148 protein-coding genes, 1 tRNA gene, 4 pseudogenes and 1 riboswitch are annotated in these 161,748 nt (G+C 62.8%); of the genes and pseudogenes, 78 read left to right on the forward strand and 75 right to left on the reverse strand.

Going from position 1 to position 161,748, the window contains the following annotated elements; all coding sequences use genetic code 11:
• From CK215_RS31630 to CK215_RS21920, 6 genes and pseudogenes are all read right to left on the reverse strand, one after another.
• Nucleotides 1–2,308 (reverse strand): annotated as a pseudogene (locus CK215_RS31630) (hypothetical protein); the annotation flags it as partial.
• A gap of 118 nt (nucleotides 2,309–2,426) precedes the next feature.
• Nucleotides 2,427–4,157: a type IV secretion system ATPase VirD4 gene (gene virD4, locus CK215_RS21890; protein ID WP_095832222.1), complete on the reverse strand. Its 1,731-nt coding sequence runs from the start codon at nucleotides 4,155–4,157 to the stop codon at nucleotides 2,427–2,429.
• A 237-nt stretch (nucleotides 4,158–4,394) separates the two neighbouring features.
• Nucleotides 4,395–5,273, reverse strand: coding sequence for a hypothetical protein (locus tag CK215_RS21895; protein ID WP_095832134.1), 879 nt, complete (start codon nucleotides 5,271–5,273; stop codon nucleotides 4,395–4,397).
• Between the two features lie 1,638 nt (nucleotides 5,274–6,911).
• Nucleotides 6,912–7,124 carry a cold-shock protein gene (locus CK215_RS21905; protein ID WP_095777381.1) on the reverse strand — a complete coding sequence of 71 codons (213 nt, stop codon included), beginning with the start codon at nucleotides 7,122–7,124 and terminating at the stop codon, nucleotides 6,912–6,914.
• Between the two features lie 191 nt (nucleotides 7,125–7,315).
• The gene (locus CK215_RS21910; RefSeq protein ID WP_245322484.1) at nucleotides 7,316–7,990 is read right to left on the reverse strand and encodes a transposase; all 675 of its coding nucleotides are present in this window, start codon (nucleotides 7,988–7,990) and stop codon (nucleotides 7,316–7,318) included.
• Nucleotides 7,991–8,521: 531 nt separating this feature from the next.
• A pseudogene (locus tag CK215_RS21920) lies at nucleotides 8,522–9,174 on the reverse strand (LLM class flavin-dependent oxidoreductase); the annotation flags it as partial.
• Between the two features lie 337 nt (nucleotides 9,175–9,511).
• Between CK215_RS21920 and CK215_RS21925 the strand changes: the two are divergent.
• Nucleotides 9,512–10,375: a DUF4238 domain-containing protein gene (locus tag CK215_RS21925; protein WP_170950351.1), complete on the forward strand. Its 864-nt coding sequence runs from the start codon at nucleotides 9,512–9,514 to the stop codon at nucleotides 10,373–10,375.
• A 516-nt stretch (nucleotides 10,376–10,891) separates the two neighbouring features.
• Here the strand turns inward: CK215_RS21925 and CK215_RS21930 are convergent.
• The 8 genes from CK215_RS21930 to CK215_RS21960 form a co-directional block, all read right to left on the reverse strand.
• Nucleotides 10,892–11,644, reverse strand: coding sequence for an NYN domain-containing protein (locus tag CK215_RS21930; RefSeq protein WP_095777586.1), 753 nt, complete (start codon nucleotides 11,642–11,644; stop codon nucleotides 10,892–10,894).
• Nucleotides 11,645–11,657: 13 nt separating this feature from the next.
• The gene (locus CK215_RS30850) at nucleotides 11,658–11,837 is read right to left on the reverse strand and encodes a hypothetical protein (RefSeq protein ID WP_095807864.1); all 180 of its coding nucleotides are present in this window, start codon (nucleotides 11,835–11,837) and stop codon (nucleotides 11,658–11,660) included.
• 3 nt (nucleotides 11,838–11,840) lie between these two features.
• The gene (locus CK215_RS31385; RefSeq protein WP_095777384.1) at nucleotides 11,841–11,996 is read right to left on the reverse strand and encodes a hypothetical protein; all 156 of its coding nucleotides are present in this window, start codon (nucleotides 11,994–11,996) and stop codon (nucleotides 11,841–11,843) included.
• A 99-nt stretch (nucleotides 11,997–12,095) separates the two neighbouring features.
• Complete coding sequence (locus tag CK215_RS21940) at nucleotides 12,096–12,347, reverse strand: DUF982 domain-containing protein (RefSeq protein ID WP_095832223.1); 252 nt, start codon at nucleotides 12,345–12,347, stop codon at nucleotides 12,096–12,098.
• A gap of 76 nt (nucleotides 12,348–12,423) precedes the next feature.
• A complete protein-coding gene (locus tag CK215_RS21945; protein WP_095829214.1) occupies nucleotides 12,424–12,699 on the reverse strand; it encodes a DUF1488 domain-containing protein in 276 nt (91 codons plus the stop codon).
• Nucleotides 12,699–12,977, reverse strand: coding sequence for a hypothetical protein (locus tag CK215_RS21950; RefSeq protein WP_095829134.1), 279 nt, complete (start codon nucleotides 12,975–12,977; stop codon nucleotides 12,699–12,701). The genes CK215_RS21945 and CK215_RS21950 overlap by 1 nt, the downstream gene beginning before the upstream one ends.
• Entirely contained in the window at nucleotides 12,974–13,216 is a 243-nt protein-coding gene (locus CK215_RS21955) for a hypothetical protein (protein WP_095829135.1), read from the reverse strand. Before CK215_RS21955 ends, CK215_RS21950 begins: the two co-directional genes overlap by 4 nt.
• 77 nt (nucleotides 13,217–13,293) lie before the next feature.
• A complete protein-coding gene (locus tag CK215_RS21960) occupies nucleotides 13,294–13,638 on the reverse strand; it encodes a hypothetical protein (RefSeq protein WP_095829215.1) in 345 nt (114 codons plus the stop codon).
• A 797-nt stretch (nucleotides 13,639–14,435) separates the two neighbouring features.
• Here CK215_RS21960 and CK215_RS21965 point away from each other — a divergent pair.
• Together CK215_RS21965 and CK215_RS21970 are read left to right on the forward strand one after the other, a co-directional pair.
• Complete coding sequence (locus CK215_RS21965) at nucleotides 14,436–14,645, forward strand: hypothetical protein (protein WP_095777588.1); 210 nt, start codon at nucleotides 14,436–14,438, stop codon at nucleotides 14,643–14,645.
• 203 nt (nucleotides 14,646–14,848) lie between these two features.
• A complete protein-coding gene (locus CK215_RS21970; protein ID WP_095832136.1) occupies nucleotides 14,849–15,031 on the forward strand; it encodes a hypothetical protein in 183 nt (60 codons plus the stop codon).
• Nucleotides 15,032–15,437: 406 nt separating this feature from the next.
• On the opposite strand, the gene CK215_RS21975 is transcribed toward CK215_RS21970, so the two are convergent.
• The 3 genes from CK215_RS21975 to CK215_RS21985 all read right to left on the reverse strand — a co-directional run bounded on the left by CK215_RS21975 (nucleotide 15,438) and on the right by CK215_RS21985 (nucleotide 16,623).
• Nucleotides 15,438–15,665 (reverse strand): hypothetical protein, encoded by a 228-nt coding sequence (locus CK215_RS21975; RefSeq protein ID WP_095777389.1) that lies wholly within the window; start codon nucleotides 15,663–15,665, stop codon nucleotides 15,438–15,440.
• 111 nt (nucleotides 15,666–15,776) lie between these two features.
• On the reverse strand, nucleotides 15,777–16,172 hold the full coding sequence (locus CK215_RS21980; RefSeq protein WP_095832137.1) for a hypothetical protein: 396 nt from the start codon (nucleotides 16,170–16,172) through the stop codon (nucleotides 15,777–15,779).
• 217 nt (nucleotides 16,173–16,389) lie between these two features.
• Nucleotides 16,390–16,623: a cold-shock protein gene (locus CK215_RS21985; protein WP_280950716.1), complete on the reverse strand. Its 234-nt coding sequence runs from the start codon at nucleotides 16,621–16,623 to the stop codon at nucleotides 16,390–16,392.
• Nucleotides 16,624–17,459: 836 nt separating this feature from the next.
• Here CK215_RS21985 and CK215_RS32410 point away from each other — a divergent pair.
• Together CK215_RS32410 and CK215_RS21995 are read left to right on the forward strand one after the other, a co-directional pair.
• Nucleotides 17,460–17,645 (forward strand): annotated as a pseudogene (locus CK215_RS32410) (DUF6538 domain-containing protein); the annotation flags it as partial.
• A 455-nt stretch (nucleotides 17,646–18,100) separates the two neighbouring features.
• Nucleotides 18,101–18,838 (forward strand): tyrosine-type recombinase/integrase, encoded by a 738-nt coding sequence (locus CK215_RS21995; protein ID WP_095832139.1) that lies wholly within the window; start codon nucleotides 18,101–18,103, stop codon nucleotides 18,836–18,838.
• A 105-nt stretch (nucleotides 18,839–18,943) separates the two neighbouring features.
• Here the strand turns inward: CK215_RS21995 and CK215_RS22000 are convergent, their stop codons facing one another.
• Nucleotides 18,944–19,198 carry a hypothetical protein gene (locus tag CK215_RS22000; RefSeq protein WP_095832140.1) on the reverse strand — a complete coding sequence of 85 codons (255 nt, stop codon included), beginning with the start codon at nucleotides 19,196–19,198 and terminating at the stop codon, nucleotides 18,944–18,946.
• A gap of 437 nt (nucleotides 19,199–19,635) precedes the next feature.
• On the opposite strand from CK215_RS22000, the gene CK215_RS22010 reads away from it, so the two are divergent.
• The 3 genes from CK215_RS22010 (at nucleotide 19,636) to CK215_RS22025 (ending at nucleotide 21,381) form a co-directional block, all read left to right on the forward strand.
• Nucleotides 19,636–19,848, forward strand: a complete 213-nt coding sequence (locus CK215_RS22010) for a hypothetical protein (RefSeq protein ID WP_141245509.1) — start codon at nucleotides 19,636–19,638, stop codon at nucleotides 19,846–19,848.
• A gap of 11 nt (nucleotides 19,849–19,859) precedes the next feature.
• The gene (locus CK215_RS31855; RefSeq protein ID WP_245418759.1) at nucleotides 19,860–20,186 is read left to right on the forward strand and encodes a hypothetical protein; all 327 of its coding nucleotides are present in this window, start codon (nucleotides 19,860–19,862) and stop codon (nucleotides 20,184–20,186) included.
• A 913-nt stretch (nucleotides 20,187–21,099) separates the two neighbouring features.
• Nucleotides 21,100–21,381 carry a hypothetical protein gene (locus tag CK215_RS22025; RefSeq protein ID WP_095832145.1) on the forward strand — a complete coding sequence of 94 codons (282 nt, stop codon included), beginning with the start codon at nucleotides 21,100–21,102 and terminating at the stop codon, nucleotides 21,379–21,381.
• A gap of 246 nt (nucleotides 21,382–21,627) precedes the next feature.
• Here CK215_RS22025 and CK215_RS22030 read toward each other — a convergent pair whose 3' ends face one another.
• Together CK215_RS22030 and CK215_RS22035 are read right to left on the reverse strand one after the other, a co-directional pair.
• Nucleotides 21,628–22,863, reverse strand: a complete 1,236-nt coding sequence (locus tag CK215_RS22030) for a hypothetical protein (RefSeq protein WP_095832146.1) — start codon at nucleotides 22,861–22,863, stop codon at nucleotides 21,628–21,630.
• 29 nt (nucleotides 22,864–22,892) lie between these two features.
• Nucleotides 22,893–23,255, reverse strand: a complete 363-nt coding sequence (locus tag CK215_RS22035) for a hypothetical protein (RefSeq protein WP_141245510.1) — start codon at nucleotides 23,253–23,255, stop codon at nucleotides 22,893–22,895.
• Nucleotides 23,256–24,635: 1,380 nt separating this feature from the next.
• On the opposite strand from CK215_RS22035, the gene CK215_RS31860 reads away from it, so the two are divergent.
• Nucleotides 24,636–24,983, forward strand: a complete 348-nt coding sequence (locus CK215_RS31860) for a DUF429 domain-containing protein (RefSeq protein ID WP_245418760.1) — start codon at nucleotides 24,636–24,638, stop codon at nucleotides 24,981–24,983.
• Nucleotides 24,984–25,103: 120 nt separating this feature from the next.
• Here the strand turns inward: CK215_RS31860 and CK215_RS22045 are convergent, their stop codons facing one another.
• The gene (locus CK215_RS22045; protein WP_095832148.1) at nucleotides 25,104–25,739 is read right to left on the reverse strand and encodes a recombinase family protein; all 636 of its coding nucleotides are present in this window, start codon (nucleotides 25,737–25,739) and stop codon (nucleotides 25,104–25,106) included.
• Nucleotides 25,740–25,921: 182 nt separating this feature from the next.
• Here CK215_RS22045 and CK215_RS22050 point away from each other — a divergent pair, with 182 nt between their 5' ends.
• The 4 genes from CK215_RS22050 (at nucleotide 25,922) to CK215_RS22065 (ending at nucleotide 30,548) form a co-directional block, all read left to right on the forward strand.
• Nucleotides 25,922–26,395, forward strand: a complete 474-nt coding sequence (locus CK215_RS22050) for a hypothetical protein (protein ID WP_095832149.1) — start codon at nucleotides 25,922–25,924, stop codon at nucleotides 26,393–26,395.
• A 200-nt stretch (nucleotides 26,396–26,595) separates the two neighbouring features.
• Nucleotides 26,596–27,912 carry an AAA family ATPase gene (locus tag CK215_RS22055; RefSeq protein WP_095832150.1) on the forward strand — a complete coding sequence of 439 codons (1,317 nt, stop codon included), beginning with the start codon at nucleotides 26,596–26,598 and terminating at the stop codon, nucleotides 27,910–27,912.
• Nucleotides 27,896–28,876, forward strand: a complete 981-nt coding sequence (locus CK215_RS22060; protein WP_141245511.1) for a hypothetical protein — start codon at nucleotides 27,896–27,898, stop codon at nucleotides 28,874–28,876. The genes CK215_RS22055 and CK215_RS22060 overlap by 17 nt, the downstream gene beginning before the upstream one ends.
• Before the next feature lies 1 nt (nucleotide 28,877).
• Complete coding sequence (locus tag CK215_RS22065; protein WP_095832152.1) at nucleotides 28,878–30,548, forward strand: DUF262 domain-containing protein; 1,671 nt, start codon at nucleotides 28,878–28,880, stop codon at nucleotides 30,546–30,548.
• A 429-nt stretch (nucleotides 30,549–30,977) separates the two neighbouring features.
• Here the strand turns inward: CK215_RS22065 and CK215_RS22070 are convergent, their stop codons facing one another.
• A complete protein-coding gene (locus tag CK215_RS22070; protein ID WP_095832153.1) occupies nucleotides 30,978–31,184 on the reverse strand; it encodes a hypothetical protein in 207 nt (68 codons plus the stop codon).
• Between the two features lie 393 nt (nucleotides 31,185–31,577).
• On the reverse strand, nucleotides 31,578–32,459 hold the full coding sequence (locus tag CK215_RS22075; RefSeq protein WP_095832154.1) for a hypothetical protein: 882 nt from the start codon (nucleotides 32,457–32,459) through the stop codon (nucleotides 31,578–31,580).
• A 154-nt stretch (nucleotides 32,460–32,613) separates the two neighbouring features.
• Between CK215_RS22075 and CK215_RS22080 the strand changes: the two genes are divergently transcribed.
• Complete coding sequence (locus tag CK215_RS22080) at nucleotides 32,614–32,823, forward strand: hypothetical protein (protein WP_066993812.1); 210 nt, start codon at nucleotides 32,614–32,616, stop codon at nucleotides 32,821–32,823.
• A 58-nt stretch (nucleotides 32,824–32,881) separates the two neighbouring features.
• The gene (gene xth, locus CK215_RS22085) at nucleotides 32,882–33,670 is read left to right on the forward strand and encodes an exodeoxyribonuclease III (protein ID WP_095832155.1); all 789 of its coding nucleotides are present in this window, start codon (nucleotides 32,882–32,884) and stop codon (nucleotides 33,668–33,670) included.
• Between the two features lie 28 nt (nucleotides 33,671–33,698).
• Here the strand turns inward: xth and CK215_RS22090 are convergent, their stop codons facing one another.
• Both CK215_RS22090 and CK215_RS22095 read right to left on the reverse strand, forming a co-directional pair.
• Entirely contained in the window at nucleotides 33,699–33,986 is a 288-nt protein-coding gene (locus CK215_RS22090; protein WP_066993818.1) for a hypothetical protein, read from the reverse strand.
• Nucleotides 33,967–34,317, reverse strand: coding sequence for a DUF768 domain-containing protein (locus CK215_RS22095; RefSeq protein ID WP_095777394.1), 351 nt, complete (start codon nucleotides 34,315–34,317; stop codon nucleotides 33,967–33,969). The genes CK215_RS22090 and CK215_RS22095 overlap by 20 nt, the downstream gene beginning before the upstream one ends.
• 367 nt (nucleotides 34,318–34,684) lie before the next feature.
• Between CK215_RS22095 and CK215_RS22105 the strand changes: the two genes are divergently transcribed.
• The 12 genes from CK215_RS22105 (at nucleotide 34,685) to CK215_RS22160 (ending at nucleotide 46,282) form a co-directional block, all read left to right on the forward strand.
• Complete coding sequence (locus CK215_RS22105) at nucleotides 34,685–35,935, forward strand: phospholipase D-like domain-containing protein (RefSeq protein WP_245322485.1); 1,251 nt, start codon at nucleotides 34,685–34,687, stop codon at nucleotides 35,933–35,935.
• A 340-nt stretch (nucleotides 35,936–36,275) separates the two neighbouring features.
• Nucleotides 36,276–36,581 (forward strand): DUF982 domain-containing protein, encoded by a 306-nt coding sequence (locus CK215_RS31390; protein WP_170950352.1) that lies wholly within the window; start codon nucleotides 36,276–36,278, stop codon nucleotides 36,579–36,581.
• 463 nt (nucleotides 36,582–37,044) lie between these two features.
• The gene (locus CK215_RS22115; protein ID WP_245418761.1) at nucleotides 37,045–37,827 is read left to right on the forward strand and encodes a heme-binding protein; all 783 of its coding nucleotides are present in this window, start codon (nucleotides 37,045–37,047) and stop codon (nucleotides 37,825–37,827) included.
• 101 nt (nucleotides 37,828–37,928) lie between these two features.
• Nucleotides 37,929–39,704 (forward strand): methanol/ethanol family PQQ-dependent dehydrogenase, encoded by a 1,776-nt coding sequence (locus CK215_RS22120; RefSeq protein ID WP_095832157.1) that lies wholly within the window; start codon nucleotides 37,929–37,931, stop codon nucleotides 39,702–39,704.
• On the forward strand, nucleotides 39,685–40,554 hold the full coding sequence (locus CK215_RS22125) for a substrate-binding domain-containing protein (protein WP_095832158.1): 870 nt from the start codon (nucleotides 39,685–39,687) through the stop codon (nucleotides 40,552–40,554). The genes CK215_RS22120 and CK215_RS22125 overlap by 20 nt, the downstream gene beginning before the upstream one ends.
• On the forward strand, nucleotides 40,551–41,084 hold the full coding sequence (locus tag CK215_RS22130) for a c-type cytochrome (protein WP_095832159.1): 534 nt from the start codon (nucleotides 40,551–40,553) through the stop codon (nucleotides 41,082–41,084). The genes CK215_RS22125 and CK215_RS22130 overlap by 4 nt, the downstream gene beginning before the upstream one ends.
• Nucleotides 41,081–42,094, forward strand: coding sequence for a cytochrome c oxidase subunit II (gene coxB / locus CK215_RS22135; protein ID WP_245418762.1), 1,014 nt, complete (start codon nucleotides 41,081–41,083; stop codon nucleotides 42,092–42,094). The genes CK215_RS22130 and coxB overlap by 4 nt, the downstream gene beginning before the upstream one ends.
• Nucleotides 42,091–44,067, forward strand: a complete 1,977-nt coding sequence (gene ctaD / locus CK215_RS22140; RefSeq protein WP_095832160.1) for a cytochrome c oxidase subunit I — start codon at nucleotides 42,091–42,093, stop codon at nucleotides 44,065–44,067. Before coxB ends, ctaD begins: the two co-directional genes overlap by 4 nt.
• Nucleotides 44,064–44,669, forward strand: a complete 606-nt coding sequence (locus CK215_RS22145; RefSeq protein WP_095782974.1) for a cytochrome c oxidase subunit 3 — start codon at nucleotides 44,064–44,066, stop codon at nucleotides 44,667–44,669. Before ctaD ends, CK215_RS22145 begins: the two co-directional genes overlap by 4 nt.
• The gene (locus CK215_RS22150; protein ID WP_095832161.1) at nucleotides 44,669–45,010 is read left to right on the forward strand and encodes a hypothetical protein; all 342 of its coding nucleotides are present in this window, start codon (nucleotides 44,669–44,671) and stop codon (nucleotides 45,008–45,010) included. Before CK215_RS22145 ends, CK215_RS22150 begins: the two co-directional genes overlap by 1 nt.
• Entirely contained in the window at nucleotides 45,007–45,885 is an 879-nt protein-coding gene (locus tag CK215_RS22155) for a cytochrome c oxidase assembly protein (protein ID WP_095832162.1), read from the forward strand. Before CK215_RS22150 ends, CK215_RS22155 begins: the two co-directional genes overlap by 4 nt.
• Entirely contained in the window at nucleotides 45,866–46,282 is a 417-nt protein-coding gene (locus tag CK215_RS22160; protein ID WP_066993840.1) for a c-type cytochrome, read from the forward strand. The genes CK215_RS22155 and CK215_RS22160 overlap by 20 nt, the downstream gene beginning before the upstream one ends.
• A gap of 30 nt (nucleotides 46,283–46,312) precedes the next feature.
• Here CK215_RS22160 and CK215_RS22165 read toward each other — a convergent pair whose 3' ends face one another.
• Complete coding sequence (locus tag CK215_RS22165) at nucleotides 46,313–47,230, reverse strand: hypothetical protein (RefSeq protein ID WP_095832163.1); 918 nt, start codon at nucleotides 47,228–47,230, stop codon at nucleotides 46,313–46,315.
• A 325-nt stretch (nucleotides 47,231–47,555) separates the two neighbouring features.
• On the opposite strand from CK215_RS22165, the gene CK215_RS22170 reads away from it, so the two are divergent.
• Both CK215_RS22170 and glf read left to right on the forward strand, forming a co-directional pair.
• The gene (locus tag CK215_RS22170; RefSeq protein ID WP_095832164.1) at nucleotides 47,556–48,728 is read left to right on the forward strand and encodes a glycosyltransferase; all 1,173 of its coding nucleotides are present in this window, start codon (nucleotides 47,556–47,558) and stop codon (nucleotides 48,726–48,728) included.
• Between the two features lie 2 nt (nucleotides 48,729–48,730).
• A complete protein-coding gene (gene glf, locus CK215_RS22175; protein ID WP_066993849.1) occupies nucleotides 48,731–49,867 on the forward strand; it encodes a UDP-galactopyranose mutase in 1,137 nt (378 codons plus the stop codon).
• Between the two features lie 9 nt (nucleotides 49,868–49,876).
• On the opposite strand, the gene CK215_RS22180 is transcribed toward glf, so the two are convergent.
• From CK215_RS22180 to ftsZ, 4 genes are all read right to left on the reverse strand, one after another.
• Complete coding sequence (locus CK215_RS22180) at nucleotides 49,877–51,055, reverse strand: beta-glucosidase (RefSeq protein WP_095832165.1); 1,179 nt, start codon at nucleotides 51,053–51,055, stop codon at nucleotides 49,877–49,879.
• 97 nt (nucleotides 51,056–51,152) lie between these two features.
• Nucleotides 51,153–51,983, reverse strand: a complete 831-nt coding sequence (locus CK215_RS22185; protein WP_095832166.1) for an SIR2 family protein — start codon at nucleotides 51,981–51,983, stop codon at nucleotides 51,153–51,155.
• Nucleotides 51,984–52,174: 191 nt separating this feature from the next.
• Entirely contained in the window at nucleotides 52,175–53,635 is a 1,461-nt protein-coding gene (locus tag CK215_RS22190; RefSeq protein WP_210201681.1) for a hypothetical protein, read from the reverse strand.
• Nucleotides 53,636–53,925: 290 nt separating this feature from the next.
• The gene (ftsZ, locus tag CK215_RS22195) at nucleotides 53,926–54,918 is read right to left on the reverse strand and encodes a cell division protein FtsZ (RefSeq protein ID WP_067328519.1); all 993 of its coding nucleotides are present in this window, start codon (nucleotides 54,916–54,918) and stop codon (nucleotides 53,926–53,928) included.
• Between the two features lie 438 nt (nucleotides 54,919–55,356).
• On the opposite strand from ftsZ, the gene CK215_RS22200 reads away from it, so the two are divergent.
• The 8 genes from CK215_RS22200 to pqqE all read left to right on the forward strand — a co-directional run bounded on the left by CK215_RS22200 (nucleotide 55,357) and on the right by pqqE (nucleotide 62,977).
• Nucleotides 55,357–56,604 (forward strand): ABC transporter substrate-binding protein, encoded by a 1,248-nt coding sequence (locus CK215_RS22200; RefSeq protein ID WP_095832168.1) that lies wholly within the window; start codon nucleotides 55,357–55,359, stop codon nucleotides 56,602–56,604.
• 19 nt (nucleotides 56,605–56,623) lie between these two features.
• Nucleotides 56,624–57,595: a YVTN family beta-propeller repeat protein gene (locus CK215_RS22205; RefSeq protein ID WP_095832169.1), complete on the forward strand. Its 972-nt coding sequence runs from the start codon at nucleotides 56,624–56,626 to the stop codon at nucleotides 57,593–57,595.
• Between the two features lie 80 nt (nucleotides 57,596–57,675).
• Nucleotides 57,676–58,464: an ATP-binding cassette domain-containing protein gene (locus CK215_RS22210; RefSeq protein ID WP_066993864.1), complete on the forward strand. Its 789-nt coding sequence runs from the start codon at nucleotides 57,676–57,678 to the stop codon at nucleotides 58,462–58,464.
• A gap of 11 nt (nucleotides 58,465–58,475) precedes the next feature.
• Entirely contained in the window at nucleotides 58,476–59,336 is an 861-nt protein-coding gene (locus CK215_RS22215; protein WP_170950359.1) for an ABC transporter permease, read from the forward strand.
• 536 nt (nucleotides 59,337–59,872) lie between these two features.
• The gene (gene pqqB, locus CK215_RS22220) at nucleotides 59,873–60,811 is read left to right on the forward strand and encodes a pyrroloquinoline quinone biosynthesis protein PqqB (protein WP_095832226.1); all 939 of its coding nucleotides are present in this window, start codon (nucleotides 59,873–59,875) and stop codon (nucleotides 60,809–60,811) included.
• Complete coding sequence (pqqC, locus tag CK215_RS22225) at nucleotides 60,808–61,566, forward strand: pyrroloquinoline-quinone synthase PqqC (RefSeq protein WP_095832171.1); 759 nt, start codon at nucleotides 60,808–60,810, stop codon at nucleotides 61,564–61,566. Before pqqB ends, pqqC begins: the two co-directional genes overlap by 4 nt.
• Complete coding sequence (pqqD, locus tag CK215_RS22230; protein WP_095777414.1) at nucleotides 61,563–61,859, forward strand: pyrroloquinoline quinone biosynthesis peptide chaperone PqqD; 297 nt, start codon at nucleotides 61,563–61,565, stop codon at nucleotides 61,857–61,859. Before pqqC ends, pqqD begins: the two co-directional genes overlap by 4 nt.
• Complete coding sequence (gene pqqE / locus CK215_RS22235; protein ID WP_095832172.1) at nucleotides 61,856–62,977, forward strand: pyrroloquinoline quinone biosynthesis protein PqqE; 1,122 nt, start codon at nucleotides 61,856–61,858, stop codon at nucleotides 62,975–62,977. Before pqqD ends, pqqE begins: the two co-directional genes overlap by 4 nt.
• Nucleotides 62,978–63,079: 102 nt before the next feature.
• On the opposite strand, the gene CK215_RS22240 is transcribed toward pqqE, so the two are convergent.
• Nucleotides 63,080–63,757, reverse strand: coding sequence for a GntR family transcriptional regulator (locus CK215_RS22240; protein WP_095832173.1), 678 nt, complete (start codon nucleotides 63,755–63,757; stop codon nucleotides 63,080–63,082).
• Nucleotides 63,758–63,892: 135 nt separating this feature from the next.
• Between CK215_RS22240 and CK215_RS22245 the strand changes: the two genes are divergently transcribed.
• From CK215_RS22245 to CK215_RS22290, 9 genes and pseudogenes are all read left to right on the forward strand, one after another.
• Nucleotides 63,893–64,480, forward strand: coding sequence for an amino acid synthesis family protein (locus CK215_RS22245; protein ID WP_095832174.1), 588 nt, complete (start codon nucleotides 63,893–63,895; stop codon nucleotides 64,478–64,480).
• Complete coding sequence (locus CK215_RS32280) at nucleotides 64,473–66,266, forward strand: alpha/beta fold hydrolase (protein ID WP_095832175.1); 1,794 nt, start codon at nucleotides 64,473–64,475, stop codon at nucleotides 66,264–66,266. Before CK215_RS22245 ends, CK215_RS32280 begins: the two co-directional genes overlap by 8 nt.
• Nucleotides 66,263–67,300, forward strand: a complete 1,038-nt coding sequence (locus CK215_RS22255) for an LLM class flavin-dependent oxidoreductase (protein ID WP_095832176.1) — start codon at nucleotides 66,263–66,265, stop codon at nucleotides 67,298–67,300. Before CK215_RS32280 ends, CK215_RS22255 begins: the two co-directional genes overlap by 4 nt.
• Nucleotides 67,301–67,322: 22 nt before the next feature.
• A complete protein-coding gene (locus tag CK215_RS22260; RefSeq protein WP_095832177.1) occupies nucleotides 67,323–68,795 on the forward strand; it encodes an aldehyde dehydrogenase in 1,473 nt (490 codons plus the stop codon).
• Nucleotides 68,796–68,860: 65 nt separating this feature from the next.
• Nucleotides 68,861–69,865, forward strand: a complete 1,005-nt coding sequence (locus CK215_RS22265) for an ABC transporter substrate-binding protein (RefSeq protein WP_095832178.1) — start codon at nucleotides 68,861–68,863, stop codon at nucleotides 69,863–69,865.
• A gap of 59 nt (nucleotides 69,866–69,924) precedes the next feature.
• Nucleotides 69,925–70,785: an ABC transporter permease gene (locus tag CK215_RS22270; protein WP_095832179.1), complete on the forward strand. Its 861-nt coding sequence runs from the start codon at nucleotides 69,925–69,927 to the stop codon at nucleotides 70,783–70,785.
• A gap of 1 nt (nucleotide 70,786) precedes the next feature.
• Nucleotides 70,787–71,586 (forward strand): annotated as a pseudogene (locus CK215_RS22275) (ABC transporter permease).
• Complete coding sequence (locus CK215_RS22280; RefSeq protein ID WP_095832180.1) at nucleotides 71,583–72,662, forward strand: ABC transporter ATP-binding protein; 1,080 nt, start codon at nucleotides 71,583–71,585, stop codon at nucleotides 72,660–72,662. The pseudogene CK215_RS22275 and the gene CK215_RS22280 overlap by 4 nt, the downstream one beginning before the upstream one ends.
• Nucleotides 72,663–73,656: 994 nt before the next feature.
• Nucleotides 73,657–74,556, forward strand: coding sequence for a dihydrodipicolinate synthase family protein (locus CK215_RS22290; protein WP_095832181.1), 900 nt, complete (start codon nucleotides 73,657–73,659; stop codon nucleotides 74,554–74,556).
• A 50-nt stretch (nucleotides 74,557–74,606) separates the two neighbouring features.
• On the opposite strand, the gene CK215_RS22295 is transcribed toward CK215_RS22290, so the two are convergent.
• From CK215_RS22295 to CK215_RS22315, 5 genes are all read right to left on the reverse strand, one after another.
• Entirely contained in the window at nucleotides 74,607–75,188 is a 582-nt protein-coding gene (locus CK215_RS22295) for a TetR/AcrR family transcriptional regulator (RefSeq protein ID WP_245418763.1), read from the reverse strand.
• A 133-nt stretch (nucleotides 75,189–75,321) separates the two neighbouring features.
• On the reverse strand, nucleotides 75,322–75,846 hold the full coding sequence (locus CK215_RS22300; protein WP_095832183.1) for a hypothetical protein: 525 nt from the start codon (nucleotides 75,844–75,846) through the stop codon (nucleotides 75,322–75,324).
• The gene (locus tag CK215_RS22305; RefSeq protein WP_095832184.1) at nucleotides 75,839–78,718 is read right to left on the reverse strand and encodes a sarcosine oxidase subunit alpha family protein; all 2,880 of its coding nucleotides are present in this window, start codon (nucleotides 78,716–78,718) and stop codon (nucleotides 75,839–75,841) included. Before CK215_RS22305 ends, CK215_RS22300 begins: the two co-directional genes overlap by 8 nt.
• The gene (locus CK215_RS22310; protein ID WP_095832185.1) at nucleotides 78,715–78,984 is read right to left on the reverse strand and encodes a sarcosine oxidase subunit delta; all 270 of its coding nucleotides are present in this window, start codon (nucleotides 78,982–78,984) and stop codon (nucleotides 78,715–78,717) included. Before CK215_RS22310 ends, CK215_RS22305 begins: the two co-directional genes overlap by 4 nt.
• 13 nt (nucleotides 78,985–78,997) lie before the next feature.
• A complete protein-coding gene (locus CK215_RS22315; protein ID WP_095832186.1) occupies nucleotides 78,998–80,251 on the reverse strand; it encodes a sarcosine oxidase subunit beta family protein in 1,254 nt (417 codons plus the stop codon).
• Nucleotides 80,252–80,611: 360 nt separating this feature from the next.
• On the opposite strand from CK215_RS22315, the gene CK215_RS22320 reads away from it, so the two are divergent.
• From CK215_RS22320 to CK215_RS22330, 3 genes are all read left to right on the forward strand, one after another.
• Nucleotides 80,612–81,052 carry a hypothetical protein gene (locus CK215_RS22320; protein ID WP_095832187.1) on the forward strand — a complete coding sequence of 147 codons (441 nt, stop codon included), beginning with the start codon at nucleotides 80,612–80,614 and terminating at the stop codon, nucleotides 81,050–81,052.
• Between the two features lie 9 nt (nucleotides 81,053–81,061).
• The gene (locus tag CK215_RS22325; protein ID WP_245418764.1) at nucleotides 81,062–81,646 is read left to right on the forward strand and encodes a hypothetical protein; all 585 of its coding nucleotides are present in this window, start codon (nucleotides 81,062–81,064) and stop codon (nucleotides 81,644–81,646) included.
• 246 nt (nucleotides 81,647–81,892) lie between these two features.
• Nucleotides 81,893–82,657 (forward strand): pseudouridine synthase, encoded by a 765-nt coding sequence (locus tag CK215_RS22330; protein ID WP_095832189.1) that lies wholly within the window; start codon nucleotides 81,893–81,895, stop codon nucleotides 82,655–82,657.
• Nucleotides 82,658–82,669: 12 nt separating this feature from the next.
• Here CK215_RS22330 and CK215_RS22335 read toward each other — a convergent pair whose 3' ends face one another.
• Complete coding sequence (locus CK215_RS22335) at nucleotides 82,670–83,251, reverse strand: histidine phosphatase family protein (RefSeq protein WP_095832190.1); 582 nt, start codon at nucleotides 83,249–83,251, stop codon at nucleotides 82,670–82,672.
• Nucleotides 83,252–83,447: 196 nt separating this feature from the next.
• A complete protein-coding gene (locus CK215_RS22340; RefSeq protein WP_066994010.1) occupies nucleotides 83,448–84,782 on the reverse strand; it encodes a dicarboxylate/amino acid:cation symporter in 1,335 nt (444 codons plus the stop codon).
• Between the two features lie 234 nt (nucleotides 84,783–85,016).
• Between CK215_RS22340 and CK215_RS22345 the strand changes: the two genes are divergently transcribed.
• From CK215_RS22345 to CK215_RS22355, 3 genes are all read left to right on the forward strand, one after another.
• A complete protein-coding gene (locus CK215_RS22345) occupies nucleotides 85,017–86,882 on the forward strand; it encodes a sensor histidine kinase (protein WP_095832227.1) in 1,866 nt (621 codons plus the stop codon).
• Nucleotides 86,879–88,267, forward strand: coding sequence for a sigma-54 dependent transcriptional regulator (locus tag CK215_RS22350; RefSeq protein WP_095832191.1), 1,389 nt, complete (start codon nucleotides 86,879–86,881; stop codon nucleotides 88,265–88,267). Before CK215_RS22345 ends, CK215_RS22350 begins: the two co-directional genes overlap by 4 nt.
• A 211-nt stretch (nucleotides 88,268–88,478) precedes the next feature.
• A complete protein-coding gene (locus CK215_RS22355) occupies nucleotides 88,479–88,733 on the forward strand; it encodes a hypothetical protein (RefSeq protein WP_170950361.1) in 255 nt (84 codons plus the stop codon).
• On the opposite strand, the gene ggt is transcribed toward CK215_RS22355, so the two are convergent.
• From ggt to CK215_RS22370, 3 genes are all read right to left on the reverse strand, one after another.
• A complete protein-coding gene (gene ggt, locus CK215_RS22360; RefSeq protein ID WP_095832192.1) occupies nucleotides 88,734–90,473 on the reverse strand; it encodes a gamma-glutamyltransferase in 1,740 nt (579 codons plus the stop codon).
• 224 nt (nucleotides 90,474–90,697) lie between these two features.
• On the reverse strand, nucleotides 90,698–91,990 hold the full coding sequence (gene rhaI, locus CK215_RS22365) for an L-rhamnose catabolism isomerase (RefSeq protein WP_095832193.1): 1,293 nt from the start codon (nucleotides 91,988–91,990) through the stop codon (nucleotides 90,698–90,700).
• A 159-nt stretch (nucleotides 91,991–92,149) separates the two neighbouring features.
• Nucleotides 92,150–94,252: a bifunctional rhamnulose-1-phosphate aldolase/short-chain dehydrogenase gene (locus CK215_RS22370; protein WP_095832194.1), complete on the reverse strand. Its 2,103-nt coding sequence runs from the start codon at nucleotides 94,250–94,252 to the stop codon at nucleotides 92,150–92,152.
• Between the two features lie 186 nt (nucleotides 94,253–94,438).
• On the opposite strand from CK215_RS22370, the gene CK215_RS22375 reads away from it, so the two are divergent.
• From CK215_RS22375 to CK215_RS22405, 7 genes are all read left to right on the forward strand, one after another.
• Nucleotides 94,439–95,248 (forward strand): DeoR/GlpR family DNA-binding transcription regulator, encoded by an 810-nt coding sequence (locus tag CK215_RS22375; protein ID WP_095777439.1) that lies wholly within the window; start codon nucleotides 94,439–94,441, stop codon nucleotides 95,246–95,248.
• A 55-nt stretch (nucleotides 95,249–95,303) separates the two neighbouring features.
• The gene (rhaS, locus tag CK215_RS22380; RefSeq protein ID WP_095777440.1) at nucleotides 95,304–96,299 is read left to right on the forward strand and encodes a rhamnose ABC transporter substrate-binding protein; all 996 of its coding nucleotides are present in this window, start codon (nucleotides 95,304–95,306) and stop codon (nucleotides 96,297–96,299) included.
• Nucleotides 96,300–96,418: 119 nt separating this feature from the next.
• A complete protein-coding gene (locus CK215_RS22385) occupies nucleotides 96,419–97,975 on the forward strand; it encodes a sugar ABC transporter ATP-binding protein (RefSeq protein ID WP_245418765.1) in 1,557 nt (518 codons plus the stop codon).
• Nucleotides 97,972–98,949 (forward strand): ABC transporter permease, encoded by a 978-nt coding sequence (locus CK215_RS22390; RefSeq protein WP_095832195.1) that lies wholly within the window; start codon nucleotides 97,972–97,974, stop codon nucleotides 98,947–98,949. Before CK215_RS22385 ends, CK215_RS22390 begins: the two co-directional genes overlap by 4 nt.
• Nucleotides 98,946–99,947 carry an ABC transporter permease gene (locus CK215_RS22395; protein ID WP_095832196.1) on the forward strand — a complete coding sequence of 334 codons (1,002 nt, stop codon included), beginning with the start codon at nucleotides 98,946–98,948 and terminating at the stop codon, nucleotides 99,945–99,947. The genes CK215_RS22390 and CK215_RS22395 overlap by 4 nt, the downstream gene beginning before the upstream one ends.
• Nucleotides 99,947–100,261 (forward strand): L-rhamnose mutarotase, encoded by a 315-nt coding sequence (gene rhaM, locus CK215_RS22400; protein ID WP_170950354.1) that lies wholly within the window; start codon nucleotides 99,947–99,949, stop codon nucleotides 100,259–100,261. The genes CK215_RS22395 and rhaM overlap by 1 nt, the downstream gene beginning before the upstream one ends.
• A complete protein-coding gene (locus CK215_RS22405) occupies nucleotides 100,258–101,622 on the forward strand; it encodes an FGGY-family carbohydrate kinase (protein ID WP_095832198.1) in 1,365 nt (454 codons plus the stop codon). The genes rhaM and CK215_RS22405 overlap by 4 nt, the downstream gene beginning before the upstream one ends.
• A gap of 85 nt (nucleotides 101,623–101,707) precedes the next feature.
• Here CK215_RS22405 and CK215_RS22410 read toward each other — a convergent pair whose 3' ends face one another.
• Together CK215_RS22410 and galE are read right to left on the reverse strand one after the other, a co-directional pair.
• Nucleotides 101,708–102,964, reverse strand: a complete 1,257-nt coding sequence (locus CK215_RS22410; RefSeq protein WP_095777446.1) for a D-amino acid dehydrogenase — start codon at nucleotides 102,962–102,964, stop codon at nucleotides 101,708–101,710.
• A gap of 181 nt (nucleotides 102,965–103,145) precedes the next feature.
• Nucleotides 103,146–104,141 carry a UDP-glucose 4-epimerase GalE gene (gene galE, locus CK215_RS22415; protein ID WP_095777447.1) on the reverse strand — a complete coding sequence of 332 codons (996 nt, stop codon included), beginning with the start codon at nucleotides 104,139–104,141 and terminating at the stop codon, nucleotides 103,146–103,148.
• A 281-nt stretch (nucleotides 104,142–104,422) separates the two neighbouring features.
• On the opposite strand from galE, the gene hemA reads away from it, so the two are divergent.
• Nucleotides 104,423–105,700, forward strand: coding sequence for a 5-aminolevulinate synthase (hemA, locus tag CK215_RS22420; protein WP_066996827.1), 1,278 nt, complete (start codon nucleotides 104,423–104,425; stop codon nucleotides 105,698–105,700).
• An 11-nt stretch (nucleotides 105,701–105,711) separates the two neighbouring features.
• Here hemA and CK215_RS22425 read toward each other — a convergent pair whose 3' ends face one another.
• Entirely contained in the window at nucleotides 105,712–106,878 is a 1,167-nt protein-coding gene (locus tag CK215_RS22425; protein WP_095832199.1) for a pyridoxal phosphate-dependent aminotransferase, read from the reverse strand.
• A gap of 104 nt (nucleotides 106,879–106,982) precedes the next feature.
• Entirely contained in the window at nucleotides 106,983–107,405 is a 423-nt protein-coding gene (mscL, locus tag CK215_RS22430) for a large conductance mechanosensitive channel protein MscL (protein ID WP_095777596.1), read from the reverse strand.
• Between the two features lie 250 nt (nucleotides 107,406–107,655).
• Here mscL and CK215_RS22435 point away from each other — a divergent pair, with 250 nt between their 5' ends.
• Nucleotides 107,656–111,141 (forward strand): PAS domain-containing hybrid sensor histidine kinase/response regulator, encoded by a 3,486-nt coding sequence (locus CK215_RS22435; protein WP_066996822.1) that lies wholly within the window; start codon nucleotides 107,656–107,658, stop codon nucleotides 111,139–111,141.
• On the opposite strand, the gene CK215_RS22440 is transcribed toward CK215_RS22435, so the two are convergent.
• Together CK215_RS22440 and CK215_RS22445 are read right to left on the reverse strand one after the other, a co-directional pair.
• A complete protein-coding gene (locus CK215_RS22440; protein WP_066996819.1) occupies nucleotides 111,142–111,801 on the reverse strand; it encodes a response regulator transcription factor in 660 nt (219 codons plus the stop codon).
• Nucleotides 111,802–111,922: 121 nt separating this feature from the next.
• Nucleotides 111,923–112,360, reverse strand: coding sequence for a hypothetical protein (locus tag CK215_RS22445; protein ID WP_095832228.1), 438 nt, complete (start codon nucleotides 112,358–112,360; stop codon nucleotides 111,923–111,925).
• 110 nt (nucleotides 112,361–112,470) lie between these two features.
• On the opposite strand from CK215_RS22445, the gene CK215_RS22450 reads away from it, so the two are divergent.
• Together CK215_RS22450 and CK215_RS22455 are read left to right on the forward strand one after the other, a co-directional pair.
• Entirely contained in the window at nucleotides 112,471–112,818 is a 348-nt protein-coding gene (locus CK215_RS22450) for a DUF952 domain-containing protein (protein WP_095832200.1), read from the forward strand.
• Entirely contained in the window at nucleotides 112,815–113,894 is a 1,080-nt protein-coding gene (locus CK215_RS22455; RefSeq protein WP_095832201.1) for a quinone-dependent dihydroorotate dehydrogenase, read from the forward strand. The genes CK215_RS22450 and CK215_RS22455 overlap by 4 nt, the downstream gene beginning before the upstream one ends.
• Here the strand turns inward: CK215_RS22455 and CK215_RS22460 are convergent.
• On the reverse strand, nucleotides 113,887–115,227 hold the full coding sequence (locus CK215_RS22460) for an MATE family efflux transporter (RefSeq protein WP_170950355.1): 1,341 nt from the start codon (nucleotides 115,225–115,227) through the stop codon (nucleotides 113,887–113,889). The two genes, CK215_RS22455 and CK215_RS22460, sit on opposite strands and share 8 nt — an antisense overlap.
• A 123-nt stretch (nucleotides 115,228–115,350) precedes the next feature.
• On the opposite strand from CK215_RS22460, the gene CK215_RS22465 reads away from it, so the two are divergent.
• Entirely contained in the window at nucleotides 115,351–116,289 is a 939-nt protein-coding gene (locus tag CK215_RS22465; RefSeq protein WP_095832202.1) for a histone deacetylase, read from the forward strand.
• Here CK215_RS22465 and CK215_RS22470 read toward each other — a convergent pair.
• From CK215_RS22470 to CK215_RS22480, 3 genes are all read right to left on the reverse strand, one after another.
• Complete coding sequence (locus CK215_RS22470; protein ID WP_066996803.1) at nucleotides 116,264–116,527, reverse strand: DUF6460 domain-containing protein; 264 nt, start codon at nucleotides 116,525–116,527, stop codon at nucleotides 116,264–116,266. The genes CK215_RS22465 and CK215_RS22470 overlap by 26 nt on opposite strands.
• 150 nt (nucleotides 116,528–116,677) lie before the next feature.
• The gene (locus tag CK215_RS22475) at nucleotides 116,678–117,433 is read right to left on the reverse strand and encodes a glycosyltransferase (RefSeq protein ID WP_066996800.1); all 756 of its coding nucleotides are present in this window, start codon (nucleotides 117,431–117,433) and stop codon (nucleotides 116,678–116,680) included.
• Entirely contained in the window at nucleotides 117,412–118,404 is a 993-nt protein-coding gene (locus CK215_RS22480) for a hypothetical protein (protein WP_141245512.1), read from the reverse strand. Before CK215_RS22480 ends, CK215_RS22475 begins: the two co-directional genes overlap by 22 nt.
• Before the next feature lie 134 nt (nucleotides 118,405–118,538).
• Here CK215_RS22480 and CK215_RS22485 point away from each other — a divergent pair.
• Nucleotides 118,539–118,612: transfer RNA gene (locus CK215_RS22485), tRNA-Gly, on the forward strand.
• A gap of 88 nt (nucleotides 118,613–118,700) precedes the next feature.
• Here the strand turns inward: CK215_RS22485 and CK215_RS22490 are convergent.
• Entirely contained in the window at nucleotides 118,701–119,174 is a 474-nt protein-coding gene (locus tag CK215_RS22490; protein ID WP_095832204.1) for a hypothetical protein, read from the reverse strand.
• 233 nt (nucleotides 119,175–119,407) lie between these two features.
• On the opposite strand from CK215_RS22490, the gene CK215_RS31395 reads away from it, so the two are divergent.
• On the forward strand, nucleotides 119,408–119,863 hold the full coding sequence (locus CK215_RS31395) for a hypothetical protein (protein WP_170950356.1): 456 nt from the start codon (nucleotides 119,408–119,410) through the stop codon (nucleotides 119,861–119,863).
• Between the two features lie 122 nt (nucleotides 119,864–119,985).
• Here the strand turns inward: CK215_RS31395 and CK215_RS22505 are convergent, their stop codons facing one another.
• Nucleotides 119,986–120,975, reverse strand: a complete 990-nt coding sequence (locus CK215_RS22505; protein WP_095832205.1) for a LysR substrate-binding domain-containing protein — start codon at nucleotides 120,973–120,975, stop codon at nucleotides 119,986–119,988.
• A 293-nt stretch (nucleotides 120,976–121,268) separates the two neighbouring features.
• On the opposite strand from CK215_RS22505, the gene chvE reads away from it, so the two are divergent.
• The 4 genes from chvE (at nucleotide 121,269) to araD1 (ending at nucleotide 126,549) form a co-directional block, all read left to right on the forward strand.
• Nucleotides 121,269–122,339 (forward strand): multiple monosaccharide ABC transporter substrate-binding protein, encoded by a 1,071-nt coding sequence (gene chvE / locus CK215_RS22510; protein WP_066996783.1) that lies wholly within the window; start codon nucleotides 121,269–121,271, stop codon nucleotides 122,337–122,339.
• A 187-nt stretch (nucleotides 122,340–122,526) separates the two neighbouring features.
• Nucleotides 122,527–124,062, forward strand: coding sequence for a multiple monosaccharide ABC transporter ATP-binding protein (gene mmsA, locus CK215_RS22515; RefSeq protein WP_067322747.1), 1,536 nt, complete (start codon nucleotides 122,527–122,529; stop codon nucleotides 124,060–124,062).
• Nucleotides 124,059–125,351 carry a multiple monosaccharide ABC transporter permease gene (gene mmsB / locus CK215_RS22520; RefSeq protein ID WP_095832206.1) on the forward strand — a complete coding sequence of 431 codons (1,293 nt, stop codon included), beginning with the start codon at nucleotides 124,059–124,061 and terminating at the stop codon, nucleotides 125,349–125,351. The genes mmsA and mmsB overlap by 4 nt, the downstream gene beginning before the upstream one ends.
• Before the next feature lie 208 nt (nucleotides 125,352–125,559).
• The gene (araD1, locus tag CK215_RS22525) at nucleotides 125,560–126,549 is read left to right on the forward strand and encodes an AraD1 family protein (RefSeq protein WP_066996775.1); all 990 of its coding nucleotides are present in this window, start codon (nucleotides 125,560–125,562) and stop codon (nucleotides 126,547–126,549) included.
• Between the two features lie 49 nt (nucleotides 126,550–126,598).
• Here the strand turns inward: araD1 and CK215_RS22530 are convergent, their stop codons facing one another.
• Together CK215_RS22530 and CK215_RS22535 are read right to left on the reverse strand one after the other, a co-directional pair.
• Nucleotides 126,599–127,366, reverse strand: a complete 768-nt coding sequence (locus CK215_RS22530) for an ABC transporter substrate-binding protein (RefSeq protein ID WP_095832230.1) — start codon at nucleotides 127,364–127,366, stop codon at nucleotides 126,599–126,601.
• A gap of 82 nt (nucleotides 127,367–127,448) precedes the next feature.
• Nucleotides 127,449–128,543, reverse strand: coding sequence for a 2'-deoxycytidine 5'-triphosphate deaminase (locus CK215_RS22535; protein WP_095832207.1), 1,095 nt, complete (start codon nucleotides 128,541–128,543; stop codon nucleotides 127,449–127,451).
• A gap of 133 nt (nucleotides 128,544–128,676) precedes the next feature.
• Nucleotides 128,677–128,754, forward strand: a riboswitch (SAM riboswitch).
• A 56-nt stretch (nucleotides 128,755–128,810) separates the two neighbouring features.
• On the opposite strand from CK215_RS22535, the gene CK215_RS22540 reads away from it, so the two are divergent.
• Nucleotides 128,811–130,001, forward strand: a complete 1,191-nt coding sequence (locus CK215_RS22540) for an O-succinylhomoserine sulfhydrylase (RefSeq protein ID WP_095832208.1) — start codon at nucleotides 128,811–128,813, stop codon at nucleotides 129,999–130,001.
• A 41-nt stretch (nucleotides 130,002–130,042) separates the two neighbouring features.
• Here CK215_RS22540 and CK215_RS22545 read toward each other — a convergent pair whose 3' ends face one another.
• Nucleotides 130,043–131,188, reverse strand: coding sequence for a ceramide glucosyltransferase (locus CK215_RS22545; RefSeq protein ID WP_095832209.1), 1,146 nt, complete (start codon nucleotides 131,186–131,188; stop codon nucleotides 130,043–130,045).
• A 218-nt stretch (nucleotides 131,189–131,406) separates the two neighbouring features.
• Between CK215_RS22545 and apaG the strand changes: the two genes are divergently transcribed.
• On the forward strand, nucleotides 131,407–131,799 hold the full coding sequence (apaG, locus tag CK215_RS22550) for a Co2+/Mg2+ efflux protein ApaG (RefSeq protein WP_066996767.1): 393 nt from the start codon (nucleotides 131,407–131,409) through the stop codon (nucleotides 131,797–131,799).
• 52 nt (nucleotides 131,800–131,851) lie between these two features.
• On the opposite strand, the gene CK215_RS22555 is transcribed toward apaG, so the two are convergent.
• The 3 genes from CK215_RS22555 to CK215_RS22565 form a co-directional block, all read right to left on the reverse strand.
• Nucleotides 131,852–132,883 (reverse strand): Hsp33 family molecular chaperone, encoded by a 1,032-nt coding sequence (locus tag CK215_RS22555; protein ID WP_095777459.1) that lies wholly within the window; start codon nucleotides 132,881–132,883, stop codon nucleotides 131,852–131,854.
• Nucleotides 132,884–132,991: 108 nt separating this feature from the next.
• Nucleotides 132,992–133,903 carry an ornithine carbamoyltransferase gene (gene argF, locus CK215_RS22560; protein WP_066996763.1) on the reverse strand — a complete coding sequence of 304 codons (912 nt, stop codon included), beginning with the start codon at nucleotides 133,901–133,903 and terminating at the stop codon, nucleotides 132,992–132,994.
• A gap of 15 nt (nucleotides 133,904–133,918) precedes the next feature.
• Nucleotides 133,919–135,118 (reverse strand): aspartate aminotransferase family protein, encoded by a 1,200-nt coding sequence (locus tag CK215_RS22565; protein WP_095832210.1) that lies wholly within the window; start codon nucleotides 135,116–135,118, stop codon nucleotides 133,919–133,921.
• Nucleotides 135,119–135,475: 357 nt separating this feature from the next.
• Here CK215_RS22565 and CK215_RS22570 point away from each other — a divergent pair, with 357 nt between their 5' ends.
• The gene (locus CK215_RS22570) at nucleotides 135,476–135,994 is read left to right on the forward strand and encodes a GcrA family cell cycle regulator (protein ID WP_066996757.1); all 519 of its coding nucleotides are present in this window, start codon (nucleotides 135,476–135,478) and stop codon (nucleotides 135,992–135,994) included.
• A gap of 144 nt (nucleotides 135,995–136,138) precedes the next feature.
• Here the strand turns inward: CK215_RS22570 and CK215_RS22575 are convergent, their stop codons facing one another.
• The 3 genes from CK215_RS22575 to CK215_RS22585 form a co-directional block, all read right to left on the reverse strand.
• Nucleotides 136,139–137,149, reverse strand: coding sequence for a magnesium and cobalt transport protein CorA (locus CK215_RS22575; protein ID WP_095832211.1), 1,011 nt, complete (start codon nucleotides 137,147–137,149; stop codon nucleotides 136,139–136,141).
• Nucleotides 137,150–137,269: 120 nt separating this feature from the next.
• Nucleotides 137,270–137,995 (reverse strand): phosphate signaling complex protein PhoU, encoded by a 726-nt coding sequence (gene phoU / locus CK215_RS22580; RefSeq protein WP_095782918.1) that lies wholly within the window; start codon nucleotides 137,993–137,995, stop codon nucleotides 137,270–137,272.
• Between the two features lie 108 nt (nucleotides 137,996–138,103).
• Nucleotides 138,104–139,369, reverse strand: a complete 1,266-nt coding sequence (locus CK215_RS22585) for an ATP-binding protein (protein ID WP_095832212.1) — start codon at nucleotides 139,367–139,369, stop codon at nucleotides 138,104–138,106.
• A 185-nt stretch (nucleotides 139,370–139,554) separates the two neighbouring features.
• On the opposite strand from CK215_RS22585, the gene ppk2 reads away from it, so the two are divergent.
• Entirely contained in the window at nucleotides 139,555–140,460 is a 906-nt protein-coding gene (gene ppk2, locus CK215_RS22590) for a polyphosphate kinase 2 (RefSeq protein ID WP_095832213.1), read from the forward strand.
• An 86-nt stretch (nucleotides 140,461–140,546) separates the two neighbouring features.
• On the opposite strand, the gene CK215_RS22595 is transcribed toward ppk2, so the two are convergent.
• From CK215_RS22595 to CK215_RS22605, 3 genes are all read right to left on the reverse strand, one after another.
• On the reverse strand, nucleotides 140,547–141,293 hold the full coding sequence (locus CK215_RS22595; protein ID WP_095832214.1) for an enoyl-CoA hydratase-related protein: 747 nt from the start codon (nucleotides 141,291–141,293) through the stop codon (nucleotides 140,547–140,549).
• 10 nt (nucleotides 141,294–141,303) lie between these two features.
• On the reverse strand, nucleotides 141,304–141,942 hold the full coding sequence (locus CK215_RS22600; RefSeq protein WP_066996739.1) for an acyl-homoserine-lactone synthase: 639 nt from the start codon (nucleotides 141,940–141,942) through the stop codon (nucleotides 141,304–141,306).
• A gap of 277 nt (nucleotides 141,943–142,219) precedes the next feature.
• Nucleotides 142,220–142,951 (reverse strand): LuxR family transcriptional regulator, encoded by a 732-nt coding sequence (locus CK215_RS22605; protein ID WP_066996863.1) that lies wholly within the window; start codon nucleotides 142,949–142,951, stop codon nucleotides 142,220–142,222.
• Nucleotides 142,952–143,195: 244 nt separating this feature from the next.
• On the opposite strand from CK215_RS22605, the gene CK215_RS22610 reads away from it, so the two are divergent.
• A complete protein-coding gene (locus CK215_RS22610) occupies nucleotides 143,196–144,047 on the forward strand; it encodes a transporter substrate-binding domain-containing protein (protein ID WP_245418766.1) in 852 nt (283 codons plus the stop codon).
• Here CK215_RS22610 and CK215_RS22615 read toward each other — a convergent pair.
• Nucleotides 144,044–144,454: a tellurite resistance TerB family protein gene (locus CK215_RS22615; RefSeq protein ID WP_067322705.1), complete on the reverse strand. Its 411-nt coding sequence runs from the start codon at nucleotides 144,452–144,454 to the stop codon at nucleotides 144,044–144,046. The genes CK215_RS22610 and CK215_RS22615 overlap by 4 nt on opposite strands.
• Nucleotides 144,455–144,621: 167 nt before the next feature.
• Between CK215_RS22615 and CK215_RS22620 the strand changes: the two genes are divergently transcribed.
• Nucleotides 144,622–146,271 (forward strand): lysine--tRNA ligase, encoded by a 1,650-nt coding sequence (locus tag CK215_RS22620; RefSeq protein WP_095832231.1) that lies wholly within the window; start codon nucleotides 144,622–144,624, stop codon nucleotides 146,269–146,271.
• Here CK215_RS22620 and CK215_RS22625 read toward each other — a convergent pair.
• The gene (locus tag CK215_RS22625; protein ID WP_245418767.1) at nucleotides 146,234–147,118 is read right to left on the reverse strand and encodes a thermonuclease family protein; all 885 of its coding nucleotides are present in this window, start codon (nucleotides 147,116–147,118) and stop codon (nucleotides 146,234–146,236) included. The genes CK215_RS22620 and CK215_RS22625 overlap by 38 nt on opposite strands.
• Nucleotides 147,119–147,128: 10 nt before the next feature.
• On the reverse strand, nucleotides 147,129–147,770 hold the full coding sequence (locus tag CK215_RS22630; protein WP_066996728.1) for a helix-turn-helix transcriptional regulator: 642 nt from the start codon (nucleotides 147,768–147,770) through the stop codon (nucleotides 147,129–147,131).
• A gap of 253 nt (nucleotides 147,771–148,023) precedes the next feature.
• On the opposite strand from CK215_RS22630, the gene CK215_RS22635 reads away from it, so the two are divergent.
• Complete coding sequence (locus CK215_RS22635; RefSeq protein ID WP_095832216.1) at nucleotides 148,024–148,644, forward strand: flavin reductase; 621 nt, start codon at nucleotides 148,024–148,026, stop codon at nucleotides 148,642–148,644.
• Nucleotides 148,645–148,656: 12 nt separating this feature from the next.
• On the opposite strand, the gene CK215_RS22640 is transcribed toward CK215_RS22635, so the two are convergent.
• From CK215_RS22640 to CK215_RS22670, 7 genes are all read right to left on the reverse strand, one after another.
• Complete coding sequence (locus CK215_RS22640) at nucleotides 148,657–149,199, reverse strand: thioesterase family protein (RefSeq protein ID WP_066996722.1); 543 nt, start codon at nucleotides 149,197–149,199, stop codon at nucleotides 148,657–148,659.
• A gap of 9 nt (nucleotides 149,200–149,208) precedes the next feature.
• Nucleotides 149,209–151,428: a 3-hydroxyacyl-CoA dehydrogenase NAD-binding domain-containing protein gene (locus CK215_RS22645; protein WP_095832217.1), complete on the reverse strand. Its 2,220-nt coding sequence runs from the start codon at nucleotides 151,426–151,428 to the stop codon at nucleotides 149,209–149,211.
• A gap of 14 nt (nucleotides 151,429–151,442) precedes the next feature.
• Complete coding sequence (locus tag CK215_RS22650) at nucleotides 151,443–152,651, reverse strand: acetyl-CoA C-acetyltransferase (RefSeq protein ID WP_095832218.1); 1,209 nt, start codon at nucleotides 152,649–152,651, stop codon at nucleotides 151,443–151,445.
• A 33-nt stretch (nucleotides 152,652–152,684) separates the two neighbouring features.
• A complete protein-coding gene (locus CK215_RS22655) occupies nucleotides 152,685–153,854 on the reverse strand; it encodes an acyl-CoA dehydrogenase family protein (protein WP_095832219.1) in 1,170 nt (389 codons plus the stop codon).
• Nucleotides 153,851–154,294: an endonuclease domain-containing protein gene (locus tag CK215_RS22660; RefSeq protein WP_095832220.1), complete on the reverse strand. Its 444-nt coding sequence runs from the start codon at nucleotides 154,292–154,294 to the stop codon at nucleotides 153,851–153,853. The genes CK215_RS22655 and CK215_RS22660 overlap by 4 nt, the downstream gene beginning before the upstream one ends.
• Before the next feature lie 115 nt (nucleotides 154,295–154,409).
• Nucleotides 154,410–156,206, reverse strand: coding sequence for an acyl-CoA dehydrogenase (locus tag CK215_RS22665; RefSeq protein WP_095832233.1), 1,797 nt, complete (start codon nucleotides 156,204–156,206; stop codon nucleotides 154,410–154,412).
• A 229-nt stretch (nucleotides 156,207–156,435) separates the two neighbouring features.
• Nucleotides 156,436–156,897: a MerR family DNA-binding transcriptional regulator gene (locus CK215_RS22670; RefSeq protein ID WP_082980529.1), complete on the reverse strand. Its 462-nt coding sequence runs from the start codon at nucleotides 156,895–156,897 to the stop codon at nucleotides 156,436–156,438.
• 461 nt (nucleotides 156,898–157,358) lie between these two features.
• Here CK215_RS22670 and CK215_RS22675 point away from each other — a divergent pair, with 461 nt between their 5' ends.
• Nucleotides 157,359–161,552: a peptidoglycan-binding protein gene (locus tag CK215_RS22675; protein WP_095832221.1), complete on the forward strand. Its 4,194-nt coding sequence runs from the start codon at nucleotides 157,359–157,361 to the stop codon at nucleotides 161,550–161,552.
• Nucleotides 161,553–161,748 lie beyond the last annotated feature (196 nt).

A 161,748-nucleotide genomic window follows, 5' to 3' on the forward strand; every position in this document is an offset into this window, starting at 1 on the left:
AGAAAGGGAGCATCGCGTCTGGGACGCGTTGGGCTCCATGGGAGAAGCCTTTGGGGACGGCGAATGAAACGTTTATAGAGTGCTCGATCGCAGTCGGGAGCTCAGACCATGCGGTGCGCGCGGCCTCCGCATGCAACCTTCCGATGTGTTCGGACCCTGTCCCTTGAACGGGTAGCCCTTCCAATGGCAATCCACTCAACTGCTGCACGGGGAGCTGCATCGGTACGAGGTCACCGGAAATGCCGATTTCGCTCAGCGGTTGCTGAGTGACGGCGGCTTGCGGCGTATTGAGGGCCCTCTGCCTCTTCGCCGGTGTCAACAGCGCTGTGGAATGTTCATTGTTGATGATGACCCACCCGGTTGGTAGGTGGTCGCCCTGGCCCGGATCCAGTGAGGGCCGGATCTGCTGTTGGCTGGCAGTTAATGCTGGCGGGGCGGCGGCCTCAACCCCGGCGTGCCCAGAGGCGGTCGCTGCGAAAGCGTCCGCCACGATGCTGTTGAGGTCACCCGGTCCAGCGGGCATCCTTGGGCCGCTGAAAAAAGACGAGGCGGCTTGATCATCCTCCGCTCGCTGAAGCGCTTCGCGGAACCCGTGTTCCAGTCGCAGAAGCTTCTCTGGATTGGTTGGCGATTCGTAAGCTTCATCGAACAGCAGGGCCTCGGCACGCCTATGCGACGCGGCCTCCGCATCGCGAACCCGCTCCAGCGCTAAGCGGAGATAGCGGTCGACTGGAAACAACGTCCCGGCAAATTTGATCCGCGAATCATGATCCAGCCCAGAGATCGTCAGGCCCTGACTTTCAAGCGCCTCAGAAAATCTGCGAAGACTACGACCATAGACAACACGGGTGCTTGAGGCCAAACTGCTGTCACCTGTCACTAGTTCTATCACGCGCGCGTCTGCCTTTGAGGGCACCGGCACCGGCCGCCGGCCAGGTCCAGATGCCGAATAGCCCGGATCATAATATGCACGCAGGACGCTCAACGCCGTCCTCATACCAACGTTTTTCGGAAAGAAAGCATTGACGTGATTGACCAGGGATTGGTGATCTTTTAGATCAGTCGCTAAGCCACGAGCGCCGAGATCATTCGCCAATCGGCGAAGCGCAGAAGAGTATATTCGGAGCGTCGGCGCTTTAGGGTGTTGCTGAGCCGCAGCGTGGCCGATCGCCTTATTAATAACGTCCCGGTGCTCGTCGGATAGATGGGGATAGTGGATAGCAGGGGCGCCCACGGTAACTGAATAGCCCGGCTCATGATACGCACGCAGGACATTCACAGCCTTCTTCATTTCATCGTCGTTCGGAAAGAAAGCATTGGCGTGATCGACGAGGGATTGGTGATTTATTAGATCAGTCGCTTGGCCACTAGCGCCGAGATCATTCGCCAATCGGCGAAGTGTATACGTGTATTTTTGGAGCGTGCTCTCTCTATATTTTTGCTGATCCGCAGCGTGGAGGATCACTTTATCAATAAGGTCCCGGTGTTCGTCGGAGAGATGGGGATAGTGGGCTTCACGGGTGCCACTCGCGACAGGTTCATCTTGGAGCGGGTCGGCCCCGTGCTGCTCAAAGCTCACTTGCGGGGCCTGGCCCGCATCCGGCAAGAGGTTATAGCTGCCCGAGAAAGGGAGCATCGCGTCTGGGACGCGTTGGGCTCCATGGGAGAAGCCTTTGGGGACGGCGAATGAAACGTTTATAGAGTGCTCGATCGCAGTCGGGAGCTCAGACCATGCGGTGCGCGCGGCCTCCGCATGCAACCTTCCGATGTGTTCGGACCCTGTCCCTTGAACGGGTAGCCCTTCCAATGGCAATCCACTCAACTGCTGCACGGGGAGCTGCATCGGTACGAGGTCACCGGAAATGCCGATTTCGCTCAGCGGTTGCTGAGTGACGGCGGCTTGCGGCGTATTGAGGGCCCTCTGCCTCTTCGCCGGTGTCAACAGCGCTGTGGAATGTTCATTGTTGATGATGACCCACCCGGTTGGTAGGTGGTCGCCCTGGCCCGGATCCAGTGAGGGCCGGATCTGCTGTTGGCTGGCAGTTAATGCTGGCGGGGCGGCGGCCTCAACCCCGGCGTGCCCAGAGGCGGTCGCTGCGAAAGCGTCCGCCACGATGCTGTTGAGGTCACCCGGTCCAGCGGGCATCCTTGGGCCGCTGAAAAAAGACGAGGCGGCTTGATCATCCTCCGCTCGCTGAAGCGCTTCGCGGAACCCGTGTTCCAGTCGCAGAAGCTTCTCTGGATTGGTTGGCGATTCGTAAGCTTCATCGAACAGCAGGGCCTCGGCAAGGTGCTGCTCAACGCCCATTTGTCGCGCCTGGACCGCTTGCCTCCCCTCTTCCACGCCGGCGTCCTGCACGGAAGCTGTTACACGGGATGGGTTGCTATTTAGCGGGTCCATACTAGCCTCACATCAAACTGTATCGTCAAAGTCCCTGCGTCAATTCAGGCAGCGGGTCATCGAGATGAGGTTCTGCCGAGAGCCCCTCGTCTGCTATCGTCAAGGGTGCCGGCTCCGGGAGGACGCCCGCCTGGCTTTCGAAGATGCGTTTCAGAATGCGATCCGAAAAATATCGCAACTTCCTCAATTGCAATGGTGGCAGACCTTTGATGAGCACAATCTCGTAGTCGTCATCGAGCAGCCGAACCTGTTCCGGACGCAACAGCGGTGCACCTTGATGCGATTTCTGAATGTTCCAGTCGAACGTTCGCGCTTGGCTGTAGGAAATCGATTTGGCTTCAAACGTGTATTCACCGATGGCCTTGGAAATGTAGTTCGGAGTCTCGTCATCGGCAGTGGCCATGAACACTTGCAGGCCGGTATTGCTGAGAAAATTCTGCTTGCCAGCCTCACCATAGCCGCCCGTAAGTGCCGAGAGGCTTTGGATGATGAGCATGAAGCGACCCTTGTAGCCGGCGATGGTCGTGATTGCGGTCTCGATCGCCTCCAGCTTACCCAAGTGTTTGAATTCATCGAGCAGAAACAGGACTTCGTATTTTTCATCCCGGCGAGGCATCGAACGCTGTAGAATTGAAACGACTTGCTGAAAGAACAGGCGGATCAAAGGCGCGACCACCTCAAGATCGTTCGGACTAACGCAAAGATAGATGCACGTTTTGCGACGGCGAAGATCATAGACCGAAAAATCTGAGCGACTTGTCGCTGCCTTTACAGCGGGATCCGCCCACAAATTGAGCCCGCCATCGCCGAGGACGGACGTGTAGGAGGTTAGGATTTTTGTATCGTTCCCGGCCATGTCGTCGAAGATGCGTTGCGCCTCTTTGTTCCGGGTCTCCATGGCGAGTCGCGCGAAGAGCTTAAACTTCTCCCCCGGCTGGGCGAAGAGGTCATAGACGGCGCCGATTGTTGGCGTGCCCCGCTCGATGCAGGCAAGGATCCCCGCGACAAAGAGATCTCGCGCGCCGTTGACGAAACCTTCCGCGCCCTCCCCCTTCGCCGTAATTAGGTTTGCCGCCAAGCGGCGGGCCTCGGTGAATTGCTGCTGTGGAGGCAGCGCAATAAGGTCCAATAACGGATTAAAGCAATTCGTGCGCCGCTCAGAATCCAGCGGCGCAAATTTGAACACCTCGGCGCCGGCAGCCTGGCGCGCCCTCGAGGTAAGCTCAAAGAGCTCCCCCTTGACGTCGAGAGCTATCACCGAGCCTTTGAATGTAAGTAGCGTTGGAATGACTATGCCGACGCCCTTACCAGCACGGGTCGGTGCGACGATAAGGCTGTGAGGCTGCTCGCCATTGGTTAGGTAGTAGCCAGGCCAGAAAGGGCCACTCGTCTTGCCAAATACCGGGCCTGTTACGCCACGGTATCGTCGTAGATAACCCGGGCGTCTCATCTCATCCACTCGCGCCCAGCGCGCCGTCCCGTGATGTTCGAGGTTGCGCCGTATCATGATCTGCTGAATCAGCAACACGACCGCGGACGTTGAGAGCACGATAGCTACGCCCCGATAGAAGACGGGGGTTGCGAAACCCAGATAGAAGGGCGTCTCAAACCAAAAGGCACGGACGTCAAATGTCATCAAAGCCGCGCCGCTACGCCAGTGGCGGAGCGTTGCGTACAGACTTGCCGCGCAGAAGCCCAAGGCGAGCGAGCACGCGATGCTAAGAGCTATGTTGGGGGTCGTTTTTGTTGAAGCCATCGTTTGGTAGCTAATGCTGCGCTTGCTTTCAGACACTGGACCGACGTCGCGCGATGTCGCCGCTCGACAGATCCATGCCAGAGCGGGGGGGGGGAGTCGATGCTTGCATCGCACCACCCAGCAGACGTTGTTTTTGAAATTTACCCTAAAGCAGGTGCGTCAACGGCCAGCGAATTGGAAAGGGCAAGGCCGTGGACGGAATTCGGGCAGTATGCGTCACTTACCATGGCCGAGACCTCAACGGCCGGAGCGATCTCTGCTTCTGGAGGCAGACATTAGATCCTCTCGGGCGTGATTGTAGGCTTGGCTTATGGACTGTCCGACTTGACCACCCCGCCGCAGCTGTTCATGGGAGGTTTGCGGGCCTACTGTATCACGGACTGAAGCCGCAATACCTGCTATGCGGTCGTCCAAATTCGCACTCCGTTCCTCTGCTGCATGCTGCGGCGGAGGCATGTTCTGCAACAGGCCATGCAGGTCGGGAAGTGAGTTAGCTTGCGCTTGCTGATTTGCGTCCAGCTGGTGATACGCGGTCACAATTGCATTTTGGGCGGTCACCTTGACCATGTGGTGCTGATGAGGATCAGCAGCCAATTCAATGGCCTGCTCAAAAATGCGCGATTTATTTTGGTCATTAAACTTACTGAAGTTTTGCGCCACAAACATAACCCCTAGAGCTTGCTCCATTGGGTCCATATTGCCAATGCGATTAACAAGAGCAGTCTGCTTCTGGGGCCCTAGAAAATGGCCTACATTACTAGCCGCTTGGACTTGGAACAATGCTACATCATCCGGGGCGAACCCCAATCCGGCCGTCAATCTGTCGACCAGATCGTTGGCTGCTCGTCCGAGCTGGTTGTTGCGCCTATCAAATCTGCCGAGGTCAGATTCTTGCCCGGGTGCCGCGTCCTGAAGGGCACGTCGCATTTGCCTCTCGGCGGATTTGAAGCTCCCAAGATCGCGTGCTGTATCGCGCGGGTTAGCGGTTACCAACCGTTCGGCAACATTGGTCAGTGGCCCGCCTGGAAGGCCATGGTGGTTGCGCTGTTCCTCGGCCCTCCTCCCGTCGCGGGATGAACTTCCAGCTGCACGTTTTGGTCTGCTATCGCGATCCATTGATCGGCCTCCAAAGGCGTTTCTCTACCCCATGAGGTTACCACCCAAGCTTGATCTGCTAAACCAATATGGTGTTACACTTGTAGTCTCGCAGAGGCTTCTCCCAGCTCTCTGGTCACCGCGAGAGCCCATCTAAGCCAAAGGAATATGATGAGTTGGGCTCAAGGGCTATGCATGTTTCGCAGCACGGATGGCACGCCGTGCCGCCTCTTTCGCCTGCTCCTACCGCCGTTGGAAAATCCCGGCATGATGTCGTCCGCAGCAGCTTCTCCTTTGAGAGCAGGCGTATATGTTGGAGTGTTTCGATGACGACCATCGCCTTTTCCGGCCAATCACCCGGGCTGTCCTCCTCTGGCAAGCAAATCAGTCACGACCTGGTCGGCAATTTGCACAGCGCCGCGCGCAACGCCGCCCGTCCTCGACGCGGCCCGCCTGTCGTGCAGCGGCAGTCAGCGCCAGCGCTGGCGACCGGGGCCGTCCGTCCTGCCCGCGGGCTAGATCGAGCGAGCCGATCGCAGCTCTAGACGCAATCGCGACATCTTCAATTTCAATGCCTTGGGCCGCCGGGTTCTCTCAACGAGAAGCGCCACCTCCGGTCGCGGCGCTGCTTGCAAGCGAATGAGAACAGGCCGCTGCGCCTGTGGACACCTCATAACGAGGCATCGTTGGCACGTGTTATGGAGGGTGACCGGTTGCAATTGCCGCGCAGCGCCCCAGCAGCGCGACGATCTCGAGATCGGTTTATATCTGTGGCCGCCGGTGCGCCTCGCCGAATATGGTAGTTGCCGGAAATCGGTTGCCGGCTCGAGAAGGTTCTCATTTTTCGGCGAAGGGTCGCCGCCCTTACAGGCAAACTCGTCCCGTTTCTCAAGGGTATGAAGGACAATCTCTGCGCCAAATCAACGCAACCTCAGTCGATTCCGGTCACTGAGGCAAGTCTCGCCGCCTTGGCTGATCGCGATTTCAGCGCTTACCCCGCAGCTCGGCTTCGGCCAAAGCTCTGCGGGTCGGCCGTGACCCGCGATGTTGGCTGTCGGAAGACTCTGACCGATCACAACGGTCGGGATGAAGGATGGGAAACGCTCACAATAGTGATTCCGCAGCACAGACGTTTTGGATACTCGGCGATGATCCTGGCAGACCGCAAGCTTAGGATTTGATCGAGGTAAGGAGTGGTCCCGACCAGAGAGGTCGTAGCTGGGGCGCATGCGACGTCGACGCAGCCCTTTTCATATGTTTCGAACAATCCGTCGCTGAAGGGAACGAGTTCAACTTGGTCACCAAAGATGTCCAGCGTGGCTTGATGGGTCCAAGTACCCTGGGGCCAATGTACCCGGCCCTCTTGATCCCCGAGGTGTTAATCGCTGGAGGCCGCTTGAATTGCTCGTTCATTCTCCGGCCACGTCGATCGAGAGAGCGTCAGACCCACATCCCAGGAACAATCACAATGGCGAGGTTCACAGCAGAACATGAGAAGCCGGGAACGTGCCCCTCTTCTCCCGCAAGCATCTTGTTTCAGTAGGAATTAGCAGCTTCCCACAATCTGCTCCCGCGGCGACGGGATCCATGTTCTTGCCCGCTCTTTGCGCCGGTCGGTGGCACGTCTGCCCGGCTCTTGCCGGGCAGACGCAGAAAAGTTCAGCCAGCTTTGCTGAGACTGCCAGCGGAGGACTTGCCGGTACGCCGGTCCTGTTCGATCTCATAGTTGATCTTCTGGCCCTCATTAAGGGTCGAAAGGCCCGCTCGTTCGACAGCCGAAATGTGGACGAAAACATCCTGACCGCCATTGTCGGGCTGGATAAATCCAAATCCTTTGGTGCTGTTGAACCACTTTACCGTTCCGGTCGCCATTATTGTATTCCTCTGTAACCATGTCGATGTGGGCAGGCCATAAGCCAGTCCGCTTCATATCCGAGATTTCAGGAGCAGCAAAAGCGAAAATTGCAAAAGCCCGCTCCAATCGCAAAGGGCTCGCGCCCTCGGCGTTGGAGGCAGCGTCGGCGCCGGAATCGGTATCGCTTCGGCGTGCGATTCAGCGTTGTTTACAGCCCCAGTTTCCTTTTGAGTTCCGCGTTCTCCTTGCGCAAGCGTTCCGCGAGCAGGCTCTTCAGCCGCTTGTTTTCTCCCTCAAGCGCCACGAGGTCCTTCAGATCGTCTCCATTCGATGCAGCCGGCGCAGCCTTCTTCCATTGATAGTACGTCTGTTCCGAAATGCCGGTCTGCTTTACGGCAGCTTTGTGAGTGGCGCCGCCACTAATCGACTTCTCTATCTGGGCGAGCATCTGGGCACGCTCCTTTTCAGAGTAAATCTTCCGAGTCCGCACGGCCACTGCTGGTGCTTCCTTCGCCTGAGGCGCCGTATTGGCGGCATTCTTCCGAGCAGCCTGCCTAGGCTCAGCGTCCGCCTTCCGCAGGCCTTTCTTTTTTCCAGGCGTCTCCACTTTGGCTGCCGCTTCCGTTGCTGTTATTACTGATTCGGCATCCAAGGGATTTGCCATGAGATGCTCCGCTCGTGGTTTGTGCATGTCTTCAGCATCAAGCGCTACGGCACTAGAGTCAACAAGGCGACCATTTGGCAACTCCATCTCCTTTAGTTCCCTTGTTGTCTCGGCCATTGCTGCGGAGAGATCGACATCGCTCCAGATGGAACGACCCCGGTTGTGAGAACTGCGCTTTTGTCTGATCTCGACGGTGAACGGTCTGGTCTGCCGCCTCATAGTTTCTTCCTTGTTGGACGAATTGCGCGGAAGTCGCGGCAGACGACGAACGAACGTCTGGCCCTTCTGCTGTCGCCCCAGCTATACGCATGCGACGGCACGAGCAAGCCTGCTGGCCACTCGCATCCTGAACAGACCGTTTTTATGAAGCATGTGAGCAGGTAGGCTGACCGCTATGAACTTTCGCCTCATCGCTCGATTGATTGTGAGCAAGCGCCGAAGGTTGATCCGCAAGCTGATTGCGATCAAGCGCATGACTTTACTGGTAAGTTCATAATTTTGGGAGGTCACTACCGGCGCCGATGGTACCTCTCTTTTTCATATTGCGATGGTGGATGAACGGGTTACGGTCAACTTGTCAGGGGATCAAAACTTCGGCGCTCATTCGCAAAGAGTGTCATGTTGTCGAAGACCCACTGTACCTCAGAGGAACTCGACTTTGCTTCGCAATCGGAGGCTTGCTCCGTCTGTTGCAGGAGCACATGGACTGACCCCATGGTGGACGCGTCTTAAAAGTCTGTCTCATCAAGGTCAGCCAACTCGAGCAATAATTGCCGATTGAATTGCCGCTGCCGTATATAGGGAAGCATCTAACGACAAATTCCCAAATGCAAGTTGACAAAGGAGGTAGTTTGCACCTGCCTCTCCAGCTGATCAAGAAGAGCTTGTTCCCCAGAAGCTGTCGTTCCTACTACGCACAATTCCTTCTCGATTGCCCAATCGAAAGTCAGCGGCAGGTTTGGTGGTGTCGGCATTGCGTTGAGATCGTAAAGTAATTTAAAGCTCTTAAGCCACCCTTCGTAAGCGGGTACGGCGAGTGAACGTACATCTGTTTCAGAACGCCCAATCACGACCGTTCGGAGCAATCCAAGAAATGGCGCTTGGTCGCCCGCGTCGCTGGCGTGCTCTCGACCGGCGCGGAAGGCATCAGTAATTCTGCGAACAGAAAAGGAAGGTCCCACGCGCGCGATGTTCACGCCATTCGCAGCGGCCCAGGCTTCCGGTTCGGGTCCGTTCGTGGCGATCCAAGTCGGCGGATGCGGACGCTGATGAGTTTTTAGCGTCAACGGAACGCTGTTCAACTCGAAATGGCGGCCTCGATAGGATAGCGTGCCGCCTTTCAGCGCATTCATAAGAATTTCGCTGGCTTCCGCATATTGGTCTCGCGCCGCGTCCGAGCCGATGCGGCTGGCAACGCCATCCGGGAGGGGAGCATGGCTGTTCCAGCGCACATTGATATGACGTGTCGGGCCTGCGGCGGAGAGGGCAGATTGAAGCGTTGGCAGGCTGACCAGGTGGACCTGCGCGACGACGAAATTGTGGAGTGCCCGACGTGCAAAGAGCGCGACCCTGAATTATGCAGTACCTGTGGGGGCAAGGCGAGATACCCCGCTGGTTTGCCGACCAGCTCTAGAAGTGAGCCTCCGACGAATTACGTTATGGCGAATGGAACGGTGCGGAGGCTGATGCCGGTCACGACCGGCCAAGCTTCGCCATTTCTTTCTGAAAGAAGGGCGATCGGTGACGGCACCCAAGCTCCACCACTACGTCCCGCAATTCCATCTCCGCCGGTTCGCTGACGAGCGGGGCGGGCTGTGGGCGTGGGATAAGCAAAGCGATCGCATGTTCCGGAGCTCGCCGAGCGGAATAGCTGCCGAGAAGCAGTTCTATTGGCTGACGCAATATGATGAGGACGGCAACGATCCGCTGACGATGGAGAAGCAGCTGTCGCAGATGGAGGGCGAGGTCTCGCTTATCACCGACCAGTGGCTCCAATGGCTCTCCCAAATGAAGGCGCTCGACGCTCTACCAATCCCGCGCATCAATCGCTGGCTCGTTGCGCGGTATCTTGCGGTCCAGATGCTGCGCACGCTCGACACGCGCGATCTAGTATCGGCGATGGCTCAGATTGACCGCGGCGAACCGGTCGACGCAATGGAGGCGCGTGAGCTGCATACTGAACTTATGTGGGATCCGCGCGTGGTGGAAAAATTGACGAAGAGGTTCATGAAATCGGTCTGGATCTTTGCTCGCAACGACAGCGCGACGCCGTTTGTGACCTCAGATAATCCCGTCGCTTTTCGCAGCCCCGACCACCGACAATGGCTACGATCCCTAGCGCTGGTGCCCGGCGCGTATCTCGTATTTGCGCTGTCACCCGGCGTGGTGCTCTATTGCCACCCGCCCGTGGGACCGTTCCGCAAGCTGGGCAAATTTGCGAATCGCTTGTCGCCGGTTGTGTTGGACGACCAGATGGTCGAGAGCGAGAATAGCGGTCAGGTGTTCATGGCCTCACGCTTCGTGCTGTCGAAACGGCCCGAGTTTAAGGCCGAACGCGCCTTTGCCCGGACGATCGGCGCCAATATCAACGCGCCGTCCAACTGATGCCCATCAAAATTGCCATCGAGCGCGATCGGCCTCGAATTTACAGTTCCGCAACGAGGCGACCAGCCTTGATGGGTTGGGTCCAGGCGCAAAGCTGCCGTTGAAATCGGATTTGCGTCGGCTTGAGTCCGATCCGGCGGGTCAGCCATGCTGATGGTGTGGCTAAATGAAAGGCGCGCTATGGTCGAGGCTGGAAGAGGCCCGATGGGTCGTTAGACCGATCATTCGCAGCCAATTTTCCAATGACCGAAAGGGGACCGTTAGCCGACAGTCCGGTTGTGGCTGAGGAATTCGGCAAAGCGGTCATTGGACTGACGACCCAAGTCTCCTCGTTCAGCCAATTTGATCCCAACGCGAAAGGCAGCCGTTGCCGGACGACCAACCCGCCGAGCGCTTAAATCTTGGGCGATCAGGTCAGGGTTATGCAACGAAGCGCACAACGCCGCCGTCCACCCGGAGCGCCGCTCGGCGGTCGATTGAAGACGAACCCAGAAGGTCGACGGCATATCTGCGCGGTCACGCCTTGCGCCCGCCCTTTCGAGCCGCCTCCGGTTTTGTCCTTATGCGAAGCGTCCCGCCTTCGGGTCGTTCGATCTCGAATGCGTTCGTCTTGCGGACGAGATCGCTTAGCTTGCGAAAGCCGAAGGTGCGGGGATCGAAGTCGGAAGCCAGATTGGCAAGCCGCGTTCCGACCGCACCGAGCGGAACCCAGCCATCCTCGGTTTCCATCTGCGCGATGGTTTTGCGGATGATCGGCACGGCCGCGGAAGGCGGCTGCAGTGGCTTCACAGTCGATACGGCTTCAGCCTCGTTTGCAGGCGCGGAAGCCAGCAGATTCTCGGTATAGACGAATCGCCGGCATGCCTGGCGGAAACTCTCAGGCGTCTTCTGCTCGCCGAAGCCGAATACGTCGATGCCCTGCTCGCGGATGCGGGCCGCGAGCCGGGTGAAATCGCTGTCGGAGGAAACCAGGCAGAAACCGTCGAACCGGCCGCTGTGCAGCAGATCCATCGCGTCGATGACGAGCGTGATGTCCGAGGCGTTCTTACCTGTTGTGTAGGCGAACTGCTGCTGGGGTACGATTGCGTGCTTTGAAAGGACGTCGGCCCACGCTTTCGAGCGCGAGCTGGAAAAATCGCCATAGATGCGACGCACGCTGGCCTCGCCGATCTTGGCGATCTCCTCGAACAGCCCATCGGCGATCTTGGCCGAGGCATTGTCGGCATCGATCAGAACGGCAAGGCGTGGTGAGCGCGGCTCTGGCGGCATCATGGTCTTTTCCTTAGCGCTGTTCATGCCACCTGAAGTTCTTGCTCTCAATGTCGATGATTTCGCCGCAGTTCGCGCATTCAATCTGGGTGTGAGTACGAATCCAACCGACGAGGGTCTTTGCCTGATGATGGCAACGGGGACATTCCACGTCGATTTCGAAGCTGTCCGACTCGCGCTGCGTCATCGCCATGCCTCAGCTTTCGTCAGCAGCGGGCTCTCGCTGTTCTTTCTGCTCTATGGATAATGGTTTCTCCTTCGCGGCTTTCCCCGCAAGCTTGGCTTCTTTCTTGGCCGCCTTGGCCTTGTCTCGTTGACTGCGCTCGTACCGATAATTCGGCTTCATCGCCATTCAAACTCTCCCTATCTGGTGGATCCGTCAGGCCGAATGCCGGCTGAGGATCGCAATCCGGCCAGCGCGTGGCTCCAACCGCGCAGTCGCTCGCCAGGCTCAGTAAATCTCAACCGTGCGGTCGTAGCTGATCCCCGCCCCCTCAAGCGCGGTGAGGAATGCAGCACTCGCGTCATCGGGAGCGCCATCTAGGGCGCAGCGCTTCATCGCGTCTGTCCAGGCCAGGCTGTCGTTTCCAGGCCAATGGTCAAACAGGAAATCCGAAGCCTGTGCTAAGGACTCGATCAGCGTGAAGCCGCTCGGGCCGGCGACATAGACAACCACGGGAACCCGGAATTTTTTTGCAGCCATCGCGCACCTTACGCCCGCTTGCATGGAAAGACGAGGTAGCGTTCGATTGTCGACCAGGCTTTGATCGCGGAAGCTGCTACCTGAAATCGGCGGCGGTCAAAGTGTAGGAGTCGCGGCGGTGGCGAGCATAAACCTTGCCAGCCATCTCCTGGATGGAGGTCCGCAAGCCATCGAATGCCGCAAGATAGGCCGTCTCTACGCTGGCTTTCCCGCCCAGGGCAATGCCATTTTTGGCCAGAGCCTCGGCCTCGACGAAGAAGCGGATTTGAAACATGCCGTCGTGACCGACAAAGTAAACGCCGTTGCGCTCCTGGTCAAAGCTTCGGCTGGTGTTCGGGAATGCGAGCGTCATCACCGGTCTGCCAGATTCTCGGGCGCAATTAAAAAGCGCGCGGCGATCCTCTCCTTGCGGCGCTCGCTGCTGCAAAAGTTGAGAAACAGCATGCTTTTCGTCGCTTCCGAACGGCTGAGCCCGATCATGGCGGCGCCGTTCACATGCGCCGGAATGCCCGTGAAGACGTGATAGACGGACCAGGAACGATCGGCTTCGACGCGACGGCCATATTGATGGTCCCCAAAGTGGCATGGTTGGGCGCCCCCTGCATCGAGGTGATGGGTGCCAGTGTTCATGATATCGGCCCTTTGTCTATGTCCGCCGGCGCGGCGATGATGCTGGAATAGATGGTCGTGCCGTCGGCGTCGGCGATGGCGACGGCATCTGGCCACTGGGGCATGTTCAATGTCCTTGCCAGATGCCGCGCGATCTCGATCGCCGCGTCGCGGTCGGCCGCGTCTACGGTTTCACGGCCGACGACGGCGTGCGCGTCGTCGGCAACGCGCGTCCGATAGAATTCGATCACGACCTTCATAGGAGTCCTGTTTAGCGAAAACATCCTGCCATCAGCGGCCATTGCTCTAGGCTTTGCGCCGGAAACACTTCCAACCTTCAGCGGACGCTTTTGCCGCTCCGGCTTTCGGCTCCAGCATCTCCGTTCCTTGGCGCATGTCCGAATGTGCTTTCGATAAGAATCTTTCCGCCGTCCGACGCCTCGTCCATCGATTCCAGCATGTCCTCCGTCACCACCCGCTCGTGCGGTTCAGCGTCACTGCGGATGCGGTATTGCGGCGAGTTTCCCCTCGGCGGAAGAGCAAGCGTCACACGGTAGAGTTCGCCGGTCCTCGGGCCCGTGCCTAAACCGCCCTTCAGTCGAACTGACTGTCCGATATCGAAAAGACGTGCCAGAGCTCCGTGCTGGATTGGTCGTGCATTGCGCTGCAAGAGGGTGGTCATAGTTTTCTCCGGTTCTTTTGAGCGGCGCCTCGACTGAGGTTGATTAATCCGCTCCCTTGCTGCATCGACCCCTTCGCGGATCGCTGGCAGGTGATGAATGTGGTTAGACAGCGCCGTTCGGTGCGGGAAGCTTCCGAGGGACTTCTCATCGAGATCGACGCGATACTTTGCGGCCGGCTGCGCACATCGAAGCCCCGGCAAAACAGACGATGGATCGGGGCAAATGACGGTTTGCGCGAGCGGTCACTTGCGACTTCCTGCAGAAGTGGAGCGCTCCATCCGCTTCAATTCAAGCCCTCAAAACAATGCCTGATGCCGCCAGTACATCCGTGGTCCGTGCCGGCATTCCATTTCAGGGTTCGATCCATTCGAGATGCCCCGCCGCGAACAGCGCAATGCAATCCATATCGAAAATTCGGAGCAGAATGGCGAGGCCTTCGATATGACGAAAGCTAGGTCGGCCAAATCAACGAGCTTCATATATGCGCTTCAATTGCGCTGGGAACAAGCGCTAGCAGCTTTTTATTTTTCTCTGCTAAGTGAAATTCCGAAGACGAGGGTATGAGATCAGCATAAAATTATCTCATCCACGGGAAAAAAGTTCGAGACTCGCAATTAAAACAAGCGACAAATAGCGTTTTTCGGCGAATATCTTCGATGGCTGCTATCTATCGCAAGGCCGGCGGTCTACGGTGAGACATGCGTACCCATTCCGCCACGAGAATGAAGTTGCCTAAACTAGGTCGGGTGATAGCCTTGCCAATATGGAGCCTGGCGTCCCGCACACAAACGGCGCCGTGGCCGTGGTTGAACCGCGACGGGTGTTCGGCAAGCTCGCCACCAAGCGGCCATTGGCTGTCGCGGTGGCGCGGGCTGGCGCGAAGGATACGATGGCCGTGCGCGCGAGGGCGGCGCTCTCTTCGCACGGTCAACTGGCCGTAAAAATATATGTCGCGCTCTGGATGGTCGCTCTGCTTGCCTCGGTTTTTCTCATTGTAAAAGGCTGAGCAAGGTCGGCATAGTCGAGAGGCGAAACGTCAAGGACGCGAACATGGCAAAACGCTATGAGCTTCGAATGGACGAGCCGAACAGTTGAATATTCGGAGGAGTCCCACCGGACTTCCTAATCGCGACGCGACCGATACCGCGATCCAGTGCTCCTTCTGGGCGACTTCGGTCCCCCATGCATTTCAGTTGAAAGGGAATACCCATGAGAACCATGACAACACCGGATGCCCCCCCTGTCGCGGCGGTTGCGCTGGCCAAGTCATCCCGGAATTTGTCGGCTCGGCTGACGATCAGAACCGACGAAGCGGCAAGGCGCAAGATCGCTGACACCGACGGCACCCTGAGGCGGGCACGGGCACTTGCGGAACGCAACCGGCTGATCTGAAACTGCTTCCCGATTCCGGACAGAGCAGCCTGAACGAACAATGCTACCTAACCACGACCTATCGGCTGACCAAGGTGATGAGCGACTGCTTGACGCTTTGCGAACAATGGCGAAACGGTATCGGGGCGGATCGTCTAAATCAGGTGAGGAATTGGTCGAGCTGACACTGCGGACTGCGATCGAAAAATATGACTGTCGACCGGCAAACATGAGCTTATATGGGTGGCTGCATAGCATCATGCAGCGGCATATGAACTGATTGATAATGTCGGATAGCTAGCTGCTAGCTTCGTCGGATTGACCGCCACATCGCCTCAAGGCAACCGCGGGCACCTCTCACCTAGCACAAACTCGGATTATGTCCCTGGGTTGCGAGGAATGCTTGTCCCGCGCAATTCCGCAGCGGCTAACCAGTGGGGCCGAGAGCAGCGGAGCTTTCCATCTGCGTCCGGAACCAGCGTAGCGTCTCGAGCGTCGAGGGAAGCGCGTTCTGCTTTCGGGCAAGAATTTCCAACTCCCTGAAGCGCAACGCGAACGGCCTCTGATCCGGAAGCGCATGCAACAGCGAACTTACGATAATTTTGAGGCCGTCTATTTGGCCCTGCATTTCAAGGCGCAGGTCTGTGTCGGTCATCAAGTCTCTCCTGAAGCTTGGAATCGTATCCTGCCCAAGGAAGAGGAGCGGCCGTCTGCGCACCCAGTTCCTGTTGCCGCTACTGGCGTAATCGCTGGGCAGCACGGAGCGTCAGAGCCTTTCGCCCTTCCGAAACTTGGTCAGGAATGAGCGCCACTTCCGCTTGGCGGCGCCGTCACGGAGTCGCAAGATACGCGGCGCCATGAAGTGAACGACGGCCATTCCGCTGCCGTGCCGTTCGGCTTCGGCAACTGAATGCTGATCGTAGAGAGCATCGTCCATCGATGCGACGTCCTTGCCTTCGAAGGCTTCAAGCGCGGCTCTGCAGCGCTTGAAGCGCTCCATGAATGCATCGAATTCCCCGCGTGAGTCTTCATCCAGCCGGAGCGATTGCAACTCATCGAGGGTGAGCTTTTCCAGGATCGACGGCCGCGGCTTCGCCGCGCGACGCAGCGGCCTTTTCCCTGCCTGTACGGAAGACGCTATATGCTTGGCGGCATCAGTCATTTGGATTTCCCTTGGATTTGCTGAACTGGCAAGTCAGCGCCGCCCAATCAATGATTGACAGCCGGCGGAGCCGTGGCACGTGCGCTTGCCGAGGTGCTTCTGGTACCGGCTCGCACTCAAGCATCGAAACGAAAAGGCCGAGCAGTGCCCGGCCTCTTGATCGGAATTTGCAGGGCACCAGTACATCCGTGGTCGCCGCGCAAAATTCTGGAGTTGGTCAGGCAGCCTGAAGCTGCTCAGCCGCCATCTTGCCGGACTTGCTGTCACGAACCATCTCGTAGCCGATCTTCTGGCCTTCGACGATGCTGGTCATCCCAGCGCGCTCTACAGCGGAGATGTGGACGAAGACGTCCGAGCCGCCGTTGTCGGGCTGGATGAACCCGAATCCCTTGGTGGAATTGAACCATTTTACTGTGCCGGTGGTCATGATGAACCCTTTCCTCAGCAGCATTGCTCTCTCGCGATGCGGATGCACCGGGAGTAGAAATCGAGATTTGTGGGAAGGAAGATCGTAGACCAGCGCCGAAGCACGAATAAACAAAGTCCAAACTTCAAAAGTCGATTGGTTTGTGTACCTGCAACGGATCTGACTGTCCAGCTTTTGTTTCGTCCTGCTGCAAACGCATGAACTAGCGCACTGGTTCTAGCTTGTGACCGCAGGGAGTACGAAGCGAGAAGCGCCAAGGGGAAGACGCCGGCCTGCCTTGAGGTTCAAGTTCGCCTCCGAGCTGCTCGACCAGCGACCGCACCAAACCAAGGTTAGCACGAAAGTCGCAGATGAACCTGCTGCCGAGTACTGCGCATCCGAATGACAGGTTTCACGATCAGTATGCCGGACGCTGAACGTCCGGGATGAGGCACCGGCGCAAAGCGGTCATTCGTGAATGATCTCGTTTGGAGCCTTAAATCAGGATGGCCCTTGAGGATGCTGCCACTCTGAAGTCCGATCGCCAACTTCAACTCTGGCTTGGCCGGCTTTTTAATCTGGCAGCCTTGTAACAAACTGCCTAACAAGCGACGAGACCCCCCGCGCCGCCTAACATAGAGAGTTATGGGACCGACAGGTCCTATTCCGGAACCGAACCTATCCACAGAAATATTTTATTGGTATTTCTGTTGGTAGCTGCGGCGGTGACCCTTCCCTACGCATTTGAAAGTCAAGCGGGATTTTCTCCACTGGGATTCCGCCTCTGGGCACCATCTTACCTCTGCAAGGCCGTATTTCTCAACGATTTCAGGGCTTCGCCTTTCCCAGCGGTCCACATTCCGGTACACCGGAGGTCCACAATGGGGCTTGTTTTGAAGCACGTAGTCCAGACGAAGGCCGGCACTTGGCATTACCGAAGAAGGCTCCCACGAGACGTTAGTGCGCTCGTCGGGAAGAATGAGTTCAAGCGATACCTCGGCGAGACAGAGCGCGAGGCGCTGCGCAACTACCCGAAGGTCCATGCCGAATTTGAGAGAGTGGTGGCGGCTGCGCGAAGGGAGGAGCCCACGGCTTCGCTTGCCAGCGCCACGCCCTTGGAGTTGCATCGAATGGCAGAGCAGCGGGCGAGAGAGCTGGCGGCAATGACCGTCCACATCGGGGGCCGTGAGCTGCCCGGTAGTCACCCGGATGCCGCTGACGTGATCCGCGAAAGTCACCTGTCCAGGCAGAGCGATGCGGCGGGAGATGAGGAGGGCCGCGCCGTGGCTATCCTGTCCAGCGGCGGGATGCTGTCTCGCCCTGCCCCCACAATTGAGGATGCCCGAAAGCTCTATCTGAAGGAGCGGGTGGTCGGCGACATAAACGAGACTGCGAAGACGGGACGGGTAAACCGCAACATGGAGCACCTATCTGCGGCGGGCGTCGGCAACGACAGGGCGTTGACAGCCTCACTAGAGAGGATGCCCGAAACGTCCGGGACTACCTTGTGCGCGATCTTGGCATGAAGGCCGCGTCGGTACGGCGCTACATGAACGATGTCCGCGCCGTCATCAATCTTGGCATTACAGAGTTCGGCCTTCGAGACACGATGGCGAACCCCTTCCAGAACCTTCCTATCAGAGGCGCTGAAGCATCGACCACGGCGGCGAGCGATGAGCGGAAGCCAGTCCCCGAGACGATGATAGCTCCCCTTCGGGAGCGCATAGAGGCCCACGCTGGGGAGGACCTGTGGCGCATTTGGCGGATGGTCGAGGGGACAGGATGCCGTCTCGGCGAGGTAACGGGGCTTATGCTCTCCGACGTGGTGCTTGATGCCGCAGTCCCCTACATAAACCTTATCCCCCACCCCCATAGGCGTCTCAAGACAGCGGGCTCTGTGCGGAGGGTCCCGCTGATCGGTGACGTCCTGAAAGCCGCACGGGATGCGGTGAAGGCCGCCGGGAAAGGGCCTGCCCTGTTTGAACGCTATGGCCGCCTTCGGGGCGCGGACGCGGCTTCGCAAATCCTCATGAAGCATGTCCGGACTATCACGGACGACCCGAAGATCGTCGTCCACTCCCTTCGGCACCGCATGGAAGATCGCCTGACGCTCGCCGGAGTAAGCGAGTTCGACCGGAACCTTATCTTGGGGCACTCCAGCGGAGGAATGAGCGAACGGTACGGCGGCCCGGACGCTCGCCTCAAGGTGGCCGAACGCGGGCTCAAGGCGGCGCTGGGTGTTGCGGGCAAGCGCCGATAGGCCTTGCGCTATGTCCCGTGGGGCCGTTTGAGCGGCTTCGAGGGTCGTGGCGGTACAAACTACCGGACGAACCCGAACGGCTAATTCGCCCCCACCGGACACGGATCAAGTGCGGTCAGGCGTGCTCTCGCCCTTCTGCCGCAGCCGCAGCGACAGGCTAATCTCTGACAGTGTGCCGAGAGCAAGAGAAAGAAGTATGGCATAGACGCCCCGATCCAATACACGGGCGGGTGAGGCGCGTCCTGCATATCGTGCCAGCTCATCGGGATTATCTGCGAGCAAGAAAAACAGCACGAGCTGGAGGACACCAAGCACCAAGGCGAGCACGGCTACGATCCGCGCCGAGTAAGTGAACAGCATTTTGAAAAAGCTCCCCGGCAAAATGTGTGAGAGAAGATAGACGGGTGCCGCTGGTGAGGGAAAGCCCCGAGCCGCTCTACTCGTCCCGCCAGATGACCCGCTTTTCCCACCTGATTTCCACGAGCCGCCTGTATCGTATGGTGTGCGCCTGCTCTCCGGTCGGATGAAAGAGCTGGGCGCCCATCCACTCCCTGCTCTTGCATGCTTGGCACCGCACCTTCTCCCGTACCTCGTCAATCGTGACGTTCCCGATCACCTCCCGCAGCTCCGCCGGCTTGTAGCAGCGCGTGATGCTACAGCGAGCGCAGCGGATGCCCGCCACCTGCCCAGCGTCATGGGCATGGGTCAGGGTCCATGCGGCACCTCTCGGCCACTTCTCGGGTTGCTCGGGCATGAACTGAAATGAGGAACGGCGGCGGCTCCGGTCAAGAGGCCGCTTGACAGTTTTGTTCTCATTTCATTCACTGTTGCCCATCAGCGACGAAATCCGACTGCCCAAGGCTGAATATGGCACCCCGCCCGGTGTCCAGCATCATGTCTGCGAGCACGACGGGGGCGCCAAAGACGCCGGCTGGGGCTTTGCCAAGCCGAAGCAGGCACCGCACTGGTTCTGCTTTGAGCTTCGGGCCGAGGGCGATCGTTATCTGTAATGGAGGTGTCAGTGTCCCGCCTGACCATTGCCAGCGAGCTTGAAGCGGCGGCTGACCAGATCGCCGAAATCTCCCGCGCAGATTTGCAGATCATGCTTCGGCGGGCCGGCCTTATGCTGCGAAACGTGACCGGCCTTGTGAGCCAAACCTGGACGAACCCCTATAGCGACGGAGATGGGTCTCTCGAAAGCGGAGCTTGTCAGGCCGGCGCACCGCCACCGAAAGGGCTCGCCAAGACAAGGCCGAATGGCTCCAGCCGGGTCTGCTGGGTCAAGTTCCTGAAGGGTGAGGAGAAGCTACGTCACGCGACGCTGAAGGACTTCCGCGAGGAGAGTTAGGCGACTTCCGAAGCCTCCGGTCGGTTCTGCCGCTCTCCGGCCGCGTAGAGCGTGGAGCAGACTGCCGGCCCGGAGATCAACGGCTCACCTTCCGGTGACGCCGAGATTAACAATGTTCGAGCTTGGTGCTTCGATCCTCGGAACGACCTTGATTAACATTTGTTATAGCACCCATGACCCAATTAGGTTCGCCAATCCCGGTCAGCATCTTGCTCGCGGCTATTAGGTTGCAGGTGGCTCTCGACAAACGAACTAGTGGTCGTCCGGCCATACAGAGCTATGAGCGTGGCAGCCTTAATCCGATCGCGCCGCAAAGCCCAGCACGCCGGTAATCCGATGCGACCCGTTCGGAGGGCCGTGGACGAGGAACAATTCTAATTTGGGGCGGTTCGGGCGTAGCCGGAGTTGAAAGGCGATGCCGCGCGTTACACGCAGAGCCGAGCTCGCTGACTTCCTAAGACGTCACTTCGCTGATGAAGCGTTGCGGCGTCACCTGCGCGAATGGCCCTTCTTCCGGGTCAATCCGAACCTGCCTGATCGGTTGCGAAAACTGCTTGATCGCCTCCCTCGAAAAGGAGAGCGTAGGCGCTAGTTTGCCCTCGGAGCCGACTGACTTAAGCGTTGCCCTCTGCTTTCTCGTGCAGTGCATACGGTACCGGCAGATAAGCGTTAGCCACCACCCAATCGCCCCACTATCGTCCTTCGCTTGCACGCGGTCCCATAGGGCCTGCCGCTTGTTGGCTTTGAAGGTCACGAAGTCACGCCCATGTAGTGGCCCTTGTCAGCCGTGAGCACCATGCTGGCTGGGAGCAGCGCCGTGCCTCCACCACTTATATTGACGAAGTCGTCTAACGCGCCGAGAGTGACCAATGTCGCCATGGGAACCAGCTCGCTGGTATCTCCGTTATAGCCGATGGCCCTTGAAGATGACATTAAAATGGCGGACCGGCACGTCCGGCAAGGCGAGCGACACATTGCCGAGCAGCGGCGACGTATCGGCGAATTAGAACGTCACCACCTGCCGGCCGGCAGAGCCGACGATCTTCTGCAAATCTTCGAAAGCCTACAGTCCTTCCATGAATTCCACCTGTCGCGGCTGCTGGAAAAGGCAGAGCGAGTGAAAGCGGCCCAAAACAGAGATAAGGATCTGATTGCCCGTGCCCGCCGCGCCCTTGCTCGAACCGTCAGAGCATAGGGTACACCACGGCGTACTCGCGGCGGGCGACGCTATCTTCCGGCAGCGCGGCTACAAGATACGATGGGCTGGCTTCTTTCCACCGCGTCGGACCAGTTCAATCCAATGTGAACCATCCGGCCAATGATGCCGCACATCAGGGGAGATCTTACCGGTCCCACAATGGAAGGTAGATGCGTGGAGTGAAGGTTGTTAGGAGTGAGGAAGATATCTCTCCCTCACCCCTTCCCCGTATATCCAGCACCTTTAGTGGCTGCGCTTCAGAGCCACCTTGATACGAGTTCCCGCTACTCGTTCCGCCTCCTCCACCATGATCTCCGCGATGGCCCGCGTCTTCGTGATTGGCGATAAGACAGCATCGTGGATTGGGAGGACGGCGCAGTCCTCCAGCAAAGTCCTTTCCAACACGCCGCATAAGATTTCGCTCTCGCTGTACATCAGCTCATAGCCGATCCCACAGTTCAGGACCGGTGCCAGTAGCGGGTGCTTCCTCAACATAGCTTGCTTGAAGCGGCCCACTGTCCACCCCGTAGGAAGCCCTTGTTCGATGTCCGGGTGCCACTTGCGCATTGTCGTGGCCTTGAAGAGGAAAGCGTTGAAGCCGCTCTTCACAGCGCGTCGTTGCTCGTCAGTGAACTCCTCTGTTCCAGGCAAGTCGTAAGGGCTTCCCTCGGGCGGGGCGGCTCCGACCTTGGCATAGGCGAGCCGGGGGAACATTTGCCCATAGTCGAGTTCCCCGATCCACTGACCTCCAAGCCGAATGTGCCTCCGTTCGGTCCTCCTCATCTGCTGCCAGAAGCCTCCGAAGAGACGGCCGCTGTATGCGAGGTTCAGCGATAGTGCAGTCGGAGGCAGCGTGAACCGCCTTACCAACGTTCGGTCGTGAGTGTCGGTGGGCCGGTTCCCCACATACGCCACCTCGGCAATCGCCAGCCGCTCGTTGAACCTCCTCACCTGTGCGGCCTTCGACGCCGCGTCGTCAGTCTGCGGGATGGCGACATGCTCTCGTCGGCCCCATTGGTCTTTCCGCGTCAGGATCAACGCCGGCAGGTCTGTCCTTCTCTCGAAGTCCGGGCTGCTGATGCCCCTTGATCCCACCTCTGCTGCAAACGCCGCCGTAGGAGCGATTGTAGTGGCGTACCCGGCCTCCTGCGGCTTGGCCACTGTCGCCACTCCAACGGCCTCCAGTGCCCCTAGAAGCGCAGGTAGAGGCTTGCCGAAGCCATCAACCGTCATCCCCACAGTGGCCCGCTTACGGTGGCCCAGTGGCAGCGTAATGCGGCCCTGCTCGGGCGGGAATAGGGCGTAGTGAGCCAGATTGGCGACGATGGTGTCTACAGCGGTCTTGAACGCCTTTGCGTCTGCCGGCCTTCTCTGGCGTTCGCGGGACCCGCTGCGCTTTTCGTGGGCCAAGACAAGCGCCGTGACGTCATCTGCAAGTTCCTGAAGTGGGCCTTGAGTGGTCAGCTCAAAGCGGAACATTTGGTCTCGTGGTGCCTCGGAGCTGGTCGTCACACGAGCTCCCGCAGGGCTTGGTTGATCTCATCGGTCATGGCTTGCTTCCTTTCTTGATCACGTTTTTCGAGTTCGGCGAGTTGTAGACCGGCACCCCCGAAGGCGGCGGTCAGGTCACGGGCTACGATCATGCCCGCCTTGGGACTAAGCTCCCGGTAGACGCGCTCTTGCTTGCCCGTTCGGTGGTCATAGCGAAGGCCCGAGTGCCTACTGGAGAGCGACCGGACCCGCTTCACGAGCTGGAGGCGGAAGGCGGCATCCGACAGGAACCGCTCCGGTCTCTCGCTCCAGAACAGGAACATCGCCATCGCAGTGACGGCTATGTCCCGTGCGGAGCATTCGGCGTCGAGGTTCAGCACCTCATGCGCCGCTTGTCGCTGGTATCGGCTCTGGACGCGGTTGCCAGCGGTGTCCTTTGCCGAGGTAGCCAGAGCAGCCCAACGGGCATCCAAGTGGCCCCAGAGGGGATTGTGGGCATTCTTCGCGATGCGCTCCCGGACGAGGGAGACATAAGGCGCAAGCTCACTCCGCCTGATGGCAGTCTGCTCGACATCGCCCTGGCGCCGTAGTCGGCTCTTGTGTCGCCGACAGTGCGGGCTGAAGCGGGAGGACGTGGGTGCGCCACAGTGTGCAGCGCGACATGTTCGCATTCATTTCTCCTAATATCTGTATCCGCCCCTAAGCACAGAGGGACGGAAGGGTTGAAAACGGCCGGGGACTTCCCGACCATTAATAGGTTGATTTGTGTCTTTGCCGCCGGGTGTCGTCCTGACCTGCCCGGTTCACGGTTTCCCCCTTGGGGATGACCCCTTGGTTCCGCTTCCGCTCCGGAGACTAATCCGGATTGGCGGCTAATGCGGTACTTGCACGTCCGGCAGTGTGCCGGTCTCGGGTGCAAGCCCGCTGCCATTCTATGGTTCGGCCGGGGATCATCGTCTTGCCCCGTACGGTCCCGCTGCCGGCCCCTAGAGGCACGTCAGGCATGGCTGCAATCGACCGGGCTGTTGGGAAGAACAGCCAACTGGTTTGGAAGGGAGGCTCTTGGGGCCGAATGGCCTGCGAGCGGGGTTGGTCTTCAGGGTTCAGCGGCGGGTCAAGCCCACCACTCGGGTATGCGTAAGGCGCATATTGGTCACGGCGACCCCGGTGTCAACGGCCAGACTTCGTATTATTTTCAACGAGATAGGCGCACCAGATACCTAATCTAGTGCTGACCCTTTTGGCGTAAGGCATTCCAAGGCATGTGTGCCCGAACTGGGCCCGAAAAAAGTTGTCGGCGAGGACGATATGCGAGCGGTGTTGGGAATAGATGCGGCTTGGACGGCGGCCCAGCCGAGCGGTCTCGCGTTGGCAGTTGAGGAGCCCGCAGGCTGGCGGTTGCGGGCGGCGGCATCCTCCTACAGCACCTTCTGTGCTCTCACGGAGGCAACAGCCCTACCCGGCTTGGCTGGCGGGGCTTCCGAAGCATTGGAAACGGCCAATGCCTTGGTGGGCTCCCCGGTCGATCTGGTCGCTGTCGACATGCCCCTTTCGCGGACGCCAATTACAGCCCGCCGGGCCAGCGATGATGCGGTCTCTCGGGCCTATGGGCATAGGTGGGCGGGGACACACACACCGAGTGCGATCCGTCCTGGGCCTGTCAGCGACAGGCTGCGGGCGAGCTTCGAGCTGAAGGGCTATGAGCTGCGGACATCTGGGCCGGTGGTGAGCGGCCTTGTGAGGTCTATCCGCACCCGGCTTTGATTGAGTTCGCTTCGGCGGAGCGTCGGCTTCCCTACAAGTTCGGCAACAGACGTAGCTACTGGCCCGACGAGAGGCCCAAGGTCCGGGCGCTCAACATTCAACGTCAGATGAGCGCCATTGCGGCCCTGATGGAAAACGAACTCCGTGGTGTAGCACCGGCGATGCCAGAACTCGATTTCGAGCGTGCGAGCGGCCGAGAGTGGAAAGCATACGAAGACATGCTTGACGCCGTGGTCTGTGCGGCGGTCGGCATTTGCGTGTTGGAAGGTCGCGCCGTGCCCTTCGGCGACGACCAGTCGGCGATTTGGATACCGAAGCCGGGAAGTGCGAAGACGGCGCGGTAGGGACGACCACTGGCGCCTCGCTACCGGCCGACGATCCACCTCACGACTGCAACCGCTCCGCAAAGGCCGTAAAGGGTCATGAAGGTCATTGCCAGCGTGTAAGCCATCTCCGTGCCTCCCTCACATGCCCCAAGCCACAAGCGCCTTCTCGGCCGCCGCAGGGTCTTCCTTGATCCTCAACACCGTCTGGCGCGTAAGCCCTGACGCCTTGGCAACGGCGGACGTTCCTTGCCCTTGGGTCAGCATGTCGGTGACGGCCTGTAGCGCGGCCCTGTCGTAGCTGGGCTTGCGGCCCCTGTAGCGGTCCTCCAGTGCCCTAGCGGCCTCTATGCCTGCCCGCTGGGCCTCTTTCGTGGCCTCGGCCTGCGCCTGGGCGGTTGCCGCCATGAAGGCAATGAGCGCGTCCCTTACGGCTTGCTGCATGGGGTCTTTGGTGGCCCCATCGAACGTCATGGAATTGATCACGGTCCGCACGACCACGCCCTTCCGCATGAACTCGCGAATGGTGTCGCAAACGTCTTGGTAGTTGCGCCCCAGCCGGTCCACCCATCGGACCACCAGCGTATCGCCCCTCCGCAGCATATCCCGGAGCCGCCTCCCTTCGGGGCGCTCGGCAAGCGTCGTGCTGACCCCGGAGACGCCGTGGTCTGCCACCACCTCGTCTATGGTGAAGCCAGCGGCCTCCGCTTGGATCTTTTGGTGCCCGAGCGTCTGGTCAACGGTCGAGACGCGAGCATAAAGAATGGTCTTGGACATGGGCTTCCTCGGTGTCCGTTAGCATGATGTACGCTGACTAGGCTGTCCGTTGATTGATGTCAACCCTAACGGACACTCATTCCGACAGCGGCTCCTCTGTACGCTGGGCTATACCCTTCCGGACACCTGTCATTGTAGTCGCGGCTCTGATACGAGCCGAAGGCGCACATTGGGGGCTTCACATGGATGAGAAGAATTACCGTCAACTCGCGGTTCGGATCGCCGAACAAGCAACACCGGCCCAGAGTGACGCGCTCAAGGCTTGGGCACTGAAGCTTCTCGACATTCGGAACTCGGACCTGCCCGCCCGTCAGAAGGCGAAGAACGCCATCGCGGTGACGGTCTCAAGCAAAGTCATCTGGCCATTCGTGAAGATCGTAGCGTCACAAACCAAAAGCGTTGGCTGGGACAATCGAACCGTCGCCCAGCGTCTGGGGCTCGGTGCTGCCGCTGTCGGCGTTGCCGTGTTCGGTGGCCAAAGTGCGGGCATTGCTGCCCTTGGCGGGGCCATTGGTGTGCCGTTGTGGGTGGTGCTCGGCGCAGGCTCGATGTTCGCACGCTACCTCTACGAAGAACTCGCCCTCCGCTCGAAAGACAGCAGCGGAGCGTCCTACACAGTGATAGATGCCGAGAAGGTTGACAGCCGGAAGCCATAGCCCACGGGGGGTATCGCGCCTCTGCAATTACTCAGTTCGACCCCTCGGATTTTCGGTCATTTTTCGGCGCCCTATAGAAAAAAGACAACCATCTGCGCTAATTGACTTTGAGCTGTGCGCGTATCCGATCTTCTGGATGCGATCGGTTTACGGCAATCAGCCGCCTCTTTTTTGGCAGGGTTCGCGGGGCTACGCTTCCTATGCAGATACTAGATACGTTCTCCGTTTCCAACTTCAAATCGTTCAGTGCACAAACTACTATTGAGGTGCGCCCTCTAACCGTGCTGTTCGGCTACAACAGCGCTGGCAAAAGTTCCCTTCTTAGAACTCTTCCTTTTTTAGGCGACTGTTTTTCTTACAACGGCGACAGTCCGATGGATTTGCGTTCGGATGCAATGCGAGGTGCATCGTTTAAAAATCTCGTATGCCACCGAGGTAGCGGCCCGTCGATTAATTTCTCCCTTTCTTGGAAGGGAGGGGCCGTTAAAAGCATCGATTTCTCGGTTATCGAACTTTCGGACGAAAAACGCATTGTTGTTGAGCGGCTTATTATAACGGACTTCCGCGACCAACGTATAACTTTTGAATGGGATTTAGCAAACGCCAAACTGTACCCAAATCGATACCTCGCATCTATTGATGACAGTCGCTTCTGGTCGGTCGATTTGTTGTTCAAAGGACTTTCTCCCGAATTAGTACAAATTCCGTCGGCAAACGAGAAGGAAGAGTTGCCTGCTGCTCTGAGGGAGGCCATGTTTCTCGTTGAATTTGCTACGAGGCCTTTTTCACGACAGATGACATGGCTAAAGGCCCTCAGGGATGTGCCGCCTCGGTGGGAAGTAACAAGGGGACCGGGCATTAAGATCAAACCCAACGGCGATGGTGCAGTTCAGCTGTTGGCGATGGATGGCCTATCGGGCGGAAAGGCGCTTTCGCTGGTCTCTTCCTGGTACGAAGAAGCTACCGGGCATACCCTTGTTCTCAGGCGAGGTGCGTTCCAAGAAGACGAATTGCTATCAGTGGGTCTCTCGCGTATGGGATCGGCTTTCTCGTCGGCGCTCGCTGACACCGGGGAAGGGATGGCGCAAGTCTTTCCCATTGTTGCCTATCTCGCGCTTTTCGGACTTGGCGATCGAGAGCGCGGCGGGGTTCTTGCCGTAGAGCACCCCGAATTGCATCTGCATCCCGCTGCCCACGGCCATCTTGCAGGTCTCTTCTGTGACGCTGCTCGTCGTGGGATGGTGTCGTCTATCGTTGAGACGCATTCCGAGAATTTCCTCCTCCGCGTCCAACTGGAGATTGCAGAGGGCCGGCTAAATCCAAATGTCGTGGCGCTCTATTGGATTGGCCAAGATGACGGTGGCGCATTCGCCAACAAAATCGAATTCGACAAGCTCGGCCGACCCGTAGGAGACAATTGGCCGCCGGGCGTATTCAGTGAAAACATAGAGCAAGCTCGGCAGCTGGCTGCTGTAAGACGACGCAAGAGCACAGCAGCCCATGAAAATAACTCTTGATGCAACGCTTTTCGCAAATCCTCCGTCCGCAATCCAGCTTTCAGCGATTGCCGGGTATGCTCTGGATGGCCGGCATCGCATACATATCTCTGACGAAGGCCATCCAGACTTTTTGAATTGGCTCGCGGGCCGAACAGCCCAAGAGCGCGAAGAATGGGAACTGTTGCTAGGATTTGGCGCGGCCTTGGACGCGAGAGAGCCGGCACGGCGAGAGGTTCATATCGTTGCAGGGGGCGCTCAGAATTGGGGCCAGAACCCTCCGGCAATAGGTATAGATGTGGCACTCGGCGTACTCAGCAGGCCCTTCAGGATCTACCTTGAGAACGGAATGAACGATAAAGCTTTCATCCTCGGCGTCGCCAGCGATGAATACAGAAAGCGCCTGCTCAAGCTGGAGAATGACGGCTTTTTGGAGTTTGCCAACGGTGGCGGCATCACCACCTTACTTCAGCAAATTCAGCCCATCGTTAATCCTCGGGGAGTTGATTGGCATCGGACTGCGACTTTGATTGATAGCGACGCGCTTCAGCCCGGGGCGCCGAGCCACCAATCCCTGGCCGTGCTCAACTTCTGCGCTCAGCATTCGCTTTGGTGCCATCAGCTTCAGCGGAGGAGCATCGAAAATTATCTTCCAAGAGAGATACTGAGGGGCTGGGCTTACACCGGCAAGGCGCCCCAGAAGAGAAAAGTCTTTGAGGCATTCGTAGGAATGTCGAGCAGCCAGCGAGAGCACTACAACATGAAGACCGGATTTCAGGGGGACGAGGATAGGCAGGGGCCAAACTGTGGTACCCTATATCACAACATCGTTGGGGCAACGAGGGCGTCCTTGATGAACGGATTTGGCAGTCACATAGCCAAGCTCTATTCCTCGGAAGCGATTTCGCAGGATCACCTCAGACGGGACGGGAGCGAAAATGAACTCCGATCCTTGGTAACGGAAATTTTGGCGATGGCGCGTTGAGATGAGAGCCCCTAGTTTCTACAGCGATCCGCATGTTCAGTTTTTGTCCCAGCTGCTTGATGAGGTGGGTGCTGGGATGCTGCAAGTCCCTCGCTTTCAGCGCCCACTCGTTTGGAACTGGGACCGCCGACGCGAACTTTTGAGAAGTATCCGGGATGGCATTCCTATCGGTGCCGTGATGGTTTGGCGGACAGCTACAACCAGTATCGAGTGTTACAATTATCTAGGCCCCTACAAACTGAGGAGCCCCGACCTCAATAGCACCCGAAGCTATCTTCTGGACGGGGTTCAGCGCCTATCCACGTTGTACGGTGCTCTTCACAAGCCGTCCACGGGTTATGCAATGGACTATGCCGATGACTATGTCGAGGATGGAGAAGATTTAATCGTTGATGATGCCGACGGTCCGGATGACTTTGTCGGATCAGACGGAGGATTTAATGTTTTTGTTGACCTGAAAAACATGGACTTTTGCATACCAGAGTACGACGACGTAACCGATTTAATGCCGCTAAACATTGTCTACGATAGCGTTGCGCTCCTCCAGTACCAACGCCGCCTGAGCGTGGCGGGAGAAGACGATCTCATCATCGCCTCCGACGAAATCGCGCGTGCATTCCGAGACTATAAGCTTCCCATCATTCCGATCACCACTGATGACGTCGACATGGCAACTCGAACGTTTCAGCGCATAAACAGTCAAGGAGCCAAGATGAGTGAGGCCCATATGGTCCACGCTCTAACTTGGTCGTCACAATTCGATCTCCGTCGAGAAATGAATGACATTGTTAAAGAGCTTCTCTCAGGATTGGGATGGGGCCACCTTGATGAAGACCCGATCCTCAAAGCGATCAAGGCGGCATTTGGTCTAGACGTATACAAGACAAACGCGCAAGAATTGAGCGACGCGTTAAAGAGCGAACCCACCGTGGTCCGCGAGGTCGTCCAAGCAATTTCTCGGGTAGCTGGCTTCTTGTGGACAGACTGCGGAGTTCCGAGCCCTGATTTTGTCCCGTATGCGCTTCAAATAGTGGTTCTTGCTGAGGCTTTTAGACACAAGCCGGATCAGTCAAACAAGGACCGAGAAAATCTCCGTGCATGGTTCTGGGTAACCACCTATGGAGAGCTCTTTGCAGGAATGAGCGGCGACCGTGTACAGCTAGCATTGGCAGACATGCGGCAGATGCTTTCTTCAGAAACTCCTTGTTGGACTTGGAAACGACCATGGGAAGAGAGGCCCTTGGCCAGAACGTTCGACTTTCGCGCAGCGCGAACAAAGGCGTTGGTCTTCCGGCTTGCCGAGCGGCAAAATCGAGTTCTCGGCAATCTTGCGGGATCAAAGCTGCTAGCTAACAGCGGGAGGAAAGCGGTCGTTCAGGTTGTTCCGTGGGTAAATGCATCACGAAGCACATACTCAAGCCCAGCCAACCGTTTCTTGGTCGCTCCCGGAGAAGCTCCCGCGTTGAAGGAGCGAATTTTAGGCAACAGCTTAACTCAGGTTGATCGCGATTGTCATATGATAGACGATCAGGCCTGTCTTGCGCTCTCTCAAGGCGACTACTCCGGTTTCGCCGAAGCGCGGTTGTGGCGGTTGGAGAGAGAAGAAAGAGATTTCCTTTCCCCGCTTGTGTCTGGGTTCCTTGAACCAAGGCTTGATGTCGTCGATCAATGATGCCGACTTTCAGCGTCACTTTCCTCCGAGAGCGGCTGCGAGGGGCTGCCATTGCTCTTCACCAGCCGCTCCCGCTCAGGATAACTTGAGCCAAGGGTTGCGGGGCAAATGTCCCTTTGGTATTTGATCTTTCGCGGTACACATTTGCACCGCAAGAGGTCCACAACAGCGGAATGCGCCCGCAACATCGGTTCAGGCTAAGCGTTTGTAAAATCAGAGAGAAAGCAGGCTTTCGCTTACGGTTCGATTTTGGTCCCCTAAGCCGCCTCTGGGCCCCATCACCCTCTTCTCTCCGCATTCGCTTTCGCCGAAGCTTCTACGCTGCAGCAAGCAGCTGGTGTTGGCGATCTTTTTGCTAGCGATGGCGCAATTTGGCGGGATTGGGAGCGCTGCGCTGGAGCTGTTACGGCTGCACGCTTGCCAGCCGGTTTAGCCGTGCCCAGTTTCGCCGAGCTTTTCCAGTCTCGCGGACAGCCGGTCAAGGTCAGTTGTGCCCTGGCCGAAAAGGCTCATGGCCCTCATGGCGACCAACTGGCGGTCTTCCTCGCTCTCAAGTCCATGCCTTGAACAATAGCGATGGACAGCTTTTGAGAGGATTTCAAGTTGGGTGGAATCCAAAACACCATGCAGGGACATGCGTGCCTCCTGGCCAGGGGCGAAAGCACGATACCGCTTTCAAGCGTCCGCTTGCCTCACTACTCGGTACGAACGACAAAGGGGTGATACGCCTCTGCGGCTACTCGCGCGCTAACAAATGAGGCCGTGATGAAAATCGCGCCTGAGCGGTTACGTCTTCTTGGGAAGGCGCGCCTGCCGAAGACGCGAAGCTGCGTCGATGCCGATCAAGTCAATGAGCTCGCGTGCTTGGCTGCGGGGATGCCGGTCCCGCGTGGCTGAAATCGCACCCGAAATTCCTTTTCGGTCTGCGACATTCCAGCAATCAAAGAGTTCTCAAGATGAAAATCGGGTTCGCGAGCCCCGGCGGCCCGGCTCGCTTGTCATGTGACAGCCATCATGGAGCCAAGAATATCAATCGGCACTTCGCGAACGTTTTCTCCGCTCCAGGCTTTTCGCCTTTCGGCGAGCGATTCTGAGCTCGCCAAGCGTCGGCTGCCACCACCCTCTCGATCGTTCCGCTGACCCGGCAGGACGCCGCGCCGGCCATGTCTTGATCAGTTCAGCCAAGGTCGGCGGCCGCCACCTCGCCCAAACGGCGCCGAAGCCGGTCTCCATCGACTGTGGGTAGAACGGCGCCAGGTCAGAGGGGTCGGCGAGCTCGCCTGAAATCCCGGTAAAGACAACAATGTCATATTGCACCGTCGCCACGGCGCGACCGAGCGGAGGCAGGTCTTCGGCTGGAACCGGATAGCGCCGGCGCCTGCGTTCGGCATGGCGCAGCCTGGCGGCCTTGTGCTCATCGGAGTGTTTACCAGCCTCCCGTCGGCGTTTCCTCTCCTCCGGCTCGGCGCGCTGGGCGGCTCTTTCGATGCTTGGCCAACGGCGCCGCAGCTCCTCATAAGCTCGAAAAGGCACCCGCCAGACCCGCAGTTCGTCGTCCCAACTCGCCCATGGAACCGCTCGCAGTTCCTCCACCACGGTCTTCGAATAAGGCGTGCGAATGCGCAGGTCGTCCGCGACTTCCAGATAGTGGCTCGACAGTGGATCGAAGGCGAAGGTATCCCGCCCCTTACTGTCGTCATGGACTGCGCGAGCCGCCGTCTCCTGCGCCAGCCAGCGCTCGATCCGCCGCGCCGCCGTTTTTCCGGGCAAGAACCAGCTCCTGCGCTCGTCGCTCCACCTCGCGCGCGGAAACGCAAGCTGGAACCGCTCAACTGCCGCTCGATCGTACGGGAAGCGCGCTTCGGCACCACGAGGCTTCTGCGGTTCAAAATGGGCTTCGGATTTTTCCATCGGATTGCGCTCGCTAGCCCTGCTCGCAAGGAAACGCCGCGCAAGTTCTTTGGGTTCAAGCCACACAGCCGAGACAAGCCGAACTGCTCGAGGAACCGCGAGCGGAAACCTTCCCGGCATTCGACGGTTAATCCGAATCAGGAGAGGTCAGCCCATGGCGAGACGACGTGATGCAGATGAAACAGCGGCGAGCCGGCCCAGAAGGCCACGTTCGCGCCCGCTGAAAGGCGAAGAAACGGAAGTGAACCATATCGTGGAAACGCAAAACATCTCGCCGGCCCAGGCGCGGGAGCTGGTGCGGCGCCACGGAAACGATTGGCGCAAGATCGATGAGGCCGCCAAATCCTACAAGAAAGACAGCTAGTATTCCAAACCAAGTATCGGGGTGACTGCCCGGAGAGATCATCGGCCAAGATAACCGGATGACCAGGATCGCTACTTTCAACGTAAATGGCGTCAATGGGCGATTGCCGGTCCTCCTGAAATGGCTTGGCGAAACCGGCTATGACATCGTCTGCCTGCAGGAGCTCAAGACATCCGATGAGAAGTTCCCTGCCGAGGCGATCCGGCAGGCTGGTTACTGCGCCGTCTGGCATGGGCAGAAATCTTACAACGGCGTAGCGATTCTGGCCCGTGGGAAACAGCCGCAGGAGCGCAGGCGCGGACTGCCAGGCAACCCGGACGATACGCACAGCCGCTACATCGAGGCCGAGGTGGATGGGCTGGTGATCGGCTGCATCTATCTGCCGAACGGCAATCCCGCGCCCGGACCTAAATTCGATTACAAGCTGGCGTGGTTCCAGCGTTTGATCAGCTATTCCCAGACCTTGCTTAAAGAGGAAACGGTCCTGTGCGGCGATTACAACGTGGTGCCAACCCCGATTGATGCGGTGGTGCCGGCGCGCTGGTTGGGCGATGCAGTGTTTTTCCCGCAGAGTCGTGACGCTTACGCCGATTTGCTGAAGATGGGCTGGACGGATGCGGTTCGGCAGATCCATCCCGAGAAGGGGGTCTACACCTACTGGAACTTCTCCTACCGGGGCGGCTATGACCGGAGCTCCGGCCTGCGAATGGACCATCTCCTGATCAGTCCGGCGCTTTCAAACCGGCTGCGAGGGGCGGGCGTCGATGCTGCGGTAAGAGCTTTGGAAAGGCCAAGCGATCATGCCCCGGCGTGGATCGAGCTGACCTGGCCTGGAAAGCTCGACTGAGGTTCCGATGGCCTGCCCAGGAGCGGCATCAGCCCGAGCGTATCACGCCGGGCTCATCGGTCTGTTCGTGGGCTTGTCCGACAGCTTGGGGCGCGGCCACAAGGTCCTGGAATCCGATCGTGGCGACCAGATACCCCGCTTCGTCGTAGATTCTCGTAACCCACGATGTCGGGTCGACGCCTTCGACAATCCCATCGAGCATCGCCTCCTTAGCCGCGCGTTTCGCCTCGGCCTTGGCGGCATCCAAATTTTCCATGTCGACCTGGATGGCCGGCTGCGCCGTACTTTCGATGAACTCAAAACGGAACTTCGGCATTGGTTTCTCCATTTGGCGCCGCCGGGAGCGGATCGGGCGGGCTCTCAATCTTGCCGTTGCTGGAAGTTTCGTCTCCGAGCACTGTTTCCGCGATGTATTGCTTGAGATCGCCGACTTCGTCGCCGATATCCTCAGCCAGTATTCCCAGGCCTTCGGCATCGGCGATGCATTGTTCGGCGAGCTTCTCGGCGGCGATTTCGGCCGGGATTGCAGCTGCGGCTTCCGCCTTGTGCTCGTCGATCCATTCCCCGACGAAATGTGCGGTCTTGTTCACGATGATATCCGGTTCCTGAGCGGAAACCGTGTCAGCGTCAGTTGGCTTCGTGTCCATGTCTAAACCCGCCCTCTAGGATCCTTCTTCAACGCCGATTGCCTGCGAAGGATGCAGGCGTTGGTCGAAAGTTGTTATAGCTTCAGGCTTGCACTTCGGACACCCGGCTCAAGGCTGGAACCTGCGTCAGGATCAACAGTTCTTGAGCATGGCAAATCACCCGATAACGAGTTTCCTCACCTCAATCGGCACTTTATCGTCCCGTCCCGCCGCATTCCTGGTGCTGCTGGCCCACGCAGCACTGTGTGTCGTTTTCGATCGCCGAAGTCTGAATTGGTATGGGGCGGCCACCCTGGCGCCTCCAGCGGGCGCGTGAAAGGTGAGATTTGGTCGGAACCGGCGGAGGCTGCTCAGCAGCCTCAAGTATTTGGCCGTCGCGCTTGTCGCCAGTCTGGTCACGCTGCTCGCGATCAACCTGATTCCGGAGACCCGTGTCATCCGCACCATCGTGCCGCACCGTTTCGATGCGGCAGATCCGCAATTCGCAAGGAGCATGAGCAGCTATTCGCAGGGGCAGATGTTCGAGGCGAACGCCGTGCAGACCCTCGTCAACGGCGACGAGATTTTTCCCGCCATGCTGCAAGCGATCCGTTCGGCCCGAAAGACCATCAACATGGAAACCTACATCTATTGGTCGGGCTCGGTCGGCTACGAGTTCGCCACGTCTTTGGCTGCGAAAGCCCGAGAGGGTGTCGAAGTGCGCGTACTCGTCGATTGGCTTGGCAGTCTTCCCTTCGATGAGAAGCTGATCCAAATCATGACGAGTGCTGGCGTTCGGTTCGAGCGCTATCGGCCGATCCACTGGTACACGCTCGACCGCGTCAATAACCGAACGCATCGCAAGCTGCTCATTGTGGACGGGCGAGTCGCCTTCACAGGCGGGGTCGGCATCGCGGACAACTGGCTGGGAGATGCGCGCAACCCCAATGAGTGGCGCGACACGCACTACCAGATCGAAGGGCCTGCTGTGCCCGGGTTCCAGGCGGCCTTCGCCGAGAACTGGCTGGAAACAGTGGGCGAGACGTTGCAGGGCGAGAACTTCTACCTGCCGCCCGAAGCCGCGGGTGCGCTCCGTGCCCAGCTGATCCTTTCTTCGCAGCCGAACGGCTCCGAAAACATGGAGCTGATGATGCTGGCCGCCATAGCCGCGGCCAAAGACCACCTGCGCATCGGCATGGCCTATTTCGTCCCGGACGACATCGCCCTGCAGCAGATATTGGACGCCAGAAAAAGAGGCGTCGCCGTCGATGTGATCGTTCCCAATTCCCTGACGGATGTTCCGATCGTCCGCAAAGCTTCGCGCTATTTCTGGGGCAAATTGCTCGAGGCCGGGGTGCGGATCTACGAGTTTCAGCCCACGATGTATCACCCCAAACTGCTGATCGTGGACGACGTCTGGGCGAGCTTCGGTTCCACCAACCTGGACCAGCGGTCTTTGCGTTTGAACGATGAGGCCACGCTCAACGTCTATGGCAAGGAATTCGCACGAACGCAGATCGACTTGTTCAACGAAGATCTGAAGCGCTCGAGGCAGATCAGCCTTGCCGAATGGAGATCACGTCCCATGCGCGAAAAGTTCACCGATTGGCTGGCCAGCACGCTCCACGCGCAGCTCTAGTCAGCCCATGGAGCCGAACGCAAAACACCAGCCGCTGCTTGTCTCTTCGGCCGCCCGTCACCCAGATCGGCCGAGTTGCCAACCCACCCCAGGTGAGCCAGGGTCGGCCGCCACAGGGCGGCTCTTGACGCCGAAAATCGCGCTTCCAATATTTCACCTCAGCGCCGCCGGCACATGCCCAACACCTTGCCGAGCATCTGTTTGGCCTGCCGGCGATTGGCGCATCAAGCGGAGGAAGGTCATGGGCCCAAATGTCTTCGGGGAGCCCGTTGGGCGTGCTTTGATTTCTCGGCAAAGCGACAACTATGGTCACGACCACGGCGCGGCAGAACCAGGCGCAATGAGCACTGATGTGTTCGCTGAACCTGTCCTTGTTGATGACGTGCCATTTGGCGTGAGAAAAATCCGTTGCGCGATGGACGCCATCGAATTCCTGGAGGAGTGGCCGTTCGAGAAGCGGTGCCGCCTGCACGGTTTGGCCAGCGACGCTTGCTGCGCGGCATATGATGGCCGCGGGCCGGTCGCCGCGGCCAGGAAAGTGTTCGTCAGCTGGGCGATCCAGACCGGGATTTGCGCGAGCGCGCCTTGCCTCGAGCTCGACGCCGCCGAGGCAGCGGATCAAGTCACAGGCAGTGGCACGTCCTGATGAGGAAGAACACGCCGACCCCATAGGGAAGCAACAAAAGCAGCAGGGCCAGCCAGTAACCGGGCTGTGCGATCGGCGCGAAATCTGAACGAAGCTGCTCCATTGCCCGTCCAACGCAGGGCGGCACAGCTGGTTCCTCTACTGCACATGTCGCAAGACCAAGCAGCCGCGTACCTCCTGCTGTTGACGGCTGCAGCGATCGAGGAACGCTGGCCGCCTCCCAGGAGGCGGTGATGGCACCGCCAGGTCCTTGGTGCTGTTGGGCCGGACTTCGATATGGATGCACCTGCCACACGCATTTCTTGCAGTCCCTTTCTGGGCAGCAGGAACAAAGGGGCTCGTTGTCCGTTCGGTTTCGCGCAGCAAGAGCAGGATCAGCTTGCAGAACGGCGAGACCGGAGTTTCTGCCGCCAGATTTCTGTTTCCCTTGTTGTCCGCGTTGAACAAGGTGTTCCGAAGCGCCATGCATTTCCGCCAGTCTCCGTCGGCCGCTCTTGGCCTCCTGCTCTTGGCCATCGCGGTGCTGCCGTACGATCCCGCTTGGGCGCAAGCGCCCTGCCCGGCCGATCACGACAAACTGCTGTCGGCCTTGAAGGGCAATGTCAAGGCGAGTGGCGGGCCGGCAAATGGCGGCTTCGAGACCAATGAATGGGCCGCGATCGTTGCCCGTGACGGTACGGTCTGCGCCGTCGCCTTCAGCGGCCCTACCGTGGACGCGCAATGGCCCGGCAGCCGGCTGGTCGCGGCGGAGAAGGCCAACACGGCCAACGGGCTCAGCCTGGCGAATATGGCCCTGTCGACCGCCAATCTTTATGCCGGGGTGCAACCAGGCGGGCCGCTGTTCGGCCTGCAGGCCACCAACCCCGTCAATCAGGCGGCGGCTTACGCCGGCGACGCCGAGACATTCGGCAGCTCCAATGATCCGCTGATCGGCAAACCGATCGGAGGCGTGGTGGTGTTCGGCGGAGGCCTGGCCCTGTACGACGGCAAGGCGATCGTCGGCGGCCTCGGGGTCAGCGGCGATTCCTCCTGCGCCGACCACAACGTCGCCTGGCGCGTCCGCGCCGCGCTCGGCCTCGACAAGGTTCCGGCAGGCGTCAACCCCAATCGCAAGGACGCCATCATCTACGACCTCGACCCAGGCGGCAAAAGCGCATCCGGCTGGGGTCATCGGCTTTGCGCCGGGCGCGAGGCCGACATAGCCGCGGAACTGGGCGCCGGCGTTGGAGGCTCGGTGCCGAAATGAAGGTAGTGCGACAGTTGACAGCGAGGTCTGCGCAATCCCGACGCGCTCGCCTCACCCGGGCTGCGCGGCAATATGCGGGATCAAGCATTGTTGGAGCGACGATGCTGGCCTGTCTCCCAGTTCTGATGGCCGCCTCGGAGTCGCCGTCGACGCCCGCGATCTCGCCGCCGGCCTCCGCCGCCCCGCCCGACGACGGCCAATGGACGATGCCGGCCAAGAACTATGCTTCGACCCGCTACAGCGAGCTCGCGGAAATCAATGAAGGCAACGTCAAGAACCTGCAGGTCGCCTTCACCTTCTCGACCGGCGTGAACAAGGGCCAGGAAGCGGCACCGCTTGTCGTCGGCAGCACGATGTACATCGTGACGCCCTTTCCCAACATCGTCTACGCGCTCGACCTCTCCAAACCTGGCGCACCGATCAAGTGGAAATACGAACCCAATCCCGAGCCCGCGGCACAAGGGGTGGCGTGCTGCGACGTCGTCAATCGCGGCGCCGCCTTCGCCGACGGGCGCGTCTTCTTCAACACGCTGGACGGCCACACGATCGCGCTCGATGCGAACTCCGGCCAGCCGATCTGGAACACCCATGTCGGCAACATCAATGTCGGCGAGACCCTCACCATGGCGCCGCTGGTGGTGAAGGGCAAAGTGCTCGTCGGCAATTCGGGCGGCGAGATGGGCGTACGCGGCTGGGTCAAGGCGCTCGACGCTGGCGATGGCCATGTCGTCTGGACGGCTTACAACACGGGCCCCGACAAGGAGGTGCTGATCGGCCCGGATTTCAAGCCGCATTACGACATGGACAAGGGCAAGGACCTTGGTGTGACGACATGGCCGCCCGAGGCCTGGAAAATCGGCGGCGGCAATATGTGGGGCTGGATCTCCTATGACCCCGATCTCAATCTGATCTTCCACGGCACCGGCAATCCGGGGCCCTGGAATCCGGATCTGCGTCCCGGCGACAATAAATGGACATCGGGCATTTTTGCCCGCGATCCCGATACCGGAGCGGCGAAATGGTTCTATCAGTGGACCCCGCACGATCTCCACGATTATGACGGCATCAATGAGCAAATCCTGCTCGACATGAACTGGCAGGGCAAGTCGCGCAAGGTGCTGGTCCGGCCGGAGCGCAACGGCTATCTCTACGTCCTTGATCGCAACACCGGCGAGGTCCTGTCCGCAAAACCCTATGGCCCCGTCAACTCCAGCAAGGGTGTGGACCTCAAGACCGGCAGGTTGATGGAAAACCCGGACAAGAAGACCGGAACCGGCAAGGTTGTCCGCGACATCTGCCCGACCGCCTCGGGGCTCAAGGACTGGCAGCCTTCGGCCTTCTCGCCGAAGACGGGCCTGCTCTATATCCCGCACAACAATCTGTGCATGGACGAGGAAGGCGTCGAGGTGAACTACATCGCCGGCACGCCCTATGTCGGAATGAACGTGCGAATGATCCCAGGCCCCGGCGGCAATCGCGGCGCCTTCACTGCCTGGGACATTGCCGCAGAGAAACCGGCCTGGAGCCTCAAGGAAAACTTCCCGGTATGGAGCGGCGCGGTGGCAACCGCCGGCGATGTCGTCTTCTACGGAACCATGGAGGGCTGGTTCAAGGCCGTCAGCGCGAAGACCGGCGAGCTGCTTTGGCAGTTCAAGACCTCCTCCGGCATCATCGGCCAGCCGGTGACTTATCGCGGCCCCGACGGACACCAATATGTCGCGATCCTGTCCGGCGTTGGCGGCTGGGCCGGCGCCATCGTCTCGGGCGATCTCGACCCGCGCGATGCCACTGCTGCGCTCGGTTTCGTCAACGCGATGAAGGACTTGAAAAACGTGACAACGGCGGGAGGCACGCTCTATGTGTTCCGACTGCCTTGATGCATTCAAACCGACGGCACTGGCGAAAAGATCCTCCCTGCGGGCCCTCGTGGCCGGTCTCGTCGCGCTGGTCTGTCTGGTTCTGGCCGGCGCGGCGGATGCGCGAGAACTGCGCGCCTGCGCCGATCCCAACAACATGCCGTTCTCCGACGCCAGCGGCGAAGGCTTCGAGAACAAGATCGCCGAGATCGTTGCGGCCGACCTTGGCGCCAAGCTTACCTACACCTGGTGGGCGCAGCGCCGCGGCTTCGTTCGCAACACGCTGAAAGCCGGGCTTTGCGATCTGGTGCTCGGAACGCCCGCAAATGTCGAAATGCTGCGCACCACCTCGCCCTATTACAGATCCTCCTACGTCTTTGTCGCACGACAGGATGGGCCGGACGTAACGTCCTTTAACGATCCACGGCTGCGCGACATGCGCATCGGCGTTCAGCTCATCGGCGATGACGGCGCCAATTCGCCCCCCGTTCAGGCGCTTGGCCGTCGCGGCATTGTCGGACATCTCGTCGGCTACCCGGTCTACGGAGACTATTCCGCTCCCAACCCTGCGGCGCGCATCGTCGAAGCTGTCGCGAGCGGCGAGGTCGACGTCGCCGTGGTCTGGGGCCCGCTCGCCGGTTATTTCGCTACGAAGCAAAAGGTGCCGCTCCGGATCACACCGGTTACACCTCGCATCGATGGACCGCAACTGCCGCTGATGTACGACATCTCGATGGGCGTTCGGCGCGAGGACGATGCTCTGCGCGGTGATGTGAATAGCGCTCTAGCCAGGCACAAGGCCGAGATCGACGCGGTTCTGACGCAATATGGCGTTCCGCTTCTCGACATCGCCGGGAGCCCGGTGCGATGAGGCTGGGTCTCGCGACGCTGCTGTGCGTGACGCTTGCCTTGGCGGCATGCCAGCGTGAGGAGCGGGACACGCGCCCGCAATCTTCACTCGGCTCCGGCGGGCAGCCGACGCCCGTGACTACGCTGGAACCTGGCGGCCAAAGGCCCTCCCCCAGCAACAACAAGGCGGCGAGCTTCGAGGCCAACGCCTTCCATCTCAGCGAGGGCAAGCGCCTGTTCGGCTGGTTCAACTGTTCGGGATGCCACGCCAATGGCGGCGGCGGCATGGGCCCGGCGCTGATGGACCAGAAATGGATCTATGGCAGCTCGATGGAAAGCATTCACGCCACCATCCGCGACGGGCGCCCGAACGGCATGCCAAGCTTCCGCAACAAGATCCCCGACGATCAGATCTGGGAACTGGCGGCCTTCGTGCGTTCGCTAAGCGGCAACGCGCCCTCCTCCGCTGCGCCACAGCGAAATGACGACATGATGCCCCATCCGTCGGAAAACCGCATGCCGGATGCCGCCACCTTGGGGAAGTCGCCGTGAAACGCCTCGCCTCGATGGCGTTTGCGGCGGCAAGCGTCCTTTCTCTCCAGGGATGCGCGGGCTGGCAATCGGCCCTCGACCCGAAAGGCCCCGCGGCGAGCGAGTTGGCATGGCTGATCTGGTTCTTCACAGGGCTCTGCGCGGTGGTGTGGGTGCTGGTGATGATCGCTCTCGCCGCACCGCTGTTGATGCGGCCGCTCAGGCGCACCGAGCCGCTCATGCTCGACGCCGGCGCCGACCATCGCAAATTGCGCGTTGTGGTCATCGCTGTCGGGCTGACCGCCGCGACGCTGGTCGGGCTGACCTTGCTCAGCTTCTTCGCCAACAGGACGCTTGCGGCGATCGGCTCGGACGCTGCGCTCACCATTCGGGTGACCGGGCACCAGTGGTGGTGGGAGGTGCGCTATGAGGATGCCACGCCGAGCCGCATCCTGACGACGGCGAACGAAATCCACATCCCCGCCGGCGAGCCGGTGCGGCTTCTTCTGACCTCGACCGATGTGATCCATTCCTTCTGGATCCCAAGTCTGGCCGGCAAGCTCGACCTCATCCCCGGTCACATGAACGTGCTGGATATCAAGGCGGACAAGCCCGGAACCTATCGCGGCCAGTGCGCCGAGTTCTGCGGCGCGCAGCATGCGAACATGGGCACCTTTATCATCGCCGAGCCGCGGGCAAAGTTCGACGCCTGGTGGAACGACCAGCTGCAGCCGGCCGCGGCCCCGACGGGCGACGAGGCGAAGGCGGGCGCGGACTTGTTTCTCAAGCGTCCCTGCGTGATGTGCCACAAGATCGGCGGCACGCCCGCGGGCGGAACGGTCGCTCCGGATCTCACCCATATTGCCAGCCGGCAAACGCTTGCCGCGGGAACCTTGACGATGAGCCGCGGCAATCTCGCCGCCTGGATAGCCGATCCGCAAGGCATCAAGCCCGGCTCCCACATGCCGGTGGTCGAGCTCAATGGCGACGAGCTCAACGCGATCGTCGCCTATCTCGAGGGCCTGAAATGAGCAGCGCGGACCTGGCCAGCGAACGCGACCTGCCGCCGGAACGTGAGGCGACTGCCAAGGGCGACGTTGCCCCCGAACGTGATGGGCCGCGCGACACCGGCATGGACGATGCCAGCCTTCACCGCTGGCTCGCGCGCACATGGCGGACGCCGCCCGGCATCATCGGCGCGTTGTCCAGCGTTGATCACAAGGTCGTCGCAAGGCGCTATCTGATCACGGCATTCGGGTTTCTGTGCCTGGGCGGGCTAAGCGCCGTCGCCATGCGCATCCAGCTTTCGGGACCGCAACGCGGCCTGATCGGGCCGGACCTCTACAACCAGCTGTTCACCATGCATGGCGTCACCATGATGTTCCTGTTTGCCGTGCCCATCGTGCAGGCGACCGGCATCTATCTGGTGCCGCTGATGGTCGGCAGCCGCAACATCGCCTTTCCGCGCCTGAACGCGTTCAGTTACTGGATTTATGTCTCGGGAGGTCTCTTCGCCTGGGTGTCCTTCGCCCTTGCAATGGCGCCGGATGTCGGCTGGTTCGCCTATGTGCCGCTGTCAGGTCCCGAATTCAGTCCCGGCAAGCGCGCCGACGTGTGGGCGCAGATGATCACCTATACCGAGGTCTCATCGCTGGCGGTCGCCGTCGCGACCATTGTCACCGTATTGAAGCAGCGTGCGGCAGGCATGTCGCTGGACAAGATCCCGCTCTATGTCTGGGCGTTGCTGGTGACCTCATTCGTCGTCGTCTTCGCCATGCCGGCGGTCATGATCACCTCGACCTTCCTGATCCTCGACCGACTGGTCGGAACGCATATTTTCAATCCAGCGGAGGGCGGCGACGCCCTGCTGTTCCAGCACCTGTTCTGGTTCTTCGGTCACCCCGAGGTCTACATCATCTTCCTGCCGGCGACAGGCATCGTCTCCGCGATCATTCCCGCTTTCGCTCGAAGGCCGGCGTTCGGCTATCTCGGGCTGGTCCTGTCGTTGATCGCGGTCGGCTTCCTGTCGTTCGGTCTCTGGGTCCACCACATGTTCGCGACGGGATTGCCGAAGCTCGGTGCAAGCTTCTTCACGGCATCCAGCATGTTGATCGCCATTCCCAACGGCGTGCAGATCTTTTGCTGGTTGGCGACCTTGTGGGACGGCAGACCGGTGATCCGCACGCCGTTGCTCTTCGTCTTCGGTTTCTTCTTCATCTTCGTCATTGGCGGTCTCACCGGTGTCATGCTGGCCTCGGTGCCGCTCGACCTGCAGGTGCACGACACCTATTTCGTCGTCGCGCATTTCCACTATGTGCTGATCGGTGGCTCGGTTTTCCCACTGCTGGGTGCCGCCTATTTCTGGTTCCCCAAGATCACCGGCCGCATGATGAGCGAGCGCCTCGGACGCTGGCATTTCTGGCTGGCCTTCATCGGCTTCAACGCGGCCTTCTTCCCGATGCACCTTGTCGGCCTGTGGGGCATGCCGCGCAGGGTCTATACCTATCCGGCCGAGCTTGGCTGGGGGAACATCAACCTGTTCATCACCGGCGGCGCGGTGCTCTTCTTCCTGAGCTTCGTGCTGTTCACCTTCAACCTCGTGCATGGCGCCTTGAAAGGCGCGCCGGCCGGCGACAATCCCTGGGATGCCGGCACGCTGGAATGGGCCACGTCTTCGCCGCCTCCAAGCTATAATTTCGCGCGCATTCCAATCGTCACGAATGTCGAGCCGCTCTGGGCCGAACGCGAGGCCCTTCCCGTCGCGACCGGTCTTCGCGTCGATGTGCGCGAGCTCCTCATCTCGACGGTGGCGGAAGCGCATCCCGATATCCGCGAGAAATCGGCGACGCCGTCGATCTGGCCCCTGGTCGCTGCGATCGCTGTCGGCGGCACCTTTCTGTATTCGATCTTCACGCCCTGGGCGATCGTCTGGGGCGCCGCGCCGATCGCGATCACCCTGATCGGCTGGTTCTGGCCGAAAGATACGCCGGAGGACGAGGAATGAAGCAGCGTCCCGCCGCCGATCTGTCGGGCCTGCCAAGCTTCGGGCTTGGTCCGCGCAGCCCGACCTGGTGGGGCACGCTCGGTTTCATGGCGTTGGAAGGAATGGGCTTTGCGCTGGCGGCCGGCGCTTATCTCTATCTGGCGACCTTGTGGCCCAACTGGCGTCTGAGCGCCCCGGAGCCCAACCATTGGCCGGGAACGATCGTGACGCTGCTTCTCATCGTCAGCCTGGTGCCGAACCACCTCCTCAACCGCTACGCCAAGCAATGCGCCATCGGGCCGGTGCGGATCGGCATGGCGGTGATGTCGCTGCTCGGCAGCGTGCCGCTCATCGTGCGCTGGTTCGAGTTTCCGGCCCTGAACATCTATTGGGACACCAACGCTTATGGCTCGATGCTGTGGGTGCTGCTCGGGCTGCACACCATCCATCTGATCACCGACGTCGGCGACACGATCGTTCTGACCGTGCTGATGTTCACGCGCCACGCCTATAGCGGCCGGCGTTTTGGCGACGTCGGCGACAACGTCTTCTACTGGGATTTCGTGGTCTTGACCTGGATCCCGATCTATCTGCTCATCTACTGGGTCCCGAGGCTAGGCTGATGCGCGCGCTGCGTTTGGGAACGTCCTGGGGTGGTCTCGTGTCGGGGCCTCTGGCCTGGGCCATCTCTACGCAGCTGAATTACGCGCTGGTGCCCTGGCAATGTAATCGCCAGGTCCCGGTCGTGCTTCCCGTCGCACTGGTGCTCGCGGTGTTTTCGCTCCTCGGCGGCGTCCTGTCGTGGCAGGCAAAGCGGCAAGGCGGCGCCGCCTTCAAACCGGAGCGTACACGCAGCACCGAGCGATTCATCGCCGATCTCGGCATGCTTTCGGCTTTGCTGTTTGCCCTCGTCATCGTCATGCAGGGCAGCGCCGCGCTCATCCTCGACGAGTGCCTGCGATGAGCTTCGAGGCGTTCTTCTCGACCTCGATCTGCTACGGCGCCGGCGCGCCCGAGGCCGGGTGGACGCTTGCCCTTCCCATCACGCTTCCGCTCGCTGCGCTCGCGCTCATCTATGCGACCGGCGCCAACCGGCTGTGGCGCCGCAGCAGCCGAGGCCGACCAGAGCGGATACGACAAACCTTGCTGTTCGCCGCAGGGTGGTGCGTGCTGACGGGAGCGCTGGTCAGCCCGATCCATGCGCTCGGCGAGCGGGTCTTTGCCGCTCACATGATCGAGCACGAGCTGCTTATGGCGCTGGCGGCTCCGCTGCTGGTTGCAGCCCGCCCCGGCGCGGCCCTGGTATGGGCATTACCGGTCGCGTTTCGGCAGAGAACGGGAAGGCTCACGCATGGCAAGATGCTGCAGGCGGTCTGGGCCTTCGCCAGCCGCCCTCTCAACGCAACAATCATCCACGCGATCGCCATCTGGATCTGGCACATCCCGTTCCTGTTCGAGGCAGCCCTGCAGCGGGGCGTGCTGCACTATACCCAGCATGCGAGCTTCCTCGGCACTGCCTTGCTGTTCTGGTGGGCGCTTCTGCCCCGTTCCGGTCGGCAGCAGGCCTATGGCAGCGCTGTCATGCATCTCTTCTTCACCTCGATGCACACCGGCCTGCTCGGCGTGCTGCTGCTGCTGTCGCCCAAACTCTGGTATCCGGAAAATGCCGGTGGCGCAGCGCTGTGGGGTTTAAGCCCGATCGAGGACCAGCAGCTTGCGGGTCTGGTGATGTGGGTTCCGGCTGGCCTGATCTATGGCGGAGCCGCTTTGCTGCTCGCCGGCCTCTGGATAAGCAAGAGCGGAACCAGGGAGGCGACGCATGCGCTCCGATCTGGCTAGACTGATCGCCGGCGCCCTCGCCGCCATGATCGTAGTTGCCGTAGCCGTCGCCGCCGTGGCCCTATGGGCCGACCGGCGTGATCGTGTCCGGCACGAGTCGGATGCGGCAACCGGCGGCGTGGGCGCGCGCGCCATTCCGATCATGACCGCGAACGGCTGCTCCGGCTGCCATACGATCCCTGGCGTGCCGGGCGCGCAAGGTCAGGTCGGCCCGCGCCTCGACGCCAGCCTCGCCGGCCGGGTCATTATCGGCGGCGTGCTGGCGAACAATCCGGAGAACCTGATCCGCTGGATACGCGGCGCCAGAGAGATTAATCCGCACACCGCCATGCCATCGACGAGGATCACCGAGCAGCAGGCGCGTGATATCGCGGCCTATCTCTATGCTTTGAAATGATTGAACCCCGCCGCGTCGGAACCCGGGCTGTCACGCAACCTTCGACAGGACGCTGATATCGCATCTGGCGAGGCCATATCGCCAGCGATGGTTCGTCGCCGCGACACGGCTCTGATAAAAAAGCGTTAGCTGTTCGCCCTCGATCATGACGGTCGAGTGACCGTTTTCTCCTGGCCCGCCTGGATCAAGAACCGGACCGATCGAAACGTAGGGTCCGGTAACCTCGGCGGCGATGGCGAAAAACACGCGTTGTCGGCTTCCTCGCGCTCCCCGCGGAAGGAAGCACGTGGCGTTCAGAAGCACGCGGCCATCGGGGAGCTCGACCAGTTGGGCGCCTTCGATCCCCCACTCGTAGTCGGGATCATCGCGCGTATTGTGGTGTGGGATCTCACTATGGTCGAGGATCCTGCCCAGCCGCTTCCAAGGTCCGAACCACGAGTCCGACTGGCTGCGCGCCAGGTAGACATCGGGTTGCGGCACACGACTGAATTTCGGCATGCCGGAATAGACGATGTAGCGCTTGCCGCCGATGATCGCCGGATGCGGATCATAGATCCCATCTTCGTCCGTGCCAGGGATCGACAGGATTGCCGGGTTGAGCACCACCCAGTTGAAGCCATCATTCGACACCGCGTGCTCACAGCGGCCGCCGGACTTCATGAACTCGGTCTGGATGAACATGTGGAAGACGCCGAGCTCGTAGACAACACCGGGCGCGGCAACGCCCGATCCTGTGACAGGAAGCTCGATGGGCTCGTGCTCCGTCCAGGGACCATGCAGCTCCGGCGCGGTTACGTGAAGTATCTTCCAGCTCTCGGTTGTTACCGTGCCGCTCGAGCCGAAGACGTGCCAAAGCCTGCCGTCAAAGACGGGGCATGGATCCTTGAGATCATCCACCGCCTGCGGATGGAAGAGCGGGAACACATTCGTCTCGAACTCGATCTTCATCACTTGCCCCAGCAATTGCCGGCCGTTTGAGGCTCGTTTGGCTCCGGTCCAGGCGAATCGTTGGAGCCGTCGAACAGCTTAGCTGCCCATGCTACCGAAATACGGCCACCGAGTGACCGTCCCCAGGAACCTGCGTGCGAATCTTGGCTCCACCTCCCAAAGGGGCAGCAGCACCGCGGCGTGATCCTTCGCCGCTTTAACGGTTCGCGGCTGGAACAAGTTATTCGACGGAAAGTTAGACGGAAAGGTGGATCTCGTCTCCGCTGCCTGCGATTAACAAATGTTAATCGCAATATAATCTCGGCTGCCACTAGGGAAAATTTGTATGGACGCGGCAATAAGAATACCAACTCGCAGAAAAACCACGAAGACGCAAGACTTACTGATATGCTTCTCTCATTTACGATGGAATTTTGTCTATCAGCGTCCACAACATATTCTTACCTTGGCCGCGAAGGAACATGAGATTATCTATTTCGAGGAACCTGTTTTCGAGGAGCGCTCGCATCCCTCGATGCGTTTCTCAGAGGTGGCGCCGGCAATTCGGGTCGCGACTCCTCTGCTTCCAACTGGCACAAGCCCGGCCAGAGCTGATGCCGTGCAGCGCAAATATCTCGACCGGATCATCGCTACGACGCCGCACACTAACCTGACCGCCTGGTACTACACGCCCATGGCCCTACGCTTCAGCGCGCACATCAATTGCGATGTCTGCGTCTATGACTGCATGGACGAACTTTCGGCGTTCAAGAATGCGCCAACCGAGCTGGCCATGATGGAGCGAGCGCTCTTCGGGCGCGCCGACGTGGTCTTCACCGGCGGCTTGAGCCTCTTTGAAGCGAAGCGCTGCCAGCACCGTGCCATCTATCCGTTTCCGAGCAGCATCGACGTCAGCCACTTCCACAAGGCAAGGACACCCGGCAAGGACCCTGCCGATCAATTCGGCATTCCTCATCCACGGGTGGGCTTCTTCGGCGTCATCGACGAGCGCCTCGACATCGATCTCGTGGCCCAGGCCTCCAAGGCGATGCCAGACGTGCATTTCGTCATGCTCGGTCCGGTGGTCAAGATCGACCCGAGCAGCCTGCCGACAGCGGACAATCTGCATTGGCTCGGCGGGAAAGGCTATGCCGACCTTCCAGATTATCTGCGCCACTGGGACGCCGGCTGGATGCCGTTCGCGCTCAACGAGGCCACTCGCTTCATCAGCCCGACAAAAACGCCTGAGTTCCTCGCCGCTGGCCTGCCGGTGGTCTCAACAGCAATCGTCGATGTTGTGCGAACCTACGGCGCAGCCGGGCTCGTCGACATAGTGGACGCCGAGGACGTCGACACCAAGCTGCGATCCGTCCTTACCCAATCGCGCGAGGCGCGGCTTCAGCAGGTCGATGCCTATCTCGCGGACATGTCCTGGAAGCGCACATGGAATGGCATGGCCGCTCACATCAGGAACGCCAGTGCTCGGAAAAAGGTCGTCCCGTTCCGCAGGAGCGCCTGACCATGTTCGACTGGCTGATCGTCGGCGCCGGCTTCGCCGGCAGCGTTCTCGCCGAACGGATTGCCTCGCAGCGGGGAGAAAGCGTTCTCCTCATCGATCGCCGCAATCACATCGGTGGCAACGCCTATGACTGCTACGACGAAGCAGGCATCCTCATCCACCGCTACGGGCCGCACATATTCCATACAAATGCGCGGTCCATCGTGGATTATCTGTCACACTTCACGACATGGCGGCCGTATGAACATCGTGTGCTGGCGGCGGTCGACGGAATGCTTCTCCCGATCCCCATCAATCTCGATACGATCAACCGCCTCTATGGTCTCGATTTGGATCCGGTGGAACTGGAAGACTTCTTCGCGTCTCGCCGCGAGACCATCGAGGAAGTCCACACGGCCGAGGACGTCGTGGTCAGCACTGTCGGACGGGAACTCTATGAGAAATTCTTCCGCGGCTACACCAGGAAGCAATGGGGCGTAGACCCCTCCCAGCTCAGCAAATCGGTAACCGCCCGGGTTCCGACCAGGACCAACCGCGACGACCGCTACTTCGGCGACAGCTTCCAGCACATGCCCGCGAACGGGTACACGCGCATGTTCGAGCGCATGCTCAACCATCCCAATATCAAGATCATGCTGCAGACCGATTATCGTGAGGTCCGGGACCGGATTCCGTTCCGCAAGCTGATCTACACCGGCCCTGTCGACGAATTCTTCGACTGGAGACTTGGCCGCCTGCCGTATCGCTCACTGCGTTTCGAGCACGTGACCGTCGAATGCGAACAGTTCCAGCCGGTCGCTGTGGTCAACTATCCGCAAACGGAGGACTTCACCCGGATCACCGAGTACAAGCATCTGACCGGCCAGAAGAACGCCCGGACAAGCCTCACCTATGAATACCCGACCGACATTGGCGATCCGTATTACCCGGTGCCCCGGCCGGAAAACGAAGCGCTCTACAAGCAATATGAAGCCTTGTCCGCCAGTCGCCCGGATGTCTGGTTTGTCGGACGCCTTGCGACGTACCGCTATTACAATATGGACCAGGTCGTGGGTCAGGCTCTGGCTACTTTCGCCCGCATTCAGAAGACGGTCCCAATTGGAGGCGCCTTGCAGCCGGCAATGGCTGTGCCGGGCTAAAGCCGCTTGCTACTCCGGCATGCAAGGCTGCGTGGATCGAGAATGCTTCTCAAACAGCCTCTGCTGCCTCGCCAGTTCATCGGCCATCGGCTGACGGGTGCGACGCGATCCATCCGCATGGATGACGGAGAAAAGGCCAACTTCGGCGTGGCGTGAATTGTCCCATCCCGGGTAAGCCGTGATCGGATAAAGGCAGATTCCCTCCACCGGCGCGCCTTGGCTCACGGCGTCCCGCACCTCGTCGCACACATAGTGAAGCCATGCCGGGCCCCCCGATCCCTCCGCACCGGTCTCCGCAATGTACATCGGCTGTCGGTAGCGCTGGGCGACCTCGACGAGCATTTCCGACAGAGCCCGGTATTCGTGATGCCCCATCGGGATTGTTGGCCCGTGCAGGTACCACTGATTGTGCGGGTAGAAATTCAGACCGATGACATCGATGAGATCTTCGCTGCCCCCAAGCTGCGGCTCGACGCGCCCCATCAGCATGTCGTACGCTTCGAACTGTCCCTGTCGGACTTTTTCAGCCGCCCGCATCTCCGCGCGGCTTCGATCGCGCGGCGCGATGTGAATAAGCGGCTCGGCCCAGATGAACCGGCATTCTGGATCCGCTTGGCGCATGGCTCGTATGCCTTGCACGGCAGCCTTGACGAGGTGGCGTTTGAACCAACCCCTTCGCCTTGGGCCGGCCGGTGGAAAATAGCCCACTTCGACTGCCCAGGCGAAGAACGATATCTCGTTGATCGGGCAGACGAGCGCAGGCTTCCCGCTGATGGCCCGATGCAACCGGACAGCTTCCGCTGCGAAATCGGCATAGCGCTCGATCAGTTCCTTCCCGCCCTGGTCAAGATAATCGGGGGTTCCGTAGTGAAAGACATCCCAGATGACCTGAACGCTGGCGACATTTGCCGCTTCGATCATCGGCGCCCAACTCGACCAATCGTACACGCCCGGCGCCTTCTCGATCAGGTGCCAGCGTAGCCCGTCACGAACAGTTCTGAGGCCAAGGTTCGCGCAGCCGCGATAGTCGCGTTCTGCGTGAGAATCATGGCCAGTCGCCCGCACGAGATCGAGACGCACGCCATCCTTTCGCCGGTGCGAGGAGCATTCGAAACCGCCCATGAAAAAACTGTCGAATGTGACCGCGCTGGCAGCCGGATTCACATTTGGGCTAACGGCTTGCGGCACATTCCTACTCCTTGCATTGGCCGGCACGATCGACCAACGGCCGAAACCCTCTTTGGGTTGGGCAAATTCTTCGTTCTTGCCGCGTGCTGAACGGCGTTCAGCCCAGCGTGATCTCCTGATCGTTCACAACCTCGGCCAGCCGACTGAGGAAACTCACGAGGCCGACTTCCGGATCGTCGTTGTCGCGTGTGAGCACGGAGATACCCCAACGCCCCAGCACGGCTTCTTCGACAGGGTCCCGGCTCGCCATGAAAATGAATGACGGCGGCCGATCCGCCTCGTAGCCCGATCGATTCCATGTCTGCCAAAGCCGATGCAACAGCAGCCGGATGTTCAGGTCCGACAAGCTATAGCCGACGAACAGAACCGTGCTGCCGAGCGCATCGGAACGAAATCGCACATCGAGCGGCGAATCGAAGGATAGCCGATCGAGATAGTCCGTTTCCGTAAGGACCAGCGAGGAATCGTCATCGAAGTCGCCGTGGAATTTCACGATGCACGCGACGTCCCGGCGAGCCTTCGAGACATCCCTAGCATTTGCCACCTTCACGTATGCGCGGCCGTGTATCTCAAAGGCGACTTCGAGGTTCCGGTCATAGTTGGTGGTGTAGATCACCGGAAAATCCAGCGCGACGATCAGACGATGCAGTTCGGACTCCCGAATCTTCTCCCTCGTCACGGTCCAGTGCCTGTCCATCCAACTGCGCAACGGCCCGATGCTGCCATGCTTGATCCGGTAATACTCGGCCAGGGTTTGGAAGCGATCACGCGGTCTCGCCCCATCCAGGCCGAGTTCGCTCGCCATGCGTTCAATCAGCTTCTCCCAGGAAGGCAGCCCCACGCTCATCGAAACACCAGCTCCGACAAAGAGCACCGCATTGCGCTCTCGGATCGCTTTTGCGAGTGGAATAATCGGGTCCTCGTTCATTGCCGAAGCTGAGCGGGCTGCCGCGGGCGGCGCATGACGCATAACTTCCGAACCCGAAGGTGGATGAAGTGTTCCCCGCTCAGCCGCGAAAATCTAGAAGACCGCCGATACTCCCGGTCGGTCTCGGCAAGGTCTCGGAGCTGCCATCGAGCAAGGCAAAGCAGAGACGGACGGGCTGGCTTCGGTCCCTCTCAGCATCGGCGGATCGCGAGCGCGACATCGGTCGCGAACGGTGGCACCTCCAGCTTCAACCTACCGTCCGCTTGCGCCCGCCATTCCGCCGCTTGCGTGCCGGCCGCAGTATCCCAGCCGACTATGCGGTAGCTACCCGGAGCCAGCCCAGGCAGGTCGATCATGACGGGCTCGGTTTGCACGTCGGCCTGCAGCATGCCGTTGGGCCCGATCGTTTCGCGGTGCACCAACCAGGCCACCGCCTGGGCATCGTCGCCGCAGGCTACCGCCGCGACATCGGGGCGGGAAACCCGCACCCGGCCGCAGAGATGGACACGTCGGAACCGACTCCAGTCGATCAGCGGCAGGAAACCCGCCAGCGAGCGCTGCGCCCGCCGCATGCCGGGTGTGAGCACATGCGGCGTACGGTTCGGCCAGCGCATGCCGCCACCGGCACCGCCGGCAGCCAGGTGCGCCCATTGCATATGGCGGAAATATTCGTCGTCGAACGGCTCCGGCAGCGTGATCTTCTTGTCCTTGAAGGTATGGATCGGGCCATGTTCGCTGTCGAGGAACGGCCGGCCATCGCGAGTTTCGGCCAGGGCCTCGCCGACGATCCGCCCCAGGCCGAGCGCCGGGGCCACTGTGTCGCGGGGATGATCGATCGTGCCCTCCTCGTAGATGTGGAGGGAGGCGAAGTCGAGATCCGGATGCCGGAAGATGGGTTCGCGGAGCGGCATGTGCGCCCGCCAGCGAAGCTCCGGTCCGAAGAGCGAAACCGTTTGCGGGTGGGAGCGGCCGTAGAGCGAAATCTCCAGCCGGCGAACGAAAGCACCGAGATCGTGGATGAAGTCGCCGAAATCGTCGGCGCTGCCTTCGGCCTGCTCGGGATGGATCTCGTTCCAGAGGTCCCAAGCGAAGAGCGCGCCGCTGCCGCCCCATCTGCGCACCGCGAATTCCAGCCTTGCCTTGATGGCGCGGCGCGTGGCCGTGCAGACCAGAAAGCGCGAGGGCCGATCCAGCTCGCCGCCGTTCCTCTGATTATAGGGGTGATGACGCCAGTGCCGCCACTGCCAAAATGTATCGAACGGGGTGAGCAGTATCCTCAAGCCGTGCTTTTCACAGAGACGAAAAAGATCGTCCCACAGCCGCACCATGGCAGGGACGAAGCGACCGAGCGGCCGCTCGAAGTAGCGGTGGCGGACCTGAGCGTATTCCAGCATCAGCCTGAGGCAGGTGACGCCGCTTTGCCTAAGCCAGCGGAGGTGAGCCTCCACGCCGGCTATGTCCTTGCGCCGGAACAGCCCATTTAGCTCAGGCCAGCTTATCGCGTCATTCTGCCCGATCGGCATCCACGGCTCGCCGTCCTCAGTGGCGAAATACGAGCCGGCCACCGTGATCCACTGCAGACCCGCGGACCGGACAGCGAGTACGCCCTCCGCGTCACTGGTCGTGCTGCCCGTTAATCCCGTGTTGTCCAAGTGGCTTTCCGGTATTCCCCAAGGCACTCCAAACTGTCTCAGGGGAAAAATGTTCACCGGCGCCGGCGCAAAAATCGCAGCCCGCCCGGGCCTCATCGCCGAGAGAATGGCCCGTTACAGAAAACGGCCAGCTGATCTGCTCCAGTTCGTTCGACTGAAAACCCTAGCTACGATCGCTCGCCGCGATCCCGGCCGTAGGGGCCTGGGCAGGCCACCGAAAGCCAACCAAGTCAAGTCATAGCGACGAGCAGAGATTCGCCGCGGGATCTCGCCAACCAGGAAGGCCGGCTTCAGGCGATCCTCTGCTGAAGCTGCGGCATGTCTTCGCTCTTCCGCAGACCCGTCGCGACGACCGACACCCGAAATTTTCCCGCCAACGCCTGGTCGAAGATGGCGCCGACGATAATGTCGGCGTCGGCGTCGACCTCTTCCCGTATCCGTGTCGCGGCTTCGTCGACCTCGAAGAGCGTCATGTCCGTGCCGCCGCAGATCGATACCAGCAAGCCTCTGGCGCCCGTCATGGAAGCCTCATCGAGCAGCGGGTTGGCGATTGCTGCCTCGGCCGCCGTCCTTGCGCGGCCCTCCCCCGAGGCCTCACCGGTTCCCATCATCGCCCGGCCCATGTCCCGCATCACCGACTTCACGTCGGCAAAATCGAGATTGATCAGGCCTTCCTTCACGATGAGATCCGTGATGCAGCCGACACCGGCGTAGAGAACACGGTCCGCCATAGCGAAGGCATCGGCAAATGTCGTCCTGGCGTCGGCGACCCTGAAAAGGTTCTGGTTGGGGATGACGATCACGGTGTCGGCGCTTTCGCGAAGGCGTTCTATGCCCTCTTCGGCGGCCTGGGACCTGCGCTTGCCCTCGAACGTGAAAGGCTTGGTAACGACGGCCACTGTCAAAATGCCGGCATCGCGCGCCGCACGCGCAATAACGGGCGCGGCGCCAGTCCCGGTGCCGCCGCCCATGCCCGCCGTGATGAAACACATATGCGTTCCCGCAAGATGATCCATGATCTCGTCGATGGATTCCTCGGCGGCCGCGCTGCCGACGTGGGGGAGAGATCCGGCGCCCAAGCCCTCGGTCACATGCGCACCCAACTGGATCAGCCGCGGCGACTTTGACATTGTGAGCGCCTGGGCGTCGGTATTGGCGACGACGAACTCGACCCCCTGCAGGCCTTCAGCGATCATGTTGTTGACGGCGTTTCCGCCAGCGCCGCCGACCCCGACAACGGTGATCTTAGGTCTCATCTCCAGGATTTCCGGCTTGGCAGTCATTGTGATCTCTCTACGGGACGCAGTGGCTGCGCCAGAGCAACTAGCAAACGAATCAGATGGTCCCGCCAAGATCAGGGAATCAGAGGACAGGCCTCCCCGCAAGGTCAAGCTGAGGGCGTCAAATCGCAAGTTTTGCTTCAGGAGCGCCGTGGTCCGAGCGCAACCCTGCGTGAACCGGTGCCGGTGCGGGGGGCGACGAAAGACAAATGGTTCAGTCGAAGCAGCCCGCGTCCTCTTCCCTGAGATACGTCCGGGCCGCTTCGGACCTTCGCGCGGCCAGCTGCCCTGAGGACCGCGATCCGTCGCAAGCAGAGCCGGAGACGTCCTGCTCACGAGGTTGATAAATCCCGCCGGTTCTCTAAGTTCGCCTTGGGGCACCTTGACTTCGCGCTGGTCCGGCAAACGATCGGACTTAGGCGCAAGAACGGTAATTCGTCGATGACAAGCGCGGTGTCGGGCACCTTGGCGGCCCTTTTGTGCTTTCTGGCCCTGACCGCTGCTGCTCCACGTGCGTTCGCCCAGCAACCGACCGTGCAGCCGGCCGGAGCGATCAAGCCGGACGAGAAGATAACCGAAATCAAGATAGGCTATTTACGGGCCTACGCGCCGCGCCTGACGCTTTCCCTGCTGGACGCCCCGCCGCGTGACGAAGGTGTCGCCGGCGCCAATGTCGCCATTGGCGACAACAACACCACGGGCAAGTTCATCAAGCAGAAATTCAGCCTCGATGTCACCGAGATAAAACCGGAAGCCGACGCGGTTCAGGCATTCAACGCGTTGATTGCCAAAGGCGAACGCTATGTCCTCGCGGACCTCTCGGCCAAGCAGCTGCTGTCGATCGCCGACATCGCCCGCGACAAGGGCGTGCTGATCTTCAACGTGGGCGCCACCGACGACAGACTGCGCGAGGAGGACTGCCGCATAAACGTCTTCCACATCGCGCCGACGCGAAGCATGCTCGCCGACGCTCTGGCGCAGTATCTGATGGTGAAGAAATGGCCGAACTGGGTGCTGCTCTACGGCTCGCATGACGAGGACCGCCTCTATGCCGACGCGTTGCGCCGCTCGGCAGCCCGCTTCGGCGGGCAGATCGTCGCGGAGAAGGAATTCAAGGATACCGGGACGGCGCGCCGCACTGACACCGGAGCCACGCAGATACAGCAACAGATTTCGGTATTCACGCAGGACCTGCCGGAGCATGACGTGCTGCTTGTGGCCGATGAAAGCGAGGTGTTCGGGAGCTACGTGCCCTACCGCAGCTGGACGCCGCGGCTCGTCGCAGGCACGGCCGGTCTTGTGGCATCGTCATGGCATCCCGCGAGTGAACAGTGGGGCGGCATTCAAATGCAAAATCGCTTCCTGAAGACAGCAGGCCGGCGAATGATGTCCAAGGACATGTCGGCCTGGACGGCCGTGCGGGCCGTCGGCGAAGCCACTACGCGCACCAATGGCGACGATCCGAAAAAGATCAGCGATTACATCCGCTCGGACGACTTCTCGGTCGCCGCCTTCAAGGGACAGAAGCTGACCTTCCGCAAATGGAACCTCCAGCTTCGCCAGCCGATCCTGCTTGGCGATGCCACATCGGTCGTCTCGACATCTCCCCAGGAGGGCTATCTCCACCAGGTCTCCGAGCTCGACACCCTCGGCATCGATCAGCCGGAAACGAAATGCGTTCTCAAGTAGCGCCGATCGGGAGGAATTCGTGCAGAGCCGAGCTTGCATACTCGCCATTCTCGCAACCGGCGTCATGGCCGACCCGGCATCGGCCTACACGGCCTACGTCTCAAACGAGAAGGACAATACGATCACCGTCGTCGACACGGCGACGATGCAGGTGGTCAAGACCGTCGACGTCGGCCAGAGACCGCGCGGCATCACCATCTCGCACGACGGCAAGTTCATCTATTTGTGCGCCAGCGACGACAATACGATCCAAATCATCGATACCAGGACGCTGCAGGTCGTCGGCACGCTGCCCTCCGGCGACGATCCCGAATTGTTCGTGCTTTCGCCCGACGGCAAGACGCTCTACGTCGCCAACGAAAACGACAATCTGGTCACCGCGATCGACCTCGACAGCAAGCAAGTCACGTCCGAGATCCCGGTCGGCGTGGAACCCGAAGGCATGGCCGTCAGCCCCGACGGCAAGACCCTGGTCAACACCTCGGAGACCACCAGCATGGCGCATTTCATCGACACCGAGAGCCATGAGGTAACCGACAACGTGCTGGTCGACACGCGCCCGCGCTTCGCCGCGTTCAAGCCCGACGGCTCGCAGGTCTGGGTCAGTGCCGAGATCGGCGGCACCGTCAGCGTCATCGACAACGCCAAGCGCCAGGTCGTGAAGAGGATCAAGTTCGCGATTCCCGGACTGCGAGCCGAAACCATCCAGCCGGTCGGCGTCGCCATCAGCGCCGACGGGAAGAAGGCCTATATCGCGCTCGGCCCGGTGAACCATGTCGCAGTGATCAACACCGAAACCTACGAGGTTGAAAAATACATCCTCGTCGGACAGCGCGTCTGGCATCTGGACTTCACCCCCGATCAGAAGACACTGATCACAACGAACGGCAATTCCAACGACATTACTTTCATCGATACGGCGACCGAGGAGCCGGTTCAGTCGGTCACCGTGGGTCAGCAGCCGTGGGGCGTGGTCATATCGCCCAAATAGAGAAGCAGCCGGAAGATTAGGCCTTGAAGCCGGGGCCAAAGACGTCGAGCGCGCTAGATAAGCATCCTGAAGGAGCATCCATGCAGCATGCGAGGACGGCGAAAACGGGGAACGGAGCGGCGGCACTCGATGTCGCCGGCGTCAGCCATTCCTATGGCCCGAAGCGGGCGCTCAACGACGTCTCGTTCTCGATCGCGCCGGCGACTTTCACCGCCCTTCTCGGTCTCAACGGCGCCGGCAAGACGACCCTGTTCTCGCTGATCAGTCACCTCTACGACACGCGCCAAGGATCGATCCGCGTCTTCGGCCATGACGTCAGCCGTGCGTCCGGCGAGGCGCTCAGGCGGGTCGGCATCGTGTTCCAGGCACGCACGCTCGACCTCGACCTGAGCGTATACCAGAACCTCTCCTATCACGCCTCGCTGCACGGCATCGGACGGCACGAAGCCCGACAGCGCATTGCAGCGCTGATCGAGAGAGTCGACATGCAAGGCCGTGAGCATGACAAGGCTCGCAGCCTTTCCGGCGGCCAGATGCGGCGCATCGAGATCGCCCGGGCGCTGCTCCATCGCCCGTCCCTGCTGCTGCTCGACGAGGCGACGGTGGGTCTCGACATCCAGTCGCGCGCGGGCATTCTCGCCACCATCCGCAAGCTGGTCGAAACCGAGGGCATCGGCGTGCTTTGGGCCACCCACCTGATCGACGAGGTTGAAGACGGCGACCATGTCGTCGTGCTGCGGCAAGGTGACCTGGTCGCCAAAGGCAAAGTGGCCGACGTGGTCCAAGCGAGTGGCGCCGCGTCGATCCGCGACGCCTTTTCCAAACTCAGCCGCGGCGAAGCAGCCGGCCAGGCGGAGATCTCGCCATGAGCACTCCCGCAATGCCGGAAAAGGTCGCATCCGTCACGCCGGTGAAGTCCGGCGCGTTCGGCTTTCGTCACTACCTCATCTGCCTCAAAGGCGTCGTCGTGCGGGAAGGGCTGCGCTTCCTGCACCAGCGCGAGCGCTTCATCTCGTCGCTGGTGCGACCGCTCGTCTGGCTGTTCATTTTTGCCGCCGGGTTCCGGCAGGTGCTCGGTGTCTCGATCATCCCGCCCTACAAGACCTACGTGCTCTACGAGGTCTACATCACGCCGGGCTTGTGCGGCATGATCCTGCTGTTCTCGGGCATGCAGTCTTCGCTGTCGATGGTCTATGACCGTGAGATGGGCAATATGCGCATCCTGCTGGTCAGCCCATTTCCCCGCTGGTATCTGCTGGTGTCGAAGATGCTCGCCGGCGTTTCCGTTTCGATCGCGCAGGTTTATGCCTTTCTGATCGTTGCCTGGTTCTGGGGCGTCAAGGCGCCGCCGCTCGGTTACCTATGCGTGCTGCCGGCCCTGTTCCTGTCGGGGATGATGCTTTGCGCGCTCGGCATGCTCCTGTCCTCGATGATCAAGCAGCTCGAGAATTTTGCCGGGATCATGAACTTCGTGATCTTTCCCGGCTATTTCGCGTCGCCGGCGCTCTATCCTTTGTGGCGCATTCAGGAAGCGAGCCCGCTGCTTTACAAGCTCTGCCTCGCCAACCCCTTTACCTATGCCGTCGAGCTGATCCGCTTCGCCTTCTACGGGCAGGTCGATTGGGTGTCGCTGGGCGTCGTCGCCGGCTGCACGCTGCTGTTTCTCGGGGGCGCCATCATCGCTTATGACCCTTCGCGCGGCCTGATAACACGCAAGCAAGGCACGGGAGGAAACGGTTGATGGAACGGATGAGCCTGGTTCGCAGTGGTTGCGGCTGTCATGCTCATGCCCCACGGCGCCATGGCCGCGAAGTCGCCGGGGTGAGCTTGATCGAACGGGAGAGAGACGAAGCTAAGGAACTGATCCCTGAGCTAGGCAGTTGTGTTTTGTTCCTGTGTTTTTTGGCTGTTTGAGAACCCAGCGTTTCATTTGTCCGTTTGTGAGGTGATGGATGAGCCATCGCATTGCCCGCAGTGGCGCCAATGAGGACCGGTCCCTTCGGGCTGGCTAAAGAGGAGAATGCAATGAAGAAGAAGAGCTGGAAGAAACCGACGATGTGCCAGGTTGCCGCGGGCTTCGAGATTTCGCGGTATCTGCCTGCTGAAACGCCTCCCAGGAAGTAGGCCGCAGAGCTGCGTGTCCCTGGCTGCGGGGGCATGCATCCCCTTGCCGCTTGAGGTCGTCGAGACGGGGGCTGCCGCGGGAAGCGCGGGCGCGAAGCCGTTTGCCACCGAGAATTTGGCGTCGGTCAAATGGGCCGCAGAGCAGGCATCGCCATGCGCGTGAAGATCATAGGATCGGCGGCGGGAGGCGGCTTTCCGCAATGGAACTGCAACTATCGCCTGAGCCGCTCGGCTCGGAGCGGCATGGCCGGCGTGCATTCGCGGACCCAGTCGTCCATTGCCGTATCGGCTGACGGGACAGGCTGGGTTCTGTTCAACGCGTCGCCCGACATTGGCCGGCAGATTGCACAAACGCCCGAACTGCAGCCCGCGGCCGATGCGCCGCTGCGCTCGACGCCCATCCGCGCGGTCGTGCTGACGAATGGCGACGTCGACCATGTCGCCGGCCTGCTCAGCCTGCGAGAGCGGCAGCCCTTCGCAATCTATGCAACGGCACAGGTGCTGGCGACGCTGGCGGCGAATTCGATCTTCAACGTTCTCGATCCGGCGATCGTGCCGCGCCGCCTTCTGGCGCCAACGGAGGAACTGGCGATCTGCAACGCGGACGGCCAGCAGACCGGCGTGGTCGTCGACGCCTTTCCCGTGCCCGGCAAGATCGCGCTATATCTCGAGCAAAGATGCGATCCAAGTGCCGATTTCAGCTCCGACACGGGCGACACGATCGGCGTGCATATCAGCGGGGCTGGAAGTCGCGCCGCTGTCTTCTACATTCCCGGCTGCGCGGGCATAGATGCCGCCCTGCGCACGCGTCTGGCGGACGCCGCCTGCCTTCTGTTCGACGGCACAGTCTATACAGACGACGAGATGATCCTCGCCGGCGTCGGCCAGAAGACCGGTGTGCGCATGGGGCACATCGCAATGTCTGGAGAAGCGGGTTCGATCGCCGCCTTGGCCGACGTGAGGATCGGCCGCCGCGTCTTCGTCCACATCAACAATACCAATCCTGCTCTCGACGAGAGTTCCGCCGAACACGCGGCGGTCAGAGCGGCTGGCTGGGAAATCGGGAGCGACGGAATGGAGATCGAACTTTGAGCGACTTCCACGACGCGGCGCGACATGGTCTGTCCAAGAGCGAGCTCGAGGTGGTGCTGCGGCAGGTCGGCGCCGAGCGTTATCACAACCGCCATCCCTTTCATCACAGGATGACCAGTGGCGGGCTGACGAAGGCCGAAATGCAGGCCTGGGCATTGAATCGCTACTGCTACCAGGCCGTCATTCCGCGCAAGGACGCCATGATCCTGGCACATGCCGAGGATCCGGCGTTTCGCGCCGCCTGGCGCAAACGCATCGAGGATCACGACGGCGAGGACGGCTGGAGCGGCGGCATCGCGCGCTGGCTGCATCTGGCGACCTCGCTCGGGCTCGATGCCGAAGCCGTCAAGAGCGAAAGGCTGGCGCTGCCGGCGACCCGCTTCGCCGTCGGCGCCTATCTTTCCTTCTGCACGAACCGCACGCTGCTCGAGGCGGTGGCATCGTCGCTGACCGAGATGTTCTCGCCGATCATCATCGGCGAGCGAGTGCCGGCGATGCTGGCCAAATACGACTACATCACCGAGGACACGCTGGCCTATTTCAGCCGGCGGCCGGAACAGGCAACGCGCGACGCCGACTTCGCCCTCGCCTATGTGCTGAGCCACGCCGATACGGCCGAGCGCCAGCAGCAGGCGATCGATGCGCTGGTGTTCAAATGCGATATATTGTGGGCCATGCTCGATGCACTTCAACATGCCTATGGCGCGCCGGGAAACGTCCCTCCGGGCGCCTTCCAGCCGGAGGCAACCCGATGATGGCGCCGCGCGAGAGAGCCATCGTCTCCTTGCAATCAATGCCATCGCTGCCGAGGCACGTGCGTATTCAGTACGACCCCGTGCGACAGGCCTTCGCCGTGCTTTCGCCGGAAAAGGTATTCTGGCCGAACGATATCAGTCTCGACATATTGCGCCGCTGCGACGGGCGGTCCGCGGTCGGCTACATCATCGCTGGTCTTGCGGCCGATTACGATGCTGAACAGGAGGCCGTAGCGGCCGATGTCATCGCCTTCCTGCAGGAATGGTCGGACAAGCTGCTGGTGAAGCTATGAGCGAGCCGCTTCTGCCTCCGATCGGCATGCTGGCGGAACTGGCGCATCGCTGCCCGCTGCAGTGCCCTTATTGCTCCAATCCGCTCGAATTGCTCAAGGCCAATCGTGAGCTCGACACCCAGACCTGGCTCGATCTTTTCTCGCAGGCCGCCGATCTCGGCGTTCTGCAGGTGCATCTGTCCGGCGGCGAGCCGACGCTGCGCCGCGATCTCGAGCAATTGATCGCCGGGCTTTCGGCGCGCGGTGTCTACACCAATCTCATCACCGCCGGCATCAACATTGCCGAGGGCCGGATCGCGGCCTTTGCCGAAGCCGGGCTCGACCACCTGCAGCTGAGCTTCCAGGGCGCCCGCCCGGCGACGACCGACCGTATCGGCAACCACAGCGGCAGCCACGAAAAGAAGCTGGAGACGGCACGCCGCGCCCGCGCGGCCGGGTTGCCGCTCACCATCAATGCGCCGATCCATCGCCACAACATCGAGGAAGTGCCGGAATTCATCGACCTGGCTCTTTCGCTGGACGCCGAGCGGCTCGAGATCGCCAATGTGCAGTATGCCGGCTGGGCGCTGGCCAATCGCAATACGCTGATGCCCGAACGCGCCGCGGTCGAACGGCAGGCGGAGATCGTCGCGGCGGCGCAAGCACGGCTTGCCGGCGTCATCAACATCGATTTCGTCCCGCCGGACTATTTCGCCGTCTATCCCAAGCCGTGCATGGGCGGCTGGGCGCGCGACGCCTTCATGGTGACGCCCGACGGCACGGTGCTGCCATGCCATGCCGCGCAGACCATTCCTGCGCTCCGCTTCGAGCGTTTCGGAGAGCGCTCGCTGGCCGAGATCTGGGCCGATTCACCGGCATTCAATGCCTTTCGCGGTACCGAATGGATGCTGGAGCCGTGCCGAAGCTGCGAGCGGCGCGAGATCGATTGGGGCGGCTGCAGATGTCAAGCGATGGCGATTGCCGGCGATGCCGCCGCAACGGATCCGGTCTGCATCAAATCGCCGATCCATGCCCGGGTGGGCATGCTCACCGATGAAACGCGACGCGCCGCGGCAGACAGTGCGGCGGGCGAACCCTTCATTTACCGTCGGATAGGAGCTGTGGCGGAGCTCGCCTGACCGTCTTCCCCTAAGTGGTCCCCAATAGGATAGAACCGGAATTCGGCATGGCGGGATTTGTGCGAAAGCGCGTCGCCTGAATCCGTTCCAGCGCGACGCGCTTTAGAGAGGGTCGAGGCGCAGTTTGTCCCGGGCGATCTTCCAGGCGGATTCGACGTGGCGCCGTGCCGCGGCTTCCGCCTCCTGCGGCTTACGCGCCCGGATCGCATCCATAATCGCGTTCATCTCGGCGATCGCCGGCTCGCGACGGTTTGCCGAGGCGATCGTCATCGAACGCAGCTGGTTGATGCGCACATTCAACCCGCTGACGATCTCCCAGGCGACACGCTTGTCCGCAGCCTCGAAAAGCGCTTCGTAGAACTTCGTCGTCGCGCGCATCACTGCCGGCGGCTTGCCCGAGGCCCAGGCCTCGAAGAGCTCGCCGAGGGCGTGCTCCAGTACGGCCAGTTGGCCATTGGTGGCCGATTGCGCGCAGGCGCGCGCCGCGATGCCCTCGAGCAAAGCCCTGAGCTCATAGATCTCGTCGGTGCGGCCGATATCCGGTTTGGCCACAGCCGGACCATGCCCGGGGATCATCTGCACAAGGCCTTCAGCCTCCAGCTGCCGCAGGACCTCGCGCACAACCGATCGGCTGACGCCGAGCTGGTCGCAAAGCGGCCGCTCGACCAGCCTGTCGCCGGGCTGGAAATGAAAATCCATTATGGCCTCGCGCATGCGCTCAAGGGCCAATGTTCTCAAGGTTTTGGCGCTGCGATCGATGCGAAGCGTGTCGTCCTGCATGTCTCTGCTCCCTTGGCCGCCACGAAAACAGATTCCATGGCCGGTTGACAAGGTATTTGGTGCTCCATACTATGGTATACCATAAGACGACAGAGAAGTTGGCATTTTCTCGAGCGCCACCTGACAGAGGTTTCCATGCAGCCGGCCATTCGCAAGATCGTCACTTACAGCGAGAACACGCTGATCGAAGGCGGCAAGGCAGCATCCAAGCCGCTGCGCCTGATCGGCATCGCCGCCGTGCTGACGAACCCCTGGGCGGGTCGCGGCTTCATCGAGGATCTTTCGCCCGAGATCCGCGCCTTTGCGCCGGTGCTTGGAGAAACCCTGACCCGCGAGATCGTTGCCGCCGCCGGCTCGGCCGAGGCGATCGAGGGCTACGGCAAGGCCGCGATCTGCGGCACGTCGGGCGAGATCGAGCATGCCTCGGCGCTGATCCACACACTGCATTTCGGCAATCATTATCGCCGCGCCGTCGCCGCCAAGACCTATCTCGCCTTCACCAATCTGCGTGGTGGGCCGAACACACCGATCATGATTCCGCTGATGGACAAGAATGACGAGGGCCGCCGCTCGCACTATCTGACCGTGCATTTCCAGATCGGCGACGCACCGGCGCCGGACGAGTTGGTCGTGGCGCTCGGTGCTTCGATCGGCGGCCGTCCTCACCATCGCATCGGCGACCGCTATCAGGACCTCAAGGAAGTGGGCGACCTGCATGGCTGACGCCGTCGCACCTGGATGGACCCGGGCAGCCGCGCCCGACGGAACCGGCTTTATCCGCGCTGGATCGGGCGCGCCGGTGCTGTTCATCCACGGCGTCGGCATGAACGCGACGATCTGGCAGCCGCAGATCCAGCGGATGGCTGACCGCTTCGACCTGATCGCCATCGACATGCTTGGCCACGGCCGCTCGCCGCTGCCGCCGCAGGAGCCGGAACTCGCCGACTATGCCGCGCAGGCGATCCGGCTGCTCGATCATCTCGGCCTCGACAAGGTGTCCGTCGTCGGTCACTCGATGGGGGCTTTGGTCGCGCAGGAACTCGCGCTGCTAGCGCCGGAGCGCATCCGCCGTGTCGTGTCGCTCAACGCCGTGTTCCGTCGTCCGCCTGATCTGGCCCAAGCCGTGCTCGAGCGCGCGGCGGCGCTCACCGGCCACGGCGATGCGGCGGGGGTCGCCCAGACCATCGCCCGCTGGTTCGGCGATCCGGTTCCGGCCGAGCTGACGGCGGCGGCCGGGAAGGCGGCGGCAGCGTTGAGCGAGGTCGATCCCGAAGGCTACGCCCGCACCTATCGCCTGTTCGCCCGTGCCGACGGCGACCACGCCGAGCGCCTGCAGACCCTGGCCATGCCGGCCCTGTTCATCACCGGCTCCGAGGACAAGAACTCCTCGCCGGCAATGTCGGCCGCCATGGCCAGGCTCGCGCCGCATGGCCGCTGCACCGTTCTCGCCGGCCAAAGGCACATGATGGCGGTGGCGGCACCGGATCTCACCTCACGATGCATCGCCGAGTTCCTGAACGAAGGTGAAAGCCTGGAGCAAGGAGCAGCAGCGGACGCCAGCTTCGACAGCGGCGAGTTCCGGCGTGCGCTCGGCTGCTTCCTAACCGGCGTCACCATCGTCACCACGATCGGCGCGGAAGGCGAGCCGCGCGGCTTCACCGCCAACTCGTTCACATCGGTGTCGCTTGATCCGCCGCTGGTGCTGGTCTGCATCGCCCACAAGGCGCTCGGTCATCCGGTGTTCGCGACATCGAAGAGCTTCGCCATCAACATTTTGAACGAGACCCAGAAAGCGGCCTCCGGCATCTTCGCCTCGAAGGCAGCGGATAAGTTCGCGTCGGTCGACTGGCGCCCGGGGAAGACCGGCAGTCCGGTTCTCGACGGCTCGGTCGCAACCTTCGACTGCGATATGGAGCGGTTGGTCGAGGCGGGCGACCATTCGATCCTGATCGGCCGCGTCCGCGACTTCCAGCACAATACCTCGCAGCCTCTCGGCTATTGCCGCGGCGCCTACATCACGCCCGGGCTCAGTCAGGAGGCGCTGGCCGCCGCCCAGCCCGGCACCGATGTCGGCGCCATCCTCGAAAACGGCGGCCGTATCCTGTTCCTGGAAACGCCAGACGGCTTCCTCGAACTGCCGCGCGGCCGGGGGCTGGGCTCGGCAAGCGACGGCAAGAGCCTCAACGGGCTTCTGGCCGCAAAGGCCATCGAGGCCCAGCTCGGCTTCCTCTTCGCCGTCTGGGACGACGCGGGCAAGCCCTCGCGCACCCATGTTTACTATCGCGGTACCTTCGACGTGCCGGCTTCCAGCGATCGCGGCATCCGGCTGATCGACATCGACGCGATCGACGAGTTGAAGATCGCCGATCCGGCCACCCGCTCGATGCTCACCCGCTATGTGCGCGAATGCACTGAAGACGCATTCGGCGTCTATGTCGGCAACGAGGTCGAAGGCGAGGTAAGGCCGCTCGCCAGGACCGCCGCCCTCAATACAGGTGACCAGGGATGAAGTTCTCGCTCTTCGTGCATATGGAACGCTCGGATCTCGCCAAGCCGCATTCGGAGTTGTTGCGCGAGCTGGGTGAGCTGGTCCTACTGGCGGAACAGGCGGGCTTCGAGACCGCCTGGATCGGCGAGCATCACGGGATGGAGTTCACCATCTCGCCCAATCCGTTCATCAACATCGCCTATCTTGCGGCCAAGACCAGCCGCATCCGCCTCGGCACCGGAACCATCATCGCGCCCTTCTGGCACCCGATCAAGCTTGCCGGCGAGGCGGCGATGACCGACGTGATTGCCGGCGGCCGGCTCGACATCGGCATCGCCCGGGGCGCCTACAGCTACGAATATCAGCGCGTCTTCCCCGGGCTCGATGCCTGGGGCGCCGGGCAGCGCATGCGCGAGATCATTCCGGCGATCCGAGGTCTCTGGGACGGCGACTACGAGCACTCCGGCGAATTCTGGCAGTTCCCGCCAACCACCTCCTCTCCCAAGCCCCTGCAAAAACCCTACCCGCCGATCTGGGTGGCGGCGCGCGATCCGAACTCGCACGACTTCGCTGTCGCCAACGGATGCAAGGTCCAAGTGACGCCGCTGGCGTCCGGCGACGATGAGGTTGCAAGCCTGATGCAGCGGTTTAACGACGCCTGCGCCGCGCATCCTGAAATCCCGCGTCCGGAAATCATGCTCTTGATGCACACGTTCGTCGCCGAGGACGCCGCCGATGCCGATCGGCTGAGCCAGGATCTGTCGAACTTCTACTGCCAGTTCGGCGCCTGGTTCCAGAACAAGAAGCCGGTGCACCAGGGCATTTTGGAACCACTGAGCGCCGAAGAGATCGCGGCCATGCCGCAATACGCGCCGGACAAGATGCGCCAGAACCTGATGATCGGCGAGGCGCACGAGGTGGTCGCGCGGCTGAAAGCCTATGAGACGCTAGGCTTCGACCAGTACTCGATCTGGATCGACAGCGGCCTTTCGCACGCGCGCAAGAAGAAATCGCTGCAATTGTTCATCGACCGGGTGATGCCGGCCTTCATCTGATCGCGAACGAACGGGCAAGGCCATGACCGACGCCGCATTCAGGAACTTCATCGACGGCCGCTTCGACGAGCCGTCGGCCAGCTTCGACAGCATCGATCCGTCGACCGGCGCGCCATGGGCGAAGATGCCGGCGGCGGATGAAGCCGATGTCGACCGCGCCGTCGAGGCCGCGCATCGTGCGCTGCGCACCGGCCCTTGGGCATCGATGACAGCAACCGCGCGAGGCAAGCTGCTGGTCAGGCTCGGCGACCTCGTGGCCGCCAATGCGGGCCGCCTGGCCGAGCTGGAGACGCGCGACACCGGCAAGATCATCCGCGAGACGCGCTCGCAGATCGCCTATGTCGGCGACTATTACCGCTACTATGGCGGGCTCGCCGACAAGCATGAAGGCGCGCATGTGCCGATCGACAAGGCCGATCTCGACGTCACCATCCGCCGCGAGCCGATCGGCGTGGTCGCCGCGGTGGTGCCGTGGAACTCGCAGCTCTTCCTCTCGGCGGTCAAGCTCGGCCCGGCGCTTGCCGCGGGCTGCACGGTGGTGCTCAAGGCCTCAGAAGACGGCCCGGCACCGCTGCTCGCCTTCGCCGAGTTGGTCAGCGAAGCCGGCTTTCCGGCCGGCGCCGTCAACATCCTCACGGGCTTCGGCCAGGAGTGCGGGCAGCGCCTGACCAGTCATCCGCTGGTCTCGCGCGTCGCTTTCACCGGCGGCCCGGCCACGGCGCGCGCCATCGTCAGGAACACGGCGGAAAACCTCGCGCACACGACGCTCGAGCTCGGCGGCAAGAGCCCGGTCGTCGTCTTTGCCGACGCCGACCTCGACAGCGCCGCCAATGCGGTCGTCGCCGGCATCTTTGCGGCAACCGGACAGAGCTGCGTCGCCGGCTCGCGTCTGCTCATCGAGCGTACCGTAAGACAAGAATTCCTCGGCCGGTTGAAGCGCAAGGCCGAGGCGATCCGCATCGGCGATCCTCAGGATCCGGCCACCGAAATGGGGCCGCTCGCGACCCTGCGCCAGCGCGACCGGATCGAGACGATCGTCGCCGAAAGCCTCGCCGCCGGCGGCAGGCTGGTCACCGGCGGCAAACGCCCCGACGCCGGCGCTGGCTTCTACTATGCACCGACGATCATCGATGCCGGTGACAGCAACCTGCCCTGCGTGCGCGAGGAATTGTTCGGGCCGGTGTTGAGCGTGCTCGCCTTCGACACCGAGGTCGAGGCATTGGCTCTAGCCAACGACACGCCCTTCGGTCTCGCCTCCGGCGTCTTCACCTCGAATCTCGGCAAGGCGCACCGCATGGCGCGCGACATCCGTGCCGGCGTCGTCTGGGTCAACACCTATCGCGCCGTGTCGCCGCTCGTTCCCTTCGGCGGCTACGGGTTGTCGGGTCTTGGCCGCGAAGGCGGGCTCGACGCCATCCGCGACTACACGCGCTCGAAATCGGTCTGGATCAAGACCTCGGACGAGCCGATTCCCGATCCCTTCGTCATGCGCTGAGAACGCATGCCGAGGGTGCAGCGACAAGAACAAGAAACGGAACAGAGAAATCAGAGGAGAATGACATGAGACTGATCTTAGCCGGCGTGCTCGCCGGACTGCTATCGGCAACCGCCGCCAAGGCCGACGAAATGGTATTCACCAGCTGGGGCGGCACCACGCAGGAAGCGCAGACCAAGTCCTGGGCCGAGCCGTTCGCGGCGAGCTCCGGCATCAAGGTGCTGCAGGACGGCCCGACCGACTACGGCAAGCTGAAGGCCATGGTCGACGCCAAGAACGTCACCTGGGACGTGGTCGACGTGGAAATGGATTTCGCCATCAAGGCCGCCAAGGACGGGCTGCTCGAGCCGATCGACTTCGCCGCCGTGCCGAAGGCCGATCTCGACCCACGCTTCAGCAACGAGCACGCCGTCGGCAGCTTCTACTATTCCTTCGTGCTGGCCTGGAACAAGGGCGTGGTTTCGGGTGAACCGACAAGCTGGGCCGACATGTTCGACACCAAGAAGTTTCCCGGCAAACGGACCTTCTACAAATGGTCGGCGCCGGGCGTGATCGAGATCGCGCTGCTCGCCGACGGCGTGCCGGCGGACAAGCTCTATCCGCTCGATCTCGAGCGCGCTTTCAATAAGCTCGACACGATCAAGTCGGATATCGTCTGGTGGGGCGGCGGCGCGGAGTCGCAGCAGCTCATCGCTTCGGGCGAGGCTGCCTTCGGGCAGCTCTGGAACGGCCGTGTCTTTGCGCTCGAGAAGGACGGCGCCGATGTCGGCGTCTCCTGGAACCAGAACCTCACCGCCGCTGACGTTCTCGTCGTGCCGAAGGGCGCCAAGAACAAGGACAGCGCGATGAAGTTCCTCGCCGCCGCGACCAGCCCGGCCGGCCAGGCGAAATTCGCCGAGGCAAGCGGCTACGCGCCGATCAACACCAAGGCCAAGGCCGAAATGCCCGCCGACGTGGTGAAAGGGCTGCCCGACGCGCATGTCGAGGGTCAGATCAATCTCGACATGAACTACTGGGCCGAGCACCGCGACGAGATCGCCACGCGCTGGTACGCCTGGCAGACCAAGTAGCGCCACAGGAAGCCGGGGCGCGGCAAGCCGCGCCCCCTTCGGACGACGGGAACCGCTCGATGCAAGCACACTCCCTCAGCCGCGGCTCGATTGCCGGCTTGCCGGCCGGCAGCGGCGGCGCCCTGCCGGCCCTGGTGCTGGTCGGCCTGTTCTTTGTCGTGCCGGTGGTCGCGCTCTTGCTGCGCAGCGTCACCGATCCCGAGCCCGGCCTGCAGAACTATGCCGCGCTGTTCGGCAGCGGAACTTACGTGCGGGTGTTTCTCAACACCTTCCTGGTCGCGGCCGTCGTCACCGTCGTGACCATCCTCGTTGCGTTTCCGGTCGCCTGGATGCTGGCGATCATGCCGCCGGCGCTCGGTTCGGTCGTCTTCGGCATCATCATCCTGTCGATGTGGACCAATCTCCTCACCCGCACCTATGCCTGGATGGTGCTTTTGCAGCGCACCGGTGTGATCAACCGGGCGCTGATGGGGCTCGGCGTCATCCAGGAGCCGCTGCCGCTCATCAACAATTTGACCGGCGTCACCATCGGCATGGTCTACATCATGCTGCCCTTCATGATCCTGCCGCTAGTCGGCACGCTGCGCGCCATCGATCCGATGACGCTGCGCGCCGCCGCCCTTTGCGGCGCAAGCCCGTCGCAGGCATTCCGCCGCATCCTGCTACCGCTGTCGCTGTCCGGCATCGCCGCCGGCGGGCTGATGGTCTTCGTCATGTCGCTCGGCTATTTCGTGACCCCCGCGCTGCTCGGCGGCACATCGAACATGATGCTCGCCGAAATGATCGCCCAGACGGTGCAGTCGCTGCTCAACTGGGGGCTCGGAAGTGCTGCGGCCTTCGTGCTGCTCGCCGTCACCATGGTGCTCTACGCGATCCAATTGCGCATGGTCGGCGCCAGGCGCCTCGCCGGAGGGCTCTAAGATGCTGCTCGACTACGACCGGCTCGGATGGCTGCGTGCGGCGCTCGCCGGCTTCACTGCGCTCATCGCAGCTTTCCTTCTGTTGCCGGTGGTCTTCATCGTCCTGTTGTCGTTCGGCTCGTCGCGCTGGCTGGCCTTTCCGCCACCCGGCTGGACGCTGAATGGTATCAGGAACTGCTCGCCGACCCGGCCTGGATCGACGCCGCTTTGACCAGCGCCAAGATCGCCGCGATGGCCGCCATCCTCGCGGTTCTGATCGGCCTGCTCGCCTCGTTCAGCCTGGTCAGGGGCGAATTTCGCGGCCGGCAGTTCCTGCGCGGCCTGCTGCTGACGCCGATGGTCCTGCCGGTGGTGGTTTTCGCCATCGCCATCTACGCCTTTTTCCTGCGCATCGGGCTCGCCGGCACGACGATCGGTTTCGTCATCGCCCACACCATCCTGGCGCTGCCCTTCGCCATCATTCCGATCGCCACCGCGCTCGAAGGTTTCGACAAATCAATCGAGGACGCGGCGATCGTGTGCGGGGCCAGTCCGCTGCAGGCGAGGCTCAGGATCACCCTGCCCTCGATCCGCATCGGCATCTTCTCGGCGGCGATCTTTTCCTTCCTCGCCTCTTGGGACGAGGTGGTGGTGGCGATCTTCATGGCGAGCCCGACCCTGCAGACCTTGCCGGTGAAGATCTGGGGCAGCCTGCGTGCCGATCTGAGCCCGGTCGTCGCCGCCGCCTCCAGCCTGCTCGTCGGCCTCACCCTGTGCCTGATGATCGTCACCGCACTCCTTCGCAGAAGACTGTCCAGATGACCCGGCCATTCCTGTCCATCCGCGCGGTGAGAAAGGCGTTCGGCGCCTTCGTCGCCGTCCACGACGTCACCATCGATGTGCCGAAGGGCGAATTCCTGACCTTTCTCGGGCCGTCAGGCTCCGGCAAGTCGACGACGCTCTATGCGATCGCCGGTTTCCAGGATCCGACGTCTGGCGACGTGCTTTTGGAAGACAAGTCGCTGCTTTCGGTGCCGTCGCACAAGCGCAACATCGGCATGGTGTTCCAGCGCTACACGCTGTTCCCGCATCTGAGCGTCGCCGAGAACGTAGCCTTTCCGCTGCGGGTGCGCCGCCGGCCGGATGCCGAAGTGAAGCGCAAGGTCGCCGATATGCTGGCGCTGGTGCGCCTGGAAAAATACGCTGAGCGCTATCCCGGCGCGCTGTCCGGCGGCCAGCAGCAGCGCGTGGCGCTTGCCCGCGCGCTCGCCTACGATCCCCCGATCCTGTTGATGGACGAGCCGCTGTCGGCTCTGGACAAGAAACTGCGCCAGGAAATCCAGGCCGAGATCCGCCGCATCCACCGCGAGACCGGCGTCACCATCCTCTATGTCACGCACGACCAGGAGGAGGCGTTGCATCTTTCCGACCGCATCGCCTTGTTCAAGGAAGGCCGCATCGAGCAGATCGGCACCGGCGAGGACCTTTATCTCAGACCAGCGAGCGAGTTCGTCGCCGGCTTCATCGGCAATTCCAACTTCCTGCCGGCGGAGCACCTCGAAACAGAGAACGGCGTTGCCTTGGTGCGGCTGGCCGATGGCTCGCTCGTCAAGGGCGTGAAAGCCACACAGGGGCTCGGCCGCGGCCAAAAGGCCAGGCTGATGGTGCGGCCGGAAGCGTTCCGCCTGACGCCCATGGAGGGGAATGCGTCGCTTGCCGTCGAGATCGTCGACACCGCCTTCTTCGGCGATCGCCGGCGCGTCGTGGCGCGCACGGGGTCGGGCGACGAGATCGACGTCAGGCCAACTTCGGATACAGCCGAACCGGGCGGCACCGATGCCGCTTCTGGCCGGCAGATTTTCTTCGATCCCGCTACGGCCTTCCTGTTTCCGGTCTGAAGGCAGGCTGGGTCATCCCCGCGACTGGCCCGCCGCCATCCAGTGCCGCGTCGTCACAACCGCGACCGTTTCGCGCCACGACCGGAACGCCTCTATGCGGCTCATCCAGGTGAGGCCCAGCTATGATGGGGACACGCTGGACCCGCGGTCGCGCGTAGAAGGCACGCCGGCCGGCGATCGCGGGCCGCAATGCTGGTCGAAGAAATCTGCAAGGCGATGAAGATCGCTTAGGACCGTGTGCCGCCGTGCCGATCAGCACGATCGCTGCAGAGACGTCGGCCATCCTCCTGTTGGATGCGCCGCCTTGATTAGAGGTTCACGCAGACCGGCCATAGGGGACGGTGCAGCAGGCGAGTACGCATCGCATGGCCTTCTCCTCTGCGCTGAGCCCGCCGAGATCGAGCATTTCCACATCGCCGCTCAGCCGGGGACGCGCTTGACCGTCATCTCAGGTCATCCGGCCGCGTGGGCGATGAAGAGATCGAGTAGTTGCGTGCGACCGGAGCAACGCCGATCACCGGATTCAGCATGATGAACTGGCCAGCTTTGAACTGGCTCGACTGCCCGCCCTTTGGCGAGAAGACGAACGTCTTTACGTCGTGTGTCTCCTGAATGGTGCGGCGACAGATCAGCGTAAGACGCCCCTGAAGCGGTCGGATCGGCAGGACGAGCAAAAAGAACTGAAGGCGTTCATCAGCTGGCTCGCGTTTAACGAGCCGAGCTTGCCAGCAGGCCTTACCCGAACACCATCTTCTTGCACCGGCTCTTGGGCATGCTGCTGCTGGCGCCGATCGCATCGGCATCCGCTGCAATAGGCCGCTGACGGGTCGGCGCCGGTTTTTGCGACAAACCGCTGGGCTATGGCGAAGACGCATTTGCGCCTTGGCAGGTCAACGTATGGCTTTAGAAATGGGAAGCTGGTGCCGACCGGCGATACGGCACGCGTCCCTTCTATGACGTCTCCGCCGGCCGCACCCCAACCAAGGAGCATTCCATGACCTGGAGCGGCGTGTTTCCAGCAGTGACGACCAAGATGCAGGCTTCCGGCGCAGTCGACCTGAAAGCCACGCAAGCCAGCATCGAGTGGCTTGTTCAGAACGGCGTGTCGGGCGTGATCGTCCTGCCCATGCTTGGCGAGAATGCCACGCTGACACAGGCCAAGCGCGATGCCGTGGTTGCAGCAGCCAGGGAAGTCGTGGCGGGACGGGTGCCGCTGCTCTCCGGTCTTGCGGAATTGTCCACCGACGACGCGGCCGCGGCGGCTCGCAACTACCAGAAGCTCGGAGCCGAGGGGCTGATGACCTTCCCCAGTCTCGCCTATCGCACCGACCGCCATGAGACCGTGGCATGGTACAAGACCGTGGCCGAGGCCAGCGATCTGCCGGTGATGATCTACAACAATCCGCTCGCCTACAGGGTCGACGTCGACGTCGAGACGCTGAAGGCGCTGGTCGACGTTTCCGGCATCGTCGCCATCAAGGAAGAGACCGGCGATATCCGCAGGGTAACCGACCTGTTCAACGCCTTCGGCGACCGTTTCGACATCTTTTGCGGCGTCGACGATCTTATCCTTGAAAGCCTGACGCTCGGTGTTGTCGGCTGGGTGTCGGGCATGACCAATGCATGGCCGGCCGAGTGCGTATCGCTGTTCAACGCCGCCCGCGGCGGCGATTATGCGGCAGCGCTTCCGCTCTACCGGCTGATGACGCCGGCATTTCATCTCGATACGGACGTCAAGCTGGTGCAGTACATCAAATTCGCCGAGCATCTGGTGTACGGCGCTCCGGAACACGTTCGAAAGCCGCGCCTGCCGATCGGCGGCGAGGAACGGTCGAAGGTGGAAGCGGTCATCAGGAAGACGATTTCCGATCTCGCAGCGCTGAAACGTGTTTGAGAAACGTTTGCAGGTGACGGCGCTGCGGACCGCCGAGCAGTCGGCCATGGTCAACTGCCGGTTCGCACCCGCACCTTTTCGGTGAAGGCCTCCACCTCGCCCTGGCGAGGTTGCTTGCCGGTGTGCGTGAGCAGGTAGGCCGGCGTCAGAGACAGACGGTTGCTCACCGGCTCGACGATCTCGAGCGAGTAATAGCCGATCTGCGTGAAGTACAGCACGCGCGCCCGCACGAAGGCTTCCGTGTCTGTGTAACCGTGCCGCAAAAACATCGCCCGGATGGCATCGACCCGCGCATCGTCTTCCTCGTTCACGATACGATGGACCTTGGCGGACTGGCGCGACCAGGCACGCACGGCGAAGTCCAAGCGCGGATTGAACAGCCTCTCATCCAGCCAGCACTCGAAGACATTGAGCACGGCCTCAGTTATCGACGCGGCGGGCCGGCCGGCCTGCTCGAGGATGAAACGGGTGTTGTTGTTGCGCCAATAGTCGAGAAGCTGATCGAGCAGGTCCTGACGGCTCTTGAAATACCAGTAGAAACTGGAACGGGAGACGTTCAGCTTCTGCCCGAGCGCGAGGACGCGCACCGCCTCCACGCCTTCGGAGATCAGCGTCTCCAGCGCGAGCTTCATCCAGTCCTCGCGCGTCACCTTGGTGTTGCCGATCAGACCGGACCGTCGCACGACTGCCTCTGCACTGGAATCCGAAAGCATCTCGGGCTGGCCAGGTTTGAATGCCGGCTAGATAGACCTGAAACCGCCCCCGCTACAATACTTGCACCTGTTCGAGCCACTCCCAAAGATACGGGGCAAGGCCCCGGTCGACGTGCACCCGCGCCCGATCGGGGCTGCCGAACCGGTAGAAGAGAACGCCGGCGCCGGCAAAAAGGATCGAAGCCGAGGGACTTGCCTGCCTCGGATCGAGCGCCGTGCTCCTGGCGACCAGACCGGCCAATCCCGGCCCTTTCATCTCGAATACATGCAGCCCGGCATCCATGACCGTGACCGCGAAACCGGCCGCGTGCCAGCCGGCCGCGACGGGCAATGGCCGTTCGCTTACGGCGAGAATGCGATCGCGCGCGATGCGCACCATGTATTTGTCGCCATTGGCAACCGCGCCGGCACCGACACCTTCCGCCGCGAGACCCGAAGCCTGCGCCCAAGCCGTCAGGTCGCCGCTGACCAGAAGCTGCTTCAGCCCGTCCAATGTGCGCACGCTAATCCCGTCCGTGTTCAGGACCGCGGTGGTCCAGTCGGGCGCTGGGGGCCATTTTTCGGCAAGGTTACGCATGCAGGCGGCTCCCTTCCGGATCGAAGGCGCAGGGCGCGACGATGGTGGCCTGGCGCAGGACGCCGAGGTGCTGAACGCCGATCGTTTGGCCATGCCGCGCGGCACCCCGTTCGATGAGCGCCAGGGCGACCGGGCGCCCGAGGGTCGGGCTTTGATAGCTGGAGGTGACGAAGCCGATGCTCCGGAGCCGGTCGCCGCTTTTCTCCACACCATGCGCGCCGGTCGCCAGCGGCGCCTTGCCTTCGCCGACAGCCAGGCCGACAAGCTGATTGCGATCGGTTCGGCTCGCCGCTTCGGTGAAAAGCGAGCGCCGGCCGACGAACTCACCTGTACGCTTGGTCCGCGGTCCCGCGACGCCGAGGTCGTGCGGCATGACGTTGCCGTCGGTGTCCTTGCCGATGACGATGAAGCCCTTCTCGGCGCGCAGGATCATCAGGGATTCAAGCCCGAGCAGCACGGCGTCGAACGCGCGGCCTTCCTGCTGCATTCTTGCCCAGAGCGCCCCGGCCCGGTCGGCGCGGATGGATATCTCGTAGCTTCGGTCGCCGGTGAAGGAGACCCGGGCAATGCGCACCTCGTGGCCGGCAAAGCGGCCGGCGGTAACAGCCATGTGCGGCAGGCTGGCATCGTCCAGCGCGGCACCCAGATCGAGCGCCTCTATCAGGCCGCGCGCGTTCGGACCCGAGACGGTCAAGGTGGCGTATTGCGCGGTGGCGTCGTGGATATAGACCGCATCGCGGCCGAAACGATCCTGCCGCCACTCTTCGAGACGCGCGTGGACAGCGGCGACATGCGACGACGAGCAGGAGACGATGAAGCGGTGCTCGTCGAGACGAACCAGCACGCCGTCATCGAAGACGACGCCATTTTCCGACAGCATGAAACCGTAGCGGCAATGGCCGGGTTTGAGGGTCGACACGGTGTTGTAATAGATGAAGTCGACGAATTCGGCCGCGCGTGGACCGATCACCTCGATCTTGCCGAGCGTCGAGCCGTCGAAGAGCGCAACGGACTGCCGGGCGCGCCGCGCTTCCTCCTGGATCGTGGCTCCGGCTTCGCCGCTTCCGTAATAGGCCGGCCTCAGCCAGCCGCCATATTCCTGGAACACTCCGCCTGCTGCGCGATGGTTTGCCTCTAGCGGCAGGCGACGGACCGGGGCGTGCATGCTGCCCCGACGCGCTCCCGCCAGGCTGGCGAACGGCACAGGCGTGAAAGGCGGCCGGTAGGTGGTGGTGCCGACATCCGAGATGGCGCGGCCGGTAACCGCGGCCAGCAGCGCCAGACCGTTCAGGTTCGACGTCTTGCCCTGGTCGGTCGCCATGCCAAGGGTCGTATAGCGCTTCAGGTGCTCGACGGAGACAAAATTCTCCCGCGCCGCCAGTTCGACGTCCTTGGCGGTGACGTCGCTCTGGTAGTCGATCCAGACGCGGCCCTTGGCTTTTGGCTTCGGCCACAGGCTGACGACGCCAAGCGTTCTTTCCTCGCCCGTGCTGCGAGGTGCCGGCGGCGCCGAGCCGAACCCGCCGAGGGCCGCCAGGCCGCTGGCCAAAGTTTCGGAAAGCGAGACCGTGCCGGCGACGGCGCCGGCTACGCCGATCCCCTCGATCGCTTCTGCGGGGATGAAAGCCGACAGTTGATCGCTCCAGGCGAGCTTGCCTTTCGCCTGTGAGAACAGATGCACGGTGGGTGTCCAGCCGCCCGAGAGGAGCAGGCAATCGGCCGCAAGGGCCGTACCGTCGTCGAGCAGAACACTCTGAACGGCGTTGCGGCCGCGCGCCGCTGCAATGGCGCGACCGGCGAGGACCCGAATACCGGTCTTCGCCTGCGCGCCACCCTCTCGCCGGCAATCAACCACTGTCACCGAAGCGCCGGCCGCAGCCAGCGCCGAGGCCGGCTCGTAGGCGCTGTCATTGTTGGTTGCGACCACGATCTGCCGGCCGACAAGGACGCCATGCCTGCGCAGGTAGCTCAACGCCGCGTCAGCGGAGAGTATGCCCGGAAGGTCGTTGTTGGCGAACGGGAGCGGCCGCTCGATCGCGCCCGTCGCCAGCACGATGCGGCGCGGGCGCGCGCGCCACAGCGTGTCGGGTCGGCCGTCGCGGTGAATCTGGTTGAGCGCGACCAGGTTGTGATCATAGAGGCCGAAGGCGGTCGTATCGCTGAGCACGAGGTGCCCACTGCTCTTCAGCCGGGCCACCGTCGCATCGATCCATGCCGCACCCTTGACACCGTCGATTTCGCCGGCGCGGTGGCGCAGGGATCCACCCGGATGCGTCCGCTCATCGACCAGGACAACCGAGTGCCCGGCCGCCGCCGCGCTGGCGGCCACGACGAGGCCGGCCGGCCCGGCGCCGACCACCAGGACGTCGCAATGATGGTTGATCTGGTCCGCGACCTCGCGCGGCTTCCAGTCGGGATCGACGACGCCAAGCCCGGCCATGGCGCGGATGCGCGGCTCGAACAGATGCCAGTCCGGCCACATGAAGGTCTTGTAGTAGAAGGCAGCGGGCAGGAAGCGGGCAAAGCGGTCGAGGACCGCGTTGCGGTCGGCAGCCGCCGTCGGCGAAGCGTTGACGCTTCTGACGACGAGGCCGTCGATTGCCGGCACCGTCGTCGCCCGCGCATTCGGCACGCGGCCGGCGGGACCCTCGACATCGACCAGCGCATTGGGTTCCTCGACGCCGGCGCCCCAGATGCCGCGCGGCCTATGATATTTGAAGCTGCGGCCGACGATCGCCTGGCCGCTTGCGAGCAAGGCGGAAGCGATCGTATCGCCGGCAAAGCCTTCGATGCGACTGCCGTCGAAGGTGAAGGAGAGCGGCCGGGCGCGATCGATGTCGCTGCCGCCATTGGCAAGACGCGACGCGCTCATGCCCCATGCTCCGTTTCGCCGAGCACCGAGGAACCGGCCACCTTGTGATTGACGCTGTCGCGGCTCATGGCGAAGAACTCGCCGCAGGTCAGGTGCATCCAGATCTCGCGAGTCGGCCCCTTCGGGTTGTCGCGCATATGGAGATAGCCGGCCCAGCGCTCGGCCGTCACGTCCCCGCCGTCGGGCCGCAAATTGCCGGCCTCTCCGCCATAGTGAAATTCGCTTTCTTCGCGCGGCCCGCAGAACGGACAGGGAAAGAGCTGCATCTTTGCTATACCTTCAATGGGCAATGCCGGAGCCGGCAGCCTCGTCGATCAGCCGGCCGCGGGCGAAGCGGTCGAGATCGAAAGGCCGGCTGATGTCGTGGTGCCTGCCGGTTGCAAGCAAATGGGCAAGCAGCGTGCCGCCGGCGGGAATCGCCTTGAAGCCGCCCGTGCCCCAGCCACAATTGAGGAAAAGCCCGGGCAACGGCGATTCGCCGATGATGGGCGAGGAATCGGGGACGACGTCGACGATGCCTGCCCATTGCCGCATCATCTTCAGCTGGCCGAATATCGGGAACATTTCGAGCATGCCTGCGATCACGCCTTCCAGCACCGGCAAGTTGCCGCGCTGGCCATAGGACGGGATGCGGTCGAGCGCGCCGCCGATCACCAGTTCGCCCTTGTCCGATTGGCTGACATAAACGCCCGTATCCGGCGAGATCACCACCGTGTCGATGATGGGCTTGACCGGCTCGGACACGCAGGCCTGCAGCGCATAGGAATTGACCGGCAGCCGGAATCCCGCCTTCGCCGCCAGCACCGAGGAGTGGCCGGCCACCGCCATCCCCGTACGCTCTGCCCGGATTGCGCCGCGCGATGTGACGACCCCGCGGCAGCGCCCGTCCTCGATGATAAAATCGCTGATCTCGCAGTTCTGAATGATGTCGACGCCGAGACGGCTGGCGGCGCGCGCATAGCCCCAGGCGACAGCGTCATGACGGGCAGTGCCGCCGCTCGGCTGCCAGGTGCCGCCATAGACGGGGTAGCGGGCATCCGGGCTGAAATTGTAGATCGGCACCACCCGGCGTACGTCCTCGACCGAGAACAATTCGCAATCGATGCCGTTGACCTGGATGGCGTTGACGGACCGGGCAGCGGTTTCCATTCCCGCTTCGCTATGCGCGAGGGTGAGAATGCCGCGCGCGGAAAACATCACATTGTAGTTCAGATCCTTCGACAGCCTCTTGTAGAGACTATGCGCCAGTCCGTAGATCGCCGCGCTTTGCGGGTAGAAGTAATTTGAGCGGACGACGGTTGTGTTGCGGCCGGTGTTGCCGCCGCCGATCCAGCCTTTCTCGAGCAGCGCCACATTGGTGACCCCGTGGTTCTTTGCGAGATAGTAAGCCGTAGCGAGGCCGTGGCCGCCACCGCCGATGATGATGGCGTCGTAACGCGGTTTGGGCTCCGGCGAGCGCCAGGCCTTCTCCCACCCCGTCTGGCCGGCGACGCCTTCTTTGAACAGCGAAAGCGCTGAATAGTGCCTAGTCATGCGCTCAGGCCCGCATCACTTGAGCGATAGTGCAACGGTGCCATGAAACCCTGAGACGCCATATCGGCGGCGCCGTACCAAAACCGGCGCAATCAACTCGCCCCGCCCTCGAAAGCCCATAACCCATCCCGTTCTGCCGCGGTTCGACAAAAGTCGTCGAGCTTCGCGCGGCGCGAACTTAGCTTGAATGGACACCTGTGTCCATTGAGGAATCGAGGCTGCGCCTCGCAGGGAGCGCGGCAACCGGCCAGCTAAGCCAAGTGAAATGCATTTGCGCGCGTCAGGCGCATGGCGGATTTCATTTGCTTGGTGATCCTCCTCACATGGGGCAAACTCCCCGTCGGGCTGTCAGGAGGAGAAATGAGAGCACGCGCAGCGACGGTCGGAGATCTCGAGGATGTTTTCCGCGGCCTGTCCAAGCGAATGTCGGACGAGTACCTGGCGGCCGGCAAGGACAGCAAGGCCGCCTACGACAATCTGATGATGAACCTGAAGGAAGGCCGGGCCCATGCGCTGGTCGAGGGCGAGCAGGCCGTCGCCTTTATCGCCTGGCATGAGCATGGCGACGCGGCCGACACGCTGTTTGCCGCGCAGGAGGACTTCTTCAGAGCGGCAACCGTTCGCTTCTGCAGGCGTCACATCCGCCACATCCAGGCGCTCGCCGGCAACCTGCCCGTGCACTCGCGCAGCTGGCTTGATGGACCGGACGTCGCAAAATGGTTTCGGCTCATCGGCTATGTCGAGCGGGGACAGGAGAATGGCGCCGCCCTGTTCGAACTGCCGCCGGCGCCCAATGGGTGACACGGGTTATTGGCGCAGCGGCTTGCACCGCGCAGCAATTGGCGGGATGGTGTGGAAGGCAGCCGGGGGCGCTGGCAGGCCGGAGATGCATGGCTGCTGGAAATCAAAATGGTGCGAGCTTGTTTGGCCCTTGTCGCCCTTGTTGCCCTTGCGAGGCCAATAGAAGCAGGCGAGCGAGCGGCTCCTCTCTTCGACCGCTCCGATCTGGCGTCGGCGTATTCGGGTGAGTCCGACCTCGTAACCGCCTATACGAGCGGGATGGCCCGGTACCGTCTTCAGCTCATGGCGCGTACCGGCACCGCCAATCTCGCCGCCCCTCTCGAACCTTTGGCCCTGCGGCCGGAATTTCGCCAGCGGACATGGCGCTCGGCCGATGGCAGCCTGCTGCAGGGCTTCGCCGGCAAAGGCGGCTTACGGCTGACTGTCGGCAACTGCCTTGCCCGCCTCTGCACGGCCAGCGAATGCAGCGAGGCCGGCTGGCCGGTCTATGCCTGCAGCGACGGCCATAAGCGCAAGATGTCGGTGAAGAGCTTCGTGACGGCAACCTTCGACGGCCTCCCTTACCGGCGGTTGAGCGCTCCGCCGGAACCGTGATTTGATTGCGGTCGACGACGCTGCCGGTTCAGCAAAGTCAGGTACTCGTCTCCACCCGAAACGCTGGCTGCACCGCTTCTCGTCACCGGAGCAGCCACATCAGCACGGGACCGCCAGCGAGCGTGGCGACCAGGCCGGCCGGGATCTGGCGCGGGATCAAGGTGCGGCCGATCTGCGTGCGAAGGGCAGTGCAAGCACGGCGCGCCAGGTTGCGCCGGCGTCGCCCGGCATGGCATCTGTCGGCCGATGACACGCAAGCCCCTACGACAGCTTCCCGAATTCCCGCGACGACCGGTCGCTGGAAAAGTCAGCCTCAACCGAGCGCTCTCGAAGCTAGGATTCTGCTCGCGCAAGCAGGCCGAGCTGATGATCGCCGAAGGACGCGTGCGCGTTGCCGGCAAGGTGGCGCGCGACCCGTCGCTGCGCGTCGATCCGGATCGCGACCGCATCACAGTCGATGGCGGACAGGTCGCCGCGGAACGAAAAGTGTATCTGATGCTCAACAAGCCGCGCGGGCTGGTCACCACGCGCGACGACCCCGACGGGCGCGGCACGGTCTATGACTGCCTTGCCGATCTCGACCTGCCCTTCGTGTCGCCGGTCGGGCGTCTCGACAAGGCGAGCGAAGGTCTGCTGTTGATGACCAACGACACGCGCTGGGCGAACCGTTTGCTCGATCCTGCCTCGCATGTCGGGAAGACCTATCATGTGCAGATTGCTTCCGTGCCCGACGAGAAGATGCTCGAGCGGTTCCGCCAAGGCGCTGTCGTCGACGGCGAATTGCTGACGGCGAGCTCGATCGCGCTCTTGCGCAGCGGCGGGCGCACGGCCTGGCTGGAGATAGTCCTCGACGAAGGCCGCAACCGCCAGGTCCGCCGCATGCTCGGCGCCTTCGACATCGGCGTGCTCAGGCTGGTACGGGTGGCGATCGGGCAGCTGCAGTTGGGTGATCTCGCGAAGGGCAAGGCGCGGCATTTGACGGCCGAGGAGCTGGCGATACTTGCCGCTTAACAGGGGCCGGAACTACTTTTGGTTCCAGCGGCGGATGACCGGCTCGGTCAGGTCGTGCTCGTAGCCGAGGATGCTGAGGCTCGCGGTATCGAGGACGAAATGTTCGCCGCCTTCCGGCGGCAGGCCGATCCAGCACGCCGCAAGCACGCGCAGGAAATGCGAGCTCGAGAAGATGAGCACATTGCCGGCCACCGTCCGGATTTCGGCCACGATCGCATTGGCCCTGGCGCCGACATCGGCTGCCGTCTCGCCGCCCGGGCAGCCGTCGCGAAACAACTGCCAGCCCGGACGTCCGGCAAGGATTTCCTTCGTTGTCACGCCTTCATAGGCGCCATAATCCCATTCCTGCAGGTCGGCCTTCTTGAGCGCGCGCTCGCCGAAGCCGGCCAGCCGGCAGGTGTCGAAGGCGCGAAGCGACGGGCTCGACCAGACCGCCTGGAAGCTCTGGTCCTTGAGGCGGTCGGCGACGCCGCCTGCGGCCTGTTCGCCTTTCGCGGTCAACGGAATGTCGGTGCGGCCGGTATGCTTTCCCGATGCGCTCCATTCCGTCTCGCCATGGCGGACAAGGTAGATCTCGGGAAACGCGCTGCTCATCCGCCGGCCCTCACGCTTGGATGCACCGGCAAGAATGCCGGCCCGCGCCACCCTATGCGGCGTCCGACAAAAAGAACAGGCCGCGGCGGAGCCACGGCCTGTTTCGGCTTGGGTGGATGCTCTTTGTCTGTGCAACTCCGGATCGAAGGCTACGGTGAAGTCACCGAGGCAATTTTCCGGGAATTGTTTCGATCGCTCAGGCCGGCTGCAGGCCACCTGAGAGCGCGAGGTCTGCCTCCTCCGGCATCTGGCCGGCCATGGCGGCGGCGAACTGCTTCTGGTCGAGCTCGCCTTCCCAGCGCGCCACGACGATGGTCGCGACGGCATTGCCGACGAAGTTGGTGAGCGCGCGGCACTCCGACATGAAGCGGTCCACGCCGAGGATCAGCGCCATGCCGGCAACCGGCACCGAAGGCACGACCGAAAGCGTGGCCGCCAAGGTGATGAAGCCGGCGCCGGTGATGCCGGCGGCACCCTTGGAGCTCAGCATGGCAACGAGCAGCAGCAGGATCTGGTCGCCGAAGGTGAGCGGCGTATCGGTCGCCTGGGCGATGAACAGCGCTGCCAGCGTCATGTAGATGTTGGTGCCGTCGAGGTTGAAAGAATAGCCGGTCGGGATGACGAGACCGACCACCGAGCGATTGCAGCCGGCGCGCTCCATCTTGGCCATCAGGCCGGGAAGTGCTGCCTCCGACGAGGAAGTGCCGAGCACCAGGAGCAGCTCTTCCTTGATGTAGCGGATCAGCGCGAGGATGGAGAAGCCGTTGTACCATGCCACCGCGCCCAGCACGATCAGCACGAAGAGCAGCGACGTCAGGTAAAAGGTGCCGATCAGGAAGGCGAGATTGGCGATCGCGCCGATGCCGTATTTGCCGACGGTGAAGGCCATGGCGCCGAAGGCGCCGATGGGCGCAGCCTTCATCAGGATGGCGACGAGGCGGAAGATCGGCGCCGTCAGCGCCTGCAGGAAGTCGACCACCGGACGAGCGCGCTCGCCGACCAAAGCGAGAGCGACGCCGAACAGCACCGAGAAGAACAACACCTGCAGGATGTCGCCCTGGGCGAAGGCGCCGGTTATGGTGTCGGGGATGATGTTCAGCAGGAAGCCGACGATCGTCGCATCATGGGCCTTCTCGGTGAAGGTCGAGACCTTCGAGGCGTCGAGCGTCGCCGGATTGATGTGCATGCCGGCGCCGGGCTGGACGACATTTGACACGATCAGGCCAACGATGAGCGCCAGTGTCGAGAAGACGAGGAAATAGATCATCGCCTTGCCGGCGACCCGGCCGACCTTCTGCAGGTCGGAGACGCCGGCGATGCCGGTCGCGACGGTGAGGAAGATCACTGGCGCGATCACCATCTTGACCAGCTTGATGAAGGCATCGCCGAGCGGCTTCAACGAGGCGCCGATGTCAGGATAGAAATGGCCGAGCAGGATGCCGGCGGCGATCGCCGCCAGGACCTGCACGTAAAGATGCCGATAAAAGGGAACTTTGCCGCGCGGTTCCGCGGCAGCGATTGCCGTCTGCATGATGTCCTCCGTTCGGCCCCGATCGAGAAGCTCGACCTCCCGGGGCAGTTGACCTTCACAGCCTCGCGGCTGCTGCGGATGCATTTGCAACGGCCGTGCCAGATTGCGCCTTCAGGCGTCGAGCATTGATTTTGTTTGGTTTTCTGACGCAACGCGCTTTGCCATTCGACAGCGCAGTGCGGCGATCCGCATAGCTCGAATTGTGCTTTGTGCGAAATCATGCACAAATGGGCGATGCTGCAACGCCCCGCCGCTGCCCTCGCTTGGACGCCCGAACTGCTCGCCGGGCGGGCGCGGCGCGCCTGGCTGCTGTTCGCGGCGGTGGCGCTTCTCATCGTTTTTGCAGCCCTTTATGGCGCCGGCCTCTACGGGCGCTCGACCGAGATCGAGGCGCTGTCGGCGCAAGGGCGGACCGACGCCAATCTCAAGGTGGCACTGCTGCGCGCGGTGCTGGAAAATCCGCGCGCGCTGCCGCTGCTTCTGTCCGAAGACCAGCAGGTGCATGACGCGCTCGCTGAGCGCAGCCCCGCCTCGATCGACGTGCTCAACCGCAAGCTCGAAGGGCTGGTTTCGGGCACCAAGGCCTCGGTGCTTTACGTCACCGGCCCGGACGGGCTGGCCATCGCTTCCAGCAACTGGCGCGAGCCGGTAAGCTTTGTCGGCAATGACTACGGTTTTCGCGCTTATTTCTCCGGCGCCATGCAATCCGGCACGGCCGAGTATTTCGCGCTCGGCAATGTCAGCAAGCGCCCGGGCCTCTACATTTCGCGCCGTGTCGGGAATGCGGCGGCCCCGTTCGGCGTCGTCGTGGTCAAGATGGAGTTCGACCAGCTCGAAGCCGACTGGCACGAGGCGAACCGCCCGGCCTATGTCAGCGACGAGCATGGGGTGGTGCTGGTCACCAGCGTGCCCTCCTGGCGCTTCATGACGACGGCGCCGCTGGCCGCTCCAGTCGCGGCCGACATCCGCGCCAGCCAGCAGTTCGGCGAGGCTCCGCTGGTGCCGTTGCCCATCACGAGGCCGCAACCGCTCAGCCCCGACGTCGCGTTGGTGCACGCCATCACGCCCGGCGGCAGCGACGCGGAGTATCTGCGGCTATCCACCGCCGTGCCGTCGACGCCATGGCGCCTCGACTATCTCGTGCCGGCGGAAGCGCCGATCGCGGCGGCGCAGCGCGAAATGCGTTTGTTGGCCCTCGGCGTCCTTGTCCCGCTGCTCGCTTTGGCCGCTTATCTGTTGTGGCGCCGGCAGTCCGCGCAGATGCGGATCGCTGCCGAGCAGGCGGCGCGCGCCGAACTCGAACGGCGCGTCGTCGAGCGCACGCAGGACCTCAGCCTCGCGCGCGACCGGCTGCAGGCCGAGATCGCCGACCACCGCAGCACCGAAGCCAAGCTGCAGGTCATGCAGCAGGAGCTGGTGCAGGCCAACCGCCTGGCGACGCTCGGCCAGGTTGCCGCGGGCGTCGCGCATGAGATCAACCAGCCGGTGGCGACCATCCGCGCCTATGCCGACAATGCGCGCGTTTTCCTGGAACGCAAGCAGACGGCGCCGGCGGAGGAAAATCTCGGCGCCATCGCAGCGCTGACCGAACGCATCGGCTCCATCACCGAGGAGCTGAAAGCTTTCGCCCGCAAGGGTCGCACCGCCGCCGAGCCGGTCGAGTTGCGCAGCGTCATCGAAGGCGCCGTGGTGCTGCTCAGGAGCCGCTTTGCCGGCCGATTGGACGCGCTGGCGATCACGCTGCCGCCGGCGACGCTGAAAGTGATGGGCAACCGGCTGCGGCTGGAGCAGGTGCTGATCAACCTGTTCCAGAACGCGCTGGAAGCGCTCGATGGTCGTGACGGTGCTCGGGTCGAAGTGTCCGCCGAGGAAACCGCCGACGGCGTCGCGCTGATCGTGTTCGATAACGGACCGGGGATTCCGCCGGCGATCCTGAAATCGCTGTTCACGCCTTTCAATACCTCGAAGGAAAAGGGCTTGGGGCTCGGGCTCGTCATCTCGAAGGACATCGTCGCCGACTATGGCGGGCGTATCGAGGTGACAAGCAGCGGGAGCGGCACCCGCTTCACCATCCATCTCTCGAAGGCTGACCCGACATGACAGACGGCAATCCGGTCATCCTGATCGATGACGATAGCGACCTGCTCAAGGCGACGAAGCAGACGCTCGAACTCGCCGGTTTCGCCGTGTCTGCCTTTTCCTCGGCAAGCGAGGCACTCACCGGCCTCGATGCCGGCTTTGCCGGCGTCTTGGTGTCAGACATCCGCATGCCCGAAATGGACGGCCTGCAGCTTTTCGACGTCGTGGTCGACCTTGACCCGGATATCCCCGTCATCCTCGTCACCGGACACGGCGATATCGCCATGGCGGTCAAGGCGATCAAGGACGGCGTCTATGACTTCATCACCAAGCCCTTCGCCGCCGACCGGCTGGCGCAAAGTGTATGGCGCGCCGCGGAAAAGCGCCGTCTTGTTATGGAGAACCGCGCCTTGCGCGAAGCGGCCGAGCAAGCGCAGGAAGGCCTTCCGCTGATCGGCCAGACACCGGCTATGGAGCGGCTGCGCCGCACGCTGAGACAGATCGCCGACACCGATGTCGATGTGCTGGTTACCGGCGAGACAGGCTCGGGCAAGGAGGTGGTGGCGAGCCTGCTGCATCGCTGGAGCCGCCGCGCCAAGGGCAATTTCGTCGCGCTCAATTGCGGCACGTTGCCGGAGACGGTGATCGAAAGCGAGTTGTTCGGTCATGAGGCCGGCGCCTTCACCGGCGCGCAGAAGAAGCGCGTCGGCCGCATCGAGCATTCGAGCGGCGGCACGCTGTTCCTCGACGAGATCGAAAGCATGCCGCCCTCCACTCAGGTGCAGATGCTGCGCGTGCTCGAAATGCGCGAGGTGACGCCACTCGGCACCAACGAAATCCGGCCCGTCGACCTGCGCGTCGTTGCCGCCGCCAAGGTCGATCTCGGCGATCCCGGCCAGCGCGGCAATTTCCGCGAAGACCTCTATTATCGGCTCAATGTGGTGACGCTTTCGATCCCGCCGCTGCGCGAGCGCCGGGACGACGTGCCGCTGCTGTTCGGGTACTTCGCCGAGCGCGCCGCCGCCCGCTTTCATCGCCAGGTGCCCGCGGCGCCGGCCGCCGTCCAGCGCCATCTGCGCGAACACGACTGGCCGGGCAATGTCCGCGAGCTCGCCCATTTTGCCGAGCGCTTCGTGCTCGGACTGGAAGAGATCGGCAGCAGCCCCGCCGCTCAGCCGACAGATTTGGACGTCTCGATGCCCTTGCCGGAACGGCTGGAGCGCTACGAGGCCGAGATCATCCGCGAGACACTTGGCCGCAATGGCGGCGATGTCCGGCGTACGATCGAGGCGCTCGGCATTCCGCGCAAGACCTTCTATGACAAGCTGCAGCGGCACGGCATCGTGCGCAGCGATTTTTCCAGAGAGATCAAGCTTGTGGAACCCGATCGAAGCCCCCGGCGTTGAGGCTATCCAGGAACCGTGGCACGTTGGCACCAGCCGGGTGGCGAACGCATGATGGTGGTGGCGTTGCCGGTTGCACTTGGCAAGCGTTGATGGTTTGTTGCCGCTCAGCGGAGAACGAATGATGCGCGAATCCCTCGGTCAAGACGAATACGGCTCGGCCAGCCCCTTTGATCCGGACGATCTGCCGAATCTCAACGCCATGGGACCGGCGATGGGCAGCGGCAATGATTTCGAGAAATATGCCGTTGCCGTCATCATCGTGTTCGGCGCGCTGATCATCGGCGGCCTGATGGCCGCCTCGATGACCTTCGGCCACCGCAACGGCTTCCTGTTTGCGTTGGGCGGCGCCACTTCGGCCTGGATTTCGGGCAACGCGCTGCTGATTGACCGGCCGCGCATTTATGCGCTGTTCGTCGGCATCGCGGCGGTGCTGCTGATTGCCTCGACCATTACCCTCGTCGTGTAGTCAGTAGCCCAGCGCCTCGCCGGAAGCGGCGCGGCTGTCGATGGCTCCGTTGTAGCGGGCGCCGCCACCTTTCTCGATCTCCGCCAGGCTCTTGCCGCCGACAAGGATGCCGGCCGCCTGGCCCCAGGTCTGGTCGCTGAGATCGAGATGATAGCCCATGCCGGCAAGCAGCCTTTCGGTGTCGGGAGAAAGCCCGAAAGGCTCGACATAGACGGTGTCGGGCAGCCATTGATGGTGGATGCGCGGGGCGTCGATCGCCTCCTGAATGTTCATGCCGTGGTCGATGACGTTGACGATCGCCTCCAGCGTGATGGTGATGATGCGCGAGCCACCCGGGCTGCCGATGACCATGAACGGCTTGCCGTCCTTCACAACGACGGTCGGGCTCATCGAGGACAGCGGCGTCTTCTTCGGCTGGATCGCGTTGGCCTCGCCTTGGACCAGTCCGTAGAGGTTGGGCACGCCGGGCTTCTGGGTGAAATCGTCCATTTCGTTGTTGAGCAAGATCCCGGTGCCGTCGGCGACGACGCCGGCGCCAAAGGAACCATTGAGCGTATAGGTGACGGCTACCGCGTTGCCGTCCCTGTCGATGATAGAATAATGGGTGGTTTCCTTCGACTCGCCGAAGCCCTTGGGCATCAGGTCCTTCGAGACGCCGGCGCGGAACGGATCGATCTTGTCGCGGATGTCCTTGGCATAGCCCTTGTCGAGCAGTTTCGAGACCGGATTGTCGACGAAATCCGGATCGCCGAGCGCCGAATTGCGGTCGACATAGGCATGACGCATGGCCTCGACCATGACGTGGACGGTCTCGGCCGAGCCGGCTCCGAGATAGGACAGCGGATAGCCTTCGAGCACATTGAGGATTTCGCAGATGATGACGCCGCCCGAACTCGGCGGCGGCGAGGAGATGATCTCGTAGCCGCGATAGGAACAGGTCACCGGCTTCAGCTCGCGCACCGCGTATTGCTCGAAATCGCCCTTGGCGAGGATGCCGCCCTTGGCGCCGCTCGCCTTGACGATCGCGTCGGCAATCGGCCCCTTGTAGAAGGCATCGGGGCCTTTCTCGGAGATCGCCGAGAGCGAGGCCGCAAGGTCCGGCTGAACTAGCTTCTCGCCGATACCATAGGGCTTGCCGTCTTTTTTCAGAAAAATAGCGGCCGCTGCCGGATCCTTGGCCAGCCGGTCGGCGCTGCCGGCGAAGGAAGCCGCGTCGCCCTGGTTGAGCACGAAGCCGTCCTTGGCATAGGCGATCGCCGGGGCCATCAGGTCCTGTCTGGACAAGGTCCCGTATTTCTCGCGTGCCATCTCGAAGCCGGCCACCGAACCAGGCACGCCGACGGCGAGATAGCCGTCGAGGCTGGCACCTTTGATCGGCTTGCCGTCCTTGTCGAGATACATGGTCTTGGTCGCCGCCAGCGGCGCGCGCTCGCGAAAATCGATGAAGGTCGAACGGCCGTCCTTCAAGCGGATGGTCATGAAACCGCCGCCACCGATATTGCCGGCATTCGGATAGACGACGGCCAGCGCATAGCCGACGGCGACCGCCGCATCGACCGCGTTGCCACCCTTCTTCAGCACGTCGACGCCGACTTCGGTGGCGAGATGCTGGGCGGTCACCACCATGCCGTGCTCGCCCTTGGCGGGAGCCGGCGAAGCCGCAAAAGCGGCGGTCGATGGTGTGAAGGCAACAGTGAGCGCAAAGCTGACGGCGATCAGCGTCCGGCGGGTGAGATGCATGGTGGGTCTCCAAGGCGGGGGGGACGCCCAGGAAAGACCGTTGGAGCGCGTTAGTCCAATAACAATTGGAGTAGCATTGGGCAGAGCCCCTCAACTGCCCCGAATTGCGAAGGGCAATTCGGGGCAGTCCGACCTCTTCCCGCGGAGAAAGGAGCTCGTCAGCGCCGACGCCAACCGCTTCTGCCTTGGGGGAAAGGTGGCCGCGAAGCGGCCGGATGAGGGTGTCAGACGATCCCGCCGCCACCGCCGGCGACGGCCGGCCGCTCCGCCGCGACCTTCGCCCGGTAGCCGGCCTCGCGATAGGCGGCGACCGGATCAATGGCGCCGCCGGTTCTCAGCCGCGCCATGGCGAGGATCGCCTCGACATCGGTGCGGTAGGCCGTCTTCAGCGTCTGCGTCGCCATCAGCGCGTCGTTCGCTTCCTGAAACCCGTCCAGCGCCTTGCGGTCGACCAGCAGCGCCTGCGCATAGGCGCGCTGCACCTCGACCGCGGACAGCATCAGGCTTTCGATCGGATCGGTGACGTTGTGGCTCTGGTCGAGCATATGCGCGGGATGGAAGCCCTTGGCACCCGAAAGCTCTGCATCGACCAGCTCGTTGAACACCAAAAACAGCCGGTAAGGATCGATCGAACCGGCATCGAGATCGTCGTCGCCATATTTGGAATCGTTGAAGTGGAAGCCGCCGAGCTTGCCGAATTGAATCAGCCGCGACACGATCATCTCGATGTTGACGTTGGGCGCATGGTGGCCGAGGTCGACGAGGCAGAAGGCCTTGTCACCGAGCTCCTTGGCGATGATGTAGTTCGTGCCCCAGTCCTGCACGACGGTCGAATAGAAGGCCGGCTCGTACATCTTGTGCTCGGTGAACAGCCGCCAGTCGTCCGGCAGGCTGGCGTAGATTTGCCGCATGGCGTCGAGATAGCGCTCGAAGGCCTTGGCGAAATTGACCTGGCCGGGGAAGTTCGAGCCGTCACCGATCCATACCGTCAGCGCCTTCGACCCAAGCGCCCTGCCGATCTCGATACATTCGAGATTGTGCTCGACCGCCTGGCGGCGCGTGCCGGCATCGGCATGCGACAGCGAGCCGAATTTGTAGGATAGCTTCTGGTCCTTCGCGTCGGAAAAGGTGTTGGAGTTCATCGCATCGAACCCGAGCCCGAAACGCGCCGCCGCCTGCTTCAGCCGGTTCGGATCGGCCTTGTCCCACGGGATATGCAGCGAGACGGTAGGCGTCGCTTGCGTCAGCTGGCTGATGACGGCGCAATCCTCGATCTTGTCGAAGATGTCGCGCGGCTCGCCGGGGCCGGGAAAACGGGCAAAGCGCGTGCCGCCGGTGCCGACGCCCCAGGAGGGGATCGCGACGCCGAATTTTTCGACTTGGTCGCGGATCGCATCAATGGCTATGCCGCGCCGGTCGAGGCGCTCGCCGAGCGAGGCGTATTCACGCTCCAGGTAAGCGTTGCGCACAGCGTTATGTTTGGCGACGAGGTCGGCTGCGATGATCTGTTCGGACATTTTTTCCTCCCAATTCGTCTGCGCTGCCCCTCATCCGCCAACCGGCACCTTCTCCCCGTATAGTCACGGGGAGAAGGGACGCGCTCCAGCGCTGGCGCCCCCTCTCCCCGTTCTTACGGGGAGAGGGTAAGGGTGAGGGGCAGCGCTGGCTTTGACAATTTACCGCGTAAAGCTCTGCGCGTTGCCGGCGTCGACATTGACGATGTTGCCGGTCGACTTGGCCGACATGTCGGAAGCGAAGAAGTAGATCGCTTCGGCGATATCTTCCGGAAATACCGAGCGTTTCAGCATCGAACGCGACCGGTAATGCTCCTCGAGATCGTCGGTCGACATCTTGTAGGCGGCGGCGCGCTGTTCCTTCCATTCGCCGGTCCAGATCTTGGAGCCGCGCAGCACGGCGTCCGGATTGACGACGTTGACCCTGATCTGCGCCTCCGCACCCTCAAGCGCGAGACAGCGCGCGAGATGGATCTCGGCCGCCTTGGCCGTGCAGTAAGCGGCGGCGTTGGGCGAAGCGGCAAGGCCGTTCTTGGAGGCGACGAAGACGACATTGCCGCCGATCTTCTGCGCGCGGAACAGCCGGAAAGCCTCGCGCGAAACGAGGAAATAGCCGGTCGACAGGATGTCCATATTCTTGTTCCACAACGCCAGCGTCGTCTCCTCGATCGGCGCCGAGGAGGCCAAGCCGGCATTGGAAACGAGAATGTCGATGCCGCCGAACTCGACCGAAGTTTCGGCAAAGCCCGACGTGACCTGATCTTCCGAGGTCACGTCGATCCGCACCGGACGGACGAAGTCTTTGCCGTAGGCTTTCGACAGCTCTTCGTGAGCGCCGGCAAGCGCGGTCTCATCGATATCGGCCAGCACGACGCAGGCGCCTTCGCGCAGCAGGCGGTTGGCGGTGGCGCGGCCGATGCCGCCGGCACCGCCGGTGACCAGGGCGATCTGTCCCGCCAGCGCCTTCGGCTTCGGCAGGCGCTGGAGCTTGGCTTCTTCCAACTGCCAGTATTCGATGTCGAAGGCCTCCTGTGCCGGCAAGCCGACATAGGACGAGACCGTCGAGGCGCCGCGCATGACGTTGATGGCGTTGACGTAGAACTCGCCGGAGATGCGCGCCGTCGCCTTGTCGCCGGCGAAGGTGAACATGCCGACGCCCGGCATCAGATAGACGACCGCGTTCGGATCGCGGATGGCGGGCGAGTCCTTATGTTTGCAGCTGTCGTAATAGGCCTGGTAGCCGACGCGATAGGCCTCAATGTCGTCGGCGAGGCGCGCGATGACGGCATCGACATCCGGCCTTGCCGGATCGAACTCGATCACCAATGGCCGGATCTTGGTGCGCAGGAAATGGTCCGGACAGGACGTGCCCAGGGCCGCCAGCGGGCGCAGGTCTTTCGAATTGACGAATTCGAGCACTGCTGGCTGGTCGTCGAAGTGGCCGAGCTTATGGCTCTTTTCCGAGATCAGGCCGCGGATTCTGGGCATGAGTTTCGCGGCAATGGCACGCCGTGCCGGCGCCTCGAGCGCCTTCACCACCTCGCCGCCGAAGATCGCCTTGCCCTGGGATTTGCGCTCGAACCAGTCGATCGCCTGATTGATCACCGAGATCGTCGTTTCGTAACATTCCTTCGGCGTGTCGCCCCAGGTGAACAGGCCGTGGCTTTCGAGAACCACCCCCTTGGCGTCGGGGTTCTCGAGGCAGAATTTCTCCAGCCACAGCCCAAGCTCGAAGCCCGGCCGCTTCCAGGGCAGCCAGCCGATGGCCTCGCCAAACACCTCTTTCGTGATCGCTCTGGAGTCCTTCGCCGCGGCTATCGCGATAATGGCATCGGGATGCATGTGGTCGACGCAAGCCTTCGGCACGAAGGCATGCAGCGGCGTGTCGATGGAAGCCGCGCGCGGATTGAGGTTGAAGGTGCAGTGGGGCAGGTAGCCCACCATCTCATCCTCGTGGTCGACGCCGCGATAGAGGCTCTTCAGCGCGCGCAGCTTGTCCATGTAGAGGGTCGCGAACCCGTCGAGCTTGATCGAAGCGCTGTCGCCGCCCGAGCCCTTGACCCACAGCACCTCGACGTCCTCACCGGTCAGCGGGTCTTTCTGCCAGACCTTGGACGAGGTGTTGCCGCCGCCATAATTGGTGACGCGCTTGTCTGAACCCAGCGTGTTCGAGCGATAGACCAGAAGCTCGGGACCGCTCATCCCTTCGGCCCTTGCATCGTCCCACAGATTGGCGAGGCGCGAGCCGGAGCGCTTGTCGAGCATAGGTATCCTCCCTTGGGACGCTAAAACCGAGCAGTCCAATTTGGCTGGAATGTCTACGCAACAGGGCCTCTTGTCAATCATAAACGATCAAGATCGATCATATTGCACTGCACAATGAAAATATGTGATCGGAAATGATTGACACTGCGCGTTTTCTGGTGCCTGATAGCCAGGCAGGGAGGAACCATGCACGAAAAAGAGCGCCACAGGATCATTCTGTCCGCCGTCCAGGAAAAGCCTGTGGTGACGGTGCAGGAAATGGTCGACCTGACGGACTCCTCCGAGGCGACGATTCGGCGCGATATCGCGGCGCTGCATGTGCAAAAGCGCCTGCGCCGGGTGCGCGGCGGCGCCGAGGCGATCTCACCGCCGCAAGTCATCGGCCTTGCCGGCCGGCCCTTCTCGGTCAACGAAACGCTGAACGCCGCGCAGAAGCGGGCGATCGCCCGCGAAGCGGTGAACCTTTGCAAGGACGGCGAGCCGATCATCATCAATGGCGGCACCACGACCTTCCAGATGGTGCATTTCCTGACCGGCCGCCGCATGCCGATCTTCACCAACTCGTTCCCGATCGCCGAGCACCTGCTCAAGCACTCGAAGAACACGGTGATGCTGTCGGGCGGCACGATCTATCGCGAGCAGAACATCATCCTGTCGCCCTTCGACAACGACGTGACGCGCAATTTCTATGCGCGGCGCATGTTCATGGGCGCTCAAGGGTTGGGACCGCTCGGCCTGATGGAAGGCGACCCGCTGCTGATCCAGGCGGAGCAAAAACTGATTGACCAGGCCGACGAGCTGGTGGTGCTGGTCGATTCCTCGAAATTCCGCATGCGCTCCAGCCTGATCCTGTGCGGGCTGTCGCGCATCACGACCGTGATCACAGACGACGGTATCGACGACCGCGAAGCCAAGATGCTGGAAACCGCGGGCGTGGCGCTGATCGTCGCCCGCAAACAGTCAAGCGACAAGGAGGAATCTTCACTGCAGGCCTGAGGACAACTCGCGCCCGCAGCGGCGATGGAATGCAACGCTCAAGGGAGGATATTCGATGAGCTTTTTGAAGAAACTGCTGGTCACGGCGGCCTTTTCCGCCGCCATGTTCGTGAATGGCGCCTATGCCGAGAACGTCAAGATCGCGCTGGTCGTGAAGTCGCTCGGCAACGGCTTCTTCGACGCCGCCAACAAGGGCGCCGAGGAAGCGGCCAAGGAACTGGGCGACGTCGACGTGATCTATACCGGTCCGACCAAAGCGACGGCGGAGGCGCAGATCGAGGTGATCAACTCGCTGATCGCGCAGAAGGTCAATGCCATCGCCGTCTCGGCCAATGACGCCGATGCGCTGGTGCCGGTGCTGAAGAAGGCGATGGATCGCGGCATCACCGTGATCTCGTGGGACTCCGGCGTCGCCAAGGAAGGCCGCCAGCTCCACCTCAACCCGTCCGACACAAATTTGATCGGCGAAACCATCATCAAGCTCGCCGCCGACTACCTGCCGGAAGGCGGCGATGTCGCCATCCTCTCGGCATCGTCGACCGCGACCAACCAGAATGCCTGGATCGAAGCGGCCAAGAAGATGCTGCCGGAGAAGTTCCCGAAGATCAAGCTGGTCGCCACCGTCTATGGCGATGACGACTCCGCCAAGAGCACCGACGAAGCCAAGGGCCTGTTGAAATCCTATCCGAACCTCAAGGCGATCATCGCGCCGACCACCGTCGGCGTCGTTGCCGCCGCGCAGGTCGTCACCGACGAGAACCTGATCGGCAAGGTCAACGTCACCGGCCTCGCGCTGCCGTCGGAGTTCAAGAAGTTCATCGACAACGGCGCCAGCCAGGCGGTCGCGCTGTGGAACCCGATCGACCTCGGCTACTCGGCGATCTATCTCGCGCATGACCTGGCGGTGAAGAAAGAAGAGGCCAAGCCCGGCGCCACGCTGTCGATCGGCCGCGTCGGCAAGGTGACGCTCGACGATACCAACTCGGCTGCGATGGCTCCGCCCTTCCAGTTCGACAAGACCAACATCGAGAAGTTCTCAAAGATCTATTGATCTGAGGAGCTTGCACCCTCCCCCTTGTGGGGAGGGTCGGCGAGGCGGTGTCGCGAAGCAAAACTGGCGAGACGGGGCGGAGGCGACGACGCTTCCATGCACCAGGACCTTAACTTGATATGCTAGACAACCCCCATCCCGCTCACTTTGTTCGCGACCCTCCCCGCGAGGGCGAGGGCAAATTGGCCCCGCGCCTGACGCTCTCAGGCATCTCCAAGAGTTTTCCGGGCGTTCGGGCGCTGCACAATGTCAGCCTGTCGCTCTATCCCGGACAGGTGACGGCGCTGATCGGCGAGAACGGCGCCGGCAAGTCGACGCTGGTCAAGATCATGACCGGCATCTACCAGCCCGACGCCGGCGAAATCAGCATCGACGGCCAGGCCACGGCGCTGCCCAGTGCCCATGCCGCGTTCGCCCACGGCATCACCGCCATCCATCAGGAGACGGTGCTGTTCGACGACCTTTCTGTCGCCGAAAACATCTTCCTAGGCCATGCGCCGCGCACCCGCTTCGGCACCATCGACTGGCGCACCATGCGCAAAAATGCGCGCGAGGTGCTGGAGACGATGCGCGCCGGCCATATCGACGCCGATGCTCGGCTGAAGGACCTTGGCATCGCCAACAAGCATCTGGTGGCTGTGGCGCGCGCCATGTCCATCGACGCGCGCATCGTCATCATGGACGAGCCGACCGCCGCACTTTCGATGAAGGAGATCGAGGAGCTTTTCCTCTTGATCGAATTCCTGAAGAGCGAAGGCAAGGCGGTGCTCTTCATCAGCCACAAGTTCGACGAGATCTACCGCATCGCCGACCGCTACACCGTCTTCCGCGACGGCGAGATGGTAGGCGAAGGCCTGCTCAAGGACACCGGCCAGAACGAGATCGTGCGTATGATGGTCGGCCGCAACGTCGACCACATCTTTCCGCAGCGCGAGCCGAAGATCGGCGCTCCGGTGCTGTCGGTCTCCGGCCTGTCGCACCCGACCGAGTTCGACGATATCGGCTTCGAATTGCGCAAGGGCGAAATCCTCGGCTTCTATGGCCTGGTCGGTGCCGGCCGCAGCGAGGTGATGCAGGCGATCGCCGGCATCACGCGCACCAGCCGCGGCACGATTTCGCTGGACGGCAACTCAATCGCGCCGAAATCGGCGGCGGATTCGATCGAGGCCGGCATCGTGTATGTGCCGGAAGAGCGCGGCAAGCAGGGTGTCGTCATCGGCCTGCCGATCTTTCAGAACGTATCGCTGCCTTCGCTTGCGCGCACCTCGAAATCCGGTGTGCTCAAGCTGGCGGAAGAATTCTCACTTGCCCGCTCCTACACCGAGCGGCTGGACCTGCGCGCCTCGTCGCTCAGCCAGGATGTCGGCACGCTTTCCGGCGGCAACCAGCAGAAAGTAGTCATCGCTAAATGGCTGGCGACGACGCCGAAGGTGATCATCCTCGACGAGCCGACCAAGGGTATCGACATCGGCTCCAAAGCCGCCGTGCACGGCTTCATGGCCGAGCTGGTGGCGCAGGGGCTATCGGTGATCATGGTCTCCTCGGAATTGCCGGAAATCCTCGGCATGTCCGACCGGGTCGTCGTCATGCGTGAAGGCCGTATCGCGGCCACCTACGACAACAAAGGCCTCGACGCCGAGACGCTGGTCAGGACCGCAGCGGGGATCGCGGCATGAAGAATTTTCTCAAATACCGCGAGATCTGGCTGCTCGCCGGCATCGTCCTGCTGATCGGGCTGATCTCGACCCGCTTCCCCGGTTTTGCCGATCCGGCCAATCTGCGCCAGGTGTTCAATGACACCTCGATCCTGATGATCCTGGCGCTCGGCCAGATGGTGGTGATCCTGACGCGCTCGATCGATCTGTCGATGGCGTCCAATCTCTGCTTCACCGGCATGGCGGTGGCCATGCTCAACGCCGCCCATCCGGCGATCCCGATCCCGGTGCTGATCGTCATCGCACTGCTTGTCGGCCTCCTGCTCGGCGCCATCAACGGCATCCTGGTGTGGCGGCTGAATATCCCGTCCATCGTGGTCACGCTCGGCACGCTCACCATCTATCGCGGCGCCACCTTCGTCGTCTCCGGCGGCGCCTGGGTCAATGCCGACCAGATGAGCCCCGACTTCATCAACTTCCAGCGCGCCGCCTTCCTCGGCCTGCCGGTTCTGTCGTGGATCGCGCTTCTCGTCATTGCGCTGTTCTTTCTGGCGATGACGCGCACGCAGATCGGCCGCTCGATCTATGCCATCGGCGTCAACCCGACCGCCTCGGTCTATGCCGGCATCGATGTCGGTCGCACCAAGTTCATCGTCTTCTGCATTTCCGGCATGATCGGCGGGCTTGCCGGGTACTTATGGGTCTCGCGTTACGTGATCGCCTCGGTCGAGGTCGCCAACGGCTATGAGCTCAACATCATCGCCGCCTGCGTCATCGGCGGCATTTCGATCGCCGGCGGCATCGGCTCGGTCGGCGGCGCGGTGCTCGGCGCGCTCTTCCTCGGCATCATCTCCAACGCGCTACCGGTCATCAACATCTCGCCCTTCTGGCAGATGGCGATCTCGGGCAGCGCCATCATCCTGGCCGTGGTGCTCAACGCGCGCGGCGAGCGCCGGCAGGGCCGCATCATCCTCAGAAAGGCGGAAGCGGCATGACCGACACCCCTGCCCCGCGTCATATCCCCGACCGGCTCGACAAGCCGCTTTCTTCGGCGATTTTTTCCTGGGAGGCGCTGCTCGTCGTCATCGCGATCCTCATCTTCGCGGTGAACAGCTTCGCCTCGCCCTATTTCCTCGACCCCTGGTCACTCTCGGATCTGACCTTCAACTTCACCGAAAAGGGCCTGATCGCGCTCGCCATGGCGCTGCTGATCATCTCGGGCGAGATCGACCTGTCGGTTGCTGCGATCGTCGCGCTCGCTTCGACGATGATGGGCATGGCGGTGCAGGCTGGCGCCGGCACGCCGGTGCTGGTCGCGATCGGCATCGCCGTCGGGCTCGGCTGCGGCGCTTTCAACGGGCTGCTCGTCACCAGGCTCGGCCTGCCCTCCATCGTCGTCACCATCGGCACGATGAGCCTGTTTCGCGGCATCGCCTTCATCATCCTCGGCGACCAGGCCTATAAGGGATATCCGGAAAGTTTCGCCTTCTTCGGCCAGGGCTATGCGTGGTGGGTTTTCTCGTTCGAGCTGGCGTTGTTCCTTTTCGCGGCGCTCGTCTACTGGTTCGTGCTGCATCGCACGAGCTTCGGCCGGCGCGTCTTTGCCATTGGCAACAATCCGGTCGCCTGCCAGTTCTCCGGTGTGCGCGTCGACCGCATCAAATTCATCCTGTTTTGCCTCACCGGGCTGATGTCGGGCATCGCCTCGGTGCTGATCACGTCGCGGCTCGGCTCGACAAGGCCGTCGATCGCGCAGGGCTATGAGCTGGAGGCCATCACCATGGTGGTGCTGGGAGGCGTGTCGATCCTCGGCGGCGCCGGCAGCATCCTCGGCGTGGTGCTTGCCGCCTTCATCATGGGGCTGGTGACCTTCGGCCTCGGCCTGCTCAACGTGCCCGGCATCGTCATGTCGATCTTCATCGGCCTGCTGCTGATCATCGTCATTGCGCTGCCGATCGTCTGGCGGCGGCTGCGCGAAGGACGTTTCGCCTGATGGAGAAATACGCCTTCAAGATGAAGCTCAATCCCGGCATGAAGGGCGAGTACAAGCGCCGCCATGACGAGATCTGGCCCGAACTGACGGAGCTGCTGAGAGAGGCCGGCGTCTCCGACTATTCGATCCATCTCGACGAGGAGACCAGCATCCTCTTCGGCGTGCTGTGGCGACGTGACGATCACGGCATGGCCGACCTGCCGAAACATCCTGTTATGCAGCGCTGGTGGGCGCATATGGCCGACCTCATGGAAACCAAACCCGACAATGAGCCGGTGGCGGTGCCGCTGGAAACCATGTTCCATATGGCATGATCCGCCACGTCGCCGTCATCGATATCGGCAAGACCAACGCCAAGGTGGCGCTGGTCGAGCTCACGATGCCGAGCGAGATCGCGCTGCGCCGCACCGCGAACGCGCCCGTTTGGCAGGCGCCCTACCCGCATCACGATGTCCAGGCGCTGTGGACGTTCATCCTGAACAGCCTCGCCGATCTCAACCGCGAACGGCGGATCGATGCGATCTCGATCACCACGCATGGCGCGACCGGGGCGCTGGTCGACGCCGCCGGCGAACTGGTGCTGCCGGTGCTCGACTATGAATTTAACGGCCCCCACCAGCTTGCGGCCGACTACGACGCCGTGCGCCCTCCCTTCGCCGAAACAGGCACGCCGCGGTTGCCGATCGGCCTCAATCTCGGCGCGCAATTCTTCTGGCAGCAAAAGCGCTTTCCAGTGGAATTCGCCAAGTCCGCTGCGATGCTGATGTATCCGCAATATTGGGCGCTGCGGCTGACCGGCGTGGCCGCCAACGAAGTGACATCGCTGGGCTGCCACACCGATCTGTGGAACCCCTGGACGTCCGACTATTCCTCGCTGGTCGACAGCCTGGGCTGGCGTCCGCTGATGGCACCCGTGCGCCAGGCGAAGGACAGGCTCGGATCGATCCTGCCGGCTATTGCCCGACTGACAGGGCTCGACCCTGCGACTCCCGTCTTCTGCGGCCTGCACGACTCCAACGCTTCGCTGCTGCCGCATCTGTTGTCCGATCGGCCGCCTTTCTCCGTCGTCTCGACCGGCACATGGGTGGTGTCGATGGCGGTCGGCGGCAATAAGGTCGAGCTCGATGCGGCGCGCGACACGCTGGTCAATGTCAATGCGCTCGGCGATCCCGTGCCGTCGGCGCGCTTCATGGGTGGACGCGAGTTTTCGCTGCTGACCGAAGGCCAGCGGCAGGACTGGACCGAGGCCGATGTTGCCGCCGTGCTGGCACGAAAAGCATCGCTTCTGCCGTCAACCCAACAAGGCTCCGGGCCATTCCCTCACCGCGCCGCGCAATGGGTCAACGCCGAGGGCTTGCCCCCCGGCCAGCGCTTCACCGCAATCTCGTTCTATCTGGCGCTGATGACCGCGACCTGCCTGGAGTTGATTGGCGGCGACGGGCGGACGACGGTCGAAGGGCCCTTTGCGCGGAACCCACTTTTCATCCGCATGCTGGCAGCAGCAACGGGACGGGCTGTCATTGCGTCGGAGACGTCGACAGGGACGAGCATCGGCGCGGCACTGCTGGCGTCAGACCGCGCTACCGTCATGAGCAAAGGCGAGCGGACCGAGCCACCCGCAGATCCGGCTTGGCACGATTACGCGCGAGCGTGGCAGCGGGTCGTCGGGACGTGATCCGCGCCGTGGTATTTTGCCACAACTGACAGGTCGCGCCGACCAGCGCCGACATACGCAAGTGGCAACTTGCGCACCGAACGTCTCAGCCCGCTGTCGCGTAAAGCAACCCTTGCGGATCGATCTCGGGCTTGCGGCCGGCGACGAGGTCGGACAGGAATTTTCCCGAGCCGCAAGCCATGGTCCAGCCGAGATGGCCGTGGCCGGTGTCGAGATAGAGGTTGCGGTATTTCGCCTGACCGAAGATGGGCACGGAACTCGGCATCATCGGCCTCAGGCCTGCCCAAAGCAGCGCCTTCTTCTCGTCGAAGGCGCCCGGGAACAGGTCCTTGCCGGTTTCCAGGATGGTTCTGAAATCACGCGGCTTGAAGCTGCGATCGAAGCCTATGAATTCCGCCGTCGAGGACATCCGCAGCCGGTTGCCCAGCCTCGAATAGCCGATCAGCCGGTCCTCGTCGGCGCCGCCCATGGTCGGGCCCTTGCTCTCGTCCTCGAGCGGGACGGTCACGGTGTAGCCCTTCACCGGGTAGACGGGCAGGTCGATGCCGTAGCGGCGGCCGAACAGGCCGCTTTCGGCTCCCATCGAGATGACGACGGCGTCGCCCGCAACCGGTCCGGCCGAGGTCATCACGGCTCGCACCCGGTCGCCCTCGATGTCGAGGCCCTCGATTGTCGTGCCGAACAGGAACCTGACGCCGAGCTTCTCGGCCGCATAGGCGGCGAGCTTGTCGACGAATTGCTTGGAATCGCCGGTCTGGTCGATCGGCGAATAGATGCCGCCGGCGATCTTGTCCTTCACGCCGGCAAGGCCCGGCTCCAGCTCGGCCAAGCGGTCGCGGCCGACGATCTCGATCGGCAGGCCGCGCTCGCCGAGGTAGCGGTAATTGTCGGTGCCGGTGTCGAAGCTTTGCTGCGAGCGGAAGAAGTAGAGGATGCCTTTCTTGCGTTCGTCGTAATGGATGCCGGTCGCCTCCGAGAGCGCATTGATGCAGTCGCGCGAATAGAGCGCGAGCTTCAGCTTGACGTCGGTGTTGGCGCGCAGGCGCGCTACGGTGCACTCGCGCAGGAAGCGCAGGCTCCAGGCATAGAAATACGGATCGAGGCGCAGCCGGACCTTGATGCCGAGGTCATGGTTCCAGAGCGCGCGCAGAAAGGTCTTGAGCGCCGCCGGCGAGGCCCAGGCGGTGGCGTCGCCCGGCGAGACCAGGCCGGCGTTCGACTGGCTGGTGCCGCGCGCCGCTGCCTCATGGCGCTCGATCACCGTCACCTCATGACCGTCTTTAGCCAGATAGTAGGCGGCCGCCGTGCCAACCACGCCGGCGCCGAGCACCAAGACCTTCATGCCGTCCCTCAAGGCTCATTCAAAAAGTGCGCCTTCGGCACACCACCGCATGAGCCTCAATACCGCGTCTAAACTCGCCGGACGAGCCCTTGGCCCAACAGGTCAGTCTCATTTACGCAATTCCGGACGACGGCTACGGCGAAGTCGCCGAATCCAACCGCTACACACTTTCCTGAACTGCTCAGTTTCGAACGGAGTTCTTGGTCGTCAGGATGCGTTCCCAGGCCAGCGCATCCTTGACGATCTGGTCGAGATCGTCGCGCTGCGGGGTCCAGCCGAACTCCTTGCGGGCAAGGTCGGAATTGGCGACCACGGCGGCGGCGTCGCCCGGCCGTCGCGCACCCATGCGAACGTCGAAATCATGGCCGAAGGCGCGGCGCACGCTGTCGATCACTTCCAGCACCGAATAGCCATGGCTGTAGCCGCAATTGGCGACGAGGCTCTCCCCGCCATCGCGCAGCCGCTGCAGTGCCAACCGGTGCGCCGCCGCCAGATCGCTCACATGGATGTAGTCGCGGATGCAGGTGCCGTCCGGTGTCGGATAGTCCTTGCCGAAGACCTGCATGAATGGCCGCTTGCCGAGCGCCGTCTCGCAGGCGACCTTGATCAGATGCGTGGCGCCGGGCGTCGACTGTCCGGTGCGGCCCTTGGGGTCGGCGCCGGCGACATTGAAATAGCGCAGCGCCGTATAGCGGATGTCGTGCGCAATCGCGGCATCGCGCAGCATCCACTCGCTCATCAGCTTGGAGAGGCCGTAAGGCGATTCCGGCGCCAGCCGGGCGTCCTCGCGCACCGGCTCCAGCCCGGCGCCGCCATAGACGGCTGCGGTGGACGAGAAGATGAAGTGCGGCACGCCCTCGCGCACGGCGGTTTCGATCAGCGCGCGCGTCTTGCAGGTGTTGTTCTCGTAATAGCCGAGCGGATCGGCGACCGATTCCGGCACCACGATCGAGCCGGCGAAATGGATGATGGCGTCGACCTTGTTTTCCCGGATGATCCGGCCGACCAGATCGCGATCGGCGACGTCGCCGACGACGAGCTTCGCCTCGGGCGCCACCGCCCATTCGAAGCCGGTGGAAAGCCTGTCGAGCACGACGACACTTTCGCCGGCGTCCAAAAGCTCCCAGACCATGTGGCTGCCGATATAGCCGGCACCGCCCGTCACCAAAACCGTCATCGCTTACCTCGCTGATCAAGATTTATCGGAAACTGTCTCAACAGCCGCCGTGCTGGAAACCCCGCCGTAAGCCCATTAGCCTCCCATTTTAGTGTTAAGTCTGTAACAGTTCCGCCTGCCCGAGGCATCGTACCGAAACAAAGCTGGTTCACATCCCCGGGAATAGGCCATGATCCGGCATCGTTAGGAACAGGCGCGGGGCGTGGCATTTTGACCGGTGCGGCGCGGTGGACGTAACATAGGCCCGTGACTATGATCCGGCGCAAAATTGGGAAGCCGACATGAACTACCAGCGGTTCTTCGAAGACGCGATCGACCAGCTCCATGCCGAGCGGCGCTACCGCGTTTTCGCCGACCTCGAGCGCATCGTGGGCAAGTTCCCGCGCGCCATCTGGCGCTCCAACGGTCGCGCCCAGGAAATCACCGTCTGGTGCTCCAACGACTATCTCGGCATGGGCCAGAATCCGGACGTCATCGCCGCCTTCCAGAACGCGGCGGGCCGGATGGGCTCGGGCGCCGGCGGCACCCGCAACATTTCTGGCACGTCCAACCCGCTGGTCGAGCTGGAGCATGAGCTCGCCGACCTGCACGACAAGGAGGCGGCGCTGGTCTTCACCTCCGGTTTCGTTTCCAACGAAGCCTCGATTTCGACCATCGCCAGGCTCTTGCCCAACTGCCTGATCATCTCGGACGAGTTGAACCACGCCTCGATGATCGAGGGCGTGCGCCGCTCCGGGGCCGAAAAGAAGATTTTTCGCCACAACGACGTTGCGCATCTGGAAAGCCTGCTGCAGGCGGCAGGACGCGAGCGCGCCAAGCTGATCGTCTTCGAAAGCGTCTATTCGATGGACGGCGACATCGCGCCGATCAAGCAGATCGTCGAGCTCGCCGAGCGCTACAACGCCATGACCTATATCGACGAGGTGCATGCCGTTGGCATGTACGGTGCGCGCGGCGGCGGCATCACCGAGCGCGAGGGTCTTGCCGACCGCATCGACATCATCGAGGGGACGCTGGCCAAGGCCTTCGGCACGCTGGGCGGCTACATCACCGGCACGAGCGCTGTGATCGACGCGGTGCGCTCCTATGCGCCGGGCTTCATCTTCACCACCGCGCTGCCGCCCGCGATCGCGGCGGCCGCCACCACCTCGATCAGGCATTTGAAGCGCTCGCAGGCCGAGCGCGACGCCCAGCAGCGCCAGGCCGCGCGGGCCAAGCAGGTGCTTGCCGCGGCCGGGCTGCCGGTGATGGAATCGGCCACCCATATCGTGCCGGTGCTGGTCGGCGATCCCGAGCTTTGCAAGATGGCGAGCGACCGCCTGCTTGGCGTCCACGGCATCTACATCCAGCCGATCAATTATCCGACGGTGCCGCGCGGCACCGAACGGCTGCGCATCACGCCCACCCCGTTCCATTCGGACGCGCTGATCGCCGAACTGCAGGACGCGCTGGTCGAGACCTGGGACGCGCTCGGCATCCCCTATGCCGCCTCCGGCCGCCCGGCCGTCGCCAAGAGCGACCGGATTATTCCACTCCTGGTGCCGAAATCAGGCGGCTGAAGCCGCCCGTCTCAGACCGTCTTCATCCATTTCGCCAGGCGATTTGCCGCTTCCTCAAGCTGATCGAGGCGGCGGTGGAAGCATAGTCTGAGGAAAGCCTCTCCGCCGGGGCCGAAGGCCGTGCCGGGCGCCAGGCCGACATTGGCGTTGTCGACGATGTCGAAGGCGGCGGCGCGGGAATCGGTGATGCCGTCGACGGTGAAGAACAGGTAGAACGCACCTTGCGGCACGGTGAAGCGCGCCTTGCCGGTGGCACCCAGGATGTCGCAGACCAGATCGCGCGCCGCACGTGCCCGCTCCACCTGCTCGACGATAAAGCCGTCACCCTTGTCGAGGGCCGCAACCGCGCCGCGCTGCATGAACTGGGCGACGCCCGAGGTCGAATACTGGATCAGGTTCTCGAACACCTGCTGCAGCGCCGGATGCGTCTTGATCCAGCCGACTCGCCAGCCGGTCATCGCCCAGTTCTTGGAGAAGCTGTTGACGAACAGGATGCGGTCTTCCGCCGTTGCGATATCGAGGAAAGACGGCGCGCGGCCGTGGCCATAGTGGAACAGCGCATAGATCTCGTCGGCGATGATCCAAAGCTTCTTCGTGCGGGCCAGATCGAGGATCGCTTGAAGCGTTTCCTTGTCGGCTGTCCAGCCGGTCGGGTTCGAGGGGGTATTGATGAACAGCGCCTTGGTACGCGGCGTGATGGCGGCTGCGATCTTGTCGACATCGCAGGACCAGCCATTGCCGGACTGGTCGAGCGTGACCGGCACGGGAACAGCGCCGGCAACACCGGCGGCGGCAGCGAAATTCGGCCACGCCGGCGAAAGATAGACGACCTCGTCGCCGCTGCCGGCGATCGCGTCGATGGCCAGTTGAATGGCATGCATGCCCGAGCCGGTGACGATGAATTCTTCCTCGGCGAAGCGCTGGCCGAAATGCCTGGCATAGTAGCGGGCGAGCGCCTGCCTAAGCTCGGGAATGCCCTTCTGCCAGGTGTAGAAGGTCTCGCCACTGGCGAGGCCGCCTGCGGCGGCATCGCTGATGAAGGAAGGCGTCGGCAGGTCGCCCTCTCCGGCCCAGAGCGGAATAAGGCCTTCGTGCAAGCGGCCGTGATTGACGACGGCGACAATGCCGCTTTCGGGGGCAGCACGGGCTTCGGCGCGCAAGGTCTCAATCAGGGTCATGGACAAATCCGTGCTCGTTTTGCTGCGCTCTTACCAGATCACTGAACAGAAAACCCCAGCCGCAAGCGGCCGGGGTTTTGGTCCAGCAAAGAGCGTTGGATGCGTTATTTCCTGGCGAGCAGGTCGCGGATTTCGGTCAGAAGCTGGACATCCGCCGGCGGCGGCGCCGCGGCAGGCGCGGGCTTCTCTCGCTCCAGCCGCCTGCGCAGATTGTTCACCGCCTTGACCATCAGGAAAATGATGAAGGCGAGGATCAGAAAATTCAGCACGACGGTGATGAAGCTGCCATAGGCGAAAACGGCTCCCTCTTTCTTGGCTTCGGCCAGCGTGGCCGAGTGCACATTGGAGGACAGCCCAAAGAAGTAATTGTTGAAGTCAAGCCCGCCGAAAATCGCGCCGATGATCGGCATGATGATGTCGTTGACCAGCGAATCGACGATCTTGCCGAAGGCGGCGCCGATGATGACGGCGACGGCCAAGTCCATCACATTGCCCTTGGAGATGAATTCCTGGAATTCTTTCAGCATCCGACCCTCCTTGCCATGACGGGCCGCGCTGCCGCCCCGGCTCTCCGGCACCGACCCCGAAGCCACAATAACAAAAACCCCCAGTTGCAAAACCGGAAAAAGGGCGGAGCCGCCGGTTTGTGCCTAACTGGTTCGCGCTTCTGGGCGTCACCAAGCACCTATGCGCCGAAAGCCGCGGTGGACTTGGCGTCAAAGCTGTGGTTGCGTTTGATAACCGGACGAGCAGCCGGTCAGGAAGGAAGTTCGAACCGTGCAAGGCTGGTTCGTCGTCATCATCGCGATCGCCTATGTGACGCTGCTTTTTGCCATCGCCAGCGTCGGCGACCGGCGCTCCGTGGCAGCCGGACTCGGCCGCGCACGGCCCTCCATTTATGCGCTCAGCCTCGCCATCTACTGCACCTCCTGGACCTTCTTCGGCTCGGTCGGGCTCTCCTCCGAGCGGGGTCTCGAATTCCTCGGCATCTACACCGGCCCGGTGCTGGTCTTCGTGTTCGGCTTCCCGCTGCTCAACCGCATCGTCCGCCTGGCAAAGAGCGAAAAGATCACCTCGATTGCGGACTTTCTCGGCGCCCGCTACGGCAAGAGTTTTGCCGTCGCGGCGATCGCCACGCTGATCGCCACGGTCGGCGCCGTGCCCTACATCGCGCTGCAGCTCAAGGCGATCTCCGGCTCGGTCAGCCTGATGATCGAGCACTACACGGGATCGCCGCCCTCCTTTGATCCTTTTGTAAGCGACATCTCGCTGGTGGTGGCGATGCTGCTGGCGCTGTTTGCGGTCCTGTTCGGCACCCGCCACGCCGACGCCACCGAGCACCAGGACGGGCTGGTGCTGGCGGTCGCGGTCGAGACGGTGGTCAAGCTCGCAGCCTTCCTCGCCATCGGCCTTATGGTCACCTTTCTCATCTTCGGCGGCCCCGGCGACATGCTGGCGACGCTCGGGGCGAATGCCGAGGTGCGCCAGGCGATGGGCTACAACACGTCCTTGGTCACCTGGCTTGTGCTGACGACCTTGAGCGGCTTCGCCATCCTGATGCTGCCGCGCCAATTCTACGTCACCATCGTCGAGAATCGCAGCGAGGCCGAACTGCGCACCGCGACCTGGGTGTTTCCGCTCTATCTCGTGGCGATCAACCTGTTCGTCCTGCCGATCGCCTTTGCCGGGCTGTCGCTGGTCGGCGCAAGGACCAGCAGCGACCTCTACGTCCTGTCGCTGCCGCTATTCAGCGGCCACGACGTGCTGGCGATGATCGCCTTCATCGGCGGCCTGTCGGCGGCCACCGCCATGGTCATCGTCGAGAGCGTGGCGCTGTCGATCATGATTTCCAACGACCTCGTCATCCCGCTGTTCGTGCGTCGATTGCTCAAGACCACTTCTTCGGAGAACGAAGACTGGTCGACGCTGATCCTGAACGTTCGGCGAGCGTCGATTTTCATCATGCTGTTCATCGCCTTCCTCTATTACCGCGAGAGCACCAACAGCGCGCGGCTGTCCTCGATCGGGCTGATGTCCTTCGCAGCGATCGCGCAATTCGCGCCCGCCCTGATCGGCGGGCTGATCTGGCGCCGCGCCAATGGCCGGGGCGCCGCGCTCGGCATGGTCGCCGGCATCGCGGTCTGGGGTTACACGCTGCTGCTCCCTTCCCTCGTCGGTCCCGGCTCCGACTTTGTCGTCCATGGCCTGTTCGGCTTCGAGGCGCTGAGACCCCAGGCGCTGTTCGGCACCGTCGGCGAGCCGCTGAACCATGGCGTGCTGTGGAGCCTGTCAGTCAACACGCTGTTCTTCGTGATGGGTTCGCTGTCCCGCGCATCGGTGCCGCTGGAGCGCATCCAGGCGGCGATCTTCGTGCCGCGCGAGGCGGGGCCGATGCCAAGCCTGCGCCGCTTCCGCACCGCGGTCACGGTCAATGACCTCAAGGACACGATTTCCCGCTATCTCGGCGTCGAGCGCACCGAGCGCTCCTTCCAGTCCTTCGAGAAGAACGCGAACGTCTCCCTGCACGGCAAGGAACAGGCCAGCATGGACGTCATCCGTTTCTCGGAGCAGTTGCTGGCGAGCGCCGTGGGCTCGTCGTCGGCGCGGCTTATCCTGTCGCTGCTGTTCCGCCGCAACGACCGCGACTCCAAGGACGCCTTCCGGCTGCTCGACGACGCCACCGAGGCGCTGCAGCACAACCGCGACCTGCTGCAGATCGCGCTCGACCAGATGGAGCAGGGCATCACCGTCTTCGACCGGGATTTGCGGCTGATCTGCTGGAACCGGCAATACAGGGCGCTGTTCGATCTGCCTGACGAGATGGGCCAAGTGGGCGTGTCGCTCGACCAGATCCTGCGGCATCTGGCCGAGCGCGGCGATATCGCCGCCGACCAGCGGGTTACGATGCTCAACCGGCTGACCAGCTTCGTCGGTCCTTGGCAGATGGAGCTCAGGACCAGCGGCCGCATCCTGGAGCTGCGTTCCAACCCGATGCCCGACGGCGGCATCGTCGCCACCTATGCCGACATTTCCGGCCGCGTCGAGCAGGACCTGGCGCTGAAGCGGGCCAATGAATCGCTGGAGCAGCGGGTCAGGAGCCGCACCGCCGAGCTCACCCGCGTCAACGAGGAGCTGGCGCAGGCGCAGATGCTTGCCGAGGAAGCCAATCTCAGCAAGACGCGCTTTCTCGCCTCGGCGGGCCACGACATCCTGCAGCCGCTCAACGCCGCCAGGCTCTATTGCTCCTCGCTGATCGAAAAGGCCGGCAAGGGGCCGGCCGGCAGGGCCGCGACCAACATTGAATCCTCACTGGAGTCGGTCGAGACCATCCTCGGCGCGGTGCTCGACATATCCCGGCTCGACGCCGGCGCGTTGAAGCCCGAGGACACCGCCTTCAGCCTCGGCGGGCTACTTGGCCAGATCGGCAACGACTTTCGCCCGCTCGCCGCCGAAAAGAAGCTCGGCCTGAAAATCATGCCGTCGTCGCTCGGCGTCATGACCGACCGCAATTTGCTTCGCCGGCTGATCCAGAACCTCGTTTCCAATGCGATCAAATACACGCGCGAAGGCCGTATATTGGTCGGCGTGAGAAGGCGCGGCGAGCTGGCCGAGATCCAGGTGATCGACACCGGCATCGGCATTGCCGCCGACAAGCTGAACACCGTCTTCCACGAATTCACCCGGTTGGACGAGGGCGCTCGCGAGGCCGAAGGCCTTGGCCTTGGCCTTTCCATCGTCGACCGCATCGCCAGGGTTCTCAGGCTCGAAATCCGCATCTTCTCCAACCCCGGCAAGGGCACGCGTTTTTCCGTCATCCTGCCGGTCGCCGCGATCGCGGCGCCGCCGCGCGAGACGGGAAAGGCGCCCGCGCGCGCGCCATCCTCACTTGCCGGACTCAATGTGCTGTGCATCGACAATGACGCGCGAATCCTCGACGGCATGCGACTGCTGCTCGAAGGCTGGGGCTGCAGCGTCGAGACCGCTTCGGGATCGCAGGACCTGATGCGCCCGGGTGCGGCAAGGCCGGATGTGGTGCTCGCCGACTATCATCTCGACGGCGGCACCGGGCTCGACGCCATCGCCAGGCTGCGCGCCGCCTACGGCAAGGACCTGCCCTGCGTGCTGGTCACCGCAGACCGCTCCAGCGAGGTGCGCACTGCTGCTGGTCTGCTCGATGTGCCGGTGATCAACAAGCCGCTGAAGCCTGCCGTGCTGCGCTCGATGATGGCGCGCGTCAGGGCGCTGGCGCCCGCGGCGGAATGATCAGCTCACCGGCTGCAGCGGGTCGCCGCCGATCTTGGAAAGCTGGATGACCGCCTGGGTGCGGCTGTCGACGCCGAGCTTCTGCAATATAGCCGAGACATGCGCCTTGATGGTGGCTTCGGAGACGCCGAGCTCATAGGCGATCTGCTTGTTAAGCAGGCCTTCGGCCAACATGCCGAGCACCCTCGTCTGCTGCGGCGTCAGCGCCTGCAGGCGCTTGATCAGATCGGAAATCTCTGGGTCGCGCTCGACGCCGAGCTCGATGCCGGCGGGTGCTGCGATATCGCCGGCAAGCACAGTCAGGACGGCGCTGCGTATCTCCTCCATGCTTGCCGATTTGGAGATGAAGCCGGACGCGCCGAGATCGAGCGCGCGGCGGATGGTGGCTGGATCGTCATGAGCCGACACCACCACCAGCGGCACCGAGGCATGGATGCCGCGCAGCGAGATCAGTCCGGACAGGCCGCTGGCGCCCGGCATCGACAGGTCGAGCAGCACCATGTCGATGTCTTCATTGGCGACGACCAGCGCCTTGGCGCTTTCGAAATCGCCGGCCTCATGGATGGCGGCAACGTCGCCTATGCCGGCCAGCGCTTCCTTTAGCGCGCCGCGAAACAGCGGATGGTCGTCGGCAATGACGAAAGTGTGGCCCGACGGCAAATATTCCTCCCCGGATCCCATCGCCGATTGTGTGCTTTCTTACGGGATCGGAACGATTATGCGGCGGCGCGGCGCGTTTTCAAGCGGCAAAGGCCGCGCGCGCAGGCTTTTTCCCGGGAGCTCAGGTCTTTTGCGGGCTGGGCTTCGTGGCACCGTCGCCTTCCTGCCTGTCGATGTCCTTGACGATATCCATGAAGCTGCGGAAGAAGCGCTCCATGTAGCTCATCGTCTTGTTGAAATCCTCCTCGCTCGGCAGTTGGGACTCCAGCCGGGCCGAGAGCGAGTTCTCGAGCTTCGCGACGCGCTCGTCGAGTGCCTTCACCGTGCTCTGCAGCCGGTCGATCTCGTCCTGGAAGGCGGAGCGCTCGTCGGCGGCCAACTTGCAGACGAGCTGGCCGGAGCGCTCCTCGCAGATCGACATGGCGCCGGTCTGGGTGTCCATGCGGACATAGCCGTTGGCGGACTTTTCGAGCCGATAGCGGTCCGTCTCCTCGGAATAGGCCGATGCGGCGACCAGCGAGCAAAGCGCCGCCGGGATTAGAATGTGCTGCAGACGCATGTTATCCTCCATGAGCCGTTGTGCGAACAATATCACAGGTTTGCGCCTGAAATGGGGAAGAGTTCGCAAGCACCCTTTCCCCCATGGATCGTTCGGACTATAGCGCGCCAATGTCTCAGTTTATCTACAAGATCGCGCCTGAAGCCATGTGGCGCGAAGCGGAACGGAACGGCCGCTTCACCGGGACGCCGATCGACATCGCCGACGGCTTCATCCACTTTTCCACCGCAACTCAAGTGCGCGAGACGGCGGCCAAGCATTTCGCCGGCCAGGCGGACCTGCTTCTCATCGCTGTCGACGCGGCAAAGCTGGGCAACGCGCTGAAATACGAGGTGTCGCGCGGCGGCGCCCTGTTCCCGCATCTCTACGCCGCGCTCGCCCTCGACGCCGTTCTCTGGGTGAGGCCGTTGCCGCTCGGCGCCGACGGCCACGAATTCCCGCCGCTGGAGGACGAATGAGCGTGCTCGACCGGATCGGCCAAAAGCTGCTTTTCTCGTTCGACCCGGAAACGGCGCATGGCCTGTCGATCGCGGCTTTGCGCTGCGGCCTGCCGGCCGCCTCGCCTCCCCCGCGCGACGAGCGGCTCGAGGTCAGCGTCTGCGGGCTCGATTTTCCGAACCCGCTCGGCATGGCGGCCGGCTACGACAAGAACGCCGAAGTGCCGGACGCGCTGCTTGGGCTTGGCTTCGGCTTCGCCGAGGTCGGCACCATCACGCCGCTGCCGCAATCGGGCAATCCAAAGCCGCGCATCTTCCGGCTGACCGCGGACGAAGCGGTGATTAACCGGCTCGGCTTCAACAATGAAGGGCATGGGGCCGCCGAAAGACGGCTTGGCGCGCGCAAAGGGCGGCCGGGTATTGTCGGCGTCAACATCGGCGCCAACAAGGACAGCGCCGACCGCATTGCCGACTATGAGCGCGGCGTCGCCCGCTTCGCGGCTCATGCCAGTTATCTGACGGTCAACATCTCCTCGCCCAACACGCCGGGCCTGCGCAACATGCAGGCGCGCGAGCAACTGGGCGAACTCCTGTTGCGCGTGGTGGCGGCGCGCGCGGCTGCGTCGGTTCAGCCGCCCATCTTCCTCAAGATCGCGCCGGACCTCGTCGACGCGGAACTGGAAGACATCGCCGCCGAAGTCATCGAGAAAAGGATCGACGGGGTCATCGTCTCCAACACGACGCTTGCCCGGGTCGGGTTGCGCAGCGCAAGTCTGGCCGGCGAAGCCGGCGGGCTGTCAGGCAAGCCGCTTTTCGAGCGCTCGACGGCGGTACTCGCCCGGATGCGCAAGCTGCTCGGCCCACAAGTGACGATCGTCGGGGTCGGCGGCGTCGACTCGGCGGAAACCGCGCTGGAGAAGATCCGCGCCGGCGCCGATCTCGTCCAGCTTTATACCGGCATGATCTATGCCGGCCCGGCGCTGCCTGGCCGCATCGTTGCCGGCATGGCGCGGTTTGTGGAGCGCGAGCGGCTTGGCTCGATCCAGGATTTGCGCGACTCGGCTTGCGAGCGCTGGGCTGCGAAGCCGATCACCTGAACGCCGTTCGCATCCTGAGCCTCAGCACCGCAAGCAGGCTGAAACCCCGCACCAGCAAGAAAACGTGCAGCGCGGCCCATAGGCCGTTGTTGCCGAAGGCGGGCGCCAGCGTGATCAGTGCCGCGGCGAAGGCCAGGAAGGACAGGAGCATCATGTTGCGCATGTCGCGCGACCAGGTGGCGCCGATGAAGACGCCGTCCATCTGGAAGGCAAGCACGCCGCTCAGCGCGGTGAAGGCGGCCCAGGGCAGATAAATGTCGGCGACCGCGCGGACCTCCGGAGCGGTTGTCACCATCGCCACCAGCTGTGCGCCGGCCGTCAGCAGGATAAGACTGGCGACAGCCGCCAGGCCAACGCCCCAGATCAGCGTCAGCCGGACGGCTTGCCGGAAAGGAGCGGCCGCATGCGCGCCGATGGCGCGGCCTGCCAATTGCTCGGCTGCGGTGGCAAAGCCGTCCAAGAAATAGCCGGCGACGAGGAAGAAGTTCATCAGCACGGCATTGGCGGCGAGCGTCACCGTGCCAAACTGCGCGCCCTGCCTGGTGAACAGCGCGAAGGCGGCAAGCAGCGAGAAGGAGCGGATCATGATATCGCGGTTGAGCGACAGCATGCGCCGGTAGGCCGGCAGGTCGAGGATGCGCCGGCGTGACGGCCGCTCCAGCTTGCGGAACCGCCTCAGCACGATGGCAAGGCCGAGCAGCATGGCCAGGAACTCGCCGGTGACGGTCGCCCAGGCAACGCCCGCCACGCCCCAGCCGAGCTCGAGGCCGAGCAGGAAGCAGAGCAGGATGTTGATGCCGTTGAGCACGGCCTGCAGCATCAGCCCTATCCCGCCCTCGCCACGCCCCAGCACGTAGCCCAAGATGGCGTAGTTGATGAGCGAGAAGGGCGCGGCAATGAGCCTGATGCGGATATAGACCGACATCGCCGCGCTGACACGCGGCTCGGCGCCCATGAACCACTGGCCGCCTACCGCAAACAGCGGCGCAAGTGCTGCAAGCACCACGCCGGCGACGACCGCGATCAGCACGGCCCGCCAGAGCACCGCCTGCTCCTCCAGCGGATCGCCGCGTCCGAAAGCCTGGGCGACGAGGCCGGTGGTGCCGGAGCGCAGGAAGTTGAAGGTGGTGAAGACGACGTCGAAGACCAGCGCGCCTGCGGCCAGACCGCCGAGAAGAGCCGCATCGCCGAACTGCCCGATCACCGCGGTGTCGACGATGCCGAGCAGCGGCGTCGTCAGATAGGCAAGGGTCATCGGCACAGCGATCGCCAGCACCGACCGGTTGGTGACGATGAAGGTCCCGGCGTTGATGTGGGTCGCACCCTTGTCCAAGGATTGCTGCCTTGCTCATTGCGGCTTGCTAGAACGGCCGATGTGCCCCAGTTTGCCGCTGCCGCGCAATCGCCATCGGGTGACGGCCAACCGAATTCCAGCTCTGGCGCAGGCCGCCCCATCATGCCTTTGCAGATCGTCCACCATCCCGACTATGACGCCGGCTTTGCCGTCAATCACCGCTTTCCGATGAGCAAATATCCGTTGCTGATGGAGGCTTTGCACAGCCGCGGGCTGGCAGCAGCGGGAGCGCTTTCGATGCCGGAACGGGCGCCGGCGGCGTGGCTCAAGCTCGCGCACGAGGCCGGCTATGTCGACCAGGTGCTCACTTGCGAGGTGCCTGAAAAGCTCGAGCGCGAGATCGGCTTCCCGGTCAGCCAGCGCGTGTCATTGAGAGCGCAGCTAGCAACGGCAGGCACGGTGCTGGCGGCGCGGCTGGCGCTGAAACACGGCATAGCCTGCAACGCCGCCGGCGGCAGCCACCATGCCAGGCGTGCCCAAGGCGCGGGCTTCTGCACCTTCAACGACGTGGCCGTGGCTTCCCTGGTCCTGCTTGCGGAGGGCGCCATCGAAAACATCCTGGTCGTCGATCTCGACGTGCATCAGGGCGACGGCACGGCGGACATTTTGAAGGATGAGCCGCGCGCCTTCACCTTTTCCATGCATGGCGAACGCAATTATCCGGCGCGCAAGATCGCCTCCGATGTCGATATCGCGCTGCCGGACGGCACCGGCGACGCTGCCTATCTCGACCGGCTCGGCGCCATTCTTCCAGAGCTTTGCGCAAGGCGGCGCTGGGACATCGTGTTCTACAATGCCGGCGTGGATGTCCATGCCGAGGACCGGCTTGGCCGGCTGACATTGACCGACAACGGCCTGCGCAGCCGCGAGGAGCTGGTCATCAGCTATTTCCGCAAGGCCGGCATCCCGCTATGCGGCGTCATCGGCGGCGGCTATTCGAGCGACGTGCCGGCGCTTGCCGCGCGCCACGCCATTCTGTTCGAGGTCGCGGCCGAGTATGCTGACGCTCGCCAGGCTACTTCCTGTAGCTCGCGATCCTGAGCAGGATAAAGGCGGGCACGACGATCGCGGCGCCGAGCAGGATATAGCCCAGGAAGCGGTCGAGAGTATGGAAGCCGAGGTTCCACAGGTCGATGAAGAACTGGCGGATGCCGTAGAGCACGTCCATCGGCGACCAGCCGAAAGCGTGCATGACGAGGCCGACGAGGAAGGAAACCACCAGCAGCTTCACAAGCACCCTGAGTGGCGTATCGCCGAGAAAGCGGGTCAGTGCGGACAAGGCCGTTCTCCGGTTCGAGCTGCCCGATTCGGGGCGCGACCTCAGAAATACGCACTCGGATACCCGGCATCAAGCCGAAGCCCGCAGCGCAAAGCTATCCTGCTGGCGGCCTTGATAGCCCAATCCGGCCGGCACACGTGGCTCGCACGGTCAGATTCGCCATCGGAAGATGCGGGCCCAAAGCGGCCGGTCGCGGTAGACTTCCCTGGAGCGCCACAGCCTGTTGTAGCGGTTGCCGCCGCCGATACCGAGGTGCGATATCGGCTTGCCGCCCCGCTTGCGCTTGATCGCGACCGGCTCGCCATCATGGCTGAGGCAATGGCCAAAATCCGCGGACGGCTGAAGAGGCGCGGCAGACGGCACCGACCTGAGGGCTTCGCCGACGATGAGGTCTTCCGGCTCGCAGGTCAGCGCGACGGCCTTGCCGAACAAGGTCGGGCCTGTGGGGCAGAGCGCGGTCGGCCCGTAATATTCCCGTTTCACATTGGCGCAGACAAGCTCGATCGCCTTGGCGAGCGCCTTGTGGCGAGGCGGCGCGGCAACAACCCCGATGCTGGTGTCCCACGGGGTCGAGCTGAGGAAATCGCGAAAGATCGACAATTTTCCATCAGCGCGAGGCACTCCGCGCAGGAAGAAATAGGAAAGATCGGCATAAAGGCCGCCTTGCTCATAAAGCAGACAATATTTGGCGAGGTCCGCCTTGTATGAATAAGGTCGCAGCGTCCTGAAAGCCGAAAGCACCTCTGCTCCGAAATGCGTCGAAATGAACTCCGCCAACGCCGCTTCCCGGAAAAGGCGGTGCTCTTCGCCAGGATGAGCAGCCGTGAGCGAGTGGATGTTTTCGGCAACGAGCCCGGAAAGGTGCTCGCTGCCGTCGTCGGTGATCAGAATGCTGAAGAGAGGCATCCGGCTTCCGTCTCGATCAGGGTGCCTTGGTGAGCCTTCAACTTGCCCCAGTCGCGCCACTGGTGGGGACTGGCCTTCAGATAGGCCAGGTGCCGATCGGCGAAGTCTTGCGCGGCGCTCTGGATCAGTTCGGCCTTGTGCTGGCCGCGATCAAGATCGATCGGATTTTCCACAGTCACCCGTATCTTGCCTGTGCTGTCGTCACGAACGACGAAGACCGGCAGCAGGGGAGCGCCGGCGATCCTGGCCAAGCGGGGCGCGCCGCCGGCAAATTCAATGGCCGACTGGCCGATCCGCGCGCGCACCAGCAGCTCACCCTCCCAGGCGCCAGCGGTGATGGACGCAAACTTGCCTTGGCGAAGCAACCGCCTCGCCTCGTTCATGCTGGCGGCGGGATTGGCGCGGTCTATCACGATACGGCCCGCCGCATATCTGAGCTCGACGCAGGTTCTGATCGGGTTGAGGAACCGGATGCCGAAGCGCGATTTCGAGAAACCATGCTCCGGCCTGCTGACGTGAGAGACGTCGAAGCCGGCTTTGGCGAAAACCATCTTCGCCGCAAGCGCGTTGAAGGCGAAATGCGCAATCCACAGGACGGCGCCACGGCCCTGTTCGCGCGCCGCATCGAGATGCTCGGCGCCGAGGAGTTCGATCTCGGGTCGCCAGCCGACGAGCCACTCGCGGACGATCTGGATGTTGTGTTCACTGCGCATCGCGTCGACTCGGAGCCGGTCTTCCCGGCCGGCTATGCCAAAGGCGGCAAGGTCCGGTTGGTCATCAACGTCGCGCCGAGACTCAGGCGCCCGTTTCAGCCGCTCCAGCCAAAGGCAGACACTGCGCCATCTCTTCTCAGGCAAGAAAAGAGAGACGAATACAAAAACAGGAAGCCTCAGCAGGAATGCGAGATCTTCCACAGCAAAGGCTTTTCCGGAGCGAGAGGCTCGCTTCCTTTTCCGAACATTGATTTCCAAGCTGGGTCCCCACCCTTAACCCCTGAGCCATTACCATGTTGCGAGGCGGCGTCAAAGCGCCGGTGGATGGCTCTCGGCTTTCAATGCATCGCCGATTGCTAGATGCGGGGCCATCATGGTAACGAGGCTGTTGCGCGGGTATGATGTAATGGTAGCCTGTCAGCTTCCCAAGCTGAACGCGCGGGTTCGATTCCCGCTACCCGCTCCATCCCTCGCTACAGTGCCACCCGGCCCGCTGCGATCAGGCAGAGCGTCTCAAGCGGCCGATGGCGAATGCGATCGTTGCCGCTTGCCGGTCAGGCCAACACCCCGCAGAGGGGAAGATGCTTTGCCGCCTCGGCGGCTTCCATCCGCACGATGGTGTGCGACAGGCCGCCGTGTTCCTCGATCCACTGCCGTACCCAGTCGGGATATTGCGAGATCAGGTACTGCGCGGCGATTGCGTTCTCATGGGCGCCGACGCCGTAAGGCAGATGGAAGCCGAAGGATGCACGCGGCGTGATGCAAAGCTGCTCGGCGGGCAAAGACAGATAGAGCGTGCAGGCGCTGTCGCAGGCACCGTCAAATTCCACAGGCTCGTTCGCGGCGCGCAGCTCGGCGACGTGCAAAGCGAAGATCACGATCTGACCGCCGGGATTTTCCTGCACCGTTTCGGCATCTGCGGGCAGCGTTGTCAGGGCGGCGGCGAGGAACGCTAGCGCCTTGGCTATCAGCCTCCGCTTAACCCGCGCGCGCGGCAGATCGGCGTGCATGTTGGTGACCTCGCTCATCCGGCGAGACCAAGGCTAACATTGCGATGGTTAACAACAGGCAGCTTTGAAAACATCGAACATCCAGATCGCCCAACTGCCCGCATCCTCTCAACAGCAGGGGGACTGGAAAATCAACGTGCTTTTTGACCGCACTCCGAAGGGAGCCACCTCGTTCGGCGAAAGCGCGCAAACGAAAGAGCCGCTCGAAAGGCGAGGGGCTTGGGCCCTAGAAGAGGATCGCCGCGCGATCTATGGCGAAAAAGAAGCCAGCCACCTTGCGGCGGCCGGCTCTGGACCGGTTGAGCAATCCAGGACCACGTCTCGGTCCGGAATTCCGTAAAAACAGTTCTTTACTGCGGGTGAGCGGCTCTTATCCAAAGCTGAACCGCTATGGACCCCTAAAGCCAAAAGCCAATCCAAACACGTTCGCGCCAGCAGCGGCGACGCCAGCGGCCACGACGCCAGTAGCGGCGGCAAACACGTCTCCAAACGCGGCGCCGTCTGCGGCGGCGACGGCCGTGATGCCAATGACGATGGTAAACCTGCTCCACTTCAGCCCGTTCGTCTCCATCCTCGAAGACGGCGGTATCGGGCTTATCGAGTTCATCGAGAATTCCGTTGCCGCTTGGAATTCCGGCAACCGCCCTACTGGGGCCAGCCAAGGTTGCAATTGCCGCTGCCCCCGCAACGCCAAGCATTCCAGTTAGAAACAAGCGACGTTCCATCAAAGACCTCCCGATAGTTCAGCATCGGCAGGTGGTTCCCTCACCCAAACGGGCTCCAGCGAACTGCCGATCTGTTTGAACGCACAGGTAGCATTCTCGTTCCATTACCCCACTTCGCGCAGGATGAAGTCGTGCAGCATCTTGGCGGCGGGCGAGAGCGCCCGGTTCCTGACCGTGATCAGGCTGTAGGGCCGGACCTCGATGTCGAACTCGGTCTGAACGACATCGATCGCTCCGGACAGCCCGTCGCCGCTCTGGATGAACTTGGCCACCTGTACTGAAACGGGGGCGATGGCGTCAGATTGCGCCACCATTACCAGCGTCAAGAGCAGCGACGAAGTGTTGAGGATGCGGTCGGGAAGCGGGATGCTGCGGTTCAAGAAATTGCTTTCCATCGCCTGGCGCAGGGGCGAGCCGCCGGACTGGAAGACCCAATCATAGGCAGCCGTCTCCTCCAGGCCGACCATCCCGCCGCCGGCAAGCGGATGGCCGCGGCGCACGATCAGGCAGGCCTTCTCGATGCCGATGACGCGCGATTCGAACAGCCGCGGATTGAGGTCGTCGGGGATGCGGGCGATGATAAAGTCGTGGCGGGAGGCGATCAGCTCGCGGGCGAGCACGTTCGAGGTCTCGACCTGCATGGTGATCTCGATGCGCGGATAGATGCGGCGGATCTCGCGAATCGCCGGCACCGCCAGCTCGATCGCCGGCGCGGTCACGGCGCCGAGAAACACCGAGCCGCCTTTGCCTGCCTTGAGCTCCGAAATCTCCCGGTCGGCTTCGCGCATTTCGAGCAGGATGGAGCGGGCGCGCCTGGCGAGCGCCTGACCGTAAGGGGTCAGCGTCACGCCGCGCGGCAGCCGCTCGCATAATTTCACGTCGAGCACCGCCTCCATCTCGGCAATTATGCGCGAGGCCGCCGGCTGGGAAATATTCATAACCTGGGCGGCGGCGCTCACCCGTCCGTGATCGTCGAGCGCGGCGATCATCCGCATATGGCGCAGGCTCAGGCCGCTGCGCAGCAGCGTTTCACCGTCCCCCGGAAGCTTCTCGTAATTTCCTGAAATCGTATCAGGATCGCGCAGCGCCGCCATGATTTCCCAGCCTCTCCGGCAGTTCTCTGCGCTACGCTAAATCATACCAGTTTCGGTATAGCAACCAGCAAAGATCGCATTTGACAGTTATGTCAAAGGGACACACCCTTCGCGCGTTCCGAGACGCAGCGATCGGCAACGAGCAAAATCGTATCGATTGAAACTGCGTCGCGGGGCCGATTGGGAGGATACCGGAGATCGATAAAGCCGACAGAGGCGCGATTGCGCTCCTGTTCGACTGCGCGGCCCGCGAAGCCCCGAGGTGTCGCGTCCATCAACCAGGGAGAGTAAATGTGAAGATCATCAAGACGCTGGCCGCCGTCGCGGCCCTTGGCATTGCCGCCACGACCTATTCGGCGCACGCCGCCGACAAGGGTCTCGTCGGCGTGCTGATGCCGACCAAAACCTCGCAGCGCTGGATCAACGACGGCGACGCCGTCAAGTCCCAGCTCGAAGCGCTGGGCTACACGGTCGACCTGCAATACGCGCAGGACGATATCCCGAACCAGCTCAGCCAGTTGGAAAACGAGATCACGAAAGGCCCGAAGGCGCTGATCATCGCTTCGATCGACGGCACCACCATGGCCGATGCGCTGCAGAAGGCCAATGACGCAGGCGTCGTCACCATCGCCTATGATCGCCTGATCAAGAAGACCCCGAATGTCGACTACTACACCACCTTCGACAATTTCGGCGTCGGCGTGATCCAGGCGAATTCCCTGGTCAAGGGCCTCAAGGAGCGCTTCCCGAACACCAAGCCGTGGAACGTCGAGCTGTTCGGCGGCTCGCCCGACGACAACAACGCCTTCTTCTTCTACAACGGCGCGATGTCGGTTCTGCAGCCGCTGATCGACGACGGCTCGATCAAGATCAAGTCCGGCCAGATGGGCATGGACAAGGTCGGCACGCTGCGCTGGCTCGCCGCCACCGCACAGGCCCGCATGGACAACCTGCTCTCGGCCAACTACTCGGACGGCAGCCGCGTCGATGGCGTTCTTTCGCCCTATGACGGCCTGTCGCGCGGCATCACCGCCTCGCTGCGCGCTGTCGGCTACGGCACGGATGCTCAGCCCTGGCCGATCGTGACCGGTCAGGACGCCGAGACCGCCTCGGTCAAGCTGATCATTTCGGGCGAGCAGTATTCGACCGTGTTCAAGGACACCCGCGAGCTGGCCAAGGCCACCGTGCAGTTGGTCGACAAGGTGCTCTCCGGCGGCAAGCCCGACGGCCTCGACACCAAGACCTACAACAACGACGTCAAGGTCGTTCCCTCGATTCTCTTGACGCCGCACGAGGTCGACAAGTCGAACTACAAGGCGCTGGTCGTCGACTCCGGCTACATCAAGGCCGAAGAGCTGAAGTAATCCAGCCTTTAAGGGAGGGGTCCTGCGCGACGCAGGGCCCCTTTTCGTTCAGAAGCGACCCCGGTATTGTTTTTGCCGGCTTCTGCAGCGCCATGCGCCATCGCGCGCGAGCCAGACTGCAGTATGTTGATTTCGCGCATAACGCCTTCCGGAAACGGAAGGCCTGCGCCAGGGAGCGGAATTCCTAATGAGCTCGACGATTTTGGAGATGCGCGACATCACCAAGACGTTCCCCGGCGTGAAGGCGCTGTCGAACGTCAACCTCAGCGTCGAGGAAGGAGAGATCCACGCCATCGTCGGCGAGAATGGCGCCGGCAAATCGACGCTGATGAAGGTGCTGTCGGGCGTCTACCCGACCGGTACCTATGAAGGCGAGATCGTCTTTCGCGGCCAGGAATGCCACTTCAAGGGTATCCATGACAGCGAGCATATCGGCATCGTCATCATCCACCAGGAACTTGCCCTGGTGCCGATGCTGTCGATCGCGGAAAACATCTTCCTCGGCAACGAGCACGCCAGCTACGGCGTCATCGACTGGAACGCCAACGAGAAGCGCACCAAGGCCCTGCTCGACAAAGTCGGCTTGAAGGAAGATCCCAAGACGCTGATCACCAATATCGGCGTCGGCAAGCAGCAACTGGTCGAGATCGCCAAGGCGCTCAGCAAGGAAGTGAAGCTGCTGATCCTTGACGAGCCGACTGCCTCGCTCAGCGAAAAGGACAGCCAGGCGCTGCTCGATCTTCTGCTCGAGTTCAAGCGCCAGGGCATGACCTCGATCCTGATCTCGCACAAGCTCAACGAGGTGAACCGCGTCGCCGACAAGGTGACGGTGATCCGCGACGGGCGCACCATCGAGACCCTGCCCAGGAAGGACATCAGCGAGGACCGGATCATCACTTCGATGGTCGGCCGCTCGCTCGACGACCGCTACCCGCCGCGCGAGCCGCAGATCGGCGAGGTTATTTTCGAAGTGAAAAACTGGTCGGTGTACCATCCGATCCACGCCGAGCGGCAGGTGATCAAGAATGTCAACCTCAACGTGCGCAAGGGCGAGGTGGTCGGCATTGCCGGGCTGATGGGCGCCGGCCGCACCGAATTCGCGATGAGCCTGTTCGGCCGTTCCTATGGCCGGCATATCAGCGGCGAGGTCCTGCTCAGGGGTAAGCCTCTCGATCTTTCGACGGTGAGCAAGGCGGTGGAGAACCGGATCGCCTATGTCACCGAGGACCGCAAGACCTTTGGCCTCAACCTCATCGACCACATCAAGCACAATGTGACGCTGGCCAATTTGGGAGGCGTCTCCAGCCGCGGCGTCATCGACGACATGCGCGAGATGAGCGTCGCCAACGACTATCGCAAGAAGACCAACATCCGCGCATCCAGCGTCTATCAGCTGACCGGCAATCTTTCGGGCGGCAACCAGCAAAAGGTGGTGCTGTCGAAATGGCTGTTCGCCGACCCGGAAGTGCTGATCCTCGACGAACCGACGCGCGGCATTGACGTCGGCGCCAAGTACGAAATCTACACGATCATCGCCCGCCTCGCCGCCGAGGGAAAGGCAATCGTCGTCATCTCGTCGGAAATGCCGGAATTGCTCGGCATCACCGACCGCATCTATGTCATGAACGAAGGGCGTATCGTCGGCGAAATGGCGGCAAGCGACGCCAGCCAGGAAAAGATCATGCGCGCCATCGTTCGGGGAGAAGGAAAAAAAGCCTCATGAGCACAGAAAGCGCTCCCGCGCCGCAGAGCGGCGTCGCCGAAGACGTCAAGCATGGTCCGCGTGTCGCCGTTTCGGCGCTGACGACGAACCTGCGCGAATACGGCCTGATCATCGCGCTGATCGTCATCATGCTGTTCTTCCAGTACACGACGTCCGGCACGCTGTTCAAACCGGTCAACCTCAGCAACCTGGTGCAGCAGAACTCGTTCATCATCGTGATGGCGCTTGGCATGCTGCTGGTGATCGTCGCCGGCTATATCGACCTCAGCGTGGGATCGGTCGCCGGCTTCATCGGCGCGCTTGCCGCAATGATGATGGTCATCTGGCCGCTCGGGATATTCAGCAATCCGCTGGTGGTCTCTATCATTTGCCTGATCGTCGGTGCGCTTATCGGCGCGGCGCAAGGCTATTGGATCGCCTATCACCGAATACCGAGCTTCATCGTGACGCTGGCGGGTATGCTGATCTTCCGCGGCATATGCCAGGCACTGCTTGGCGGCGGCTCCTCGGTCGGCCCGCTTCCCGACAGCTTCAAGGCGTTGAGCTCCGGCTTCATCCCCGACGTCATCGGCCCGCTGACGCTCATTCCGCCGACGGTGAATGCCGCCGGCAAGACCATCGTCGGCAGCGGCCTTACGCTGCACATGACGACGATCGTGCTCGGTCTGGTCGCCGTGCTCGCCTATGCCTATTTCGGCTTCAGAACACGGCGTAAGCGCGAACGGCATGGCTATGAGGCCGAGCCCTTCCCGCTGTTCGTCGTCAAGACGCTGGTCGGCAGCGCGCTGGCGCTGTTCCTGGTCTTCCAGTTCGCCAGCTACAGGGGCCTGCCGGTGGTGCTTCTGGTGATGGGCGTGCTGATCTCGCTGTTCGTCTTCGTCACCAAGCGCATGACCATCGGCCGCCGCATCTATGCGATGGGCGGCAACGCCAAGGCGGCGCAGCTGTCGGGCATCAACACCGAACGGCTGACGCTGCTCGTCTTCATCAACATGGGCGTGCTGTCGGCGCTCGGCGGCCTGATCATCGCCGCTCGCCTCGGCCAGGCCGTCCCGGCCGCAGGTCTGGGCAGCGAACTCGACGTGATCGCCGCCGTCTTCATCGGCGGCGCCTCGGCGATGGGCGGCGTCGGACAGGTCATCGGCGCCGTGGTCGGCGGCTTCATCATGGGCGTGATGAACAACGGCATGTCGATCATGGGCGTCAATGTCGACTGGCAGCAGGTGGTCAAAGGCCTGGTGCTGCTCGGTGCCGTCATCTTCGACGTCTACAACAAGAACAAGGCGTAGAGGCCGGAGGCAAGGACTAAGGAGGCATACGGGTTCTAGATCGCGAAGCTGCCGGCAACCCGTCGGCGCGAAGAAGTCCTGGAAGGACCAGGCTCGCGAGTGCAATCCGGACGAAGAGTTTCAACCGTGGCGCGGATCGGTTCCGGGCCGCGCCGGTCAAGGCTTGCCAATCGGCAGCCGGGCCAAGGCAAAAGAGAGAGGGTTCATCATGCTGATTTCCCAGATCCTCGATGACGCCGAGACGATCCGCGTTGTTGCCCGCAGCGGCGGCAAGACCCGGATCATCAACGGCGCGCGCAGCGTCTATTCGCTGGCGATGGAGGCAGCACGCACCGGCACCGGGCTCGAGGCGCTGATCGAGCGCAAGGGCTATGGCGAGACGGTCGACCTCGACGCCGTCTACAAGAAGGGACGCCTGGTGTCGCCTATCAACCATCCCGACCCCGCGCATCTCCACCTTACCGGCACCGGGCTTACACATCTCGGCTCCGCCGCGACGCGCGATTCCATGCACAAGAAGCTCAGCGACGGCGAGGAGCAACTCACCGATTCCATGAAGATGTTCCGCATGGGGCTGGAGGGCGGCAAGCCGGCAAAGGGCGAGATCGGCGTGCAGCCGGAATGGTTCTACAAGGGCAACGGCACCATGGCGGTGGCGCCCGGTGCCGCGCTGATGTCGCCGGCCTTCGCGCAAGACGCCGGCGAGGAGCCGGAGATCGCCGGCATCTATGTCATCGGCGACGACGGCGCGCCGTTCCGCGTCGGCTTCACGCTGTCCAACGAGTTTTCCGACCATGTGACCGAGCGCGTGAACTACCTGTTCCTCGCCCATTCCAAGCTGCGCAACGCCTCGTTCGGACCGGAAATCCTGATCGGCGAGCTGCCCGCCGACATCAGGGGCTCTTCACGAATCTGGCGCGACGGCAAAGTGCTTTGGGAAAAGCCGTTCCTGTCCGGCGAGGCGAACATGTCGCACACCATCGCCAATCTCGAGCATCACCACTTCAAATATTCGGCCTTCCGCCAGCCGGGCGACGTGCATGTGCACATGTTCGGCACCGCCACACTCTCGTTCGCAGACGGCGTCAGGACCGAAGAAGGCGACACGTTCGAGATCGAGGCCAAGGATTTCGGCCTGCCGCTGCGCAACCCGCTCGAGATCGAGAAGCCAGTGAAGGTGGCGGTGAAGGCGCTGTGAGGTTAGAGCGTGATCTCCCCCACGAGGGGGGAGATTGGCAGCTTCAACCTCAATAAATATCGAAATCGAAATACTTCGACTGGATCTTCTCGTAGGTGCCGTCGGCAACGATGGCGTCGATTGCCGCGTTGAGGCGGTCGCGCAGAGCGGTGTCCTCCAGGCGCACGGCGATGCCGGCCTCGGTCTCGGTGCCCTTGACGTCGCCGACCAGCTTGCAGCAGCCGTCGCTCGCCTTCTTCATCCAGTCGACCAGCACGAACTTGTCCGAGATGACGGCGTCGAGACGGCCGTTGAGCAGATCGGTCACCGCCTCTTCCTGGGTCGGGTAGAGCTTCGCCTCGGCGCCGGCCTTGGCGTAGACGTCCTGGGCGTAGTTGGCCTGGGTGGTCGAGGCCTGGGCACCGACCGTCTTGCCGGCAAGCGAGGCCGGCTCGGTCGAGGCGATGTCGGCGTCCTTCAGGGCGACCAGCGCAAGCGGCGTCGTGTAGTATTTATGGGTGAAGGCGACCTGCTTCTTGCGTTCCTCGGTGATGCTCATCGAGGCGATGATGGCGTCGAATTTCTTGGCCTGCAGGGCCGGAATGATGCCATCCCAATCCTGGGTGACGATCTCGCATTCGACCTTCATCTGCGCGCAGAGCGCATTGGCGATGTCGATGTCGAAGCCTTCGACCTTGCCGTCCGGCGTGATGGTGTTGAAGGGCGGATAGGCACCCTCGGTGCCGATCTTGATCTTTTCGGCCGCGCCTACCGAACCGACGCCGAGCGCCAGCATGGCGGCGGCCGCAGCCGACAGGATCCATCTGGATATCTGCATTTTCATCCCCTTGGGTTCAGTTGCTACATGGTCGGACGCAGCCAAGCACGGCGCGCCAGGCCGGGCAAGCACAGCTTGGCGATCAGCGCGCGGCGCGGAAATGCTTGGACAGTTTCAGGCCCTGCGCCTGGTAGTTCGAGCCGAGATCGGTGCCGTATAGCGCCAGCGGGCGCTTCAGCATATGCTCGTAGACGAGGCGACCGACGATCTGGCCGTGGTCGAGGATGAACGGCACCTCGTGGCTGCGCACTTCAAGCACCGCGCGACTGCCGCTGCCGCCGGCGGCGGAATGGCCGAAGCCCGGGTCGAAAAAGCCGGCATAGTGGACACGGAACTCGCCGACCAGCGGATCGAAAGGCGTCATCTCGGCGGCATAGAGCGGCGGCACGTGCACGGCTTCGCGAGAGACCAGGATGTAGAACTCGTCCGGGTCGAGCACGAGCTCGCCGGCCCCGCTCTTGTAGAGCGGTTCCCAGAAGTCGACCACATACTGAGCGGCGCGCTTGTCGACGTCGACGAGGCCGGTGTGGTGCTTGCCACGATAGCCGACCAGGCCGTCCTTGTCGCCGTCGAGATCGATAGAGAGCGCAATGCCGCCGCCGGAGATGTTGGGCGGCTCGGTCGCAACCAGCATCTCGGCGTGATGGAGGTCACGCAACTCATTCTCCGACAGCACCGCGTTGCCGGTGCGGAAGCGGATCTGCGACAGGCGCGAGCCGGCGCGCACGACGATCGGGAAGGTGCGCGGGCTGACCTCGAGATAGAGCGGGCCATGATAGCCGGCGGCGATCTTATCGAACTCATGGCCGCGGTCGGTCATGACACGCGTGAAAATGTCGAGTCGTCCGGTCGAGCTCTTCGGGTTGGCCGAAGCCGAGACTTCCGCTGGCAGCGCCAGGCTTTCCTGCAGCGGCACGATGTAGACGCAGCCCGTCTCCAGCACCGCGCCCTCGGCGAGGTTGATCTCATGCAGCTTCAGCCGGTCCAGCTTGTCGGCCACCAGATGATCGGGACCGGGCAGAAAGGAAGCGCGCACGCGAAAGGCCTTGTCGCCCAGTCTCAGATCGAGGCTGGCCGGCTGGATCTGGTTGGTGTCGAGCGCGCGCGGCGACTTCAGCGCGCCCGACTGGAAGAGCGCCGCGATGTCCTGATCGGGAAGAATGCCTGTCTGCCGCAATGTCTGGCTCCGGGCGAAGTCATTGTCGTCGCAGTTTCCTGTCGCAAAACCGCGGCACTTTTGCGGAAGCTGCCTGGTACAAACCTCTTAATCAAGCCGGCAATTGACGCAAGCGCGGTGCGGGTCTAAAGGGTCGTTATCCCGTGGTGATTTGGCCGGTCGGCTTGCAGCCACGTTAAACAAGTCGCTAAAGGACCGTCGGGCCGCAAGGCCGTATGGACCGGTTGCGACGTCGCGGCCGGTTTTTTTGTGTTTGGAAGCAGGGCGATGACCAAGACGCGTAACTGGAAACCTCAGACGGCACTCGTGCATGGCGGGACGCTGCGTTCCGGCTTCGGCGAGACCGCCGAGGCGATGTATCTCACCCAGGGCTATGTCTACGAGACGGCCCAGGCAGCGGAAGCCCGCTTCAAGGGCGAGGAACCCGGCTTCATCTATTCGCGCTACGCCAACCCGACCGTCGACATGTTCGAGAAGCGCATGTGCGCGCTGGAAGGCGCCGAAGACGCACGCGCCACCGCTTCCGGCATGGCCGCCGTGTCCGCCGCCCTGCTGTGCAGCGTCAAGGCCGGCGATCACATCGTTGCGGCGCGAGCCCTGTTCGGCTCCTGCCGCTGGGTGGTCGAGACGCTGGCGCCGCGCTATGGCATCGAGGCAACGCTGATCGACGGCACCGACATTGCCAATTGGGAAAAAGCGGTCAGGCCGAACACCAAGCTGTTCTTCCTGGAAAGTCCGACCAACCCGACGTTGGAAGTGGTCGATATCGCCGCTGTCGCCGCTTTGGCAAATTCGATCGGCGCACGCGTGATCGTCGACAACGTCTTTGCCACGCCGCTGCAGCAGAAACCGCTGCAGCTCGGCGCCCATATCGTGGTCTACTCGGCGACCAAGCATATCGACGGACAAGGCCGCTGCCTCGGCGGCGTCATCCTGTCGGACAAGAAGTGGATCGACGAGAACCTGCACGACTATTTCCGGCACACCGGCCCGAGCCTGTCGCCATTCAACGCATGGACGCTGCTGAAAGGCCTCGAAACGCTGCCGCTGCGCGTGCGCCAGCAGACCGAAAGCGCCGGCAAGATCGCGGACTTCCTGGCCGGCCGGCCGGAGATCGCCCGCGTCATCTATCCGGGCCGGGCCGACCATCCCCAGGCGGATATCGTCAGGAAGCAGATGTCGGGCGGCTCGACGCTGATCTGCCTCGACGTCAAGGGCGGCAAGCAGGCGGCCTTCGCCTTGCAGAACGCGCTCGACATCGTACTGATCTCGAACAACCTCGGCGACGCAAAGAGCCTGATCACGCATCCGGCGACGACGACGCACAAAAACCTCAGCGACGAGGCGCGCGCCGAGCTCGGCATCGGACCAGGCACGCTCAGGCTCTCCGTCGGGCTGGAGGATACCGACGACCTGCTCGCCGACATCGAACAGGCGCTCAAGGCGGCGAAGGAATGAACCGCCACGGCTGCAAAGAGCGCGCTTGAGCCGCAGCTGGCTCAAGCAATCTCTTCGAGTTCAGTCATCCCGCTGTTGCGGATGGTCATTGCGTTGCCACGCCATTCGACGGCTCCGCCAAGCCAGCCGCGCGCCCAGATGGCGGGAAGCATCGCGTCGCGCACGATCATCGCGGTGACGCTGCGCGGCGACAGATACCAGTCCTTTAACCAGGCGAGCATGCATTCGGGCACATAGGCGATCGCCAGCACGCAGAGCGCGGTCGTGGGCAGACTGACACCGGCGCTTGCCGCCGCGATCAGCGCCAGAAGCAGCGGAACGACCACACCGGTCAGGATTTCAGGCGCGAAGAACAATGGGAAGGTGACGCGGCGCAGCCGAGCCCAGCGCGCCTGGCGCGACCAGATTTCGGCGAGCGTGCGCTGGCCGAGCGGTTGCTCGAAGGGCGCGGCTACGAGATTGACCCGAAGGCCAAGGCTGTTGACCAGCTTGGTCGCCGCCGCGTCCTCGGCGATCTCGGCGGCCAAAGCCTGGATGCCGCCATTTGCATCCAGCATCGGCTTGTTCCACAGCATGCTCTTGCCCTGGGCGAAGCCAAGGCCGAGCGCTTCGCCGGCATATTGCCAGCGCGCCTGCAGCGTGTTGAGGAAGGCGCATTCGACCTCGGCCCAGAAACCGTCCGGCCGCGAGCCGATCGGCGTCGAGCAGACGAGGCCGGTGTCCGGCCGCCAGGCCGCCATCAGATGCTGGACATAGTCCTTGGGCATCAGGACGTTGGAGTCGGCCAGGATCACCCAGTCGTGCCGCGCCGCCCGCCAGCCCTTGATGCAGTTGTTTAGCTTGGGATTGGCGCTGATCCTGTCATCGCCGACGAGGAGCCGCGCCGGAACATTCGGAAATCTCGCGATGGCGGCGTTGATCAGCTTGACCACGGGATCTTCGCCGTGCGCGACGCAGAAGATCAGTTCGTAGCGCGGCCAATCGAGCGAGAAGGCGCGGTCGAGCGTCTCCTGCGTGAACGGCTCCACACCGCGCGACGGCACGACGATCGAGACAGGCGGCTGTTTGCTGGAAGGCGGAGGAATGATCCGCCTGGGCTTCAGCCGCGACGATGCGAGCAGGATGCTGGCAAGGTTGCAAAAAAGAAGGGCCGAGGAGGCAAAGACGGCTGCGAGGGTCAGTTCCATCGAGATCTGGTCACTCCGGAAAGGCCGCCCGCGGCCGTTTCATCACTCGACAGAGCGCCCGAGTCGCCCGCACGGTTTGTGCACACCAACATTGTCATGTGTCACTTAAATGACATTGTTTGTCGGCAGGTGCGGTGGAAAAGCCGGCAGGCTGGCGACGCCGCGGAGGTAGAACCGCGAAGCGCGACAAAATGTTCCCTGCGGCACCGGAGTGGCTCATGTATCGCGCCGTGACGCGCAACATCGAAGTGCAGGTCAGGCCGTTCTATCTGGAGGACCGTTCCGATCCGTCCGAAAACCGCTATGTATGGGGCTACCAGGTGACGATCGACAACCGGTCGGACGAGTTCGTGCAGCTTCTGTCGCGCTACTGGCACATCACCGACGGGCGTGGCCGAGTCGAAGAGGTGCGCGGCGAGGGCGTGGTCGGCGACCAGCCGGAGCTCAACCCCGGCGACAGCTATCAGTACACGTCGGGATGCCCGCTCTCGACGCCATCCGGCATCATGGTCGGCCACTACACGATGCGCAACGGCCGCGGCGAAACGTTCGACGTCGCCATTCCGGCTTTCTCGCTCGATATGCCGGGGACGAAAAGGACGGTGAATTAAAGAACTCGAGTTCCCCGCCTCCGCAAAGCGGGGGCGAGGAACCGGAGCTTTCTCACTCCGCCGCAAACTCCGCCGGATCGAAGTCGTACTGCGTCGAGCAGAACTCGCAAGCGACATGGATGCCGCCGTCCTCGGTCGAGTCCTTGATCTCCTCGGCCGAGAAGCCTTCGAGAATGCCTCGGATTTTGTCGCGCGAGCAGGAGCACTGGTCGGCAACCGGCACACCGCGGAAGACGCGCACGCCGTGCTCGTGAAACAGCCGGTAGAGCAGCCGCTCGGCGCCCACCGTCGGATCGATGAGCTCGGTCGGCTCGATGGTGCCGAGCAGCGCCAAGAGTTCCCGCCAGGAATTGTCGGCCGGTTCGTGCGCCACGTCTCGCGGATCGCCATCCCCGCCCGAAATGTCGGGCACGCGCATGCGTTCGGGCGCCTGCGGCAGGAACTGCGCCAGGATGCCGCCGGCGCGCCATTGCTCGCGAGCCCCGCCCGGGCCCGGGGTCACGAGCTTTGCAACCGACATCCTCAGATCGGTCGGGATCTGCTCCGACTGGCGGAAATAGATGCGCGCGGCTTCTTCCAGCGATGTGCCGTCGAGCTGGACGATGCCCTGATAGCGCTGCGTGTGCGCGCCCTGATCGATGGTCAGGGCCAGGACCCCGGTGCCGAGCAGCTTCTCCTGCGAGATCCCGCCCGAGGCAATCAGCGCCTGCAGCCGGTCGGCGTCGAAGCGCGCATAGGCGCGCAACGAATGCGGCGTGGTGAAGTCCGCCACCAGCATGTCGACCGGTCCGTCGGTGCGGGTCTGCAGGATGAACTTGCCCTCGAATTTCAGCGACGTGCCGAGCAGCACGGTGAGCACGCAGGCCTCCGCCAGCAGGCGCGCGACCGGCTCGGGATAATCGTGGCGGCTGAGAATGGCGTCGAGCATCGGCCCGAGCTGCACCGTGCGGCCGCGCACATCCAAGGGCGCTACTTCGTAAGGCACGACATGGTCGTCGCCGGCGAAGCCGAATTCGCCGAGTTTGGGTTGATGCTCAGCCAAGGAAAGCGTTTCCAGCATGACAAAACTCCGGGGCGCGTCCATCCCGCTTTCCAGGCGGCATGGGTCGAAGCGCGTTCGATTTCAGTGATGGCCCGCAAATAGGCATCACATATCCCCGGATCAAGTTGGCGCGGATCAAGTCGACCCCGGTCAAGCGCCCAGGCACCAGGCCAGCACCGCCTTCTGGGCGTGCAGCCGGTTCTCGGCCTCGTCGAAGACCACCGAATGCGGTCCGTCGATCACCTCGTCGGTGACCTCCTCGCCGCGATGCGCAGGCAGGCAGTGCATGAAAAGCGCGTCGGACTTCGCCCTGGCCATCAGCGCGGCGTTGACCTGGTAGGGCAGGAAGACGTTATGGCCGCGGGCGCGATGCTCCTGGCCCATCGACACCCAGCTGTCGGTGACGACGCAATCGGCCTGGTCGACGGCCTCTTCGGCCGAGCCGGCAAACCTCACCTTGCCGCCATTGGCCTTCGCCCAGTCGACATATTTCTCGAACGGCTCGCTGCCCTCCGGCACGGCGACATTGAGATTGAAGCGGAACCGCGCCGAGGCTTCCAGAAGCGAGTGCAACACATTGTTGCCGTCACCTGTCCAGGCAAAAGTCTTGCCTGCCACCGGACCGCGATGCTCCTCATAGGTCATGATGTCGGCCATCAGCTGGCAGGGATGGGTATCGTCGGTCAGCCCATTGATCACGGGCACGGTCGCGTTTTCGGTGAGTTCCAGCAACCGGTCATGCGAGGTGGTGCGGATCATAATGGCATCGACATAGCGCGACAGCACCTTGGCGGTGTCGGCGATGGTTTCTGAACGGCCGAGCTGCATCTCGGTGCCGGTCAGCATGATGGTCTCGCCGCCGAGCTGGCGCATGCCGACGTCGAAGGAAACGCGCGTGCGCGTCGAAGGCTTGTCGAAGATCATCGCCAGCACCTTGCCGTCGAGCGGCTTCGAACGCTCGCCGGCCTTGAGCCTGGTCTTTCGCGCCATCGCGTCGTCCAGCATGATGCGCAGATCGCCTGCGGATACGGCGGACAGATCGGTGAAGTGACGAACGCTCATCGGCAGATTCCAAAACTACTTCGCGGCTTCGGCCGCGACCGCGTCGGTCAGGCCCTTGGCGCCCGACCGAATGCGCTTCAGCGCCTCGCCGATCTCCTCGTCGCTGACGGTGAGCGGCGGCAAAAGCCGGATGACGTTGTCGCCCGCCGGCACCGCAAGCAAGTGCTGGTCGCGCAGCGCCATGTTAACCTTGGCGTTGGGCATGGCGCATTTCAGCCCAAGCATCAGGCCGGTGCCCCGGGTGCCTTCGATGACCTCGGGAAATTCGTCGGCGACCGCCGCCAGTCCCTGCTTCAGCAGCAATGCCTTGCGCTGAACGTCCTCGAGGAAGCCGTCGGCCAGCACGACGTCGAGCACGGCATTGCCCACCGCCATCGCCAGCGGATTGCCGCCGAAAGTGGTGCCGTGCACGCCGGCCGTCATGCCGGCCGCCGCTTCGTCGGTCGCGAGGCAGGCACCCATCGGAAACCCGCCGCCGATGCCCTTGGCGATCGCCATCAGGTCAGGCGTGACGCCCGCCCACTCATGCGCGAACAGCTTGCCGGTGCGCCCGATGCCGCACTGGACCTCGTCGAAGATCAGAAGCAGGCCGTGCCGGTCACAGAGCTGCCGAAGCCGCTTCAACGACTGCGTCGGCACCGGGCGGATGCCGCCCTCGCCCTGCACCGGTTCGATCAGGATCGCCGCGGTTTCCGGTGTGATCGTCTTCTCGGCGGCGTCGATATCGTCGAACGCGACCTGGTCGAAGCCCTCGACCTTCGGACCGAAACCCTCGAGATATTTGTACTGACCGCCGGCTGCGATCGTCGCCAGCGTGCGGCCGTGAAAGGCGCCCTCGAAAGTGATGATGCGGAAACGCTCCGGATGGCCTTTGACGAACTGATAGCGCCTGGCCGACTTGATGGCGCATTCCAGCGCCTCGGCGCCCGAATTGGTGAAGAACACCTTGTCGGCGAAGGTTGCATCGACCAGCCTTTCGCCCAGCCGGCGCTGCTCAGGGATCTCGTAGAGATTGGAGACGTGCCACAGCTTGGCCGCCTGACCGGTGAGCGCCGCGACCAGATGCGGATGGCTGTGGCCCAGCGAGTTCACGGCGATGCCGCCGGCGAAGTCGAGATATCGCTCGCCCTTGTCGGTGACCAGCCAGGTCCCCTCCCCGCGGTCGAAGGCCAGGGGTGCGCGAGCAAAAGTCTCGTAAAGCGCCGAACCGCTCATTATATGCGTCTCCGGAACCGGAAATCAAAAAAGCCGCCAATGCGGCGGCCTTTGCGGCTTATCATGTTTTTCGGCCATGAAGTCAACGAAAAGGTCGCGCAGAAGCGCGCGGCAAGGCTCCAGCACCACGCCGGCCCATCAGCGGTTGGGCAAGTTGGGGAAAACCGTAAAAACCGAATCGGTGTTGCCCTGGGGACTCTTGTCACCGAGTCAGCGCATAAGGTAATTGTAGTCGAGAAATAACTAGATTTCGTGCGGCGGATCTAATCACCCGGTACATGTGGTGTCGTTTGCCCGGCGAGAGCCGGCTCGGGAAAGGATTCTGGCCGCCGCACGCCTCAGCAGGAGCGCGGTCTCATGAACTGGACTGACGAGCGGGTCGAACTTCTCAGGAAATTGTGGTCGGAGGGTCTCAGCGCCAGCCAGATTGCCGCGCAGCTCGGCGGTGTGAGCCGCAATGCCGTCATCGGCAAGGTGCATCGCCTGAAACTGTCAGGCCGCGGCCGCGCGACTGCGGCGCCGGCACGGCAGAAGAAGGCCACGCAGGGCGCCTCGATGCAGAAGTCCGTGGCTCGTGCCGCCAGCGCAGCCCGTCATGTGACGGCCTCCATCGGCGCCACCGCTCTGCAGGTGCAGTTCGAGGCGGAGCCGGTGGCGCGCCACTATATCCGCCCGGTCGAGAACGTTGTCGTGCCAATCTCGCGCAACCTGCAGCTCGTCGAGCTGACCGAGCGCACCTGCAAATGGCCCAACGGCGATCCGCTGTCGGAAGACTTCAGCTTCTGCGGCAACGACGCTGGCGAAACCGGGCCGTACTGCAAATACCATGCAAGGGTGGCGTTCCAGCCGGCGGCGGAAAGGCGCAGAAGCCGCTAAGCGAATAGCGAATAGCGAATAGCGAATAGCGAATAGCGAATAGCGAATAGCGAATAGCGAATAGCGAATAGCGAACGAGATAGGAATAACATCGGTATTCGAGTCCGGCACAAGCTTCTTTATCGCTATTCGCTATTCGCTATTTCACAGCCACCCATTCTTCCTGAAACGCCAATACAGAAACGCGCAGATCAGCGCGATGGCGGCCAGCACGGTCGGGTAGCCGTATTCCATCTTCAGTTCAGGCATGTCGTCGAAATTCATGCCGTAAATGCCGGCGAAGGCCGTCGGCACCGCCAGGATGGCCGCCCATGAGGCCAGCTTCTTGGAGATCGCCGTTTCCTGGCTCTGTCCGACCAGAAGGCTTGCCTCGAAGGCGAAGGCGAGCACCTCGCGCAGGCTGTCGATCTTTTCCTGCACGGTGCGGATGTGGTCCGTCACGTCGCGGAACAGCGGATGCATGGCCGCATGGATCTGCGGCAGCTCGGCGCTGGTCAGCCGGCGGCAGACCTCGACCAGCGGCAGCGCCGCGTTGCGCAGCCTGAGCAGATCGCGGCGCAGCATGTAGAGCCGCTCTATGTCGCCACCGCTCATCGGCTTCAGCAGCACCTTGTCCTCGATCTGCTCGACCTCGTCCTCGATCTGCTCGAGCACAGGCATGTAGTTGTCGACGATGAAGTCGAGAATGGCATAGAGGACGAAATCCTCGCCCTTGGCGAGCGAGGACGGGCAGCTTTCCCAGTGCTGGCGCACCGCGGCGTAAGAGGTGGACGGGCCATGCCTGACGCTGACGATATAGCCGGTGCCGACGAAGAGATGCGTCTCGCCGAAGGTGACGCGGCCATCGATCAGTTGCGCTGTGCGGGCGACGATGAACAAGGCATCGCCATACTGTTCGATTTTCGGCCGCTGATGCGGATGCTCGGCGTCTTCGATCGCCAGATCGTGCAGGTGGAACTGCGCCTGCACCCTAAGCAGCAGGTTGCGGTCCGGCTCGAGCAGGCCGATCCAGACGACATGGCCGGGCTTTGCCGCCCATAGGCCGGCCTCTTCGATCGTAATGTCAGCGACGCGCTTGCCGGCGGAATAGACGCTGGACGCAACAATGCCGGAAGTCGGCTGCAGGGCCGGGGTCAGGTTTCGAACTTGCTCCATCGCAAACCTCCCGAGACGGCGACTGACAAAATCGCTGCACCTGGAGGAGCTTAGCCTAAATTGGGAAGCCATTCGAGTGGCCGCCCTTCACTTGCTCGATCTTGGGTCGCCGATACCGCGTCACCCGGCCGATAGTGGGCCAGGCAACACCACCTGGTCGGTCTTGTCGCCCTTCGGCCGCTCGGCCGGCATCTGGTCGCCGGTGACGATGTAATAGATGGTTTCGGCGATGTTGGTGGCGTGGTCGCCGATCCGCTCGATGTTCTTGGCGCAGAACAGCAAGTGGGTGCAGGGCGTGATGTTGCGCGGATCTTCCATCATATAGGTCAGAAGTTCGCGGAACAGCGAAGTGTACATGGCGTCGATCTGGTCGTCGCGGTCGCGCACGAAGCCGATCTTCTCGACCGAGCGCGAGGCATAGACGTCGAGCACTTCCTTAAGCTGCGTCAGCGCCAGATCGGCTAGCGCCTTCAAGCCGCGGAAGAGGCTGCTCGGCTGGCGGCCGTCAATGACCGCCGCGACGCGCTTGGCGACGTTCTTGCCGAGATCGCCGACGCGCTCGATGTCGGCCGAGATGCGGATGGCGCCGACGATCTCGCGCAGGTCCGTCGCCATCGGCTGACGCCTGGCGATGATGACGATCGCCTTGTCGTCGATCTCGCGCTGCCCCTCGTCGAGGACGAGATCGTCCTGGATGACTTTCTGTGCCAAGCCCGGATCGGCGTTCACGAGGGCGGCGACAGCCTGCTCGACCATGCGCTCGGCATGCCCGCCCATGGCGGCGATACGCTTCGACAGGAATTTCAGTTCTTCGTCATAGGCACTGACAATGTGGACGGACTGCATCGATATGCCTTCCCGGTTTCTGCCGGCTGGTGCGTTCCCTCAATCTGCCGCTGATACGCGAGCCGGATGACAGAAAAAAGAAAATGCCGGTTGCCAACCAATATAGGATCATTGAGCCGGCAAATGAACCGTGAACGCCGCGCCCTTGCCGACTTCCGACTTGATCGACAGCCTTGCGTTATGACGTGTCAATATATGCTTGACGATCGAAAGGCCAAGGCCGGTGCCTTTCTGGGTCCGGCTGTTTTCCACGTCGACGCGGTAGAAGCGCTCCGTGATGCGGGGGATGTGTTCCTCGGCAATGCCTGGACCATAGTCCCTTATGGTCACGTCGATGCCTGGGTCGTGGCCGTCCTCGGCGTGTGCTATCGACACGGTGACACGCCCGCCCGACTGGCCGTATTTGCAGGCATTCTCCAGCAGGTTCTCTAAAACCTGGAAGAGCTCGTCGCGGTCGCCCGGCACGGAAATCGGCCCATCGATGAAGTCCCGCTCGATGGCGATGCCGTTCTCGTTGGCCAGCGGCGCGAGCGAGTCGATGACGCTGTCGATGGTCTGTCGAAGGTCGACTTCGGTTCCCGGCCGCAGATAGGGCTTCATCTCCAGCCGCGACAGCGACAACAGGTCGTCGATCAGGCGCGCCATGCGGCCCGTCTGGTTCTGCATGATCTGCAGGAACTGGTCGCGCGCCGCCGCGTCGTTGCGGGCAGGCCCGCGCAACGTCTCGATGAAGCCGGCGATCGAGGCGAGCGGGGTGCGCAGCTCATGGCTGGCATTGGCGATGAAGTCGGCGCGCATGCGGTCGATGCGGCGCGCCTCGCTCTGATCCTTGAACACCAGCACGTAAAGATCGGTGCCATGGCCGACCGAGGACGCGCTCACCCGGTATGTGCGCTCGACCGGCAGCTTTTCCGTGTAGTCGACGACATCGGACGCCATAGTTCCCGAGACGATCCCGTCAAGCAAAGCCTGCATTTCCGGCGCGCGGAATTTGAGCGACAGCGACATGCCGGGGGCCAGCCCACCGAAGGCGGCAAAGGCGGCCGCGTTGGCGTGGACGATAGTGGCGGTCCGGTCGAAGATGATCAGCGGATCGGCAACGGCGGCGGCCAGATATTCGCCGGACAGCCGCTGCAACCCGCCGACTTCGATGGCGGCAGTCCCGCCGGCTGACTGGCGCTCGGCGGCGGTCGGCAGCATTGCGGCCGCGACCAGCAACGCCACGGCCAGCAGAGGCACAAAGATCGAAAGGCCGCCGAAACCATAGACGCCGAGGACCGCGACCAGGGCCGCGGCCAGCGACCAGCGGCTGCGCCGCAGCCGGGCTATGGCTGCCTGCGTTGCGCCTTTCTGGTCTGCGCCCTTATCGACCATGCGCTGCCTCGTATCTCCCGTCGGTGAAAGATCAGCCGACTGGACCCGCGCATGACCCCCAAAAATCGGAATCGATTTTCTCGAACGTTCATGCGCAAAATCAAAGTGCTACCGCGCGTCCAGACGGACGCAACGCCTCAGAGGCTCCCATAGCACGAGTCCGCAAGCTGAAAAGGTTCGTCCCGATGAAAAAAGCCGAGGGAAATGCCGACGCGGCGCCTGCCGCAGGACCGATCAAGATGAGGATAGGGGGTAAGGAACGCGAGTTCGACATCGACAACCCGGTGCTGCCGGACTGGATCGAGGACAACAAGCTGACCGCCGGCGGCTATCCCTACGACAAGAAGATGAAGGGTGAAGAGTACGACGAGGAACTCGAGCGGCTGCAGATCGAGCTGGTCAAGGCGCAGGCCTGGCTGCAGGCGACCGGCAAACGGGTGTTGGCGCTGTTCGAGGGGCGCGACGCGGCCGGCAAGGGCGGCACGATCTTCGTGCTGCGGCAGTACATGAACCCGCGCACGGCACGCAACGTGGCGCTGACCAAGCCGACGCCGACGGAGCATGGCCAATGGTACTATCAGCGCTATGTCGACCATTTCCCGACCTCCGGCGAGTTCGTCACCTTCGACCGCTCCTGGTATAACCGCGCCGGCGTCGAGCCGGTGATAGGATTCTGCACCCCCGACCAGCACGCGACATTCCTCGACGAGACGCCGCATTTCGAGCGCATGATCTGCAACGAGGGCATCCACTTCTTCAAATTCTGGCTGAACATCGGCCGCGAGACGCAGCTCGAACGGTTCCATGACCGCCGCTGGTCGCCATTGAAGAACTGGAAATTCTCGCCGATCGACATCGCCGGCATCAGCAAATGGGACGACTACACCAAGGCGCGCGACCTGATGTTCGAGCGCACTCACAAGGAGTTCGCGCCCTGGATCATCGTGCGCGCCAACGACAAGCGCCGTGCGCGGCTTGCGGTGATCCAGCGTATCCTTCTGTCCTTACCTTATGACGGCCGCGACCTCGACGCCGTCGGCAAGCCCGACAAGAAGATCATCGGCGAAGGCCCGTCGTTCCTGGAGAAATAGCTTGCACCGTGCCCGCGGCCGGCGGCCAACATTACAGCGCCGCGCACCTTCGCGGGTACGCGGCGCTGAGACTTTCCACCAAGGTGTCACGCCGCGAGGCGGGCGATCCGCTGCAAACGCTTCAGCGTGGCGTCGTCCTGCAGCGCTTGCTGGAACAGCGATATCTCATGGTCGATGCGGTCGCACAGAACGTCCGTATCCCCCTTGAGCAGGCCGCGGGTCTGCAACAGCGCGGCAACCGGCTTCTTGGCGAGCTGCCTTGCCCGCGCCAAGGCCATTTCCTCGGCGCTGCCTTCCACGATCTCGCCGACAAGGCCGAGCGCCTTGGCGTCGTCGACGCCCAGCGTGTCGCCCAGGCAGAAGAAGCGGAAGGCGCCGGCATAGCCGAGCTTCTGGGGCGCGAGGATGCTGGTCGCCGCGTCCGGCACCAGGCCGAAATCGACGAACGGCACCCTGAACGTGCTGCCCCTGGAGGCGATCACCATGTCGCAGTGGAACAGGATGGTGCAGCCGACGCCGACGGCGTCCCCGTCCACGCAGGCAAGGACCGGCTTGGGAAAGGTCGCAAGCCTGCGAAACATATCGGTGACGGCGGCAATCAGCTGCTGGTGCTTGGCGGCGTCGAGGAACTCCGAGAAGTCGCCGCCGAGGCAGAAGCAGCCGGCAAGGCCGCGCAGCAAGACCACGCGAACCTCGTCATTGACGGCGGCCTCGTGGAAGGTCCTGGCGAGGCTCGCATAGGCGTGCCTGTCCAGCACCGGCCGGCCGTCATGCGAGGACACGGTGACGACCAGCGTGTGGCCGCGCAGCTCAGGTTCGGGGTGGAAGCTCATGACAACCTCCTCACGAAGCCTGTCTGAGGCCGAGCTGGCCGGGATAGCCTCTCATCAGCACCGGCGGGAAGTGGTTGCGGCGCTGGCGCACCACCTCCAGCGTATGCTCGGAAAAGGTGAGCAGCGTCGCCACCACCTGCTGGTTGCCATAGGTGCGCTGGTAACCGAGCGGCGTCGCCAGGAAGTGCAGCTGCAGCGCGCGCAGCACCCACATCGGTTCGAACTCGATGATGACCTGGTTGACGTTGCGCTTGAGGCCCCATTCGACGAAACCGGCGATCAGCTCGGTGCCGACCGTCGAGACGCCGCGCTTGCCATCACGGAAGCCCGGCGCCACCGCATAGCGGGTCAGCTCCCAGACTCGCGGCCCCGAGGGGGGCGTCCCCTCATAGAGGTCCGTCAGCACATCGGTCAGTAGATGCGGCCGCGTCGTCGGCAGCATGCGCTGATAGCCGGCTAGCTCGCCGTTGCGGATGACGAGGTGATGCTCGGCCTCGTCATGATCGAATTGGTCGATCTCGAGGCCGTCCGGGCGGTCGAGATCGGTCCAGCCCATCTCCTCGACGAAGATCTTGTAGCGCAGGCGGTGAACCGCTTCCCACAGATCGGGGCGCTCCATCAATTCCTGAGTTGTGAGGGAAAAAAGCATTAGCCGTCTCCTGGGCTTGAGAGGAAGATACGGCCGGGCTCTCCGGAAAATATTACGCGATCGCGTAGGCAAGAATTTTTAGGTCGGCACCGACCGACCCCGCCAATATAGCCGCGCCTAACTGCCTCCGCGACCGCCTGCACGCGGTTGGCGACGCCCAGTTTGCTTTGGCGTTAAGAAAGTATTAGCCCTCTCTTAAGACAAGGACACCGCTCGCCCTTGCTTAAGATATTACGCGAATGCGCATGGGACTGTTTCTGGGCCAGCACCGGCCGATTTAGCTAATATAGCCACGCCTGATCGCCTCGGCGACTGCCTGCACACGGTTGGCGGCGCCCAGTTTGCTCTTCGCGTTGAGAAGGTGCTTCTCGGAGGTATGCTCCGAAATGCCGAGAATCTGCGAAATCTCCCACTCGGACTTTCCGACAGCTGCCCATTGCAGGCATTCGCGCTCACGCGGTGTGAGTTCGATGTGGTCGACGACCTTGCCGGCCATCGTGTGAAGCTGCATGGCGCGGCCGATGGCGTAGGTGGACACCAGCGAGACCATTCCGAATTCGACGTCCGACAGTTCAACGGACTCGCCACCCAGCGAGACCATGACGATCTGGCCGTCGAGCGTGACCAGCGGGAAGGCGAGGCCGTCGCGCAGCTTGAACTCGCGGGCGTCGCCCATGACCTCGTCGCTGCTCTTGTCGATGACGATGGCCTGGGAAGCCTCCCGCCACTGGAACGGGGCCTGCAATTGCTTCATGTGGCTGACGACCGGATCATGGTCGACATAGTTGCGCGCCACATAGCGCTCCAGCCACTCGCCCGGCCAGTCGCAGAGCAGCACATGGTCCTTCTGCTGGCCGCGCGGCGTGCCGGGTTGCGGGACCGTTCCGGCCATCAGCGCCGTCAGCCCGAAACTCGAGGTGACGCCGAGCAGCCGCTCGCACACTGCCGCAGCAGTGTTGGCGTGCTGTAATTGGTCGATGTATTCCAGAGTTCTATCGAACATGCTCATCGCAACATCTACCCCATGTTGCTTCTGCTTTTCGTACCGATCGTAGATGCCCGAACCACCCTTCGCCATCAACCCCGGACCACAAGTTTCTTCGCGACACCTGCGACTCCCCCGTTGCGGGCGCGCGCTGAACTTGCAAACGCACTAAACCATACGCCGAATTCACCCGTTTGAAATCAAAAACAATTGTGCCTGCACTGTTTTCGTACGAAAAGCCAAGGACATGATTGGGCGGAGCGTTATCGTGCCATTCCGATGGATATTTCTGGCCCTGCTGTCGGCGCTGATCGGAGCGTTGCCATTTGCCGGCGCGACTCGCGCGGCGGAGCCGCAGGTTCCGGTGCTGTGGGATGCCAAGGAGCGGCTGCCGAAGCCTGATCTTTCGGCGTTGCCGAGGCTGAGGTTCCTCACCACCACCGATTTTCCGCCTTTCAACTTCCTCGACGGCTCCGGCCGGCTGTCGGGTTTCCACATCGACCTGGCGCGGGCGATCTGCGCCGAACTCGGCATCGTCGAGAAATGCCAGATCCAGGCGCTGCCCTGGAACGATCTCGACGACGCGCTGCGGAAAGGCGAAGGCGAGGCGATCATCGCCGGCATCGCGGCGACGCCGGAAAGCCGCGAGAAATACGCCTTCTCGCGTTCCTATCTGCAGTTCCCGGCGCGCTTCATCATGCCGAAGGCCAAGGCGTTTACCGAGCCGATCCTCGACAAGCTGCGCAGCAAGCGGGTGGGCGTCATCGCCGGCTCGGCGCATGAGAAGATGCTGCGCGACTATTTCAGCACGGTGCAGGTCGTGCCTTTCGACAAGCCCGAGGACCTCTACGCGGACCTCAAGGCCGGCAGGATCGACGCCGCCTTCGGCGACGGCATGCGATTCGCCTTCTGGCTCGGCGGCTCGGAAGCCTCCGGCTGCTGCCGCTTCGCCGGCGGCCCTTATCTGGCGCCCGAATATCTGGGCTTCGGCATGGCGATCGCCACCAGGGCGGGCGACCCGGCGCTGGCCTCCGCCTTCGACTACGCGCTGCAGGAAATCTCGATCAAGGGAACCTTCGCCGAGTTCTACCTGCGCTATTTTCCGGTGAGCTTTTTCTAAGTCAGTGTGCGCAGGCGGGCCTTCGCCGCCCGTGCGATCGCCGCTACGGTGAGCGTGTCGAGATCGAGCTCCCGTCGGATGAGCTGCAGCACCCTCAACTCCTCCATGCGCATTTCGAGATCGACTGCCGCGACCTCGAAAGCGGCGGCATAGGCGGTGTCACGCAACCGCTCCGGCAGCGCATCGGCGACGCGCGCGAGGACGCCTTCCAGCCCGTCCTTATCGTGCAAGGCCTGCTGGCACGCTTGAGCCACGCCGACCAGGCTGTCGCTGTTGAAATCGACAAACACAGGCCAAGAACGGACGACGTCTCCGATCCGCGCCAGTTCGACATCGGTCATGTCGCGGTCGGATGCCGAAGTGATGACCATGAGATAGATCAGGGCTTCGTGCGGCGTCAAAGGCATTCAAAACTCCTTGATGGTGAGGCTTCAACGTAGGATTGCCATTGAGGCGCCGCAAGGAAAAGCGCCGCAAATCGTTGACGCTCCGGCCCGTCGCGCCTAGAGACCGGGTGAAAATCTTTGCGCGCCAAGCCGACACATCTGGCCGGCCCATGACCCTGGAAAGTGACATGACGGGATCAAACATCATCGATCTCAATGCCGAGATGCTTGCGGCCGCCGCCGAAAGCAAGGCATGGCCGTTCGAAGAAGCCAAGAAGATCATTGCCCGCTACAAGAACAAGGACTTTCCCGATACCGTCCTGTTCGAGACCGGCTACGGCCCGTCCGGCCTGCCGCATATCGGCACCTTCGGCGAGGTGGCGCGCACCACGATGGTGAGGCACGCCTTCCGCGTGCTGACGCAGGACAAGGTCAAGACCAAGCTTTTGTGCTTCTCCGACGATATGGATGGCATGCGCAGGATTCCCGACAACGTGCCGGATCGCGCAGCGCTCGAGCCCTACCTGCACAAGCCGCTCACATCGGTGCCCAATCCGTTCGGCGGCGGCTATGCGAGCTTCGCCGACCACAACAACGCGATGCTCTGCCGCTTCCTCGACACGTTCGGGTTCGACTATGAGTTCGCCAGCGCGACCCAATACTACAAGTCCGGGCGCTTCGACGAAGTGCTGTTGCGCGCCGCCGAGCGCTATGACGAGATCATGGCGGTGATGCTGCCGACGCTCGGCGAAGAACGCCAGGCGACCTACAGCCCATTCCTGCCGATCTCGCCGAAAAGCGGCCGCGTGCTCTACGTGCCGATGAAGCATGTCGACGCCAAGGCCGGCACCATCACCTTCGACGACGAAGGCAGCGAGACCACGCTGCCGGTCACCGGCGGCCATGTGAAGCTGCAGTGGAAGCCGGATTTCGGCATGCGCTGGGCAGCGCTCGGCGTCGATTTCGAAATGTTCGGCAAGGACCACCAGACCAACGCGGCGATCTACGACCGCATCTGCAACATCCTCGGCGGCCGCGCGCCGGAGCATTTCGTCTACGAGCTGTTCCTCGACGAGAACGGCCAGAAGATCTCGAAGTCGAAGGGTAATGGGCTCACCATCGACGAATGGCTGACCTATGCGCCCACCGAGAGCCTCGGCCTCTACATGTACCAGCGGCCGCGGCAGGCCAAGAAGCTCTATTTCGACGTTATCCCGAAGGCGGTCGACGAATATTACGCCTTCCTGTCCGCCTATCCGCGCCAGGAATGGAAGGAGCGGCTCGGCAACCCGGTCTGGCACATGCATGACGGCAATCCGCCGGCCATCGACCTGCCGGTCCCCTTCGCGCTGCTGCTCAATCTGGTCAGCGCCTCCAACGCGCATGACAAGGCGGTGCTGTGGGGTTTCATCTCGCGCCATGCGTCCGGGGTGACGCCGCAGACGCACCCCGAGCTCGACCGGCTGACAGGCTATGCCATCCGCTATTTCGACGACTTCGTGAAGCCGACCAAGGTCTATCGCGCCGCCGACGAGGTTGAGCGCGAGGCGCTGGCGAAGCTTTCGGAAGCGCTCGGCGCGCTGCCGCAGGGCGCGGACGGCGAGGCGATCCAGAACGCGGCGCTCAACGTCGCGCGGCGGATCGAGCGCTATCAGGACCATTCCAAGCAGAGCCCGGAAGGCGGACCCGGCGTGTCGGTCGCCTTCTTCCAGATGATCTATCAGGTGCTGATCGGACAGGAACGGGGGCCGCGTTTCGGTTCTTTCGCGGCGCTTTACGGCATTACGGAGACGCGCGCGCTCATTGAGCGGGCCCTGGCTGGTCAGTTGGCGGCGTAACGTCGCCATCTTCCGCCGGCAGGATGGAGCTCGGCGCGGCGGGCGCCGGGCCGGTGGCGGCCGGCAATGCCGGCAGGCCGCCGAGGTTCGGAGCGGCGCCGAAAATGCCTTTCCTCGCCGCGCGCGCCTTGTCGCCCGCCTCGACATAGTGACCGCCTCGCGCCGCGCGGGCCCAGCCGTTTTCCACCAGCCACAGACCGACATCCTTGTTGCCGACCCAGCACTTGACCGCTATGGCCTTCTGCCCGCCTTGCGGCGGCACGGAGCAGACCAGGGTCCGGCCACGCAGGAAAGCGCGGAATGCCGTCCTGGCGCGAACCCCGCAGTCCCATGACTTGCCTTCGTCGCTGCAGGTCTCGTCCTCTTTGACGATGTCGATGCCCGACACGGCGATGGAGTAATCCTTGGCCTTGATCAGGCCGGCGGCGGTGGCGACGGGCTGGAGCAACTTGGTGCCCTCCTCGCCATCCGGCAGTTTCGTTTTCCGCGGCCTGGGCGGACCGGCCAGCGCCAGATCGCTGAGCGGCGCGCGCGGCTCGACCCGTTCCAGTTCCTCGGCAGGCACTTCGGGTGGCGCCACCACGTCGGGATCGATTGCCCGCGAATGCGCCACCGGCTTCGGCGGCTGCGGCGCGGCAGGCGCCAGAATGGCGGACGTCGCCGGTTCCGCAGTTATCGGTTCCCGAGGCGCCACATCGGCGTCTTGCCCCGGAAGTGCATTGGCCGGATCGATTTGGTCGACCGCGACGACGCTTTCGCTGCCCTTCAGCGAGCGGCCTCCGGCGGCGACCAGCGCCGCCATTGCCGGAACCGCCGCAAGCGCCAGGGCAAGATGGAGGACCCGCACCAGCCCGGACCTACTGGCTTGCCCAGACGATCCGCGCCACCCACTCGACCTCGCTCATCGGGATGTCGCGGTCCGGGTGAGCGGGGTTAAGCGAGACCAGCACGACCGACTTCGCGGTCTGCCGGTCGAGCACCTTGGCCATCACCTCGCCGGCGGTGGTCTTGACGACGACGCGGTCGCCCTTGCGCGTCGGCGCGCCCGGCTCGACGATCAGCACGTCGCCATTGCGGTAGAGCGGCAGCATGGAATCGCCCTGGACCTTCAGCGCATAGGAGGTTTCCGCCGCCCGCGCCGGAAGCTCGACCAGATCCCAGCCCTGCCCCGAGGGATAGCCGGCATCGTCGAAGAAACCGCCGGCACCGGCCTGGGCGAAGCCAAGCAGCGGCACGGCCATACGCGGCGGCGGCACGGCGGAGGGACCGTGACCCTCAACCAGCACGGTGAATTCTTCCAGCGAGGCGCCGGTGGCCTCGATGATCTTGGCCAGCGATTCGGTCGAAGGCCAGCGCGGCCGGCCGTCGGAGGACAGGCGCTTGGATTTGTTGAAGGCGGTCGAATCGAGGCCCGCGCGGCGGGCGAGACCGGAAGCCGAGAGCGAATAGCGCTCGGCAAGAGCATCGATTGCGGCCCAGACGCGATCGTGTGAGAGCAAGTCCGCTCTCCTTCGAAAAACAGGAAAAAATGCCTCACTGCTGTCTAGCGCGCGACCATTCAATTGTCCACCGGCGCGAACAGCGGATTCGAGAGAAAGTCGCCCGCTTCCGCAGGATTGATGGGACTCGATCCTGTGCCGGGCGCCGGCACCGACATGTCGCCGCGTGCGCAATGCATCGTTCGACCCCGGCCGAAACGTCTCGGTGCGCAAGCTTGGTAGGGTACGGTTCTCGAATTGCGAAGGACTGCTCATGTTGCCGAACCACCAATGCATCGCCCCATCCGTTCTTTATTTTGGGACGCCTGTCGTCCTGATGGTTACCCGAAACCATGACGGCGCCGCCAACATTACACCCATGTCGTCCGCGTGGGCCTTGGGTTCATGCGTGGTCCTCGGCTTGAGTTCGGCGACCCAGGGCGCCATCAATCTTCTGCAGGATGGCGAATGCACCCTCAATTTTCCCGCGGCCAGCCTCTGGGCGAATGTCGAACGGATCGCGCGCACCACGGGTGCGAATCCAGTTCCACCCCATAAGGCCGAATTGGGGTTCGTTCATGAGGCCGACAAGTTCGCTTTAGGCGGCTTTGCGATCCAGCGCAGCGAATTGATCCGGACGCCGCGCATCGCAGAATGCCCCCTGCAGTTCGAAACACGCCTGTTGACCTGCCATCGCAGCGCGAAGCAGCAAGGCGCATCCTCGACGCACCTCATCATGGAGGTAGACGTGCAGCGGGTTCATGCGCACCGCAGCATCGTCTTGCCGGGAACGAACCACATCGACACTGCGCGATGGAATCCGCTGTTCTATGTGTTCCGGCACTATTTTGGCGACGCGGTCGATCTGGGCAAAACCTTCCGGGCCGAACATTGAACGCTTGCTCGATCAGGCCCGCTTGGCCTGCTCGCGGAGGTTCCGGTGCGAGATCATGAATGCTTGCTCGGGCTCGGTCGGCGGGCGCGGTTGCGCCGAATGGCCGAGCGCCGCGACGACTGCCTCAATCTCGAGAAAGCGGCGGCCGCGCCGGTCATAGACGCCGCCGGTGGTCAGGATCAGCGCCGCTGTCTCCCCATTGTCGAGGACGAAGCGGTGCTTGCCGATCACCGAAGTGCCTTCCCAGGTCTCGATCGACGACACCACCTCGAAGCGGCGCCACAGCCTGATCTCGCGCACATAGGCCGATTGCAGCCCACCGATCATCGGCGCCCAGCCGTTCCGCCGCGCGAGCGCGACAAGACCGGCGCGAAGAAAAACGTCGATACGGCCAAGATCGGCCAGCATCATGTAACGGGCATTGTTGAGATGGCTGTTGAAATCGATGTCGGTCGGCAGGCAGCGAAAGGCCAGCCGGCTCTGATCGCCGATTTGATAAGGGCCACGGCTACGCGCCGTGGCCATCATGCGCGCGAGGCGCCCCCAGACATACATCGGAGTTCGTCAGGCGGCCTTCTTGACCTCGCCCTTCTGGTAAGGGTCGAAGCGCTGGTAGAAAGTCTCGCCCTTCTCGGCCATGTCGAGCAAAAGCTTGGGCGCCTTGAACTCGGCCCCGTATTTCTTCTGCAGGCCCTTGGCGATCTTGACGAAACGCTTGGCGCCGATGCCGTCGATGTAGGAGAGCGCGCCGCCGGTGAACGGCGCGAAGCCGAAGGCGAGGATCGAGCCGACGTCCGCCTCGCGCGGATCGGTGACGATGCCCTCCTCCATGACGCGCACCGCCTCCAGGGCGATGGTGACCAGCAGGCGCTCTTTGAGCTCCTCGTAGTCGACCTTCTCGGGCTTCAGCTGCGGATAGAGATCCTTGAGACCCGGCCACAGCTTCTTCTTCGCCGGCTTGGCAGGATAGTCGTAGAAGCCCTTGCCGTTCTTGCGGCCGAAGCGGCCATGCGTGTCGACCATGGTGTTGATCAGCGCCATCTGCTTCGGGTCGACGGCTTTCTCGCCTAGATCGTTGATGGTCTGCTTCATGATCTTCTGGGCAAGGTCGATCGCCGTCTCGTCGGTCAGCGCCAGCGGGCCGACCGGCATGCCGGCGGCCTTGGCGGCGTTCTCGATCATCGCCGCAGGGACGCCTTCGATAAGCATCTTGTAGGCTTCCGACATATAGCGCAGCACGCAGCGATTGACGTAGAAGCCGCGCGTGTCGTTGACGACGATCGGCGTCTTCTTGATGGCGCGTACGAAGTCGATCGCGACCGCGAGCGCCTTGTCGCCGGTCTTCTTGCCGAGGATGATCTCGACCAGCATCATCTTGTCGACGGGCGAGAAGAAGTGGATGCCGATGAAGTTTTTCGGCCGCGCCGAGTTCTTCGCCAGCGAGGTGATCGGAATGGTGGAAGTGTTCGAGGCAAAGATCGCCGAGGACTTCAGCGCCGCTTCCGCTTTCTCGGTGGCGAGCTTCTTCACGCCTGAATCCTCGAACACCGCCTCGACGACAAGGTCGCAGCCGGCAAGGTCGGCATAGTCGGCCGTCGGCGTGATCAGCGACAGCAACTTGTCTTTCTCTTCGGGCTTGGCGCGGCCCTTCTTCACCTGGTCCGAAATCAGGCTGTCGGAATGCGCCTTGCCCTTCTCGGCCGACTCCATGTCGCGGTCGAGCAGCACGACCGGAATGCCGGCCTTGGCCGTGACATAGGCGATGCCGGCGCCCATGAAGCCGGCGCCGAGGATGCCGATCTTCTTGAACTTGCTATCCGGCACGCCGGCCGGGCGGCGCGCGCCCTTGTTCAGTTCCTGCAGCGACACGAAAAGCGAGCGGATCATCGCCGCCGCTTCCTTGGTCTGCAAGATCTCGGTGAAGTAGCGCTGCTCGATCCGGAGCCCGGTGTCGAAGGGCACCAGCAGGCCCTCATAGACGCATTTCAGGATCGAGGCGGCCGCCGGATAATTGCCGTAGGTCTCGCGGCGCAGGATGGCGATGGCCGGCGGCCAAAGATTGGCGCCGGCCGCCGAATAGATCGGACCGCCGGGCAGCTTGAAACCCTTTTCGTCCCACGGCGCCACCGACTTCAGGCCGTTTTTGATCATCGCCTTGGCGGTCTCGACAAGCTTCTTCGGCTCGGCGATCTCGTGGATCAGGCCCATCGACTTCGCCTTTTGCGGCGTCAGGTTCTGGCCGCTGGTCAGCATCTGCAGCGCCTGCTGCTGATCGGTCAGCCGCGGCACGCGCTGGGTGCCGCCGGCGCCCGGGAAGATGCCGATCTTCACCTCGGGGAGTGCCATCTTCACCTTGTCGGAATCGGCCGCGACGCGGCCATGGCAGGCGAGCGACATCTCGAAGGCGCCGCCCATGCAGGTGCCGTTGATCGCCGACACCCAAGGCTTGCCGCAGGTCTCGATCTTGCGGAACAGGCCGGTCATATAGCCGGCATTGTCGAACAGCGCCTTGGTCGCCTTTTCGAGGTCCTTTTCCTTTTCGACGGCGAAGGTGGCGAGCATCTTCTGCAGCATGGTGATGTCGGCACCGCCGGAGAAGGTGTCCTTGCCGGAGGTGATGACCGCGCCTTTGATGGCGGCGTCGCCCGCCACACGATCGACGATGGCGTTGAGCTCGCGCATCGCCTCTTCGGTGAAGACGTTCATCGAGCGGCCCGGCATGTCCCAGGTGACCAGCGCGATCCCGTCGGCGTCCACGTCGAGGGTGAAATTGGTGTAGCTCATCTTTTCTCTCCCCGTCAGACGCGTTCGATGATGGTGGCGGTGCCCATGCCGGCGCCGATGCAGAGCGTGACCAGCGCGGTGTTCAGGTCGCGGCGCTCCAGCTCGTCCAGCACCGTGCCGAAGATCATCGCGCCGGTGGCGCCGAGCGGATGGCCCATGGCGATCGCGCCGCCATTGACGTTGATCTGGTCATGCGGGATGTCGAAGGCCTGCATATAGCGCAGCACAACGGAAGCGAAGGCCTCGTTGAGCTCGAACAGGTCGATGTCCGACAGCTTCATCTTGGCACGCTTCAAGAGCTTTTCGGTGACGTCGACCGGGCCGGTCAGCATCAGCACCGGCTCGGAACCGATATTGGCGAACGAGCGGATGCGCGCGCGGGGCTTCAGGCCCATGGCCTTGCCGGCCTTCTTGGAGCCGAGCAGTACAGCAGCGGCGCCGTCGACGATGCCGGACGAGTTGCCGGCATGGTGGACGTGGTTCACTTCCTCGACCTCCGGATGCTTCTGCACGGCCACCGCATCGAAGCCGCCCATTTCGCCCGGCATGACGAAGGACGGATTGAGCGAGGCCAGCGACTGCATGTCGGTCGACGGCCGCATGTGCTCGTCACGGTCGAGGATGGTGAGGCCGTTCTGGTCCTTGATCGGGACCACCGAATTCTTGAAGCGGCCGTCGTCCCACGCCTTGGCGGCGCGCTTCTGGCTCTCGACGGCGTAAGCGTCGACGTCGTCGCGGCTGAACCCGTATTTCGTCGCGATCAGGTCGGCCGAGATGCCCTGCGGCACGAACCAGCCGGGAAGCCCGACGGAGGGGTCCATGAACCAGGCGCCGCCGGACATGCCCATGCCGACACGCGACATGGATTCTACGCCCCCGGCAATGACGATCTCGTCCGCGCCTTGCGCGATCTTGGCGGCGCCGAAATTGATGGCATCGAGTCCGGAAGCGCAGAAGCGCGATATCTGCATGCCGGGCGCCTTGGTGTCGTAGCCGGCCTCGAAGGCGGCGGCGCGCGGAATGACCGAGCCCGCTTCGCCGACCGGATCGACGCAGCCGAAGATGATGTCGTCGACAGTGCCGGTGTCGAGCGCGTTGCGGTCACGCAGCGCCTCAAGCGTCTTTGCCGCGAGCCGCACCGCCGGCACCTCGTGCAGCGAGCCATCCTTCTTGCCTCTGCCGCGCGGCGTGCGCACGGCGTCATAGACGTAAGCTTCGGCCATTTTCGTGCTCCTTGGGTTTGCCGGTCGCTGCGCTCACAGAGAGCGCCCGATCAGCAATTTCATGATCTCGTTGGTGCCGCCGTAGATGCGCTGGACGCGGGCGTCGCGGAACATGCGGGCGATCGGATATTCGTTCATGTAGCCATAGCCGCCATGCAGTTGAAGGCATTCGTCGACGACTTTGCCCTGCAGGTCGGACAGCCAGTATTTGGCCATAGAGGCGGTGACCGGGTCGAGGCCGCCGTCGATGTGGCGGGCGACGCAGTCGTTGTAGAAGACGCGGCCGATCGTGGCCTCGGTCTTCAGCTCGGCCAGCTTGAACTGGGTGTTCTGGAAATCGATGATCGCCTTGCCAAAGGCCTTGCGCTCCTTGACGTAGTCGATGGTCAGCGCCAGCGCCCGCTCGATCATGGCGATCGCGCCGGTGCCGATCTGCAGCCGCTCCTGCGGCAATTGCTGCATCAGCTGGACGAAGCCCTTGCCTTCCTCATGGCCGAGCAGGTTGGAGGTCGGCACGCGCACGTCGTTGAAGAACAGCTCGGAGGTGTCGTTGGCCTTGAGCCCTATTTTGTCGAGGTTGCGACCGCGTTCGAAGCCCTCGACCTCGTCGGTCTCGACGACGATCAGCGAGGTGCCCTTGGCGCCCTTGTCCGGATCGGTCTTGGTGACGACGATGATAAGGTTGGCAAGCTGGCCGTTGGTGATGAAGGTCTTGGAGCCGTTGATCTTGTAGTGATTGCCGTCCTTCTCGGCACGGGTCTTGACGCCCTGAAGGTCGGAGCCGGCGCCGGGCTCGGTCATGGCGATGGCGCCGATCAGCTCGCCGGTCGCCAGTTTCGGCAGCCATTTTTCTTTCTGCTCCTCGGAGCCGTAATGCAGGATGTATGGCGCGACGATCGAGTTGTGCAGGCCGATGCCGAAGCCGTCGACCCCGACGTGGCCGATAGCCTCGATGATGGCACTCTCATGCGCGAAGGTGCCGCCGGAGCCGCCATATTTCTCCGGCATAGAGGCGCAGAGCAGGCCGGCGGCGCCCGCCTTCAGCCAGCTCTCGCGGTCGAAAATCTCGTTCTTCTCGAACTCTTCGTAGCGCGGCGCGATCTCCTCCGACATGAAGCGGCTCGCCATATCGTAGAGCATGCCGACTTCGTCCGCCGCCCAGGCGGGCTTCGGCAGGCCAAGAACTTCGGCTGGATTTGTCATGCTGTTTCCTCCACTGCGCCGGCGTCCCCCTCCCCCTTGAGGGGTGGGTGGCCGCGAAGCGGCCGGGAGGGGTCGCCGATGAGGTGCTCGGCCTTGTCCTTAACAAACTGCGCCACATGCCATGCACTGTTAATGACATCAGGCTCATCAATCCTGACAACGACGTACCCGAGTGACCGCAAATAGGCGTCGCGGTTCACATCATGACGTCTGCCAGCTTCGGTTTCGTGCAGGTCGCCGTCGACCTCGACGATCAGTTTGACCTTCGGGCAGACGAAATCGACAATGTACGGGCCGATCGGCGATTGCCGCCTGAACTTCAGGCCATCAGCCGTCAGCTCGCGCAATTCGTACCACAGCAGGGACTCGGCCTTCGTCGTGTGCAGACGAAGCGAGCGCGCTTTCTGTCGCATCTCGAAACTGACCCGCGTGCGGGGCATTGTGTTAGTCCTTCTCCCAGGGCGTCGCCAGAATTGGCGTCGAGTTCGTCGCGGGCGACCCCTCCCGGCCCTTCGGGCCACCCTCCCCTCAAGGGGGAGGGGACGCCGAGCATTTCTAGAACGCTTCCGCCGGCAGTGCCATTAGCGTATCCGCGCCACTGGAAATGCGGGCGAGGCGCGTCGCGGTCTCCGGCATGATCCGCTCCATGAAGAAGCGCGCCGTCACGAGCTTGTTGTCGTAGAACGACGAGGCCCCATTGGCACCTTCGGCGAGCTTCGTTTGGGCGGCCTTGGCCATCTGGCCCCACATGTAGCCCAACGCGACAAGCCCGAAGAGATGCATGTAGTCGGTCGAGGCGGCGCCCGCATTGTCGGGCTTGGCCATGGCATTCTGCACCAGCCACATGGTCGCCGCCTGCAGGTCGTTGAGGCCCTTCTTCAGCGCCTTGGTGAAGGGCGCCATTTTGTCGTCGGCGCGGTTTTCCTCGCAGAATTCGCCGACCTCCTTGAAGAAGGCCTGCACGGCGCGGCCGCCATTCTGCGCCAGCTTGCGGCCGACCAGATCAAGCGCCTGAATGCCGTTGGCGCCTTCATAGATCATGGCGATGCGGGCATCGCGGACGAACTGGCTCATGCCGTGTTCTTCGATGTAGCCGTGGCCGCCGAACACCTGCTGCGCCATCACGGCGTGATCGAAGCCCTTGTCAGTCAGCACGCCCTTGACCACCGGCGTCAGCAGACCGGTGTAGTCGTCGGCCGACTGGCGGTCCCTGTCGTCACCGGAGCGGTGCGCGACGTCCGACTTGATCGCCGTCCACAGCGCCAGCGCTCGGCCGCCCTCGTTGAACGCCTTCATGGTCATCAGCGAGCGGCGGATATCGGGATGGACGATGATCGGGTCGGCCTTCTTGTCCGCCGCCTTGATGCCCGACAGCGACCGCCCCTGGAGGCGGTCCTTGGCGTAAGCCACCGCGTTCTGATAGGCGATCTCCGAGACCGAGAGCCCTTGCAGGCCAACGCCCAGGCGGGCCTCGTTCATCATCGTGAACATGGCTTTCAGGCCGCCGTTCAACTCGCCGAGCAAAGTGCCTTCGGCCTCGTCATAGTTCATGACGCAGGTCGAGTTGCCGTGGATGCCCATCTTCTCCTCGATCGAGCCGCAGGAGAGCGCGTTGCGCGCGCTGACATTGCCCGAGCCGTCGAGCCTGAACTTCGGCACGATGAACAGCGAGATGCCTTTGACGCCTTCCGGCGCCCCCTCGACGCGGGCCAGCACCAGATGGACGATGTTGTCGGCCATGTCGTGCTCGCCGGCGGAGATGAATATCTTCTGGCCGGAAATCCTGTAGGTGCCGTCGCCATTGGGCACCGCCTTGGTGCGCAGCAGGCCGAGATCGGTGCCGCAGTGCGGCTCGGTGAGATTCATGGTGCCGGTCCAGACGCCCTCGATCAGCCTGGGCAACCAGGTGGCCTTCTGCTCGTCCGTGCCATGGGTGACAATGGCCGCGATCGCGCCCTGCGTGAGGCCGGGATACATCATCAGCGCCATATTGGCGGACACCATGTATTCGGAGACCGCGGTGTGGACCGTATAGGGCAGACCCTGGCCGCCGAACTCGGCGGGTGCCGCTAGGCCCATCCAGCCGCCCTCGCGATACTGGCTGAAAGCGTCCTCGAAGCCCTTGGGCGTGGTCACCGTACCGTCGTCATGGCGCACGCATCCTTCCATGTCGCCGACCCGGTTCAGCGGATGCATGACGTTTTCGGCGAGCTTGGCGCCTTCGGCAAGGATCGCCTCGACGACGTCCGGCGTGGCGTCCGAGAAGCCCGGAAGATTAGAATAGCGCTGGTAGCCGAGCACGTCGTTGAGCACGAACAGCGTGTCCTGGACGGGCGCCCTGTAGATCGTCATGCCTTCCTCCACCCTTGCGGTCCGGCCGGTCCAGCAAGCTCCCGATCCGGATGCGGATGGGAGGCCGAGCCAATGTCGATGCCCCCGATAGCAAATATTGACGTTTGCGTAAACGTCAACTTCGTCGCAGCCCGAAATTTTTGATGAGCGCTGGCTCAGGGCAACAAAAAAGCCGCGCGGCTGCAGCCACGCGGCTTTCTCTATCCTGGGCTATGCCGTTCGCGTGAGATCAGCCGGCGGCGCTTGCCTGCGGCGCAGCCCGCTCGGCCAGCATCTGGCGAACGATCGCCATCGAATTGCTCAAGTCGCTGATAGCCTCATCGATCAGCGCGCGCTGCTTCTGCAACCGGGCAAGCTGCTTCTCGGACTTGTCGAGCGCCAGCCGCAACTGCTTGGTGTTGGATCCGGTCGGATCGTAAAGATCCATCATCTGCTTGACGTCCCGCAGCGAGAACCCGACCTTGCGGCCGAGCAGGATCAGCTTCAGCCGGGCCTTGTCGCGGCGCGTGTAGAGACGGGTCGAGCCGTCGCGCTTCGGATTGAGCAGGCCCTTGTCCTCGTAGAATCGCAGCGTGCGCAAGGTCACGCCGTACTTCTTGGCCATCTCGCCGATGCGGACGAATTCTTCGTCGGTCTCGACCGATATGTGATTGCTATTGGCCGCGGCTTCGCCGGGCGAAACAAGTTTCATGGTCACTGGCTTTCCCCTGATGGCGTCGCGGTCACGGACCAAACGTCGCCTGAGTGGAAGCGGGGGCGTGCTTCCAATCGTGGTTTCGACACTTCAATCGCAAGAGGCACGGCTTCGCACCTTTTACGTTTACGTCAATTCTATACCGACAGCCGGCACCTGACGCAAGGGCGTTGTCGGAAACACAGCTTTATGCCGCACTCGGAAGCCATCGGGCCGGCGGGTCAGGATTATGCGCCATTTCTTAAGGTTGGTTAACGCCTTGTTTACCACGTTGGGCGAAATGTGCGCATGTCGGTCACCCGTGTTTATCCTGTAGCGAATTTTTCACGGTTTTCGAAGCGTGGGTGAGAAACCCGGGAAGCCCGTCTTCCTCCGCAGCAAAACCGCGCGGACGCCTTCGTTCCCGGCAGACTCTGGGAAACCGGTCTCAGCCGGTCATTCTGAACACGGGCGCATCGATGAACAGCAAGCGGTCCTATCTCGATACACTCAACGCCGGTAGGCAGCGCCGGTCGCAGACCTCGCTGGAGGATCTGAGCCGCTCGCTCGAAACGCTGGAGCAGCGGCTGGAGCGGACGCGCAGCGACACGCCTGAGCGCCCCGATCCGCGGCGGCCGGCCCCCGAGCCGCGCTATGCGGCCGCGCAACCTTATGGTTCGCCCCGCTGGTACGAGGAACCCTACACGACGCAGAGGGACCAAAATCGAGGACCGCAAAACCGCGGGCCGCAGAACCCGGCGGCCGCAGCTTCCGACTTCGGCCCCAATTATCAGGCCATTGCCCGCGACATCGACCGGGTGCGCGGACAGGAAGACGGCGTCGCGATGGTTGGCAAGATCGCGGTCGAATTGCGCGGACTGCGCGAGGAGTTGCGCCATCAGATGACCGCCGGCCTGCAGCGCGAATTCGACGCGCTGCGTCAGGATATCGATCGCGCCATGCAGGCGGCGAGCCAGCATGGTGCCCCCGCCGACAAGAACAGCGCCGAGCTCAGCCTCGAGTTCGAACGGCTTTCCGGCGCCATCCACACGCTTGCCGAAAAAAGCGACGATCGCAGCGTCAACCTGCTGCGGCTGGAGTTGGAGCAGGTCAAGGCGGCGCTCGACACGCTGGCGCGCGAGGAAAGCGTGCGGGCCGTCGACCAAAGCGTGCAGGCCGTCGACCGCCGCTGGGACGATTTCGATCGCCGCTGGAGCGCCTTCGAGGATCGCGTCGACGCCGACCAGCGCCAGCGCGCCGAGGGTCCCAATCTTTCGGCGCTGACCGACCGCCTCGAACAGATCAGCAGCGCGGTCAACAACCTGCCGCAATCGCTGTCGCTCGCCTCGCTGGAGGAAAAGGTGCGCACCCTCGCCGGCGCGGTCGACCGTTTCGCCAGCCAGCAGACGATGCGCGGCGGCGAGACGCTTGCCATGATCGACGAGCGGCTGGACGAGATCTCGCGCGCCATCGTCGCCTCGACCGTGGCCGCGCAGGCCAATGCCTTCGATCCGGAAACCTTCGGGCGAATCGAGAAACGGATCGCCTCGCTGGCGGAGCAGATCGAGGAGGTCGCGCAGTCACGTCCCGGCGCCGAGGTCATCGACCGCCTCAACCTTCTGTCCAGCCGTGTGGACGAGCTCGCCGGGCGCGCCAACCTGCCGGAGCAGGCGATGGAGCGTCTCGGCAAGCAAATTGCTTTGATCACCGACAAGATAGACCGCGCGCCGGCGATGCCCGACGCCGACCACATCTTCCAGGGCCTGGAGCAGCGCTTCGACGCGCTGTCCACGCTGCTCGAGCGCCGCCAGGGCGATGCCATCGAGCAGAGCAACCTGCTGTTCCGCGACCTCGAGCGGCGGCTGGACGAAGTCGCCGACAGGCTCGACCAGCGCATGCGACAGGACGACGCCACCGGTATCATGGAGGCGATCGACGCCCGCTTCACCGCGCTTGCCAAGCGCATCGAGACGCGCGCGCCCGATCCCGCCAACGAGATGGCGATCCGTGGCCTGGAAAGCCGGCTCGAGGACATTTCCAGCCGGCTGGAATCCTCCGCCGCGCAGGTCGCCGGCATTGATCCGGCACTGATCCGCAGCCTTGAGTCGCAGGTGACCGCCCTTTCGGCGCATCTTTCGAAGCCGAGCGCACCGCTGCCCGACTTCGAGGACATCAGCCCGCGCCTCGACGAGATCGAGAAGTCGCTGGCCGGCACGCGCGATTCCATCCTCACCGTCGCGCGCGAGGCTGCGGAGAACGCTGTGCGGTCGCTGGGCGAATCGAGTTCCGGCACGGCTGCTTCCAACGCAGCCGCCGTGAGCGGGCTCGCGCAGGACCTGAAGACGCTCGAAGCGCTCACCCGCCGTTCCGACGAGCGCAATTCGCGCACGTTCGAGGCGATCCACGACACGCTGCTCAAGATCGTCGACCGGCTCGGCTCGCTGGAGGCCGAAGGTCCCAGTGAAGCGGTCAGCGAACTGATCGACCCGCAGCCGGGCGGCAAGCGGGCCGCCCGCACCGGCAAGATCGCCGTCCAGGACGCGCCGTCGATGGATATCGACCAGCCGCTGCCACTGACCGGAGACATCGCCGATCTCGATGCGCGCGCCGCCTCCATCCTGCGCCACGATCCGGTTTCGCGAAACGAGCCGGCTGCACCGGGCGAACCTGTTACGCGTGGCGAACCTGTTACGCGTAGCGAACCTGTTACGCGTGGCGAATCTGTTACGCGTGGCGAACCTGTAATGCGCGGCGAAGCTGCCGCTCGCACGCCCGCCGAGGCCGCGGCCGCCGCCGCAATGGCTGCGCTCGGATCGGACGAAATCGGCGAGAGGGCCGAGACGACCGGCCGCAAGAAGTCGATGTTCAGCGGACTGGCGCGCGCCTTCAGGGGCAAGAAGAACGAGGACACGCCGCCGCTTGCCGGCTCGGCACCGGCCGGCGACGTTCCGACCGTCGACATCGACGAACCGCTCGATCCCAGAGCCGCCAACCGGCCGCTCGAACCTGGATCCGGCGCGCCGGACCTCAACGCCATCATGAAGCGCGTGCGCGACGAGCGCGGCGGTCAGCCGGCCAAGCGCAGCGAGACAGATGCCGCCAAATCCGATTTCATCGCGGCCGCCCGCCGCGCGGCGCAGGCCGCCGCCGCGGAAGCCGACGCGCTGAAGCGGCAGTCGACGATGACCGGCCCGGTGAAGGCGCTCAGAATCGGCGATCTGCTCAAGGCGCGGCGCAAGCCGATCCTGATGGCGGCGGCCGCGATCATGATGGCACTGGCCGGCCTGCAGCTCGGCAAGGCGTTCTTCTCCGACCCCGCGCCGGTCGCCAGCAACGACGTCGCGCCGATGGTCTCCACCCAATCGGTCGAAACCGCCTCGCTCGATGTCAGCACGCCCAAGCCCGACACGGGCACTGCGAAGCCCGAGAGCGCGCCCGCGCGTGCCGTCAGGCAGGCCGAGCCGTCGAAGGACGATCCAACGCCACAGGCCGCCTTTCAGCCATCCGCACTCGAAATGCCCGCGGCCGCGGCGCCAGCCGAACCGGCGCCTGCTCCGGCGACTCCGTCCGCGCCAGCCCGGCCCGCGCCGATGGCTTCGGCGACACCGTCGGAGCCAGTCTCTCCGGCTGCGAACGGGCCTGCCATGGACACGGACGGCGACGCGCAGCCCACCATCGGCCCGCCGCCGGCGAGCACAGCAGTGCCCGGTGCCGCCGCAGCCGGCGCTTCCTCGGCCGGCACGCCGGCAAGCACGTCCGCCGACACCACGGGCACCGTCCCGCCGGGCGGCGGCCAGACGGCAGTATCGGCCGCCAAGATCGATGTCCCGGCCGATATCGGTCCGGTGGCGCTGCACGACGCGGCCGCAGGCGGTGACGCCAAGGCGCTGTTCGAGATCGGCTCGCGCTACGCGGAATCGCGCGGCGTCAAGGAAGACATGGCGGCGGCCGCCAAATGGTATGAGAAATCCGCCGAACTGGGCTTCGCACCGGCCGAATACCGCATCGGCAATTTTTACGAGAAGGGCATCGGCGTCGCGCGCGACATCAAGAAGGCCAAGACCTATTACCAACTCGCGGCGGAACAGGGCAACGCCAGCGCCATGCACAATCTGGCGGTTCTGTTCGCCATGGCGGCGGACGGCGTGACCGACAATGAGTCGGCGGCGCACTGGTTCCAGGAGGCGGCCGACCTCGGCGTCAAGGACAGCCAGTTCAATCTCGGCATCCTTTCGGCCAAGGGCGTCGGCATGAAGCAGAACCTGGAGGAATCCTACAAATGGTTCGCTCTCGTCGCCAAGACCGGCGACAAGGACGCTGCGGCCAAACGCGACGAGATCGCCAATGCGCTGAGGCCCGAGCAGCTCGAGCGGGCGCGCGCCGCCACGGACCTGTGGAAGGCAAAGCCGCTCAACGCGGCCAGCAACTCGGCCGACATTCCGGAATCCTGGCAGGACAGCACGCCGCAGACCACCGCCGGCATCGACATGAAGAAGGCGGTGAAGAACATCCAGCTGATCCTCAATAAGAATGGCTATGATGCCGGCGGCGCCGACGGCGTGATGGGCGACAAGACCAAGAACGCGATCATGGCCTTTCAGACCGACAACAAGATGAAGCCCACCGGCGAGATCGATGCGCCGCTCGTCAAGGCGCTGCTTGCGCACAAATAACGGCAGGCGCGTCGCTTCCGCGACGGCTTGCCACAGATTTGCCTGTTAACTGATTGAGACGGTTTTCGTTTCGGCGCGGGGGGGGGGGGGTGGCCCCCCGCCGCCCCCCGGGAAAAAAAAATTGTGTGTTTTGTGGGGGCATGGGGGGGGGGGCGGCGTAGCGCGCCCGGGCCGCCGTCTGGGGCCCCCCGGGGGG

It is taken from the genome of Mesorhizobium sp. WSM3864 (assembly GCF_002294955.1).
GTDB lineage: Bacteria > Pseudomonadota > Alphaproteobacteria > Rhizobiales > Rhizobiaceae > Mesorhizobium.

Coding starts and splice junctions, on each gene's coding strand:
- virD4 (WP_095832222.1), bottom strand. CDS start 4,157: ATGGCTTCAACAAAAACGACCCCCAACATAGCTCTTAGCATCGCGTGC.
- CK215_RS21895 (WP_095832134.1), bottom strand. CDS start 5,273: ATGGATCGCGATAGCAGACCAAAACGTGCAGCTGGAAGTTCATCCCGC.
- CK215_RS21905 (WP_095777381.1), bottom strand. CDS start 7,124: ATGGCGACCGGAACGGTAAAGTGGTTCAACAGCACCAAAGGATTTGGA.
- CK215_RS21910 (WP_245322484.1), bottom strand. CDS start 7,990: ATGAGGCGGCAGACCAGACCGTTCACCGTCGAGATCAGACAAAAGCGC.
- CK215_RS21930 (WP_095777586.1), bottom strand. CDS start 11,644: ATGCCGCCAGAGCCGCGCTCACCACGCCTTGCCGTTCTGATCGATGCC.
- CK215_RS30850 (WP_095807864.1), bottom strand. CDS start 11,837: ATGGCGATGACGCAGCGCGAGTCGGACAGCTTCGAAATCGACGTGGAA.
- CK215_RS31385 (WP_095777384.1), bottom strand. CDS start 11,996: ATGGCGATGAAGCCGAATTATCGGTACGAGCGCAGTCAACGAGACAAG.
- CK215_RS21940 (WP_095832223.1), bottom strand. CDS start 12,347: ATGGCTGCAAAAAAATTCCGGGTTCCCGTGGTTGTCTATGTCGCCGGC.
- CK215_RS21945 (WP_095829214.1), bottom strand. CDS start 12,699: ATGACGCTCGCATTCCCGAACACCAGCCGAAGCTTTGACCAGGAGCGC.
- CK215_RS21950 (WP_095829134.1), bottom strand. CDS start 12,977: ATGAACACTGGCACCCATCACCTCGATGCAGGGGGCGCCCAACCATGC.
- CK215_RS21955 (WP_095829135.1), bottom strand. CDS start 13,216: ATGAAGGTCGTGATCGAATTCTATCGGACGCGCGTTGCCGACGACGCG.
- CK215_RS21960 (WP_095829215.1), bottom strand. CDS start 13,638: ATGACCACCCTCTTGCAGCGCAATGCACGACCAATCCAGCACGGAGCT.
- CK215_RS21970 (WP_095832136.1), top strand. CDS start 14,849: ATGAGAACCATGACAACACCGGATGCCCCCCCTGTCGCGGCGGTTGCG.
- CK215_RS21975 (WP_095777389.1), bottom strand. CDS start 15,665: ATGACCGACACAGACCTGCGCCTTGAAATGCAGGGCCAAATAGACGGC.
- CK215_RS21980 (WP_095832137.1), bottom strand. CDS start 16,172: ATGACTGATGCCGCCAAGCATATAGCGTCTTCCGTACAGGCAGGGAAA.
- CK215_RS21985 (WP_280950716.1), bottom strand. CDS start 16,623: ATGCTGCTGAGGAAAGGGTTCATCATGACCACCGGCACAGTAAAATGG.
- CK215_RS21995 (WP_095832139.1), top strand. CDS start 18,101: ATGAAGGCCGCGTCGGTACGGCGCTACATGAACGATGTCCGCGCCGTC.
- CK215_RS22000 (WP_095832140.1), bottom strand. CDS start 19,198: ATGCTGTTCACTTACTCGGCGCGGATCGTAGCCGTGCTCGCCTTGGTG.
- CK215_RS22025 (WP_095832145.1), top strand. CDS start 21,100: ATGGCCCTTGAAGATGACATTAAAATGGCGGACCGGCACGTCCGGCAA.
- CK215_RS22030 (WP_095832146.1), bottom strand. CDS start 22,863: ATGTTCCGCTTTGAGCTGACCACTCAAGGCCCACTTCAGGAACTTGCA.
- CK215_RS22045 (WP_095832148.1), bottom strand. CDS start 25,739: ATGTCCAAGACCATTCTTTATGCTCGCGTCTCGACCGTTGACCAGACG.
- CK215_RS22050 (WP_095832149.1), top strand. CDS start 25,922: ATGGATGAGAAGAATTACCGTCAACTCGCGGTTCGGATCGCCGAACAA.
- CK215_RS22055 (WP_095832150.1), top strand. CDS start 26,596: ATGCAGATACTAGATACGTTCTCCGTTTCCAACTTCAAATCGTTCAGT.
- CK215_RS22060 (WP_141245511.1), top strand. CDS start 27,896: ATGAAAATAACTCTTGATGCAACGCTTTTCGCAAATCCTCCGTCCGCA.
- CK215_RS22065 (WP_095832152.1), top strand. CDS start 28,878: ATGAGAGCCCCTAGTTTCTACAGCGATCCGCATGTTCAGTTTTTGTCC.
- CK215_RS22070 (WP_095832153.1), bottom strand. CDS start 31,184: ATGTCCCTGCATGGTGTTTTGGATTCCACCCAACTTGAAATCCTCTCA.
- CK215_RS22075 (WP_095832154.1), bottom strand. CDS start 32,459: ATGGAAAAATCCGAAGCCCATTTTGAACCGCAGAAGCCTCGTGGTGCC.
- CK215_RS22080 (WP_066993812.1), top strand. CDS start 32,614: ATGGCGAGACGACGTGATGCAGATGAAACAGCGGCGAGCCGGCCCAGA.
- xth (WP_095832155.1), top strand. CDS start 32,882: ATGACCAGGATCGCTACTTTCAACGTAAATGGCGTCAATGGGCGATTG.
- CK215_RS22090 (WP_066993818.1), bottom strand. CDS start 33,986: ATGCCGAAGTTCCGTTTTGAGTTCATCGAAAGTACGGCGCAGCCGGCC.
- CK215_RS22095 (WP_095777394.1), bottom strand. CDS start 34,317: ATGGACACGAAGCCAACTGACGCTGACACGGTTTCCGCTCAGGAACCG.
- CK215_RS31390 (WP_170950352.1), top strand. CDS start 36,276: ATGAGCACTGATGTGTTCGCTGAACCTGTCCTTGTTGATGACGTGCCA.
- CK215_RS22115 (WP_245418761.1), top strand. CDS start 37,045: ATGCATTTCCGCCAGTCTCCGTCGGCCGCTCTTGGCCTCCTGCTCTTG.
- CK215_RS22120 (WP_095832157.1), top strand. CDS start 37,929: ATGCTGGCCTGTCTCCCAGTTCTGATGGCCGCCTCGGAGTCGCCGTCG.
- CK215_RS22125 (WP_095832158.1), top strand. CDS start 39,685: ATGTGTTCCGACTGCCTTGATGCATTCAAACCGACGGCACTGGCGAAA.
- CK215_RS22130 (WP_095832159.1), top strand. CDS start 40,551: ATGAGGCTGGGTCTCGCGACGCTGCTGTGCGTGACGCTTGCCTTGGCG.
- ctaD (WP_095832160.1), top strand. CDS start 42,091: ATGAGCAGCGCGGACCTGGCCAGCGAACGCGACCTGCCGCCGGAACGT.
- CK215_RS22145 (WP_095782974.1), top strand. CDS start 44,064: ATGAAGCAGCGTCCCGCCGCCGATCTGTCGGGCCTGCCAAGCTTCGGG.
- CK215_RS22150 (WP_095832161.1), top strand. CDS start 44,669: ATGCGCGCGCTGCGTTTGGGAACGTCCTGGGGTGGTCTCGTGTCGGGG.
- CK215_RS22155 (WP_095832162.1), top strand. CDS start 45,007: ATGAGCTTCGAGGCGTTCTTCTCGACCTCGATCTGCTACGGCGCCGGC.
- CK215_RS22160 (WP_066993840.1), top strand. CDS start 45,866: ATGCGCTCCGATCTGGCTAGACTGATCGCCGGCGCCCTCGCCGCCATG.
- CK215_RS22165 (WP_095832163.1), bottom strand. CDS start 47,230: ATGAAGATCGAGTTCGAGACGAATGTGTTCCCGCTCTTCCATCCGCAG.
- CK215_RS22170 (WP_095832164.1), top strand. CDS start 47,556: ATGGACGCGGCAATAAGAATACCAACTCGCAGAAAAACCACGAAGACG.
- glf (WP_066993849.1), top strand. CDS start 48,731: ATGTTCGACTGGCTGATCGTCGGCGCCGGCTTCGCCGGCAGCGTTCTC.
- CK215_RS22185 (WP_095832166.1), bottom strand. CDS start 51,983: ATGAACGAGGACCCGATTATTCCACTCGCAAAAGCGATCCGAGAGCGC.
- ftsZ (WP_067328519.1), bottom strand. CDS start 54,918: ATGACTGCCAAGCCGGAAATCCTGGAGATGAGACCTAAGATCACCGTT.
- CK215_RS22200 (WP_095832168.1), top strand. CDS start 55,357: ATGACAAGCGCGGTGTCGGGCACCTTGGCGGCCCTTTTGTGCTTTCTG.
- CK215_RS22210 (WP_066993864.1), top strand. CDS start 57,676: ATGCAGCATGCGAGGACGGCGAAAACGGGGAACGGAGCGGCGGCACTC.
- CK215_RS22215 (WP_170950359.1), top strand. CDS start 58,476: ATGCCGGAAAAGGTCGCATCCGTCACGCCGGTGAAGTCCGGCGCGTTC.
- pqqB (WP_095832226.1), top strand. CDS start 59,873: ATGCGCGTGAAGATCATAGGATCGGCGGCGGGAGGCGGCTTTCCGCAA.
- pqqD (WP_095777414.1), top strand. CDS start 61,563: ATGATGGCGCCGCGCGAGAGAGCCATCGTCTCCTTGCAATCAATGCCA.
- pqqE (WP_095832172.1), top strand. CDS start 61,856: ATGAGCGAGCCGCTTCTGCCTCCGATCGGCATGCTGGCGGAACTGGCG.
- CK215_RS22240 (WP_095832173.1), bottom strand. CDS start 63,757: ATGCAGGACGACACGCTTCGCATCGATCGCAGCGCCAAAACCTTGAGA.
- CK215_RS22245 (WP_095832174.1), top strand. CDS start 63,893: ATGCAGCCGGCCATTCGCAAGATCGTCACTTACAGCGAGAACACGCTG.
- CK215_RS32280 (WP_095832175.1), top strand. CDS start 64,473: ATGGCTGACGCCGTCGCACCTGGATGGACCCGGGCAGCCGCGCCCGAC.
- CK215_RS22255 (WP_095832176.1), top strand. CDS start 66,263: ATGAAGTTCTCGCTCTTCGTGCATATGGAACGCTCGGATCTCGCCAAG.
- CK215_RS22260 (WP_095832177.1), top strand. CDS start 67,323: ATGACCGACGCCGCATTCAGGAACTTCATCGACGGCCGCTTCGACGAG.
- CK215_RS22265 (WP_095832178.1), top strand. CDS start 68,861: ATGAGACTGATCTTAGCCGGCGTGCTCGCCGGACTGCTATCGGCAACC.
- CK215_RS22270 (WP_095832179.1), top strand. CDS start 69,925: ATGCAAGCACACTCCCTCAGCCGCGGCTCGATTGCCGGCTTGCCGGCC.
- CK215_RS22280 (WP_095832180.1), top strand. CDS start 71,583: ATGACCCGGCCATTCCTGTCCATCCGCGCGGTGAGAAAGGCGTTCGGC.
- CK215_RS22290 (WP_095832181.1), top strand. CDS start 73,657: ATGACCTGGAGCGGCGTGTTTCCAGCAGTGACGACCAAGATGCAGGCT.
- CK215_RS22295 (WP_245418763.1), bottom strand. CDS start 75,188: ATGAAGCTCGCGCTGGAGACGCTGATCTCCGAAGGCGTGGAGGCGGTG.
- CK215_RS22300 (WP_095832183.1), bottom strand. CDS start 75,846: ATGCGTAACCTTGCCGAAAAATGGCCCCCAGCGCCCGACTGGACCACC.
- CK215_RS22305 (WP_095832184.1), bottom strand. CDS start 78,718: ATGAGCGCGTCGCGTCTTGCCAATGGCGGCAGCGACATCGATCGCGCC.
- CK215_RS22310 (WP_095832185.1), bottom strand. CDS start 78,984: ATGCAGCTCTTTCCCTGTCCGTTCTGCGGGCCGCGCGAAGAAAGCGAA.
- CK215_RS22315 (WP_095832186.1), bottom strand. CDS start 80,251: ATGACTAGGCACTATTCAGCGCTTTCGCTGTTCAAAGAAGGCGTCGCC.
- CK215_RS22320 (WP_095832187.1), top strand. CDS start 80,612: ATGAGAGCACGCGCAGCGACGGTCGGAGATCTCGAGGATGTTTTCCGC.
- CK215_RS22330 (WP_095832189.1), top strand. CDS start 81,893: ATGACACGCAAGCCCCTACGACAGCTTCCCGAATTCCCGCGACGACCG.
- CK215_RS22335 (WP_095832190.1), bottom strand. CDS start 83,251: ATGAGCAGCGCGTTTCCCGAGATCTACCTTGTCCGCCATGGCGAGACG.
- CK215_RS22340 (WP_066994010.1), bottom strand. CDS start 84,782: ATGCAGACGGCAATCGCTGCCGCGGAACCGCGCGGCAAAGTTCCCTTT.
- CK215_RS22345 (WP_095832227.1), top strand. CDS start 85,017: ATGCTGCAACGCCCCGCCGCTGCCCTCGCTTGGACGCCCGAACTGCTC.
- CK215_RS22350 (WP_095832191.1), top strand. CDS start 86,879: ATGACAGACGGCAATCCGGTCATCCTGATCGATGACGATAGCGACCTG.
- CK215_RS22355 (WP_170950361.1), top strand. CDS start 88,479: ATGGGCAGCGGCAATGATTTCGAGAAATATGCCGTTGCCGTCATCATC.
- ggt (WP_095832192.1), bottom strand. CDS start 90,473: ATGCATCTCACCCGCCGGACGCTGATCGCCGTCAGCTTTGCGCTCACT.
- rhaI (WP_095832193.1), bottom strand. CDS start 91,990: ATGTCCGAACAGATCATCGCAGCCGACCTCGTCGCCAAACATAACGCT.
- CK215_RS22370 (WP_095832194.1), bottom strand. CDS start 94,252: ATGCTCGACAAGCGCTCCGGCTCGCGCCTCGCCAATCTGTGGGACGAT.
- CK215_RS22375 (WP_095777439.1), top strand. CDS start 94,439: ATGCACGAAAAAGAGCGCCACAGGATCATTCTGTCCGCCGTCCAGGAA.
- rhaS (WP_095777440.1), top strand. CDS start 95,304: ATGAGCTTTTTGAAGAAACTGCTGGTCACGGCGGCCTTTTCCGCCGCC.
- CK215_RS22385 (WP_245418765.1), top strand. CDS start 96,419: ATGCTAGACAACCCCCATCCCGCTCACTTTGTTCGCGACCCTCCCCGC.
- CK215_RS22390 (WP_095832195.1), top strand. CDS start 97,972: ATGAAGAATTTTCTCAAATACCGCGAGATCTGGCTGCTCGCCGGCATC.
- CK215_RS22395 (WP_095832196.1), top strand. CDS start 98,946: ATGACCGACACCCCTGCCCCGCGTCATATCCCCGACCGGCTCGACAAG.
- rhaM (WP_170950354.1), top strand. CDS start 99,947: ATGGAGAAATACGCCTTCAAGATGAAGCTCAATCCCGGCATGAAGGGC.
- CK215_RS22405 (WP_095832198.1), top strand. CDS start 100,258: ATGATCCGCCACGTCGCCGTCATCGATATCGGCAAGACCAACGCCAAG.
- CK215_RS22410 (WP_095777446.1), bottom strand. CDS start 102,964: ATGAAGGTCTTGGTGCTCGGCGCCGGCGTGGTTGGCACGGCGGCCGCC.
- galE (WP_095777447.1), bottom strand. CDS start 104,141: ATGACGGTTTTGGTGACGGGCGGTGCCGGCTATATCGGCAGCCACATG.
- hemA (WP_066996827.1), top strand. CDS start 104,423: ATGAACTACCAGCGGTTCTTCGAAGACGCGATCGACCAGCTCCATGCC.
- CK215_RS22425 (WP_095832199.1), bottom strand. CDS start 106,878: ATGACCCTGATTGAGACCTTGCGCGCCGAAGCCCGTGCTGCCCCCGAA.
- mscL (WP_095777596.1), bottom strand. CDS start 107,405: ATGCTGAAAGAATTCCAGGAATTCATCTCCAAGGGCAATGTGATGGAC.
- CK215_RS22445 (WP_095832228.1), bottom strand. CDS start 112,360: ATGCGTCTGCAGCACATTCTAATCCCGGCGGCGCTTTGCTCGCTGGTC.
- CK215_RS22450 (WP_095832200.1), top strand. CDS start 112,471: ATGTCTCAGTTTATCTACAAGATCGCGCCTGAAGCCATGTGGCGCGAA.
- CK215_RS22455 (WP_095832201.1), top strand. CDS start 112,815: ATGAGCGTGCTCGACCGGATCGGCCAAAAGCTGCTTTTCTCGTTCGAC.
- CK215_RS22465 (WP_095832202.1), top strand. CDS start 115,351: ATGCCTTTGCAGATCGTCCACCATCCCGACTATGACGCCGGCTTTGCC.
- CK215_RS22475 (WP_066996800.1), bottom strand. CDS start 117,433: ATGCCTCTCTTCAGCATTCTGATCACCGACGACGGCAGCGAGCACCTT.
- CK215_RS22490 (WP_095832204.1), bottom strand. CDS start 119,174: ATGAGCGAGGTCACCAACATGCACGCCGATCTGCCGCGCGCGCGGGTT.
- CK215_RS31395 (WP_170950356.1), top strand. CDS start 119,408: ATGGCGAAAAAGAAGCCAGCCACCTTGCGGCGGCCGGCTCTGGACCGG.
- CK215_RS22505 (WP_095832205.1), bottom strand. CDS start 120,975: ATGGCGGCGCTGCGCGATCCTGATACGATTTCAGGAAATTACGAGAAG.
- mmsA (WP_067322747.1), top strand. CDS start 122,527: ATGAGCTCGACGATTTTGGAGATGCGCGACATCACCAAGACGTTCCCC.
- mmsB (WP_095832206.1), top strand. CDS start 124,059: ATGAGCACAGAAAGCGCTCCCGCGCCGCAGAGCGGCGTCGCCGAAGAC.
- araD1 (WP_066996775.1), top strand. CDS start 125,560: ATGCTGATTTCCCAGATCCTCGATGACGCCGAGACGATCCGCGTTGTT.
- CK215_RS22530 (WP_095832230.1), bottom strand. CDS start 127,366: ATGCAGATATCCAGATGGATCCTGTCGGCTGCGGCCGCCGCCATGCTG.
- CK215_RS22540 (WP_095832208.1), top strand. CDS start 128,811: ATGACCAAGACGCGTAACTGGAAACCTCAGACGGCACTCGTGCATGGC.
- CK215_RS22545 (WP_095832209.1), bottom strand. CDS start 131,188: ATGGAACTGACCCTCGCAGCCGTCTTTGCCTCCTCGGCCCTTCTTTTT.
- apaG (WP_066996767.1), top strand. CDS start 131,407: ATGTATCGCGCCGTGACGCGCAACATCGAAGTGCAGGTCAGGCCGTTC.
- CK215_RS22555 (WP_095777459.1), bottom strand. CDS start 132,883: ATGGACGCGCCCCGGAGTTTTGTCATGCTGGAAACGCTTTCCTTGGCT.
- argF (WP_066996763.1), bottom strand. CDS start 133,903: ATGAGCGTTCGTCACTTCACCGATCTGTCCGCCGTATCCGCAGGCGAT.
- CK215_RS22565 (WP_095832210.1), bottom strand. CDS start 135,118: ATGAGCGGTTCGGCGCTTTACGAGACTTTTGCTCGCGCACCCCTGGCC.
- CK215_RS22570 (WP_066996757.1), top strand. CDS start 135,476: ATGAACTGGACTGACGAGCGGGTCGAACTTCTCAGGAAATTGTGGTCG.
- CK215_RS22575 (WP_095832211.1), bottom strand. CDS start 137,149: ATGGAGCAAGTTCGAAACCTGACCCCGGCCCTGCAGCCGACTTCCGGC.
- phoU (WP_095782918.1), bottom strand. CDS start 137,995: ATGCAGTCCGTCCACATTGTCAGTGCCTATGACGAAGAACTGAAATTC.
- CK215_RS22585 (WP_095832212.1), bottom strand. CDS start 139,369: ATGGTCGATAAGGGCGCAGACCAGAAAGGCGCAACGCAGGCAGCCATA.
- ppk2 (WP_095832213.1), top strand. CDS start 139,555: ATGAAAAAAGCCGAGGGAAATGCCGACGCGGCGCCTGCCGCAGGACCG.
- CK215_RS22595 (WP_095832214.1), bottom strand. CDS start 141,293: ATGAGCTTCCACCCCGAACCTGAGCTGCGCGGCCACACGCTGGTCGTC.
- CK215_RS22600 (WP_066996739.1), bottom strand. CDS start 141,942: ATGCTTTTTTCCCTCACAACTCAGGAATTGATGGAGCGCCCCGATCTG.
- CK215_RS22605 (WP_066996863.1), bottom strand. CDS start 142,951: ATGAGCATGTTCGATAGAACTCTGGAATACATCGACCAATTACAGCAC.
- CK215_RS22615 (WP_067322705.1), bottom strand. CDS start 144,454: ATGCCTTTGACGCCGCACGAAGCCCTGATCTATCTCATGGTCATCACT.
- CK215_RS22620 (WP_095832231.1), top strand. CDS start 144,622: ATGACGGGATCAAACATCATCGATCTCAATGCCGAGATGCTTGCGGCC.
- CK215_RS22635 (WP_095832216.1), top strand. CDS start 148,024: ATGTTGCCGAACCACCAATGCATCGCCCCATCCGTTCTTTATTTTGGG.
- CK215_RS22640 (WP_066996722.1), bottom strand. CDS start 149,199: ATGTATGTCTGGGGGCGCCTCGCGCGCATGATGGCCACGGCGCGTAGC.
- CK215_RS22645 (WP_095832217.1), bottom strand. CDS start 151,428: ATGAGCTACACCAATTTCACCCTCGACGTGGACGCCGACGGGATCGCG.
- CK215_RS22650 (WP_095832218.1), bottom strand. CDS start 152,651: ATGGCCGAAGCTTACGTCTATGACGCCGTGCGCACGCCGCGCGGCAGA.
- CK215_RS22655 (WP_095832219.1), bottom strand. CDS start 153,854: ATGACAAATCCAGCCGAAGTTCTTGGCCTGCCGAAGCCCGCCTGGGCG.
- CK215_RS22660 (WP_095832220.1), bottom strand. CDS start 154,294: ATGCCCCGCACGCGGGTCAGTTTCGAGATGCGACAGAAAGCGCGCTCG.
- CK215_RS22665 (WP_095832233.1), bottom strand. CDS start 156,206: ATGACGATCTACAGGGCGCCCGTCCAGGACACGCTGTTCGTGCTCAAC.
- CK215_RS22670 (WP_082980529.1), bottom strand. CDS start 156,897: ATGAAACTTGTTTCGCCCGGCGAAGCCGCGGCCAATAGCAATCACATA.
- CK215_RS22675 (WP_095832221.1), top strand. CDS start 157,359: ATGAACAGCAAGCGGTCCTATCTCGATACACTCAACGCCGGTAGGCAG.